This is a genomic window from Rhodopila sp. (assembly GCF_965276935.1).
Lineage (GTDB): Bacteria > Pseudomonadota > Alphaproteobacteria > Acetobacterales > Acetobacteraceae > Rhodopila.
Genome location: NZ_CBDIBS010000003.1, coordinates 320,828 through 551,513, shown reverse-complemented (window position 1 = coordinate 551,513; position 230,686 = coordinate 320,828). Strand labels below are relative to the sequence as shown.

The 230,686-nt window shown below is 64.5% G+C and carries 199 protein-coding genes and 1 other RNA gene; 105 read left to right on the top strand and 95 right to left on the bottom strand.

Annotated elements, in window-relative coordinates:
- Positions 1 to 36: 36 nt before the first annotated feature.
- The 3 genes from ACQY4S_RS10335 to ACQY4S_RS10325 form a co-directional block, all read right to left on the bottom strand.
- Entirely contained in the window at positions 37 to 1,170 is a 1,134-nt protein-coding gene (locus ACQY4S_RS10335) for an ISAs1 family transposase (protein WP_428483659.1), read from the bottom strand.
- Between the two features lie 210 nt (positions 1,171 to 1,380).
- Positions 1,381 to 2,415, bottom strand: coding sequence for an IS630 family transposase (locus tag ACQY4S_RS10330; protein ID WP_428485115.1), 1,035 nt, complete (start codon positions 2,413 to 2,415; stop codon positions 1,381 to 1,383).
- Positions 2,416 to 2,761: 346 nt separating this feature from the next.
- Positions 2,762 to 3,607, bottom strand: coding sequence for a phytanoyl-CoA dioxygenase family protein (locus ACQY4S_RS10325; RefSeq protein WP_428485114.1), 846 nt, complete (start codon positions 3,605 to 3,607; stop codon positions 2,762 to 2,764).
- Between the two features lie 423 nt (positions 3,608 to 4,030).
- On the opposite strand from ACQY4S_RS10325, the gene ACQY4S_RS10320 reads away from it, so the two are divergent.
- Positions 4,031 to 4,468 (top strand): CoA-binding protein, encoded by a 438-nt coding sequence (locus ACQY4S_RS10320; protein WP_428485113.1) that lies wholly within the window; start codon positions 4,031 to 4,033, stop codon positions 4,466 to 4,468.
- A gap of 114 nt (positions 4,469 to 4,582) precedes the next feature.
- Here ACQY4S_RS10320 and rfaE1 read toward each other — a convergent pair whose 3' ends face one another.
- On the bottom strand, positions 4,583 to 6,028 hold the full coding sequence (gene rfaE1 / locus ACQY4S_RS10315; RefSeq protein ID WP_428486255.1) for a D-glycero-beta-D-manno-heptose-7-phosphate kinase: 1,446 nt from the start codon (positions 6,026 to 6,028) through the stop codon (positions 4,583 to 4,585).
- 288 nt (positions 6,029 to 6,316) lie between these two features.
- Between rfaE1 and ACQY4S_RS10310 the strand changes: the two genes are divergently transcribed.
- Complete coding sequence (locus ACQY4S_RS10310) at positions 6,317 to 6,712, top strand: hypothetical protein (RefSeq protein WP_428485112.1); 396 nt, start codon at positions 6,317 to 6,319, stop codon at positions 6,710 to 6,712.
- Positions 6,713 to 6,983: 271 nt separating this feature from the next.
- Here ACQY4S_RS10310 and ACQY4S_RS10305 read toward each other — a convergent pair whose 3' ends face one another.
- Positions 6,984 to 8,174: a hypothetical protein gene (locus ACQY4S_RS10305; RefSeq protein WP_428485111.1), complete on the bottom strand. Its 1,191-nt coding sequence runs from the start codon at positions 8,172 to 8,174 to the stop codon at positions 6,984 to 6,986.
- A gap of 12 nt (positions 8,175 to 8,186) precedes the next feature.
- On the opposite strand from ACQY4S_RS10305, the gene ACQY4S_RS10300 reads away from it, so the two are divergent.
- Complete coding sequence (locus ACQY4S_RS10300) at positions 8,187 to 11,684, top strand: glycosyltransferase family 9 protein (RefSeq protein ID WP_428485110.1); 3,498 nt, start codon at positions 8,187 to 8,189, stop codon at positions 11,682 to 11,684.
- Positions 11,681 to 12,460 (top strand): 3'(2'),5'-bisphosphate nucleotidase CysQ, encoded by a 780-nt coding sequence (gene cysQ / locus ACQY4S_RS10295; RefSeq protein WP_428485109.1) that lies wholly within the window; start codon positions 11,681 to 11,683, stop codon positions 12,458 to 12,460. The genes ACQY4S_RS10300 and cysQ overlap by 4 nt, the downstream gene beginning before the upstream one ends.
- A 40-nt stretch (positions 12,461 to 12,500) precedes the next feature.
- Here the strand turns inward: cysQ and ACQY4S_RS10290 are convergent, their stop codons facing one another.
- The 3 genes from ACQY4S_RS10290 to ACQY4S_RS10280 all read right to left on the bottom strand — a co-directional run bounded on the left by ACQY4S_RS10290 (position 12,501) and on the right by ACQY4S_RS10280 (position 15,558).
- Positions 12,501 to 13,133, bottom strand: coding sequence for a hypothetical protein (locus ACQY4S_RS10290; RefSeq protein ID WP_428485108.1), 633 nt, complete (start codon positions 13,131 to 13,133; stop codon positions 12,501 to 12,503).
- Between the two features lie 11 nt (positions 13,134 to 13,144).
- Positions 13,145 to 14,512, bottom strand: coding sequence for an MFS transporter (locus tag ACQY4S_RS10285; RefSeq protein ID WP_428485107.1), 1,368 nt, complete (start codon positions 14,510 to 14,512; stop codon positions 13,145 to 13,147).
- Between the two features lie 65 nt (positions 14,513 to 14,577).
- A complete protein-coding gene (locus ACQY4S_RS10280; protein WP_428485106.1) occupies positions 14,578 to 15,558 on the bottom strand; it encodes an extracellular catalytic domain type 1 short-chain-length polyhydroxyalkanoate depolymerase in 981 nt (326 codons plus the stop codon).
- 150 nt (positions 15,559 to 15,708) lie between these two features.
- Here ACQY4S_RS10280 and ACQY4S_RS10275 point away from each other — a divergent pair, with 150 nt between their 5' ends.
- Genes ACQY4S_RS10275 through ACQY4S_RS10260 form a run of 4 tightly spaced genes read left to right on the top strand, consistent with a single transcriptional unit; the run spans position 15,709 to position 20,102 of the window.
- The gene (locus tag ACQY4S_RS10275; RefSeq protein ID WP_428485105.1) at positions 15,709 to 16,131 is read left to right on the top strand and encodes a DUF1489 family protein; all 423 of its coding nucleotides are present in this window, start codon (positions 15,709 to 15,711) and stop codon (positions 16,129 to 16,131) included.
- 59 nt (positions 16,132 to 16,190) lie between these two features.
- The gene (hpnE, locus tag ACQY4S_RS10270; RefSeq protein WP_428485104.1) at positions 16,191 to 17,456 is read left to right on the top strand and encodes a hydroxysqualene dehydroxylase HpnE; all 1,266 of its coding nucleotides are present in this window, start codon (positions 16,191 to 16,193) and stop codon (positions 17,454 to 17,456) included.
- 13 nt (positions 17,457 to 17,469) lie between these two features.
- Positions 17,470 to 19,398, top strand: coding sequence for a squalene--hopene cyclase (shc, locus tag ACQY4S_RS10265; RefSeq protein WP_428486254.1), 1,929 nt, complete (start codon positions 17,470 to 17,472; stop codon positions 19,396 to 19,398).
- On the top strand, positions 19,395 to 20,102 hold the full coding sequence (locus ACQY4S_RS10260) for a hypothetical protein (RefSeq protein ID WP_428486253.1): 708 nt from the start codon (positions 19,395 to 19,397) through the stop codon (positions 20,100 to 20,102). Before shc ends, ACQY4S_RS10260 begins: the two co-directional genes overlap by 4 nt.
- On the opposite strand, the gene ACQY4S_RS10255 is transcribed toward ACQY4S_RS10260, so the two are convergent.
- Genes ACQY4S_RS10255 through ACQY4S_RS10240 form a run of 4 tightly spaced genes read right to left on the bottom strand, consistent with a single transcriptional unit; the run spans position 20,017 to position 23,586 of the window.
- The gene (locus ACQY4S_RS10255; protein WP_428485103.1) at positions 20,017 to 20,682 is read right to left on the bottom strand and encodes a class I SAM-dependent methyltransferase; all 666 of its coding nucleotides are present in this window, start codon (positions 20,680 to 20,682) and stop codon (positions 20,017 to 20,019) included. The two genes, ACQY4S_RS10260 and ACQY4S_RS10255, sit on opposite strands and share 86 nt — an antisense overlap.
- Positions 20,679 to 21,416, bottom strand: coding sequence for a PIG-L deacetylase family protein (locus tag ACQY4S_RS10250; protein WP_428485102.1), 738 nt, complete (start codon positions 21,414 to 21,416; stop codon positions 20,679 to 20,681). Before ACQY4S_RS10250 ends, ACQY4S_RS10255 begins: the two co-directional genes overlap by 4 nt.
- Positions 21,413 to 22,495, bottom strand: a complete 1,083-nt coding sequence (locus tag ACQY4S_RS10245; protein WP_428485101.1) for an acyl-CoA dehydrogenase — start codon at positions 22,493 to 22,495, stop codon at positions 21,413 to 21,415. The genes ACQY4S_RS10250 and ACQY4S_RS10245 overlap by 4 nt, the downstream gene beginning before the upstream one ends.
- Positions 22,492 to 23,586 carry a glycosyltransferase gene (locus ACQY4S_RS10240; RefSeq protein WP_428485100.1) on the bottom strand — a complete coding sequence of 365 codons (1,095 nt, stop codon included), beginning with the start codon at positions 23,584 to 23,586 and terminating at the stop codon, positions 22,492 to 22,494. The genes ACQY4S_RS10245 and ACQY4S_RS10240 overlap by 4 nt, the downstream gene beginning before the upstream one ends.
- A 116-nt stretch (positions 23,587 to 23,702) precedes the next feature.
- On the opposite strand from ACQY4S_RS10240, the gene ACQY4S_RS10235 reads away from it, so the two are divergent.
- Positions 23,703 to 24,713 (top strand): NAD(P)/FAD-dependent oxidoreductase, encoded by a 1,011-nt coding sequence (locus tag ACQY4S_RS10235; RefSeq protein ID WP_428485099.1) that lies wholly within the window; start codon positions 23,703 to 23,705, stop codon positions 24,711 to 24,713.
- Positions 24,714 to 24,719: 6 nt separating this feature from the next.
- Here ACQY4S_RS10235 and ACQY4S_RS10230 read toward each other — a convergent pair whose 3' ends face one another.
- From ACQY4S_RS10230 to ACQY4S_RS10190, 9 genes are all read right to left on the bottom strand, one after another.
- Entirely contained in the window at positions 24,720 to 26,057 is a 1,338-nt protein-coding gene (locus tag ACQY4S_RS10230; RefSeq protein ID WP_428485098.1) for a glutamate--tRNA ligase, read from the bottom strand.
- Positions 26,054 to 26,437 carry a hypothetical protein gene (locus ACQY4S_RS10225; RefSeq protein WP_428485097.1) on the bottom strand — a complete coding sequence of 128 codons (384 nt, stop codon included), beginning with the start codon at positions 26,435 to 26,437 and terminating at the stop codon, positions 26,054 to 26,056. The genes ACQY4S_RS10230 and ACQY4S_RS10225 overlap by 4 nt, the downstream gene beginning before the upstream one ends.
- Before the next feature lie 75 nt (positions 26,438 to 26,512).
- Entirely contained in the window at positions 26,513 to 27,040 is a 528-nt protein-coding gene (locus ACQY4S_RS10220; RefSeq protein ID WP_428485096.1) for a 4-alpha-glucanotransferase, read from the bottom strand.
- Between the two features lie 33 nt (positions 27,041 to 27,073).
- The gene (locus tag ACQY4S_RS10215) at positions 27,074 to 28,693 is read right to left on the bottom strand and encodes a purine-cytosine permease family protein (RefSeq protein ID WP_428485095.1); all 1,620 of its coding nucleotides are present in this window, start codon (positions 28,691 to 28,693) and stop codon (positions 27,074 to 27,076) included.
- A gap of 562 nt (positions 28,694 to 29,255) precedes the next feature.
- The gene (gene glgX, locus ACQY4S_RS10210; protein WP_428485094.1) at positions 29,256 to 31,310 is read right to left on the bottom strand and encodes a glycogen debranching protein GlgX; all 2,055 of its coding nucleotides are present in this window, start codon (positions 31,308 to 31,310) and stop codon (positions 29,256 to 29,258) included.
- Positions 31,307 to 32,749: a glycogen synthase GlgA gene (gene glgA / locus ACQY4S_RS10205; protein ID WP_428485093.1), complete on the bottom strand. Its 1,443-nt coding sequence runs from the start codon at positions 32,747 to 32,749 to the stop codon at positions 31,307 to 31,309. Before glgA ends, glgX begins: the two co-directional genes overlap by 4 nt.
- The gene (glgC, locus tag ACQY4S_RS10200; protein ID WP_428485092.1) at positions 32,746 to 34,011 is read right to left on the bottom strand and encodes a glucose-1-phosphate adenylyltransferase; all 1,266 of its coding nucleotides are present in this window, start codon (positions 34,009 to 34,011) and stop codon (positions 32,746 to 32,748) included. Before glgC ends, glgA begins: the two co-directional genes overlap by 4 nt.
- A gap of 123 nt (positions 34,012 to 34,134) precedes the next feature.
- Positions 34,135 to 36,621 (bottom strand): glycogen/starch/alpha-glucan phosphorylase, encoded by a 2,487-nt coding sequence (locus ACQY4S_RS10195; RefSeq protein ID WP_428485091.1) that lies wholly within the window; start codon positions 36,619 to 36,621, stop codon positions 34,135 to 34,137.
- Positions 36,622 to 36,844: 223 nt separating this feature from the next.
- Positions 36,845 to 37,282, bottom strand: coding sequence for a zinc-ribbon domain-containing protein (locus ACQY4S_RS10190; protein WP_428485090.1), 438 nt, complete (start codon positions 37,280 to 37,282; stop codon positions 36,845 to 36,847).
- A 137-nt stretch (positions 37,283 to 37,419) separates the two neighbouring features.
- On the opposite strand from ACQY4S_RS10190, the gene ACQY4S_RS10185 reads away from it, so the two are divergent.
- The 6 genes from ACQY4S_RS10185 (at position 37,420) to ACQY4S_RS10160 (ending at position 42,243) form a co-directional block, all read left to right on the top strand.
- The gene (locus ACQY4S_RS10185; RefSeq protein WP_428485089.1) at positions 37,420 to 38,133 is read left to right on the top strand and encodes a cell division ATP-binding protein FtsE; all 714 of its coding nucleotides are present in this window, start codon (positions 37,420 to 37,422) and stop codon (positions 38,131 to 38,133) included.
- An 81-nt stretch (positions 38,134 to 38,214) separates the two neighbouring features.
- Entirely contained in the window at positions 38,215 to 39,147 is a 933-nt protein-coding gene (locus ACQY4S_RS10180; RefSeq protein ID WP_428485088.1) for a cell division protein FtsX, read from the top strand.
- Positions 39,148 to 39,172: 25 nt separating this feature from the next.
- Positions 39,173 to 39,838, top strand: coding sequence for a YdcF family protein (locus tag ACQY4S_RS10175; RefSeq protein WP_428485087.1), 666 nt, complete (start codon positions 39,173 to 39,175; stop codon positions 39,836 to 39,838).
- Positions 39,835 to 40,551, top strand: coding sequence for a lysophospholipid acyltransferase family protein (locus ACQY4S_RS10170; RefSeq protein WP_428485086.1), 717 nt, complete (start codon positions 39,835 to 39,837; stop codon positions 40,549 to 40,551). Before ACQY4S_RS10175 ends, ACQY4S_RS10170 begins: the two co-directional genes overlap by 4 nt.
- Before the next feature lie 283 nt (positions 40,552 to 40,834).
- On the top strand, positions 40,835 to 41,848 hold the full coding sequence (locus ACQY4S_RS10165) for a DUF2125 domain-containing protein (RefSeq protein WP_428485085.1): 1,014 nt from the start codon (positions 40,835 to 40,837) through the stop codon (positions 41,846 to 41,848).
- 113 nt (positions 41,849 to 41,961) lie between these two features.
- Positions 41,962 to 42,243: a hypothetical protein gene (locus ACQY4S_RS10160; protein ID WP_428485084.1), complete on the top strand. Its 282-nt coding sequence runs from the start codon at positions 41,962 to 41,964 to the stop codon at positions 42,241 to 42,243.
- Here ACQY4S_RS10160 and nth read toward each other — a convergent pair.
- From nth to ACQY4S_RS10145, 3 genes are all read right to left on the bottom strand, one after another.
- Positions 42,231 to 42,932: an endonuclease III gene (nth, locus tag ACQY4S_RS10155; RefSeq protein ID WP_428485083.1), complete on the bottom strand. Its 702-nt coding sequence runs from the start codon at positions 42,930 to 42,932 to the stop codon at positions 42,231 to 42,233. The two genes, ACQY4S_RS10160 and nth, sit on opposite strands and share 13 nt — an antisense overlap.
- A 140-nt stretch (positions 42,933 to 43,072) precedes the next feature.
- Positions 43,073 to 43,921 carry a TauD/TfdA dioxygenase family protein gene (locus ACQY4S_RS10150; RefSeq protein WP_428485082.1) on the bottom strand — a complete coding sequence of 283 codons (849 nt, stop codon included), beginning with the start codon at positions 43,919 to 43,921 and terminating at the stop codon, positions 43,073 to 43,075.
- Between the two features lie 9 nt (positions 43,922 to 43,930).
- Complete coding sequence (locus tag ACQY4S_RS10145; protein WP_428485081.1) at positions 43,931 to 44,683, bottom strand: N-formylglutamate amidohydrolase; 753 nt, start codon at positions 44,681 to 44,683, stop codon at positions 43,931 to 43,933.
- A gap of 45 nt (positions 44,684 to 44,728) precedes the next feature.
- Here ACQY4S_RS10145 and ACQY4S_RS10140 point away from each other — a divergent pair, with 45 nt between their 5' ends.
- The 9 genes from ACQY4S_RS10140 to aqpZ all read left to right on the top strand — a co-directional run bounded on the left by ACQY4S_RS10140 (position 44,729) and on the right by aqpZ (position 55,949).
- Entirely contained in the window at positions 44,729 to 45,037 is a 309-nt protein-coding gene (locus tag ACQY4S_RS10140; RefSeq protein WP_428485080.1) for a nitrile hydratase, read from the top strand.
- The gene (locus ACQY4S_RS10135) at positions 45,037 to 45,315 is read left to right on the top strand and encodes an SH3-like domain-containing protein (RefSeq protein WP_428485079.1); all 279 of its coding nucleotides are present in this window, start codon (positions 45,037 to 45,039) and stop codon (positions 45,313 to 45,315) included. Before ACQY4S_RS10140 ends, ACQY4S_RS10135 begins: the two co-directional genes overlap by 1 nt.
- Positions 45,312 to 45,893, top strand: a complete 582-nt coding sequence (locus ACQY4S_RS10130; RefSeq protein WP_428485078.1) for a nitrile hydratase subunit alpha — start codon at positions 45,312 to 45,314, stop codon at positions 45,891 to 45,893. The genes ACQY4S_RS10135 and ACQY4S_RS10130 overlap by 4 nt, the downstream gene beginning before the upstream one ends.
- Before the next feature lie 201 nt (positions 45,894 to 46,094).
- Positions 46,095 to 49,421 carry a DEAD/DEAH box helicase gene (locus ACQY4S_RS10125; protein ID WP_428485077.1) on the top strand — a complete coding sequence of 1,109 codons (3,327 nt, stop codon included), beginning with the start codon at positions 46,095 to 46,097 and terminating at the stop codon, positions 49,419 to 49,421.
- A 61-nt stretch (positions 49,422 to 49,482) separates the two neighbouring features.
- Positions 49,483 to 50,607: an acyl-CoA dehydrogenase family protein gene (locus ACQY4S_RS10120; protein ID WP_428485076.1), complete on the top strand. Its 1,125-nt coding sequence runs from the start codon at positions 49,483 to 49,485 to the stop codon at positions 50,605 to 50,607.
- Positions 50,608 to 50,706: 99 nt separating this feature from the next.
- Positions 50,707 to 51,942 (top strand): acyl-CoA dehydrogenase family protein, encoded by a 1,236-nt coding sequence (locus ACQY4S_RS10115; RefSeq protein WP_428485075.1) that lies wholly within the window; start codon positions 50,707 to 50,709, stop codon positions 51,940 to 51,942.
- Between the two features lie 2 nt (positions 51,943 to 51,944).
- Complete coding sequence (locus ACQY4S_RS10110) at positions 51,945 to 54,053, top strand: acetate--CoA ligase family protein (protein ID WP_428485074.1); 2,109 nt, start codon at positions 51,945 to 51,947, stop codon at positions 54,051 to 54,053.
- A gap of 3 nt (positions 54,054 to 54,056) precedes the next feature.
- Entirely contained in the window at positions 54,057 to 54,977 is a 921-nt protein-coding gene (locus ACQY4S_RS10105; RefSeq protein ID WP_428485073.1) for a TauD/TfdA dioxygenase family protein, read from the top strand.
- Positions 54,978 to 55,220: 243 nt separating this feature from the next.
- Positions 55,221 to 55,949, top strand: a complete 729-nt coding sequence (gene aqpZ / locus ACQY4S_RS10100) for an aquaporin Z (RefSeq protein WP_428485072.1) — start codon at positions 55,221 to 55,223, stop codon at positions 55,947 to 55,949.
- A 195-nt stretch (positions 55,950 to 56,144) separates the two neighbouring features.
- On the opposite strand, the gene ACQY4S_RS10095 is transcribed toward aqpZ, so the two are convergent.
- From ACQY4S_RS10095 to ACQY4S_RS10065, 7 genes are all read right to left on the bottom strand, one after another.
- On the bottom strand, positions 56,145 to 56,576 hold the full coding sequence (locus ACQY4S_RS10095) for an NUDIX hydrolase (protein WP_428485071.1): 432 nt from the start codon (positions 56,574 to 56,576) through the stop codon (positions 56,145 to 56,147).
- Positions 56,573 to 57,619 carry a DUF4340 domain-containing protein gene (locus ACQY4S_RS10090; RefSeq protein WP_428485070.1) on the bottom strand — a complete coding sequence of 349 codons (1,047 nt, stop codon included), beginning with the start codon at positions 57,617 to 57,619 and terminating at the stop codon, positions 56,573 to 56,575. Before ACQY4S_RS10090 ends, ACQY4S_RS10095 begins: the two co-directional genes overlap by 4 nt.
- Positions 57,620 to 57,899: 280 nt before the next feature.
- Positions 57,900 to 59,816, bottom strand: coding sequence for a GldG family protein (locus tag ACQY4S_RS10085; RefSeq protein ID WP_428485069.1), 1,917 nt, complete (start codon positions 59,814 to 59,816; stop codon positions 57,900 to 57,902).
- Positions 59,817 to 59,820: 4 nt separating this feature from the next.
- Positions 59,821 to 60,552, bottom strand: a complete 732-nt coding sequence (locus ACQY4S_RS10080) for an ABC transporter permease subunit (protein WP_428485068.1) — start codon at positions 60,550 to 60,552, stop codon at positions 59,821 to 59,823.
- Between the two features lie 85 nt (positions 60,553 to 60,637).
- Complete coding sequence (locus ACQY4S_RS10075) at positions 60,638 to 61,399, bottom strand: ABC transporter ATP-binding protein (RefSeq protein WP_428485067.1); 762 nt, start codon at positions 61,397 to 61,399, stop codon at positions 60,638 to 60,640.
- Positions 61,400 to 61,684: 285 nt separating this feature from the next.
- Entirely contained in the window at positions 61,685 to 62,314 is a 630-nt protein-coding gene (locus ACQY4S_RS10070) for a hypothetical protein (protein ID WP_428485066.1), read from the bottom strand.
- A gap of 430 nt (positions 62,315 to 62,744) precedes the next feature.
- The gene (locus tag ACQY4S_RS10065; RefSeq protein WP_428485065.1) at positions 62,745 to 63,314 is read right to left on the bottom strand and encodes a hypothetical protein; all 570 of its coding nucleotides are present in this window, start codon (positions 63,312 to 63,314) and stop codon (positions 62,745 to 62,747) included.
- A 402-nt stretch (positions 63,315 to 63,716) separates the two neighbouring features.
- Between ACQY4S_RS10065 and ACQY4S_RS10060 the strand changes: the two genes are divergently transcribed.
- Positions 63,717 to 64,334 carry a hypothetical protein gene (locus ACQY4S_RS10060; RefSeq protein ID WP_428485064.1) on the top strand — a complete coding sequence of 206 codons (618 nt, stop codon included), beginning with the start codon at positions 63,717 to 63,719 and terminating at the stop codon, positions 64,332 to 64,334.
- Between the two features lie 86 nt (positions 64,335 to 64,420).
- Here ACQY4S_RS10060 and ACQY4S_RS10055 read toward each other — a convergent pair whose 3' ends face one another.
- Positions 64,421 to 66,307: an AMP-binding protein gene (locus ACQY4S_RS10055; protein ID WP_428485063.1), complete on the bottom strand. Its 1,887-nt coding sequence runs from the start codon at positions 66,305 to 66,307 to the stop codon at positions 64,421 to 64,423.
- A gap of 117 nt (positions 66,308 to 66,424) precedes the next feature.
- Here ACQY4S_RS10055 and ACQY4S_RS10050 point away from each other — a divergent pair, with 117 nt between their 5' ends.
- The 3 genes from ACQY4S_RS10050 (at position 66,425) to ACQY4S_RS10040 (ending at position 69,685) form a co-directional block, all read left to right on the top strand.
- Complete coding sequence (locus tag ACQY4S_RS10050) at positions 66,425 to 67,186, top strand: SDR family NAD(P)-dependent oxidoreductase (RefSeq protein WP_428485062.1); 762 nt, start codon at positions 66,425 to 66,427, stop codon at positions 67,184 to 67,186.
- 76 nt (positions 67,187 to 67,262) lie between these two features.
- Positions 67,263 to 68,336, top strand: a complete 1,074-nt coding sequence (locus tag ACQY4S_RS10045) for an IS4 family transposase (RefSeq protein WP_428483734.1) — start codon at positions 67,263 to 67,265, stop codon at positions 68,334 to 68,336.
- A gap of 275 nt (positions 68,337 to 68,611) precedes the next feature.
- Positions 68,612 to 69,685, top strand: a complete 1,074-nt coding sequence (locus tag ACQY4S_RS10040) for an IS4 family transposase (RefSeq protein WP_428483734.1) — start codon at positions 68,612 to 68,614, stop codon at positions 69,683 to 69,685.
- A gap of 251 nt (positions 69,686 to 69,936) precedes the next feature.
- On the opposite strand, the gene ACQY4S_RS10035 is transcribed toward ACQY4S_RS10040, so the two are convergent.
- The 4 genes from ACQY4S_RS10035 to ACQY4S_RS10020 form a co-directional block, all read right to left on the bottom strand.
- Positions 69,937 to 71,175, bottom strand: coding sequence for an ABC transporter substrate-binding protein (locus tag ACQY4S_RS10035; RefSeq protein ID WP_428485061.1), 1,239 nt, complete (start codon positions 71,173 to 71,175; stop codon positions 69,937 to 69,939).
- Between the two features lie 185 nt (positions 71,176 to 71,360).
- A complete protein-coding gene (locus ACQY4S_RS10030; RefSeq protein WP_428485060.1) occupies positions 71,361 to 72,014 on the bottom strand; it encodes an HAD hydrolase-like protein in 654 nt (217 codons plus the stop codon).
- Positions 72,011 to 73,159, bottom strand: a complete 1,149-nt coding sequence (locus ACQY4S_RS10025; protein WP_428485059.1) for an acyl-CoA dehydrogenase family protein — start codon at positions 73,157 to 73,159, stop codon at positions 72,011 to 72,013. The genes ACQY4S_RS10030 and ACQY4S_RS10025 overlap by 4 nt, the downstream gene beginning before the upstream one ends.
- A gap of 161 nt (positions 73,160 to 73,320) precedes the next feature.
- Positions 73,321 to 74,517, bottom strand: a complete 1,197-nt coding sequence (locus ACQY4S_RS10020; RefSeq protein WP_428485058.1) for an acyl-CoA dehydrogenase family protein — start codon at positions 74,515 to 74,517, stop codon at positions 73,321 to 73,323.
- A gap of 420 nt (positions 74,518 to 74,937) precedes the next feature.
- On the opposite strand from ACQY4S_RS10020, the gene ACQY4S_RS10015 reads away from it, so the two are divergent.
- On the top strand, positions 74,938 to 75,198 hold the full coding sequence (locus ACQY4S_RS10015) for a hypothetical protein (protein WP_428485057.1): 261 nt from the start codon (positions 74,938 to 74,940) through the stop codon (positions 75,196 to 75,198).
- 158 nt (positions 75,199 to 75,356) lie between these two features.
- Here ACQY4S_RS10015 and msrA (ACQY4S_RS10010) read toward each other — a convergent pair whose 3' ends face one another.
- Positions 75,357 to 75,911, bottom strand: coding sequence for a peptide-methionine (S)-S-oxide reductase MsrA (msrA, locus tag ACQY4S_RS10010; RefSeq protein ID WP_428485056.1), 555 nt, complete (start codon positions 75,909 to 75,911; stop codon positions 75,357 to 75,359).
- A 189-nt stretch (positions 75,912 to 76,100) separates the two neighbouring features.
- Positions 76,101 to 76,475 (bottom strand): nuclear transport factor 2 family protein, encoded by a 375-nt coding sequence (locus ACQY4S_RS10005; RefSeq protein ID WP_428485055.1) that lies wholly within the window; start codon positions 76,473 to 76,475, stop codon positions 76,101 to 76,103.
- A 107-nt stretch (positions 76,476 to 76,582) separates the two neighbouring features.
- On the opposite strand from ACQY4S_RS10005, the gene ACQY4S_RS10000 reads away from it, so the two are divergent.
- Together ACQY4S_RS10000 and ACQY4S_RS09995 are read left to right on the top strand one after the other, a co-directional pair.
- Complete coding sequence (locus tag ACQY4S_RS10000) at positions 76,583 to 77,044, top strand: MarR family winged helix-turn-helix transcriptional regulator (RefSeq protein WP_428485054.1); 462 nt, start codon at positions 76,583 to 76,585, stop codon at positions 77,042 to 77,044.
- Between the two features lie 309 nt (positions 77,045 to 77,353).
- Positions 77,354 to 78,019 (top strand): hypothetical protein, encoded by a 666-nt coding sequence (locus ACQY4S_RS09995; protein ID WP_428485053.1) that lies wholly within the window; start codon positions 77,354 to 77,356, stop codon positions 78,017 to 78,019.
- A gap of 74 nt (positions 78,020 to 78,093) precedes the next feature.
- Here the strand turns inward: ACQY4S_RS09995 and ACQY4S_RS09990 are convergent, their stop codons facing one another.
- Positions 78,094 to 79,371 (bottom strand): MFS transporter, encoded by a 1,278-nt coding sequence (locus ACQY4S_RS09990; RefSeq protein ID WP_428485052.1) that lies wholly within the window; start codon positions 79,369 to 79,371, stop codon positions 78,094 to 78,096.
- Positions 79,372 to 79,450: 79 nt separating this feature from the next.
- Between ACQY4S_RS09990 and ACQY4S_RS09985 the strand changes: the two genes are divergently transcribed.
- Both ACQY4S_RS09985 and ACQY4S_RS09980 read left to right on the top strand, forming a co-directional pair.
- Positions 79,451 to 80,050 carry a TetR/AcrR family transcriptional regulator gene (locus ACQY4S_RS09985; RefSeq protein ID WP_428485051.1) on the top strand — a complete coding sequence of 200 codons (600 nt, stop codon included), beginning with the start codon at positions 79,451 to 79,453 and terminating at the stop codon, positions 80,048 to 80,050.
- A 20-nt stretch (positions 80,051 to 80,070) separates the two neighbouring features.
- Positions 80,071 to 80,649 carry a hypothetical protein gene (locus tag ACQY4S_RS09980; RefSeq protein WP_428485050.1) on the top strand — a complete coding sequence of 193 codons (579 nt, stop codon included), beginning with the start codon at positions 80,071 to 80,073 and terminating at the stop codon, positions 80,647 to 80,649.
- A gap of 249 nt (positions 80,650 to 80,898) precedes the next feature.
- Here the strand turns inward: ACQY4S_RS09980 and ACQY4S_RS09975 are convergent, their stop codons facing one another.
- The 5 genes from ACQY4S_RS09975 to ACQY4S_RS09955 form a co-directional block, all read right to left on the bottom strand.
- On the bottom strand, positions 80,899 to 82,878 hold the full coding sequence (locus ACQY4S_RS09975) for a PAS domain S-box protein (RefSeq protein ID WP_428485049.1): 1,980 nt from the start codon (positions 82,876 to 82,878) through the stop codon (positions 80,899 to 80,901).
- A 168-nt stretch (positions 82,879 to 83,046) separates the two neighbouring features.
- Positions 83,047 to 83,757 (bottom strand): glutaredoxin family protein, encoded by a 711-nt coding sequence (locus ACQY4S_RS09970; RefSeq protein WP_428486252.1) that lies wholly within the window; start codon positions 83,755 to 83,757, stop codon positions 83,047 to 83,049.
- Between the two features lie 78 nt (positions 83,758 to 83,835).
- Entirely contained in the window at positions 83,836 to 85,890 is a 2,055-nt protein-coding gene (locus ACQY4S_RS09965; RefSeq protein WP_428485048.1) for a hydantoinase/oxoprolinase family protein, read from the bottom strand.
- 254 nt (positions 85,891 to 86,144) lie between these two features.
- Complete coding sequence (locus ACQY4S_RS09960) at positions 86,145 to 86,588, bottom strand: GNAT family N-acetyltransferase (protein WP_428485047.1); 444 nt, start codon at positions 86,586 to 86,588, stop codon at positions 86,145 to 86,147.
- Positions 86,585 to 88,216, bottom strand: a complete 1,632-nt coding sequence (locus tag ACQY4S_RS09955; protein ID WP_428485046.1) for a hydantoinase B/oxoprolinase family protein — start codon at positions 88,214 to 88,216, stop codon at positions 86,585 to 86,587. The genes ACQY4S_RS09960 and ACQY4S_RS09955 overlap by 4 nt, the downstream gene beginning before the upstream one ends.
- 212 nt (positions 88,217 to 88,428) lie before the next feature.
- On the opposite strand from ACQY4S_RS09955, the gene ACQY4S_RS09950 reads away from it, so the two are divergent.
- Positions 88,429 to 89,286: a DUF2189 domain-containing protein gene (locus tag ACQY4S_RS09950; RefSeq protein ID WP_428485045.1), complete on the top strand. Its 858-nt coding sequence runs from the start codon at positions 88,429 to 88,431 to the stop codon at positions 89,284 to 89,286.
- Positions 89,287 to 89,396: 110 nt separating this feature from the next.
- Here the strand turns inward: ACQY4S_RS09950 and ACQY4S_RS09945 are convergent, their stop codons facing one another.
- Both ACQY4S_RS09945 and ACQY4S_RS09940 read right to left on the bottom strand, forming a co-directional pair.
- A complete protein-coding gene (locus tag ACQY4S_RS09945) occupies positions 89,397 to 89,735 on the bottom strand; it encodes a hypothetical protein (RefSeq protein WP_428485044.1) in 339 nt (112 codons plus the stop codon).
- Between the two features lie 525 nt (positions 89,736 to 90,260).
- Positions 90,261 to 90,986, bottom strand: coding sequence for a glutathione S-transferase N-terminal domain-containing protein (locus tag ACQY4S_RS09940; protein WP_428485043.1), 726 nt, complete (start codon positions 90,984 to 90,986; stop codon positions 90,261 to 90,263).
- A 130-nt stretch (positions 90,987 to 91,116) separates the two neighbouring features.
- Here ACQY4S_RS09940 and ACQY4S_RS09935 point away from each other — a divergent pair, with 130 nt between their 5' ends.
- On the top strand, positions 91,117 to 91,851 hold the full coding sequence (locus ACQY4S_RS09935; protein ID WP_428485042.1) for a metallophosphoesterase family protein: 735 nt from the start codon (positions 91,117 to 91,119) through the stop codon (positions 91,849 to 91,851).
- Between the two features lie 57 nt (positions 91,852 to 91,908).
- Here ACQY4S_RS09935 and ACQY4S_RS09930 read toward each other — a convergent pair whose 3' ends face one another.
- From ACQY4S_RS09930 to ACQY4S_RS09920, 3 genes are all read right to left on the bottom strand, one after another.
- Positions 91,909 to 92,727: a hypothetical protein gene (locus ACQY4S_RS09930; protein WP_428485041.1), complete on the bottom strand. Its 819-nt coding sequence runs from the start codon at positions 92,725 to 92,727 to the stop codon at positions 91,909 to 91,911.
- A gap of 329 nt (positions 92,728 to 93,056) precedes the next feature.
- Entirely contained in the window at positions 93,057 to 93,656 is a 600-nt protein-coding gene (locus tag ACQY4S_RS09925; RefSeq protein WP_428485040.1) for a chromate transporter, read from the bottom strand.
- A 477-nt stretch (positions 93,657 to 94,133) separates the two neighbouring features.
- Positions 94,134 to 95,150 carry an IS110 family transposase gene (locus ACQY4S_RS09920; RefSeq protein WP_428483443.1) on the bottom strand — a complete coding sequence of 339 codons (1,017 nt, stop codon included), beginning with the start codon at positions 95,148 to 95,150 and terminating at the stop codon, positions 94,134 to 94,136.
- A gap of 637 nt (positions 95,151 to 95,787) precedes the next feature.
- On the opposite strand from ACQY4S_RS09920, the gene ACQY4S_RS09915 reads away from it, so the two are divergent.
- Both ACQY4S_RS09915 and ACQY4S_RS09910 read left to right on the top strand, forming a co-directional pair.
- Complete coding sequence (locus ACQY4S_RS09915; protein WP_428485039.1) at positions 95,788 to 96,846, top strand: hypothetical protein; 1,059 nt, start codon at positions 95,788 to 95,790, stop codon at positions 96,844 to 96,846.
- Positions 96,847 to 96,859: 13 nt separating this feature from the next.
- A complete protein-coding gene (locus tag ACQY4S_RS09910; RefSeq protein ID WP_428485038.1) occupies positions 96,860 to 97,516 on the top strand; it encodes a hypothetical protein in 657 nt (218 codons plus the stop codon).
- 142 nt (positions 97,517 to 97,658) lie between these two features.
- Here ACQY4S_RS09910 and ACQY4S_RS09905 read toward each other — a convergent pair whose 3' ends face one another.
- Positions 97,659 to 98,204: a chromate transporter gene (locus ACQY4S_RS09905; RefSeq protein ID WP_428485037.1), complete on the bottom strand. Its 546-nt coding sequence runs from the start codon at positions 98,202 to 98,204 to the stop codon at positions 97,659 to 97,661.
- A 130-nt stretch (positions 98,205 to 98,334) separates the two neighbouring features.
- Here ACQY4S_RS09905 and ACQY4S_RS09900 point away from each other — a divergent pair, with 130 nt between their 5' ends.
- Positions 98,335 to 99,276 carry a retroviral-like aspartic protease family protein gene (locus ACQY4S_RS09900; protein ID WP_428485036.1) on the top strand — a complete coding sequence of 314 codons (942 nt, stop codon included), beginning with the start codon at positions 98,335 to 98,337 and terminating at the stop codon, positions 99,274 to 99,276.
- 98 nt (positions 99,277 to 99,374) lie between these two features.
- On the opposite strand, the gene ACQY4S_RS09895 is transcribed toward ACQY4S_RS09900, so the two are convergent.
- The 4 genes from ACQY4S_RS09895 to ACQY4S_RS09880 all read right to left on the bottom strand — a co-directional run bounded on the left by ACQY4S_RS09895 (position 99,375) and on the right by ACQY4S_RS09880 (position 104,063).
- Entirely contained in the window at positions 99,375 to 100,574 is a 1,200-nt protein-coding gene (locus tag ACQY4S_RS09895) for an iron-containing alcohol dehydrogenase (protein ID WP_428485035.1), read from the bottom strand.
- 268 nt (positions 100,575 to 100,842) lie between these two features.
- On the bottom strand, positions 100,843 to 102,144 hold the full coding sequence (locus ACQY4S_RS09890; protein WP_428485034.1) for a peptidoglycan -binding protein: 1,302 nt from the start codon (positions 102,142 to 102,144) through the stop codon (positions 100,843 to 100,845).
- Between the two features lie 6 nt (positions 102,145 to 102,150).
- Positions 102,151 to 103,290: a flagellar motor protein MotA gene (locus ACQY4S_RS09885; RefSeq protein ID WP_428485033.1), complete on the bottom strand. Its 1,140-nt coding sequence runs from the start codon at positions 103,288 to 103,290 to the stop codon at positions 102,151 to 102,153.
- Positions 103,287 to 104,063 carry an OmpA family protein gene (locus ACQY4S_RS09880; protein WP_428485032.1) on the bottom strand — a complete coding sequence of 259 codons (777 nt, stop codon included), beginning with the start codon at positions 104,061 to 104,063 and terminating at the stop codon, positions 103,287 to 103,289. The genes ACQY4S_RS09885 and ACQY4S_RS09880 overlap by 4 nt, the downstream gene beginning before the upstream one ends.
- 180 nt (positions 104,064 to 104,243) lie before the next feature.
- Between ACQY4S_RS09880 and ACQY4S_RS09875 the strand changes: the two genes are divergently transcribed.
- The 3 genes from ACQY4S_RS09875 (at position 104,244) to ACQY4S_RS09865 (ending at position 106,674) form a co-directional block, all read left to right on the top strand.
- The gene (locus ACQY4S_RS09875; protein WP_428485031.1) at positions 104,244 to 105,425 is read left to right on the top strand and encodes an acyl-CoA dehydrogenase family protein; all 1,182 of its coding nucleotides are present in this window, start codon (positions 104,244 to 104,246) and stop codon (positions 105,423 to 105,425) included.
- 25 nt (positions 105,426 to 105,450) lie between these two features.
- Complete coding sequence (locus ACQY4S_RS09870) at positions 105,451 to 105,882, top strand: GlcG/HbpS family heme-binding protein (RefSeq protein ID WP_428485030.1); 432 nt, start codon at positions 105,451 to 105,453, stop codon at positions 105,880 to 105,882.
- A gap of 150 nt (positions 105,883 to 106,032) precedes the next feature.
- On the top strand, positions 106,033 to 106,674 hold the full coding sequence (locus ACQY4S_RS09865; RefSeq protein WP_428485029.1) for a hypothetical protein: 642 nt from the start codon (positions 106,033 to 106,035) through the stop codon (positions 106,672 to 106,674).
- 202 nt (positions 106,675 to 106,876) lie between these two features.
- On the opposite strand, the gene ACQY4S_RS09860 is transcribed toward ACQY4S_RS09865, so the two are convergent.
- The 3 genes from ACQY4S_RS09860 to ACQY4S_RS09850 form a co-directional block, all read right to left on the bottom strand.
- Positions 106,877 to 107,509, bottom strand: coding sequence for a glutathione S-transferase family protein (locus ACQY4S_RS09860; protein WP_428485028.1), 633 nt, complete (start codon positions 107,507 to 107,509; stop codon positions 106,877 to 106,879).
- Between the two features lie 151 nt (positions 107,510 to 107,660).
- Entirely contained in the window at positions 107,661 to 108,755 is a 1,095-nt protein-coding gene (locus ACQY4S_RS09855) for a mandelate racemase/muconate lactonizing enzyme family protein (RefSeq protein WP_428485027.1), read from the bottom strand.
- A gap of 47 nt (positions 108,756 to 108,802) precedes the next feature.
- Positions 108,803 to 110,968, bottom strand: a complete 2,166-nt coding sequence (locus ACQY4S_RS09850; protein ID WP_428485026.1) for an amylo-alpha-1,6-glucosidase — start codon at positions 110,966 to 110,968, stop codon at positions 108,803 to 108,805.
- Between the two features lie 260 nt (positions 110,969 to 111,228).
- Between ACQY4S_RS09850 and ACQY4S_RS09845 the strand changes: the two genes are divergently transcribed.
- From ACQY4S_RS09845 to ACQY4S_RS09820, 6 genes are all read left to right on the top strand, one after another.
- Positions 111,229 to 112,152, top strand: a complete 924-nt coding sequence (locus ACQY4S_RS09845) for an ABC transporter permease (protein WP_428485025.1) — start codon at positions 111,229 to 111,231, stop codon at positions 112,150 to 112,152.
- Positions 112,149 to 112,949: an ABC transporter permease gene (locus ACQY4S_RS09840; RefSeq protein ID WP_428485024.1), complete on the top strand. Its 801-nt coding sequence runs from the start codon at positions 112,149 to 112,151 to the stop codon at positions 112,947 to 112,949. Before ACQY4S_RS09845 ends, ACQY4S_RS09840 begins: the two co-directional genes overlap by 4 nt.
- Positions 112,950 to 112,958: 9 nt before the next feature.
- Entirely contained in the window at positions 112,959 to 114,029 is a 1,071-nt protein-coding gene (locus ACQY4S_RS09835; protein ID WP_428485023.1) for an ABC transporter substrate-binding protein, read from the top strand.
- A 155-nt stretch (positions 114,030 to 114,184) separates the two neighbouring features.
- Positions 114,185 to 115,282: an ABC transporter ATP-binding protein gene (locus tag ACQY4S_RS09830; RefSeq protein ID WP_428485022.1), complete on the top strand. Its 1,098-nt coding sequence runs from the start codon at positions 114,185 to 114,187 to the stop codon at positions 115,280 to 115,282.
- Positions 115,283 to 115,734: 452 nt separating this feature from the next.
- Complete coding sequence (locus tag ACQY4S_RS09825; protein WP_428485021.1) at positions 115,735 to 117,513, top strand: SLC13 family permease; 1,779 nt, start codon at positions 115,735 to 115,737, stop codon at positions 117,511 to 117,513.
- Positions 117,514 to 117,639: 126 nt separating this feature from the next.
- Complete coding sequence (locus tag ACQY4S_RS09820) at positions 117,640 to 118,617, top strand: hydroxymethylglutaryl-CoA lyase (RefSeq protein WP_428485020.1); 978 nt, start codon at positions 117,640 to 117,642, stop codon at positions 118,615 to 118,617.
- A gap of 55 nt (positions 118,618 to 118,672) precedes the next feature.
- Here ACQY4S_RS09820 and aceA read toward each other — a convergent pair whose 3' ends face one another.
- Positions 118,673 to 120,058, bottom strand: coding sequence for an isocitrate lyase (gene aceA / locus ACQY4S_RS09815; RefSeq protein WP_428485019.1), 1,386 nt, complete (start codon positions 120,056 to 120,058; stop codon positions 118,673 to 118,675).
- Between the two features lie 143 nt (positions 120,059 to 120,201).
- Here aceA and ACQY4S_RS09810 point away from each other — a divergent pair, with 143 nt between their 5' ends.
- The 3 genes from ACQY4S_RS09810 (at position 120,202) to ACQY4S_RS09800 (ending at position 122,845) form a co-directional block, all read left to right on the top strand.
- Positions 120,202 to 121,602, top strand: coding sequence for a helix-turn-helix domain-containing protein (locus ACQY4S_RS09810; protein WP_428485018.1), 1,401 nt, complete (start codon positions 120,202 to 120,204; stop codon positions 121,600 to 121,602).
- A 249-nt stretch (positions 121,603 to 121,851) separates the two neighbouring features.
- Positions 121,852 to 122,052: a type II toxin-antitoxin system VapB family antitoxin gene (locus tag ACQY4S_RS09805; protein WP_428485017.1), complete on the top strand. Its 201-nt coding sequence runs from the start codon at positions 121,852 to 121,854 to the stop codon at positions 122,050 to 122,052.
- A 367-nt stretch (positions 122,053 to 122,419) separates the two neighbouring features.
- Positions 122,420 to 122,845, top strand: a complete 426-nt coding sequence (locus ACQY4S_RS09800; RefSeq protein ID WP_428485016.1) for a GFA family protein — start codon at positions 122,420 to 122,422, stop codon at positions 122,843 to 122,845.
- A gap of 96 nt (positions 122,846 to 122,941) precedes the next feature.
- Here the strand turns inward: ACQY4S_RS09800 and ACQY4S_RS09795 are convergent, their stop codons facing one another.
- Positions 122,942 to 126,001, bottom strand: coding sequence for an Rne/Rng family ribonuclease (locus ACQY4S_RS09795; RefSeq protein WP_428485015.1), 3,060 nt, complete (start codon positions 125,999 to 126,001; stop codon positions 122,942 to 122,944).
- Between the two features lie 595 nt (positions 126,002 to 126,596).
- Between ACQY4S_RS09795 and ACQY4S_RS09790 the strand changes: the two genes are divergently transcribed.
- The 6 genes from ACQY4S_RS09790 (at position 126,597) to ACQY4S_RS09765 (ending at position 135,942) form a co-directional block, all read left to right on the top strand.
- A complete protein-coding gene (locus ACQY4S_RS09790; RefSeq protein WP_428485014.1) occupies positions 126,597 to 127,541 on the top strand; it encodes an N-acetylmuramoyl-L-alanine amidase family protein in 945 nt (314 codons plus the stop codon).
- Between the two features lie 69 nt (positions 127,542 to 127,610).
- A complete protein-coding gene (locus tag ACQY4S_RS09785) occupies positions 127,611 to 130,241 on the top strand; it encodes a penicillin-binding protein 1A (protein WP_428485013.1) in 2,631 nt (876 codons plus the stop codon).
- Between the two features lie 28 nt (positions 130,242 to 130,269).
- A protein-coding gene (gene prfB, locus ACQY4S_RS09780) for a peptide chain release factor 2 (protein WP_428485012.1) occupies positions 130,270 to 131,401 on the top strand; the annotation gives its coding sequence in 2 pieces (ribosomal slippage) (positions 130,270 to 130,338 and positions 130,340 to 131,401; 1,131 coding nt in all).
- Positions 131,402 to 131,888: 487 nt separating this feature from the next.
- Positions 131,889 to 132,362, top strand: a complete 474-nt coding sequence (locus ACQY4S_RS09775) for a hypothetical protein (protein ID WP_428485011.1) — start codon at positions 131,889 to 131,891, stop codon at positions 132,360 to 132,362.
- 517 nt (positions 132,363 to 132,879) lie between these two features.
- A complete protein-coding gene (locus ACQY4S_RS09770) occupies positions 132,880 to 134,202 on the top strand; it encodes an aspartate aminotransferase family protein (RefSeq protein WP_428485010.1) in 1,323 nt (440 codons plus the stop codon).
- A gap of 354 nt (positions 134,203 to 134,556) precedes the next feature.
- Complete coding sequence (locus ACQY4S_RS09765) at positions 134,557 to 135,942, top strand: MFS transporter (protein WP_428485009.1); 1,386 nt, start codon at positions 134,557 to 134,559, stop codon at positions 135,940 to 135,942.
- A gap of 286 nt (positions 135,943 to 136,228) precedes the next feature.
- On the opposite strand, the gene ACQY4S_RS09760 is transcribed toward ACQY4S_RS09765, so the two are convergent.
- Entirely contained in the window at positions 136,229 to 136,837 is a 609-nt protein-coding gene (locus ACQY4S_RS09760; protein WP_428485008.1) for a hypothetical protein, read from the bottom strand.
- A gap of 295 nt (positions 136,838 to 137,132) precedes the next feature.
- On the opposite strand from ACQY4S_RS09760, the gene ACQY4S_RS09755 reads away from it, so the two are divergent.
- Positions 137,133 to 139,259, top strand: a complete 2,127-nt coding sequence (locus ACQY4S_RS09755; protein WP_428485007.1) for a winged helix-turn-helix domain-containing protein — start codon at positions 137,133 to 137,135, stop codon at positions 139,257 to 139,259.
- A gap of 62 nt (positions 139,260 to 139,321) precedes the next feature.
- Complete coding sequence (locus ACQY4S_RS09750) at positions 139,322 to 140,764, top strand: MFS transporter (protein WP_428485006.1); 1,443 nt, start codon at positions 139,322 to 139,324, stop codon at positions 140,762 to 140,764.
- Between the two features lie 118 nt (positions 140,765 to 140,882).
- Here the strand turns inward: ACQY4S_RS09750 and ACQY4S_RS09745 are convergent, their stop codons facing one another.
- On the bottom strand, positions 140,883 to 141,317 hold the full coding sequence (locus tag ACQY4S_RS09745) for a hypothetical protein (protein WP_428485005.1): 435 nt from the start codon (positions 141,315 to 141,317) through the stop codon (positions 140,883 to 140,885).
- Between the two features lie 70 nt (positions 141,318 to 141,387).
- Between ACQY4S_RS09745 and ACQY4S_RS09740 the strand changes: the two genes are divergently transcribed.
- The 7 genes from ACQY4S_RS09740 (at position 141,388) to ACQY4S_RS09710 (ending at position 150,967) form a co-directional block, all read left to right on the top strand.
- On the top strand, positions 141,388 to 142,500 hold the full coding sequence (locus tag ACQY4S_RS09740; RefSeq protein ID WP_428485004.1) for a 2-aminoethylphosphonate--pyruvate transaminase: 1,113 nt from the start codon (positions 141,388 to 141,390) through the stop codon (positions 142,498 to 142,500).
- Position 142,501: 1 nt separating this feature from the next.
- Entirely contained in the window at positions 142,502 to 144,172 is a 1,671-nt protein-coding gene (locus tag ACQY4S_RS09735; RefSeq protein WP_428485003.1) for a formate--tetrahydrofolate ligase, read from the top strand.
- 51 nt (positions 144,173 to 144,223) lie between these two features.
- Positions 144,224 to 144,841 carry a pyridoxamine 5'-phosphate oxidase family protein gene (locus ACQY4S_RS09730; protein ID WP_428485002.1) on the top strand — a complete coding sequence of 206 codons (618 nt, stop codon included), beginning with the start codon at positions 144,224 to 144,226 and terminating at the stop codon, positions 144,839 to 144,841.
- Positions 144,842 to 144,855: 14 nt separating this feature from the next.
- A complete protein-coding gene (gene plsY, locus ACQY4S_RS09725; RefSeq protein ID WP_428485001.1) occupies positions 144,856 to 145,467 on the top strand; it encodes a glycerol-3-phosphate 1-O-acyltransferase PlsY in 612 nt (203 codons plus the stop codon).
- Positions 145,468 to 145,514: 47 nt separating this feature from the next.
- Positions 145,515 to 146,678: a DNA-processing protein DprA gene (gene dprA, locus ACQY4S_RS09720; RefSeq protein ID WP_428485000.1), complete on the top strand. Its 1,164-nt coding sequence runs from the start codon at positions 145,515 to 145,517 to the stop codon at positions 146,676 to 146,678.
- A gap of 19 nt (positions 146,679 to 146,697) precedes the next feature.
- Complete coding sequence (gene topA / locus ACQY4S_RS09715) at positions 146,698 to 149,415, top strand: type I DNA topoisomerase (RefSeq protein WP_428484999.1); 2,718 nt, start codon at positions 146,698 to 146,700, stop codon at positions 149,413 to 149,415.
- Positions 149,416 to 149,656: 241 nt separating this feature from the next.
- Positions 149,657 to 150,967 carry an IS701 family transposase gene (locus ACQY4S_RS09710; RefSeq protein ID WP_428484998.1) on the top strand — a complete coding sequence of 437 codons (1,311 nt, stop codon included), beginning with the start codon at positions 149,657 to 149,659 and terminating at the stop codon, positions 150,965 to 150,967.
- Between the two features lie 263 nt (positions 150,968 to 151,230).
- On the opposite strand, the gene ACQY4S_RS09705 is transcribed toward ACQY4S_RS09710, so the two are convergent.
- A complete protein-coding gene (locus tag ACQY4S_RS09705) occupies positions 151,231 to 151,950 on the bottom strand; it encodes an SDR family NAD(P)-dependent oxidoreductase (protein WP_428484997.1) in 720 nt (239 codons plus the stop codon).
- 126 nt (positions 151,951 to 152,076) lie between these two features.
- Between ACQY4S_RS09705 and ACQY4S_RS09700 the strand changes: the two genes are divergently transcribed.
- Positions 152,077 to 152,448: a winged helix-turn-helix transcriptional regulator gene (locus tag ACQY4S_RS09700; RefSeq protein ID WP_428484996.1), complete on the top strand. Its 372-nt coding sequence runs from the start codon at positions 152,077 to 152,079 to the stop codon at positions 152,446 to 152,448.
- A 35-nt stretch (positions 152,449 to 152,483) separates the two neighbouring features.
- Here the strand turns inward: ACQY4S_RS09700 and msrA (ACQY4S_RS09695) are convergent, their stop codons facing one another.
- Entirely contained in the window at positions 152,484 to 153,209 is a 726-nt protein-coding gene (gene msrA / locus ACQY4S_RS09695) for a peptide-methionine (S)-S-oxide reductase MsrA (protein WP_428484995.1), read from the bottom strand.
- A 333-nt stretch (positions 153,210 to 153,542) separates the two neighbouring features.
- On the opposite strand from msrA (ACQY4S_RS09695), the gene modA reads away from it, so the two are divergent.
- From modA to ACQY4S_RS09680, 3 genes are all read left to right on the top strand, one after another.
- Entirely contained in the window at positions 153,543 to 154,307 is a 765-nt protein-coding gene (modA, locus tag ACQY4S_RS09690) for a molybdate ABC transporter substrate-binding protein (RefSeq protein WP_428484994.1), read from the top strand.
- 167 nt (positions 154,308 to 154,474) lie between these two features.
- The gene (locus ACQY4S_RS09685) at positions 154,475 to 154,828 is read left to right on the top strand and encodes a VOC family protein (RefSeq protein ID WP_428484993.1); all 354 of its coding nucleotides are present in this window, start codon (positions 154,475 to 154,477) and stop codon (positions 154,826 to 154,828) included.
- Between the two features lie 246 nt (positions 154,829 to 155,074).
- Positions 155,075 to 156,208 (top strand): ISAs1 family transposase, encoded by a 1,134-nt coding sequence (locus ACQY4S_RS09680; protein ID WP_428484992.1) that lies wholly within the window; start codon positions 155,075 to 155,077, stop codon positions 156,206 to 156,208.
- Here the strand turns inward: ACQY4S_RS09680 and ACQY4S_RS09675 are convergent.
- Positions 156,189 to 158,186, bottom strand: a complete 1,998-nt coding sequence (locus ACQY4S_RS09675; RefSeq protein WP_428484991.1) for a methyl-accepting chemotaxis protein — start codon at positions 158,184 to 158,186, stop codon at positions 156,189 to 156,191. The two genes, ACQY4S_RS09680 and ACQY4S_RS09675, sit on opposite strands and share 20 nt — an antisense overlap.
- 448 nt (positions 158,187 to 158,634) lie before the next feature.
- Positions 158,635 to 158,976: a hypothetical protein gene (locus tag ACQY4S_RS09670; RefSeq protein WP_428484990.1), complete on the bottom strand. Its 342-nt coding sequence runs from the start codon at positions 158,974 to 158,976 to the stop codon at positions 158,635 to 158,637.
- A 131-nt stretch (positions 158,977 to 159,107) separates the two neighbouring features.
- On the opposite strand from ACQY4S_RS09670, the gene ACQY4S_RS09665 reads away from it, so the two are divergent.
- The 5 genes from ACQY4S_RS09665 (at position 159,108) to ACQY4S_RS09645 (ending at position 162,854) form a co-directional block, all read left to right on the top strand.
- On the top strand, positions 159,108 to 159,818 hold the full coding sequence (locus tag ACQY4S_RS09665; protein WP_428484989.1) for a DUF969 domain-containing protein: 711 nt from the start codon (positions 159,108 to 159,110) through the stop codon (positions 159,816 to 159,818).
- Positions 159,815 to 160,768 (top strand): DUF979 domain-containing protein, encoded by a 954-nt coding sequence (locus ACQY4S_RS09660; RefSeq protein ID WP_428484988.1) that lies wholly within the window; start codon positions 159,815 to 159,817, stop codon positions 160,766 to 160,768. The genes ACQY4S_RS09665 and ACQY4S_RS09660 overlap by 4 nt, the downstream gene beginning before the upstream one ends.
- Positions 160,765 to 161,745 (top strand): DUF2891 domain-containing protein, encoded by a 981-nt coding sequence (locus ACQY4S_RS09655; RefSeq protein ID WP_428484987.1) that lies wholly within the window; start codon positions 160,765 to 160,767, stop codon positions 161,743 to 161,745. Before ACQY4S_RS09660 ends, ACQY4S_RS09655 begins: the two co-directional genes overlap by 4 nt.
- 224 nt (positions 161,746 to 161,969) lie before the next feature.
- Positions 161,970 to 162,311 (top strand): general stress protein, encoded by a 342-nt coding sequence (locus tag ACQY4S_RS09650; protein WP_428484986.1) that lies wholly within the window; start codon positions 161,970 to 161,972, stop codon positions 162,309 to 162,311.
- 27 nt (positions 162,312 to 162,338) lie between these two features.
- On the top strand, positions 162,339 to 162,854 hold the full coding sequence (locus ACQY4S_RS09645) for a hypothetical protein (protein WP_428484985.1): 516 nt from the start codon (positions 162,339 to 162,341) through the stop codon (positions 162,852 to 162,854).
- Between the two features lie 13 nt (positions 162,855 to 162,867).
- Here ACQY4S_RS09645 and ACQY4S_RS09640 read toward each other — a convergent pair whose 3' ends face one another.
- The 3 genes from ACQY4S_RS09640 to ACQY4S_RS09630 are packed head-to-tail and all read right to left on the bottom strand — an operon-like array spanning position 162,868 to position 167,048.
- Positions 162,868 to 164,469, bottom strand: coding sequence for a GMC family oxidoreductase (locus ACQY4S_RS09640; protein ID WP_428484984.1), 1,602 nt, complete (start codon positions 164,467 to 164,469; stop codon positions 162,868 to 162,870).
- A gap of 5 nt (positions 164,470 to 164,474) precedes the next feature.
- Positions 164,475 to 165,479 (bottom strand): phosphotriesterase family protein, encoded by a 1,005-nt coding sequence (locus ACQY4S_RS09635; RefSeq protein ID WP_428484983.1) that lies wholly within the window; start codon positions 165,477 to 165,479, stop codon positions 164,475 to 164,477.
- 18 nt (positions 165,480 to 165,497) lie between these two features.
- On the bottom strand, positions 165,498 to 167,048 hold the full coding sequence (locus ACQY4S_RS09630; protein ID WP_428484982.1) for a carboxylesterase/lipase family protein: 1,551 nt from the start codon (positions 167,046 to 167,048) through the stop codon (positions 165,498 to 165,500).
- A 229-nt stretch (positions 167,049 to 167,277) separates the two neighbouring features.
- On the opposite strand from ACQY4S_RS09630, the gene speB reads away from it, so the two are divergent.
- Positions 167,278 to 168,252, top strand: coding sequence for an agmatinase (gene speB, locus ACQY4S_RS09625; RefSeq protein ID WP_428484981.1), 975 nt, complete (start codon positions 167,278 to 167,280; stop codon positions 168,250 to 168,252).
- A gap of 124 nt (positions 168,253 to 168,376) precedes the next feature.
- Here the strand turns inward: speB and ACQY4S_RS09620 are convergent, their stop codons facing one another.
- A complete protein-coding gene (locus ACQY4S_RS09620; protein WP_428484980.1) occupies positions 168,377 to 170,962 on the bottom strand; it encodes an MMPL family transporter in 2,586 nt (861 codons plus the stop codon).
- Between the two features lie 185 nt (positions 170,963 to 171,147).
- On the opposite strand from ACQY4S_RS09620, the gene rpmE reads away from it, so the two are divergent.
- Together rpmE and ACQY4S_RS09610 are read left to right on the top strand one after the other, a co-directional pair.
- Positions 171,148 to 171,372, top strand: a complete 225-nt coding sequence (gene rpmE / locus ACQY4S_RS09615; protein WP_428484979.1) for a 50S ribosomal protein L31 — start codon at positions 171,148 to 171,150, stop codon at positions 171,370 to 171,372.
- A 160-nt stretch (positions 171,373 to 171,532) separates the two neighbouring features.
- Positions 171,533 to 172,033 carry an Hsp20 family protein gene (locus ACQY4S_RS09610; RefSeq protein WP_428486251.1) on the top strand — a complete coding sequence of 167 codons (501 nt, stop codon included), beginning with the start codon at positions 171,533 to 171,535 and terminating at the stop codon, positions 172,031 to 172,033.
- Between the two features lie 58 nt (positions 172,034 to 172,091).
- Here the strand turns inward: ACQY4S_RS09610 and ACQY4S_RS09605 are convergent, their stop codons facing one another.
- Positions 172,092 to 172,283 carry a DUF1192 domain-containing protein gene (locus ACQY4S_RS09605; RefSeq protein ID WP_428484978.1) on the bottom strand — a complete coding sequence of 64 codons (192 nt, stop codon included), beginning with the start codon at positions 172,281 to 172,283 and terminating at the stop codon, positions 172,092 to 172,094.
- A gap of 251 nt (positions 172,284 to 172,534) precedes the next feature.
- Here ACQY4S_RS09605 and ACQY4S_RS09600 point away from each other — a divergent pair, with 251 nt between their 5' ends.
- On the top strand, positions 172,535 to 173,113 hold the full coding sequence (locus tag ACQY4S_RS09600; protein WP_428484977.1) for a DUF1013 domain-containing protein: 579 nt from the start codon (positions 172,535 to 172,537) through the stop codon (positions 173,111 to 173,113).
- Between the two features lie 27 nt (positions 173,114 to 173,140).
- On the opposite strand, the gene ACQY4S_RS09595 is transcribed toward ACQY4S_RS09600, so the two are convergent.
- Entirely contained in the window at positions 173,141 to 173,314 is a 174-nt protein-coding gene (locus ACQY4S_RS09595) for a YdcH family protein (RefSeq protein WP_428484976.1), read from the bottom strand.
- A gap of 153 nt (positions 173,315 to 173,467) precedes the next feature.
- Between ACQY4S_RS09595 and ACQY4S_RS09590 the strand changes: the two genes are divergently transcribed.
- From ACQY4S_RS09590 to ACQY4S_RS09550, 9 genes are all read left to right on the top strand, one after another.
- Positions 173,468 to 173,671, top strand: a complete 204-nt coding sequence (locus tag ACQY4S_RS09590) for a YdcH family protein (protein ID WP_428484975.1) — start codon at positions 173,468 to 173,470, stop codon at positions 173,669 to 173,671.
- A 36-nt stretch (positions 173,672 to 173,707) separates the two neighbouring features.
- Positions 173,708 to 174,217: a 5-(carboxyamino)imidazole ribonucleotide mutase gene (gene purE / locus ACQY4S_RS09585; protein ID WP_428484974.1), complete on the top strand. Its 510-nt coding sequence runs from the start codon at positions 173,708 to 173,710 to the stop codon at positions 174,215 to 174,217.
- Positions 174,214 to 175,350, top strand: a complete 1,137-nt coding sequence (locus ACQY4S_RS09580; protein WP_428484973.1) for a 5-(carboxyamino)imidazole ribonucleotide synthase — start codon at positions 174,214 to 174,216, stop codon at positions 175,348 to 175,350. The genes purE and ACQY4S_RS09580 overlap by 4 nt, the downstream gene beginning before the upstream one ends.
- Before the next feature lie 280 nt (positions 175,351 to 175,630).
- On the top strand, positions 175,631 to 177,634 hold the full coding sequence (locus tag ACQY4S_RS09575; RefSeq protein ID WP_428484972.1) for a transketolase family protein: 2,004 nt from the start codon (positions 175,631 to 175,633) through the stop codon (positions 177,632 to 177,634).
- 194 nt (positions 177,635 to 177,828) lie between these two features.
- Positions 177,829 to 178,842 (top strand): type I glyceraldehyde-3-phosphate dehydrogenase, encoded by a 1,014-nt coding sequence (gene gap, locus ACQY4S_RS09570; RefSeq protein WP_428484971.1) that lies wholly within the window; start codon positions 177,829 to 177,831, stop codon positions 178,840 to 178,842.
- Positions 178,843 to 179,575: 733 nt separating this feature from the next.
- Positions 179,576 to 180,781 carry a phosphoglycerate kinase gene (locus ACQY4S_RS09565; protein ID WP_428484970.1) on the top strand — a complete coding sequence of 402 codons (1,206 nt, stop codon included), beginning with the start codon at positions 179,576 to 179,578 and terminating at the stop codon, positions 180,779 to 180,781.
- 269 nt (positions 180,782 to 181,050) lie between these two features.
- On the top strand, positions 181,051 to 181,809 hold the full coding sequence (locus ACQY4S_RS09560; RefSeq protein WP_428484969.1) for an ImuA family protein: 759 nt from the start codon (positions 181,051 to 181,053) through the stop codon (positions 181,807 to 181,809).
- A gap of 97 nt (positions 181,810 to 181,906) precedes the next feature.
- Complete coding sequence (locus ACQY4S_RS09555; RefSeq protein WP_428484968.1) at positions 181,907 to 183,376, top strand: Y-family DNA polymerase; 1,470 nt, start codon at positions 181,907 to 181,909, stop codon at positions 183,374 to 183,376.
- A gap of 11 nt (positions 183,377 to 183,387) precedes the next feature.
- On the top strand, positions 183,388 to 183,630 hold the full coding sequence (locus tag ACQY4S_RS09550; RefSeq protein ID WP_428484967.1) for a hypothetical protein: 243 nt from the start codon (positions 183,388 to 183,390) through the stop codon (positions 183,628 to 183,630).
- A gap of 84 nt (positions 183,631 to 183,714) precedes the next feature.
- Here ACQY4S_RS09550 and mbfA read toward each other — a convergent pair whose 3' ends face one another.
- From mbfA to ACQY4S_RS09535, 3 genes are all read right to left on the bottom strand, one after another.
- Entirely contained in the window at positions 183,715 to 184,671 is a 957-nt protein-coding gene (gene mbfA, locus ACQY4S_RS09545) for an iron exporter MbfA (protein ID WP_428486250.1), read from the bottom strand.
- Between the two features lie 63 nt (positions 184,672 to 184,734).
- Positions 184,735 to 186,063, bottom strand: coding sequence for an aspartate aminotransferase family protein (locus ACQY4S_RS09540; RefSeq protein ID WP_428484966.1), 1,329 nt, complete (start codon positions 186,061 to 186,063; stop codon positions 184,735 to 184,737).
- A gap of 254 nt (positions 186,064 to 186,317) precedes the next feature.
- Positions 186,318 to 187,403: an LLM class flavin-dependent oxidoreductase gene (locus ACQY4S_RS09535; RefSeq protein WP_428484965.1), complete on the bottom strand. Its 1,086-nt coding sequence runs from the start codon at positions 187,401 to 187,403 to the stop codon at positions 186,318 to 186,320.
- 237 nt (positions 187,404 to 187,640) lie between these two features.
- On the opposite strand from ACQY4S_RS09535, the gene ACQY4S_RS09530 reads away from it, so the two are divergent.
- From ACQY4S_RS09530 to ACQY4S_RS09470, 13 genes are all read left to right on the top strand, one after another.
- Positions 187,641 to 187,910, top strand: a complete 270-nt coding sequence (locus tag ACQY4S_RS09530; protein WP_428484964.1) for a hypothetical protein — start codon at positions 187,641 to 187,643, stop codon at positions 187,908 to 187,910.
- 31 nt (positions 187,911 to 187,941) lie between these two features.
- A complete protein-coding gene (gene treA, locus ACQY4S_RS09525) occupies positions 187,942 to 189,597 on the top strand; it encodes an alpha,alpha-trehalase TreA (RefSeq protein ID WP_428484963.1) in 1,656 nt (551 codons plus the stop codon).
- A gap of 275 nt (positions 189,598 to 189,872) precedes the next feature.
- Positions 189,873 to 191,084, top strand: a complete 1,212-nt coding sequence (locus ACQY4S_RS09520; protein ID WP_428484962.1) for an IS66 family transposase — start codon at positions 189,873 to 189,875, stop codon at positions 191,082 to 191,084.
- 28 nt (positions 191,085 to 191,112) lie between these two features.
- Positions 191,113 to 191,313, top strand: coding sequence for a hypothetical protein (locus ACQY4S_RS09515; protein ID WP_428484961.1), 201 nt, complete (start codon positions 191,113 to 191,115; stop codon positions 191,311 to 191,313).
- A gap of 650 nt (positions 191,314 to 191,963) precedes the next feature.
- Positions 191,964 to 192,230 carry a hypothetical protein gene (locus ACQY4S_RS09510; protein ID WP_428484960.1) on the top strand — a complete coding sequence of 89 codons (267 nt, stop codon included), beginning with the start codon at positions 191,964 to 191,966 and terminating at the stop codon, positions 192,228 to 192,230.
- The gene (locus ACQY4S_RS09505) at positions 192,227 to 192,505 is read left to right on the top strand and encodes a coiled-coil domain-containing protein (protein WP_428484959.1); all 279 of its coding nucleotides are present in this window, start codon (positions 192,227 to 192,229) and stop codon (positions 192,503 to 192,505) included. Before ACQY4S_RS09510 ends, ACQY4S_RS09505 begins: the two co-directional genes overlap by 4 nt.
- Before the next feature lie 264 nt (positions 192,506 to 192,769).
- Positions 192,770 to 194,488 carry an allophanate hydrolase gene (gene atzF, locus ACQY4S_RS09500; protein ID WP_428484958.1) on the top strand — a complete coding sequence of 573 codons (1,719 nt, stop codon included), beginning with the start codon at positions 192,770 to 192,772 and terminating at the stop codon, positions 194,486 to 194,488.
- Positions 194,481 to 194,663, top strand: a complete 183-nt coding sequence (locus ACQY4S_RS09495) for a DUF4089 domain-containing protein (protein WP_428484957.1) — start codon at positions 194,481 to 194,483, stop codon at positions 194,661 to 194,663. Before atzF ends, ACQY4S_RS09495 begins: the two co-directional genes overlap by 8 nt.
- Complete coding sequence (locus ACQY4S_RS09490; RefSeq protein WP_428484956.1) at positions 194,660 to 196,054, top strand: AtzE family amidohydrolase; 1,395 nt, start codon at positions 194,660 to 194,662, stop codon at positions 196,052 to 196,054. Before ACQY4S_RS09495 ends, ACQY4S_RS09490 begins: the two co-directional genes overlap by 4 nt.
- A gap of 2 nt (positions 196,055 to 196,056) precedes the next feature.
- Positions 196,057 to 196,440, top strand: a complete 384-nt coding sequence (hpxZ, locus tag ACQY4S_RS09485) for an oxalurate catabolism protein HpxZ (RefSeq protein ID WP_428484955.1) — start codon at positions 196,057 to 196,059, stop codon at positions 196,438 to 196,440.
- Positions 196,437 to 197,786, top strand: coding sequence for an 8-oxoguanine deaminase (locus tag ACQY4S_RS09480; RefSeq protein WP_428484954.1), 1,350 nt, complete (start codon positions 196,437 to 196,439; stop codon positions 197,784 to 197,786). The genes hpxZ and ACQY4S_RS09480 overlap by 4 nt, the downstream gene beginning before the upstream one ends.
- 12 nt (positions 197,787 to 197,798) lie before the next feature.
- Positions 197,799 to 199,247 carry a dihydropyrimidinase gene (gene hydA / locus ACQY4S_RS09475; protein ID WP_428484953.1) on the top strand — a complete coding sequence of 483 codons (1,449 nt, stop codon included), beginning with the start codon at positions 197,799 to 197,801 and terminating at the stop codon, positions 199,245 to 199,247.
- 13 nt (positions 199,248 to 199,260) lie between these two features.
- Positions 199,261 to 199,674, top strand: coding sequence for a DUF3830 family protein (locus ACQY4S_RS09470; RefSeq protein ID WP_428484952.1), 414 nt, complete (start codon positions 199,261 to 199,263; stop codon positions 199,672 to 199,674).
- Here the strand turns inward: ACQY4S_RS09470 and ACQY4S_RS09465 are convergent.
- Positions 199,661 to 200,923: an AAA family ATPase gene (locus ACQY4S_RS09465; RefSeq protein WP_428484951.1), complete on the bottom strand. Its 1,263-nt coding sequence runs from the start codon at positions 200,921 to 200,923 to the stop codon at positions 199,661 to 199,663. The two genes, ACQY4S_RS09470 and ACQY4S_RS09465, sit on opposite strands and share 14 nt — an antisense overlap.
- 618 nt (positions 200,924 to 201,541) lie before the next feature.
- Positions 201,542 to 202,798 (bottom strand): ATP-grasp domain-containing protein, encoded by a 1,257-nt coding sequence (locus ACQY4S_RS09460; protein ID WP_428484950.1) that lies wholly within the window; start codon positions 202,796 to 202,798, stop codon positions 201,542 to 201,544.
- A 273-nt stretch (positions 202,799 to 203,071) separates the two neighbouring features.
- Here ACQY4S_RS09460 and ACQY4S_RS09455 point away from each other — a divergent pair, with 273 nt between their 5' ends.
- Positions 203,072 to 204,295 (top strand): FAD-dependent oxidoreductase, encoded by a 1,224-nt coding sequence (locus ACQY4S_RS09455; protein ID WP_428484949.1) that lies wholly within the window; start codon positions 203,072 to 203,074, stop codon positions 204,293 to 204,295.
- A 29-nt stretch (positions 204,296 to 204,324) separates the two neighbouring features.
- Here the strand turns inward: ACQY4S_RS09455 and ACQY4S_RS09450 are convergent, their stop codons facing one another.
- The 15 genes from ACQY4S_RS09450 to ACQY4S_RS09380 all read right to left on the bottom strand — a co-directional run bounded on the left by ACQY4S_RS09450 (position 204,325) and on the right by ACQY4S_RS09380 (position 221,681).
- Positions 204,325 to 205,443 carry a GNAT family N-acetyltransferase gene (locus tag ACQY4S_RS09450; RefSeq protein WP_428484948.1) on the bottom strand — a complete coding sequence of 373 codons (1,119 nt, stop codon included), beginning with the start codon at positions 205,441 to 205,443 and terminating at the stop codon, positions 204,325 to 204,327.
- Positions 205,440 to 206,429 (bottom strand): sterol desaturase family protein, encoded by a 990-nt coding sequence (locus ACQY4S_RS09445; RefSeq protein WP_428484947.1) that lies wholly within the window; start codon positions 206,427 to 206,429, stop codon positions 205,440 to 205,442. Before ACQY4S_RS09445 ends, ACQY4S_RS09450 begins: the two co-directional genes overlap by 4 nt.
- A 4-nt stretch (positions 206,430 to 206,433) precedes the next feature.
- Positions 206,434 to 208,134 (bottom strand): FAD-dependent oxidoreductase, encoded by a 1,701-nt coding sequence (locus ACQY4S_RS09440; protein WP_428484946.1) that lies wholly within the window; start codon positions 208,132 to 208,134, stop codon positions 206,434 to 206,436.
- Between the two features lie 193 nt (positions 208,135 to 208,327).
- Positions 208,328 to 209,326 (bottom strand): NAD-dependent epimerase/dehydratase family protein, encoded by a 999-nt coding sequence (locus ACQY4S_RS09435; protein WP_428484945.1) that lies wholly within the window; start codon positions 209,324 to 209,326, stop codon positions 208,328 to 208,330.
- A gap of 46 nt (positions 209,327 to 209,372) precedes the next feature.
- A complete protein-coding gene (locus ACQY4S_RS09430) occupies positions 209,373 to 210,887 on the bottom strand; it encodes a hypothetical protein (protein WP_428484944.1) in 1,515 nt (504 codons plus the stop codon).
- Positions 210,884 to 211,162 (bottom strand): hypothetical protein, encoded by a 279-nt coding sequence (locus tag ACQY4S_RS09425; RefSeq protein WP_428484943.1) that lies wholly within the window; start codon positions 211,160 to 211,162, stop codon positions 210,884 to 210,886. The genes ACQY4S_RS09430 and ACQY4S_RS09425 overlap by 4 nt, the downstream gene beginning before the upstream one ends.
- Before the next feature lie 14 nt (positions 211,163 to 211,176).
- Positions 211,177 to 211,941 (bottom strand): WecB/TagA/CpsF family glycosyltransferase, encoded by a 765-nt coding sequence (locus ACQY4S_RS09420; RefSeq protein WP_428484942.1) that lies wholly within the window; start codon positions 211,939 to 211,941, stop codon positions 211,177 to 211,179.
- Positions 211,938 to 213,062 carry a glycosyltransferase gene (locus ACQY4S_RS09415; protein WP_428484941.1) on the bottom strand — a complete coding sequence of 375 codons (1,125 nt, stop codon included), beginning with the start codon at positions 213,060 to 213,062 and terminating at the stop codon, positions 211,938 to 211,940. Before ACQY4S_RS09415 ends, ACQY4S_RS09420 begins: the two co-directional genes overlap by 4 nt.
- An 89-nt stretch (positions 213,063 to 213,151) precedes the next feature.
- A complete protein-coding gene (locus ACQY4S_RS09410) occupies positions 213,152 to 214,555 on the bottom strand; it encodes a glucosamine inositolphosphorylceramide transferase family protein (RefSeq protein WP_428484940.1) in 1,404 nt (467 codons plus the stop codon).
- A gap of 1 nt (position 214,556) precedes the next feature.
- The gene (locus tag ACQY4S_RS09405; RefSeq protein ID WP_428484939.1) at positions 214,557 to 215,210 is read right to left on the bottom strand and encodes a hypothetical protein; all 654 of its coding nucleotides are present in this window, start codon (positions 215,208 to 215,210) and stop codon (positions 214,557 to 214,559) included.
- Between the two features lie 185 nt (positions 215,211 to 215,395).
- Positions 215,396 to 216,946 (bottom strand): exopolysaccharide biosynthesis polyprenyl glycosylphosphotransferase, encoded by a 1,551-nt coding sequence (locus ACQY4S_RS09400; protein ID WP_428484938.1) that lies wholly within the window; start codon positions 216,944 to 216,946, stop codon positions 215,396 to 215,398.
- A 582-nt stretch (positions 216,947 to 217,528) separates the two neighbouring features.
- Entirely contained in the window at positions 217,529 to 218,644 is a 1,116-nt protein-coding gene (locus ACQY4S_RS09395) for an alpha/beta fold hydrolase (protein ID WP_428484937.1), read from the bottom strand.
- On the bottom strand, positions 218,641 to 219,858 hold the full coding sequence (locus ACQY4S_RS09390) for a cytochrome P450 (RefSeq protein WP_428484936.1): 1,218 nt from the start codon (positions 219,856 to 219,858) through the stop codon (positions 218,641 to 218,643). The genes ACQY4S_RS09395 and ACQY4S_RS09390 overlap by 4 nt, the downstream gene beginning before the upstream one ends.
- Before the next feature lie 224 nt (positions 219,859 to 220,082).
- Entirely contained in the window at positions 220,083 to 220,409 is a 327-nt protein-coding gene (locus ACQY4S_RS09385; RefSeq protein ID WP_428484935.1) for a 2Fe-2S iron-sulfur cluster-binding protein, read from the bottom strand.
- Positions 220,410 to 220,433: 24 nt separating this feature from the next.
- A complete protein-coding gene (locus ACQY4S_RS09380; protein WP_428484934.1) occupies positions 220,434 to 221,681 on the bottom strand; it encodes an NAD(P)/FAD-dependent oxidoreductase in 1,248 nt (415 codons plus the stop codon).
- Positions 221,682 to 222,064: 383 nt separating this feature from the next.
- On the opposite strand from ACQY4S_RS09380, the gene ffs reads away from it, so the two are divergent.
- From ffs to recR, 4 genes are all read left to right on the top strand, one after another.
- An RNA gene (gene ffs, locus ACQY4S_RS09375) (signal recognition particle sRNA small type) lies at positions 222,065 to 222,161 on the top strand.
- A 55-nt stretch (positions 222,162 to 222,216) separates the two neighbouring features.
- The gene (locus tag ACQY4S_RS09370) at positions 222,217 to 224,082 is read left to right on the top strand and encodes a DNA polymerase III subunit gamma/tau (RefSeq protein ID WP_428484933.1); all 1,866 of its coding nucleotides are present in this window, start codon (positions 222,217 to 222,219) and stop codon (positions 224,080 to 224,082) included.
- On the top strand, positions 224,079 to 224,402 hold the full coding sequence (locus ACQY4S_RS09365) for a YbaB/EbfC family nucleoid-associated protein (protein WP_428484932.1): 324 nt from the start codon (positions 224,079 to 224,081) through the stop codon (positions 224,400 to 224,402). The genes ACQY4S_RS09370 and ACQY4S_RS09365 overlap by 4 nt, the downstream gene beginning before the upstream one ends.
- A gap of 103 nt (positions 224,403 to 224,505) precedes the next feature.
- Positions 224,506 to 225,099, top strand: coding sequence for a recombination mediator RecR (recR, locus tag ACQY4S_RS09360; RefSeq protein ID WP_428484931.1), 594 nt, complete (start codon positions 224,506 to 224,508; stop codon positions 225,097 to 225,099).
- On the opposite strand, the gene ACQY4S_RS09355 is transcribed toward recR, so the two are convergent.
- The 4 genes from ACQY4S_RS09355 to ACQY4S_RS09340 all read right to left on the bottom strand — a co-directional run bounded on the left by ACQY4S_RS09355 (position 225,091) and on the right by ACQY4S_RS09340 (position 230,571).
- Positions 225,091 to 225,786 (bottom strand): DJ-1/PfpI family protein, encoded by a 696-nt coding sequence (locus ACQY4S_RS09355; RefSeq protein WP_428484930.1) that lies wholly within the window; start codon positions 225,784 to 225,786, stop codon positions 225,091 to 225,093. The two genes, recR and ACQY4S_RS09355, sit on opposite strands and share 9 nt — an antisense overlap.
- Before the next feature lie 244 nt (positions 225,787 to 226,030).
- Complete coding sequence (locus tag ACQY4S_RS09350; protein WP_428484929.1) at positions 226,031 to 227,395, bottom strand: sulfatase family protein; 1,365 nt, start codon at positions 227,393 to 227,395, stop codon at positions 226,031 to 226,033.
- Positions 227,392 to 229,584, bottom strand: coding sequence for an excinuclease ABC subunit UvrB (gene uvrB, locus ACQY4S_RS09345; RefSeq protein ID WP_428484928.1), 2,193 nt, complete (start codon positions 229,582 to 229,584; stop codon positions 227,392 to 227,394). The genes ACQY4S_RS09350 and uvrB overlap by 4 nt, the downstream gene beginning before the upstream one ends.
- A 60-nt stretch (positions 229,585 to 229,644) precedes the next feature.
- Entirely contained in the window at positions 229,645 to 230,571 is a 927-nt protein-coding gene (locus ACQY4S_RS09340; protein WP_428486249.1) for a phytanoyl-CoA dioxygenase family protein, read from the bottom strand.
- Positions 230,572 to 230,686 lie beyond the last annotated feature (115 nt).

Sequence of the window (230,686 nt, the reverse complement as noted above, 5' to 3'; positions counted from 1 at the left end):
CCGATAGTCGCCGCGCAGGGGAATCGCTTGAGTGTCTCATGCGATGCGCCGGATGACGTTTTCCAGATAATCCTGATTCCAGCCGGCCTTTTTACGGCGGTTCTTAAAGCTGGTGACGGGTTTCGCCTGGTTCAGTAAATTCATGGCAGTATGTTTCACGACCGCCATGTTGGCAGGGCCATGAGCGGTGCGCAGGCGCGCCAAATCGTCGTGGAATACCACATCCAGCACCCAGTGCAGCCGGTTCTCAATGCCCCAGTGGCTCCGCACGACCCTGGCGAGGGTCTCGGCACTGAGTTTGGTTGAGCACAGGTAGTATCGGGTTTCTGTCTGGATAACGCCGCCCCGCTCGGTTTCGCTTTCGATCATGCCGATGGCGGTCAGGCCAGGGAATGCAAATTCGCCCGGATGACGCCGCTCGGCGAACAGCCAGTTGATGTCGTGGCAGATCGTATGGCGGCGGGTTTCGATCCGGCCATGGTCGCCATCGACGGTCTCGAAGCTTTGCAGCGTCAGCGTTGGTGGTGGATCGGCAAAGACGGTTTCCACTTCGGCGTAGGTCGCTGGCCAGTTCTCCTTCAAGGCCAGCACGTAATCGCCACCACCCTCGATGATCGTCTGGGCAATCTCCTTCTGCGTGCCCATGGCATCGATGGTCACCAACGCGCCGGCCAGTTCCAGACGACGCAGCAGCACAGGAATGGCGGTGATCTCATTGGATTTCGCCGACACCGCCTCTTGTCCAAGGACCAATCGCTGACGCGTCGCCCAGGCGGACACCGTATGCAGCGGCAGACGCCCTTTGCCGCGGGCATGGCTGCGACGCGAGGTCTTGCCATCGATCGCGATAATCTCGGGCGTGTCAGTCCGCAACCCGTCTACCCAGGTCAGGAAACATGTCTTGAACAGCTCAGGATCAATCGCCGCGATCACGTCGCACAATGTGTCGTGGCTCGGGATGCCGTGCTTGAACGGCAGAAAACGGCGGAGGAAGCCCTGGCGTTCGCTGCCCCACAGGCTGATTTCGACAAAGTCGTCCGCACCGGCGATGGTCCCGCAGAGCATCAGCAACAGGATTTCCGGTAGAGGATATAGCACCTTCGTCGCTTGGCGCGGGTCCCGGAGGGCCGCGAAGTGGGACAAGAAGCAGGGCTGGCTTGGCATGGACATAGAGACCTCCTGATGAGAGGCTTCCGATGAATCCGATTCTAGCCCGCACGGGAATCCCTCAACCACTCAAGCGATCGCCCTGAGTCGCCGCGCGCGTTAGCAATGATCGTGCTCCCGCCAGTTAGTGTCTGTTATGAACCGGCGTTGACTCACTGGCGGTGCTCCATGACATTCAAGCCAACCCAAGCTGCACACTGGCTTTTCTTTTACTCACCAGTCGGTAATATAGGCGACACTTGGTGCGTGGAAGAATGAGCGGATCAGTTTGGGTGAAGCCTTGATAGCGTCCAATTGTTCCTCGATCTTGTCGCGCAGCCGTTCGCCTTTGCGCAGTGGTGTTCGGGCCACCCCGGTGCGCTTCATATGGCTCCAGACCGCCTCGTCGGGATTCAGCTCCGGCGCATAGCCTGGCAAGACATGCAGTGTCAGCCGCTCTTGGGTTGACTGGACGTAGTCCTTCACCAGCTTCGTCTTGTGCGCCGGCAGCCCATCCACCACCAGATGCACCGGCTTTGCGCGATACCGCATCATCTTGCGCAGTAGACTGACAAACAACTCCGCCGTAAGCCCACCCTCGTACGTGCAATGCCAGAACCCGCCCTTGGCATTCACCGCCGAAGCCGCACTGACCGACTGCCGCTGACCGGGCCGCTGCACCACCGGTGTTTGGCCGCGGGCACCCCAGGTTCGTCCATGCACGGCGTCGGCACGGAACCCCGACTCGTCCCAGAAGAACACCTCCCCGCCGGCCGCCTTCGCCTGGCGTGCAATCGCCGGATAGGTCTCGCGCTGCCACCGCTCGATCGCCTCCGGATCACGTTGATAAGCGCGCTGCAGCGGCTTCTGCGGGGTCAAGCCGAGCTTGGCCAGTAATTCGCCCACTGCGCTTAGGCCAAGCTGGATGCCAAACTTCCGCCCGATCAGATCCGCCACCGTCGAGCGCGTCCATAGGCCAAAGTCTAGTCCATATTGCCGTGGATCCTTGCCGTTGACCCAGCGGAACACCTGCCGTTCCTGGCGCGGCGTCAGGCTGCGGGGACGTCCGGCGGCTCGTCGTGCACGCAGTGCGCGCAGGCCCCTGCCAGGTTTGGCCGCCGCTTTAAGCCATCTGTAAACGCTGGTGCGGTTGAACCCATAGGAAGCGATAACCGCCGACGGTGCTTCGCCATCTCGCACCCGTTCGACCGCCATCAACCGAATGGTCTCCAGCGTCCCGTGATCAAAGGTTCGTCCATCTCGCTTCATGCCACCTTGAACCGTGGCTCGGAGACCTTGTCAAGACTTGTCGCCTAAGTTATCGACTGGTGAGTAATAGCGCCCCACACGGTCTTGCCCAGTTTATGAAGCCTGTTTATCCAATACAGAATTGAAACATAAAATCTCTATAGTCTATCGGCATAAACGTGCAATCACGCGCATGTCGTGTTCTTTTTATATTCGTAACGACCGCCGTTTGCTCGACAACGATGCTGCCGAACCTTGACGGCCTGCCGGCTAGGCGGACAACGGATGGTCATGGCGGAAAAGCGAGTGAAGCTGGCCGCCCTTGATCAGGGCAGGTCGCGCCCCCGCTTGCGGGAGGGCCGCGGGTTCAGTGGGCTCTGGCCATCTCCGGGATCAATCGGCTCGCCTGCCAGAAGCGGGCGTTACTATCCTGGTGTACGGCGACGGCGGCGGCATCCAGGTCGGCCGCGGGACTAGGCTCCGGATCAAAGTGTCTATAGCCATCCCGCCCACGCACCAGTGTCGCCGACAGCCGCGTCGGTCCGACATGACGCACCCGCGTGGGAATGTAGCTGATGCCAATCCCGATGCGATCGTCATCACCCGTGTTCGGATCCGAGGCATGTACCGCCAGGGTGTGGTGCAGTGAGAATTCACCCGGACGCAGCACCACCGGCACGGCCCGCGCCGCATCAATTTCCGCCTGTACGGTCTGGCCGCGCGACAGCATGAGTGTTGAATCGCGATGGTCGCCATGTGCCATCTGTCCGGTGCGATGGGAGCGTGGCAGAATGCGGACACAGCCGGTGCGTGGGTTGCTGGTGCTCAGCGCCACCCATGCGGTGACATGCTCATGCGGCGCAAGGCCAAAATAGGTGCCGTCCTGATGCCACGGCACACGGTTGGGGGAGCCCTTCGTCTTCCACCACAGGGTGGTGTGGTAGACCAGGATGTCTGGCCCGATCAGGTCCTCCACGGCGTCCAGTATGGACGCGGTTCGCACCAGGCTGGCGGCCCACGGAAACAGCAGGTAAGGTTTCACACGATACGACGGCGTACCGGTTAAAGTGGCCGGTCGCGGTGCCGCGTCGGCGCAGGTTCGCTCGACAGCCGCGCGATAGGATGCCGCTGTTTCGGCCGAAAACGCCTGGAGCGGAAAAACGTAGCCCTCGTCGCGATAGCGGCCGGCCTCGCTCTCACTCAACATCTTCATGATAGCCTCCTGTTTCCCAGTGTTCGCGAACGACTGTCTCGACCTCGCCTTCCCGCGTACAGGCGGACGTCGGGACAGTCGGCCTTCCCGCGCGAGAACGACCGGTGTAGCCAGGATCAGACTGCCACCTCGCCAAGATCGGGGCAACGTTGAAACGCATCAGCGGATACCGACGGCCTCGCCGGACCACGCTTACGTCTTCCCTGTGCCAATCCAGTAGGGTCCAGCGGCCATACGGAGGATCGGCACGGACCCGGCATCGCCAGCGGCGAGGTGGCGCATCTAACATGTTGAACGATCGCACCGCCGACCGCCAGCAGCGTTCAGCCACATCCTTGTGTCACCGGATCGCCGCTCTCCGGCCAGTTGCCAACGCGCCGGCCGCGGCTATAGCTACACTGCGCATGCAGAGGGCTACAACCCATGACCGCTGTTGATCCACTCTCCTACTCCGACACCAAGCTGCGCGGGATCCTGTCTACCGTGCGCACCATTGCCATGGTCGGCGCCTCGACCAACGCGAGTCGGCCCAGCTACCACGTGATGGAGTACCTGCAGGGGAGGGGGTATCGGGTCATTCCGGTCAACCCAGGCACCGCCGGCAAGGTTCTGCTGGGGGAACTCGTTTATCCTAGTTTGCACGACATTCCGGACAAGATCGACATGGTCGATGTCTTCCGGGCCTCCGAAACTGTCGGACCAGTCGTCGATGACGCCATCGCCATCGGCGCCCGTGTGATCTGGATGCAGCTCGGCGTCCGCAACGACGAAGCGGCGGTAAAGGGTGAGGCCGCCGGTCTCGACGTGATCATGGACCGCTGCCCAAAGATCGAACTCGGCCGCCTGGGAAATGGGGCGTAAGGGCTCTGCTCGCCAACTCCCGCCAAGGGCTGACGCCCTTTGATCCCATTAATGGGATCAAAGGGGCATCCGCCCCTTTGCGGGTCCAGGGCGGAGCCCTGGCCTGTCTCTACCTTAAGCCGCCGGAGCCGTCATCCGGCGGATCGTGCCGGTGGTGCTGTAGCCCTCCCGCAGCGTGACCAGAACGACCTTGCCGCCCCAGCTTGCCACCAGATCGCCGCCGACCACCTGATCCACGGTATAATCCGACCCCTTTACCAGCACGTCCGGCCGCAGCATCCGGATTATCTCCAGCGGCGTATCCTCATCGAACAGCATCACCATATCGACCGGCGACATCGAGGCCATCACCGTGGCCCGCGCCATCTCGTTCTGCAGCGGCCGCGTCGGCCCCTTCAGGCGCTTTACCGAAGCATCAGTGTTCAATGCAACGATCAGGCGGTCGCAGGCGGATCGCGCCTCGCTCAGCAGTCGGACGTGGCCGGGATGGATCAGGTCGAAGCAGCCATTGGCGAACCCTACTTTCAGCCCGCGTCGATGCCACTCGGCGACCTGTTCCCGTGCTTCCTCCAGGCTGCAAACCTTGCGGTCCGTGGCGACCAGTTCGTCCAGATGCAGCACGTGCAGCAACTCCTGCCGTGTAACGGCGGCGGTTCCCTGCTTGCCGACCGAAATTCCGGCCGTGGCATTGGCGAGCATCGCGGCTTCCGGCAACGCCGCGCCTGTCCCCAGCGCCACCGACAGCGCGGCCACCAGGGTATCGCCGGCACCCGAAACATCGGCGACCTCTCGCGCGCGGGTCGGCAGATGCAGGGTCTCCGCATCCCGGCGCACCAGGGTCAGGCCCTTGGCGGAGCGGGTTACCAGCACCGCCTCGGCTCCGGTGGCGTCGAGTGCCACCCGTCCAGCGCGATCGGCCTCGGTGTCGTGGTCGGCTTCAATCCGCGTGGCGATGCGCACCTCGTGCTCGTTCGGCGTCAGGATGGTCGCGCCGCGATAGGCGCCAAAGTCCGCACGCTTCGGATCGGCGATCACCACCTTGCCGGCGCGGCCAAGCCGTGCAAGCGCGGCGTCCAGCACGTCATCGCATAAAACGCCCTTGGCGTAATCCGACAGCACGATGACATCCACTGCCGGCAGGCTCCGTTCGACAGCGTCCAGCACCGCCGCCATGCTGGCGGCGTCCAACGGCGCGGTGGTTTCCTCATCAAGCCGCAGAAGTTGATGAGAGCCGCTCATGAAGCGGGTCTTCGCCGTGGTCGGCCGGTTCGGTATCCGGATCAGCGCTGATGTGATGCCAGGGGTGGCGGCAAGCAGCCGCTCGACCTCGGCGGCCGCCTCATCAGTTCCGATCACGCCGATCAGGATCGCTTGCCCACCCAGACTGGCAATGTTGACCGCGACATTCGCGGCACCCCCCAAGGTGCGGCGGTCAGCCGCCGGCCGCAGCACCGGGATCGGCGCTTCCGGCGATAGCCGCTGCACGGACCCTGTAACATAGCGGTCCAGGATGATGTCGCCGATGACCAGAATACGCGCGCTGTGAAAATTCCGCACGATGGCCGCCAGTTCAATGTCGGTCGGCGCGCCTGCCTGGTCGGTTGGCGCGCCTGCCTGGCTGGCAGCGACTAGGGTCTGTGTCACGGGCACTCCCGGTTTGTCATGCTCGGCTTTCGCGGCCCGGTTCATCAGGTCAGACGGCGACGCCGATTTCATAGCAGGCCGGTTCCAATGCTGCACCTGCAAAAAAATGAATCGGTTGTTCCATTCGGCAGGCGAAATCGGTATCAAAGGGCGGGGCGCGATCGACTGCCGCCCCGTTTCACGCGTCTTAGTCCAGGAGCCACCGTGAAATATCTGCCGCCATTTGAAATGATCCGTCGCTCGATCGAAATTTCGACCGTCCGCGGAGAACTGCGGGTCAATCTTGCCTACGAGGATTTCGTCAAGATATTGCGGACGATGATCGGCGGCATCGAGATCAATGAAGCGTGGTATCTCAGGACCTATGAGGATATCGCCTCCGCCATTCGAAAGGGCGACGTGGGTTCAGCAAAGCAGCATTTTGTCGATGATGGTTACTTCGAAGGCCGTTTGCCATTCCCAATCATGGTGGACGAGCGCTGGTACCTGGCGCAGCATCCCGATGTTGCTGAAAGTATCCGCGAGGGCGCTGTCGACACGGCACAGGCCCATTTTGATCAGGATGGCTACCGTGAAGGGCGTCTTCCCTTCGGTATGTGACATTCGCATTGCTCCGCGTCGGCCCGCCTGACGGTCTGGTCGCGGCCGAACCAAACCCGGCGTGCCAGACGGGCCGCAGGCCATCGACAGGATATCGGTCCGCATGAAGCGCAAAAGCCCGCCATCGACAAAGACGACGGACCCGATCCTGCCGCCAAGATCCTCCCGAAAGGCCGGCGGTTCGGCTCCGGCCGGCGCTATCGACGCGCGGCTTGACCAATCTTCCGACGAGATGCGCCGGAGTGGTTTGTGCCAGGCTAACACTCAAGCCCTATCGGAAGGCGTGGCGCACCCGGTGGTCTCCCCGCATCCCGAAGTCAAGGCCGATGCTCAGGATCCGGTCGTCCTGATCGAGATCGACCCGGTCATGTCCGCCGGCTTCGCTCGCGACCGTGTCGATGTGACAGTGCGCGGCTGCGCTCTGTCCCCGGCCGCCATTCATGAAGTCAGGATGCAGGTCGGCGACCAGACGCGAAGCAAGGCTTCTTACGGCCAGCCGGAACGGGCCGCCGTCAATACGCTGCCGGACGGCACGCAGGCTCGGCAGCGGCCGTTCCAGTTCAACCTCCCGCGTCTGACCAATGAGCAACCCGAACAAGTTACGTTTCAAATCATCGCCCGCGCCGAAGGCGGTTTTGAATGCGCCGAGAGCTTTACCATTGATCTCGATCCAGCGGCTGAAACCTCGGTCTCGGTAATTTCTGGACCGACACGATCCGCCGCGGACCTCGGCGGCATCCGGCCATACGCAATGATGTATATCGAGCGCGCGAGCATTGACGCCGACGGCAATCTTGCCGTGGACGGATGGGCGGTCGCACGCGGGCCCATCCTGGCCTTGCAAATCTTTGCTGATGAGCAGCCCGTCGGCACGGCAAGCCTCGGCGGCGAACGTGATGATGTCGGCAGGGCGTACGCGTCTTATCCCAATGCTCGGCTGTCCGGCTTTGCACTGACCACTTACGTGCATGAGGCTGCCCTTCATGCCCGAACACTCCGCGCGCAGTTGCTTTGCGCAAACGGCTTCGCACTGGATGAAGCCATTCCGGTTGAGCATGTAAAACGGCAAGCCACACCAGCGCCGGCCACCGGCCGCCTTGTCGCGGAGCCGCTTCCGGGCGCCGCGCCACTGGACTTCTTGCTGGTGAACCAGACGCCAGCCTACCAGATCAAGGCTGACTTCCGGCTCGACGCGACCCCCTTGCTGGGCCTCGGCCTGATGGTGCCGTTGTCGGCGATGGCCGATCCGGTGCCGGCGCTGTCTGTCCCGCTTCGGCATGAGCCGTCGACTGAAATCAGGATGTTTTGCGACACCGCTCAGCTCAAGAGCGACGGCACGCTCTTTGTCGACGGCTGGGCGGTTTGCGCCGCCGGGATCGCTCAGGTGCGGGTTCTGCTGGATGAACGGGACGTTGGCCTCGCCGTCTTCGGGCATGAACGACCGGATGTCGGGTCTCTCCATGACAATATCCCGATGGCGGCCCTGTCAGGCTTCCGGTTCGAGAGCCGCCTTGATGAAAGATTTCATGGCGAACATATTGTCCGCGTGATCGTTCGCAACGCACGGCACGACGTCGCGGACGCAAACCTTGTGGTGATCGCGACACCAGTCAGCCAGGAACCGCTTTCCCCAACGACAGACCCGCGGCCGATCGCGGGCAGATCGGAACCGACGCCGGAGCAAGCCGCCGAATTCCGCTTCGAGCTCGATGCCCCCTGTATCGCCAGCGGCGCCGTGGTTGAGCCGATCACCGGTCGTCTGACGATCGATGGATGGCTACTGAGCCGTTCCGGCATTGCCAGCTTTGAGGTCTTCCTCGATGACCAGCGGCTGGGCGATGTACATTATGGGCTTGCACGTCAGGATGTCGGCGCGGCATTTCCGGATTGGCCAAACGCGCTGCGCAGCGGTTACGCGTTCCACTGCCCACCGCGCAGCCTGCGTGACGGCGAGCACACGGTCCGTCTGATCATCAGGTCGAACAGTGGTCAGGAGATGCGGCGCACGTTCCAGATCACGGTCAGGAAGTCCGATGACCAGCAGGACTTCGCGGGCATCCGCCGGCGTGTTCCGCGCGCGGAGGCGGACCTGATGTCGTCCCTGCTGACGGACCTGAACTACCACCCCGCCTATTGTTTCATCCTGCGGCAAGGCCCATCGATCGATATCGGCCCGCTCAATGCCACCCTGGATTCGCTGCGGTTGCAGGCCTTTCCGGATTGGTCGGTGCTGGTTCTGACGGAGCATGATGATACGGCGACCACGACGCGGATCGCCATCGATCACGCGATGCCGCATCTGGCGGATCGGTTCACCATCCTGACGCCGTCCGATACCGAACGCTGGAATGCGCCTCTGGCGGCCACACGGCTGGACGATGGCGGCGACAGCCGACTCTATGCACTGCTGCTGCCGGGTGACGAAATCGGCGCTGATGCACTGCTGGAATTCGCCGTTGCTGGTGGGATGAACCGCGATGCGGACATGTTGTACGCCGACGAAGTGCGGCCGAGTCCGGTGACGCATGAACGAGAGCCGTTCTTCAAGCCAGATTTTTCGCCTGATCTTCTGCTCTCGACGAATTATGTCGGCCGACCCTGGGTCGTCACGTTCTCCTTGCTGGCAAAGATCGGCGTGACGCCCGCCAGCCTGCTGGCCGAAGGCGAGTACGACCTTGTTCTGCGATGCGCGGGATTGGCCGCGCGGGTCCATCACATTCCAAAGCTGCTATGCCAGCGCACATCCATCGCGCTGGATGATCCGGACCAGGAACAGGCGGCGTTGCGACGCACGCTGAACGCCGCCAGGGTAACCGCGGACGTGCTGCCCTCGACGATCTCCGGCACATGGCGCGTCAAACGGGCGGTGCCGTTCAAGCGCAAGGTTTCCATCATCATCCCAACCTGCGCCGCGCACGGCTACATCGAAACCTGCATCAAGAGCCTGCGGGCCAGGACGGCTTATTCCGACTATGAAATCGTTGTCATCGACAATATTCCAGACAGCCTGCTCGCCTGGAAGGTCTGGGTGCAACAGAGCGCCGACAAGGTCGTCGACATCCCGGACGCGTTCAACTGGTCGATTTTCAACAATCGCGCCGCCGAGGTCGCGGATGGCGACTACCTCCTGTTCCTCAACGACGACATCGAGATCGTGCAGGACGACTGGCTCGATGCGATGATGGAGCATGCGCAGCGGCCGGAGGTAGGCATCACCGGCCCCAGGCTTCTCTATCCCGACGGCAAGGTCCAGCACGCCGGGATGTTTCTCGCCAACAATGGGATTGGCCGCCACGCGTTTCGTTTCTGCGCGGCCGACGATCCGGGTTATTTCGGCCTCGCCTTGACCCAGCGCAACGTCATCGCCGTGACGGGCGCCTGCCTGCTGGTGCGGCGGGAGACGTTCGAAAGCCTCGGCCGATTCGATGAGGCGCACGAGATCACCAACAATGATCTCGACTTTTGCCTGCGGGTGCATCGTGCCGGCCTGCTGACCGTGTTCACGCCTTACACCACCCTGATCCACCACGAGCTTGCCAGCCGGGCGCGGTTGAAGGATGTCTTCGACCTGCCGCACTTCGAGATGTCCTGGAAGACGCTGTTCGCCGCAGGCGATCCTTATTTCAATCCGCGCCTGTCACGTCATGCCGACGACTACCGGCCGGATGATGAGCCAGTGCAGTGGGTAACCCCTGGCGCACCCCTGTTCCGCGCGGACGAGATCAAGCGCATCCTGGTCGTCAAGCTCGATCATATCGGCGACTTCGTCACCGCGCTGCCGCCGATCCGGCGGCTGAGGCAGATCTTTCCGCAAGCCACCATCACCGTGCTCGCCGGACCCGCGTCCCGCGCTTTCGCGTCGATCGAGCCATGCATCGACACGTTCATCCCCTTCGCGTTCTTCCACGCCCGTTCTCAGCTCGGCGAACAGCGTTTGGAAAAGCAAGCTTTCACCGCACTCGGGGAACAACTTCGCCCTTGTCATTTCGACTTGGCTGTCGATCTGCGCAAGCACCCGTCGACGCGGGACGTGCTAAAGCACACAGGCGCGCGGTTCCTGGCCGGCTTCGACTATCTTGGACAATTCCCGTTCCTCGACATCGCGCTCGATTGGGATGGCGACCGCACCCTGCAGCGCAAGCGCAGCCACGTCATCGACGACCTGCTGGCGCTGGTGAACGCGATCGGCCATGCCGCGGAGGCGGATCGGCTGCTGATGCAGCCGACGCCGGCACCGATGCCGCTTTCGGATTTGCCGGAACCGGTCCAGGCGTTGTTCGGCAAACCCGTAGTCGCGATTCATCCGGGCGCCGGCAACATCACCAAGCAATGGCCGACGGAGCACTTCTCGGCGCTGATCGACCTGCTGATTGAACGCAACGATGTCAATGTCCTGCTGATCGGAGGTCCCGATGAGGTCGAAGTCGCCGACACGCTGTTGCAAACCGTGCTGCATCCCGCGTCCGTCGGATCGATGGCAGGCAAGACATCACTCAGCGACCTGCCGCGCCTGTTGCTGAACTGCGCCCTTTACATCGGCAACGACAGCGGCCCCAAGCATATCGCGGCGGCCGTCGGCATACCGACGATCGGGGTGCACTCCGGCGTTGTCGATCCGGTCGAATGGGGTCCATTGGGGCCGCGTGCCGTGGCGCTGCGGCGGAACATGACCTGCAGTCCGTGCTACCTGGCCAATGCCGAGGATTGCCCTCGATCGCTTGCCTGCCTGCGCCTTCTGGAGCCCAATCTGGTCCATGAGGCAGCCACCATGCTGTTGAAGCCGTCCCTACCTTTGATCAAGGCCACCGGCGCGCCGACCTCGTCCAAGGCGGAACCCGATGCCAACCTGATCAAGCCATTGGAGCAGGGCAGCTTGATGACCGGCGATCCGGTCTTGATCGCCGAACCGGCCGCCTCGCCGCGGCAGAAGGGCGAGTCAAGGCGTCCGCAACCCGCGCCGCTGCCGGCGTGAGCAGCGATATCACGCTGTTGTCCTTGGCCGTCGACCTGGCGGAGCGGGCAGGGGCCGAAATCCTGGCGATCCGCGCGCGTGGCTTTCAGGTTCAGCGCAAGGCGGACCATTCGCTGGTGACCGAGGCCGATCACGCGGCGGAGGCACTGATCCTCGCCGGCCTGCGGCAGGCACTGCCAGGCTGTGTCGTGATCGCCGAGGAGGCGGTCGCCGCCGGCGTCGTCACCCCTGCCACGGCGGAGTTCTGGCTCGTCGACCCGCTGGACGGAACGCGGGAATTCACCGGCGGCGGCACCGACTTCGCGGTCAACATCGGCCTGGTCCGCGGCGGCAAGCCTGTTCTGGGGGTTGTCGGCGCTCCCGCCTCGCATGAGGTGTTCAGCGGCATCGCCGGTGTCGGCGCCTGGCGCCAGAACGACGGACGGCGCACGCCCATCGCAGCTCGCCCGCCGCCGCCGGAGGGGTTGACGGTTGTCGCCAGCCGTCATCACGGGGATCAGCCGCGTCTCGACGCCTACCTCGCCGGCCGGACTGTCGCCGGCGTGGTCAATTTCGGCTCCAGCCTGAAGTTCTGCCGCGTGGCGGAGGGTCAGGCCGATCTGTATCCGCGGTTCGGCCGCACCATGGAATGGGACACCTGCGCACCCCAGGCGGTGCTGGAAGCCGCCGGCGGGTCGGTGGAAACACTGGACGGCGGCAGGCTGAGGTATGGCAAGGCTGGCTGGGACAATCCCCACTTCGTCTGCTGGGGCCGCCGGCCGGGCGGCCATAGCTGACGTGCAGCCGTTATTTGTCCACAAATCTCGGTAACATGTTTCACGCGCCTCGCTTGTAGCGACGCGTCAGGATCCGGAGATGGTCGCGGAAATGCGGCCGCAACCGTTCTGTCCATTGGGTCGAGGCCGCCTCCTTCCAGGCCTGGCCCATCGTCACCTCGGGCGATGTCAGGTGATACAACGCGAGATACCGGTGCGTTCCTTTCGTATCGATAAATCGCCGGGCGGACAGCACGCCCGGAACCGCGGCCAGCGCGGGAATATGCTCATGGTCGTACCACTCGTTGAACTCGGCGTCATGTTCGCGCGCCACGTTCATCGCGTTCACCAGCAGTCCACCCGCGCCGGACGGACTGTCCGCGTCGCCAGGCAGGGTCTGCTCGCCATCGAAGCGGATCAGCCGTGTGCACATCGCGGTAACCCGCTTCGACCAGACCGACAGGTTCTCGAACGCGATGGCGCGATAGGCTTGGCTGTCCAGCACTGCTGGGTTCTCCAGGTCATAGCTCGCGACCGCCTGTTGAGGATTGGCGACGCTGATCCAGCGCTCGCACAACCCGAAGCCTGGCACGCGCTGGCGTTCGGGGACATGTTCCAGGTCGTACCAATCATGAAACTCATCCGCATGCGCATTGGCGAAGTCAAAGCCGACCAGCAGAATTCCCTTTGCCATCTCTTTCTCCTTTAAAGCGCGATCTGATCCAGGTCCCGCCCGGCATGTTCCGGCGTGAACCACCAAACGCCCAGCGCCATGCATGCCATCGCCGCGGGGATCAGCAGGAACGCGGCGGCGAAGGACCCTGTCCGCTGCTGCAGTCCGACAGCCAAAAACGGCCAAAGCACGAAGCCGAACAGCCAGGCGATCGACCAGGAAAACCCGTTGCCGGCGCCGCGGATGCGCGTCGGATAGATCTCCGCCGTCAGGATCATGCTGGGTCCCCAGAAGCCCAGAAAGCCGATGCTCCACAACAGGCCAAAGATCCAAAGCTCCAGATTGGTTGTCGCGAACACCCACAGGGTGATGAACACCGCTCCTTCCGCCAGCATCACGAAGAATGCCGGGCGGCGGCCGAACCGATCGGAAATCCAGCCGGAGGCCAGCAGCCCGAGGAACCCGACAAGGCCCCACCAGATGTAGAACTGCCCATATGTGGACGTCGACCAGTGCCGCTCCTGCGCCAGGTACAGCGGCATCCAGCCGCCAACCGTGCCGTAGATGGTGGTGGAGCAGCAGGCGATGAATGTGGCCACCGCGGTGTTGCGGCGCATGTCGGGCAGGAACAACTGCCGCAGCGGGATGCGCTGGGCCTTTGCCACCCAGGCGCTGTCCTCGGCTGACAGGATTTGCCCACGTGACTGTCTTTGCGCGATACGGCGCTTGCGGTCCTGCAACCGCACCCAGTACGGCGACTCCGGACATTTTGCCCGCACATACACCGCGACAGCGGCCACCACCGCCGGCACCGCGAAGGCCAGGCGCCAGCCAAAGTCGGCAATGATCCAGGTGGCGATAACGCCCGCCAGGGCGGCGCCAAAGCACCAGGTCCCTCGGTTGATGCCGATCACCCGGCCACGCAGCCGCGCCGGCCAGGTTTCGGCGACCAGCATCGAGCCGAGCGACCATTCCCCGTTCAGGGAGAAGTTCACCACGCAGCGGATGGCGACGAACCAGGCCCAGGTCTGGCAGATCGCCAGCAGCGGCATCATCAGGGAAAACAGCGCGATGTTGATCGCCAGCAGGCCGCGCCGGCCGTAGCGATCGGCCAGCCAGGGCCAGGCGTACATCCCGGCAATCCCGACCAGCAGTGCGAGTTGCAGCCCGGACCGGTACTCCGGAACGCTCAGCCGAAACTCCTTGATGATCAGCGGCGAGGCCAACGCGAAAATGACCCCATCCATGCCATCGAAGCCCCAGCCCAACCCGTTCGCCACGGCGATATGCCAATGCGTGGGCGTCACCCGCGTCTGGTCCGACGCGGCGCGGAATGCGGCCGAGCGGCGATACTGTTCCTCAAGCGGGCCGATCTCGGCTTCTTCTAATGCGGCGCTCATGCTGGCGCTCCTTCCCCTGGAGCATCAGTAGGCACGCAGTCGGACGGTTCGTCCAGCCCGGCGCCTCAGTCGAGTTCGAAGAATCGCGCGATGGCCGCAGTGGCGTCCAGTGGCGCCTGCAGAACGAAACGCCCCGGCTGCACGATGCGGGTGCCAACGGGGTAGCCATGCGCCATCAGCGGCAGCCACCAGAGTTCCACCTGCTGCCCGGTCTGGTCGGACCAGGTCTGGTGCCTCACGCCATCGCGTACTTCATTCGTCATCATCGCCGCTGACACACCATGCAGGGCGCACCATTGCGTCGCCAGCAGGTTGGCATTGTCCGGTGCGACCGTATTGTCCGCCTGGCCCTGACAGATCGACAGCCGCGGCCAAGGTCCAGCGAAGCCGGCGGGCGCGGCTGAGCGGACCCGGGCCGCCCAGACATCCGCGCTCAGAGCCGGGCCGCCCGAGGCCATCCGCATGATCGCCTGCATGCCGGACTGTGCGGTCCCGACCGGCAGCCCGGCAACCGAGGCGCCAGCGGCAAACAAATCCGGATAGGCCGCCAGCAGCGCCACCGCCATCGCTCCGCCGGCTGACAGGCCGAGGATAAAGACGCGCCTCGGATTGCTGTCGAACAAGCTGATCGCCGCCTCTGTCATGCCGGCGATCGAGGCGGCCTCGCCCGCATCGCGTGCGGTATCGGACGCTTGGAACCACTGGAAGCAGCGCCCGGCGTTGTTCGCCTCCATCTGCTCCGGCAGGATCAACGGAAAGTGCAGCCGGTCGGCCAGCTCGATCCAGCCCGAATCCGCGGCGAAGCTGGCGGCATCCTGCCCACAGCCATGCAGCAGCACCACCAATGGCCGCCCGGCGACATCAGGCGGCAGATATGTCAGCATCTTCAGCCGGCCGGGGTTGTCGCCAAACCCGCTGTAGGTCACCATCCGGCCTGGCCCGGACGGCGGGCGCGGCTGCTCGGGTGGAGCGATCTGCGCCTTGGCAATCCGGCTGACCAGGCGAATGCCACGGCGCAAACCACGAAGATTGCGGGTCAATTTCATGCCGCCGCCGGCCTTTCAAATGTCTCCGCCAGAATATGCTGCGCTGCAACAATCAATCAACCTGCCAGGCGTTAGCAACCGGGTGATGCCGTTGCTGCTTTCTGCCTACACTGCCATGCCGAAATCACAGAAGGCCCGAGTCGCCGAACCATGCTGCATCTGACCAAGCTCGCCGTCGGCGTGCGCGACATCGACCATATCCGCGCCTTGCAGGCCGATCGCGCCCGGATCAACCCACCGTTGCGCCACCGTACCCGCGCCTTCCCCCGTCGCCGCGAAGACGTGCTGGACGGCGGCTCGATCTACTGGGTGATCGCGCGTAGCATGCTGGCTCGCCAGCGCATCCTCGACATTGTCGAGGACCAACGCGACGACCACACGCCGTGCGCGGCTCTGATCCTCGATCCGGATATCGTGCCGCTCGCTGGCCGCCCGACCCGGCCGTTTCAGGGATGGCGTTATCTTGATCCAGACGACGCGCCGCCGGATCTGCCGGATATCGGCGCGGCCATCGGTGCCGATGTCCTGCCTGCCGCCCTGCGCCGCGAACTTCAGGCGCTCTGTCTCATTTGACAGGCAGCTTTCCACGGTCTGTTGCGTATCGCTGACTGTAGGGGCACAACGCCGCGGTCATGAGCCAGACTCACGTCATAGGCGCCGGTATGGCGGGGCTTGCGGCCGCACTGTCCCTGACAACCGCGGGCCGAGCGGTGACGCTGCATGAGGCAGGCCCGGCCGCGGGTGGAAGGTGCCGGTCGTATTTCGACAAGGGACTCGATCTGCGGATCGACAACGGCAACCACCTGCTGCTGTCCGGTAATCGTTCGGCGCGTGCCTATATCGCTGAAATTGGCGCCACCGACCGCTTCCGCCACCCGGCCAGCGCGGTGTTTCCCTTCATTGATCTCAAAACCGGGCAGCGCTGGTGCGTGCGGCCAAATCGCGGACGCATTCCCTGGTGGATACTGGTCGAAAGCCGCCGGGTGCCGCAAACCCGCCTGGCCGATTATCTTGGCCTGGCACGGATCGCCGGTATCAGGGACGACACGGTGGTCGCCGATGCCATGCGGCCAGGATCGCTGTTCCGGCGTCTTGTGGAACCGCTCGCTATCGCGGCGCTCAACACCCGCTCACAGGCTGCTCTGGCGCGTCTGCTTGCCGAGGTGATGCGTGAGACGCTGATGCGCGGGGGCGACGCTTGCATTCCCTGGCTTCCGAAACAGGGGCTGTCGGACGCGCTGGTCGATCCCGCCATCACCACTCTGGCGGCACGCGGGGCCACGGTGCGCTTCAACAGCCGGATCGCGGCGATCACGATTGAAGGCGGTCGGATCACGGCGCTGCGAGGACCGGACGGCGTCATTGCACTCAAGCCATCCGATGCCGTCGTACTGGCGGTTCCGGCCTGGGTGGCCGCCGACCTGCTGCCCGGGCTGACCACACCAAACGCGTTCGAGGCTATCTTGAACATTCATTATCGCTTCGCCGCCGACCCGACGGAACCGCTGGTGTCGGCTGGTTTCATCGGTCTGACCTCCGGCATCGCCGAGTGGGTGTTCCCGAAGCATGACCACGTCTCGGTGACGATCAGCGCGGCGAACAGTATGGTCGATGATCCGGCCGGCGTGCTCGCCGCCCTGGTATGGCCGAATGTACGGGATGCCCTAGACCTGCCCGCCGACGGCAAGACCGAAATGCCGCCGTTTCGGGTGGTAAAGGAACGCCGCGCCACCTTCGCCGCCACCGCGGAGCAGGAGGCGCGGCGGCCGGCGGCACAGACCGCGCTGGCCGCCAACCTGGCTCTCGCGGGCGACTGGACCGATACCGGGTTGCCCGCCACGATCGAGGGCGCGATAAGGTCCGGTCGCAATGCTGCCAAGCTTCTCCTTTCATTCTGACGACAAGGACATGATGGCCCTCGACGCGATCTCCCTTGCGCCGGTCGTTGATGATGCCGCATTGCGGGACTCGGTCACCCGCGCGGCCGAGGCGCTGAAGCGGCACCAGAAGCCGGACGGTCACTTCGTCTTCGAGTTGGAGGCGGATGCCACCATTCCCGCCGAATATGTGCTGCTGGAACACTACCTCGACCGGATCGATCCGGTGCTGGAGCAACGCATCGGGGCCTATCTGCGCGCGATCCAGGGGGCGCATGGCGGCTGGCCGCTGTTCCACGATGGGGCGTTCAATATTTCTGCAAGCGTGAAGGCCTACTACGCCCTGAAGTCGATCGGCGACGACCCTGACGCGCCGCACATGCGACGCGCGCGGCAAGCGATCCTTGCGGCCGGCGGTGCGGAACGGACTAATGTGTTCACGCGCGCGCAGCTCGCGTTGTTCGGACAGGTGCCATGGCGGGCGGTGCCGGTGATGCCGATGGAGATCATGCATCTGCCGCTGTGGTTCCCGTTCCACCTGTCGAAAGTGTCCTACTGGTCGCGCACCGTCATCGTCCCGCTGCTGGTGCTGATGGCGCTGCGTCCCAAGGCGCGGAACCCGAAAGCAATCGAGATACCGGAGCTGTTCCACACACCGCCGCAACAGGTCCGAGACTATATCCGCGGGCCCTACCGTTCGGCCTGGGGACGCTTCTTCAAGGGCCTCGACAGCGTGCTGCGCCGCATCGAGCCGCTGTTTCCGAAGCGCCCACGGCAGCACGCCATCGACAAGGCTGTGGCCTTCGTCACCGAGCGCCTGAACGGGCAGGACGGACTGGGCGGGATTTATCCCGCCATCGCGAACAGCGTGATGATGTTTGATGCGCTGGGCTATGCGCCCGACCATCCCGATGCCGCCATCGCCTGGCAAGCGGTGCGCCGGCTGCTGGTGATCCAGCGGGATCAGGCCTACTGCCAGCCCTGCTTGTCTCCGGTCTGGGACACCAGCCTCGCCGGCCACGCCCTGGCCGAGGCTGATCTGCCGACCGATGATGCCTGCGATTGGCTAAGGCCCAGGCAGATCACCGATGTTGTCGGCGACTGGGCGGTGCGCCGGCCTAGACTGCGGCCCGGTGGCTGGGCGTTCCAATATGAAAATCCGCATTATCCGGACGTGGACGATACCGCCGTCGTCGGCATGCTGCTGCACCGGAACGGCGACCCCGCACATATCGACGCGATCGACCGCGCCCAGGAATGGGTGATCGGCATGCAGTCGTCTGACGGTGGCTGGGGCTCGTTCGAGCCGGAGAACACCCATCATTACCTGAATCATATTCCCTTCGCCGACCATGGTGCTCTGCTCGACCCTCCCACGGCGGATGTCAGTGGACGTTGCGTATCCTTCCTGGCACAGATCGGCATGCCGCCGGACGACCCGGTGATGGCCCGCGCATTGGCCTATCTGCGGCGGGAGCAGGAGGCCGACGGAAGCTGGTTCGGCCGCTGGGGCACGAACTACATTTACGGAACCTGGTCCGTCCTGTGCGCCTTGAACGCAGCCGAAATTCCACCTGACGATCCCGCGATACGGCGTGCGGTGGACTGGCTGGTGTCGGTCCAGCGTGACGATGGTGGCTGGGGTGAGGACGAGGAAAGCTACGCCGACGCGCCACATGGCCGTTACAAGGAAAGCACCCCGAGTCAGACTGCCTGGGCGGTGCTGGGCCTGATGGCGGCTGGTGCCGTGAATCATCCCGCGACAGCCCGTGGCATCTTCTGTCTGGCACGCACCCAGCACGCCGACGGCGAATGGACCGAGAAACCTTACACCGCCGTCGGTTTCCCGCGGGTGTTCTACCTGCGCTACCATGGCTACCGGCTGTATTTCCCGCTGTTGGCCCTGGCGCGCTACCGCAACCTGCTGCGCGGCAACACGCGCCGGGTCGAGGTCGGGTTCTGATCCTGGGCTTCGTCGTCGGCCTGGCAGCGGAGGCCCAGATCGCCAGGCGCTTCGGCTGTCCTGTCCTGGCCGGCGGCGGCACGCCCAACGGTGCGGCTGACGCGGCTCGACGGCTGATCGAGAATGGCGCGGATGCCCTGGTCAGCTTCGGCCTCGCGGGCGGGTTGGACCCCGCGCTGCGGCCGGGGACCATTATCGTTCCCGAAGCGGTTCTCTCCGACGACAGGATGTATAAGGCGGACCCTGATCTCGGCCGCCGGTTTGGTGGACTGACCAGGCATTGCCTTCTGGCCGGCACGTCAGTCGCCGCGGACGCAGCCGCCAAGCATCGGTTGCACATCTCGACGCGGGCGCAGGCGATCGATCTGGAAAGCGGCAGCGTTGCAAAGACGGCCGAGGCCCACGACCTGGCCTTCGTCGTGGTGCGTGCGATCTGCGACCCGGCGGGACGGAACTTGCCCCCAGCCGCCTTGATGGCTTTGGATCACCAGGGGGAAATTGGCCTGCCGCAGGTGCTGACGTCCCTGCTGCGACAGCCGCTCCAACTGCCCGCACTACTAAAACTTGCATCAGATGCCGCTCGCGCCCGTCGGGCTCTGGTCAGGTGCGCCGCCGGGTTCACGGCGCCGTCAGGAGATCGAGGCGGTAGCCAGGCTGGCGGTCTTGACGCCTCACGCTCAGGGTTCCCGCCGTCGCGGCGATAAAATGCTCCGCCGCCTGGTCACCGGAACAGGGATCGTCCGACTGGCCGAGCCAGTTGACCAGAAGCACCCTGGCACCGGGCAGCAGGCTGTGCTTGGCCCGGTCGGCACAGCGACGGATGTCATGCGGAGTCAGGAAGTAAAGCACCTCCGAAAACAGGATCAGATCGAAACGCTGATCGGGCCACTCATCTGGCATCCGCATGCGCTGGAACCTCACCCAAGGACGGTCGGCGCATCGCTTGACAGCGGCCTCCAACGCTTGGTCGACAATGTCGAGACCCAGCAGCGTGTCGCACAGTGGCGCCAACATGCGGGTCAGCACGCCGATCGAGCAACCAACTTCCAGGCCGGCGGTGAAACGGCGGCTCGACAGATCGGTCGTTTTCCCAGTGTCATGACCGGACAACCGGGCACGCGGGGCAGGATTGTCTGGGCCATCACGGGACAACAGGGCAGCCTCGAGCACTTCTATGGATCGCCGGTATTTGGCCTGCTCGTACGGGTCGGTCTGAAATCCCCAAGGGTCGGGATTGGATTCATAAAGCCGTGCGAAATGATCCGGTGTTCTGGAAGTGCTCATGACTGAAGGAACGTCTCGAATGAAGTTTCAAAGGCCGAAAGAAGCGCCGGCGGAAGCTGAAAGCCGGTCGGATCGTCGGTGATCAGTCCGCCATACTGCGAACGGTGCGCCTGAATGGCTTGCCGTTTCAACGGCAGGAACCTGGCGATGTCCAGTCGCCACCCGCTGCTTTCCGGCGCCGGAACGGCATGATCGTCGGGCAATGTCCAACCCCAGACCGGGAAGCCGACTGCACGGATTTCGCAGCGCTCGGCCACGGCCGCGGCGATCAGCGATGCGGCTTCGTGGTCGCAATGCGGATCATGCCGCCATGGCGCAAGGATGGCGCTGCAATGGTTCTCCCGCTTGACACAGGCGGACAGTGCGTTGACCGCCACGGTGAACGCCGGTCCCTGGTGCGGTGCTGCGGTATCTGGCTGGCCCAGGAACAGGATGCGATCGGGCGGCAGACCCAGATACGCGACCGCATCCCGAGCCTCCCTCTCACGCAGCGCGCGCAGCCGCGCGGGTGGAAAGGCATGGGACTGCGGATGCGACCCGGCGCCGTCGGTCAGGATTGCCACCAGGGGCGGGCGACCGGCCGCGCAGCAGGCGGCAATCAGGCCGCCGCAGCCAAGGCTTTCGTCGTCAGGATGCGGCGCCAGGATCAGGCATGTCCCGCCGCCGATGATGTCGCTCAATGGCGCAACCGGCAGCGCGCGCCAGGCCTGATGCAGGTCGCCGGCCGCAATCATGGCGTTGGGTTCTCGGTAAACCAGCGCGTGGCGTCAGTCAGCGTTTCATCCGGCGCCGGCTGACGCAAATAGGTCGAAAGGTCGCGGCAGAGAAGTTCGACCGGGTTGCCTTGCCGGAAGGCCGACAACCCCAGCGACCGCTGCACCAGCCGCATGGCATCCAGGCACGCGCTTTCCACCGCGATCCGCCCGAGCCCCACCGTGGCGACACGATGCCCGGCCGGTGCCGTCGGGTCCTCCGCGACGCGTCCGGCGTGCCGCACCCACATCCGGCTGGTTTCCCGCGCGATCATCGCCTGACCAAGACGCGCCTGGACATGCGGGCTGGTCAGCCGGCCGGACGCGCGAAGCTGCTCGGTCGCAAGATCCAGCAGCGCGATCAGCCCGCCCAGTGCCACAGCCGATCCGCGCCAGGCGCCGGCGGAGAAATCCGGCTCTCGCAGGTAATCGCCTGCCTGACCCAGGACGCTGTCCACCGCGGTCTCGCAACCGGAGAAATCCACCGCGCCGGTCACCGCTGCCCGCATGCCTTGCAGCGGCGATGGCAGGCCCGTCACCGTCTCGCCGCTGCCCAGCCGCAGGATCAGCATCCGCGTGCCTCCGTCCTCATCCTGGGCGGTCACCAGCGTACGGGTCGCATATCCGGCGGCGGAGCAGAATTGCTTCGCGCCTGTCAGCCGGATGGTGCCGCCGGAGCGCCGCATCCAAAGTCCCCCTGTCGGCGGATCAGTCACCCACAGCGCGAACAGATGCCCAGCCTGAACGTCGGTAGTTGCCGTCTGCCACTGCGCCGGCGTTCCATAGCGCCCGATCAGGTGCAGCGTGTTGAGATGTGCCTCCAGGACCCGGCCGACGGACAGGTTGCCGCGCCCGGTCAGTGTCAGCACCGCCGCCAACTGGTCGGCCAACATGTCATCGCGTGAGGACAACCGCACCGGCAGCGCCAGCGAAAGCGCGCCGGCCTGCCGCAGTTCGGCGATATCCTCCGCCGGAAACATCGCATCCCGGTCCAGCATCCCGGCTCGGCCCTGCATCCGGGGAACCAGGGCGCCGACCTGATCCGCCAGCGCTGGCATCATTCCGCCGCCATGGTCTCGGGCGCCTGCAGCCGGGACAGCAGGCTGTTCGCCGCCTCGATCTCGGCCGGCAGATCGGTGAACCGTACCCGGGTTCGCGCCAAGCGCGGGCTGCGGGATTCGATCTCCGCCCAGGCCGCGCCGAAAAATGGCCTGGATAATAGTTTGCCCAGCAGGGCCGGTTCAATCGCCAGATCCTCCGCCAGAAAACGGTCCGGCCGGCGACTTGCCCAGGCGGAGCGCGTCCGGCCGCGCAGGGCCACGCGGCGTATCACGCTTTCCGCCGGCTCGATCTGATCATCTGCCAGTTCATCCTGCCGCACCAGCCGCCGCTGGAGCGTCGCCGCCATGCCGCCCTCGGCGCGTCCCAGAACACGGCCGGAAACCACCACCTCGATCGCGGGATCATGCCGGATGCGGGCGTCGATGCGCCGGAGCGCGTCGACGAACGCCCGGTCTTCCCCGCAGGAAGTCGGCGGAATCCCGCCGACCTTGTCGAAGACGGCGACCCAAACCGCCAGACTGGCACCCGACGCCTCGGCGTGGCGCCGCGGCGGGTCGTATGGATCGGGATCAATCTGGCACGCCAGGTCGTCCAGCACCTGAATGAGGTGACGTTCCCTGTCGTGGTCCGCATTCAGCCGCGCCGGGATCAGCGCCGCTTCGACCGGATCGACCGCTGCCTTGCCGCAGACCAGATCGGCACCACGCAGCAGCCAATTCAGATTGCGGCCTATCCAGTCCGAAGGCACCACGGTGTCGGCATCGGTCGTGAGCAAGATCCCATCCCGTCCGGCCTCGCGGGCGGCGAGCGCCATGGCCATGCGCCGAGCCTGCCCAGCATTGGCCCGATCGGGTGGTAAGGTAATGGGGATGATATGCAAAGTATACCGGAGCTCTGGCGACAGCGCGCGAGCAACGAAGTCTGTTTCATCCGTACAGTTGTTCAGCAATAACACCACCGCATCCGGCGGGTATATCTGATGGTTCAGCGCCGTCAGGCATGGCCCGATCCGATCCGCCTCATTCTTGGCCGGCACCGCGACGACCGTCTTTGGATAAGGCCGCCTGAGCGCCGCGTCTAAGCTGTTCACGAATCAACCTGAAAGTTGCCAATCCGATAGGTGGGCAGCCGGTTATCGCTTACGACCCGATGTCACGCGGGTGTTAGGTCCTTGTCCTGACAAAAAAGCGACTTATACGCCATGCCATGACACGTCCTATCGAAACTGACGTCGCGATCATAGGTGCCGGCCCGGTGGGGTTGTTCGCCGTTTTCGAGCTGGGCATGCTGCGATTGTCCAGCGTGCTGATCGACGCACTGGCCGAAATCGGCGGCCAATGCACCGCGCTGTATCCGGAAAAGCCGATCTACGACATCCCCGCGCATCCGGCGATCGAGGCCGGCACCCTGATCACCCGCCTGGAACAGCAGATCGCCCCGTTCGCCATCCCCCGCCTGCTCGGCCGCCAGGTCAACGGCCTGAGCGGGCAGTCCGGCGCCTTCCTCCTGACCACCGACCAAGACGATGCGGTGCGCGCCAAGGCGGTGATCATCGCCGCCGGCGCCGGTGCGTTCGGTCCAAACCGCCCGCCGCTGCAGGGCTTGCCGGCGTTCGAGGCCAGCGGCGCAGTGCGATACTACGTCCGCCAGCGGGAAGACCTGCGCGGCAGGCGGGTGGTTATCGCTGGCGGCGGCGACTCGGCGGTGGACTGGGCGCTGGCGCTGAAGGACATCGCCCAGGTCGCCGTGGTGCATCGCCGCCCGAAATTCCGCGCCGCGCCGGAAACCGCCGCGCGACTCGACGAAGCCGCACAGCGTGGCGAGATCGAGCTGGTGATCCCTTACCAGCTTCATGCGCTGCATGGGACGGATGGCCTGCTGTCAGCGGTCGAGGTCGCTACGATGGAGGGTGCCACGCGGCAGCTTCCGGCCGACGTGCTGCTGCCGTTCTTTGGCCTGTCGATGGATCTGGGGCCGATCGCCGCCTGGGGGTTGGAACGGCACATGCACCACGTGACCGTCGATCCATCCACCGGCCAGACCAGCCTGCCGGGCGTCTTCGCGATCGGCGACGTGTCGACCTATCCCGGCAAGCTGAAATTGATTCTCCAGGGCTTCAGCGAGGCGGCGGTCGCGGCACATGCGATCTTCCCGATCGTGCATCCGGACCAGGCGCTGCACTTCGAGTACTCCACCAGCAAGGGCGTGCCGGGGTAGCGCGCTTCATGCCACGGCGATGTGCAACCGGCTCGCCGCCCGCGACCGCCCGATCAACGGCAGCAGGTCGGCCAGATCCGGCCCGGTGTCTTCTCCTGTCAAGGCCAGGCGCAGCGGCGGCAGCAGGTCCTCTCCGACGCGTCCGGTGGCCTGTTCCAGCGCCGCGATCCAGCGCGTCCAGACCGAGCCATCCCATGGTTCGGGCGGCAGCACCGCTTCGGCGGTGGCCAGAAGCCCATACTCGTTTTCCACCACCGGCGGAACAATGGTACCGCCGACGACATCCCACCAGCCGCGGACTTCCTTCAGCAGGTCCAGGCTGCCGCGCACCGCCAGCCAGAACGCTTCGGTGGCGCCGCCCGGCAAGCGGTCGGCGACGGCGGCGAAACCCATGCGTCGCAGCACGCCGCGGTTGATCGCGAGCAGCCGGGTCGGATCGAAACCGCATCCGGCGAATGCCTTAAGGTCGAAGCGCGCAGCCAGATCGTTCAGCGCCGGCGGCTCCGCCTGATCAGCCTCGCAATTCGCCAGGCACGCCGCGATAGCGATCGGCTCGACGCCGTCGTTTCGCAGTCCGCGCAACGACAGGCTGCCGATGCGCCGTCCCGCCACGCCGGCAGGCGCTGGTTCGGCCGCATCGGCCAGCGGCGGCAGATGCGCGAACCGGATCATGGCGGGGGCACCGGTCAAGGTCTCGAACAATTCGATCTGGATCGCCGTGTGGCCAGCATTGCCCTCGCCGCGGATGATGTGCGTCGTGCTGAATGCGATGTCGTCGACCACGCTGGCCAGGATCGGCATGGGCCTGCCATCGGCGCGCACCAGCACCGGATCGGAAACCGAGGTCAGCGCGGTCCGGCGGTCCCCCGCGATCATGTCACGCCATTCGATGACCCGACCGGACAGCCGCAGACGCCAGTGCGGGCGTTTGCCGCCGGCTTCCGCGGCGTCCCGCTGGCGCGCGGTCAGCGACAACATCTCTCGGTCGTAGACCGTGGACTGATTGCGCTTGCGGCGGAATTCCCGCTTCGCCCGAAGTTCCGCCTCGCTTTCGAAACAAGGATACATCAGGCCGCGCTGCTTCAGGCGGGATATTGCCTCCAAATACAGTTCCAGCCGTTCGGACTGTTGGGCGCAGTCGTCCCACTCGATGCCAAACCAGCGCAGGTCCTGCATCATCTGCATGACGTGGGCCGGGCTGGAGCGTTCCTGGTCCAGATCGTCAAGGCGCAGCAAAAGCCGGCCATCGCCGCGGCGAGCGAACAGGTGGTTCGCCAACGCGACCCTGGCGCCGCTGACGAACAACGGCCCGACCGGGCTGGCGGCGAAGCGGACGCGGATCACTCGTCGCCCTCCTCGGCGTCGAGACCGGTGTCCGGATCGTCACGACGCGGATCAAGAGAACGCCAGTCGCGCTCCTCCTGGCTCGCACGCCGATCCACGAAGTCACCGAGTTCCGTAGCGCTTTTCCAGCCGCCCTCGGCGGCGTCGAGCACGACCGCATCTTCGCCAAAGGCGAACCAAGCCTCCAGCACGTCCTTGGTGGACATGCCGGCGACGCGGCAATGCTCGATGGAATCGCGGACGTATCGCCGCGCGAATTCGTTGGCGTGCATCAGGGTGTCGAAACCGCCGATTTCCTCGGTGATATTGTCCTGCGCGCCGCCAGACAGGTCCATGATGCGAACCCGCCAGCCGCCATCCGGAGCGAACAGGTCGCTCATGTAAGACCCATACGGATTGGATCGTTGGAAATCATGGTGTTCATGCGCCAGAACTATGAACGCGTTCACGGCAAATCAACAGCGGCCGATCTCGCCGGAATCCAAGGCGGTGTTGCACGCGGCCGTCATATCCGTCGCCGGCGGTCGCAGCGCCGACAGAATGGCCTCGGCCAGCGGCGTCCGGCATAGCGCCGAGTCATCGGTGTCGATCCGCCGCCGCCAGTTCGGCCGTTCCCGGTCGGTGCCGGGAAGGTTGACCGCCACGGCCTCGCCCGCAGGTCGTCCGCCTGGACCAGAGCCAGCAGGGCAGGGGGTGGCACAAACGAAGCCATGCACCGCGACGGCGACCGACATCGGCATCGGGTGGGCGACGTCCACGTTCTTGGTCAGCAGCGCCGGCTCGCGCAGCAGGTCGACCAGCATGGTCTTCTCTCGCGTGCGGCCGCTGTCGGCGTGATCGGCCTGCCGGCCATCGATCAGGCCCAGGTCATGCTTTTCCCGGATGTCAGCGCCGTTCCACCAGCCTGCCAAGATCGGCAGGTCGTGCGTGGACACGTAGGCGGCGGCAAGATTGTCCTGTCCCTTCACATCAACCTTCCGCAACGCGCCCCTGTCTCCTGGGGTTACCCGTCCTGGTCACGCCTTACAGACGTCGTGGCAGGCCGACTCCACCGTGCAGCAAAGCGAGCAGATCGTGCCGCGATGGAACGGGCAGGACACCGTGTCGAACGGCTCGAATGCATCCTCGCACCGCACGCACACCTGTCGCGCCGAACCCGCCGTATTCCCCATCCGCTCGGCCTCCGGCATCCGCTTGATGTAGAACCGCCCGCGCGTGGCCACCGCCACGATCGGCACCAGCACCATCGCCAGCCCCGCTGCGACGAACGGCGAGTAGTTCGCCAGCACCGTCCCAAAGGCGCCGAAATACGCCGCCACGGCCACCACCGAAGCGACGATCATGCTGCCGAACCCGACCGGGTTGAAGTCATACAGATATCCCCGCCGGAATTCGATCCAATCCGGCCCGATCCGCAGCAGGCGGCGGTTGATGAACAGGTCCGCGAACACCGCCGAAATCCACGCCACCGCCACGTTGGAGTAAAACCCCAGGAGCGCGTCCATCTCCTTGAATATGTTGGCCTCCATCAGCCCCAGCCCAATCGCCACCTGCAGGATCAGCCAGGTGAAACGCCCATAGTGCCGGTGCAGCACGCGCGAGAAGAAGTTCGACCACGACAGCGATCCGGAATACGCGTTCGTCACGTTGATCTTCGCCTGCGCGCAGACCACCAGCAGGAACGCGCAGGACAGTCCCAGCCAGTGCGGCAGGAACTGGTCGTAAGCATAGAGAAACGACTGGAACGGCTCGTCCGACCGCACCCCGATCGCTGGCGCCGACCAGGACGCCAGGTACGCCCCCAGCGAAAACGTCACCACGAACAACACCGCCCAGCCAGGTCCGGACAGGAACGTCCAGAACACATACCAGGCTCGGTTCCCGTCGTCCTTGTCCGGCATGAACCGCACATAGTCAGCCTGCTCGCCGATCTGCGCCAGCCCGGAGGTCAGCGCCGCCGCGATCAATCCGATCGCCGCCGCATTCACCCCCGTCGCGCCGCCCCGCACATGCGTCGGACCGGTCGGCATGCCCTGATATGACAGCCACGCGCCGACCCCGTGATGTGCCCCGATCGCCACATAGGCCAGTGGCGCCGCCAGCAGCAGTAGCCATAGAGGCCATGTCCACGTCTGGAACTTCGCCAGGAACGACATCCCGAACGCCACCAGCGGTAGCACGCCCACCGAAACGATCACGTAGGACAGGCGGATCGGCACCCCGAATGTGCCGGTAATCCCCTGCGCCATGATCGCGCCCTCGAAGGCGAAGAAGATGAAGGTGAACGTCGCAAAGATCAGCGAGGTGATCGTCGACCCGAAATAACCGAACCCGGCACCCCGCGTCAGCAGATCCATATCCAGGTTATAGCGCGCGATCGCGTTGGCGATCGGAATTCCTGTCAGCACGCAAAACGCCGAGGCAATCAGGTTGCCGATCAGCGCGTCATGGCTGCCGTACTGATTGACCATCACCGCGCTGATCGCGAACGGGAACAGCGCCGCTGTTCCGCCCAGCCCGGCGGAGGCGACCATCCGCGGCGTCCACTTACGGAACGACGAAGGGGCATAACGAAGCGAATAGTCCTCGACATCTTCATGCCGCAGGAACTGCACATACAGTGAACGCAAACTCATCAGGTACTCCGGGCGCTTGAGTTCGATCCCGCCACCACGCCGCCGGAACCGCGCCGGCGTCGTTGCCCCAACCGGTGCAAGCGCGAGTCCAGGTTGCCAGACCACAACAAGCCAAGCCGTTCTCATGCCGGGGCTACGCCAAAGCAGAACAGCTTGCCACGAATACGCCCATGCGCAGCCGACTGTGAACGTGTCAAGGAAACGGCTCTGGTCAAAGTCTGGTCTGTAAATCGGCGAAATCTATGCAAATGCCTGTCACGAGGCCATACTACGCGAAACGGACGCGATTATTGCCTTTTATTAAGGCTTTATCTGCTGACGCACCCCAACGTCCGTAGTTACCGTCCCCTGGACAGCAGATCGCGTCCGGCACCGCATCTGATTGGTTCGACGCCCGAGCGACGAATGCAGCATGGAGGATGGCACGCCGGGCTGTCGCGACAATCGTCCAGCGTCGCGGCTGGCAGGCGTATCGCCGCCAGCAGCGCCTGCCTGGTGTCCGCGCCGACCGTGCGGAACCCGCCTTCGACGTCCCACCAGACCGGATCAATCCCCGCGAAGGTTACCGATCCAATGCTGCATCCGGCACGCCGGTCGCGTGGCGGACAACGTCCCCGGCTTGCTCCACGAAAACCGCGATCGAGCGGGCCGCAACCAAGCTATCCTGTTCCGGTTCGGCGGTGTCCAGCAGCCGGCGCCATGTCTGCGCCGGCCGCGGCGCGGGCAGCACGACGTCGGCTGGCGCCGTGCCGGCGTGGAACACCAGCACCGCCCTGACACCGCCGCCATACAGGCAAGCGATCACCGTCCGGTTGCCGTCGCGGTTCCAGTCGTCCGGGGACAGCGGCTGTCCATCCGCTCGGAGCCAGGCGACATCCGGCAGCGTCGCGTCCGGACCCGGTCCGCCTTGCAGCACGTTGCCGCCGAACAGCGGCAAAAGGCACCGGCGGACAGCAACCACACGCGCGGTAAATTCGATCAACGCCGGATCGGCATTACGCCAATCAAACCAGGACGTCGGGTTATCCTGCGCGTAGGCATTGTTGTTGCCGGCCTGCGTGCGGCCGGCCTCATCGCCCATCGACAGCATCGGCGTGCCACGCGACAGCAGCAGGGTCGCCAGCAGCGCCCGGACATCACGCCCCCGCTTGCCGCGGATCGCCGGATCGTCGCTCGGCCCTTCCATGCCGTTGTTCCAGGACAGGTTGTCGTCCGAGCCGTCGTGGTTCTGCTCGCCATTGGCGAGGTTATGCTTGGATTGATACGCAACCAGATCGGCCAGGGTGAAGCCATCATGCGCGGTGATGTAGTTGATGGCGCGTGAGATCGGGCGATGCCTAGGTGCGAAGATGTCGGCCGATCCGGCGAAGCGGGTGGCGAATTCGCCCGCCATGCCGCCGTCGCCACGCCAGAACCGCCGCATCGTGTCCCGGTAGCGGTCGTTCCACTCGCCCCAGCGGGCGGGGAAGGCGCCCAACTGGTAGCCATCCGGCCCGATGTCCCAGGGTTCGGCGATCATCACCCGGTTAAACAGCACCGGGTCCTGTTCGACAGCCAGCAGAAACGGCGCATCCGGGTCGAACCCGCTCTCGCGCCGGGCCAACGTCGCCGCCAGGTCGAGCCGAACCCCGTCCAGCCCGCCGAACCGTGCCCAGGCGCGCAGCGCGTCCAGGCCAAGCCGCAGCGCCGCCGGCCGGTCCATCGCCAGGATGTTGCCGCAGCCGGCGTCATTGACGTAACGCGCCGGATCGCCTGGTGCCAGCCGATAGTAGCCAGCGTTGTCCAGGCCGCGCAGCGACAATGTGGGTCCGTGCTCATCGCTTTCGCCGCTGTGGTTCAGCACCACGTCCAGGATGACGCTGATCCCGGCCGCATGCAGCGCATCGACCGCGGCGCGCACCTCGGCCCAGCCGCCGGGTGCCAGCCGGGGATCAGGCGCGAGGAACGCAACCGGATTATACCCCCAGTGATCCGTCAGGTTCAGCGGCGGCAGATGCCGTTCATCGACCCAGGCGGCGCAGGGCATCAGTTCGACCGTGGTGATGCCCAGGCGGGTCAGGTGGCGGATGCTGGCGGCATGGCCGAGACCAGCGAACGTACCGCGCAGCGCTGGCGGAATGTCTGGATGCGTCTTGGTAAAGCCGCGGACATGAAGTTCATAGATGACCTGGTGGTCCCAGTCGAACACCGGCCGACCGGTGACGGGCGCCGACGCCGGTGTGCCCACGATCCCTTTCGGCATCAGCGATGCAGTGTCGTCCGGCAACGGCGCATCACTGTCGAACAGCAAGGGATGCAACCGGAACGGCCGGTCGATCGCCGTGGCGAACGGGTCGACCAGCAGCTTGGCCGGGTTGAACCGGCGCCCGTTCGACGGCTGCCACGGGCCATAGGCGCGCAGGCCGTAGCGCGTGCCGGCGGGAACGTCGGCGACATGGCCATGGAACACCGGCCCGGTGCGCCCCGGCAGCCGCAGCCGGTCGGTTTCCTGGTCATGCTCGTCAAACAGGCAGATGGCGATCGCCTCGGCCGTCGCCGATCGCACGGCAACGTTGATGCCGCCGTCGAATACGGTCACCCCCAATGTTTCCGCAATTCCCGCGCCGATCTTTCTCAAGCCCGTTCCACCTCCAACGCCCGGTACAGTGCCGCATAACGCTCGGCCGAACCGCGCCAGGAGACGTCGGCGGCCATCGCGTTGCGCTGCATGCGTTGCCAGCCCACGCGATCCTCCCACAACCGGCCCGCGCGATCCAACGCCGCAGTCAACGCGTCCGCCGTCACCGGAGCGAACTGGATGCCGGTGGCGACGCCGCGGGCCAAGGCGGCCTCGTTGGCGTCGATCACCGTGTCCGCCAGTCCGCCGACGCGGGCGACGATCGGGATCGCGCCATAGCGCAGCGCGCACAACTGGGTCAGGCCGCACGGCTCGAACCGCGATGGCACCAGCAGCGCGTCGCTGCCGGCCTGTATCAGGTGCGCCAGGATTTCGTCATAGCCGATGACGCAGGCCACCAGATCGGGCCGAGCCGCCGCCGCCGCGGTAAAGGCCTGCTCCATCGCCGGATCGCCGGAACCGAGAACGGCAAGCTGGATGCCCTGTCCGGCCAGCCGGTCGAGCTGGCCAAGCAGCAGATCGAAGCCCTTTTGGTAGGTCAGGCGGCTGACCACCCCGACCAGCATCGCGTCGGGGCGCGCGGCCAGCCCCATTCGCCGTTGCAGCGCCGACTTGTTAACGGCGCGTCTGGCCAGCCATGGGGCGGTATAGCATGACGGGATCAGCGGGTCGGTCGCCGGGTTCCAGACCACGTCGTCAATCCCGTTCAGGATGCCGGACAGCACATCGGCGCGCTGGCGCAACACGCCGTCCAGCGCCGCGCCGTTCTCCGGCAGCAGGATCTCCCGCGCATAGCTCGGCGATACGGTGGTCAATCGGTCGGCATAGACCAGGCCGGCCTTCAGGAATCCGACAAGGTTATAGAATTCCAGCCCCGCCACGTTGAAGGCGGAGGCGGGCAGGCCCAGCCGGGGAAACACCGACGCCGGAAACATCCCCTGGAAGGCAAGATTATGAACGGTGAGCACCGTGCCAGGGCGGCGGCCAGGGTGGAAATGCAGATAGGCGGCCGTCAGCGCCGCCTGCCAGTCATGCGCGTGCACCACATCGAAACGTGGTTCCGCTCCGACCGCCAGCGCGGCCGCCGCGGCGCCAAGGCCGGCGAAGCGCAGGTCGTTGTCCGGCCAATCGTGCCCATCCGGACCGATATACGGATTGCCTGGCCGCGCGTAGAGATGCGGCGCGTCGATCGCCAGCAGGTCGAGGCCGGACGCCGACCCATGCAGGACATCCGCCGGACCGCCGAACAGGTCGGCGAACCGGTGCACGATCCGTGCATCGGCCAGTTCCGCCAATACGGACGGATAGCCGGGTACCACCGTGGTCGTCTCGATCCCGGTCGCCCGCAACGCCAGCGGCAATGCGCCGGTAACATCGGCTAGTCCGCCCGTCTTCACCAGCGGGAAAATTTCCGAGGCGACCGCGAGGACGCGCGTCAAGCGGTCAGGCGATCGATCATCGGTTGCGTCACCAGGCAGATGCCGCGGTCGGTGCGACGGAAGCGGCGGGCATCGTCGTTCGCGTCCTCCCCAACTACCAGGCCAGGCGGGATGCGCACGCCCTTCTCGACGATCACGTTGCGCAGCCTGGCGCCGCGGCCGATATCGGCATCCGGCAGGATGACCGCCTTCTCGACGCGAGAATACGAATGCGCGTGCACACCGGTGAACAGCAGCGACTGGCGAAGAAAGGAGCCGGACACGATGCACCCACCGGATACCAGGGAGGAGATCGCCTCGCCGCGCCGGCCGGCTTCCTCATGCACGAACTTGGCCGGCGGCGTGATCTCCGCATAGGTCCAGATCGGCCAGTCGCGGTCGTACAGATCGAGCGCGGGGATGATCTCGGTCAGGTCGATGTTGGCTTCCCAGTAGGCATCCAGCGTGCCGACATCGCGCCAGTACGCTTCCCGCTCCGCGCCCGAGGTGACGCAGGAGCGGGCAAAACGATGCGCCACCGCCTTGCCGTGCCGAACCAGGTAGGGGATGATGTCCTTGCCGAAATCGCGGCCCGATCCAGGGTCCGCCGCGTCCCGACGCAATTCCTCGATCAGGAAGCGGGTGCTGAAGACATAGATCCCCATGCTGGCCAGCGCCTGGTCGGGCCGGTCCGGCATACCCGGCGGATCGGCCGGCTTTTCCAGGAACGACAGGATGCGGTCCTTGTCATCGATGTGCATGACGCCGAAGGCGGTCGCCTGCTCGCGCGGTACCTCGATGCAGCCGACGGTGACGTCGGCGCCTTGGTCGACGTGCTGCATCAGCATCCGCGCGTAATCCATCTTGTAGACGTGATCACCCGCCAGAATGACGATGTATTGTGGGTTGTAGCCCTCGATGATGTCGATGTTCTGATACAGCGCGTCGGCCGTCCCGGCATACCAGTCGTTGCCCGAACGTTGCGAAGCCGGCAGGATATCAAAACCCTCATTGCGCTCCGGCCGGAAGAAGTTCCAGCCGCGCTGCAAATGCCGGATCAGGCTGTGCGCCTTGTACTGGGTTGCAACACCGATCCGCCGGATGCCCGAATTCAGCGCGTTGGACAGGGCGAAATCGATGATCCGGCTCTTGCCGCCAAAATAGACCGCCGGCTTGGCGCGGTTGTCGGTCAGCTCCAGCAGCCGTGACCCGCGGCCGCCGGCAAGCACATAGGCCATGGCCTCGCGGACGATCGGGGCATACAATCCGGATTGCTGGACCAACGACGCGTCTCCTGCCTGGTGTGTCTGTTATTGCCCACCGTTAACACACACAGCGGCGTACGCCAGGGAGGCAGGCCAAGGGAGGCAGGCCACGGACACAGAAGCCAGATCAGCGCGGCCGGATCACTGCGGCGTGTAGGTTGGAACGTTCCAGACCTCCTCCGCATATTCCCGGATCGACCGGTCGGAGGAAAACCAGCCGACGTTCGCGGTGTTCAGAATCGCCGCCTTCCACCAGTCGGTCGGCTGCCGCCACAGATCGGCGAGCCGCCGCTGCGTCGCGTAGTAGTCATCGAAATCAGCGCAGACCATGAAATAGTCGTTATGCCGCAGCGAGTTGACAAGGCCGTGGTAGCGGTCAGGCTGATCGGGGGAGAACACGCCGAATTCAACGCTCGCCAGCACCTCCGCCAGCACCGGAGACGCGGCGATAAGATCCTCGGAAGCGAGGCTCAGCTTGCGCCGAGCGGTAACTTGCTCCGCTGTCAGACCGAAGATGAAGATGTTGTCGTCGCCAACGTTTTCCTTGATCTCGACATTCGCGCCATCCAGCGTGCCAATGGTCAGCGCGCCGTTCAACGCGAACTTCATGTTGCCGGTGCCGGACGCCTCCATGCCGGCGGTGGAGATCTGCTCGGACAGGTCAGCCGCCGGAATGATGACCTCGGCCAGACTGACTGAATAGTTCGGCAGGAAGACGATCTTCAGCACGTCGCGCACCGTGGGGTCGCTGTTGATCACCTTCGCCACATCGTGGATCAGCTTGATGATCAGCTTGGCCTGCTGGTAGCTGGCCGCGGCCTTGCCGGCGAATATCTTGACCCGCGGCGTCCAGTCGTCCATCGGACGCGCGCGGATGGCATTGTACAGCGCGATCGCTTCCAGGATGTTCAGCAACTGCCGCTTGTACTCGTGGATTCGCTTGATGTGGACATCGAACAGCGCCGTTGGATCGACCCGGATCTCCAGCTCCCGCCGGATCAGCTCGGACAGCGCCAGCTTGTTGACGGTGCGGCTGGCGGCGAAACGCTTCTGGAAGCCGACATCGGTGGCCAGTGGCCGCAGCCGGGTCAGCGCGGCCTCGTTGTCCAGCACCTCCGGCCCCACGGTGTTGATCAGCAGGCGGGTCAGCCGCGGATTTGCCTCGTGCAGCCAGCGGCGGAAGGCGATGCCGTTGGTGACATTGACGATCCGCTCCGGGAACAGGCTGTGCAGGTCGTGGAACACCGTTTCCCGCATCAGGCCGGTGTGCAAGGCGGAGACGCCGTTGACCCGGTGGGACCCCAGGAACGCCAGATGGCTCATGCGCACGCGGCGGCCCTGTTGTTCGTCGATCATCGAGACGCTGGACAGCAGCCGGTCGTCGCCGGGGAACTCACGCCGGACCTGACCCAGGTGCAGCGCGTTGATCAGGTAGATGATCTGCATGTGACGCGGCAGCAGCCGTTCCATCAGCGGCACCGGCCAGACCTCCAGCGCCTCCGGCAGCAGGGTGTGGTTGGTGTAGCTGAACGTCGCGCGGGTCATCCGCCAGGCGTCTTCCCAGGAAATCTGGTGGATATCCAGCAGGATGCGCATCAGTTCGGCGACGGCGATCGCGGGATGCGTGTCGTTCAGTTGGATCGCGGTCTTGTCGGACAGGTTGCCGATATGGCCGAACGCCCGGATATGCCGGCGCACAAGGTCCTGCAGCGACGCAGAGACGAAGAAGTATTCCTGCCGCAGCCGCAGTTCCTGCCCCGCTGGCGTGGCATCGGACGGATACAGCACCTTCGAGATCGACTCGGCCCGGACCTGGTCGGCCAGCGCGCCGGCATGGTCACCATGGTTGAACGCATCCAGCCGCAGCGGATCAGCCGGATGTGCCGACCATAGCCGCAGCGTGTTAACCCGCCGGCCGCGCCAGCCGACCGCTGGCGTATCATAGGCCACCGCCTCGATGGTTTCGGCGGGATGCCAGACATGGCGATAAGCCGCCTCCGAAATCGGCACCGCCTCGATCGAGCCGCCAAAGCCGATGTCGTAGTTGACCTCCGGCCGATGGAATTCCCAGGGGTTGCCAAGCGACAGCCAGTCTTCCGGATATTCCTGCTGCCAGCCGTTCTTCATCACCTGGCGGAACAGGCCATGGGCGTAGCGGATGCCATAGCCGTAGGCCGGGACATCGAGCGTGGCCATGCTCTCCATGAAACACGCAGCCAGCCGCCCAAGGCCGCCGTTGCCCAGCGCGGCATCGGGTTCCAGCGCGCGCAGCTTGTCCAGATCGACATCCAGGCCCGCCAACGCGGCCCGCATCGTCTCCAGCTTGGCCATGTTGTTGAGGTTGTCGAACAGCAGCCGGCCAATCAGGAATTCCAGCGACAGGTAATAGACCCGTTTCGACCCCTTCTGATAGGTAACCTCGTTGCCGGCCAGCCAGCGGTCGATGATCTGGTCCCGCAGCGCAATGGCGGTGGCCATCAGCCAGTCACGCTCGGTCGCAATCGCACGCCGCTTGCCGACATGATAGGTCAACTTATCGAGAATGGCGGTTCGCAGGGCGACCACGGCCTCATCGTGACCAGCCTGATCACCGGCAAAAACGGCCTCATCGCCGACGATCGCCGACATGTCCATCTCCAAGGTCAAACCGTTCACCTTTTCGCGATTGGGTCGTTCCAACGAAAGCATGTTGAGCCGTGAGCTTCAACCATTTGTGCGTGACATCCGCGTATTGTATCGATGGATTGGCTCGTGAAGCACAATGAACGAATTATTTCACAAATCCGCGCATGTGACCTGTGTTCGATCGCACACGGTGACAGGCCCGCCGTAGCGCCGGTGTCATGGCTTCCTAAGGCTTGCCGCTGGCATACGGCGTGCGCCGACCGTCCGGTTGCTTGACGCTCTGCCCCGGATGACCAGCCCCCAGGATCCATGCGCTCGGTGGCCATGCCTGCACGACCTTGCCCCGCCATATGACTGTCGCGGCAGCCGACCCGATCAAGATCACCAATGTTGCCGCCCAGGCGGCACGCAGTGCCACGGAAGCCGGCGCCGGACGCGCCGCGGCAAGACGATCCATCGCCGTCATATTCACCGCGCCAGGCAGCCCGGGTATTGGCATCGCGGCAGGTCCCTCTGGATGAGGTTCCTCTGGTGCGGCAATTTGTGCCTCGCGTACCGGCGTCCATTGTCCGCCGCAACGGGTGCAGCGCACTTTGCGACGTGGCGGCAGGTTGGTGGACGCCACCTCGTACTCGGCGGCGCAACTCGGGCAGACGATTCGCATGATGACCTGTCGGGCGGCTGCACCTTCATAGACCAGGGCCAAGCCGGCTGTGCAGCACCGAAAGAATTTGTCGTATTGCCCAGATGGTGAGCCGGCTCGAATGACAAGCGCGGGCTTGCTCAGGTAAATACCCACGCATGCTGCGATTCGATATGGTCGGGTTGTGCTACGGCCGAACCGCTGGCTCCCGCCCGGGTTCCCCGGGGCGCGGTTCGACCACTGGGCCGGAGGTGCTGCACGACATAAACTTTCAGCTTCAGGCGGGCGCGTTCCGTTGGCTGCTGGGGCCGTCTGGCGCCGGCAAGACCAGCATGCTGCGGCTGCTCTATCTGGCCGAACGTCCGACCCGCGGACGCCTCAGCCTGCTGGGTACCGATGTGACCACCGCGCCGCGCAGGGCACTGCCCGCGCTGCGCCGGCGAATCGGCGTCGTCTTTCAGGATTTCCGGCTGCTGCCGCATCTCTCCACCTTCGACAATGTCGCCTTGCCGCTGCGCCTCGCCGGCCGTCCAGAGGGTCAGGTTCGCGCCGACGTGACCGAACTGTTGCGCTGGGTGGGCCTGTCGCGCTACCTCGACATCCCGCCCGCTGCCTTGTCAGGCGGGGAGCAGCAGCGGGTCGCCATCGCCCGCGCGGTGATCGCCCGGCCGGCGCTGCTGCTGGCGGACGAACCAACCGGCAACCTGGACGACGGCCAGGCGGAGCGGCTGATGCAGTTGTTCAAGGAAATGAACCGCATCGGCACGACGGTGATCGTTGCCACCCATAACGAGGCGCTGGTCGCTCGCCACCCCGCCCCGGCGTTGCGCATCGCGCATGGCCGGTTGCTCGGGACCGAGCCGGAGAACTGACATGGCCGTACGGCAAACGTTCGGACACTTTTGGCGTATCCGAAGTTCCGCGGATTTAGCCACGGCAATGGGCGAACGCTGGTGATCTCGCTGCGGCCGTCCAGGTTTGATGAGCTGGGTCTGCGCCGAGCGCTGGCCGACCGGATGCTGCCGCTGCTGGTCGCGGCAATGGCATTCCTGGCGGCGCTGGCCCTGGCCGGCTGGTTCGGCACCGCCGCGCTGTCGCGACATTGGCGTGAGGGCGCCGGCGCGGCACTGACCATTCAGGTACCACACGCCGAGGCATCGGCCGCCCGGGGCGACACCGACCGCCTGGCCGCGGTGCTGGCGGTGCTGCTGGGAACGCCTGGCATCGCCTCCGCCCATGCGCTGTCGGAGCAGCAGTTGACCGACCTGCTCAAGCCATGGCTCGGTGCCGATGGGATCGGCGGGACCGACCACCTGGCGATGCCGATCCCGGCGGTGATCGCGGTCCGGCTGACCGACGCGGCATTCGACCTCACGCCGCTGTCCCGCCGTCTGCAGGCGGCCGCACCGGGCACGCTGGTCGAGGACCATGGCCTCTGGATTGGCCGCCTGACGGTGCTGGCGCGCAGCCTGCAAGCCTGCGCCGCACTGGCGCTGCTGCTGGTCGCCGCGGTGGCGGCCGCCGTGATCGCGATTGCCACAAGGGCCGGCCTGTCGACCCGGCGGACAGCGATCGAGATCGTGCACGGCCTTGGTGCGGCCGATGGCTATATCGCCGGCCGCTTCGCCGCGCGCGCGACCTTGCTCGCCGCCGTCGGGGCGGCGGCCGGCGGCCTTGCCGCGTTGCCGATCCTGCTGGCCCTCGCCAGTCTGGCCGCGCCGTTCGGCGGCGGGCCGGTCGCGGATGGCAACCCGGTGCGTGACGCGCTTCAGACGCTGCCGGCGGCGCTGTGGCTGGCGCTGCCCTGTTTGCCCGGGGCGGCGGCGGCAATCGGATTTGTCACGGCGCAAGGCACCGTCAGGCGTTGGCTGCGGCGGCTGCCGTGACCAGCATCGCCTTGATCCGCGCGGCATGACGCTGTTTGCCGCACGCCCAGGACACCGGCCGCTGACGCTGCTGACTGCGGCCGCCGTCGTCGGCGCGCTGTGCTGGGGCGCCGGCTTCATCTGGTTCCTGCAGCTCACCGCACGGCCGGCCGCACCGCCGCCGCCGCATGTCGATGGTGTCGTAGCACTCACCGGCGGGGCCGGGCGGGTGGAGCTTGCGCTGCATCTTCTAGCGACTGGCCAGGCCGACAAGCTGCTGGTTTCCGGCATCGGCGGCAGCGCCGACCTGCCCACGCTTGCCAGGCTGGCCAGGATCGACGTCTCGGCGCTGGCGCCGTCGATCACCCTGGGCCGCTATGCCGCATCAACCCAGGGCAATGCGGTGGAAGCAGCGGCCTGGGCGGCGCAGAACCGCATCCGCACGATCATCGTGGTCACCGCCGCTTATCACATGCCGCGCGCCCTGGCCGAGTTGCGGCAGGCACTCCCCCTGGTTCGGCTCTACCCCTTGCCGGTCGAGCCCGCGCTGGCCTCGGGCGCCGATGACGCGCGGATCGATCGTGGGCCGACCCTGCGGCTGCAGGCCGAGGAGTACATCAAGTACCTGCTGGTGCTCGCCGGCGTATCACCCTGGTTCCCACATCGGGCCGCCATCTCGAACATGGTCGCGAAATTGAGTGCCAACGGATGATCACGTTGCGCTCCGCCCTGTTCAACCTGTGGTTTTTCACCGTGACGTTCTTCATTACGCTTCTCGCCGCGCTGACGCGAATGATCGCACCTCGGCACGTGCTGAGCGTTGCCATGGTGTGGGCGCGGATCATGGTCGTCGCCGTACGGATCATCTGCGGCATCCGGCTGGAGGTCTCCGGCTTGCAGCACATCCCGCCGGGTGCGGCCCTGATCGCATCCCGTCATCAGTCGGCGTTCGACACCTTGGTCTGGCTGACTCTGCTGCCGCGCTGCTGCTACGTCGTCAAGCGAGAGCTCCTGCGCATTCCACTGTTCGGCCCGCTGATGATCAGCGCGGGCATGATTGCCGTTGATCGCTCCGCCGGGGGTTCGGCCGTGCGCGCCCTGCTGCGGCAAGGCGAGAATGCGGTGCGGGAACAGCGCCAGATTGTGATCTTTCCGGAAGGCACGCGCGCAGCGCCGGGAAACATTGGGGAACTGCAGCCTGGCATCGCCGCGCTGGCGGCGCGCACGGGACTTCCGGTGATCCCGGTTGCCACCGACTCCGGTCGATGCTGGGGACGCCGCGCGTTCCGCAAGCGGCCCGGAGTGATCAGGATCATGGTTGGCCCACCGATTTCGGCCGCGAGCGGACGTGTGGAACTGATGCGGTCGCTGCGATCATCGATGGGGCGGCTGGATCATTCCACTAAACCAACCGATTCCGTTTGACGCCAGGAATATTGTGGATAAGTCTGTGTGCTCAACCCGCGCAGGGTTCAAATCGCACCTAAGGCAAACGCCTCAACGCATTGATGCAACTGATCAATATCAGACCTGTACGAGATGTCAAGAGGCTCGTCGCGCCTGGGGATGATATTGTCGAAATTCGCGCGTAAGTTGTATCGATCCGCAGATTCTCGCCTGACTCATCCGTCTGGCGGCCCAGGCCCGATGCCTGATACTAACCCGCTCCCTGAATCGAGGCATGATGCGGCGCAGATATTGGCTACTCATGGCTGTGATCGCGAGTCTGCTGCTCGGTGCCGACCTCGTCTACTGGCGGATCGCCTCGGTTCGGCTGCGGGATGAGCTGCGGACCTGGATCGCCGCCAGGCGCGCCGAAGGATGGGACGTGGAATCCGGCGCGGTCTCCACCGGCGGTTGGCCGCGGGCGGCAGCCGTGACCGTACCGGCCCTGACGCTGCGCCACGCCGGCCAGGACATGCCTGGCACGATAAGCTGGACCGCGGCCGAGGTCGGTCTGTCGCTGCCGCTGTATTATCCGTCAAAGCTGCGAATCGCGTTGACCGGCCCGCAGCACATTCGCATCGGCGATGCGCCGGATGTGATCGTCACCGGTGATACGATCGCGTTTTCGGTCGGGCTTTTATCGGAGCAGACGCTGCCGTTGACGCTGCATGCCCAGGGGCTTCGGGTGGAGCCGGCCGCGGGAGGCTGGCACCTGACGGTTGGGCTGCTCAATGCGGATGCCGAGGTTGCGCCGGCCGCCGGACGGTCGCAGCCACTGCTGGCATTTTCGGTCAGCACCGAGGCAGTCGCCTTGCCCGCCAACGTCAGGTGGCCGTTGGGTCCCAACATCTCGTCACTCTCGACCGAGGGCGCCTTGAACGGACCGCTACCCCAGGTTCATGACATGACCCGCTGGGCCGAGACGTGGCGGGACGGCGGCGGTTCGCTGGAAATTTCGCATCTCGCGCTTGGCTGGGGGCCGCTGGGCCTGACTGCCAAGGCGACCCTGGCGCTGGATGATCAGCTTCAGCCAACGGGCAGCGGCGGCGCCCACTTGGTCGGTTATGCGGAAGCCCTGGACAAGATGGCGAGCGCCGGCGTGATGAGCCGATCGGCGGCGACAGCGGCCAGGGCGGTGCTGTCGCTGATGGCCGGATCTGGCGCGGCGGACGAATCCCCGGCGGTTGATGTACCGCTCACGCTGCAATATCGCACATTATCGATGCGCCATGTGCCGCTGCTCCGCCTGCCGGCGCTCGACTGGCCGGCGCGGTAGTGCTATTAAGCTGTCATGTGCAACGTCCTCCAGTGCCTTCGAATTAGCCGCCCGGCTGCCTAGCAGCCGGGGCCCGTCCCGCTTTTTCGATGAACTGCCTGGAGTTTCGACCAATGCCCGACACCCTATCCGCGCCCGACGTCTTCGTCCGCTTCCTGCTGGATGCCGACAGCTCACCCGGCCTGTTGTCCCGCTTGCTGCAGCCTTACGCCAAGCGCGACCTGATCCCCGACCGGATGTGGTCGCACCGCTCCGGCGACACCGTCCATGTTGAAATTGCCATGGAGGCGATGCCGGCACAGGTGGTGCACCTGGTCGAAGGCAACCTGCGCCAGATCGTCGGCGTTCGCTCCGTCAGCCGCGTATCGCGATCCTGCCTGCGTCAGGTCGCCTGAAGCGATCTTTTCTGAAGTGGCGGGTCCTGAGCCGGCTCACCGTCAGCGTCTTGTCGGGCCAACGTCTTGTCGGGATAGCGGCACCAGGCCGCGGCGGCGCAGCGCCAGCACTCCGGTCGGCGCGCCTTGCAGATGTAGCGGCCGTGCAGGATCAGCCAGTGGTGCGCATGCCGCAGCAGGTCGGCGGGGATGCGCTTCAGCAAGCCGTCCTCCACCTCCCGCGGCGTCTTGCCGGGCGCAATGCCGGTGCGGTTGCCAAGCCGGAAGATGTGGGTGTCCACCGCCATCGTCGCCTCGCCGAAGGCGACGTTCAGCACCACGTTGGCGGTCTTGCGGCCGACGCCTGGCAGTGCTTCCAGCGCGGCTCGGTCGTGCGGCACCTGGCCGCCGTGCTTTTCCTCCAGATCCCGGCAAAGCTGGATGACGTTGCGCGCCTTGGTCTGCCATAGACCGATCATGCGAATGTAGGAGGCAACACCGTCAAGGCCGAGCTGGATCATCGCGGATGGGGTGGGCGCGACCTTGAACAGCGTTCCGGTGGCGCGGTTGACCGAGACATCCGTCGCCTGCGCGGACAGCACCACGGCGACCAGAAGCGTGAACGGGTCGATATAGGCCAGTTCGGTATCGGGCGTCGGATTCTGCGCGGCCAGGGCCTCAATAAAGCCGCGTACCTGGGCACGCGTCATCAGCGGCGTTTTCCGCGATTTGGCAGGCGGTGTGTTGGAAGGCTGGGGCACGGGTCTAATCCTTTGGCGTCACGGCCGGCGCAGGCCAACCATCCACGACCTGAACTGCCGATGCCAGCAACGCCGGCCTCCGCCAGCCATCACCGCACGGTCGGCGGACATTCCACCGTAGTGCGGACCATGTGGCGGCGTTCCGCGCCGCTGGCGAACGGCGTGGCGCGGTGCATGACGGCCCGGTTGTCCCACAGCACAAGGTCGCCAGCAGTCCAGTGGTGGCGATAAACAAAGTCGCCGCTGCCCGCGAAGTCGTTCAGCCCGTCGATCAGGACGCGGCCTTCGGCTTCGGGAATGCCGTCGATCGAGCGGGCGTGGGCGCCAAGGTATAGCGCGGGTCCATATGGATTTTCCGCCACGACGGTGGCTCGACGGACCGGCGGGTGGGCGTCGCGTTCGGCCGCCGTCATCAGGGCGGGATCGACGCGGGCACGTGACCAGCCGAAGTCGTGCACGGCCATGCGATCCTGCACGCGCTGGCGCCGGGCTGGGTCCATCGCTTGCCAGGCGGCGCGGGTGGAGGCGAATTCGGTATCGCCGCCGGCCTGGGGAATTTCGCGCGCGGACAGCAGCGACGCCCGCGCCGGTGTCGCCTTGAACGAGCTGTCATGGTGCCAGATCTGGTTGGCCTTGTTGTTCAGCACCTGCTTGTCGGTCGGCGGCGCGATCTGTCCATTCGAACCGATGTTGGTCAGCACGATCAGCTTGCCGCCGGCTCCGTTCGCGCCGGCGCGCGTGGTCTCCAGCGTGCCGAACGTCTCGCTGAACGCGACCTGGGAGTCGTCGGTGATGCTAGGTGCCGCGAACACCAGCACCGACCAGCGGTCCAGCGCATCGCGCAGCCACGCGGCGTCAGCGGCGGAGACCGGCTGGCCGATGTCAATCCCGGCGACACGGGCGGCGAATAGCGGATGCAGGGCGGTCGTCGTTGGCATGATGTCCTCTCAGGTCTTGAGGGCGGCGTCGGCCGTGGTCAGCAGGCGGGCAAACCTTCGGGCCCAGTCGTGCTGGCCCTCGGGCGAGATGATCAGATCCTGGCGGATTTCGATCTCCACATGCGGCAGGCCGCGGCGTTCGCCGTGAACCGGGATGCCGTAGTCGCTGTTGCCGGTGATCGCATAAGGCGCGTTGTCGCCGACTACAAGATCGCCTTCCCGCCGCAGCAGGTCCATCAGGATGCCAGCCAGCCTTGGCTCCTTGTTGTACAGCATCCCCACATGCATCGCTCGGCTTTCACCCTTGAAGCTCGGGGTGAAGCTGTGCATCGCGATCAGCACGGTGCGGCGGTTGGCGCGCGCGTCCAGCAACGCCGCGATGCGGTCATGGTAAGGCGTGAAGATGGCGGCGACGCGGGCGGCTTTGGCCGCTTCCGACAGGCCGACATTGGCCGGGATGGGCGTGTGCTCGCTGATTTCCGGCATGGCGCTGGGCCAGTCGGGATAGCGGTTGCAGTCGATCACCAGCCGGGAATAGGTCTGCAACACCGCCGTGGCGTCCAGCATGTCCGACAGGTGCTCGGTCACCGCCGCGATGCCGATGTCCCACGCGATGTGGCGCTGGCGTTCGGCCTCGGACACACCGAGGTCGCCGAGGCCGGCGGGGATGACGCGGCCGGCGTGGTCGGCGGTCAGGAACAGGTCGGACGTGCCGTGTTCGCGCAGCACCCGCACCGGGTCGGGGTCTTCGGGCGTCAGCATGCTGGCTCCTCTGGCATTCCTTGCAAGATGGGCTATCGTCCGCGCATGGACAAGGAAGCCAAGCGGGCCCACCACGACCTGGGCGGAGCCTCGAAATTCATGTGCGAGCCGGTGGACACCGAGCCGCACGGCCTGACCGACTTCGATCGGCAGGTGGACGCGCTGCGCCAGGTGCTGGCGGCGAAGAAGCTGATGACAGTGGATGAGCTGCGGCGCGGCATCGAGGCGATTCCGGAAGCCGACTACCACCGCCTCAGCTACTACCGGCGCTGGATCCGCTCGATCACCGATACGCTGCTGCGGCATGGCGTGATCAGCGAAGCCGAACTGCGCCTGATGCTGGAGGACGGCTGATGTTCGCGTCAGGCGATACGGTACGGGTGAAGGACGCGTGGCCGGAGGCACAGGGACCGGTGCACATCCGTACGCCGCACTACGTGCGCGGCGCGGTGGGCGAGGTGGTGCGTCACCTTGGCGACTTCCCCAATCCCGAGGATCTCGCCTTCGCCCGCCCCGCCGCCAGGCTGCCGCTGTATCACGTGCGATTTCGCAAGGGCGCGATCTGGAACGAACCGAAGGCGGACGACGAACTGCTGGTCGAGATCTTTGAACACTGGCTGGAGCGGCCATGAACATTCTGGAAGCGGATGGCGAGCGGTTGCTCGCTTCGGTGCGGGCCCTGCTGGAGCAGAAAGGGATCATTTCTTCCACCGAGGTGCGGGAGCGGCTGGAGGCCACGGACAACGCCAGTCCGGGGCAGGGGGCGCGGATGGTCGCGAGGGCGTGGGTTGATCCGGCGTACCGTGCGCTGATGCTGGCGGACGGAACGAAGGCGGCCGAGGCGCTTGGGATCCCAATGCGCGGAATCCCGCCGCTCGGCGTGCTGGAGAACACCGCGCAGGTGCATAACCTGGTGGTCTGCACGCTGTGCAGTTGCTACCCGCGCGCGGTACTGGGGTACCCGCCGTTCTGGTACAAGTCGGCTTCGTTCCGGGCGCGCGCGGTGCGCGATCCGCGGGGGCTGCTGGCGGCTGAATGGAAGACGGTGGTGCCGGAGGCAGTTCGGCTGGTGGTGGTGGATTCAACGGCGGATTATCGCTGGATGGTGCTGCCGGTGCGGCCTTCGGGCACCGATGGGTGGGATGAGGCAAGGCTGGCGGGCATCGTGCGCGAGGGTGACATGATCGGGGTGACGGTGCCGGTGGTTTAAAAGCATAATCATAGCCAGCTTCGTCGTTTCATCCAGGTGAGGATGACGATCAGCGCGGGCTCCTCGCCGCAGGCTATAGGTGTGCCGCTCACCTGGATTTGAGCGATCGGCATCCTGGCCAACTGGGTATGGCGCAGGGAACAGGATTGATTGAGCCGGTTCCTGGGTTGCTACTGCCTCGCGTCCACTAAAAGATGTCGTATGGCTGATACGTCCAAAATCCTTCGGCAGGTACTGTGTTCCTGGCTGGCGACCGAGGTGCTGACACCACAGACCGTCAAGGACGGATGGGGTGGTCTTGCCGTCGAAAAAAGTGGGCAACAGCGCAACAAGGCTAGTGCGACGCCGGACGGCTCCGCGCACTGGGAGATGCCGGGTGACGACGATGCGACACCGTGGCCGCTTCTGCCGGAACGTTTGAACAGCGACGCGCGCTTTCCTGATCCGGCGGAGAAACACGCAGCGGCGACACCGGATCAAGAACGCCGCTGGTACTATGTTGTTCTTGGCGCACTGCCTGCGCGCCTCGCGTTCAAGCGGCTTGATGCCGCTTTCTCGGACCATGCCGACGATGACGAGACGAACCGCCGCAGCCGGGGGAACATCATCGGTGCCACTGTGGTGCTGGACGAGTGGGGTGTTCTTGTCGCCGACACTTTGGCCATTGCCAGCTTTGCCTGGGGGCTTGGCCACATCCTCAGTGGCGGGTCGGTGACCGCGCTGGCCACCTGGGATGAGCAGGAGCAGGATCTCAGGGAGCGGTTCGGCGGTCTTTTGGCCCCGGCGGGGCCCGGTGGTCGCTTCCGGTCGCTCACCTGGCGGGACGTCCGCGGCGTGTCGTCAGCACTCGCAGTAGAATTCGGCTTGCCAACCGAGCTGTGGGCGGTCACGCCGTGTGCCATTGAGGTGGTGAGCAAGCATCCTCCCGCCGCCGATATTCTCTCCAGCTTCTATTTGCCGGACCTGAAGCATGTGCTGCGGGAGGCGGATCATCTGCCTGATGCGGCAGCGGCCTATCTAGGTCTGCGGCCACCGGAGCAGCCTTGGAACCCACTGAGCGACTGCCGGCGCCCACAGCTATCGTCGCTGTTGCAGCCGGCGTTGTTCCCGCTAGGACGTTGGCCAGGGCCTGGACTGCATCCCTTGACGCTGCTGCAGCAGGCGGCGGTCAACACCATCGTACGCGACCTTGACCAGGCCGGTCTTGCCGCGGTGAACGGGCCGCCCGGCACCGGCAAGACAACCCTGCTACGCGACCTTGTCGCCCATGTGCTGGTGTCCCGCGCCGAAGTGCTCGCGGGCCTCGACAAGCCTTGGGCCGACTTGTCGGGGCTCAACCTGATGGATTTTGCCGTCGTGGTGGCAAGCAGCAACAATGCGGCGGTGGAGAATGTCAGCCTTGAACTGCCGCTCCGCGCCAAGGCATTGGACAAATCGGTCTGGCATGAAAATGGCCTCGACTACTTCGGCCACACCGCCAGCGCCGTATCGGGCGTATTGGACAAGCCGGCGGACCAGCGTGCCTGGGGCCTGATGGCAGCGCGGCTGGGCAAGGCCGAAAATCGGCGCGACTTCTTTCAGCGGTTCTGGTGGAACCACGACTGGGGACTGAACGACTGGCTGGACCGTGTCGGCTGGCCAGACGTCAAGCGGCCGTGGCGGGAACCGCCCGGCAAGCTGGTTCAACTCGACCCACCGCCGCGGCGGCCGGAGGCAACCGCGAATTGGCGTACGGCGCGCGATGCCTTTCGACAGGCGCTGGATCATTGCCGTAAGTTGCGCGCGAAACTGGAAACGCTGAACATCGATGGGGCGCTCTTGCGGGAGACAGAGGCGCAATTGCCCGCCGCTGCAAGCCGGCTCCGCGTTGCCGTCCAGGACCTTGCCTCCGTCACCCGCGCCGTCGAAAAGGCACGACGTGATGTCGAGGACAACCGCGGCCGGGACGCAACCGAAGCCGCCAAGCTGGCGGCGTTGGCCTCCGTGGCACCGTCCCGGCTGATGAAGTTGTTCCGCACCCGCGCGTGGCAGGTCCACGAAGCCGAAATCCGCATGCAGCTGGCAAAACTGGACAAGGCTCAGGCGACAACACGAGCCGCGGAGCAACGATTGGCGGAAGCCGTGGCAGAGGCAGACCGATATGCCAGTGAATGCCAAACAGTGCGGGCGATGCATGACGATCTCTGTCAGCGGGCCGACAACCTTGCGCAATCACTGCGGCACGCGCAGTCGGAGATGGGAGTGGCAGCGCCGGGGCCAGGCTTTTGGAAACAACCCGACGATGACCTGCAACGTACAGGTCCATGGAACGAGGGGATGTTCCGCGCCGCCCGTGACGATTTATTCATCGCCGCGGTCCGGCTGCACAAGGCATTCATCGTGGCAGCGGCACGCAAGGTGAAGCCGGCGCTGAAAACCATTGCCGAGGCGGTTCAGGGTGGCCCCGGAGCACCTAGGCCAAGCGCCGCTGACTGGGGTATCTTCTTCTTGACGGTGCCGGTGGTCTCCACGACCTTTGCCTCAGTCGGCCGTATGTTCCAGGGGTTCGGCGCTGGCGAGATCGGCTGGATGATGATCGATGAAGCGGGCCAGGCGACCCCTCAGGCAGCGGTCGGCGCGATCTGGCGCGCCCGACGTGCCGTGGTGATCGGCGACCCGCTGCAGATCGAGCCAGTGGTTACCACGCCCCCGCACACGACCCGACTGGTCTTCGAAGGCAACGGTGCTGATCCCGCCAACTGGGCGGCGCCGGAGCAATCCGCCCAGACGCTGGCCGATCGGGCCAGCCGGATACAAGGTCGCTTCGGCGTGGAAAACGGCGAAGCCGGGCGGGAGGTGCGGATTACCGGCATACCGTTGCTGGTGCACCGGCGATGTGAGCGGCCAATGTTCGATATCGCCAACCGCATTGCTTACGACGGGCGCATGGTGTTCGCGGCCAAGGAAGCCGCCTCTCCCATCCGCGATCTCCTGGGTTGCTCCGCGTGGATCGACGTTGATGCGCCTTCCATGGACAAATGGGTGGAGGCCGAGGGAAAGCTGATCACCGCGGCGATCACCAGGCTCAGCGACGCGCTTCAGGCACCGCCCGATATCTACGTCATCTGTCCCTTCAAGATGCCAGCACAGCGGCTGCGCGCAATGCTCCGGAACACGCCTGGCGCATTGGCAGGATTGCCAACGTCGGAGCGGCGAACCTGGATCGACAAGCGCGTGGGGACCGTTCACACCTTCCAGGGCAAGGAGGCCGAGGCGGTCATCCTGATGCTCGGTGCGGGAAGCGGCGCAAAGACAGGATCGAGAGTTTGGGCGGGACGAACCCCCAACTTGCTCAATGTCGCCGCTACGCGGGCAAAATGCGTGCTCTACATCGTCGGCAATCGCACGGAATGGCAATCCGCGGGGGTTTTCGCCGACCCGGCGGCTCATTTGGCTGTTCGATCCGAGTGGGAATGGCTGTCCAACGAACCACCCGATGGCAGTTCCGCAAGACAGCGGACCTGCTTGCTTGGCGAGCAGACCGCATAGGCTTGCCCCCCCGCCATCCCGGGATAACAATCCCCCGCAGGGACGGAAAGGGCCAGGCCGCATGAACTTCGAATTTCCCGACGAACTGCTGCAGCTCCGCGACCAGGCGCGCCGCTTCCTGGCCGACCGCTGCCCGCCGGCGGTGCCGCGCCGCATCCTGGACACGCCCGAACCCTACGCCGCCGACCTGTGGCGGCAGATCAGCGAAATGGGCTGGACCGGCGCGGCGATCCCCGAGGAATACGGCGGCGTCGGCCTCGGCCGCCTGGCGGTCTGTGTGCTGGCGGAGGAACTCGGCCGAGCGGTGGCGCCAACGCCGTTCTCGTCGTCGGTGTACCTGGCGACGGAGGCGATCATGCTGTTCGGTTCGGAGCAGCAGAAACGAACCTGGCTGCCGAAACTGGCAACAGGTGAAACCATCGGCACCTTCGCGATGGCCGAACAGCCCGGCGCCTCGGACCCGGCGAAGCTGCAGGCCACGGCGTCGGGTGGACGTCTGAACGGAACCAAGCTCGCGGTGCCGGATGGCGACATCGCCGACATCGCGGTGGTCGCGACGCATGGCGGCGCTGGAGCCTGGCTGCACATCGTCGACCTGAAGGCCAATGGCGTCGCGCGCGAGTCCGTCGCCACCTTCGATCCCACCCGTTCGCACGCCCGCATCGAGTTCAAGAACGCCCCATCCGAACCGCTGCCCGGCAGCACCACGCCAGAAACGATCCGTACACTGCTCGACCACGCCGCCGTGCCGATGGCGTTCGAGCAGGTCGGCACCGCGCAGGCCGCATTGGACATGGCCAATGCCTACGCCAAGGAACGCTACGCCTTTGGCCGGCCAATCGGCTCGTTCCAGGGCATCAAGCACAAGCTCGCCGATATGTACATCCAGGTCGAGATGGCCCGATCAAACGCCTATTACGGCGCCTGGGCGGTACACACCAATGCCGCCGAACTGCCGATCGCCGCATCGGTCGCGCGCATCGCCGCGTGCGAGGCCGGCTGGTTCGTCACCAAGGAAAACATCCAGACGCACGGCGGCATGGGCTTCACCTGGCAGATGGACTGCCACCTGTATTACCGCCGCGCCAAGCTGCTCGGCCTTGCGTTGGGCGGCGCGCGTGAATGGAAACGGCGCCTGGTCAGCGAACTGCGCGCTCGCAACACCACTGACTTGGCCGCGGCGTAACGCTTTGTTTAATCGCATGATCCCGCGCATCGCGCGAACAGCGCGTCCTTTGGACGACGAACGTTCCGCCCAGCGCGATTATGTTCCAGGAGCACGAACATGGATTTCGAAGACACACAAGAAGAAGCCGCTTTCCGCGCCGAAGCCCGCGGCTTTCTTGATGCTAACGCCGAACGCCGCAAGCCCGGCGAAGTCGAAGGCTACCGGCGCGGCCAGGACGCTCCCGGCGCCATGCAGCGCGCCAAGGACTTCCAGCGCCGCAAGTGCGCCGCCGGCTTCGTCGGCATCCATTGGCCGGTTGAATGGGGCGGCCGTGGCGGCACGCCGATCCAGAACGTCATCTACAACCAGGAAGAAGCGAAATACGACGTCCTCAGCAGCATCTTCAGCATCGGCGTCAATCTGGCGCAGCCCACCATCTGCACCTGGGGAACGCCTGAACAGCGCGACCGCTTCGTCAAGCCCGCCATGCGCGCCGATGAGGTCTGGTGCCAGTTGTTCAGCGAACCCGGCGGCGGATCGGATCTGGCCGCGCTGCGCACCCGGGCGGAGAAACAGGGCGACGAATGGGTCGTCAACGGCCAGAAGATCTGGAACTCCGGCGCGCACTACAGCGACTTCGGCATCCTGGTGGCGCGCAGCAACCCCGACGTCGCCAAGCACGCCGGCCTGACCTTCTTCATCCTGGACATGAAGACCCCCGGCATCGAGATCCGCCCGATCCGCCAGGTCTCCGGCTCGTCGCATTTCAATGAAGTCTTCTTCACCAACGTCCGCATCCCCGACAGCCGCCGCGTGGGGCCGGAGGGTGCCGGCTGGAAAGTCGCCCTGACGACCCTGATGAACGAGCGCCACGGCATGCGCGACGCCCCCGGCCCGGACGTCGACGAACTGTTCCGCCTGGCCCAGTCGATCGAACTGGAGGACGGTCTGGCGATCGAGGATGCGGCGGTGCAGGAAAAACTGGCGGACTTCTACGTTCGCTCGCAGGGCCTGAAATTCACCAAGTTCCGCGGCATGACGGCGCTGTCGAAAGGCCAGACGCCGGGGCCGGAATCGTCAATCATCAAGGTCGTGGCGGCGAACAAGCTGCAGGATATCCTCTCCTACGGCCTCGACATGATCGGTATGGCCGGCCCCACCATGGGCACCTCCATGCCCGTCGCCGGCATCTTCGAGGAAGCGCTGCTCTACTCCCCGGCTTTGCGCCTGGCCGGCGGCACCGATGAGATCATGAAGAACATCATCGCCGAACGCGTCCTCGGCCTGCCGCAGGACCCGCGCGCGGACAAGGGCATGGCATTCCGCGACATCCCGACCGGGGCGCGAAAATGACGATGCATAAGCTGCATAGTTTTTTCTGGCCGGATTCGATCGCCGTCCTGGGTGCCTCCCCCGACCTGCACCGCATTCGCGGCCGCCTGCTGCACCAACTCCGAGAAAACGGCTTCCCGGGCCGTATTCTGCCGATCAATCCCAGCTACCAGGCGATCGACGGCCTGCCCTGCTATTCCTCGATCGGCGCGGCCGGCGGCGACATCGACCTGGCCCTGGTGGCGATCCCCGCCGCCGGTGTCGCCGCCGCGGTCGAGGAATGCGCCCGCGCCGGCGTGAAAAACACCCTGATCATCAGCAGCGGCTTTGCCGAGGAGGGCGGGGCGGCCGGCGACATGCAGGCCGAGCTGCTAGCGGTCACCCGTCGCACCGGCATCCGCGCCTGCGGCCCGAACTGCGAAGGCTACTACAACGCGCTCGGCCGCGTCGCCACCACCTTCAGCCCGACGGTGGAAACCAGGGAGGACGACAATCGCGCCCTGGTGTCGGACAAGCGCATCGGCGTCATCGCCCAGTCGGGCGGCATCGGCTTTGCCCTGTTCAACCGCGGCAAGGCAGCCGGCATCGGCTTCAGCTACGTCATCTCCACCGGCAACGAAGCCGACCTGACGATGGCCGACTTCCTCGACTACATGGTTGAGGATTCTCATACCCACGCGGTGATGCTGTTCTGCGAGGCCGTCCGCGATGGCCCCGGCTTCGTCGCCGCGCTGGAAAAAGCCCGCCATCTGGGAAAACCCATCATCGCCATCAAGGTCGGGCGATCAGATGCCGGCACCCGCGCCGCCGCCTCGCACACCGCCTCGCTGTCCGGCTCCGATGCCGCCTACCGTGCCGTGTTCGAGCGCTACGGCGTCATCGAGGCCGAGGACGCCGACGAGGCCGTCGCCGTCGCCGGCGTAATGCTGACCTGTCCGCGGCCGTTGGGGCGGCGCACCGGCATCATCACCGTCTCCGGCGGCGGTGGCGCCTGGATGGCGGATACGCTGTCCGCCCACGGACTGATCGTGCCAACCTTGTCCGCCGCCGCCCAGGCTGGGCTGCGGCCGCTGATGCCATCCTATGGCGCCGCCGCCAACCCGGTTGACGTCACCGCGCAAGGATCGAACACCGGCCCGGCGATGATGACGGTGATGGAGCATCTGGCGGAGTCGGACGAGATCGACATGCTGGTGCTGGTGACCTCCCTGGCCAGCGAGACGCGGGCATCGCTTGACGCGGCCAGGGTGCGCGCCGTGGCTGCGCGCTGCGGCAAGCCGATGACGGTCTGGTCCTATACGCTGCCGTCGGCTTTTGGCCTGCAAGCGGCTGCCGGCTGCGGGCTGTTCGTCAATACCAACCTGCGCAATGTCGGCGTGGCATTGGGCAAGCTTTCGACCTATGCGGAGTCGCTGTCCCGCAACCTGCCGGAACCGTTCTCGCCCGTCTCAGGGCGGCTTTATCCCGGCCTGCCGCCGGTCGTGCCGGAGTATCTGGCCAAGCAGACCCTGGCCGCCTGGCTGCCGGATACGCGGGAGACACTGGCCGCCTCGGCCGAGGCAGCCGCCGATGCCGCCGATCGCCTGGGCTATCCGGTCGTGCTGAAGGTCCAGTCGCCGGACCTGCCGCACAAGACCGAGGCCGGTGGCGTGCGCCTGCACCTGGCCGACCGCGACGCGGTGATCGCCGCCCATGCCGCCATGCTGGCCGACGTCGCGCGCTACAAGCCGAACGCGGCGGTCGACGGCGTGCTGGTCCAGCGCATGGCGCCGAAGGGGCATGAACTGGTCATCGGCATGGTCGACGACGCCACGTTCGGCCCGATCATGATGCTGGGCTTCGGCGGCACGACGGTCGGGCTGTTCGGCGATGTGGTGCACGCGCCCGCGCCGCTGGACGAAGCCGAGGCGACCCGCATGCTGCTGTCGCTGCGCGCCGCTCGCCTGCTGACCGGTTTCCGCGGCGCCCCGCCGATCGATTTGGCACCGGTCGCCGCGCTGATCGCCGCCCTGTCACGCGCCGCGCTGACCCTGCGCGACCAGGTGCGGGAGTTCGAGCTGAACCCGGTCATCCTGCACGCCGACGGCTCCGGCCTGACCGTGGCGGATGCACTGCTGCTGATGAAGGACTAGGTCATGCTGAACATCGAACCCACCGGCGCGATCCTCGGCGCCACCATCCGCGGCGTCGATTTGTCCCGGCCGCTGAGCGAAGCCGATTTCGGCCGCATCCTGCTGGCCCTCGGCCGCCACGGCGTGTTGCGCTTCCCGGACCAGACCCTGGACCTCGGCGATGTCAAACGCTTTTCCGAAATGTTCGGCGAGATCCAGGGCAACCCGATCCGCGCCGTCGATACGACGCAGCCGTACGCGGAGGTCGGCATTCTGTCGAACCTCAAGCAGGACGGCGCCTTCATCGGCAGTCCCGATGCCGGCCAGGACTGGCACACCGACATGTCCTACCGCGACGTGGTCGGCTTCGTGAACGTGCTGTACGGCATCCGCATTCCCCGCCGCGACGGCAAGCCGCTCGGCGGCACCGAGTTCGCCAACATGCACGCCGCCTACGACGCCCTGCCGGACGACATCAAGACCCGGCTCGACGGCATGACCGTCACGCACAGCTTCGAGAAATTCTGGGAGCATATGCGCCAGCACAAGGCCAGCAGCCGCCCGGCGATGACCGATGAGCAACGCAGGCGCCGCCCGCCCGTGGTGCATCCGATCTTCATGACCCATCCGATCACTGGCCGGAAGACGCTTTATTGCAACGAAGGCTACGCGGTCCGCATCAATGAGATGTCGCAGTCGGACAGCGACGCGATGCTGGACCTGCTGTTCCGCCATCAGTTGCAGCCACGCTTCCGCTACACCCATGATTGGACCGAAAACGACCTGCTGATCTGGGACCATCTGGGCACCATCCACCGCGCCATCGCCGATTACGCGCCGGACGAGATCCGCCTGATGCGCCGCTGCCAGGTCATGGCGACCAAGGTGTTCGACCCCGCCTTCCTGCGGCCGGCACGCCAGACGGGTGGCATGACTGTGTCATAGCGCCTGACATCAACATCCAACACTTGTGCAACCGGTGCCGCCGGTTTCACCGGTAAGCAGCACAACCGCGTGAACGCGAAAAAGGCGACGTTGCCCTCTACCGGATCACCCCCATTAACTAATCGTTAGCCGGCCCGATAGGGCGTGAACGTTGCGATAGCACGCGATTATTTGGTTGTTGATCAAAATGATCTGGCAACGCAAAGCGGACGTTCCGCGATTGGGGGATCCATGCAGACCGACATGTCAAGACGCGTCACCGCCGAATTCTTTGGAACTTTCTGGCTGACCTTCGGTGGCTGCGGAGCGGCCGTGCTGGCCGCCGCTTTTCCCGCCGTAGGGATCGGCTTGTTGGGTGTTTCGTTCGCTTTCGGACTGACCGTGCTGACCATGGCCTACGCCGTCGGGCATATCTCGGGCGGCCATTTCAATCCCGCCGTAACCTTGGGTCTGTGGTCGGCCGGCCGCTGCGCCAACAAGCACGTGTTACCCTACATCGTCTCGCAAGTGCTTGGCGCGGTCGCGGCGGCCGCGGTCTTGTGGCTGATCGCCTCTGGCAAGTCGGATTGGGTGCCGGCCGGCTTCGCGGCGAACGGCTATGGCGATCTCAGTCCCGGCAAGTATGGACTGGTGTCGTGTGTCGTAATCGAGGTCGTCATGACTTTCTTCTTTCTCTACATCATCATTGGCACGACCTCCAAGGGAGCGGCTTCCGGTTTCGCCGGCATCCCGATCGGCCTGGCGCTGACGCTGATCCACCTGGTTTCGATCCCGGTCACCAATACCTCCGTCAATCCGGCAAGCAGCACCGGTCCGGCGCTGTTCGCGGGCGGTGCCTACGTCGGTCAGCTATGGCTGTTCTGGTTGGCGCCGATCGCCGGCGCCATGCTCGCCGGAACGTTCTGCCGGTGGCTGTATGAACCAGACGTGCTGATCCAGACTGTCGTCGTCGAGGAGCGTGCTCCGGCCTGAAGCTCCGCCGCCGTCGGCCGTCCTTTCCACCGGAAGCGGCGGCTGCATGGCCGGCTGATCGGCTTGGCAATCGAGCAAGCGGCGCTGCGGTCTCCACCACTATGGCGACCGACGGACCGCCAGCCCCGCCCAGGCTCCGATTAGCATCCTTCCGCCACCCTCGTTCGCCGGATCAGTCAAGCAAACGCGCCGGGCTTATTCCACCAGGCGGCGGGCGATCCCGATGATCCGGTGCGCCTCCGACCACAGCGCGAATGGCTCCAGCGCACCCATCGGCGCCCACACGGCGGCGGTCACGTCGGAGCCGGCGAACGGCTCCCCGGCCTCCCACCGCGCGGCGAAATCCAGGATCGTGTAGTGGTATTGTACCCGCCCATCCGGGTCGCGCCGGATCGTGTCGACATGCGCGCAGAAATGCAGCGGACCCACCACCAGGCCGCATTCCTCATGCAGCTCCCGCCGCGCGGCTTCCTCGCAAGTCTCGCCGATTTCCTGCGCGCCGCCGGGCAGCGTCCAGGTGCCGACACCGGGCGGTTTGCCGCGCTGGCACAGCAACACCTGATCATTCTTGATGACCACGATGCCGATCCCGATGATCGGCCGAGCGGGATATTCCCGGTCGGTCACTTGGTGTCGGCGGCGGGTGCAGGGGTCGCGGGCTTAACCGGTTCCGCCGCCTTCAGGTCGCCCAACGTGGGCACCAGCGATTGCTCCTTCCAGGCGCCGATCTGGTAGGTCCAGCCGGCCAGCCGTCCCGTCAGCTTCTCGGCTTCCGCCCTGTCGCCGCCGGTGACGGCGAAACGCGCCCAAAGATCCTTGTCAGCGTGGCGCAGCGTGACGGTGACCGCAAGCCCGTCGCTGGTGGTGAACACCGCGTGGCCCGCGTCGACGCCCGGCGCATCGAAGTCGGGCGCATCGGCGTCCGCCTTCACCGCCTGGAAGGTCAGCGTCTCCAGCGCGCGCGCGACATCGTCCAACTTGTAATCTTCCAGTTTCGGATGCTCCGCCGGCTGGGTCAGCGCGAACTTGCCGTCCACCCGTCCGAACACCAGCGCCTTGTCGCCAACCACCACCGAAGCGATCCTGTCATGCGGGATGTTCAGCACATCGCGGTCCAGCCACAGCGAGGCATCCGCATCCACCTGCAGGCTGCCCTGAGCCAGCCAGGACTGGCTTTCGTCCGGTCGCCGGACATAGACCTCCTCCGGCACATTCGCCTGGCTGCGCACCCGGCGATGCCCGACGATCACCGCCAGGATTGGCTTTCCAGCGGCATCCACCACCCGCAGCAGATCGGCGGTGGAGGCGGCGGTGTTCGGATCATCCACCCCCAGCCGGCTGTACTCCGCCCGGTCGCTGGTGCGGGGTTCGGCCAGCCGCAACTCCGTCAGCGCGGTCAGCATGCCGCGCAGCTTCGTCTGCTGCACCGGGTAGTCGTGCATGGCGGCAATGCCCCAGTCGCCGTCCGGCCGCTTCTCGATGACGAGTTGTTTGCCTTGATGCGTGATCTCGACCTTCGCCGCTTTCTGCAACCGGGGCGCCAGGCCGGGAAACATCAACTTGCCCGCCGCGACCGTGGTCTGTTCGGACGGGGTGGTGGCGGTGCCGAAATACCAGCCGTGCCGATGCGCCGGCCAGCGCGACGACGCCAAGTGCCACCAGTATGGCAACCACGGCCGGCCTCATCGGCGCGGCTCCGCCAGGAACATCGTCAGACAAACCGAGTTGGTCGCGGCGACGCCGCGGCCTCGCCTCGTCATGGCGGTCGAAAGGTTGTTATTGATGGAATCATCCGCATTAACGCTGCGTCCCCTCCACGTCATGGCGGGCCTCCACCCGCCATGACGCGACTACGCAACCAGCCGGTATTCGAGGCAAACGTTTCCCACCAGATCCTGCGCACCGCCGGCGCGCCCTGGCGCTCTATCACCGGCACGCCCTGGCGCTCCATCACCGGCGCGCCCTGGCGCGACGCCGGCGCTGCACCAGCCCCATCCCGATCGCCAGCACGGTCAGCACCGCCGGAACCAGCACGATGGTGAACACGCGCATCTCGGTCTCCAGGCGCGAGATGTCGCGGTTCAGCTCCAGTTGCACCGCCCGCAGCTTGCCCCGGGTCTGAAGCACATCCTGACGCGCCGCATCGATCGCCGCGCGCTGCTCGGGCGTGATCACCGCATCCGACCGCGCCGCCTCACCACCGCCTGAACGTAATACCCGAAGCTGCTTCTCCACATCGTCCAGGTGCTGCTGCAACGTCTGCTGGGTCTGGCGGAACCGCGCCTCGGCGTCGCTCTGCATCGCAGTCACCAAGGTGAACGGCCGGTTGGTGTCGCCGCGCGACCGCAACCCGATCAGCGCGTCGCTGCCGGCCAGCGTGCCGACCAGGTTGGCGACGAAAGGGCCGTTATCGGCGAACGGGGTCGCGGTCTGCTGGCCGAAGAAGTCCGAGACTCGCACCCAGAAGCGGTCGGCCAGGATGTCGGAATCGGCCACCACCACCAGGTTCGCCGGCCCGTCCGTCTGCGCCTTGTAGGCCGGGACATTGTCCGGACGCTTCTGGGGCGCCCCATTCTTGTCCGCGGCCAGCGGCGGCGGGCCGGAGAACGCGGATTTCAGCACCCCGTGCACTCGCGCCGCGATCACCCGCGGCCCGCCCGCCACCTTGAATCCTGCCAGCACCTTTGCCGGATCGGGCGTCTTGACCTCGTCCACCGGAATCAGCCCGCTGCGATCGCTGCTGGTCAGCAGCGGGGTGAAATCGATCGACGCCCCCGGTGCCTTCGCCAGGAAACCGGAGGACGCCACCGTGACCTGCTGCAGGTCGGCGGTCGCCGGATCGTTGTGGTTCACGCCGTCGCGAATGTTGAACCAGGCGACGTAGTTCACCGCCTGCACGGCATCATTGCCGCCGGCCCGCACCCGCCAGGCACCCGTCAGATCGCCCACGACCTTGGTCGGATCGAACTGGATGCCCCAGGCGTCGAACAGCCGCTTCAGGTCAGAATGCGCATCCTGCGTCGGCATGCCGGTGGCGGAGGGGGCCGAGGCCATCGTCTCGCTCCAGGGATCAACCATCGCCATCAGCTTGCCGCCGCGCATGACGAACTGGTCGATCGCATACAGCGTCGCCGGCGACAGGTTCTGCGCCTCCGCCACCAGCAGCACCTGGATATCCGGATCGATCACCTGCGCGTCCGTCGCCACCGTCTTCACCGTATTGGTCTGCCGCAGCAGCTCAGCCGACGCGTAAGGTTGGCCGCCGGGACCGCGGCCTTGCGTCATCATCATGCTGCGCGGATCGCCATCCAGCGGCAGCGAGGACATCACGCCCACCACCGGCCGCTTCGGGTTGGACAGCTCATACACCAGCTTGGTCAGGTCGTACTCCAGGAAGCGCTCCCGGTCGGCCTGGAAGAACGGAATGGTGCGCTCGTCGTCCTCCAGATTGGTGCCGGCCAGGCCAAAGTAGATCTGCGAGCCGCCCTGATCCAGCGGCACGCCTTGCAGGCCATAGGCCATGGCGCGGTCCTCGGTATCGCTGAACGGCTCCGGGTCGTAGAAATCCAGCTTCACCTTGCCATGCGAATCCGCCGCGTAGTCGCGCAGCATCTCCCGCACATGATCAGCGTAGCTGCCATAGGCCGGCACGGTGCTGCCCAACTGCCGCGAGTAGAACAGCCGCAGCGTCACCGGCTCCTTCAAGCCGGCCAGGATCTGTCGTGTGCCGGCCGACAGGGTGTAGATCCGGCCCTGCGTCAGGTCGAGCTGGACGTTCGCCAGCCTGGCGTCGGCGAACAGGTTGATGCCGATGGCGATCGCCGCGACGGCGATGACACCGACGATGGAGTAGGTCACCCGGCGCATCGGCTCAGTCCGCCTTCCGTTGGTCGACCAGCACGGTGTTCAGGAACAGCCAGAAGCCGATGAACGTGACGAAATAGATCAGGTCGCGCAGCGAGATGATGCCGCGGGTGAAGTCGGTGAAGCGGTCGATCACCGCGAGCCTGCGGGTGAAGGCGCCCAGCGCCGGGATGGCGTGCGACAGGAAATCGTTGACGATCGGATTGGAGGCGACGGCGAAGACGAAGCAGACCGCCACCGCCAGCACGAAGGCGATGACCTGGTTCCGCGTCGCCGCCGACATGGCCGCACCGACCGACAGGAACGCGCCGGCGATCAACAGGCAGCCGACATAGCCGGAGGCGATCACCCCGTTGTCCGGGCTTCCCAGGATGTTCACCGCGATGACGAACGGGAACGTCAGAATCAGCGCGATCGCGCAGAACGCCCAGGCGGCAATGAATTTCCCCAGCACCGCCTGACCCTGCGTCACCGGCAGTGTCAGCAGCAGCTCGATGGTGCCGAGGCGGCGTTCCTCCGCCCAGAGCCGCATGGTGATGGCGGGGATCAGCAGCAGGAAGACCCAGGGAATGAAGGTGAAGAACGCATTCAGGTCGGCTTGTCCGCGGTCGAAGAACTGGCCCAGGTTGAAGGTCAGCGTACCTTGCAGGACCAGAAAGATGACGATGAACACGGTCGCGACGGGCGTGGCGAAATAGGCCCGCAGCTCACGCCCGGCAATCACCAAGGTGGTTCTCATGCGCCGCGTGCTCCACCGCCGGAGCCGTGACTCGAGCACGGCGAAACACCAGCCGCCTGCGGCCGATCCCGGTTGTTGCCGGCCATCAAGCCGCCTCCGGCATAGTCAGTTGGCGAAACACTGCCTCCAGCCGCCCCGACGGGTGCCGTTCACCCAGCGCCCGCGGCGTTTCATCGGCAACGATGCGGCCGCCGGCGATGACAATTGCGCGGGAGCAGACCGCGTCCACTTCCTCCAGGATATGGGTCGAGATCACGATCGCCTTGTTCGGCGCCATTCGCTCGATCAACAGACGCGCCTCGTGCTTTTGGTTCGGGTCCAGCCCGTCGGTGGGTTCGTCCAGCACCAGCACCGGCGGGTCGTGCAGCAGCGCCTGCGCCAGTCCAACGCGGCGCTTGAAGCCTTTCGACAGCGTCTCCACCGGCTGCAGCCGCACGCCTTGCAGTGTCGTCAGCGTCAGTGCGTGGTCCACCCGGTCCGTCAGTTCCCTGCCGGAATAGCCGCGAACCTGCGCGCAGAAGCGCAGGAAACCGGCGACCGACATCTCCGGATAAGTGGGCGCGCCTTCCGGCAGGAACCCGAGCAGGCGTCTGGCGGCAACGCTGTCGGTCTGCACGTCGTGGCCCTGGATGCGCGCGGTCCCGGCGGTCGGGATCATGAACCCGGCCAGCATGCGCATGGTGGTCGATTTGCCGGCGCCGTTGGGACCGAGGAAGCCCAGAACCTCACCCCGCCGAACCTGGAACGAAAGATCATCCACCGCGGTGAAGCCGCCGAAGCGCTTGGTCAGATGGTCAATCTCGATCAGCGCCGGCTGATCCGGTGCGTCCTGGACGCGCTCTGTCACGCTGCGTTCCCCATTGTCCCCATGGGATACCATTCCGCGTTTGTCCCCGTGGGACACCATTCCGCATTTGTCCCCATGGGACACCATTCCCCGTTGCGTCCCATGGGACACTCTTGAAGAGCATCCCAACCGGGGCGGGGACATACCGGAACCTTGCGTCCATGCAAACCGCTGTAGCGCTTTGTGACGACAGATTAATACCGGCGTCCGAAGGGACCGCCTGATACGGTTGCGCGCACCGGGAGCGCGTGCTTACGTCGAAACGTGCCGACGCGATTGCCGCCGTCAGGCGGCCGCACGTCGCATCCCCCAGCCACGATGCAGCGTCGCTGCGAGACTAAGACAAGGCGCGGCGACACATAAGCCGGCGAACGGCACGTAGCCCAGCAGATACCAGGCTGCGTGATGCGCAACGTTTGTGTGAAGCACCGAAAGCACGAAGTCGCGCGCGAACGCGATCAGGATGTAGTTCATCCCTACGATTCGCAGCAGGCGCCAAAGCCTCGGGCCGAGCGCCGCCGACAGCCGTCCGAAGGACAAGGCCATCAGCAGATAGGTCCAGAAGAGTCCGATCGCGAAGAAAACGAACAGCGTTCCGCCGAGGGGCAGGCGCTGTGTCACCCAGTAAAGCCAGACAAGCAGGCCGACATGAACCAGAAGTGCAGACGCGAAGGCCAGGCCAAGCTCCCGGCCGCGCCGCGCCAGCAGCGCGAACGCTGGCCCGAACAGCTTGGCCATCGCCCTTCCTGCATAGGCCAACCAGAACGGCAGAAACGACCAGCGCGCTGTCAGCCGCAGTGCCATCCGGGTGCTCTCCGCATCCGTTCCGCGAACGCCGAGAACCGCCGCGGCCACGGCGAACCCCACCGCGAAAGCCATGCCCATGTACAGCCCTGCAACAGGTTTGCGCTGCATCCTCTGCCCCATCAACGTCCCGCTCATTCTAGAAGCATGAATCGACGCTCAACAAGTCTCCTGCCGTGGCGGATCGGCTGACCCGCCACGGCTGGCGTTGCGCCAGGATGCCCCAGTCGCGGCACGTGTTCAGTCGCGGCACGTGTTCAGTCGCGGCACGTGTTCAGTCGCGGCACGTGTTCAGTCGCGGCACGTGTTCAGTCGCGGCACGTGTTCAGTCGCGGCACGTGTTCAGTCGCGGCACGTGTTCAGTCGCGGCACGTGTTCAGTCGCGGCACGTGTTCAGTCGCGGCACGTGTTCAGTCGCGGCACGTGTTCAGTCGCGGCACGTGTTCAGTCGCGGCACGTGTTCAGTCGCGGCACGTGTTCAGTCGCGGCGCGTGTTCAGTCGCGGCACGTGTTTGCCAATGATCGCTCAGCCAATGATCGCTCAATTGAACATCGCGTCCACCGCATCCTGCATCAGGTCGGGGTCGTCCGCCTCGACCGGGTCCGTCCCAGCAGGCGGATTGCCGTCCTCGGCCGGCGCCATCTCGGTCAGTATGGTTTCAACCTGCTGGAGATGCTGGATCGCCCTGCGGATGCGCTGACCGGTGACATCCTGAAACGTGCAGGCCTCGAAGATCGCGTTCACCCTCTCCGCTGCCGCCTCGATCGATGCCGGGTCGCGCCGGCCTTCCCGCAACCAGTCGCCGATCGCCTCGGCGGCTTCCATGATACGGTTGGCGGCGGTCTCGGTCGCCTGCACCACGGCTTCCAGTTCCAGCCCGCTGTTGCGGGTCGCCGCCGTCGGCATCGCCAGAACGCCGACGATCTGTTCGCGGATCCCCTTGATCTGAGCCGACAGGTTGTTTTCCGAAAAATCCATCAACTGGGTGGTGGCGTGGACCTCGGCACTGAGTTCGGCAATGCGCCGGTCAACGAATACGCGCAGCGAGTCGACTTCAGTGCGGATGGTCGCGCATACGGCCTGCTGGATCTGGTCTGCCTGGTTCGCCACGTGCCGTCCCTTGTCGAAAGCCCTATCAGACCGGTCCGCGGTTAAAATTTGATGAATCGCCATGGCAATTCAGCGCGGGGAATTCAGCGCCGCGTCGGGTCACGACCCGCTGTGTCATGCTTTGTGGAGTCACGCTTTACCGGGTCATGCCCTGCCACGGGTTGGCTCGCGCGGTGGCGCGGCTGAAAGACTCGCAGCCGATGTGCCGCCCTTGGGCGGGAAACACCCGAACCGGATCGCGCCGCGGTCGGTCTCGGCATGATCGCGTTCGCGGTACGGGACGGCCCCAACATCATCATGACCGGCGCATTTAACAGGTTGCCGCATCCCATCACACTCGCTATCGACCCCTACCGGAGGCTGGCCAAACCGGTCCCGCCATTTCATAGGAAGGAAAACGCAATGCGTGCTCGCAGTCTGACGTCCCTGCTGGCGGTCTGCCTGCTTACCGCGGCGGCCACCCTGCCAGCCGCGGCGCAAACCGCGCCGCCCACCCGAATTCGCGGCACCATTGAGTCCGACACCGCCAACAAGCTGACGGTCAAGGCTCGCGACGGCCAGACGGTCGACATCGCGCTGACCCAGCCGCTGATGGTTCTGACGGTCAAGAAGCTGGACCTCGCCGCGATCAAGCCGAACTCGTACGTTGGCATCGCCACCCGAACCGGCGCCGGCGGCGTCATGCAGGCCATCGAGGTCCTGGTGTTCCCCGAGGCCGGCCGCGGCTCCGGCGAAGGCAGCTATCCCTGGGATCTGGAACCCGGCAGCACGATGACGAACGGCACGGTCGAGGGCGCGGTCAAGGCGAGCACCGCGCTGCAGCTTACGGTCGACTACAAGGGCGGCACCAAGACGATCCAGGTCGCGCCAGGCGCACCGGTGGTGACCATTGCGCCGGCACAACGGTCTGATCTGAAGCCAGGTGCGCCGGTGTTCATAGGTGCCACGAAAAGCGCCGACGGCGCGCTCAGCGCCGGGCGGGTCATCGTTGGCACCAACGGTGTCGCACCACCGATGTGATCGCTGCTCGGCCTTCAATTGCCAGACTAGAAGCGCGCTCTCATCCACCGTGTGATGGCCTGGCTTGCCCTCGCTCGTGATAAACCCTACCGCGCCAACACCACCCGCAACGCCTCCAACGCGCCCGGATCCTCGATCGTCGGCGGCACCGGCGCGACCTCGCCGTCGGCGATCTTGCGAATGCTCGCGCGCAGGATTTTGCCCGACCGGGTCTTCGGCAAGCGTGCCACAACGCGTGCGTCCTTGAACGCCGCGACCGGTCCGATGCGTTCGCGCACCAGTGCCACCAGTTCGGCGGCAACCTCGGCTTCCGGCCGGTCGACGCCAGATTTCAGCACCACCAGACCAATTGGAGTCTGGCCCTTCAACGCGTCCTTCGCGCCAATCACGGCACATTCCGCCACGTCCTTGTGCGACGCCAGCACCTCCTCCATCGATCCGGTCGACAGACGATGGCCGGCGACATTGATGATGTCGTCGGTGCGGCCCATGACCCAGACGTCGCCGTCCGCGTCCACCATGCCAGCGTCGCCGGTGCGGTACCAGCCGGGGAAGTCGGACAGGTAGGCGGCGCGATATCCCTCATCATTCTGCCACAACGTGGGACCGCAGCCGGGTGGCAGCGGCAACCGGAGCGACAGGTTGCCGGTTTCGCCCGACGGCAGCACGCGGCCCTCGTCGTCCAGCGCGTGCAGGTCATAGCCGGGGCAGGGGCGCCCGCCGGAGCCTGGCTTGAACGGGAACAGCCCGAACTGGCGAAAGCCGGCGGTGATCGGCCAGCCGGTCTCGGTCTGCCACCAGTGGTCCACCACCGGCTTGCCAAGCAGTTCGTGCGCCCACATCGCGGTCGGCGGGTCGCAACGCTCCCCGGCCAAATACAACGCTTCCAGGCAGGACAGGTCGTGGCCGCGCAGGAGCGCACCATCGGGGTCCTGCTGCTTGATGGCGCGCATCGCGGTCGGCGCGGTGAACAGCACCTTCACCCGGTGCTGCGCGACCACCCGCCAGAACGCGCCGGCATCCGGCGTGCCGACCGGCTTGCCCTCGTACATCATTGACGTGCAGCAACGCAGCAGCGGCGCATAGACGATGTAGCTGTGCCCGACCACCCACCCGACATCCGATGCGGTCCAGAACACATCCCCCGCCTCCAGACCATAGATCATCCGCATGGAGTTCCACAGCACCACCGCGTGCCCGCCATTGTCCCGCACGACGCCCTTGGGCCGGCCGGTGGTGCCGGAGGTATACAGGACATACAGCGGATCGGTCGCCAGCACCGGCACGCAAGGATGCGGTTCGGCCGCCTCGACCGCCGCGTGGAAATCATGGTCGCGACCGGCGGCCAGTGTGGCCTGGTCCTGCGGCCGTTGCAGGATCAGGCAGGCGTCCGGCTTGTGCGGCGACATCGCGATCGCCGCATCCAGCAGCGGCTTGTATTTGACCACCCGGCCAGGCTCCAGCCCGCAGGAGGCTGAGATGATGACCTTCGGCTTGGCGTCGTCGATCCGCGTCGCCAGCTCCGCCGCCGCGAAGCCGCCGAACACCACCGAGTGCACGGCGCCAAGGCGAGCAGTCGCAAGCATGGCAATGGCGGCCTCGGGAACCATCGGCATGTAGATGACCACTCGGTCGCCTCGCCGCACACCCAGGGCGGCCAACGCGCCGGCCAGCTTTTCGGTGCGGGCCAGCAGATCGCCGTAGGTGAAGGTCTCCACCCGTCCGGCCATCGGGCTGTCCCAGATCAGGGCCGCCTGTTCCCCATGGCCGGCGATCACGTGCCGATCGAGGCAGTTAAAGCAGGTGTTCAGCATGGCCCCCGAAAACCACTGGCCGAAGGCGCCGAGCGACGGGTCGAACACCTGGTCCCAGCAGCGATCCCAGTCGATGCCCTGTGCCTCTTGTGCCCACCAGGCCGCCGGCTCATGCATCCAGGCGCCATACGCGTCCGCATAGGATGTCGCTTTGGTCATGCTGCGTTGCTCCCGTTGTCATCGGGTTTTCCAGCCGGACTGCCTCACCGGTCAAGACAGGCTTGCGTCCCGCCCGCGCTGATGGTTTCTGCGGCGACGGGATGCAAGGGGGTGCGGATGCGGATCAACGGACTGGCGGCGGTGGTGACGGGCGGCGGTTCCGGCCTGGGTGCGGCGACGGTGGCGCACCTGGCGGAACTGGGCGCCAAGGTCGCCGTGGTGGACATCAACCAGGCGGCGGCGGAGGCTCAGGCGGCGCGGATCGGCGGCATCGGCATCGCCTGCGACGTGGCCGACGCGGCCTCCGGTGAAGCCGCCTTCGCCGCCGCCCGCGCTGCCCATGGGCCCGCGCGCATCCTGGTGAACTGCGCCGGGATCGGCACCGCCGGCCGCATCGTCGGCCGCGACGGGCCGCTGAAGCTGGAGGCGTTCGAGCGGGTCATCCGCGTCAACCTGATCGGCAGCTTCAACATGCTCCGTCTGGCCGCCGCCGAAATGAGCCAGGCCGACCCGTTGGAGGAGAACGAGCGGGGCGTGATCATCAACACCGCCTCGATCGCCGCGTATGAGGGCCAGGTCGGCCAACCCGCCTACGCCGCGTCGAAGGGCGGCGTGATCGGCATGACGTTGCCGGCGGCGCGCGAGTTGGCGCGTGCCGGCGTGCGGGTGGTCACGATCGCCCCCGGCCTGTTCCAGACGCCGATGGTGGACGGCCTGCCGCCGGACGTGCAGGCCAGCCTCGGCGCCGGTGTCCCGTTCCCGCCCCGTCTTGGGCGGCCCAGCGAATACGCCGACCTGGTGGCGCATATCGTCGGCAACCGGTTCCTGAACGGAGAGGTGATCCGGCTGGACGGCGCGCTGCGGATGCCGCCGCGGTAGGCGAAGGCGAGGGGCGGAGCCCCATAAGCGCTAGGATAGGATTGACACGGCACGTTTTGGCGTGATTCCGGGGCAGATGCAAACCGCATTGTTTCATCTGGATCATTGGCCAAGCGTCGTCGGCCACGTCTCTTCGCTGATTGATCTGGAGGTCAGCGCCCGGACGCACAAAGCCCTGGTGCGCAAACGTGGCGTGCGCAGCGCGGCCGACCTGCTGCATCTGGCTCTCCTCTACGGCCCCGGCAGGCTATCGCTGCGTGCGGTCGCCAGCCATGCCACCGAAGCCGGGATTGCCGATCTCTGTGACGTCTCGCTGCTGGATCGATTGCGCAATTCGGGTGATTTCCTGGCTGATGTGCTGGACCGGCTGCTGGCGGATCGTCGCGGCGACACGCCAATGGAGGGGCGCCTGCAACTCAACCTGGTGGATGGCTCCACGGTCTCGATCCCGGGCAGTAAAGGCAGTGACTGGCGGCTTCACGCGCGCTATGAACCGGCGCGCGGCTGTTTTACCGATCTTGCGATGACCAAGGCCGCCACGGCCGAAGCGCTCAGTTGCGTGGCGGTGCGGCCCGGTGATGTTCTGGTGCAGGATCGTGGCTATGCGCGGGTGCGCAACTTTGCCCATGCCCACGCCAACCAGGCGGACTTCATCACCCGGATCGGCTGGCGCTCGGTGAACGTGTTCGATGCGTCGCGGCAGGCCTTTGATCTGGTCGCGGCGCTGTCCGACAACGGCCCGTCGGTGGTGGAACACGCCGTGTCAATCGGCGCCGGCCGCGCCCCGGTGCGCGCGCGCCTGATCATCGCGCGCAAGCCGCCCGAGGCGACCGAGCGCCAGCACAAGAGGCTGCACCGCAAGGCCAGTCGCAAGGGCCACAAGACCGATCCGCGCACCCTGAGGGCGGCTGGATACATGATGCTGCTGACCTCGCTGTCGCCAGAACAGGCGACAGCGGCGGAGGTCGTGCGGCTCTACCGCATGCGCTGGCAGGTGGAACTCGCGTTCAAACGACTGAAAAGCCTGGGCGGCTTTGCGGCGTTGCAAGCAAGCGATCCCAAGCTCGCGCGCAGTTGGCTGCTCGCTCATCTCATCGCCGCCGTGCTGATCGAGACTTCGCTGGGCGAGGATCTCGGCTTTCCCCCCTGAGCCAACATCTGGCCGTGCAACCCGTCACGCCAGCCTTTGGCGGGTTTGGCAATCCAACCACCGCCGTCTGCAAGTGGCTCTGTTCGCACAACCCCGAAGACGCCGCAGCCTGGCGACCCGCAGAACGGCACGCAGGCGGCTGGCCGAGCCGCCCAGAAAGCGCCGCTGCCAAGACAAAGACGCTAAAAATGCCTTATCCTAGCGCTTATGGGGCGGAGCCCCATAAGCGCTAGGATAGGATTGACACGGCACGTTTTGGCGTGATTCCGGGGCAGATGCAAACCGCATTGTTTCATCTGGATCATTGGCCAAGCGTCGTCGGCCACGTCTCTTCGCTGATTGATCTGGAGGTCAGCGCCCGGACGCACAAAGCCCTGGTGCGCAAACGTGGCGTGCGCAGCGCGGCCGACCTGCTGCATCTGGCTCTCCTCTACGGCCCCGGCAGGCTATCGCTGCGTGCGGTCGCCAGCCATGCCACCGAAGCCGGGATTGCCGATCTCTGTGACGTCTCGCTGCTGGATCGATTGCGCAATTCGGGTGATTTCCTGGCTGATGTGCTGGACCGGCTGCTGGCGGATCGTCGCGGCGACACGCCAATGGAGGGGCGCCTGCAACTCAACCTGGTGGATGGCTCCACGGTCTCGATCCCGGGCAGTAAAGGCAGTGACTGGCGGCTTCACGCGCGCTATGAACCGGCGCGCGGCTGTTTTACCGATCTTGCGATGACCAAGGCCGCCACGGCCGAAGCGCTCAGTTGCGTGGCGGTGCGGCCCGGTGATGTTCTGGTGCAGGATCGTGGCTATGCGCGGGTGCGCAACTTTGCCCATGCCCACGCCAACCAGGCGGACTTCATCACCCGGATCGGCTGGCGCTCGGTGAACGTGTTCGATGCGTCGCGGCAGGCCTTTGATCTGGTCGCGGCGCTGTCCGACAACGGCCCGTCGGTGGTGGAACACGCCGTGTCAATCGGCGCCGGCCGCGCCCCGGTGCGCGCGCGCCTGATCATCGCGCGCAAGCCGCCCGAGGCGACCGAGCGCCAGCACAAGAGGCTGCACCGCAAGGCCAGTCGCAAGGGCCACAAGACCGATCCGCGCACCCTGAGGGCGGCTGGATACATGATGCTGCTGACCTCGCTGTCGCCAGAACAGGCGACAGCGGCGGAGGTCGTGCGGCTCTACCGCATGCGCTGGCAGGTGGAACTCGCGTTCAAACGACTGAAAAGCCTGGGCGGCTTTGCGGCGTTGCAAGCAAGCGATCCCAAGCTCGCGCGCAGTTGGCTGCTCGCTCATCTCATCGCCGCCGTGCTGATCGAGACTTCGCTGGGCGAGGATCTCGGCTTTCCCCCCTGAGCCAACATCTGGCCGTGCAACCCGTCACGCCAGCCTTTGGCGGGTTTGGCAATCCAACCACCGCCGTCTGCAAGTGGCTCTGTTCGCACAACCCCGAAGACGCCGCAGCCTGGCGACCCGCAGAACGGCACGCAGGCGGCTGGCCGAGCCGCCCAGAAAGCGCCGCTGCCAAGACAAAGACGCTAAAAATGCCTTATCCTAGCGCTTATGGGGCTCCGCCCCTTAGCGGGTCCAGGGCAGAGCCCTGGCCTTCAGCTATGCACCATCGGGCAGCCGCCCGCGGTCAGCGGCCTGAACCCTTGATCGGCCGGCGTGGTAGCCAGCAGCTTGTAATAGTCCCAGGGATACTTGCTCTCCGCCGCCGTCTTGACCTCGTACAAATACACCGGATGCAAAGCGCGGCCGTCGGCGCGAATGCTGCCCGGACCGAAGCAATCGTCATCGGTCGGCATCGCCTTCATGCGGCCGACCGTCGCCGCGCCGCTCTTCTTCGCCTCGGCGACGCCCATCGCCGCGACAGCCTTCAGGTAGTGGAACGTCCCGGCATAGCATCCGGCCTGTCCCATCCCGGCCCGCGCGTTACCGATCTGCGGCTGCAGCCGCTTGCTGAACGCGCGCGTGCGGTCGTCGCGGTCCCAGTAGAACGTGTTGGAAACCACGATCCCGTGCGCCGTCTGCAATCCCAGCGCATGAATATCGCTGATGAACACCAGCAGGCCGGCGAGTTTCACGCCCTTTCCGGTAATGCCGAACTCGCCCGCCTGCTTGATCGAGTTGACGGTGTCGCTGCCGGCGTTGCACAGGCCGATCACCTTGGCGCCGCTGGACTGCGCCTGGATCAGGAACGACGAGAAATCGCTGGTGCCGAGCGGCGCCAGCACGTTGCCGAGCACCTTGCCGCCGGCCTGTGTGACGAAGTTGCTGGTGTCGCGCTCCAGCGCATGACCGAACGCGTAGTCGGCGGTGATGAAGAACCAGCTATCGCCGCCCGCCTTCACCATGGCCCCGCCGGTGGAATGCGCCAGCATCCAGGTGTCCATCGTCCAGTGCACCGTGGTCGGGGCGCATTGCGGTCCGGTCAGATCGGCGGTGGCGGCCGGTGAGTTGATGAACGCCTTGTCCAGGTTCTTGCAGACCCCTGCGACGGCCAACGCAACCGCGCTGTTCGGCGTGTCGGTGATCATGTCGACGCCGTCCCGTTCGATCCATTGCCGTGCGAGGCTGGCGCCGACATCAGGCTTGTTCTGGTGGTCGCCGGTAATGATTTCCACCGGAATGTTTCGTCCGGCCGCCTTGCTGTCGGCGACCGCCAGCTTCACCGCCGCGATAGCGATGGGACCACTGAGATCGCGGTAGACCCCCGACTCGTCGCCCAGCACGCCGATCTTGATCGTCGGCGACTGCGCGCGGGCGGGCAGGCCAGTTGTGGCGGCGATGGCCGCGCCTCCCAGAAGGCTGTTTCCCAGCAGGCCGCGTCGGGTCAACACCATGATTTGCTCCCTTTCCACGGGCCGTTCAGAACAGGCGACCCACCTGGTCCCGTCCTAAGCGAGACCGCCGATCGATTACACCGTGGAACGTGACCGAGACAAGAGCTTCGGCAGCGTTGCCCTCGAATGGCTTTCCTGCTTCCCAACCGGCCTGGTCCATGAGGCGAAACCTTGCCGCTCGAGGTCTAAAGCAGCCTCACCACGTCCGTCGGCGTCGCCGCCAGCGCATCCGCGCCCGCTTCCACCAGTTCCGCCTGTCCGCCATACCCCCACAGCACACCGATCGACCGCAGCCCATTGGCCTTCGCGGCGTGAATGTCGTGCATCCGGTCGCCGACCATGACCGTGGCGGCGGCGTCATATTCCTCGACCCGCAGCAGTTCGGCCAGCATGTCCTTCTTGTCGTCCAGGCCACCACCCGGCAGCGCGCCATAGACCGTCGGCAGCCAGCGGCGGAAGCCAAGGAAATCGACCACGCGTTCGGCGAAATCACGGCGTTTCGATGTCGCGACACACAGCCTGCGGCCGGCGTTGTGCAGGATCGCGAGCATCTCCGGAACGCCGGGAAACACCGTGCAGTCGTACAAGCCGACAGCGGAGTAACGGGCACGATACGTGCTGACACCCAGGTCCACCCGGTCGTCGCCGTATCTCTCCAGCAGCGTGCCGATCGACACGGCGATCGGCGGACCCACGGCCCACGTCAGATCGCCCGCCGCCGCCGGATCGTGACCAAGTTCGCCCACCATGAAGCGAAGACCTGCCTCGATGCCCGGCCGGGAATCCGCCAGGGTGCCGTCCAGGTCGAGCAGGACAGCCCCCGCCCGCGATGAACTCAAGCCGCCCTGCCGAACAGGCCGCCGTGGCGGGCCAGATAGGCCAGATGAGTATCGGCATCACCGAACAACTGCTCGATCATGGTGGTTCGCTTGAAGTAATGGCCGACGGCATATTCAGTGGTCACGCCGATGCCGCCATGAAGCTGGATCGCCTCCTGCCCGATGTGGTGCGCCGACCGGCCGATCTGCACCTTGGCGGCGGCGATGGCACGGCGCCGCTCGATCGGGTTCTCCTCTTCCGCCATCACGGCGGCGAACATCGCCATGCTGCGCGCCTGTTCCAAAGCCACGAGCATGTCCACTGAGCGGTGCTGCAGCGCCTGGAAAGACCCGATCGGGCGGCCGAACTGCTTTCGGGTCTTCAGGTATTCCAGGGTCAGTTCGTGCATCGCCTGCATTGCGCCCACCGCCTCGGCACAAAGCGCGGCGATCGCCTCGTCAACCACGTGCTCGATCAGCGGCAGGGCATTATCATGCAGCACGTCGTCGGCGGTGACACGCACGCCGGTCAGCGTCAACTCGGCGGCGCGCTGCCCGTCCTGCGTCGGGTAGCCGCGGCGGCTGACGCCCGGCGTCGCGGGATCGAGCAGGAACAGGCCGATGCCGTCGCGCGCCCGCCGTTCACCGCCGATCCGGGCGGTGACGAAGATGCGGTCGGCGGCATCGCCATGGATCACCACGCTCTTGGCGCCGTCGAGGACGTAGCCGCTGCCGTCCCTGCGCGCGGTGGTGCTGACATCGCTCAGGTCGTAGCGGGAATGCCGCTCGACATGCCCGAAGGCCAGCTTCAGCTTGCCAGCGGCGACACGCGGCGCCAATGCGCCCAGCACGGAGGCCGGGGCGGCCCGGCGCAACAGACCACCACCCAGAATGACGGTGGCAAAGAACGGCTCCAGCACCAGGCCGCGGCCAAACGCTTCCATGACAATCGCGGTTTCCATGGCACCGCCGCCAAAGCCGCCCAATGTCTCCTCGAACGGCAGCCCCAGCAGCCCCAGTTCGGCGATCTGGTCCCACATGGCAACGCTGTAGCCGGCCGGCTCGCGGATGTATTTCTTGCGCTGCTCGAAGCCATACTGCTGCGCGATCAAGCGATCGACGCTGTCCTTCAGCAGGCGCTGGTCCTCGGTCAGATCAAAATCCATGGCGAAGTCCCTTCAGCTAAAGCGTGATCGCCTGAGGCTGACCAGTCAGAAGGCGTGAATCACGCGATCAAACAAGGCGTTAGACCATGATCGGACACCGACGATGAGGCAACCTCAAACGATCATGGTCTAACGTGCAGTCGCCACACCAACCCCGCGCGCTATAACCCCAGGATCGCCTTGGCGATGATGTTGCGCTGGATCTCGTTCGATCCGCCGTAGATCGAGACCTTGCGATAGTTGAAATACATCGGCGCCGCCTCGGTGGCATAATCCGGGCCGATCACCGGTTCATTGTTGCCGTCGAAGTCCCGCTGATACGGCATGACATACGGACCGACGACCTCCATCACCAGTTCGGTCAGTTGCTGCTGGATCACCGTGCCCTTCAGCTTCAGGATCGACGATGCCGGGTTCTGCCGCCCCTTCGCCAGCTTGCGCTCATCCGACACCACCCGAAGCTGGGTCATCTCCAGCGCCTTCAGCTCGACCTCGACCCCGGCTAGCTTTTCCTGGAAGCGCGGGGTTTCGATCAACGGACGTTCGCCGGCGAATTCCAGCGCCGCGAGTTCCTTGATCCTGGCGATCTTCGCCTTCGAGGCACCGACGCGGGCGATGCCGGTGCGTTCGTTGCCAAGCAGGAACTTGGCGTAGTCCCAGCCCTTGTTCTCCTGACCGACAAGGTTCTCGACCGGAACTTCCACATTGTCGAAGAACACCTCGTTGACCTCGCGGCCGCCGTCGATGGTGACGATCGGGCGAACCGTGATGCCCGGCGTCTTCATGTCGATCAGAATGAACGAAATGCCTTCCTGCGCCTTGGCGCTGGGATCAGTACGGACCAGACAAAAGATCCAGTCGGCGTGCTGCGCCAGGGTGGTCCACATCTTCTGGCCGTTGACGATGTATTTGTCGCCCTTGCGCTCGGCCTTGGTGCGCAGCGACGCCAGGTCGGAACCCGAACCAGGCTCGGAAAATCCCTGGCACCAGAAGATGTCGGCGTTGGCGGTGGCGGGCAGGAAGCGTTGCTTGGTCTCCTGGCTGCCGAACTGCGCGATCACCGGGCCGACCATGCTGACGTTGAAGGGGATCGGCGCCGGACAGTCGGCCTGCTGCATCTCGTCCTGATACAGGTAGACCTGAATCGGCGACCAGTCCTGGCCACCCCATTCCACCGGCCAATTCACCGTGGCCCAGCCACGCGCGTTCAGGATGCGCTGCGAGGTGATCATGTCATCGCGCGTCAGACCCTCGCCCTCCGCGACCTTGGCGCGAATGGTCTCGGGGATGGCGGTGCGGAAGAACTGGCGCGCGTCGGCGCGAAAGGCGCGTTCTTCAGCGGTAAAGTTCAGGTCCATTGGCGTCTCCTTATCCCGCTGTCCGGTTATAGGGTCGGCTGCTTGGCGTCAAATGGCGGTGCGGCGGCGGCGCTAGTTCAGAAGTCATGGTCTGGCCTGGGCCGAATTCCTTGCGACACAAGGTGACCACAACCAGGGCGTGTTATTTTTAGGTGGAAACAATCACGGACTTTGACCTAATGTCCTGAGCGTTGTGGAGGCGATCCGGCCGTGGCTTGCATCATATCCGAGACTCTTGAAGTGATCGAGGACAGCCGTCGGATCAGGGCGCGGACAAAAGATTTGATACATGCCAGCCGCGCGGCTCGGCTGGGACTTGCAGCCAACCGAACGGTTCTTCAGAACGACAGGGCATGGCGGCAGATAAATCGCGCGACGAGCCAACCAGTTCCGATCATCTGGCCATCCCCGGATCTGGACGTGGCGGCAGTCCTGCCACCAGCCGTCCAACCCGAGATCATCGCCAGTTCCAAGCCCTTGATCTGGCCGGCCCTGGATCTGGACGTGGCGGCAGCCCTGCCACCGGCCGTTCAACCCGAGATCATCGCCATTTCCACACCCTTGATCTGGCCGGCTCCGGATCTGGACGTGGCGGCAGCCCTGCCATCGGCCGTCCAACCCGAGATCATCGCCACTTCCACGTCCGTCGAGAGCGCCGCCGGAGGGATGATCGAAGTGTGATCGCCTGAGGCTGGTCAGGCAGATGGCCTGAATGGCGCGGTCAGACAAAAGAATCGCACCACGATCATACACTGACCAGGAACCAACCTCCAGGGATCATGGTCTTGGCACCCAATGCCGCGGATTGACTTGGCACCTCGCCGGATGCCGGACCGTGTCTACTCCGCCGCTTCCCGCTTCAGCCGGTCGGCGAACTGCTTGCGGAATTTCACCACTTTCGGCGCCACGATGGCCTGGCAGTAACCGGTGTATGGGTTGCGGGCGAAGTAGTCATGGTGTTCCGGCTCCGCTTCATAGAACGCCGTCAGCGGCTCGATCTGCGTCACCAGCCTGCCTCGCCAGATCTTGGCCTCGCTGATCTCCCGCATCACTGCTTCCGCCGTTTCACGCTGCGCGTCCGAGTGGGTCAGGATGATCGAGCGGTATTGCGAGCCGACGTCGTTGCCCTGGCGGTCGACCGTCGTCGGGTCGTGGATCGAGAAGAACACCCGCAGCAGGTCGGCATAGGCAAGCTGGCTGGGATCGAACTTGACCTGCACGACCTCGGCATGGCCGGTGCGTCCCGAGCAGACGGCGTGGTAGCTGGGGTTGGCAACCTGCCCGCCAGCATAGCCCGACATCACCCAGGTGACGCCTTTCAGGTCCTTGAATACCGCCTCCAGGCACCAGAAGCATCCGCCGCCCAAAGTGGCCGTTTCCGTTGTCGCGCTCATGTTGCGTGGCTCCCTATCCAATGACATCAATTCATATGGGGCTTTGCCACCAATTCTTGAGGCCGCCGGACGCTAATATCGCCCAATCCCGCCATCAACCCAGCCAGGGGGTCCGATAGCAGGGGAACCAGAAGTTCGATTGGTCATGGCCACATAAGCTCGGCACACATCTTCCGATCGCCGGCCTGCTCAGTGATCTTCTCGGATGTCAAAGCGGGTGACCTTGCTATTCCGCAGATGGAAGACGTGACCGACCGTTTTGTCCCGGAGCCCGTGCGTTTGATCTTGCAGGGGCCTACCTTGTAGATCCCTCACGGACTGACGCACCTCGACAACGATTGAACCATTCGGAGCCCTGTCAAAGCTTACGGGCTCGACGTGCGGGCTGACGATGGCCCACTGGCGCGTCCAGTATTCGCGGACACTTTCGCGGCCGTGGACGTGGCCGGCATCCATGCCGTTGGCCCAGGCGACGTCATCGGTGAGTGCGCCGAGGACGCCATCGATGTCCCGTGCGTTGAAACGGTCATACATCACCCTGAGAACCTCGATGTCGTCAGCCATAGGCTTGCTCCTCATGACAAAGTGCCGGGGCGCGACGGAACGGGATCGCAGCGCCTTGATGCGAAACAGATCGGCATTTACATATGGGCATATATAAATTGAGGCGCATGATGCAAGAGAGCGATACGGGCACGGACGTGCTCTCGACGCCGGGACACCTGATCAGCCTTGCAGCGCGGGGCTTCGCGCGCTTGAGCGAGGCTCGCCTCAAGCCGCTGGGTTTCGGGGTCGGCCATGTGCCGGTTCTAGTCGCCCTCCAAACCGGTCGGGCCGACACGCAACGTGATCTGGCGCGCTTCGCGCAGATTCAGCAGCCGCCCATGGCGCAGATGCTCACGCGCATGGCGCGGGCCGGGCTTATCTGGCGCACGCCTGATCCCGACGATGGACGCAGCAGTCGCATCGCCTTGACGGAGCTCGCGTTAGCAAGGCTGCCGGAGGCCATCGCGACCTTGTTCCGAGGCAATCGCGACGCGGTGGCTGGGTTTACCGACCAGGAGACCGCGCAACTTGCCGTTCTGCTCGACCGACTAATCGCGAACCTCGATCGGCTCACCGATACGCCCTAAGCCGCAACGCCGTGTTCATGCCGGCTTGTGATACTCCGGTCCCAAAGCGTCATGGTGTCCGACACATCCGCTTTTCGGGAACGACAACGGCTCCGGCCAATGTCCATTATGGGTCGTAATCGGCGGTAGCCATCAACCGGACAGCCTTAATCGAACTGTTGGTCCCGTTGCTACCGAACCCCCGGCCACCACGGGCAAACCTCGCCTAGCAGCCCGTAGAGAAATTATTCTTGCATTTCAGGCAATGTTCCCTTAACGTTCAGCATAATCAGGACGATATCCCGTATCCCAACTCGCGAGCACATCCCGATGTCTTTCTCCACAGGGTCCTTCTCCACAGCCATTACACCCGCCATCCTGGACACGGTTCTTGCCTTGCTCGCGCCCTTCTTTCTCATCGGCGCCGATGGCGACCTGATCGCCGCGCGCCATGCCGCCAATCACATGCTGGCCGACTATCAGGCCGAAACTCAGGAAGAACTCCGCCTCGCCGCCGAGATCATCAGCTTCGGCTTCCAGGCGCTCCAGGCGCTCAGTGAGGCCGCGGCGGCCGATCTGCCGCCCAACAAGATCCTCCGTCTCCGCGGCAACGCCGTCAGCCTCAACCGTTCGGCGCAGCAGAACCAGCGCACACTGGACCGGTTGCGGCGGGAACGTTGCAAGGCGGCGCCCACCGCCAAGGAAGCCGCGATCCCACCGGCACAGCCCCAGCCCGCCGCCACACCCGATCAATCCGCTGCCGGCCAAGCGCCCGCCACAATGGACTTCGCCGGCCATGCGCCGGATGTCAGCAGCAACAAGACCGTCAGGGTCTGGAGCCGAGCCGCCGAACAGCAACGAATGGCGCGGCGCATGGCGGAGAACCACAAGCGGAAGCAGGCGGAGCAGAAGGCCCAGGAAAACCTGATGGCGATGCCCGTGAGGATGCCCGTGGGGATGTCCGCACCAGGCGCAGCTCAGGCCGCAGCGGTGTGATACCAACCCGTGAACGGAATTGGCGCGTTTATCCGATGTGAAGGCATGCACAGGCGCTGCCTTTACGCGCGATCCTAAGCCGCTGCCGCCAGCACTGGCTTTGCCCGTGCGATTCGCAGCACCAGCAGCGCCGCCATCAGGCAGGCGATGCCGCTCGCCAGGAAGGCAGGAACATAGCTGCCGGTCAGATAGCGCGTTTCCCCGGCACCCAGCGCCGCCAAGGCACCGCCCAACTGATGCCCGGCGACAATCCACGATATCATCACCGGAGCGTCCTTCTTGCCGAACACGTCGTTCGTCAGCGTCACCGTCGGCGGCACCGTCGCCACCCAGTCCAGTCCGTAGAACACCGCGAAGATACCCAGGCTGACCACATCGAACTGGGTGAACGGCAGCACCGCGAGCGACAGACCGCGCAGCCCGTAATACCAGAACAGCAGGATCCGCGGGTTGTACCGGTCGGTCAGCCAGCCGGACAACGTCGTGCCGATCAGGTCGAACACCCCCATCGCCGCCAGCAGCCCGGCGGCACTGATCTCCGGAATGCCATGGTCGATGCAGAACGGGATCAGGTGCGTTCCGACCAGCCCATTGGTGGAAAAACCGCAGACCCCAAAGGTGATGAAGAGCAGCCAGAAATCGATCGAGCGCGCACCGCGCGCCAAGCCGCCAATGGCGATCATGAACGGGTTGCCCGCTTGCGGCGGCAGCACCACGATGTCCTGCGACCCGAACGGTCCGATCCCGATTGAAGCCGGGCTTTCCGGCAGCATCAGCATCACCACCGGCATCAGCAGCAGGATGATCAGCGCCACCGCCCAGGGCACGGTGTGCCAGCCGTGATTCGTCGCCAGCGAAGCCAGCAGCGGCAGAAAGATCAACTGGCCGCTGGCGTTGCTCGCCGTCAGTAGCCCCACCACAAGGCCGCGGCGCGCCACGAACCAGCGGTTCGCCAGCGCCGTCGCCAGCCCGACCATGCCGGCCCCCGAGCCAAGCCCGACCAGCACCCCCCATGTCAGGTAAAGCTGCCAGAGCTGCGTGACGAAACTGCTCAGCCCGGCGCCAGCGACCAGCAGCGCCATCGAGATCAGCACTGTCCGCTTTAGCCCGATTGTCTGGATCAGCCCGGCGGCGAACGGTCCCACCAGTCCGAACAGCAGGATGTTCAGCGACACCGCGCCGGAAATGGCGGCGTTGCTCCAGCCGAACGCATCCTCAAGCGGCACGATCAGCACCCCCGGCGTGGCCCGCACCCCGACACTGGCCAGGATCACGACGAACATGACCGCCACGACGATCCAGGCGTAGTGGATGCGGCCGGCGGCCAGGCGGGCAATCGTCTTCGGTCCCATGCAGCGGCACTCCGGGAAGGGTTGCAGGCAACATGACGATCGTCATATGGAAGTCAAGCGCCAAGACCGGAGGCCCGAGATGCGTACCACCACCCAGCGCAAGACCGCGACCCGACAGCGGATCATTGACGCCGCCGGCTTGCTGTTCCGGGAACATGGCGTCGACGGCACCGGCGTCGACGCCGTGATGCGTCTGGCCGGCCTGACGCATGGCGGCTTCTACCTGCATTTTGCCTCGAAGGAGGCGCTGGCGGCGGAGGTCGCGCGATCCCTGCTGGAACAGGCGGCAACGCGCTGGGACGGACTGAGCCGCCTGCCGGATCACCAAGCCGCCCTGAAGCGGATCGTCGAAACCTACCTGAACCCCGCCCATGCCATGTCCGACGCCGCCTGTCCGCTCACGACGCTTGGCCCTGATGTGGCCCGCCGTGCCGAGTCCCGCGACGCCATGTCCGGTGCGCTGCGTGGTATGCTCGATGCGCTTGCCCGTCTGGTCGGCCGCGACCAGGCCGCCGCCTCGCTCGCCACCATGGTCGGCGCGGTCGTGCTGGCCCGTCTCGCCGACGATCCGACGCTGGCGGAGGCGTTTCTCGCCGCCGCCGCCGCAAGTGTCCTGGCAACGGATGTCAATCAAACGGGAACGGCATGCCGGCCGGCTGATGACGTCCTATCTGAATGACAATGCTTTAGGGAAACCCCATGCGCTTATTTTCAGCTTCGCCGCTGGCCCTGGCCGGCGCCCTGTCCCTCGCTCTGTCCCTCGGGGCCTGCGCGACCTTGCCGGCGACGCGGAACACGCCATTCCTGCCGGCCGGCGTGTTTGGCACCTATCAGGACAACGACATCGGCGCCATCAACCAGTCGGCCTGGGCCTTCGCCTCCCCCGCCAACACCCGCGGCAACCCGATCGAGGCCGCCCGCGCCATCATCGCGCTGGAGTACCTGTCCGGTGAACTGCCGGAGAATCCGCGCTGGGTTGGCATGGGTAGCACGATCAAGTTTCGCATCAACGAGGCGCGTGGCGACCTGCGCCATATCGTTGGCATTCGTCCGGATGCGCCGCCGCAACTGGTGGTGAACGCGCTGCTCGCGCTTGCCTGGGATCTGCAATTCGGCAACCAGACCGCCGCCTTGCAGGCTCTGGCCTCGCCGGTCTTCACGCAGCCTCCGCGGGTGACCCTGCAGGCGCTGTCCAACCTGCCTTATGTGCAGACCGCGAACCTGGCGACCGTGCGCGCCGCGGAGGTGGAGTTTCCAGGCGGCGGGGTACGAGGTTGACGCAGCCGCCATCACGGTCGTCGAATCGCGTCATGGCAGCCGGCCGGGCACGCAAGGAAGATGGCTTGCACGCCCCACGGCATTCACACCCCACGGCTTTCACACCCCACGGCTTTCACACCCACAACATGACCGGCGGCGGTCAGCGATGCACGCCTTCGCCGCCTCCTGCTCCGCAAGTGGTGGATAGGCCGAGTACCCTGGTATGACGATCGCGGCGGCGCCCGACAATCGTTTCACCAGTTGATGTCAGACCTCATCCATCACCGATCGCAGCATTCTGGCCAGGCTCTCGATCTTGTACGGCTTTGGCAACAGGTGGACCCCGCGTTCCAACATGCCCTGACGGGTGATCGCCGTTCTCGCGTAACCCGTCGTGTAGACAACCTTCAGGCCGGGCCGGCTGCCGATCGCCTGGTCCGCGAGCTCTCGTCCATTCATGCCGGGCAGGCCTACATCCGTGAACAACAGGCTGATGTCCGGACGGGTCCGGATGATGTCCAGCGCGGCTGCCGGGCTGCTCGCCTCCAGCGTGTTGTAGCCAAGATAGCGCACCGCGCTGACGCTGTAGCCTCGCACCCGGTCATCATCCTCGACCACCAGCACGGTTTCGCTTCCGACCGGCAGCGGCAACACCGGTTCGGCGGCCAGCGCCGCCGCCTCGACCGCGGCGTGGTGACGCGGCACGTACAACTTCACCGTCGTGCCATGTCCCACCTCGCTGTAAAGCTCGAGATGTCCGCCGGACTGCTTGACGAAGCCGAACACCTGGCTCAGTCCCAGACCGGTGCCCTGGCCGATCTCCTTGGTCGTGTAGAACGGCTCGAACGCGCGGGCCAGCACGTCGGCGGCCATGCCCGTGCCGCTGTCGCTGATCGCGATCGCGACGTACTCACCGGCCACGACCTCGTCGCGCCGCTGCACATAGTCCTGATCGAGGAAGGCGTTCAGCGTCTCGATCGTCAGGCTGCCACCCTGTGGCATCGCGTCGCGTGCATTGACCGCCAGGTTCAGCAACGCGCTCTCCAACTGGTTGCGGTCGATGAACACCGGCCAAAGCCCGCCCGCCAGTTGCGTTTCGATCGCGACCGATTCACCAAGCGTGCGTCCCAGCATGTCGGACAGCCCCGACACCAGCCGGTTCACGTCGGTGACCGCCGGTGTCAGCATCTGTTTGCGGGAGAACGCCAGCAGCCGGCGCGTCAGCTCGGTGCCGTGATCGGCGGCCTTGCGGATCACGCAGAGCATCCGATACGTCGCCTGGCTGAATTTCTCCTGATGCTTGTCGAGCAGTTCAAGGCTGCCCAGGATCGCCGTCAGCATGTTGTTGAAGTCATGCGCGATGCCCCCCGTCAGTTGTCCGACGGCTTGCATCTTCTGCGATTGCGCCAGCGCCAGCCGCGCTTGCCCCAGCGCTTCCCGCGCGTGGTGCTCCTCCGTGATGTCGCGCGTCACCTGGGCGAAGCCGATGTGCACGCCGGCCCGGTCGAACACCGGATTGATGATCACATTGGCCAGGAAGCGCGAGCCGTCGGCGCGCAGGCGCCAGGCATCCTCCTGGTGCTGGCCCTCCGCCATCGCCACCGCCAGCCCCTGCGCTGGTGCATCGTTGGCCTGGTCTTCCGGCACGTAGAAGCACCCGAAGTGGCGGCCAACGATGTCCTCGGCCGCGTAACGCTTGATGCGTTCGGCGCCGCCATTCCAGGATGTAACAAAGCCATTCTTGTCCAGCATGAACATGGCGCAGTCGCGTACGCTTTCGACAATCAGCCGGAAGCTCTCCTCACTCTGGTAAAGCTGCTCCACCGTCTGTTCATGCCGAACCGTCTCGTCGGCAAGCTGATCGGCGATCCGGCGCAACTGACCGGGCGTCGGAATGGCCTGCAGCCGGGGCATATGGAGCCACAGCAGGCAGGCGGTGGAAATCGAGGCCAATGCGGTGAACGCCTTCAGCAGGCCTTGCACAGCGTAATCCGGATGCCACAGCACCCAGATTTCCATGAAGTGCGTCGTGCCGCACGCCAGGATGAACAACGCGAACAGCCAGAACATCCAGCCAAAAGCAAGGTCCCGGTGGCGGATAACGAGAAATGCCAGGGCGAGCGGTATCGCGTAGTAGGCGACGCCAATCATTGCGTCGGAAAACGCATGCAGCCAGACCAGCTCTGGCTGCCATAGAAGGCAGAACCCGTGCGGTGACAAGCCTTGTTGGGAAAACAGCCGGATCATGCATGCACTCGCGAAAGTCGCGATTTGTTGAAGCACGTTTCCGAGAGCACTGTCATCAAAATTACCGAGATATAATCTCGGGACCGCACGAAGCGCCGGTGTGGGCAGCGGGGTTGTCACGTCGCAAGGCATGGGTCTGGACTGCGGGACGGCCGGATACCCGCCGGATCAGCCGTCCCACACGCTGCTGGGCATGGGCAGCCCGGCGAAGTCTGGCTCATGCAGTGTCGTCGCCGGCGTGATCCCGGCCATCCGCAGCAGCATGTCCCACTGACGGACATGCTGTCCGCAATGCCACGTCGTTCGTTCCAGGTATTCCTGCAACAACTGCCGCCCGTAGTAGGTTTCCACGGCTTCCCGTCCCGCCTTGTCCGGCTTGGCATCCCACCAGGCCCGAACCTGGCCCAGCACGCGCTGTCCATAGGCCGCGATATCGGCGCTGGTTTCCATCCCGGCCGGCGGCGCGGCGGTCAGCATCTCATAGCTCAAGGTTGCGCCGGCAACGACCTCCAGCAGCGCCTCCGGAATGCGGAAGATGTGGTGCCCCAGGACGCGATAGCTGCGCGGACGGTTCGGCACATGCAGTTCAAGCCGGTCATCCGGCATAAGCGGGATGATTTGCACCGCCGTCGACATGAAAAGCTCGAGGCGCCGCATGAGTTCGACAGCCGACAGGACCGGACCGGTTGCCTCGTTCAAGCCAAGGAATTTGACAACGTGCCCGATATTCTGGGCGAACACCCAGTCATCACCGCGCGACAGCACCGGCACCGAGCGTGCGCCAAGCCGGCGCAGCTCCGCCAGTCCCACGGGGTCTTCCAGCACATTGATCGATTGGAACTCGATCGCACGGACCGAGAGAAACTCCTTGAGCTTCAGGCAGCTTGTTCAGCCAGGCTGCCAGAAGACCTTCAGCGGTGGATCATCCTGCATGATCTGTCCTCCAAGCGATCAACGCTATGCCGGCGACCGATGTGGGTCAATCACGCTGATATCCAGCCAGCCTCTTGCGTCGAAGCGGGCGGTGTCGTCCGCCCGCAGCAGGACGGTCGTGGTGTCCGACTCGATCACCGCCGGGCCGGTGATGGCCTGATCCACACCCAGCGTCAGGAGGTCGAACACCGGCACCTCCGTCCATCGGCCGAGATAAACCCGCCGCTGTCCCTTCGGCATCGCCGCGCAGCGTGGTTCGAGGCCGGCCGGTTCTATCTGCGGCAGTTGGCCGATCGCCGACAGATGTGCGTTCACCAGAACCACCTCCTGGTCGCGCAAGGCATAGGTATACAGCGCCTCATGCGTCGCGTGGAACCGCTCCGCCAGCGTTTCATCCAGGTCCACCGCATTCCAGTCCAGATCATCCAGCGGCACCGCGATCTCGAACACCTGTTCGCCGTAGCGCATGTCGGCGGACCGGCGGAGCGTTACCTCACCGTTGAACCAGGCCAACCGAGCACGGCCTTCCTGCTCCATCGTGACAAAGGCGGCTTTCAGGTCATCCACGTCGATCGCGCCGGCCTGTCCCTGGCTGCGACTGAGTTCCACCCGAAGATCGGTGTTCAGCATGCCCCAGGCGGACAGCACCGAGGCGGCCAGCGGAATCGCCACCCGCGTCATGCCCAGTTCCGCCGCCACGGCGGTGACATGCAATCCGGCGGCGCCGCCGAACGCCAGCAGCGTGAAGCGCCGCGGATCGACGCCGCGGCGGACGGTGGCGACGCGAACGGCATCGGCCATGCGGCCATTGACCACCCGGTGGATACCGCCGGCGGCATCGGCGACATCCAGACCCAGCGCGGCCGCCAGTTTTCCTACCGCCACCGTCGCCGCGCCCAGATCCAGCATGCGGCGGCCGCCGAGGAAATTTGCCGGATCAAGGTAACCCAGCACCAGATTGGCGTCCGTCACGCTGGCCGCGGTGCCGCCCTGGCCGTAGCAGGCCGGTCCCGGATCGGCGCCGGCGCTTTCCGGACCTACCGCCAGCAGGCCGGCCGGGTCCAGCTTGCCGATCGATCCGCCGCCCGCGCCCAACGTTACAATATCCAGGCTCGGCAGCGCGATCCGCGCATTGCCCACCACCTTGTCGCCCGACAGCGTCGGCTGGCCATCGCGCACCACGGCGATGTCCGTCGAGGTGCCGCCCATGTCGAAGCCGATCACGTCCCGCGCCAGCCCAGCGCGGCTCAGCGCCACCGCCGCCGCTACGCCACCAGCGGGTCCGGACAAGGCGGTGCCGGCGGCCAGCCGTGTCGCCTCCGCGACCGACGCGACGCCGCCATGCGACAGGATGACCAGCAGCTCGCCATGATACCCCGCATCCACCAGCCGGGATTGCAGCCGGTCGAGATAATGCTGGATCACCGGTCCGACGGCCGCGTTGGCGACCGTGGTGGAGAACCGCTCGAACTCCTTGATCTGCGGCAGCACGTCGGACGACGTTGTGACATAGACGCCGGGAAGGCGGCCGCGGACCGCGGCGGCGGCATGGCGTTCGTGGCCAGGATTGCGCCAGGCGTGCAGGAAGCAGATCGCGACCGACTGCACGCCCGCCTCGGCCAGCGCGGCGATGGCGCGATCCAGCGATCCGGCGTCCAATGGAACCTCCACCGTTCCATCGGCCCGCAGGCGTTCCCGCACCGCCAGCCGCAGGCGGCGCGGGACCAAGGGGGCAGGCGGGGTCATGCGCAGGTTGTAGCGGTCCGGTTTCAGGCCTTCCCGCATCTCCATGACATCGCGGTGTCCCTCGGTCGTCAGCATGCCGACCTGTGCCGCCTTGCCTTCCAGCAGGGCATTGGTGGCGACCGTGGTGCCATGGAGAATCCGGGAGGTCGCATGCAGCAGGTCGCCGGCGGTCAATCCAAGCCGCTGCGCGGCCAGGGCGATCCCATCCAGCACGCCGTCCGACTGATCCGCGGGCGTGGTCGTGGCCTTGGCGATGATCGTCTGGCCAGCCGGCGCGGCGACGACAACGTCGGTAAAGGTGCCGCCGACATCGATGCCGATGATGTAGGTCATGCGCTGACGGCCAGCCGGTTGCCGGCGATCCCCGGGATCAGGCGGCGCCAAAGCTCGTCATGATGGTTGTAGGGTCGCCATCCCTGTCCTTGTTCCGGTCCGCGCCGCAAGGCGTGGATGGCGGGCAACCGAGCACGCGAGGAAGGGTTGCGCGCGCCATGACGTTGACAGGGCGGCGCGCCGCGGCAAGCGGTGCCGTGGTCGAATTCATTCATCAACAACCCTTTGATGGATGGTCGCATCTCGACTTGCTTTCAGATTTCGCTTGTCGAAGGAAGCGGCTTGGTCATGAAGACGCGTGCCGTCCCCGGCGGATCGCAGGCGACGCGGCCGAATTCGGTCCAGCCGTGCCGTTCATAGAAGCCGGGCGCCTGAAAGGTGATTGTGTACAGGACGGCGGACTTGCAGCCGCGGCGCCCGCCTTCATCCTCCATCATTCGCAGCAGCCGGCTGCCAATGTCCTGGCCCCGCAGCGTTCCGGGCAGGAACACCTGTTCGATGAACAGCAGGCCGTAGGACGTGCGTCCGATCATCCCGCCAAGCGGCTCGTTGGTCTGCGGATCGCGTGCGAGCGCCGCCACCGCACGCCAGTCGCGATAGCCGGCTTTCAGCAGGTTGAAGTCGTCCAGGCCGCTTCCAATGACCTGCTCTTCCGTACTGGACGGCTGATCGGTCAGGATCAGAACCGGATCGCTCACGCCAGCCCCTCTACCGCGTCCGCCTCGCGCGCGGCCGGGTCTCGCGCGCCTGGGTCGCCCCAGCCGCCGCCGCCGCCGGACAGCACGTGGATCACGCTGCCCGATGGAACCGGCACGTTGATCTCCTTGCTTCTCAGCTTTCGGGCCGGCGTGCCAGGAGGCAGCAGCGTGTAGTCGTGCGGCGCGCCGTCCTGGCCGCCGCCGATGCCGCGGGCGCCATGCACCACGCCTTCGCCGGCGGTGTTCGCGTTGGTGATTCCCTCGGCTTCGACACGCAGGCGCATGTCGCCCCCATAGCCGCCGCGGAATCGTCCGTCGCCGGCCGATCCGGGGCGATATTCGTGCGTCTCGAACAGCAGCGGGAAGCGTGTCTCCGCCACCTCGATGCTGCCGAACTTGATGCCGCCGGCGGAGTGCCATTCGCCAATGGTGGAATAACCGTCGCCGGCGGCCGATCCGCCGCCGCCCGGGCGCGCCTGGAACATGTGCCAGATGAAACGCCGGCCGGTGCGCGGGTCGGTGCCGTTCAGCGCGATCCGCAGCCGCCGCCCCCAGCCGCCCATGGCGCGGTCCGGACACGCCCGCGCCAGCGCGACGATGATCGCCTCGATGATCTCGTTGCAGCAATGGCTGGTGCACATCGTCACCGGCGCGCCCTCCCGCGCCCAGACGATGGTGCCTTCCTTCAGCTTCACCGTCAGCGGCCGAAACGCGCCTTCGTTCTTGGTGATGCCAGGATCAAGCAGGAAGGCGAAGGCAATCGCCACGGCCGATTGCGTATTGGCGTGGGAGGAGTTGATGAACCCGGTCACCTGCGGGTCAGACTCCGTCAGGTCGACGGTCAGGTCGCTGCCCTGCTTGGTGACGCGGGCGCGGATGACGATGTCGCGTCGGTCGAACCCGTCATCGTCCAGCACGGCCTGCCCCTGGTAGACGCCGTCGGCCCAGCCCGAGACGATGGTCCGGGCGTAGCGTTCGGCGGCATCCAGCATCGCCTCCACCGAGGCCGCCAAGATCTCGGCGCCGAACTCGTTGATCACCGCCGCCAGGCGCTGCTCGCCCAGCCGCGCGGCGCCGATCTGCGCGGCGAGGTCGCCGCGGAAGTCGCGCGGGTGGCGGACGTTCAGCGCCAGCATCTCCAGCAGGTCCTCGCGCAGCACGCCGTTCTCGGTCAGCCGCATCGGCGGCAGGCGCAGGCCCTCGTGCCAGATTTCCGTGGCGGCGGGGTTGTAGGCGCCATGGGTGGCGCCGCCGATGTCGGAGTGGTGGGCGCGGTTGACCGACCAGAACATCAGGGTTTCGCCAGCAAAGACCGGAACGAAAATCGTCAGGTCCGGCAGGTGCGAGCCGCCGCGGTACGGATCGTTCAGCAGGTAGACATCGCCCGGTGCCGGAAGCGGGAACCGCGCCGCCACCGCCTTGGCTGCCCACGACATCGCGCCGACATGCACCGGGATATGATCCGCCTGCGCCACCAGGCGGCATTGCGCGTCGATCAGCGCGATCGAGAAGTCGCGCGAGGAGTTCAGGATCTGCGAGTAGGCGGTGCGCAGCATCGCCTCGCCCATTTCCTCGGCAATGGCGTTCAGCCGGTTCTGCAGCAGGGCAATGGTAATCGGATCGGTCATGCCTGGAAGGTGGCCCATCCCGGCGTGCCGGGGAAGCCGGATTCGCGAAATTGGTAGTTTCCTGATCGGCAAAAGTTGATCGCACACGCGGGTCAAACGAGACCATGTTCACCGATACGCGATGGCCGTGACTTGTTCGTCAGGCGATCAGAGACAAAAGGCGCGTGACGGGCCGGCGGCTCCGCGAATGATACATTCGGGAGGAGGCTAGCATGATCAAGACACCGCCTGGCTGGGGGGCCGACATGGTCACTCGTGCCTATAATTCGTTTGCCTCGACCAGCCGCCAAGACGCCGAGCTACAGGTGGGGACACGCGCATCGCTTGCTGTCTGCCGGATCAGCGGAGCGGATCTGGGATGGGCGCTCCGGCGCGGATTTGAGGACTTCGGTGCGGCTCGCACCGACGTCATCTTCCTGTGCGTGCTGTATCCCCTTATCGGCCTGCTGCTGGCTCGCCTGGCGTTCGGCTACGAGTTTCTGCCGCTGGTGTTTCCGCTGGCGGCGGGCTTCGCCCTGGTGGGGCCGGTTGCCGGCGTGGGCCTGAACGAGATCAGCCGGCGGCGGGAGCTTGGCGAGCAAGTCGGCTGGTTCGACGCGTTCAACGTCTTCCGGTCCCCGTCGATCGTCGGCATCATGCTGCTTGGCTTTGTCCTGCTCGGCATGCTGCTGGCTTGGCTGGTGGTGTCGCAATTGCTCTACGTTCTGACGATGGGGCCGCAGGCGCCCGCGTCGCTGGGTGATTTCGTCTATCAGATGCTGCATACGAGTGCTGGCTGGACGATGATGATCGTTGGCATCGGCATCGGCTTCGTGTTCGCGGCCATCGCGCTGACGATTGGCGCGGTTTCATTCCCGCTTCTGCTGGACCGGGCGGTGTCACTGGAAACGGCGGTGCGAACCTCGGCCGAAGTGGTCCGCCGCAATCCGCTGACAATGGCGGCCTGGGGGTTGATCATCGCCGTCAGCCTGGTGCTCGGCTCCATCCCGCTGCTGCTCGGTCTGGTCTTCGTCATGCCGGTCTTGGGTCACGCCACGTGGCATCTGTATCGTCGCGCGGTGCCGCGTTAGGGTCATATCGATTAATCAAACAAATACTTGCTCCCGAAGTTCGTCGCATGTGGCGGCGGACTTCGGACCCAAGGCTAACTTGGAACCAGCTTAATGCAAGCGCCTAATACTTAGCGACCATGCCTGTCGCTGTAGTATTTCTGGAAAAAGACTCGTCCTTTCTCAGTAAGATGATAAGGCTCATCCCGTCTTTTTATCGAGCGGGCATGATATCCTTTCTGCGTCGTGATTTTCAGAATGTGCGCCAAGTGGTTGACGAATATCGGGCATCCATTGGCGCCCTTTCTTGCCAGGTCTTCCGGCGTTAGGTTCAGGACTGCAATAATCGCCTGCTCCACTTCTGGAGCAGAGTAGCTGGTTCGCGCGCGCTCGACCAGATTGACCGCGATCCACGAGTGGGCTGAATTCCACATTAGTGGAGAGACAGTCTGCTTACCAAGAGCCGACATCAAATATTTGCTTTGTCTGTCGCGCCGCCAGAGCATCTCTGGCGAATAGAACTATCCTCATTGTAGCCAAGATAGTTGGCCGCGCAGCAGCCTACCACTATTCCAACGGCGCCGCCGGCGGCCCCAAGCGGCCCTGCGACAGCACCCGCAGCGGCCCCCGATGCGACCGCCCCCCACTGCTTCTGAGTCAATCGGATGCTTTCCCTCACGTCCTTGCTCATGTTCATCCTCCATCTGCCACGCCATCCTGAGGATGATCTTATCGTACGCGACATGACATAGTGGTTGCACATTTCGTTGAAAGAGCAAGGGAAGCAGATTGTTTAAGCGATCGAAACTTCGTGCTAAGATTAGGCGGTATCCACGCCTTTAGGTGGAGACGCAATGGCGTGGATGATCGGCAGGCGCCCGCATGACGTAGATGCTGCCGGGGGACAACATCTAAACTCCCGCCAGTGGGAAACCGACGGGATGTATCCGGTTTCGTGCCGCACAGCCGACTTTGGCTGCCGTGCGATGACCCGATCAGGCTACCGGCACGGGGCGGGCGCGCTGGTTGTACATAATCTTGTTGCGACGTTCCTGTTCCTCGGGCGGGAGTTTCGATGCGTCTTCGGACAGGTCGGCGCCGACCGCCATGCCGCGTTGCACCGCCGGGCGGGCGGCGAGTTCGTCAGCCCATCGCTTGAAGTAGGTGAATTCCTCGATGTCCTGGCCCTGGGCTTTCCAGTTCACCGTCCATGGATAGGCGATCATGTCGGCGATGGTATATTCCTCGCCGGCCAGATAGCGGCTTTGATACAGGCGGTTGTTCAGCACGCCGTATAGCCGGTTGGCTTCATCGGTGAAGCGGCGGACGGCATAGGACTGGTCGCCTTGCTTGTCGCCCAGGCGGCGGAAGTGGCCGCACTCGCCGAGCTTGGGACCCTGGTTGGCCATCTGCCAGATCAGCCACTCGGTGACGGCGTATTTGCCGCGCAGGTCCTGCGGATAGAAGCGGCCGACCCTCTCCGCCAGGTAGAGCATGATCGCGCCGGACTCGAAGATGGTGATCGGCTCGCCGCCGTCGGCAGGCGTGCGGTCGACCATCACCGGCATGCGGTGGTTCGGGTTCATCTTCAGGAATTCAGGGGAAAACTGATCGCCCCGGCCGATGTGGCAGGGAACGATGGTGTACGGGATCGCCGCCTCTTCCAGCAGGATAGTGACCTTCTTGCCGTTCGGCGTAGGCCAGTAATGCAGGTCGATCATGACGTATGTCTCCACGCGGTGATTGTTGTTCGCGATGCTAGCGCGGAGCCGAGCGTTTGGCGAATGACGGTTGACGGACAGGCTGCCGACGGGTCTGATGACGCCCGTTCCCTGGCTGGAAGCTGCAATTTTGACGTCCGACATCGTGCTGGTGCATAGCTCCGACCTTCATGTCGATGACGATCCGCACCAGGGTCCTCATGGCGAGGATGGCGCCACTGGGCTGCGGGTGGTGCTGGCCACGGCGAAGACGCTTCGGGCGGATTACGTGCTGCTGGTGGGGGATGTTTTCGACAGCAACCGCCAGTCGCCGGCGATCATCGAGCAGTGCGTGGCGCTGCTGAACGAGGTCGGGCGGCCGGTGATCGTCCTGCCGGGAAACCATGATCCCGTGACGACGGATTCGGTCTGGCTGCGTGGCGGATTGAACCACCTGCCGCATGTCCATATCATTGGCGTGACGCATGGGCTGACGGTGCATTTTCCAAGCCATGACCTGCAGATCTGGGGGCACGCGCATGTCGACTACGGCAACATGGTGCCGCTGCGGGACCCGCCGGCGCGGACCGCCCGATGGCACGTGACGCTGGCGCATGGGCATTACGAGGATGATGGTGTCCCGCCATTGCGGCCGTCCTGGCTGATCAGCAACGCCGAGATCGAGGCGACCCGCGCGGACTACCTAGCGCTGGGGCACTGGAACCGGGCGGCACAAGTCGGAACGGGCACAACCGTTCCGGCCTACTATTCCGGGTCACCGGATCTGGCGAAAACGGTCAATGTCGTACGGTTGCGGGGCCATGGGACGGTGGTGGTGACTCGCGAAGGCATAGATTGGGGCCCAGCCGAAACGTTTCCGAACTGAAACAGCGCTTCGTCAGGCCCGTGCTCTCGGATCGTCCTGAGCTTCGATCCTTCGCGATCAGTGTGTCATGGTGACGTGCAGCGCGCCGGTGGATGGGTGCGAGGTAATCGCCATATAGTTGGTGGCAAGACCGGTGGTTGGCGCCGCGTACAATGCGCCGGTGCCGGCGAACTTCAGGTTTGCCACTTCGGTGCCTTGCGCGGTGAACAGGCTTAACATGCCCGTCGTCTGATCGAAGGTTTCCTGCACGGCGTTGAGCGCATTATAGACGGCAACCGACGCGGTTGATCCGATACGCGACGTGGCCGGCGCGGAGTCGGTGATGGTGCCGAGGAAGCTCATTCCGTTGGTCAGGCTGAGCATGCCGCCGTCCAGCTTCACCGTCTCGCCGGCGCCGACGGTGCCGACGCGCAGCAAGGCACCTGGCGCGGTCAGATGAAATGTTCCGGTGCCGGCGATCGAGACATAGTCCAGGTTCGCCGTCGAGGTTCCGTCAATCGACATCGTGCCGTTCACGGTTTCGGCGCCGGCTCCCGCATAACCGGTCGCGGTCAGCGTGCTGCCGTTGCTGATCTGGCTGATGCCGTCGAACGTGACGCTGGTGCCGGGTCGTTGGCTGATCGACAGCATGGCGTCATTGACGGTCAGGCCATTGGTGACGAGAGCCGCGCCTGGCGAGAGGCTGATGGTGGCGGCGCCGGTCGTGCTGGCGGTACCGGTGTCGGTCACGCCGCTGAGCGTATCCGGGCCGGTGAACGTCACGGCCGGCGGCGGCGTTGCGGCGCCGCTGGTGCCGGCGAACGCCAGGGTGTCGCCATCCCATTGATGAGCCGCGACGGTGGCTGACTGACCATTGCGCAAGGTGTGTTGGGCCACGGTAATTCCCTTCTGAATAAAGGCGACAATGCTGGGATAGCGTAACGACGAGAAAAACAGTCCTCACGAACTCGAGTGCTGACAATTCGGTGCGGAAACGCACCGTCTGGAAATATGCCGTCTTATTTGACAGGAGCAGGTGATAATAGGTTTAGAGCCTGAAGGTCGTCATTTCAACAAAAATAATGCAGAAAAGAAACGGAGCATCCATGGTGCGCCGGAATTAACCCAAAATGGACGACACGTTATCGTGACATATTGCAGTTCGTAATGTTGTTGACTTGCCTAGGTCATGCGGTGGCGGCAGCGATCTGGGATGCCTGGCGAGCTCAGCCAACCAGCCCGATCGCACCGGCGACAGCGGCGCCGCCCAGGATCAGCATTGGATGCAACTTGGTGAAGATGAACAGCGCCGCCGTCACCACCGTCACCGCCGCTGTGGTCCAGTCGAGGGTCGTGCTTTCGATCAGCAGCGCCGCGCTGGCCATGATCAGGCCTGCCGTCACCGGTTGCAGCCCGGCCTGAAGCGCCTTTCGCCAGTTGGCGTCCTTGAACCGATACCACGCCCCGCTGACCAGCCACGTCAGCACCGAGGACGGCGCCGCGACCGCCGCCGTGGTGACAAGCGCACCCCAAAATCCGGCGACCCGCCATCCGATCAGGCTGACCACCATCATGTTCGGCCCTGGCGCCGCCTGCGCCAACGCGTACAGCGCCGCGAACTCGCGCATGCTCATCCAGTGATGCACGTCGACCACCTGGCGCTGCATCTCTGGAATCACCGCGTTGGCGCCGCCGAACGCCAGCAGCGAAAGCTGGCCATAGACGATCGCAAGCTGGATCAGGGTCTGCCCGATTGTCACCACCATCTTGAAGATATCGTCGGGGTCGAGGAACGGTATGCCAGCATTTTTGGGGTAACCGAGCAACCGACCCAAGCCATTCGGCCGAAAGCCGGGAGTGCTGCCGCTGACGTGCAGTCCGTGGACCGCGCTGTTGCCAAACCGTTGGCATGTGACGGACACCGTGCCCAAGCCGCGTTCCTGGCCGTCTTGCTTAGGCTGATAAGACGGTCATGGCTGGTTGAAGTCAGCCACGAAAAAATAGGCTAGAGGAAAGATGCATCTGCCCGGACGGCCCGTTCAACCTGCGAGGCATGTTATACCATGTGTGGACGGCCCCTTGGGTTCAAGACGGCTATGCACAGGATGAGCTGAGGGTCGCATGCGGTCATGTGTCCGGCCTGTTGGCGCGGTCGCATGACCGCTGGCCCAGATGGGATCCGCAAGCGAGTGCCAAACAACCGCGCGGCCTGGTTCGGCCACAGGTATAAACGGCATTTCTCGCTTGTCGGTGCGACCGTTGGTCATCTTGCTGTTGGCCTTGAACCCCGGCAGCCGCTGCGGCTAGGCGGTAGCCGGCTGATGCCGGTAGGCCTCGCCGCGCGACATCATCGCCCACACGATGCGGGCTGTCTTGTTGGCCAGCGCCACCGCAGCCAGCTTCTTTGGCTTGCGCGCGAGCAACGCCAGCAGCCAGGTGGAGGTGTTTGGCCTGCCTGGCCTGACATGCTGGATCACCGCGGTGGCGCCCACCACGAACAAGCTGCGCAACCGTTCATTGCCGGCTTTGCTGATGCGGCCCATGCGCTGCTTGCCGCCCGTCGAGTGCTCCTTCGGCGTGAGGCCAAGCCAGGCCGCGAAGTGGCGCGCGGAGGCGAAGTCCTGGCTATCAATGGCGAGTGCCAGGGTGATGGCGGTGACCGGGCCAATGCCGGGCACCTCAGCCAGCATGCGGCTGACCGGGTTGGCCTTGTGCTGGGCGAGCAACTCGGCATCGAGTTCGCCAATCTGGCGGTCAAGCTCTGCGATCTGCTCGCCGATGCGCACAAACATCGTCCGTGCCGCCGCTGGGATCGCCGTCTCGGCACCCAGCCTGTCCAGCAACGGTTGGACATGCGCCGTGCCTTTGCCGGCAATGACGCCGAACTCGGTGGCATGCCCGCGCAGGGCGTTTATTAATTGAGTGCGTTGGCCGACCAGCATCTCACGGTGGCGCAGAATGACCAGCGCGGCTTGCCGCTCGGCGCTCTTGACCGGCACCGAGGCCATGCCAGGGCGCGACGCCGCGTCATTGATCGCTTCGGCATCGGCGCGATCGTTTTTGGCGCGCTTGACGAACGGCTTGACGTACTGAGCCGGTATCAGGCGCACCGTATGGCCCAGCCGGGCCAGCAAGCGCCCCCAATGATGCGCGCCGCCGCACGCCTCCATGATCACCTCGGTGCTGGGAAGCTTGCCAAAGAAGGTTTCCATTTCTGCGCGCCTGAGATTCCTGCGCACAACAGGATGTTCCTGCTCATCGACGCCGTGCAGCGTGAAAACATGCTTGGAGGTATCAATGGCAATGCGCTTAAGCTTCATCTGGACGGTCCTCTTGTTGGAGCTATGACAACCCAACTTTGGCACGCGATGCCGTGGGGCCGTCCACCCCAACAACCGCCCTTGATGTTGACCGATAGCCGGTCGACGGCCGTCGGTACCTTATTAATTTCGCGCGCGGCCCGCTCCCTCGCGTGCTCGGTCGCCCCACCAACCCCGCGCGCATACCAGTCCGCGCTTCGGGCCGCTGGTATTACAGTATCTCAGGCATTGCATGACGTGCGGCTTGGGACTGTAAAATTCCTCGACAGGCTGAAATCTGGTGCCGATTACAGGCGTCTGATCAAAGCGCCATATTTTCTCACGATAGCACCATGGTTTACCGGTTTGTAGACACCCTGCATACGTCGATATTTCATAATAATGGCATAATAAATGCATTTCTTGTCGTATTCATCTTGTTCAGGACATGGAAGATGCGCCGAAACCAAGTGTGGCTGCTCATCCGGTTGCCACGGCGGCAGTGCCTCATGGCGGTAGCGGCTTCAGTCGCATGTCCGCCCAGGGATCATGTCCGACAGTCAGTGATCCGACATCCACGTAATCAAGGCGTTCCGTGATCGAACAGTCGATGGACCGGTTGCCGCGATGTCATTCGGCTTGCAAAGGATGAAGCACCATGTCGACCCGTCGTGATCTCGAGCGCGGCTACGCCGTCGACCTCAAGCGGGTGGTCCTGGCATACGTCGCCGAAACCGTGATCGTCATCGCCTCGCTGATCGGCGCCTACCTGTTCGCCGAACAATATGGCCATCATGACCCGGCGACCATGCTAATGATGATGCTGGCGCCGGCGGCCTATGCCGTCGTGGAGTTCTGCCGTGTGCCGTTGGCGATCTCGATCCGCACGCAGACCTCATTGCTGCTGCGGCTGTTCGCCGTGCTGGGCGTGCTTGGGGCTGGTTGCGTCACCATCAAGTCGATGTCTCAGCTTGGCGAGATCATGTTTCGGCCCAGGCTGTACGATGTCGTGCATGCGCGTGAGCGGCTGGACGACGCCCGCGCCGCCGCTGCCAGCATGCAACAGACGATCAGCGAGGCGGATGATGTGGTTGCGCAGCGCCGCGCGGAGCTTCGCAACGCCGAACAGCAACTTGGCGTCAGCACCGAGAAGCTGGGCAACCTGCCGGAACAAAAGTGCCTGCCGATCTCCGGCATCAGCAAGGACGGCCGAGCGTGGCGGAGCATGAAGTGCAGTGCCGATCAGCGCATCGCGCCGCTGGTGCGAAGCGTCGCCAATGCCACCACTGATCGCGTCGCCGCGTCCGATCGATTGGACCGCGCAGGCAGCGAGCGGGACACGCTTAGTCGCGCGTCAACCGACATGGCGCTGCGCACGGAACAGCTTGCCTATCGCGAGGCGGTTATGAACTCGCAACTGCATTCGTTTGCCGCGATGGTGTTTGGCAAACAACCGACCGAGGTGACAGACGGCGAAATCCATCAGTTTCTGCGGTTCTTTATCTTCATTCCGGCAATCGGATCGGCGTTCGCCGCCACATTGATCGCCCTGATGGCGGTGCAGCGGCTTCCTGTCGTGCCGCCGGTCGATCTGGTTGACGATGCTGGGGCGTATATCCTTGAACCGTTTGCCGGCGCGGTGGTCCGGCAGGCTGTCGAAGCCGCGACCAAAGCCGCACGCGAAAGTGTTGAGCGTCCTATTTTCACTCATGCCTGATCAGGTGGCAAGCATGTTTATCACGCCGTCCCGCAACAACGCCGCGCTTGCTGCCGCTGTCAACAACCGGATCAGGGCCGATGGGTCGATGATCGCGGCCAAAGCCGTGTTGTGGCGGCTGACCGGTGTCGGCGTGCTCTGCTTGATGGCGGGCTGTGGCCTGGGCGCCGTGCTGTTCGGCTATGCCCAGGTGACCGACGGCCGGACCTCGGCTGACAAGATGGCCGCCGCCTTCGCCGTGGCGCTGGAGCATGCCAATCTCGGCAGCGTCCGGTTGAACCCGGACTCCACCGTCAAACTGGACCCGACAGCGACGGTCAGGCTCGATCCCGCGGCGACAGTGCGAGTGGATGCTGGGGCGACGGTGCCGATGCGGCCGTCGGAGCGGCAACTGAGAGGTGGATCGGAAGCAAGGACCGTTACCAACTATACCATCTTCAAGCAGGTGCCGTTTGGCAAGGGCGCCGTCTACACCGGCTGGGACTTCAACTCCAGCAGTCAGGACAGGCCGGATGCGCAGTTTTGTTACTACGCGGAACAGGCATCGAAAGGCGGGGAGTATAACGATGTCGTGCTGGGGCGGAACGGGCAGCCGCAGCAGTACCAGCCTACCAACGCCTATAACATCGATGCGCCGGCAGCCTACCAGCAGTGCGTCTGGTTCCGCTAACAGCGTTGCTCCATCGCCGCCTGATCAATTGTGGACGCGGCTTGATCACTCGTTCTGGTGCGCTTCAGGGCGCGTGGGGCCGTGGCCAGCAGCAAGAGCCGGCGATGCAGGTCCGCCAGATCGGGCAGCACCGGGCCGGTCGTCAGTGCCGGAACCGCCACAGCAGGACGGTCGAGGCCAGCACCAGCACCGGCAGCGCCGCCGCCAGAGGCAGGCGTAGCAGGGCAATGACAATAAAGGTGCAGGCGGCGACCGCGATCGCCAGGGGGCGACCCTTCAGCGGGGTGGCGATCTTCAGCGCGTTTGCGAACAGATAAGCTGCCGCCGCGGCGGCCAACGCAACGAAGGCCGGCCGCACCGGAGGTAGATCGAAATACCGGTCGTAGATCAATCCAAGGGTGATGACGATCGCAACCGGTGCCGTCATCAATCCGAGGAAGGCGGCGAGGGCACCTGGAATGCCCCTGAACCGCGCGCCCAGCGCGATCGTCAGGTTCATGATGTTGCCGCCCGGCAGGAACTGGCAAAGGCCGAGCATGTCGGTGAACTCGGTGGGCGAGAGCCACTGACGCTGATCCACGATCAGACGCCTTGCCCAGGGCAGCACGCCGCCGAAGCCGCAGATGCCGACGACGAAGAAACCGGCGAACAGGTCGAAAACATCAGGGTCGGGGCGCGATTGAGACATTTGATCGTGAATATGGGGCGATCGTGACTATCGGGTTGATCCCGGTTGGACAAACTGAGGTGTTGCCGGAACAGGGCCAGCCATCGCATATCCGCGCCACCGCGTCGTCCACCGAGGGAGAGCAGATCGCGTGCGCAAAACTGGCGGCGGCTTCAGGTCTATCCGGCTGCTGTGCCTGTTGTTCGGCTTCCTGACGGCGTCCGGCAGCGCCAGTGCGGACTGTCAGGTGCGGAAAGCGAGCAGCGTCGCACTCATCGTAAAGGACGGCTCGATCATGGTGCCGGTGGAGGTCAACGGGGCAACTGCCGTGTTCATCCTGGATACCGGCGCGCAACGCTCGTTGGTGACCGAGGCGGCGGTTGCCCGCTTGGGGCTGGCGCGTGACCCGTGGGTCGGCACGACTATGAGCGGCATTGGCGGGCTGAACAGCCGCGCCAACGCCGACACACGAAGCCTGAGTCTGGGCGGCGTGCCGCTGGTGCGCCACACGTTGAACCACGACACCAGCCTGACGGTCGGCGTCCTGCCCCGCGCTGCCGTCGCCGGCCTGGTGATCGACGGACTGCTTGGCCGCGATTACCTGTCGATGTTTGATCTGGACCTGGATATGCTGGCGCATCGGCTGACGTTGTACCGGCCGATCGGCTGCGCGGGCCGGTTTCTGCCATGGGGTGGCGGCTATGCCGCGATCCCGGTCAGCATTCCGACCGAACATGCGCTGGTGCTTCCGGTGGTGCTGGACGGCGTGGCTTTGCGGGCCTTGCTGGATACCGGTGCCAGCAGCAGCTTGCTGGGCGCGCCAGGGATGTTCCGCCTGGGTCTTGAGCCGGCCCGTCTCGGCGCCGATCAGGCGGATCAGGTCAGCGGTCTGGGACCGCGCATCGTGACGATGCGTCGGCATCGGTTCGATACGCTTCGTGTCGGCAGCCAGACGATCGACCGGCCGCTGATCTGGGTGGGGCCGATCCGGTTGACGCCGATCGTGGACATGCTGCTTGGGGCGGATTGGCTGGCGGGGCGGCGGGTGTGGATTTCCTATGCGACACGGCAGCTTTTCATGGCGGTTCCCTAACCAGCCGGATTGCGAGGACCAACGGCGCCCATGCAGGTATCTCTGAAGGCTTTGACCGGAGGTGCGGCAAATCTCATCCGCCGGCGAACTCGTTCTGACTACCAGGCGACTTCCAGCAGCGCCCGCACGGCTGGTGGGCCATCGATCTTGCGCGGGTTGGTGTGAACCCATCGGTCATGCATCGAACCGGTCGCTATCGCGTCGAGTTGCTCAAGCTTGACACCGACATCCCGCAGGGTTGCTGGAAGGTTCAGGCTGGCGATCAGCGCGGCCACCGCGTCGCCCGCGGATTCGTTCGCGTGTCCAAGCGCCTCGCTGACCCAGGCCTGACGGGTGGCGTTGACGGATTCGTTGAACCGCAGGACATGCGGCAGCATGATGCACGAGGTGTAGCCGTGCGGCACGCCTGCGGTGCCGCCAAGGACGTGCCCGATGCCGTGGCTGGCGCCTTTGGCAACGCCGTTCTGCGATCCCATGATCGACATCCAGGCGCCAAGCTGGCAGTTCAGGCGCGCTTCCAGGTCAGCCGGGTCCGCCTTGACCGCCGGCAGGCCGGCGGCGAGCAGCCGCAACGCCTGCAGCGACATGCCGTCGGAGAACGGTGTCGGGTTGACCGAGCAGATATCCTCCACGGCGTGATCGACGGCGCGGATGCCGGTGGACAGGAACAGCCACTCCGGCGTGTGGACCGTCACCGCCGGGTCCAGGATGACGGCTTGCGGCATCATCAGCGGATGGGCGAAGCTCTCCTTCACATGCCGCGTCGTGTCGGTGCAGCCAGCCATCGCGGTAAATTCACCGGCTGACAGCGTGGTTGGCACATCGACCGAGCGCACCGCCGGCGGCTTCACCGGCGGGCGTTCCGTCTTGCCGTCCGGGGTGATGACGGCGCGGAAGGCGTCAAGCTGCGCCGCTTGGGTGACGTCGTTCCCCAGGCACAGTCCGACCATCTTGGCCGCGTCGGTGACCGATCCGCCACCGACGGTCAGCAGCAGATCGGCCTTCGCCGCACGTGCCTCGTTCGCCGCGGCCACCACGTCGGTGCGCGGCGTGTGCGAGCCGATCCTGGCGCAGACGCCGGCCAGCCGGTTGCCCAGCACGCGGCGGACGCTCTCCACCACATCGGTCTCCCGGTCGAGGGTGCCGCTCGCCATCACATAGACGGCACGGGCGTCTAGGCGATTGACTTCGTCGGCCAACGCCTCGGCCAACGGGATGCCGTAGATCACCCGCTCCATGGGCGGGTAGCGGTGGATGCCGTGGATCATGGCGTTCTCCTGCTTGTCCTGCGCGAGCATGGCCGAAGCTTGCTGTCGCGAGAAGGGGTGACGGATTGGCTTGCCAGATCAGGCGAATCGGGGGCACACTGCTTGCGTCAACAACCGAAAGGAGGTGATCCAGTGTCTCATTGTTCCGTGGTGTCCCTAAGCCTGACCTGGATCGCTGGCGCTCCGGCGGCGGCGTAAGACTTCTCCAGTCCGGCGACGGACGCTTACAAACAATGTGAAGGCCTCGGGCATCCGTCCGGGGCCTTCAGCATTTTTCGCTCCATACTATCGATCCGCATTATCGATCCGTCAGGCGCAGTTCGATCCGCCGGTCCTTGGCGTAGGCGTCCGGCGTATCGCCGGTGCCCAACGGCTGGTACTCGCCGAAGGCGGTCGCGGCGAGATGGTCCGGCGGCACGCCGTCGGCGATCAGCAGCTTGACCACGGTGATGGCGCGCGCCGCCGACAATTCCCAGTTCGAGGCGAAGGCACCGCCCTTCACCGGCTGCGGATCGGTATGCCCGTCGACCCGCAGGATCCAGTGGAGGTCCGGCGGGATCTCCGCGGCGACATCCTTGATGGTGATGGCCAACGCCGTCATTTCGGCGGCTCCGGCCGGAGTCATGTCGGCACTGCCGACCGGGAACAGCACCTCGCTCTGGAACACGAAGCGGTCGCCGACGACCTGGATGCCCGGCCGGTTGGCCAGCACGCCGCGCAGCTTGCCGAAGAATTCGCTGCGATATTGCTGCAATTCCTTCACCTTCGCCGCCAAGGCCAGGTTCAGCTTCTGGCCGAGGTTGGTGATCTGCACATCCTTTTCGTGGCCCTGCTGCTGCGCCAGATCCAGGCTGCTTGCGACCGCGGAAAGCTGGTTCTTCAACTGATCGATCTGCTGGTTCAGCAAGGCAATCTGCGCCCGCGCGCTGTCGCCCAGCTTGCGCTCGTCGCCAAGCTGGACCTCGACGGCCTGCCGCCGCTGCTGTTCCGTCATCGCCCGCGCCGCGGCGTCCTGCGCCTGCTTCTCCAGGTCATCGCGCAGCGCGGCGAGGGCGCGGGACTGTTCCGCCAACGTCGCCAAGTCGGACAGCTTGGCCTGCAGCGTGTCCTTGTCGGTCGCCACGGTGCGGTCCAGCGCGGCGATCTGCGCCCGCATTTCGGCCAGATGCGCCTTCGCCGCCTCGGCATCGCGCGTGGCGGCATCCGCTGTCCGGGTTGTGTCGGTCAGTTGTGCCTGTAAGCGGCTGCTGGCGGCGGCGGCGGTCTGGATCGCGGCATTCGCGTCGTTCAGTTGCCGCGTGACCCGGTCGCGTTCGGCCGTGGTGCCCGCGAGGTCGGCGCCAAGCTGGGAGACCGAAAGTTGCAGGCTGGCCGTCCTGCCGCGCTCCAGCGACAGCGCGTCGGACAGTTCCGCAAGCTGCTTGGTCGCCTTGTCGAGCGCCTGACTGCGGCCCGACAGCGTAACCGACAGGAACGCCTGGGCCAGGACGAACACCAGCAGCACGAAGATGATGACCATGAGCAGCGTGGACAGCGCGTCCACGTAGCCGGGCCAGGCGTCCAGACCATTGCCGCCATGGCGGCGGATGCGCGATGCCATGGGCGTCTACCGTGGCGGTTCGGCGCGTGCGGCGACGGTGCGCGTCAGCAGCCGCAGGTCGTTGCGCAGTTCCGCGGTGGATCGCGCGCGTCCCTGTTCGGTTTCGCTCAGCAGGCGCTGGACGAAGGTCTCGATGTTGCGCAGGTGGCCGCGGGCGACATCGTCGCCGTGCATGTCGCCAAGGCGTTGCAGCGCTGGACCAAGCGCGGTCTGCATCTCGGCGATGCGCAGCATCAGTTGCTGGTTTGCCCGCATTGTTTCGACCAGCATGCCGAGGCGGTCATTGAGGCCGAGCACCGCGAGGTTCATCTGGTTGCGGGTTTCCTCGTCGCGGGTGAGAACGTTCTGCAGGCCTTCCATGTTTTCCGCGGTCTGCTCCAGCAGTGCCTGGACATAGACCGGTACTGACCCTTCGCCTTCCGCCAGCACGCCAGACGACAGCCGGGTGAGGCCGGCCAGCCATTCCTCCAGTTCGTTGAAGAAACGGTTTTGCGCCTGGCCCGCCGTCAGGTCCAGGAAGCCCAGCACCAGCGCGCCGGCGAGGCCGTACATGCTGGCGGAGAAGGCGGTGCCCATGCCGGCCAGCGGCTTGGTCAGGCCGGACTTCAACTGCTCGAACATCAGGTTCATGTCGCCGTTGCCCAATGTCATGCCGCCGATCACGTCGGACACCGAGCTGACCGTCTTCAGCAGGCCCCAGAAGGTGCCCAGCAGGCCCAGGAAGATCAGCAGCCCGGTCATGTAGCGCGACAGTTCGCGGCTTTCGTCGAGCCTTGAGGCGATGCCGTCCAGCAGGCTGCGCATCGCCGTCGTGGACAAGGTGAAGTGGCCGGTGTTGCCGTGACCATGGCTTTCACGCATGCCGAGCATGCTGGCCATCGGCGCCAGCAGCTTGGGGGAGGGCAGGGCGGCCAGGCGGGTGCGCGCGGTCTGGTAGGTCTCCAGCCAGGTGACCTCCGGCGACAGCCGCAGCACCTGGCGCAGGTTCCAGCCGATGCCCAGCAGCAGGATCAGCAGGATCAGGCTGTTCAGCAGGGGATTGTTGTCGAACGCCGTGATCAGCACCGGCGACAGCAGACCCGCGACGACGGCGACCGCCACCAGGAAGACCAGCATGCGTATGACGTAGGCGGACGGGCGGGTCATCGCGATGCCCCCTGGGAGGGCGTTTGGGACGCCCCTTGGGACGCGGCGTCGGCGCCCAGCACGTTCACGTCGACGCGGTCGGGTGGGCCGTTGCCGTACTGTGCGCCCAGCGCGCGGACATAGATCCGAGCGGATGGAACGCCATCGGCGATCAAGCCGCTGCGCACCGCCATGGCCCGGGACAGGGAGATCCGGCGCGCGGCGGAGGGATCGTCCGCGGGACCGGGCGCATACGCCATGACGTTGAAGCTGGTGGTCTCATTCGCCGGTGCCGCCGTGGTCAGGTGCTTGAGCGACGCGACACTTTCGGGGCTGAGATCGGATTGCCCGGAAGCGAAGGTCAAGCGCAGGCCCATTGGGGTGGGTTCAGCCTCGGTCGCGGCCTTGTCCGATACCGGCGGGGGCGGCGGCGCTGATCCAGCGGGCGGCGGGGCAGGGGCGATCGGCGTGATCGTGGCGATCCGCGGCTCGGTCAGCGGCATCGCCGGCGGCGTCGGACTGGCCGGCGCGGCGGGTGCCGCGGACGCGGCCGATGTGGACGCGGTTTGCGCTGGCGGCGAACTTGATGGCGGCGAACCCGATGGCGGCGAACCCGATGGCGGCGAACCTGGCGACCGGTCGGCAAGCGGCGTCCGCCCGGCCGTTTTCTTGGCGGTCAGGTGCTCGGCGGCCGGCGCCGTTGGCCTGGACGGAGCGGGGCTGGCGCCTCGCTCGGGCAGCGCCTGCAGCGCATGCAGGTCAAGCGTCACCTGCGCGAATGCGTGCGTCGTCACAGACAAAAGAACCGCAGTCAGGAACGGCAAGGGGCGCATACATAAAGTCGTAGCGGAACAAGCGGTTCGTATCAATGAACCTTGCGTGTGCGATGCAACCGCCGCTTGGAGGTGAGGCTGGATTGACAAGCTGTGCCGGACGCGCCGGTAATCGGTCTTCAACGCGCCAGGGAGCGTGACATGAACCATGTCGGCCTGGGGTCCATCGCGGTCGATCCGATCGCCCAGGCCCACGACCTCGGACCCTCGATCGTCGCCGCGGCGGACGAGATCGAGCGCAGCCAGACGATTCCCGAACCGCTGCTTTCGCAAATCCACGATGCTCGCCTGGCTCGCATGCTGCTGCCACGATCCGCCGGCGGTGATCAGGTGGAGCCTTGGATCTACCTGCACGCGATCGAAGCGGTCAGTCGCCACGATGCCTCGGTCGGCTGGAACCTGTTCGTCGCCAACAGTTCCGCCCTGATCGCGCCGTTCATTCCGTTGCGGACGGCGCAGACGATCTACGCCGACCCGCGCACGATCATTTCCTGGGGACCGCCGAATGAGTGCAAGGCCCGCGCGGTGCCTGATGGTTATCGGGTCAGCGGTGCGTGGCACTTCGCCAGCGGCAGCCGTCAGGCGAACTGGATGGGTGCGCATTGCCAGGTGGTTGAGCCGGATGGCTCACTTCGGCTGAACCGCTTCGGCCGCCCGACCGTCCGCACGCTGCTGTTCCGCAAGGAGCATACCCAGCCGATCCGTGACTGGAACACGATCGGCATGCGCGGCACGGCGTCCGAAGGCTACCGCGTCAATGACCTGTTCGTGCCGGAAGCCTACAGCGGCACGCGGGAGGACCCGGCGCTGCGGCGGGACACCGGGCCGCTGTACGCCTTTACCATGCAGGGGCTTTACGCTGTCGGGGTTGCCGGTGTCGCGTTCGGCGTTGCCCGGGGCATGCTCGATGCGTTCATCCGCCTTGCCACCGAGAAGACCCCGCGCGGCTTGCAGCGTCTGGCCGACAGTCCGGTTGTACAGGCCGACGTCGCGCGCCGGGAAGCCAATCTGGGATCGGCGCGTGCCTGGCTGGAGGCGATCCTGAAGGATGTGTGGGCGAGTGCCGGCGATCACGCGTCCATCGATCTGGATGCACGGATGCGCGTGCGGCTTGGCTGCGCCCATGCGATCCACACCGCTGTCGAGATCGCCGATCATGTTTTTAAGGCGGCCGGCACCTCGGCGATCTTCCTGGGCACCCCGTTCGAGCGGCGCTTCCGCGACATCCATACCCTGTCGCAGCAGATCCAATCCCGCGAGTCGCATTTCGAGGCGGTTGGCCGGGTGATGTTCAACGGCGATCCCGATGGGGTATTTCTGTAGGCTGTTTTGAACATAGGAAACACGGATGACACAACTGACCCTGGGCAAGGCGCAGACGATCATCACCGCCGCTTTGGCATTTTCGCGGCAGAAGTCGTTCAAGCCGATGGCGGTGGCGGTGCTGGACGCGCGTGGCGTGCTGAAGGCGTTCAGTGCGGAGGACGGCACCTCGCTGCGGCGGGCTGAGATCGCGATCGGCAAGGCGCACGGCGCGCTGTCGATGGGCGTGGGTTCGCGTGCCCTGGCCAAGCAGGCGCAGGAGCGGCCGCAGTTCATCGCCGCGGTCACCCATGCGGTCGGCGGATCGCTGATCCCGGTTCCGGGCGGCGTGCTGATCCGTGGCGATGACAACAGCATCATTGGAGCTGTCGGTGCCAGCGGCGACGTATCCGACAATGACGAGGCGGCGGTGCTGGCCGGCTTGGCGGAGGCGGGGCTGACTGCTGATCCGGGCTGACGAAGTGCTGGCGAGGACGCGCGTGGCTGATGTGATGAACTCGTGGCGAGACGCAGGTTCGTCATGTCGTCGCACGATGCGCCCTCCGCTAGAGGTCCGCCAGCGCAATCATGCTCTGGAGCGGTTCGCGTGCCGCCAAGGCCGACACGGATGACCCGGACTGAAATCCTGACCCGCTACCGTCGCCTGCGTCAGATCAGCAAGGAACACCACGCGGCTGTCGTGGACATCATCGCCCCGGACGTCATGCTTGACTGGGCCAAGCGGCTCGGGCTGACGCAGGGCAAGACCCTGGTCCTCGAGAACGAGAATGAAATGACGCTGGCGGAGGATCTTGCCATCTACCTGCCCAGGCTGGGCCGCTCACATCCGCTCGACCGCTACGCGCGGGCGAGACAGTTCGCGCCGGACGAGGCGATCGTGCTCGCAGCGATGCGCGATGCCCGTTTCTCCCTCTGGCATATCGAGCGGCGGCACGAAACCGCGGGCCTGATCCTGCGGGACCTGCTGCGCGGCGGGGAAATTCGGCTGATCGACGAGGCCATGGAACAGAACGCGCCACCGGGGATGGAGATGGCCGCGCGTCTCCTGAGGCTTGGAGGTTTCGCAATGACCGCCCGCATCATCGTGCCGGTCACCCCGGATCTGATGGAACAGGTTTTCGACAGGGCTCCCGCCTTGAGGCGTGGCGAGGGGGACGTCCTTGCGCAGGACCCGCGCTTCGCCATCGGCGTCTACCGAGCCGCCGTGGCCGCGGGAACGATGAACTCGGTCCGCTTGCAGCGCACATAGAGCGTGTCTACGCTGACTGGAACCGCCCGATCTACATCCGCGGTCATGACGACAGGGAAAAGGCCTGTGCCCGTTTCCAGTCACCGTGAAAGCGCTCTAGCGGCCAGCTTCATGCGTGCGGATGCATCTCTGTTGCCCATCCAAATGCGCCGAACGGCAGACCGGCACCAGCCTGACAGTGTCGCCGCTCCGACTGCTCGGCTCAGCCGAGCTGCGGCGTGGTCTGCTGGTAGCTGGGCATGGCCTGCATTCGCTCCCACCAGGCGGTAAATCCGTCTACCGTAAAGACCTCGTTGGCGTCCGGCGTCAGTGAAACATAGAAGCAGATCGGCGCGAGATAGAGATCACCAAGCGAAGGGCGTTCCCCGGCAATGAACAGATCGTTGCCGCGTAGTTTCATCAATTCCTGTAGCACACGTCGGCCGGTCGCGATGCCTTGCCGCCTTGCGTCCTCGTCCGGTCCGCCGATGAAGTCAGGGAACAGATGATAGCCGGCGACGCCGATCAGCGCGCCATACCCGTAGGAGTCGATGATGCCCATCGCCATGCGCATGCGCGCGCGATCCTTTGGGTTGTCCGGCGTGAACGACGGGCCGGTTAGCACCTCATCCAGATAAGGCGCGATCGCACTCGTTTCGAGAACGCGGAATTCATCATAGTCGAGCACTGGCACCTTGCCGAACGGATGACGAGCGAGATGCTCGGGCTGGCGCGGCTCACCTTTCAACACGTGCACCGGCACCTGCTCGTACTGCACGCCCTTCTCGGCCAGCAGCATTCGCACAGTGCGAACATAGGTGCTGCCGTCGAAGCCGTAGAGGATGATCTTGGCCATCTTGTTCCTTTTGCTTGCTGCGGGCCGAGGCTGGCAGGGTTGCGATCTTGGGGCAAACGTCGTTTGGATGACGATTGCCGCGTTGCAGGTTGAACAGTCGGCTTGCCCTGCCGCGGACGGGCGCGGCTGCTCCCGCCGCAGCACCGTCTGATCAGGCCTTGAACGCCGCCACCGCCTTTTCATCGAACGTCAGCCCAAGTCCAGGCTTGTTTGGCAGCACGAGCTGACCGTGCTCGAGCGCCGGTGTTTCCTGGTACAGGCAGAGCATCCAGGGCATGTATTCGACCGTCAGCCCGTTCGGGCAGGCGGCGACCAGATGCACCAGCATCTCCGGCATCACGTGGCTGACCACCGGCAGGTTGAACGCCTCGGCCATGCCGGCGACCTTCATCCATTGGGTCACGCCGCCGACGCGGCAGATGTCGATCATGACGATGTCGACCGAGCGGGCCTCGATCATGTGGCGGAATGGCACGATGCCCCAGACATACTCGCCACCGGCGACTGGGGTTTTCAGCGCCGCCGTCACCCGCGCCAGCCCGGCGTAGTCGTCCGCCGTGGTGACATCCTCCAGCCAGAACAGGCCGACGTCCTCCACCCGGCTGCCGATATCGATCGCCTGTTCCGGCCGCCAGCGCTGATTGATGTCGCACATCAGCTTGATGTCCGGCCCGATCGCCTCCCGCACCACGCGCACGCGCCGCACTTCCTCGGCCGGTGTCGGGTTGCCGGGCAGCGCCATCTGGGTTTTCATCTCGTTGAAACCCTTCTGCACCAGGATATGCGCCGCGCGCTGCGCCTGATCATCCGACAGACCACGCCGCAGCGAACCGGAGGCGTAGGTCGCCACGCGGTCCCGATGGCCGCCCAGCAGTTTCCACAGCGGCTGGTCCAGCGCCTTGCCCTTGATGTCCCACAGCGCGATGTCGATCGCCGACAGCGCCAGCATGAAGATGCCGCCCGGGCCGCAGGAGTCGCCGGTGCCGGCGTGCAGCCTGGCGACGATCTTCTCGATCCGCAGGGGATCCTCGCCCACCGTCAGGCCGGCGAGTTCCTCGACCGCCACCCGCAGGCTGCCGGTCATCCTGCCGCCGTAGAAGGTCAGGCCGATACCCTCGATCCCGCTGTCGGTGCGCAGGCGCAGGATGACGACAGGACGGGTGCGGCCGGCTTCTTCCGGCATGTTCGCCAGCGGATCATCTTCCGGAATAAGCAGGGTGGTGGCTTCATAGCTGGTAATCTTCATGACGTTGCCTCCGATCACCCTGATCCTATGCCGGATAGGCGGCGGCGTCAGCCTCCTCGCAAGGCTTCGGCCGCCGCGACGCTGCTGCGGTACTGGACGACCTTCGCGTCGCCGCGCAGCACATCCCACACGGTCTTCTTGCCGTCACGCCGGAAGCGGATGTCGAGGTGCCGATGGCCCAGCCGCAGATCGATCAAGGTGATGTCCGGCAACCAGGTTGGCAGGGCGGGATCGACATACAGACGGTCATTGGGTGCATCCGGCTGGATGCCGAGCATGGCCTGAAGCAGGGCGAAACAGGAACCGGCGGCCCAGGCCTGCGGCACGTTGGCGCCGAGGTACTGCACCGGGAAACTGCCGCTGGTGCGTTCCACGCCGGCGTAAAGCTCGGGCAACTGGTTCATCAGGAAGTGACTGGCTGCCTCGCTGATGTCGCGCGCGATGCGGCCAACCTCCTCGGCGTAGCCATAGCGCTTGAAGCCCAGCGCGATCAGGCTGTTGTCGTGCGGCCAGACGGAACCGTTCTGGTAGGAGTAGGGATTGAAGGCGGGATGATCGCTGGACAGGGTGCGGATGCCCCAGCCGGAATTCATGTCCGGCGCCATCAGGCGGGCGACGACGCGGGCGGCGCGATCGGGCGGCACGATGCCGGACCACAGAAGGTGTCCCGGATCGGAGGCGATCGTCACGACCTGCCGCTTGTGGCCATCCAGCATGTATGCGTAGAAGCCGGTCTCCTCGTCCCAGAAGGCTTCGTTGAACTGGTCGAACAATACCGCGGCCTTGCGGCGAAGCTGCGCGGCACGGTCCGGCTTGCCCAAAGCGTCGAAGATTTCCGCGCTGCGCAACCAGGCGTCGTAGACATAGCCTTGCAGTTCGCAGAGCGCCTTGGGCCCGTGCACCGGCGAGCCATCTGAATAGACCATCGAGTCGCCGGCGTCTTTCCAGGACATGTTCTCGTAGCCGACCGGCGAGCGGGTCTGGTATTCCTGGAATCCATCACCGTCGCGGTCGCCGTCGTTATCGATCCAGTCGAGCGCCGCCTCGGCATTCGGCAGGTACTTCTCCAGCAGCGCATGATCGCCGGTGGCGCGCCACGCGGCGTGCAGCGTGATCAGGTAAAGCGGCGTGGCGTCGGCGGTGCCATAGTACGGCGTGTGCGGAATAAGCTTGAAATGCGCGAGTTCGCCATAACGCAGCTCATGCATGATCTTGCCGGGTTCGGCGTCGCGATAGTCGTCACGCTCCGTGGCCTGCCAGCGGCCCAGCACATCCAGCGATCCGCGGGCGAACTCCGGATAGACCAGGATGTTCTGCAACGAAACGATCAGGCTGTCGCGGCCGAATGGCGCCATGAACCACGGCAGTCCGGCGGCGGGAACGAACACCATGTGGTCGGTGCCCTCGATCGGCAGCCGCAATGCCGCCATGTCGTCAACCGCCTGATGGAAGAACCGGTAGAATTCCTCGTTGCTTGTCCGCAGTTTTAACACCGTCTGACGCCAGTCGCGGTGGGCTTTCGCCTGTGAGGACTGTTCCGCCTGGGCAGCGCAGCCGTGCGGCGCGTGGTAGCGTTTCTTGCCGGTGGCAAACTCATACAACAGGCAGCAGTGCCACTGGCCGCCGGGCGGCAGTTTCACCTCGAAGCTGAGCCGGCCATTGGCGAACACGGCCCGTGAATCGCCGTGCCCGACGGATATGGCGACAGACCGGCCAAAATCGGCGTTGTCGTAGTTCGTGCGCAGGGTCTGACGCGCCTCCGACCAGTCGGAGGTTATGTGGCCGCGGCGGATCGAGCGTTTGGCCTTGACGTCGAAGACATCGGCGAAGTCGGACCGCAGGGCGATTTCCAGGTTGAAACGGACCGGCTTCTGGCCGTGATTGCTGATGTCCAGGTCTTCGTGCATCCCCTGATCGATGACGCGGGACAGTTCGAAAGCCAGCGTGTGGGGCAGGATCGGACCATCCTCGGTCAGGAAGGCCTGGTTGGTCAGAAAGATACGGGCGGCATCGAAGTTGGTCGCGCCGCCGCTCAGCAGTTCCCATTCCGTGCCGTTGGCATAGACCGACCAGGCGCTGATCAGCCGCGTATCAAAGAAATACAGCCCCTTGTCGCCTGGCCAGTCGATACGGCCGTCGGTCTCCGACACCATGACCGTCATCGCCTGATGGATGGCGATCTGCGGCGGGCCGACCTGGACCTTGAATGTCATGGGCAAAGTCTCCGCGTTGGTGGAACGCACCAGTTCCATATAGCGTACAAATGCGCGCTGGATCACATGACAGGATGGTGGTGTTAGACAAGCAGGATGCAACATGGACGCTGGACCACATCCGGGCACATATCGAGCAGGGCCTGCCATAGCGCGATCGGGCGGGCGTCGGGAAAACGCTGCATGGTGATTGGCTGGCACAGGGATTGCTAAGCCTTGACCGCGTCCCGTCCAGCATGTCCGGAGCATCACTCGCAGCGATGACGGCCACCGCGACCATCCTGCCATCAGCCGCCCGCGCCGAGCGCACCAGGCCGCGTCTGGCCGTGATGTCGCGTCAGCAGATCATGGGTCTGCTGCTGCTGCTGCCCGCCGCGGCCTTTCTGCTGGCGTTCTTCGTGCTGCCGGCCTGCACCCTGTTCACCTACAGCGTGCTGACCCAGCGCGCCGATGGTGTCGTCACCGTGCCGTTCACCCTGTCGCATCTCGGGCACTTCTTCAGCACCGGTCTTTACACCCATGTGCTGATCTCAACCCTGCGCATGGCCGCCGTCACCGCCGCGATGGCTGCCTTGCTGGGCTATCCGGTGGCCCTGGTGATGATCCGCAGCCGCCCGATGATGATGCGTGTCATGACAATCGTGGTGATCGCGCCGTTGATCGTCAGCGTCGTGGTGCGGACCTATGGCTGGCAGTTGATCCTGGCGAATAACCGCAGCGGCGTCTTGAACTGGCTGCTGATGTCGCTCGGCCTGATCGACCATCCGATCCAGGTCCTGTACTCCGAGACGGCGGTTGTCGTCGGCTCCCTGCATGTATTCTTCCCATTCATGGTGCTGCCGCTGGCCTCGGCGCTGGCGAAGGTCAACCCGGAGGTGCTGGATGCCGCGCGCACGCTGGGGGCGCCGGCCTGGCGGGTCTTCTGGCGCATCAGCCTGCCGCTGAGCCTGCCGGGCCTCGCGGTGGGCTTCACCCTGGTGTTCTCGCTGACGGCGAGCTCCTACGTCACGCCTGCCATCCTCGGCGGCACGGCTGCCCAAATGCTGGGCAATCTTATCGAGCAGCAGATCACCGCGGTCTACGACTGGCCGTTCGGCGCGGCGGTGGCGCTGGTGCTGGTGGGAACGGTGCTGGCCATCAACCTGGCCTCCACATGGTTCTTCGAGCGGCGCACCCGCGCATGAAGGGGCGGCCGTCGTTCGCGACCGCGCTGATGTACACGGTGGCGATCGGCATGCTGGTGTTCATCGCCGCACCGCTGGTCGTCACGATGTCGCTTTCGGTGTCCGACACGATGTTCGTGGCGTTTCCGCCGAGGGGCTTCACGCTGAGCTGGTTTCGCAAGGTTATCGAGGATCCGGACTTCCAGTCGGCGCTGTCGTTCAGCATCTGGCTGGCTGCCTCCGCCACCGCGGGGGCGCTTTTCCTTGGCGTGCCGGCGGCCTTTGCCCTGGTGCGGTTCCCGCTGCCGGGGCGAGCGATGCTGCGGTCGGCGCTGCTGTCTCCGCTAATCTTTCCGGTGCTCATCACCGGCCTGGCGTTGCTGCAGCTTTTCTCCATCCTCGGCTGGCGCACGGTCTGGCTGAACCTGCTGCTGGCGCATATCCTGGTGACATCGCCTTACGTCGTACGCACCGTCTCGGCCAGCCTAATGCTGGCCGATGTCACGCTGGAGGAAGCCGCGCGCACCCTCGGCGCCAGCCAGTGGCGCACGTTCGTTCGCATCACGCTGCCGCAGATCGCACCCGGCGTGGCGGCCGGCTCCTTGTTCGCCTTCATGGTGTCGTTCGACAACTATCCGGTTTCGATGTGGCTCGCCGATGCGGCGAACGATCCGATGCCGATGCTGATCTATCGCAAGGCGACCGGTGTGTTCGATCCGTCCGTGGCGGCGATGTCCACCCTGATGATCGGGCTGGCCATCGGTGTCGTGCTGATACTGGAACGGCTGGTCGGCCTGCGGCGTGCGATGGGAATGTAGGAGAATGTCATGAAGATCAGCATGGGCCGCCGTGGCTTCACCAAGGCCGCTGTTACCGCGCTGGCTGCGCCGATGATCCTGACGCCACGCGCCTGGGCTGACGGCAAATCGATCCAGGTGGGGATCTATACCGCGCAGCAGGGCGAATATGTCCGCAAGAAGATCATTCCGAAATTCGAAGCGGACTACAAGTGTCGCGTCTTCACCACCGAGGGCGTTACCTTGTCGCAGATCGCGGCGCTGCGGGCGACACGAACGAACCCGAAATACAGCGTGATGTTCATGGACGACATCGGCATCGACCTGGCGAAGTTGGAAGGGCTGATCGATCCGCTGCCGGTCGAAAAACTGCCTAATCTGCAACGTGTCTACAAGCGCTTCCTGTTCAGCGGAGGCTACGGTGCGGCCTTCGCGATCTCCACCGGCGGGCTCTACTTCAATCCACAGAACGATCCGAAGATCACCAGCTACGGTGATCTGTGGCAGGAGCGCTTCCGCAAGCAGGTCCTGATGGTCACGCCGAAGTTCACCCAAAGCATCTACTTCCTGACGGCGACGGCAAGCATCGTCACCGGCAAGCCGCTGCATGAGGCGCAGTATGCGCTCGACACGGCGTGGCCGAAGATGGCGGCGTTGAAGCCAAACATCCTGACGATCTACGAGGCCCCGACAACGGTGATGATGGTGGCGCAAGGCCAGGCCCTGGTCGGCGGCATCGAATACTCCAAGAACATTTACCCATACACGGTCGCCGGCGCGCCGATCGACATGGTGTTCCCGAAGGAAGGCACATTCGCCGGCATCAACTGCCTGAGCTTCGTGAAGGGCGCCCCGGAACCCGAACTCGGCGCCGCCTTCATCAACCGCATGCTGGAACCGTCGGTGCAGCAGGGGCTGGCCGAAGCGACTTTCACGGCACCTTCCATCAGCGGCCTGAACTTCAAGCCGGAGATCGCGAAATACATCGCCTATCCCGAAAGCAGGATGGACGAGATGAAGCTGTTCGCCTGCGACTGGGCCTATATCAATCCGCGGCGGCCGGCCTTGCTGGAAAAGTACAATGAAATCTATGGAAGCTGAGCGTTTGTTGACAAACAACGGCTGCGCGTCAGGCAGGCCGCCCAATCCCGTCCATGTGGACGGCCGAGCCCATGAGGGACAAGTCCGCCATCGCGTCGAGAGCATGCCGCGCTGCTGCGATGATGGGTTCATCGGTCCGGAGGCTGTGACGGGCGTTGCACACTGAACCCGCCTCGGTGCGGCTCTTCGACCTGACCAAGCAGTACGGTCAGGTGGCGGCGGTTGACCACCTGTCGTTGAATATCGAGCCTGGGGAGCTGGTGGCATTTCTGGGTCCCAGCGGCTGCGGCAAGACCACAAGCCTGCGCATGATCGCCGGCCTGGTGCAGCCGAGCGGGGGGGAGATTTTCGTTGATGGGCGTTCGATCACGCGGATACCCGTGCATAAGCGCAACATCGGCATGTTGTTTCAAAGTTACGCTTTATTCCCGCACCTGACGGTGGCGGAGAACGTCGTCTTCGGGCTGGAGATGCGTGGCATCAAGCGTCGCGCCGCGACGCAGCGGGTCAACGAGGCGCTGGACCTGGTGCAGCTTCGCGGTCACCAGGACAAGGTGCCATCGCAGCTTTCTGGTGGCCAGCAGCAGCGGGTCGCGCTGGCCCGCGCATTGGTGATCGAGCCGGCGATGCTGCTGCTGGATGAGCCACTCGGCGCGTTGGACAAGAGCCTGCGTGAGAGCATGCAGGTTGAACTGCGCCTGTTGCAGCGGCGGTTGGGCATCACCACGGTGATGGTGACGCACGACCAGGATGAGGCATTGACCCTGTCGGACCGCATTGTGGTGATGCGGGATGGAAGGCTGGAACAGGTCGGCTCGCCGGCGGAGGTGTATCAGCAGCCGACATCGCGTTTCGTGGCGGGATTTCTGGGGCTGTCCAACTTCTTCCAGGGCACCGTAGCGGAACGGGCCGGTGGCTCGATCCAGGTGCGGTGCCGGGATGGCGCGGCGTTGACGCTGGACGGCGATGCCCCGGTCGGTGGCAAGGTCACCGTCGCGCTGCGGCCGGAAGCGGTGCATGTCACGCCAGCCAACGGAACGACCGACAAGCCGAACCAGGTCATCGCGACGCTGGAGCAGGCGGTCTATCGTGGCTTCATGGTGCATTACTATATGCGCCAGCAGAGTGGAGAACCGTTGGTCGCGTTTCAGCAGAACACCGGCAACGGGATTGGTGCGTCATTCTCGGCTGGGCAGGCGGTATTGGCGGCGTGGGATGAAGGCAGCAACCGGTTAGTACGGGATGACGGCTGATTCCGGATCATTCACGCTCCCCAGGCTACCGCGCCAGGCCAGGATCGTCATGTCAGAACGGTCCAGCCGCGAGGCAGCGCTTGACATGGATCGGAAAATCCACAAGTTGCGGCATCTGATCGAGAATTTCTTCTGCGGGCTTAAGGAGTTCTGGCGCCTGGTCATGCGCGGCGGCTAAATGGGTACAGGCGTCACAGCCATGGTCGATCCGGGTTCGGCCAACATCACCTCATGATGACATTCAGCGGGCTCCAGCAAAAGCAACCGCTTTAGCCGTTGGTCAGGTGTTCGGGAAGATCACCTGAGCATCCTGGGCGCTCCAGCCATGCCAAAATCATACCAAACCGGTCAAGGACGCCTCGGTGTTCGCTGATGCCGCGCTACATGGGTGAAATCCGGCCGTTCCTGCTCCGGTTGTCAGTCATTCCGGTTACTCTTGAGGAGCATGCTGGTTGACCCTGCATCAAATTGAATCGTTCGCGATCGTCGCCGGCATGTTGGGTCTCTTCATGTCCGATCGCCTGCGTTATGACATGGTTGCGGCTCTGGCGCTGTCATGCGCCGCCTTCGCCGGCATTGTGCCGCGGGCGAAGGTTTTCGAGGGATTCTCCAATCCCGTCGTGATCATCATCGCCTCCGTCCTGGTGCTCGGCCGAGCTGTTTCGGCCTCTGGTGTTGTCGAGGCCTCCATGCGCCGGCTGCTGACGCGCCTGCGGACGACATCGCTCCAGATCGGTGTGCTCACGGCCTGTGTCACCTTCCTGTCGGCCTTCATAAAGAACGTCGGAACGCTTGGCATCTTCATGCCGATCGCCATCCAGACGGCGGAACGCGGCAAGCGGCCGGCTTCCCTCTACCTTATGCCGCTGGCGTTTGGGTCGCTCGTCGGCGGCACCATTACCCAGATCGGAACGTCGCCCAACCTGCTGATCTCCGCCGTGCGCCAGGAGACACAGGGTCGCCCGTTCACGCTGTTCGATTTCACCCCGGTCGGGCTGCCACTCTCAATCATGGCGGTCGGTTTCCTCGCGGTTGGCTGGAGGCTGATTCCCAGAGGCCGTACAGGTCGGGCGTCGGCCGAGCGGCGGTTGGAGATCGAGAAGTATACGAGCGAAGCGCGATTGCCAGCCGGCTCGCCGCTGGTCGACAAGACCGTCGGCGAGCTGGAAGCGCTGAGCGACGGCGACGTGGTGGTGTCGGCGATCATTCGGGAGGGCCATCGCCGCTACATTCCAGCACGGCACTGGACGCTTTACGCCGGCGACCTGCTGATCCTGCAGGGTGATCCCGTCACGCTCAAGCCGGTGATCGACCAGGGCGGCCTCGAATTGCTTGGAGCGGTGGCGCTACCGAAGACGGGCAGCAAGGATGACCAGCTAGAGGCGGCGGAAGCGGTCATCATCGAAGGCTCCCTGTTGATCGGCCAGACCCTGGAGAAGCTCTCCTTGCGTCAGCGGTTCGAGGTGAACGTGCTGGCGCTGGGCCGTAGCGGGCAGCGGATCAGCAACCGGTTGCGCGAGACACGCTTCCAGGTCGGTGACACCATCGTGGTTCAGGGCCGGCAGGCAACGCTGGCCGAGGTGCTCTCCCAACTCGGGTGCTTGCCGTTGGCCGAACGCCACCTGGTGCTGGGGCAGAAACGGCCCCGGTTGCTCCCGATTGGCATTGTCGCAGCCACTATGGGGTTGATCGCCACACATCTGGTTGCAACGGAAACTGCTTTCTTTGTCGCCGCCGTGCTCGTCGTGCTGTTCGGCGCGCTCAGCCCGAAGCAGGCCTACGACGCGGTCGACTGGCCCATTGTTGTCATGCTGGGCTGCCTGATCCCGGTTGGCGAGGCGCTCAAGGAGACTGGCGCGGCGGGGCCGATGGCGGATGCGCTGACGGTGGTCGCGGCGCATCTGCCAGGTGCTCTGGCCGTTGGTCTTATCCTGCTTGTTTCCATGCTGGTGACGCCGTTCCTGCACCATGCCGCGGCGGTGCTGGTCATGGGACCGGTGGCCGCTTCAGTCGCGGGTAACCTCGGCTATCGGCCGGATGCCTTCCTGATGGCGGTGGCGCTGGGTGCGTCCTGCGATTTCCTGACGCCGGTGGGCCACCAGAACAATCTCCTGGTGATGGCGCCCGGCGGTTACCGGTTCAGCGACTACTGGCGTATGGGGCTGCCGCTGTCCTGTCTCGTTGCCGGACTTGGCACCTGGCTGATCGTGCACGCATGGCCGCTTCATTGATCGAGGGATTTGGGCAACCACAACCGGACGCGGTTGGCCAGCCATGCCGCCGGCGTCTTGCTTGGATCGCTTGCCAGCCTTTTGTGCCGCACGCAAGATGAGGCTCGATGCAGGAGGAACCACCGCATGACCGACCTACCCACTGATGTCGAAATCCATGAGGAAGGCCCGCGCGAGGGCTTTCAGATCGAACCTGGCCCGATCGCGACCGCCGACAAGATCCGGCTGATCGAGACGCTAGCGCAGACTGGGCTGCGCCACATCCAGGTCTGCTCCTTCGTCAACACCCGCCTGGTGCCCGGCTGGGCCGACGCCGAGGCGGTGGTGGACGGCTTCAGCGCCAAGCCGGGTGTGGAGTACACAGGGTTATTCTTTAACGGCAACGGCCTGGATCGGGCGCTGGCGTTCAAGCACAAGCTGACCATCAACGGCAGCATCTCGCTGACCGCATCGGAGGGGTTCACGCGCAAGAACCTGAACCGCAGCCATGCCGAGAATGTCGAGGCAATGAAGAAGCACAGCGCGCTGCAACAGGCGAAGGGCGTTGCCGTCACCCGGATCGGCGTGATGGCGGCGTTCGGCTGCAACTATCAGGGTGACATCTCACCGGCCGAGGTGATCAGCACGCTGCGGGACGGTCTGGCGATCGCCGCGGAAACCGGTGCCGAGATCACGCTGTTCTCCTTGGCCGATACCATGGGCTGGGCCACGCCGGCGCGGATCGAGCGGGTCATCAACGAGGTGCGCAGCCGCTGGCCGGACATGTTGTTGTCGCTTCACCTGCACGACACCCGTGGCCTGGCGGTCGCGAATGCCCATGCCGGCCTGAAACTGGGCGTCACCCGCTATGACTCGACCGTGGGCGGCCTGGGCGGCTGCCCATTCGCCGGCCAGCCGAAGGCCGCGGGCAATATCTGCACCGAGGAACTGGTGATGTTGTGCGAGGAGATGGGGATCGAAACCGGTGTCGATCTGGATGCGCTGATCGAGGCCGGGCGCCTGGCGGAGGCAATTGTCGGGCATCAGTTGCCAAGCGAGTTGATCCACGCGGGTAGTTTTGGATGCGTTCCGGCGCAAGGCGGCGTGACGAGATCGAGCGACTGACGAAAAGTGGCGGAGCAGACGCCCCGCCACCTGCCTCCCGTTGATTTTTCGTTGCTTACTTCGCGGTGACGGCCCAGTCGTGGTTGTGCACCAGGCCGTCATCGTGACGCTCATGCGCCTGCTCGCCATGCGCATGCTCGTGGAACTGGGCTGCCTCGGTCGATCCGGATAGCGCGGTCGTTGAAGACCGCCCGCCGGAGATCGCCATGGCAACCGCATCAAAATAGCCGACGCCAACCTCCCGCTGATGGCGGGTCGCGGTGTAGCCTTCCGGTTCGGCGGCGAATTCGGCCTGCTGCAACTCGCTGTAGGCCGCCATGCCGCGTTCCTTGTAGCCGCGCGCCAGGTTGAACATCGACAGGTTCAGGCTGTGGAACCCGGCCAGCGTGACGAACTGGAAGCGGTAGCCCATCTTGCCGATCTCCCGCTGGAACGACGCGATCTTGTCGGCCGGCAGCTTCTTCTTCCAGTTGAAGCTGGGGGAGCAGTTGTAGGCCAGCATCTTGCCGGGAAATTCGCGATGGATGGCGTCGGCGAAGCGCTCCGCCTCGCGCAGGTCGGGCTCGCTGGTTTCCCACCACAGCAGGTCCGAGTAGGGCGCATAGGCCAGGCCACGGGCGATTGCGTAGTCGTTGCCGCAGCCGGGCTTGATGCGGAAGAAGCCTTCCGCGGTGCGCTCGCCGGCGATGAACGGCCGGTCGCGCTCGTCCACGTCGCTGGTCAGCAACTGCGCTGACTGCGCATCGGTGCGGCACAGCAGGACGGTGTTGACGCCCTCCACATCCGCGGCCAGACGGGCGGCGTTCAAGGTGCGGATGTGCTGGCTGATCGGCACCAGGACCTTGCCGCCCAGATGGCCGCATTTCTTCTCAGAGGCAAGCTGATCCTCGAAATGGACACCGGCGGCGCCGGCCTCGATCATCGCCTTCATCAGTTCGTAGGCGTTCAGCGCGCCGCCGAAGCCGGCTTCGGCGTCAGCGATGACGGGCGCCATCCAGTAGGTGCCGTCTTTTTGTCCCCCTGGGCCGCCTTCGGACCTGGCGATTTGGTCGCAGCGGCGCAGCGCGTTGTTGATCCGGCGCACCACGTTTGGCACCGCATCGACCGGATAAAGCGACTGGTCGGGGTACATCTGGCCGGCGGTGTTGGCGTCGCCGGCTACCTGCCAGCCGGACAGGTAGATCGCCTTCAGGCCGGCCTTGACCTGCTGCACCGCCTGGTTGCCGGTCAACGCGCCCAAGGTCGGCACGAACGGCTCGGTGTTCAGCAGGTGCCACAGGCGGGCGGCACCCATTTCCGCCAGGGTGTGACGGATGCGGAATGAGCCGGCCAGCCGATCGACGTCGGCCGGCGTATAGTCGCGGCGGACGCCGGCGAACCGCTCCGGATCACCGCCGGCGCTGGTCATGCCATCGGATGAATAGAGGGGGGTTGAACGCATCGGCTTGCTCCTTGGGTCTCAGTGGTCGACGAGTGAATAATTGACACTGTTGGCGCAAAAACAAAGCGCATTCTCATAATCTGCTTTGCAATTAGGTCGTTATCTTGACGACAAAGGTCGCAATCTTGTAAAGAATGTAAAGCATGAGTCGAACCCTGATCGGCCGCACGGTGCGGCGGCTGCGCATCGAGCGGGCGTTGTCGCAGCAGGCTTTGGCGACCAGCCTCGGCATATCGGCCAGCTACCTCAACCTGATCGAGCACGACCAGCGTGCCGTGACCGCGTCGTTGCTGATCAAGCTGGCCGAAACGTTGCGCGTCGATCTGCGGGAATTGTCAGGCGCACAGGAACGCCAGCTCGAGGTCGGGCTGCGCGAGGCGTTCGGCGATCTCCTGCTGGGTGCCGAGGAGGTGCCGGAGCAGGAAGTGGAAGCGCTGGCCGCCGGCAGTCCGCATGCCGCGCGCGCCGTGCTGGCGCTGTATCGGGCGTGGCGGGTGGCGCGGGAGGATGCCAACGGCATCGCGTTGCCATCAGGCCGTCGGATCGTGCTGCCCAATGAGGAAGCTCGCGACTTCTTCGACGACCGTTGCAATCATTTCCCGACGCTTGAGGCGGCGGCGGAGGCTTTGGCCACCGACCTTGCCCCCGGTGTGCCGGCTGAAATGAACCACGCGATCGCCGAACGACTGCGCCGGGTGCATGGCGTCAGCGTGACGGTGCAACCGCTGGAGGCGGCGTTGCGGCGCTACGACCCGGCAACACGCGGGCTGGCGCTGTCGGAAGCGCTGCCGCGTGAGAGCCGCGGCTTCCAGATGGCCTTCCAGCTCGCGCTGCTGGAAGCGCGGGAGGCGGTCGAGGCGGCGGTGACGGAGGCGGCGCCCTCGACGTCGGAAGCCTTGATGCTGATCCGCATCGGGCTGCTGAACTATGTCGCGGGCGGGTTGCTGATGCCCTACGCCGCCTTCCTGGCGGCCGCCTCCACGTTGCGGCACGACATGGAAGCGGTCGCCGCCCGGTTCGGCGTCTCCTACGAGCAGGCCTGTCACCGACTGTCGACGCTGCAGCGTGTCGGCGCACGGGGTGTCCCCTTCTTCTTTCTGCGGGTCGATCCGGCGGGCAATGTATCGAAACGCTTCTCGGCGGCCGGCTTTCCGTTCGCCCGCTATGGCGGTTCCTGCCCGCGATGGGTGGTGCATACGGCGTTTGCCCAGCCGAACGCGGTGCAGGTGCAGATCGCGGAATTGCCGGATGGCGCCACGTTCCTGTGTTTCGCGCGGACCATCGCGCGCCCCTCGCTGCACTGGGGCGAGCCACGGCCGGTGCATGTGGTGGCGATGGGCTGCGCCCTGGCGAATGCGGCGGAGGTTGCCTATGCCGATGGCCTTGATCTGGACCGCGCACGGGTTGGCATCGGATTGTCCTGCCGGCTGTGCGACCGTCCCGACTGCCGCAGCCGAGCGTTTCCGCCGCTGGAGCATCGGCTGTCGCTGGATCCGATGACGACAGGGGCAACGCCGTTCCGGTTCGAGCCGAAGCGGCGGTAGGGCGTGCGTCGTCGATCAGCCGATGTTCTGTCGAGGCTTCGGCTGGGCCATTATTTCAGGCGCGTGCCGGCTTGAAGAGGGAGAGTCGGCCTGTCAGAATCGGCGTAGACGTCGATTCGATCGGATACTTCGGCATTGTATCCAATCTCTCCGGCAAGGCGGCGCCGCGTCTCAGGTGCGCTATCGCGCCATTATCCGAATAGCAACGATGTGTATATTCTTCTAGCGGATTACACATTGGTGATAATCATGCGAACGAACATCGAGATCGACGACGCCTTGATCGCGGAAGCCATGCGGGCGACCGGCCAGACGACCAAGCGCGGCACCGCCGAGGAAGCCTTGCGTCGTGGGGTGGTCAGTCAGCGTCGCCAGCAGGCTATCGCGGACATGGCCGGATCAGGCTGGGATGGCGATCTCGATGCCATGCGCGCCGGTCAGCCGGGTTGATCGTTGTGGATACGTCGGTATGTGTAGCGGCGCGCAATAATGAACGGCTCGCCGCCCAATAGATGGTCTTTCTCGAGGCACATTGCGTGAGACGGAAGCAGGCCTGCGGCGCACATTAGAGCATGATCGCGCTGAGCGGAACGTTCAAAGCGCGTGAATCATGCGATCAAACAAAGAGCTAGACCACTTTCACGCTGTACATTCAGCCTGAAAGTGGTCTAGCTGAGACACAACGCACAATCGGTGAGACGGACGCGCAATAGGCGGTTGGCAGCGCACGGCCATTGTGCCTGACTCTTCTCGGGTATTCGACGCGCGTGACAGGTTCGGCTCAATGGGCGGCAACAGGGCAACAGGAGCGGGTGAGATGGATCTCGAGGGCGGATGCCAGTGTGGCCGCGTCCGATATCGCGCTGAGGGGCCGAGTGATCTCTCAAGCATTTGCTACTGCCGCATGTGCCAGAAAGCATCGGGCGGCCCGTTCATGGTCTTTGTTCGGTTCCTGGCCCACAAGATTAGTTGGTCGGTTCAGCCGGAGATCTTCGCCAGTTCGAATTTCGTTGAGCGGGGTTTTTGCAAGGCGTGTGGCACACCACTAACTTACCGATTGATCGACAGCCCGAACGTCAGTGTCACGCTGCACAGTCTAGATGATCCCACCGCTGTACCAGCGCCCAACGTAAGCGGTCTGACGGAACAGAAGGCGTCTTGGCTGCCAGATTTCGCCGGCATGCAGCACGACGAGTGGGACCTAACCACCAATCCTAATTTCACCAGCAATCAGAGTTCCTGACAGCGCCTGCTGTCGCCAACGGCCTTCATAGGGCAAAGGTACTCTCTCCACCAATTTGGCGGTAAGCCGACCATGGCGACGCGCCGTGAACCCAGCTTACCGCCGCCACCAGCCGCGCTTCTTCTCGACGGGTGCCTCGTTGTCCGCACCAACCAGAATTGGCTTGACCGCCGGTTCCGCGGGTGGCGGTTCCGGCATTGCGATCTCCGCCAGCACGTCATTGGCAGGTGTCGGCGCGGCCGGTTCCTCCGCCTGCGGCTCGGGTTCCATCATCAGCGGTTCGGCCGACGGCTCCGGGGCGGTCGCGTTGAGGATCTCCGCCGATGAGTCAGCCGTGATATCCCGCGAGACAGGACCCGCAGCGGGTTCCGCCGCGTCCGGCTCCGCCTCCGGCGCGGCCGTTTCCGGCTGAGGTCCGCTGATGGAAATGATCTCCACGGCGGAAGCCGCGCGCATCGGCGGCGCGGCCTCGGCTTGCCGCTCCGCCTGATCCATCACGTCGAAAATATCGAAGGCCTGGCCGCCGAACGGATCGGCCGGCGTGGGGCCCGCATAGACCGGCAGCAGATCGGGTTGCTCTGCCCCAGGGATCGCGAAGGGCGAAGTATCGGCATCGCCGTCCCGCCGCCGCCGTCGTCCGCCGCGTCGTCCGCGCCGGCGGTTGCGGTCATCATCAGTCTGCGGCGCCGTGTCGGTCTGTGGCGCGACATCTGCCTGCGGTGGCGTCGCCTCTGCCGCGGCAGGCGCGCTATCGGCGGCTACCTCGGCCGGTGCCGCGGCGGCCATGGCAGGGGTTTCCTCGACAGCTTCATCCGGGCCGGCCAGAGCAGCGGGTGGCAGAGCAGCGGGTGGCAGGGCAGCGGGTGGCAGGGCAGCGGGTGGCGGAGCGGCGGGCGCTTCGTCGCGTGCCTCGATCGCGGTGCCGGCCTCGTCCCGCCTGCCGCCGCGCCGGCGGCGCCGCCGTTTGCGCCGCCGCTTCTCGGCTTCCTCGGAGGTCTCGCCGGCAACCGCCCCCGCATCGTCGGCGCGCGCATCGTCGGCACGCTGTGCCTGATGGTCTTCGTCGGTCTCGTCGTCCTCGTCCTCGGACACGACGACATCGTCCTCCTCCTCCGGGTCGGCTTCCGCTTCGGGCACGGACGGCGCCATGACCATGTGATCCGGCGCCACCACGACCGGGAGTTCATCGGGCGAGCGGACGCGCAGGCGATCAATGCGGAACTGCGGCGCGATCTGCGCGTCGTCCGCGGCGATGATGACTTTCATCACATAGCGCAGCTCGATCTCCCGCAGCCGCTCGCGCTTGTGGTTGAGCAGGTACAACGCCACGGGCGTGGACACATGCACCGCGATCTCCGCCGCGCGGCGCTTGCTGCCCTCGTCCTCGATGCCGCGCAGCACGTGGATCGCGGCGTTTTCCGTGCTGCGCACATGGCCGGTGCCGCCGCAATGCGGGCAGGGGATGAAGCTGGTCTCCGCCAGTGATGGCCGCAGCCGCTGGCGGCTCATTTCCAGCAGGCCGAAATGGCTGATATGGCCGACCTGGATGCGGGCACGGTCGTTCTTCAGCGCCTCCTTCATGCGGCGCTCGACCATCGCGTTGTGGCGCTTCGACTCCATGTCGATGAAGTCGATGACAATCAGGCCCGCCAGATCGCGCAGCCGCAACTGGCGGGCGGCCTCGTCCGCCGCTTCCAGGTTGGTGCGAACCGCGGTTTCCTCGACATTGCGTTCCCGCGTCGAACGGCCGGAGTTGACGTCGATGGCGACCAGCGCCTCGGCCTGGTTGATCACCAGGTAGCCGCCGGAGCGCAACTGCACCGTCGGCATCAGCATGCCGTCGAGCTGGGCTTCGACCTGATTACGGGCGAACAGCGGCTGTCCGCCATCGCGCCACATCTGCACCTTCTTGGCGTGCGATGGCATCAGCATGCGCATGAAGTCGTGCGCGGCGCGCCAGCCGTCCTCACCGTCGACCAGGATTTCGTCGATGTCGCGGGAATAGACGTCGCGGATCGCCCGCTTGATCAGGCTGGCTTCCTCGTAGATCAGCGCCGGCGCCACCGACTTCATGGTGTGGTCGCGGATGTCGTCCCACAGCCGCAGCAGGTATTCGCAGTCGCGCTTGATCTCCGGCTTCGGGCGGTTGGCGCCGGCGGTGCGCACGATCATGCCCATGCCGCGCGGGATATCGAGTTCCGCCATCACCTCCTTCAGCCGGCGGCGATCAGCGGCCGAGGTGATCTTGCGGGAGATGCCGCCGCCGCGTGGCGAATTGGGCATCAGCACGCCGAAGCGGCCGGCAAGCGAAAGGTAGGTGGTCAGCGCGGCGCCCTTGGTGCCTCGCTCCTCCTTGACCACCTGCACCAGCAGGATCTGCCGGCGGCGGATGACCTCCTGGATCTTGTAGCTGCGCATGAAGCGAGAGGCCAGGCGACGTTCCCGCTGATCGTCGCCGCTGTCGTGGTCGCCGCCCATGACTTCCGGCGGCGGCAGGTCACCGGCGGCGTCCTCGGTCGACCCGAATGGCGTGTCGTCGTCTTCCGGCGAGTGTTCAAACGACTGGTCTTCAGATGCGGTTCCGGTTTCGGTCTCCACCGGTTCATTATTCTGCTCCGCCAGCGGCACAGGCAGCTCGGGCGTGGCCCAGACGTCCGGAGCCAGTGCCGCATCCTCCAGCGCCACGACCGGCTCCGGCGCCATCAGCAGCGGCAGGGACGGCAGCGCCCAGGCTTCAACCTTGGGTTCGCCGCCCGGTTCGCCCATGCGGTCCTGGACAACGGGCGCCGCCGGTTCGGCCGCGTCGTGGTGATCCGGACTCTGCATCAGCGCCAGTTCGAGGTCGGCTTCTTCTTCCTCACGCCGAGCTTCCTCGGCCTGCATCTCGATCAGGCGCTGCCGGTCGGCGACCGGGATCTGGTAGTAATCCGGGTGGATTTCGCTGAAGGCGAGAAAGCCGTGCCGGTTGCCGCCATACTCGACGAAGGCGGCCTGCAGGCTTGGTTCGACCCGAACGACCTTGGCAAGATAGATGTTGCCCTTGAGCTGCCGCTTCGTCGAGGTCTCGACATCGAAATCTTCTAGGCGGTTACCGTCCAGCACCACCACGCGGGTTTCTTCCGCGTGCGTGGCGTCGATCAGCATACGTTTCGTCATCTAGTCCTGAACTCCGATACGCCGCGCTGACGCACGATTCGGATCCGAGCGGGACCACGACCGGCAGGCGGCTTGCAAGGCTTGCGGAAAGAGGCCCATCCGAGGGGTCAGGAAAACGATGCGGATTGGCGCGCGCGACTGTCATGCCGCCCTGCGAAGCGGGCGAAAGGCCAATTTCGGACAGGCATGGCGCGACGTGCTTCATCAGTTCCTGGCGTTCGGAAGGCACGTCCCAGGCTGGAACGCTGCCCCGTGTGAAAAGGCGGCGCTAGCGCTGTCCACGAGGGACAGGCTCCGGCGCGCCACAAATCCATAACGGCGGGCGCGACGCGAACAATGAGGCGGCCATCGCCTCGGCTGACGCTGTCCCGGATTGGCTCGCCTATCTCCGACCAGGCGAACGCACGGGATAACGCGCCACCGGAGCAGGCCAGGGAACCGCGCGTAAACCGCTAGTCCCGGTTGCATCACCGTAGCGACCATCAGGATGAAGCAAACCAGCCCTCACCGCAAGCGACTCGTATGAGGCTGCCTTAAACTCGCCGTTATCAACAAGAAAGCTGCGTAAGCTTATCCAATATGTTAAGAAGCCGCCATGGACCCCCGCCCGCCGATCACGCGTCGCCTGCTGCTGCGCCGTTTCAGCCAGGGCACATCCGTCTTTGGCACGTTTCTGTTGCCGCCCGCGCTGCACGCCGCGATGGCGGCGGCTCCGCATCCCGAGCATGCGCCGGGCGGCTGGGTGGGCGCGAAGCCTCATGACGCGAAGGCCGCGAAGTCTCACAGGATCGGCGCGAAACCTCCTGCGCCGCTGGTGATGCTGGACCCAGGTCATGGCGGCAAGGATCCTGGCGCGATCGGCGTGTCCGGCACCTTCGAGAAGCATGTCGCCCTCGCCACCGCCCTGGATCTGAAGCGGCAGCTTGAAGCCGGCGGCCGCTATAGGGTGGTCCTGACCCGCTCCCGCGACATCTTCATTCCGCTGGACGACCGCGTCGATCGCGCCCAGCGCCAAGGCGCGGCGTTGTTCGTGTCCATGCACGCGGACGCGCTGTCGGACCATTCGGTGCGGGGCGCCTCGGTCTACACTCTGGCGCAGACCGCTTCGGATGCGCAGACCGCCGCGCTGGCGCGGACGGAGAACAGCGCCGACCGCTTTCTCGGGCGTCAGTGGCAGGCTGCCACGCCCGCGGTCGCGCAGATCCTTGCCAGCCTGGTGCGACGGGAAACCCAGGCGGGGTCCGTCCGCATCGCCCGGAGCCTGGTCGGCAGCCTGGACCAGGACCTGCCGATGCTGCAGAACCCGGACCGTCATGCCGGGTTCGTGGTGCTGAAGGCGGCGGATATCCCAAGCGTGCTGGTCGAGATGGGTTTCATGTCGAACCTGCGGGATGAGGCGGCGTTACGCCAGGCAAATCATCGAAAGATGGTGGCGCAGGCCATGCGCCGCGCGGTCGACGCCTATTTCGCCGGCCTGATGCATATGGCGGACGCTTCGCCGACGGAGCTGCCGCCGCTGGGTTGGCCGCCGCTGGGTTGAAGGATTGCGGCCTGTGATGCTAGCGATCTCGTTGCTGGCGGTTTTACGGAAAGCACGCATACTCCCCCCATGACTGAACCGTTCACGGCTGGCGAGAGGCTGGCTCCCACCAAACCCCCTTCGCGCGGCGCGCCACAGGCGCCGGGGCCAAACAAACCACCCAAGGCGAACCGTGGCCTGAGGCTGCTGTCGCGCGCGGTGCACGGCCTGTTCGGCGCCTTTCTGGCCCTGCTGGTGCTGGTGGGCGTCGCTGGCGGGATCGGCGCGTGGGTCGTCTATCACCATTTCAGCGCCGACCTGCCGGATGTCGACGGGCTGCGCAATTACCAGCCTCCGGTCATGAGCCGCGTCTATGCCGGCGATTCGCGCCTGCTGGCCGAACTGGCGAGCGAGCGTCGCATCTTTGTGCCCGTCGCCGCCATACCGCAGATTGTCCGCCAGGCTTTCATCTCGGCCGAGGATCAGAATTTCTATACTCACCGCGGCATTGATGTGATGGCGATCGCCCGGGCCGGGGTGTTCGACCTGGCGCATTTCGGCCAGGGACGGCGTCCGATCGGGGCGTCCACCATCACCCAGCAGGTCGCCAAGAACATGCTGCTGGACAGCGAGGTGTCGCTTGGCCGCAAGATCCGTGAAGCGATCCTGGCGATGCGAATCGAGGAGAACCTCAGCAAGGATCGCATCCTGGAGCTGTATCTGAACGAGATCTATCTGGGTCTTGGCTCCTATGGCGTTGCCGCCGCCGCGCAGAGCTACTTCAACAAGCCGCTGGACAAGCTGACGATCGCCGAGGCGGCTTTCCTGGCGGCTCTACCGAAGGCGCCGAACAATCTCAATCCGTTCAAATATCCGGAAGCCGCGCGGGCGCGGCGCGACTATGTCCTGGACCGCCTGGCCGAGGACCATGCGATCACCGCCGCCCAGGTCGCGACGGCGAAGGCGGAGCCAATCGTGCCGTCGGAATTCCGTCGTCCGCCGCCGATTCCGGGGGCTGACTGGTTTACCGAGGAAGTCAGGCGGCAACTGGTCGCCCAGTTCGGTCAGGATACCACGACGCAGGGCGGCCTGATGGTGCGCACCAGCCTTGATCCGGCGTTGCAGGTGGTGGCGGAACGATCCGTTCGCGACGGATTGATGGCGTACGACCGCAAGATGGGCGGCTGGCGCGGCCCGGTCACGCATCTGAACCTGCCGCCGGCGGATTTCCAGACAAGCTGGCCGGCGGCGCTAAATGACGTGCCGCGGCCGGGCGGGATGCTGCCTGCGTGGAAACTCGCGGTGGTCGCCGCCACCAGCGAAAACGAGGCGAAGGTCGAGTGGCTGACCCCGGCTGGCGAGCGCCGCGTCGCGGTCCTGGCGTTGCAGGATCTTTCCTGGGCCCGGCCGGTCCACGACAACAAGCCCGGCGCCGCGCCCAGGCGAATGACCGAGATCGTGCGGACCGGCGACGTGGTGATGATCGAGCCACCCGCTTCGGGGTCGGCGGTTCCAGCTTCGGCGCGGCTGGCGGTCAACGTGGCGCCGGTGAAGGGCAGGGCGCCGCCGGTCCCGGCGGCGACGATCAACCGGGCGATCCTGCGCCAGATACCACTGGTGCAAGGTGCGCTGGTTTCGCTCGATCCGCGGACCGGCCGGGTGCTGGCGATGGTCGGCGGCTGGAGCTACGAGCAGAGCCAGTTCAACCGCGCGATCCAGGCGCAGCGCCAGCCCGGCTCAAGCTTCAAGCCGATCGTCTACCTGACGGCGCTGGAAAAGGGCGTTTCGCCGAGCCAGCGGTTCCTGGACGCGCCGATTGTCATCGACACGCCGGAGGGTCGCTGGCGGCCCGGCAACTATGAAAACACCTTCAATGGTCCGACCCCGCTGCGGGTGGCGCTGGAGGAGTCGCTCAATCTGGTGACCCTGCGGGTCGCTCAGCACGTCGGGATGCGGGCGATCGCCGACAATGCCATCGCGTTCCACATGGTGGACAAGATGCCGCGGGTGTTGCCCGCCGCCCTCGGCGCGGTTGATACGACGGTGCTGCGGGAGGCTGGTGCCTATGCGTCCCTGGCGACCGGCGGGCGGGAGGTTGTTCCCAGCTTCATCGACAGTGTTCAGGACAGGGACGGCCATGTCGTGATGCGCACGCCGGGGCTCGACTGTCAGGACTGCGGCGATGCCGCCAAGCCGCCGGATCTGAGCGATTCGCGGCCCCAGATCGCCGATCCGGACAGCGTCTTCCAGCTTGTCACCATGATGCAGGGGGTGGTGCAAAGGGGAACCGGCGTGCCGGCCGGGAAGGGGCTCAATCGGCCGATCGCGGGCAAGACCGGGACCACGCAAGATTTCGCCGATGCCTGGTTCACCGGCTTCACGCCCGATCTGGTGACCGCCGTCTGGGTCGGCTACGACACCCCGGCCTCGCTGGGTGACAACGAGAACGGCGCCGCGGTGGCGGCGCCGATCTGGCATGATTACATGGCGGCCGCGCTGGCCGGCCGCCCGGTGCTGTCCTTCCCGCAGCCGCCTGGCGTGACCATGGCACCCTGGAACACCGCGACCGGGACGGTGATCGATGCCTTCAAGCCGGACCAGGTTCCGGGTGCGTCCGGGCCTGTCGGCGGCGGCCTGGCGAGCGGGACCGTTGGAGACCCCCAGGTTACGCCGGCGGGCGTGCATGGCGGGATTGATAACAGTCTGGGCGGTCTATATTGAGCCGATCCCTTGCGAGAGCATCCTGTCCATGTCCGCTGAATCCGACGCGTTGAACGAACAGATCAAGCAGTCCGTGGCGCTGCTGAGGAGGCATCTTTGACTGGGATGTCGCCGAAGACCGCCTTGCCGACCTGAACAACCGCGCCGAGGACCCGGCGCTGTGGAACGACGCCGCCGCCGCGCAGAAACTGATGCGGGAGCGCAATCAGATCGCCTCGGCCATGGAGGGCGTCCGCAAGCTGGAAGGCGACGTGTCGGATACGCTGGAACTGATCGGACTGGCGGAAGCGGACGGCGATGCGGCCATGGTGTCGGATGCCATGGCATCGTTGCGCGACCTGGCGGAGGAAGCGAAGCGGCGAGAGATCGAAAGCCTGCTGTCCGGCGAGGCCGATGGCAATGACTGCTACATCGAGCTGAATTCAGGCGCCGGCGGCACCGAGGCGCAGGACTGGGCCGAGATGCTGATGCGCATGTACATGCGCTGGGCCGAACAGCATGACTACAAGGTGCAGTTGCTGGAGGAAAGCGAGGGCGAGCAGGCCGGCATCAAGTCGGCGACCTTGCAGGTCAGCGGTCCCAACGCCTATGGCTGGCTGAAGACCGAGGCCGGGGTGCATCGCCTGGTGCGCATCAGTCCGTTCGATTCGAATGCTCGCCGGCAGACCAGCTTTGCCTCGGTTTGGGTGTATCCCGTGGTGGATGATTCGATCGAGATCGAGATCAATGAAAGCGATCTGAAGGTGGACACCTACCGCGCGTCGGGGGCGGGTGGTCAGCACGTGAACAAGACGGAAAGCGCCATCCGGATCACACATGTGCCGAGCGGGATTATCGTGGCCTGCCAGACCGACCGCAGCCAGCACCGCAACCGCGCGATGGCGATGGCGATGCTGAAGGCGCGCATGTACGAGGCCGAACTGCAGCGGCGGGAGGCGGTGACGGCGGCGCAGGAGAATGCGAAGACCGATATTGGCTGGGGACACCAGATCCGCAATTATGTGCTGGCGCCGTATCAGTTGGTGAAGGATCTGCGGACGGGGCTTGAGAAGGGCAATCCGGACGCGGTGCTGGATGGCGACCTGGACGCGTTCATGGCGGCGGCGCTGGCGGCACGGTCGGGGGCTACGCGGTCGGAGGCGAGTGCGCAGGCGCGGTAGGGCAGCGCTGCGGGTCTCGCTGTTAAATCCATACCATGGATGATTAGACGTCGCATAAGATAAGGACAGACAATAGAAAAGATCGGCACTGTTACTGAACGCCATTGCAAAACAAATGCGATTCGCAGCCGAGGCGAAAGCACTTGCTTACGACTCTGAGCGATTGCTACTCTCAGAAAGTTGAAAGATTGTCCGGAGCTTCCATGGATCGATGTCTGCAAAGCCAAATGCCTTGCGCCGTATGCGCAAATGCAAATGCTATATGGATGCCGCCTGGTGGAGACTTCGACGATATCGACTGTCCCTCGTGCGGTGACATCCGTCTTGCTGGTACAGCACGAGTAATAATTGCGCATAAAATGGCTTATGGACAAATTGATGTTGTGATGCTAAGCCAGAAGTTGGTAGAGTGTCAAAGATCGGTCGGTGAGCGGCTGATCGTCAATACCTACTTGATAGATGCACTTTCCGGGCTGACCAGCGTTTGATGCGAACCCTCTCATTAATCGCGGTATGGGCCAGCGTCAGTACAGTCGCCCCGGCCCATGCTGAATTTCTATGGGCGGGGCACCAATATACCTGTCAAGACACAGCCGCCGCCGGCCTGACCTTTAACAAAATGGCCGGAGTATGGCAGCCGCAGGCATTTAAACCAGAGCAGTATACGCTCAGAGAAACGACTTCAGAAGAACGAGCAAAGCCATATAGCCAAGCGCGGGGCGATTGGGGTCTGTACGATCTGTCCGATCCTACTTTTGATTACGTGCTCGGCAGTTGCTCAATCATTAAACTCCATGCCTATGAAAAAGAGGACCATATCAGCTGCCAGTCTAGCGCTCCAACACTAGACGTTACGTTATCTACTGATGGCCGCTTTGCGCTGATCCGTCCTGGCGCTCTACCCAACGCCACAGGCGGAGATGACGCTATCATCGAGACCGGGTATTGCCAGCTAAAATAATTAGACGGTTATAGAGATGGTTCCGTTCATGTCGCGCCAAACGTAAAAGCGGTCCTTGACGGCAGCGAATAACGAGACATCATTGGGCAGCGAACGCAACCATATAAAAAAGGCGTTCAATTGGCGCGACTTGCTGGCTGGTAGCAGCAGCTGCACCCACGTAAATGCCGCCTTCGACACATCGCTTACGGAGTGCCCAAAGACCAGAACATACTTTTCCTAATCGGTCTGGTTCCAAGGCGTCGCGAAGCACTCGATTTTGTTGCGGAGCCACCGAATCACAGCCTACGAGAACGACTACCCTTCCAGATTGACTGAGTCTTGAGTAACAGATGATTCCGGATAGATTTCCGATCAGACTTCAAATGCCACCATCAACGGCCCAAAGAATTGATCCTCTGGCAGTGGAAAGGCCAAACTTTTGCTCGGTCCCAGGCCGACCCACAAGGGTCATTCTTTGGTGCCGTTGATATACTATGAAAATCCGTTTCTTCATAGCTATAAAAGGAACATTTGCATGAACACCGCTCTGCGCAACGCCGCCAAGACGTACCTCACTCGCTATGGCGGCGACGCTTTCCCGAACCTTTTCGTCGCTGCAAAGGGCACGGTCGTCAGTGATGACACCGGACGAGACATCCTCGACTTCACCTCCGGCCAGATGTGCGCGACGATCGGACATAATCATCCCGCCATTGTCGAAGCCGTGCACAGGGCGGGTGAGAAGGCGTTTCACCTGTTCAGCGGCATGATTCCGGAAGTGGTGGCCGAGCTCGGCCAGACGCTGGCACTGGATTGGATGCCGAGCGGCCTGTCCAAGTCGCTGTTCGTCAGTACTGGGGCGGAGAGCAACGAAGCAGCCCTGCGCATGGCAAAGCTGCATACCGGAGGCTATGAGGTCCTGGCAGTGGGCGGTTCTTGGCACGGCGTGACCGGCGGCACCAGTGCCGTCTCGTTCGCCAGTGACCGCAAGGGCTACGGCGTACCGGTACCCGGCGTGTTCGTGATGCCGGAGCCGAATGCTTATCGGCCCTATATCCAGGCCGCGACCGAGGAAGCCTCGGCGCTCGCCTGCCTGGAGCTTGGTCTCAAGATGTTCGACATGCAGTCGTCTGGCCGTGCGGCCGCGATCATCATCGAGCCGATCATCAGTGCCGGCGGCGTTCTGGTTCCGCCAAGGACTTATATGCAGGCGCTGCGGAAGGCCGCCGACGAGCGGGGCATGCTGCTGATTTTCGACGAGGCGCAGACCGCCTTCGGCCGCATCGGGCACAAGACCGGCGCGGCGCTGTTCGACGTGACGCCGGACATCATGACCGTGTCGAAGACCCTGGGTGGCGGCTTGCCGCTGGCGGGCACGATCACGACGCCGGAGATCGAGGACAGCGTCCATCGCAAGGGCTTCAATTTCTACACCAGCCACGTCTCCGATCCGCTGGGCGCCGAGGTCGGGCTGGCCGTGCTGCGGGTGATTGCCGAGGAACATCTGGTCGAACGGGCGCGCACCGTCGGCGGTTACCTTCGCGCGCGGCTGGAGGAACTGCAGCAGCGCCACGAGACGATCGGCGATGTCCGCGGGCAGGGCCTGCTGCTGGGGGTCGAGCTGGTACGGGATCGGGAGCAGCGCTTGCCGCACCACGAGCTGGGCGGCCGTACGACCAGGAAATGCTTCGAGATGGGCTTGAGCATGAACATCCGGCGGCGGCCGGAGCGGGGCTCCGTCTGGCGGATTGCCCCGCCGCTGACCGTGTCGACGGACGAAATCGATCGCGCGGTCGCGATTCTCGATCAGGCGCTGCGGGAAAGCCTTGACGAATTGGCGGCGAGCCGGGTGTTCTAGCGGTTGCCGATGACCGCATACCGACGGGCGGAGATGTGACAAATCAGCGGCATCACCCCGTCAGGCCGACGCACGTCGGCAGCCGCACCTTCGTTGTGCACATCGTAGAGCGTAGATAGCGTTCGCCGGCCATGATGGTTGAGGCAGTCGCGCCAACCGGCCACCATATAGGCCTGTTTGGTACTATATGTGATTAGGCACGGCTCGAGTGGGGATTTCAGCCTGCCTTGAAACCTGCCGCGGAGGGGTCGCATCCAGGCGCCGGCAGCGATGGCGTGGCATCTCGACGAAGTGTTGCCGGAGTCAGGGCATTCTCGTTGCATCCTTAATCAAAAGTGGTTTGGGGGGTTCGACATGCAAAGCGATCAATCAACGGGTTCAATCGTTGCGCGGCTCGATCGGCTGCCCCCGTCGCGGTACTTCGTGCAACTCGTCGCGCTGATCGCCATCGGCGGCTGGTTCGAGTTCTACGAGTTCGCCATGCCAGGCGGCATATCGCTCGGCTTGACGAAAAGCATCTTTACGACCAACGCCGCCGGCCTGCTGGCCTGGAACAGTTTTGCCAGTTTTCTTGGCTCATTTTTTCTGGGGATGTTCGTCGGCGCGTTCCTGTTCACCTGGGTCTCCGACCGCTTTGGCCGGCGCTCGACCTTCACCTGGTCGATGCTGGCGTATTCGATCGCCATTTTCCTGACCGCGTTGCAAGGCTCCGCCGTTGTCATCGACGTGCTGCGATTCATCGCCGGGTTTGGCATCAGCGTGCAGCTCATCAACAACGACTCGTTCATCGCCGAGATCACGCCGCGGCGTTGGCGTGGCCGCTACATGGCGTTCAGCATCCTGGTCGTGCTGACATCGGGACCGGTGGCGCTGTTGCTGTCATGGTTGCTGGTGCCTTACCGGATCCTGGGTCTTGATGGCTGGCGCTGGGTCGTCATCGTTGGTGCGCTGGGCGGCGTGGTCGTGCTGTTCATTCGCCGCAACCTGCCGGAATCGCCCCGCTGGCTGCAGAGCCATGGCCGCCACGCCGAGGCGGAAGCGGCGATGCAGCGCATGGAGGCACGTGTGCGAGACGAACTGGGGCACGATCTGCCGCCGCCTGATCCGCACCATGCCGAACCTGTCGTGGCGCGCGGCGCCTGGATCGAGATGTTTAGCCCGGTCTACCGGCGCCGCACGATCATGTTGTCATTGTTCCAGTTCTGCCAGACGATCGCGGCGTTCGGCTTCATCACCTGGGTGCCGATCATGCTGGTGCGGCAAGGGTTCGCCATTGCCCACTCATTGGCTTTCACCGCGACGATCACCCTTCTGGCGCCCGTGGGTGCGGCACTAGGCCTGTTCTTCGCCGAACGGTTCGAGCGCAAGTGGCAGTTGGTTGGAACGGCGATCGGCATCGGCGTGTTCGGCTTGCTGTTTTCGCAGGCCCGAACGAACGGGTCGATCCTGCTTTGCGGCGGACTGGTGTCACTGTGCACGAACTGGCTGGTCGCCATTTTTCACCCATATGCGGCTGAACTTTTTCCCACGCGCATGCGTGCCCAGGCGGTGGGTTTCACCTTCAGTTGGAGCCGGATCAGCTCGATCCTGGTGGGATATGCGGTCACCTTCCTGCTGGCGGCATACGGCACCGTCGGCGTGTTCACGATGATCGCCGTCGCCATGCTGGTGATCGTGCTGGCGGTCGGGATCATGGGGCCGACCAGCAATCGCCAAAGCCTGGAAGTCCTGTCACGATAATGGTTTCTGCTCGGGGTGTTTTGCAGCCTGATCGCGAGGCTCTCTAACCACACCACCCGCTTGACAAGCGCGCGGCGCTATCCATCCGCTTGCCGGCCAGATCGTTTGGCGGCCATTTTGCGTAATGGACATGACTCGGCTACGATGTCGGGATAGCGCAGGGCGCACGCAGATGCGCCTACGGAAGGAACACGATCGATGCAACCCTGATAGCGTGGACCGTCTTCACCTATTCCCTGGTAGGGTCGTCGTTATCTCCATTAAAACGTAACTCTGCACCGTGACATCAACGGCGGCGGGTAGAGTTGAATTGCGCCTCAAACGACAAATTCACCGCCACGTCACATCCTCCGGTGCAAGCGAGATCGCTAGTGTTATTTGCCGACGAAAACGCTGATGCATGCTCTGTCTTGATCACCCCGAACACGGCTTGTCCGTAATCAACGACCGAGACCGCCAAAACGATCTGCGTGCCGGTGGTGAGTAATCCGACGACAATCGTTCCAGTGCAATCCTGGCTGACCGAATAGGTTCCGGTCACGCCTGTACGGAAACCTTGATCGTTGACTGGGGATGGCGGGAAAGCTGGGGTGCCTAGACCAACGTTGTAGTCGGTTCGTGTAAAACTACCTTCCCCATCGAACATATATTGGCCGATACCCGCAAAAGGCTCAGGGCTTGTAAACGGATGAAACACGTTAGCCGAGTCGAGTAATCCAAGATTAGCGCCTTGGACTCTGAACGAATAGGACCCCTTAAGGGAATTATTGTCACAAGTCCCGGCAGCAAATGAATGACCCGCAGCGAATAACAAACTCAGTGCCGCAAAACCTGCTCGCGTTTTCATCTTTTTTATCTCCTTGGCATAGTCTCTTATTGTCAAAGCATTCACCATTAAGTTCTCCTGCTAGTAGCAGTAGCCAACGCAAACTTTCCGCAGTTCCGTTCCCTCGATGGTGATGTTAAACTCGAATCGTCGGCTGACCATGTCCATACCCCCTAATCGTGGTCTCGAAATCGCTTGATAGCGAGCGGTGAATTGGCTAAATATTGCTAAGACTTGCTAATCGGCCCACTGTATAGTATGTTGGCCATTATCTCGGCTGGCGCCAATCAACCGGGGTTGGCTAAGCCGCTTTTACTGGCGAGAATGTTCCAGCTCTAGCACGGCAATGCTACGAGGTGCGACGATGGACCTGGCTGCCACGAACGATGTTCTGGTATTTAACGGCTGGCGCTTCGACCGCAGGGTTAGGCAGCTATTCCACCATGACGACGGCGGGGCCTGGTTGCCAGTCTCAGTCGGGTCGCGGGCGTTAGCGGTCCTCAACGTTCTCGTCGATCGGCCCGGCGCCTTGGTGTCCAAAGATGCGATCATGGGCGCAGTTTGGCCGCGCTACGTGGAACCGAACAATCTGACCGTACAGATCACCATATTACGCCGTGTTCTCGATCAAGGTTGCACAAAAAGCAGCTGCATTCAAACGGTGCCCAGACAGGGCTATCGTTTCGTCGTCATGACCACAAAGGGCGAACAAGACGAAGATGTCAATATTTCCTTCATCCGTTCAACCGATGAAGATCAGGCATCCGGCGGGGTGATTTCAGGTCTTCCGATCGGCACCAAGGCGCCGCGACTTTCTTTGGTCGTGTTGCCATTCCAGAATCTTAGTGGGGATTCCGACGATGACCGCTTGGCGGCAGTCGTCACCGAGGATTTAAAAACAGACCTTTGTTACCTGGATGGTGCGTTAGTCATCGCCTATAACGCCGCGGCGTTTCGCGCCAAACCAGTTGACATCAGGCTAATCGGCAAGCAATTGGGCGTGCGCTACATCATTGAAGCCAGCATATGCAGATCAGGCGAGATGTGGCGGGTCAATGTCCGACTGATTGCCACCGAGACAAACACCTACGTTTGGGCAAGCCGTTTCGATCAAGATCTAAGTGACTTTCGCCTTGGAGCGGAAGAGACCGTCAGCCGCGTGAGAGCCGAGCTGGTCGTAAAGATGCTTGCTGTCGAAAACACGCGCAGCCTACAGGAACGGCCAAACAACCCCGACGAGATTGATCTCGTGCTTCGCGCCCGGTCTATGTTGCGCAAGCACGATCAAACTGAGTCGCTGCGAAACGCGACTCTACTGCTTGAGGAAGCGTTGCGCCTAGACCCCGCTTCCGTCCCCATCATGTGCGATCTAGCTGGCCAATTGATCAACCGCTTCATGAATACAGGAGATGATCAAGACGACGAGAATATCCTTCAGCAAGCGATAGATCTGGTTACCGCCGCCGCCGCAATTGAACTCAACTACCACGGTGTTATCTACCGCCGGGGATACCTGTTGCGGGCGCTCGGACGTTGGTCCGAGGCGATCGCATTTCTGCAGCGCGTCGTCGAGCTTTTGCCACGCTTCAATCACGGGTTCCGGCAGCTCGGATTCTGCAAACTCGCGGTTTGTCAAACGGAGGAGGCGATCTCGTTGCTGCGACGGTCAATCTATCTTGACCCGCTTGCACCTGAGAACCGTTGGGCCTACTGGCGCATGGGCCAGGCGCATCTGTTTCTCGGGTGCGACGCTGCCGCGATCGATTGCGCGCAACGCGCACTGGCACAAGGGTCCATGGGTCGTTCGCGCGATAGCGCAGCATGTTACTTGCTCATGGCCAGTGCCCATGCGCTGGCCGGCCAGTTAGAAGATGCGCGCCATGCCCTGGCGGAGGCTAATCGCCTCAATCCATTCGAAACCGTGCACTCCTTTCTTTCGATTCTCAGTCACCGTGGGCTACCTGGTCCGGCCTACATGGCTCAAGTGTGCCGGATGAAACAAGGATTGCGTCTTGCCGGATTGCGCGAACATGCGGAGGAAGGCGCCGATTTCGGCGCGATGTCAGATGGTATGTTGCGTCGCGAACAGATCGGCTTAACGCCGTCTAGCGCTTGTGGCGCGACCACGATTTCCACAAGCGAACTGGTCGATTTTATATCCAAGCGAAATCCAATATTGCTCGATGTTGGCTTTTTAAGCCACGGCCAATCGCTGCCGAGGGCAATCGGGCTTCAAGGATTGGGGCATGGAGCGACCTTTTCCGACACGATCCAGACCCGCTTTCGTCGCAAGATCCACGATCTGACAGAAGGCGATCTGTTAGCGCCGATTGTTGCCTACTGTGCAAACGCGGAGCGCTTTACTGGCTACAATCTGGTGCTGCGACTGGTAGCACTCGGTTACAGGCAGGTTTATTGGTATCGCGGCGGGTGGGAAGCATGGCAGGTAGCCGGCCGCTTGATGACCACGCTTGACTTGCAGAATTGGTGAAAGGTATGGCGCGGACGTCCTAGCAACACGGCGTGCACAAATGCGCCTACGGGAGGAACATAATGGATGCGACACTGATCGCGACACCCGCGGCGGAAATCACGGCACGGCTCGATCGCTTGCCGATGACGCGACACATGTGGATGCTGGTACTGCTGATATCGCTGGGCGGCTGGTTCGACACCTATGCCATCTTCCTGACCGGCTCGATTGCCCCTGGCATGTTCGCCGACAAGATCTTCACGCCCACCACCGTCTCCTTGTTCGGCTTCACGGGTCTGGCGTCGTTCATCGCCGCGCTGTTCACCGGCTTGTTCATCGGCACGATGTTCTTCACTCAGGCGGCCGATCGCTTCGGGCGGCGGACCGTCTTCACCTATTCCCTGGTCTGGTACTGCGTCGCCACCTTGGTCATGGCATTCCAGTACACCCCAGGTGGCGTGAACCTGTGGCGCCTGATCGCCGGGATCGGCATCGGCGTGGAGCTTGTCACCGTCGACACCTTCCTTTCCGAACTGGTGCCGAAACGCGCCCGTGGCCGGGTCTTCGCAATCCAGCAGTCAATCGGGTTCATTCCGGTCCCGCTGGTCGCGCTGCTCGCCTGGCTGCTCAATCCCACTGCCCCGTTCGGCTTGTCCGGCTGGCGCTGGGTGGTGATCATCGGCTCGGTGGGCGCCATCATCGTCTGGCTGGCGCGGCTGAAGCTGCCGGAGTCGCCGCGCTGGCTGGCGCAGCAGGGCCGTGTCGAGGAAGCCGATCGCGTCATGAGCGCCATCGAGGCCAAGGTCGCCGCCGAGTCCGGCCGGCCGCTGCCGTCACCGGAACCGCCTGTCGCGGAAGATCCGCGCAAGGGGCGGCTGGCGGAGATCTTCAACCCGACCTACCGCAGCCGCACCATCATGCTGTCGGTCGCCAACTTCTTCCAGACGATCGGCTTTTACGGGTTCGCCAACTGGGTGCCGACCTTGCTGATCGCCAAAGGCATCCACGTCTCGCAGACGCTGGAGTACTCCTTCATCATCGCCTTCGCCTATCCGCTGTTCCCGCTGCTGAGCACGCTGTTCGCCGACCGCATCGAGCGCAAATGGCAGGTCTGCCTGTCGTGCATCGGCATCGCCATCTTCGGCATTGCGTTCTCGTTGCAGACGGCGGCCGGTCCGCTGATCATCATCGGCACATTGCAGACGATGATGAACGCGTGGCTGTCGTTCTCGGCGCACAATTACCAGGCGGAGCTGTTCCCCACCCGCGTGCGTGCCCGCGCCGTCGGGTTCGTTTATTCCTGGAGCCGCTTCAGCACCATCTTCACCGGCTTTTTTATTGCCGCGATCCTGCAGCGGTTCGGCGTCCCGGGCGTGTTCATGTTCGTTGCCAGCGCCATGGCCGTCGTCGTGATCTCGATCGCCCTGTTCGGCCCGCGCACCAACCACCGTTCGCTGGAGGAGATTTCGCGCCCTGTGACTCAAGCTGGGGCGCCTCAAGATCGGGCGCCTCAGGCTGGCTAGAGCGGTTCGACCAGGCATGGAACCGCTCTAGCTGTATTTCACGAGCAATTTCATCAGCCTGAGATCGCTTCGCTATTCCAGTCAGGCTGATATTGCTCTAGATCAGCGTGCGCGATCCTTATCGCGGCCAGTCGAGACGCGGCTCGGACCGCTGCGCCCGCTCCACCGCCGGATCGTGCCGCCGAACCGGGCGCATATGCGGCGAGGGTGGCGCCCGCTCGTCTTCTCCGTCATCCGCGTGCAGATCGTGTGCCGCGGGCGGGATCGGCGGGCGTTCCCTGATCGTGTCGACCCGGCGCTGCGACTGTGGCAGCGGCGCGTAGACCTCCTCGAAATCGACTTCCCGCGGGCCAGCAGGCAGGCGGAGTGCCAGATGCCGGATTTCGTTCTGGATCTCGTCGAGGCGCGCCTCCATCACCTCCAGCCGGGTCTTCACTCCCAGCACGCTGAACGGCATGAACAGGAAGGCCAGCGCATACAGCAGCGCCGGGACGAGCAGCGCCAGCGGCACCCACCAAGGCACCCAGTCCGGCAGGACAAACGGCATGTTCATGGGTGAATCCTAACACCGAACCAAGATGGCGTGGATGGATTTATCAGGCCCGTCATGCGAGTTTAAGATTATGTTGCTGCTCATCCCTGGTCCGGTGACCACCCGCCCCGACGTGCGCCAGGCGCTTTGTCGGGACTTTGCCCCGTGGGACAACGACTTCCGCCACTTCTTTGTTCGGCTGCGCAGCCGCATTCTGCGCCTCGCCGGCGGCGCCGAGGCCGATCATGCCTGCCTGCCGCTGCAAGGCTGCGGCCATTTCATTACCGAAGCGGCGATCCGCACCTTCCTGCCGTCCGGCGGCCGCATCCTGATCCCCGCCACCGGCTCCTACGCTGACCGGATGATCCGCCTGGCTGCCGAAGCTGGCCGCGTGCCGGTGCCGCTGGCGATGGGGCCGGCCGATCCGACGGACCCGCAGGCCGTCGCGCGGGCCTTGCAGGCCGATCCGTCAATCACCCATGTCGGCATGGTCCACTCGGAAACCGGCAGCGGCGTGATCCACGATGTTCAGGCCGTCGGCGCCGTTGTCCGCAACGCCGGCCGGCGCATGATCATTGATGCCGTCTCGGCGTTCGGCGCCCTGCCGCTCGATCTGTCCATCCAGCCGGAGGTCGATGCGGCGGTGTTCACGACGAACAAGTGCCTGGAGGCACTGCCCGGCGTCGCCTTCGCGGTGGCACGAGTTGACCGCCTGCTGGCCTGCGCCGGCAATGCCGGAAGCTGGTCGTTCGACCTGTCCAACGTCTACACCCACGCGCTGCGCGCCGGCTGGGGCAGCTTCCGCTTCACGCCGCCCGCGCAGCTTCTGGCGGCGCTGGATGTCGCGCTGGACCACCATGACAGAGAGGGACAACCAGCCAGGCTGGCGCGCTACACCGCCAACATGCACACCTTATATAAGGGCGTCAGCGATCTCGGCCTGTCGCCGTATCTGCCGCTGGCGCGACAGGGCCCCGTCATCGTCAATGTGCATGCCCCGGCCGATCCGGCCTGGGATCTGCAGGCCTTCGTGGACGCGCTGAAAGCACGAGACGTCTTAATCAGCAATTTCGACAGCACGCCGGTTCCCACCTTTCGCGTCGGCTGCATCGGTGCGATCACGCCGGACGACATGGCGGGCGCTGTCCGGGCGATGCACGCCGCGTTGCTGGACATCGGCGTCACCCGGCGAGAGGCCGCCTGAGATGAACCCCGATCTCGCCATTGCCCGTGCCGCCACGCTCCGTCCCATCCAGGACATCGCCGACAGGCTTGGCATTCCGGCCGATGCGGTGGAGCCGTATGGCCGCCACAAGGCGAAGATCGGGCTGAATTTCATCGACAGCCTGGAAGACCGTCCCGACGGTGCGCTGGTCCTGGTCACCGGCATCAATCCGACGCCGGCCGGCGAGGGCAAGACCACCACCACCGTCGGTCTGGGTGACGCGCTGAACCGCATCGGCCGTCGCGCGGCGATCTGTCTGCGCGAACCCAGCCTGGGGCCGAGCTTCGGGATGAAAGGTGGGGCGGCCGGCGGCGGGCAGGCGCAGGTCGTGCCGATGGAGCAGATCAACCTGCACTTCACCGGCGACTTCCACGCCATCACCTCGGCCAACAACCTGCTGGCCGCCATGATCGACAACTCCATCTACTGGGGCAACCCGCTTGGCATCGACGCCCGCCGAATTTCCTGGCGCCGCTGCCTGGACATGAACGACCGTGCCCTGCGCGGCATCGTCGGCAGCCTGGGCGGTGTCGCCAACGGCTTTCCGCGGGAGGACGGCTTCGACATCACCGTCGCGTCCGAGGTCATGGCGGTGTTCTGCCTGTCACGCGACCTGTCCGACCTGCAGGCCCGTCTCGGCCGGATGATCGTGGCGCAGTCCCGCGACGGCACCAACATCACCGCCGCCGACCTGAAGGCCGACGGCGCCATGGCGGTGCTGTTGAAGGATGCCATCGCGCCCAACCTGGTGCAGACGCTGGAAGGCTCCCCCGCCCTGGTGCATGGCGGACCCTTCGCCAACATCGCGCATGGCTGCAACTCGGTCATGGCCACCCGCCTCGGCTTGAAGCTGGCCGACGTTGTGGTGACCGAGGCCGGCTTCGGTGCCGATCTGGGCGGCGAGAAATTCCTCGACATCAAATGCCGCTCCGCCGGCCTGAGACCATCCTGCGCCGTGGTGGTGGCGACGGTGCGGGCGCTGAAGATGCACGGCGGCGTCGCCCGCAACGCGCTGGGGCCGGAGAATGTCGCGGCGGTGCGGCGCGGCGTCGCCAACCTGCAACGCCATGTCGAGAACATGCGCAAGTTCGGCCTGCCCGTGGTGGTCGCGGTCAACCACTTCACCGCCGACACCGAAGCCGAGTTCGCCGCGATCCGCGACGCCATGGCGGCGATCGCCACCGAGGCGATTTCCTGCACCCACTGGGCGGACGGCGGCGCCGGCGCCGAGACGCTGGCCCGCGCCGTGGTCAGCCGGATCGCGGCCGAGACGGCGGACTACCGGCCACTGTATCCGCTGGAGCTGAAACTGGCCGACAAGATCCGCACCATCGCGCGGAACATCTATCGTGCCGATGATATCGCGGTGCCGGATGCGGTGGCGCGCAAGCTGGCGGCGTTCGAGGCCGCCGGCTTTGGCGATGTGCCGGTCTGCATCGCCAAGACGCAGTACAGCTTCACCGCCGATCCCACCGTGATGGGCGCGCCGTCGGGTCACACCCTGCCGGTGCGCGAGGTGCGCCTGTCCGCCGGCGCCGGCTTCGTCGTGGCGATCTGCGGCGACATCATGACCATGCCCGGACTGCCGCGCGTCCCGGCCGCGGAGTTCATCCATCTGCGCGCGGATGGCCAGATCGAGGGCTTGTTCTGACCCGAGTGATCATCCTGGCCGATGCCGCCGCGAACGCGCTGAAAGGAACCAATGGCCAAGCAGTTTGAGCAGATCGAGCCGGCGCATGCCGCCTTTATCGAACGCCAGCACATCTTCTTCACCGCGTCCGCCGCCGCCACCGGCCGGGTGAACGTCTCGCCGCGCGGCGCCGACGCCTTCCGGGTGCTCGACCCAAACATGGTCGCCTATCTGGATCAGACCGGCAGCGGCAACGAGACCGCCGCGCATCTGCGCGCGACCGGCCGGTTGACGATCATGTTCTGCGCCGTTGAGGGGCCGCCCTTGATCCTGCGGCTGTATGGCCAGGGCACGATCCTGCCGGCCGGCAGCCCGGATTACCAAACCCTGCTGCGAACCAACTTCGACAACCAGGAGCCGCCCGGTGCTCGGCAGATCGTCCGGCTGGCGGTCGACCTGGTGCAGACAAGCTGCGGTTACGGCGTGCCGCTGTTCGACTATCGCGAGGAACGGCCCACCCTGCGCCGCTGGGCCGAGGCGAAGGGAGCGGATGGCATTGCCGCCTACCGCCAGGAGAAGAACGTGCGCAGCATCGACGGCTTCCCGACTGGCTTCGCCCGCATTGACGCACCCTGCGCGGACCCGCTGCCGGAAGGCGTGCCGGTGGCCGAGGATACGCTGGCCGACTGACAGCGAAGGCATCCATGAGTATCGACGACCTGCTGCCGTTTGGCCTTTGCCTGCTTGGCTACCTGCTGGGATCCATCCCGTTCGGCCTGATGCTGACGCGGGCGGCCGGGCTTGGGGACATCCGTGGCATTGGATCAGGCAGTATCGGCGCGACCAACGTCTTGCGCACCGGCCGCAGGGGCCTGGCCGCCGCCACCCTGCTGCTTGACGGACTGAAAGGCGCGGCCGCAGTGCTGATCGCGCGCTTCTATGGTCATTTGGATATTGCTCTGCTGGCTGGCCTCGCGGCGGTCCTGGGGCACCTGTTCCCGATCTGGCTGCGGTTCAACGGCGGCAAGGGCGTCGCCACCGGCCTCGGCGTGCTGATCGCGGGGTCCTGGCCGATCGGGCTGGCGGCCTGCGCGGTGTGGCTGGTTGTTGCTGGCGTCTCCCGAATTTCATCGCTGGCGTCGCTCGCGGCCTTTGCCGCCGCGCCTGTCGTGGCATTGATCCTGGAAAACTTCAGCTTCGTTAAACTTGCCTTTACCATTGCCGTGCTGGTCTTCGTCCGCCACCAGGCCAATATCCGTCGCCTGTTCGCCGGGACCGAGCCGCGGATCGGACAGGTGAAGACCGGAACCGCCTGATCTGGCCCGCCGGCATCCCGCCCGCGGCACGGAAAGACGGTGCCGGCATGGCTGCCAAACGCGATCACGGCCAACAGGACCAAGGCCTTGCGGATCAGATCAATCATTTGCGCCTGGTCCGCACCGAGGGCGTAGGTCCGATCACGTATAGGCGATTGATCGAACGCTATCGCACCCCGGCGGCCGCGCTGGCCGCTTTGCCTAGGCTCGCCCGCGCCGGCGGCCGGACCAGCGCGCTGAGCAGTCCCCCTGCCACGGACGTGGCGCGCGAGATCGAGCAAACCATGGCGCTGGGTGGCCGCCTGGTGTTCCTGGGAGATGACGACTATCCGCCCTTGCTCGCGCTGATGGATGATGCGCCGCCTTGTCTGATCATGCTGGGCGATGCCGCGTTGGCGCGATCCCCCTGTGTCGCGGCAGTGGGCGGGCGTAACGCGTCGGCCAATGGCCAGCGGATCGCGGAAACGCTGGCGGCGGAACTGGCGCAGAGCGTGGTGGTGGTTTCCGGTCTGGCCAGGGGCATTGATACCGCCGCGCATCGGGGCGCGATGCAGACCGGCCGCACCATCGCAGTGGTCGCCGGCGGGATTGATCAACCCTATCCGCCGGAAAATGCCGCCTTGCATCGGCGGATCGCCGACACCAATCTGATCGTCACCGAGACCCCGATCGGCACTGTTCCACAGGCCAGGCACTTTCCGCGCCGCAATCGGATCATCGCGGGGTTGTCGCTGGGCGTCGTGGTCATCGAGGCGGCGCTTCGGTCCGGCAGCCTGATTACCGCGCGCCTGGCGCAAGAGGCCGGGCGGGAAGTCTTCGCGGTGCCGGGATCGCCGCTCGATCCGCGTGCCCGGGGTGGTAACGACCTGATCCGCCAGGGTGCGATGCTGGTGGAGACCGCGGCCGATGTGCTCACCAACCTGCCGCCGGCACCGTCGGCATCCGCTGCCAGTTCACCAAGGCGGTTCACGGGCCTGAACGAGCCTGTTCAGCCGTTGAATAATGCTTCTGTACCGGCGGAAGGTTCCGCCGATGCCCGGCTGGAGGTGCTGTCACGATTGTCGGCGGACAGCACGACCGTTGACGATTTGCTGCGGCGTTGCCAACTGGCGTCATCCGTGACCATGGCGGTTCTTCTGGAATTGGAACTCGCAGGGCGTGTAGAGACGTTGCCAGGCAACCGCGTCGCTCTCTTGCCCGACGCTGTTTAGTAGGATACCGCACGCCCCAATGTCAGACGTTGTCGTCGTCGAATCGCCTGCCAAGGCCAAGACCATCAACCGTTATCTGGGTGGCGGCTACACCGTCCTGGCCAGCTTCGGGCATGTCCGGGACCTGCCGCCGAAGGATGGCAGCGTGCGGCCGGACCAGGATTTCGCGATGGACTGGGAGTCCGACGTGCGCGGCGACCGGCAGGTCAGTGCCATCGCCAAGGCGCTGAAGGGCGCCAAGACGCTGTATCTCGCCACCGACCCGGACCGGGAGGGCGAGGCGATCTCCTGGCATGTCCGCGCGATGCTGGCGGAAAAGAACGCGCTGAAAGGCGTCGACGTCCGGCGGATCACCTTCAACGAGATCACCCGCAATGCGGTCCGCTACGCGATCGCGCATCCGCGCGAACTCGACCAGCCGCTGATCGAGGCCTATCTGGCCAGGCGAGCGCTGGATTACCTTGTCGGCTTCACGTTGTCCCCGGTGCTCTGGCGCAAACTGCCCGGCAGCCGCAGTGCCGGCCGTGTCCAATCGGTGGCACTTCGGCTGGTCTGCGAGCGCGAAGCCGAGATCGAGATCTTTCGCGCCCGCGAATACTGGACGATCGAGGCCGAGTTCATCACCCCCGGCGGCGCGCCCTTCACCGCTCGCCTGACGCATCTGAACGGCAAGCGCCTGGACCAGTTCGACCTGAACAACCAGGCGCTGGCACTACAGGCCAGGCAGGCGGTCGAGGCCGGGACCTTCTCGGTCGGTTCGGTCGAGCGCAAGCGGGTCAAGCGCAACCCGCCGCCGCCGTTCACCACCTCGACCCTGCAGCAGGAAGCTTCCCGCAAGCTGGGGTTTGGCGCGCAGCAGACGATGCGGCTGGCGCAGGGCCTGTATGAGGGCGTGGAGATCGACGGCGAGACGACGGGCCTGATCACCTACATGCGGACCGATGGCGTGCAGATGGCGCAGGAGGCGATCACCGGCATCCGGGAGCATGTCAACGACAGCTTTGGCGCGCGGTACCTGCCCGCCGCGCCGCGTGAATACACCAGCAAGGTGAAGAACGCGCAGGAGGCACATGAGGCGATCCGTCCGACCGACGTCGCCCGCACGCCGGATCAGGTTGGCCGCGGCCTGAGCACCGAACAGCGCCGGCTGTACGAGCTGATCTGGAAACGGGCGGTCGCATCCCAGATGCAGTCGGCCGAACTGGACCAGGTCAGCGTCGATGTGACCGACAACAAGGGTCTCAAGCTGCGCGCCACCGGCTCGATTGTTGCCTTTGATGGGTTCCTGAAGCTGTATCGGGAAGATACCGACGACAAGGCCGAGGGCGCCGCCGAGGAAGACGACAACCGCATGCTGCCGCCGATGGCGGAGCGCGACCCACTGAAGCGCAACAAGGTGGACGCCAGCCAGCACTTCACCCAGCCGCCGCCGCGCTACTCGGAAGCCAGTCTGGTGAAGAAGCTGGAGGAACTGGGGATCGGCCGCCCGTCCACCTATGCCTCGATCCTGTCGGTGCTGCAGGACCGCAACTATGTGCGGCTGGACAAGCGCCGCTTCATCCCGGAAGACCGCGGCCGCCTGGTCACTGCCTTCCTGGTCAGCTTTTTCGAGCACTACGTGGATACCGGCTTCACCGCGGCGCTGGAAGAGAAGCTGGACGATATCTCCGCCGGTGAGCTCGACTGGCGCAAGGTGATGCACGCCTTCTGGGACGAGTTTTCCCGGGCTGTCGAGCAGACCCGCGACCTGAAGATCAGCGATGTCATCGCCGCGCTGGACCACGACCTGGGGCCACACTTCTTCCCGGCGCGGGAGGATGGCTCCGATCCGCGGGTCTGCGCCGCCTGCGGCAACGGCCGGCTGGGGCTGAAACTCGGCCGCTACGGCAGCTTCATTGGCTGCTCCAACTATCCCGCCTGCCAGTACACCAGGCGGCTAGCGATCAATGTCGGGGACGACCAGGGCGAGACCCTGAAGGAAGGCATGCGCACCCTGGGGCACAACCCGGAAACCGGAGAGGAGATCACGGTCCGCCGCGGCCCCTACGGCCTCTATGTCCAGCAAGGCGAAACTTCCGAGGACAAGAAAGCTCGGCCGAAGCGCACCTCGCTGGCGCGTGGCATGGATGGCGAGCAACTGACGCTGGAGCAGGCGATGGGCCTGTTGTCCCTGCCGCGGGAGATCGGGCTGCATCCGGAAACGCGGGACAAGATCGAGGTCGGCATCGGCCGGTTTGGCCCCTATGTGCGGATGGGCGTGGTGTTCGGCTCGCTCGACAAGGACGACGATGTGCTGGCGATCGGCATCAATCGCGCTGTCGACCTGCTGGCCAAGAAGCTGGCGAGCGTCCGGACCATTGGGCCACATCCGACGGACAAGGAACTGGTGACAGTGCGCAAGGGTCGCTTCGGACCCTACATCCAGCACGCCAAGACGGTGGCCAACCTGCCGCGCGGGGTGGCGATGGAAGATGTGACCCTGGACGAGGCGATCGCGTTGCTGGCCGAGAAGGGCAAGACGCTGAAGCCGCGGGGAGCGGCCGGCAAAAAGGGACGGGCAGGCGTGAAAGCGGCTCCGACCGCCGCGGCGCCAGGCAAGGCAGCCGGTAAGAAGGCCGTGGCAGCCGCTGTCAAGCCGAAGACCGCAGCGACCAAGAAGGCGTCCAAGCCAGGGCGGAAAGCTGCCGCGAAATCGCGCAAGGCACGGCCGAAGGTGACGCAGAGGGCTGCGGAGTAGAGACGACTGGGCCAAAATGGCTGTCGCTGGCAGCTTGACGAAGGTCCGCGGTTACGCCCACGCGTAGAAGGTCGAGGCTAGTGTCCTTGTCAGAAGTTCGCCATAGTGGGCGAACCCTGACCCCGGCCACTCACTGTTTGTTTTCAGTGGTCTGACTGCCCCTCCGTCCGTCACAGGATATGACGAACTTCGGGGGCAGGACACTAGTTCTACTGTGTCAATTCTTCCCTATATGTGAGGTATGACAGGATCGACCGCAAGACAAACCCCGCCGAGTGAGGATCGGTTTGCCTCTTATCTGGGTGGGATCACCAAGGTGTTGAGCCATGCCAGCCGGGTATCTGCGGCACGGGCGTATTGCACGGGGCTGCTGCTGCCGGGTGAGCGCAAGAGCATCGAGCCGATGGCGGCCAGGATGGAACCGGCTCAGGTCCAGGCCGCACATCAGTCGCTGCATCACGTGGTGGCCAAGGCTGAGTGGGATGACGCGGCAATGCTGCATGCGGTGCGCCAGCAGGTGGTGCCGGCGATCGAGCAGCACGGGCCGATTGCTTATTGGATCGTCGATGGCACGTCGTTTCCGAAGAAAGGTCAGCATTCGGTTGGCGTGGCGCGGCAATACTGCGGCCAGCTTGGCAAGCAGGACAATTGCCAGGTCGCGGTCAGCCTCTCGATGGCCAATGATCAGGCCAGCCTGCCGATTGCCTACCAGCTTTATCTGCCCCAGGCCTGGGCTGAGGATCCGATCCGGCGGGCCAAAGCCGGTGTGCCAGAGGCGATCACGTTCCAGACCAAGATGGCGATCGCGCTGGGGCAGATCCGCCAAGCCCGGGCCGATGGCGTGCCGGCCGGTGTGGTGCTGGCCGATGCCGAATACGGTGATGACACCGATTTGCGGGTCGGTGTGGCCGCGCTTGATCTGTCCTACGTTCTGGCCGTGCGCGCGGGCACCAGTGTCTGGCCGCCAGGCTTGGCACCCTTGTCGCCCACTTGGTCCGGCCAGGGACGGCCGCCGCAACGGCTGCGCCGCAGCCCTGAACACCAGCCGGTGTCGGTCAAGGCGCTGGCCGCGGCGCAACCGCTGCGCACCTGGCGGACGGTGACATGGCGTGAAGGCAGCCAGGCCGCGCTGTCCTCGCGCTTCCTCGCCCTGCGCGTCCGCCCGGCCCATCGCGACGAACAGCGCGGTGAACCCTGGCCGGAGGAATGGCTGCTGATCGAATGGCCGCGCGGTGAGGCGGAACCGACCAAATACTGGTTCTCCAACCTGCCCGCGCACACCTCGCTCAAGCACCTGGTGCACACCGCCAAGGCGCGCTGGCGGATCGAGCGTGATTATCAGGAGCTCAAGCAAGAGATCGGGCTCGGCCACTTTGAGGGCCGCGGCTGGCGCGGCTTTCACCACCATGCCAGCCTGTGCATCGCAGCGTATGGCTTTTTGGCAGCCGAGCGCTGTCTTTTCCCCCCTCAGCAGCGATTTGCCCGCGAGCGGATCGCGGCACCTGCGCTACCCCAAGGCTACCAGCCAAGAGGGGCCGCCCATCCGGCCTGAGCGCCATGTGGCGCACTCGATTACCTCGGTTCGCCGCCGGCTCACCGTTGGCCTCATCCAACACCTGCCACGATGCCCATGTTGCTTGCAGGCCAAACCCCACAGCCGAAATCAGAAAATGACACAGTAGAACTAGTACCTCTCTGCACAGAGGTTTTGACGGATTAAATGACGGGCTGTTTGCATGACCGCCATCGGTAAGCGGGAGGCGCTGCGGAAGAGCCAGGTCCGCCAACCGCGGCGCGAGATGACTGCTCGCCGCCTCAGATCTGGGCCGAGCCGCCATCCACGAACAGCTCGCTGCCGTTCACAAAGCTGCTCTCGTCAGAGGCGAGAAACAGTGCAGCACTAGCAGTCTCGTCTGGCGTGCCGAGACGGCCGAGCGGTGTTGCGGCCTTGGTCATCGCCACCATCTGCTGGCTCTGTCCTTGCGACGACGCCAGATCGTGCCAGCCGGGCGTCGACGTGGCGCCGGGCACCAGCACATTGACCCGGATGCGTCGAGGCGCCAGGTCGACGATCCAGCCACGCGCGAAACTGCGGATCGCTCCCTTCGTCGCACTATAGACGCTGAAGGCCGGCAAGCCGGTGGTGGCAGCGGTGGAGCCCGTCAAAATAATCGAGCTTCCGTCACTCAGCAGCGGGAGTGCCTTCTGGACCGTGAACAGTGTGCCTTTTACATTGGTGGCGAAAGTACGGTCGTAATGATCTTCCGTAATCTCGCCTAGCGGCATGAATGTTCCGCCCCCCGCATTGGCGAATAGCACGTCGATAACGCCCGCTTCTTCACGGGCGATCTCATAGAGCCGGTCGAGGTCGGCCAGGTTCGACACGTCGCCTTGCACGCCACGGACATCACCGCCCACCTCGCGAACGGCACTGTCGAGTTCCGCTTGGCGGCGGCCAGTGATGAAGAGGCGCGCGCCCTCGCGGGCGAAGCGTCTCGCCGTCGCGAGACCGATTCCGCTGTTCGCGCCGGTCACGACGGCGACCTTGCCTTCAAGTCTTCCCATGAGAGTATCCTTCCGGAGAGCCCCACCGGGGCCGATACCAGAGACGTAGGCAGGCGCTTTCTTCGCGTCTAGAACCTACCTGAAGGTAAGTATGGGATGATGGCAGTGGCGGAGCATGATGTCATGTGCGGCCTGGACGTGGCGCTGGCTGTGATCGGAGGCAAATGGAAGCCGCTGATCCTGTTCCATCTCGGCAGCGGTCCTCGGCGCTTCGGTGAGCTGCGCCGGCTCGTGCACGGCATCAGTGAAAAGGTCCTGATCCAGCACCTCCGGGAGTTAGGGAGCGACGGCATCCTGAGCCGCACAGACCACCGGGAGATCCCGCCGCGTGTGGATTACGCGATGACCGAGTTCGGGCGCACGCTGGCGATCGCGCTTATGCCGCTCTGTGCCTGGGGCGACGCGAACCGGGAAAGCGTTGATGCAATCCAAAGACTGCAACGGGCGCAAGAGGAGCAGCCAGCATAGCTGCTCATGCGCGTCAAAACCTTTGTGCAGAGGTACTAGTTCTCCAACGCCAGCCTGCCGACCGTCACCGGCTTGGCCTGCCAGTTACCGGGAAACAACGCCTGCAAGTTGCGGACCTTCGGCATGTCGTTGAAGGCGATGTAAGGCATGTCGGGGTGCCGATCCAGGTAGTCCTGATGATAGGCCTCCGCCGGATAGAACCGTGCGGCTGGATCAATTCGCGTCGCGATGGGCCGCTTGAATGGATGCGCCGCGTCAAGCTGCGCGATATAGGCCCGTGCGATCCGCTCCTGCTCCGGCCCGCTCACGAACAGCTCCGAGCGATACTGCGAGCCCCAGTCTGGTCCCTGCCGGTTGACCTCGGTCGGATCGAGCGCCACCGAGAAGAAAATCCGCAGCAGCGTTCCGTAGCTGACCCGCGTGGGGTCGAAAGTGACGCTGACGGATTCGGCGTGCCCGGTATCGCCGGAACTGACCTGCTCGTAGGATGGGTTGACGACGGAGCCGCCGGCATAGCCGGAAACCGCCTGCGTCACGCCCTTGATGTGCTGGAACACGCCCTGCACGCCCCAGAAGCAGCCGCCAGCAAAAATCGCCGTCTGCGGGGCAGGATCGTTCGAGGCCATGTCAATGGCGGGTGGAGGCAGCGGACGTGCCACGTCGTCGGCACGGACCGGGGCAAGCCACCAGTTCAGTGTCACTACGCCCAGAACGGCGGCCGCGGCGACGGCACCTGCCTTGGTCATCGCGCGTCGGATCATCGTGGATCTCCTGTCGACAATATTTCTTCTATCATGGTTGGCCGCCTCTGTCGTGCATCGTTCCCATATCCAGGTGTTGAGGGGGAACAAGGCGGGGGCGCCACCCCTTGACCCCGTCAAGGGCTGACGCCCTTGAAACCCGTCAAGGGGTCTGGAAAGGGTCTGGTCATCCCCTGCGTCCGGCGGACAATATCGGCGAACTTCGGCAGCACATGCGCCTTTGGCATATGAAGACAACACGAGCAGGCGCCGGGTGACACGCGTTAAGAGCGCCATCGATGTGCACAAGATCGTTCGTGCCGCCGTTAGTCCCGGTTGATGAAGTTTATAAGAATGCTGTTGCCACGACGGGTTCTGATCGCCGGCTTGCCCCTGATCGCTGCGGGAGCATCCCGCGCCGAAGTGCCACCGGTGCAAGTGTACGCCGCCACGACACTTCGCTCGGCGCTCGATCCCGTGCTGGCAGCTTGCCGCGACACCGGCGCGGCCGCGGTCGGGATCTATGCACCGACCCCGGTGCTGGTTCGCCAGTTGGCCGCCGGCGCCATCGCGGACATTCTGTTGACGGCCGATCCGGACTGGATGGATGAAGCCGACCGGCAGGCACTTATCCAGCCGGCAACCCGGTCGAATCTGCTGTCAAACGATCTCGTGCTCGCTGGCCCGGTTGGCATCCCTGTCGCGGGAACCATCACCGAGTCCTTCCCGCTAGAGGCGCTGCTCGATGGCGAACGGCTTGCCATGTGCGACCCGGATCATGACCCCGCCGGCCGCTATGCCAAGCAGAGCCTTCAGGCGCTGGGCTTCTGGCGGATGGTCGCACCGCGTATTGCTGTCGCGGAAAGCTCCCTGGCGGCGGTTACGCTCGTTGATCTGGGGGAAGCGCGTGCGGCGATCTGCTTCAAGACCGATATGCATGGCGCCGATCATGCGGCCATCGTGGGAATTTTTTCATCGCGAACCCACGCGCCCATCGTCTATCCCGTGGCATTGACGCACAACACGCGCGCGCCCAGCGCGGCCGATGTGCTCAGGTTCCTGCGGACGTCTGACGCGCTGACGATCTTCACCCGCTTCGGCTATCAGCCGACGACCTGAAGCCGGGGGGTTGATATGTCAAACCAGCCGCGAGCGGCCTTCGATCAAGCCAGCAGGCGACGCGGTGCGGCACCGGGTTGGTGCATGAACCGACGCATGTCCCGCCGGTGTGGAATAGCGGCTACTGTCACCTTCGACATCCCTCACAACCTGAATGTAGGTCCTCGATGATCGAGAGCATCAGCGCCGTTAGCCTCGCGACGCATGACATGGCTCGCGCTGTCCGCTTCTACACCATGCTGGGCTTCGGCCTGATCCGTGGCGGCGAGGGCGAAGCGTTCAGCAGTTTCCGGGCCGGAGCGAGCTACCTGAACCTGACGCGGCAACCCAAGGGCCGCCACTGGGTCTGGTGGGGTCGCGTCATCTTTTACGTGTCGGACGTTGATGCACTGCATGCCATGGTCATTGCAAACGGCTATCAACCGGATACGGCGCCGCGTGATGCTGCCTGGGGCGAGCGCTACTTTCGCCTGACTGATCCGGACGGGCACGAGCTCAGCTTCGCCCGGCCGCTGGATTAGAATCCGTCTTATCAAATGAACCGGCTATACAACCAATCAGGCCAGTTGGCTGCACTTTGATACGCCGGGCCTCACGCTGCGGCGGCATGCCGATCATCCGCGAGATGAAGCCCAATCCAATCCATGGCCTGCTTGACATGGTCAAGCGTGACCGGGTCCTGCCGCAGGGCGATCGCTTGAGTGGTTGAGGGATTCCCGTGCGGGCTAGAATCGGATTCATAGGAAGCCTCTCATCAGGAGGTCTCTATGTCCATGCCAAGCCAGCCCTGCTTCTTGTCCCACTTCGCGGCCCTCCGGGACCCGCGCCAAGCGACGAAGGTGCTATATCCTCTACCGGAAATCCTGTTGCTGATGCTCTGCGGGACCATCGCCGGTGCGGACGACTTTGTCGAAATCAGCCTGTGGGGCAGCGAACGCCAGGGCTTCCTCCGCCGTTTTCTGCCGTTCAAGCACGGCATCCCGAGCCACGACACATTGTGCGACGTGATCGCGGCGATTGATCCTGAGCTGTTCAAGACATGTTTCCTGACCTGGGTAGACGGGTTGCGGACTGACACGCCCGAGATTATCGCGATCGATGGCAAGACCTCGCGTCGCAGCCATGCCCGCGGCAAAGGGCGTCTGCCGCTGCATACGGTGTCCGCCTGGGCGACGCGTCAGCGATTGGTCCTTGGACAAGAGGCGGTGTCGGCGAAATCCAATGAGATCACCGCCATTCCTGTGCTGCTGCGTCGTCTGGAACTGGCCGGCGCGTTGGTGACCATCGATGCCATGGGCACGCAGAAGGAGATTGCCCAGACGATCATCGAGGGTGGTGGCGATTACGTGCTGGCCTTGAAGGAGAACTGGCCAGCGACCTATGCCGAAGTGGAAACCGTCTTTGCCGATCCACCACCAACGCTGACGCTGCAAAGCTTCGAGACCGTCGATGGCGACCATGGCCGGATCGAAACCCGCCGCCATACGATCTGCCACGACATCGACTGGCTGTTCGCCGAGCGGCGTCATCCGGGCGAATTTGCATTCCCTGGCCTGACCGCCATCGGCATGATCGAAAGCGAAACCGAGCGGGGCGGCGTTATCCAGACAGAAACCCGATACTACCTGTGCTCAACCAAACTCAGTGCCGAGACCCTCGCCAGGGTCGTGCGGAGCCACTGGGGCATTGAGAACCGGCTGCACTGGGTGCTGGATGTGGTATTCCACGACGATTTGGCGCGCCTGCGCACCGCTCATGGCCCTGCCAACATGGCGGTCGTGAAACATACTGCCATGAATTTACTGAACCAGGCGAAACCCGTCACCAGCTTTAAGAACCGCCGTAAAAAGGCCGGCTGGAATCAGGATTATCTGGAAAACGTCATCCGGCGCATCGCATGAGACACTCAAGCGATTCCCCTGGGTCCTGCCGGAACGCCAACGCCATCACGTGATCCCTGACACCCACCACGCGTGAGGACACCTCGGCGCCACCGCCTGGAAGCCGCAGCAGGATTTCCGTGCCGTCGTCGCATAGCCAGTCACAACCGACCGCGATGCCGCCTAGCGAGATGTTGATGACTGTCGCCGCAGCCGGGTCATTTGTCGCGGTGCGAAGATGCGCCTTGGCGCCGCGGCCGGAAATTCGCTCGTAATTGCGGCGCTCGCCGGACTGCTGGCTGGCGTTCATGGCGGTCGAGAAATGGTCGACCTCCTCGCGCAAGGTGCCGGACATCCGCATGACCTGATCGGCGACCGCGAGGACAGCCTGGCTCGACTGACCTGATCGTTCGGCCGTGCTTGAGGCGTCGAGCATGGCGCGGGTCGCCTTGTTGGTGGCCTGGGCGACTTCATTCACCTGTGTCGCGATCTCCCGCGTGGCGGAGCCTTGCTCCTCGACCGCGGTGGCAATCGCGGTCGCGACATCGCTGACGCGGCCGATGGCCTCGGTGACCTTGTGCACCGCGCCGGCCACTTCACCCGTGGCGGTCTGTATGGCGGCGACCTGAACGCCGATCTGTTGCGTCGCCTGAGCCGTCTGCGTCGCAAGCTGCTTCACCTCGCTCGCCACCACCGCGAAACCCTTGCCGGCCTCTCCGGCGCGTGCCGCTTCGATCGTCGCGTTCAGCGCCAGCAGGTTGGTTTGTCCGGCAATGCTGTTGATCAGGGCGACCACCGCGCCGATCTGTCCGGCGGCCTCGCTCAGGCTGTGCATGGTCGTATCCGTGGCCCGCGCCTGATGAACAGCGTCTTCCGCCGCCTGAGAGGCTTGATTGACCTGACGGAAGATCTCGCTCACGCTTGCTGTCAACTGTTCAGTGGCGGCGGCGACACGTGACAGGTTGTGCGAGGATTGTTCCGCATCAGACACGGTCGCCGCCATGTCCTTATGCGTGGCCTCGGCTGCTTCGACGGTCTCGCCCGCCGCCTTGCGCATGTTCTCGGCGGAGCCGACCAGCCCCGTCAGTACGCCGGAAACGGACTTGCTGAAGTCTCGCGTGACCTGGTCCTGGGCGATCTGTCTGCGCACACCGGCTTCATGGTCCGCCGCCGCCTGCGTCTCCAGGATCTGCGCCCGCTGCGCCTTCAGCCGCAGCATCTCAACCGCTCGGCCGATCTCTCCAAGCTGGTCCGTGCGATCGGCACAGGGCACGGGAAGGTCAAGATGGCCATCGCTGATCATGCCGACAGAACCGGCGAGCTGCCGCAACGGCCGCATGGTCGCGCGCAGGATAGACCAGCCAACCGCGCCAACCACCAGGATCACGACCAGGGCGGCAACCGAGCCATGCCAGATGATCTTGTCCACCACGTCCTGAACGGTTGCGCTCGCCACGCCGACAAACAGGATCCCGACCTGCTTGCCGGCCATATCGCGCAACGGTTCGTAGACGGTAAAGTAGGAAACGCCAAGGATATTGGCCGTGCCGCGATAGGACTTGCCATGGCTGATCACTGCATCATACGCAGGCCCGGCGGCAAGCTTCGTGCCGGTCGCGCGCCCACCGCCAGGTCGTGGCACCGTCGTCGCGATGCGCGTATCGCCGGCGAATACGGTGACCACCCCGTGGGTGATGTTGCCGACATCCTCGACCAGCCTGTCGAGCCCACTGACGACCTGACTGCCCTGCATCAGCTTGCCATCATCGCTCAAATGCCAATCGGAGCCATACGGGAGCAGGGCTTCCTTGAGGACCGCGAGATTGAGGGCGAGCCGTACCTGCGCGGAATCCCGTTCGGATTGTCCAATGACATGCAGCGTCCATGTCTGCACCACGGCGACCGCGACCACAACTGCCAGAATCGACGCCATCAACAAGCGCGGGACGATGCCGACCCGATTGGCACGGTGCCTTAAAATGCCGGAGAATTCAAACACTGTGGGAATCCTAATTGCGTCGGGAACCGATAATACGTCGATGTTTCATTATCCCTCAGCATCAACTTGTTGGTCAACTTTTTTGCGAACGGCTCGCTAAAAAAAATCCATTGATCACGATTCGGTCGTGTGCAGCGGCACGCCGTGTTTCCGCCGCCCCGGTGGGCCCGCGCGCGATGTGTAGCATTCACTTGTCGGTAAACCTGCAACTCGGCTGAAAACGCCGTGAGACAGATGGAAGTCGTTCAGTATTGAACCCTCAGCCGCGATGGCGGACATTCCAGAACAGCGGCATTACGGTCGGCACGCCTTCCAGCGCATTGCCGTGTTTCGTCAGCTAGAAAGAACTCGCCGAGCGGGACACATGGAACATCAATGAAGGCCGGTGCCTGGATTGCCGCGGCGAGGTGTTTCCGTGCCGCCAGGTCGGGAACGCGTCGCGCTTCGCTTAGCGACGGATGCTGGCGACGCAGTCCCGGACGAGCACCGGCGTGTTATTGTGGAACAGCAGCCCATCTCGCAGGCGCAGCCGCCAGATGTGGCCGGCCTGCTCGGTGACCGCACCCTTGATCATTCGCGGCTGGACACGAAACGAACTGCCCTGGCCGTAGAGCGTATCGAACACCGGGTGGCCGTGGTTGCGGGTAACATAGACGGATGTCCATACAGGATCGAGCGCGGTCAGGTCCGATGGAGGAATAAACCGCGGAACTTGCTCGTTCTCGGCACGAACCAGCCTGCGCGCGGCCAGGGCGCCCGCCGCCGCCGTCAGACGTTTCGGCCGCTTCATCAAGGTCCAATGAACAGATCGTTCCAGCAATTGCCACGTGAGGCGGATGTGCGCCAAGCATTAAAACAACGTGGCCTGCCTTGTCGGCGCTGTGGATGCCTGTTGAAGTGAGGCGCCCCTAAGGAGTCGCCATGCTCACCCTCTGCGGTATTGTCATTGTCGTTGTTGGCTTCGTCGCCGGCATCAATCCGCTGCTGGTCGTCACGGTCGCCGCGCTGGCAACCGGGCTGGCGGCCGGGCTGAACATCGTGGCCGTGATCTCCGCCCTCGGGCACGCCTTCACCACGAACCGCTACGTTGGCATCGTCTGGCTGGTGCTGCCGGTCATCGGTCTGCTGGAACGCGCCGGATTGCGCGAACGCGCGCAGGTGCTGATCGCGCGGTCCCGGCAGGCGACCACCGGACGCGTGCTGATGCTGTACTTCGTGGTGCGGCAACTGTCCGCCGCGCTGGGCCTGACCGCGCTGGGCGGCCAGGCGCAGATGGTGCGGCCGCTGATCGCGCCGATGGCGGAGGCCGCGGCCGAACGCCGCTTCGGCCCGCAGACGACGGAAACCAACTACCTGATCCGCGCCCACGCTGCGGCGGTGGACAACATCGCCGTGTTCTTCGGCGAGGACATCTTCATCGCCATAGCGTCCATCCTGCTGATCAAGGGCTTCCTGCAGACCAACGGCATCAATGTGCAACCGCTGCACCTCAGCGTCTGGGCGATGCCGACCGCCGCGCTGGCGCTGGTTGTTCACGTCTGCCGACTTTTTCTGCTGGATCGGCGCCTGCGACGCCAGGCGGAGACGGCGGAGCCGGCGTTAGTAACGCCGCCGGCGGAGCGCGCGCCATGATCACGCTGCCGATGATCTACGATCTGGCGGGGCTGATGTTCGCCGCCGTCGCGATCGAGGCGGCGCTCGACCGGGCAAACCCGCGGCGCTTCCTCAGCGCCGGTTTCTGGGGGCTGTATGCCGTCAGCTTCGGCGCTGGCTCCTATCTGCCGGACCTGGCGAATGGCGTGCTGGTGCTGGTCATGGTGGCGCTGGCGGCGCTTGGCCTCGGCCGCGGCGCACCACCCACCACGACGCCGGCGCAACGCGTCGCCGGTGCCGAACGTTACGGCAATGCGCTGTTCGTGCCGGCGCTGCTGATCCCCGGCGTCACGCTGATCGGTTCGCTGTTGCTGAAATCGGTGGTGATCGGCGGCCGCCCGCTGATCGACCCCACGCAGGCGACGCTGATCTCCCTCGGCTTGGGCGTGGTCGTCGGGCTTGCGGCGGCCCTGCTCCTGCTGCGTCCCCCCGTACTGGCCCCGGTGCGGGAGGCTCGGCGGCTGGTCGAGACGATCGGCTGGGCAGCGGTCCTGCCGCAGATGCTGGCGGCACTTGGGGCGGTGTTCGCGCTGGCAGGTGTCGGCACCGTCATCGCCGGACTGCTGAACGACTACGTGCCGCTGGACACGCGACTGCTGGTCGTGGCCGCCTACGCGATCGGCATGGCGCTGTTCACCGCCATCATGGGCAACGCCTTCGCCGCGTTCCCGGTGATGACGGCGGCGATTGGACTGCCCCTGGTGGTGCATAAATTCGGCGGCGATCCCGCGGTGGTTTGCGCGATCGGCATGCTGAGCGGATTTTGCGGCACCCTGGTCACGCCGATGGCCGCCAACTTCAACATCGTGCCTGCGGCGCTGCTGGAGCTGCCGGATCGGAATGGCGTGATCCGGGTGCAGGTGCCAACCGCGTTGATCCTTTTGTTGGGAAACATCATCCTCATGTATCTCCTGGCCTTCCCGCGATGACGCAGCTTACGCCCGATCTGGCGGATCGGTTCGCCGGCCTGGCTCTGGGTCATGTCACGCGCGAATATCCGAACAAGCTGGACCATGTGCTGTCCGGGCCGCAGGACGCACGCGGCCCGCGTGACCTGCATCCGGTGTTCTACGGCAGTTTCGATTGGCATTCCTGTGTGCATGGCTACTGGATGCTGGCGCATCTGTACCGGCAATTTCCCGCCATCCCCGTGGCTTCGGCGATTCGTGCCTTGTTCGACGAACATCTGGTGCCTGAACGCGTCGCCGGGGAGTGTGCCTATCTGGGCCGCCCCGGCGCGCTGGGGTTCGAGCGTCCCTATGGCTGGGCCTGGCTGCTGAAGCTCGCGGCCGAACTGGCGCTGCATGACACGCCAGAGGGGCGGGCATGGTCCGCCGCCTTGCAGCCTCTGGCGGCTCTGTTCGCCGAGAAGTTCAGGACGTTCCTGCCGCTGGCGACCTACCCAATCCGCGCTGGTGTCCACTCCAGCACCGCGTTCGCGGTCCGTCTGGCGCTGGACTATCCCGACCCCGCGCTGCGAGCCCTGTTGATCGAGACCGCTCGGCGCTGGTATCTGGCGGACGCCGACTGCCAGGCCTGGGAGCCCGGTGGCGACGAGTTCCTGTCGCCCGCGCTGATCGAGGCCGAGTGCATGCGCGCCGCTCTGCCGGCGGCGGAATTCCGGCCGTGGTTCGCGCGCTTCCTGCCGCGGCTTGACCGGCGGGAGCCGGCGACGCTGTTCACGCCGGCAACGGTCAGCAATCGGGCGGATGGCAAGATCGCACACCTCGACGGGCTGAACCTGAGCCGAGCGTGGTGCTGGCGGGCGTTGGCGGGGTTGACGGCGGACCCGGCGGCGGTGCGGCAGACGGCCCAGGCGCATATCGATGCGAGTCTGCCGCATCTTGGGGATGATTACATGGGCGAACACTGGCTGGCGAGCTTCGCCGTGCTGGCGCTGGAATAGAGAGTTGTCGTACCCCATGCGGCGCTGCCAAGGTTTTCGAACGGTAGCGGCGGTGTGCCAGGCACAGTCGCTTGATTCCCACATGACAGTTAACAATCCCGTGGCGCCATGCACTGGCTTTACTAAATAGACGAAAGCGGCGAAATGCGTCGCGGCTCCTCACGGGATTTGTGAAGACAACCCGCTTTCCGTCGATCCGTTGATTCCATATCGGATCGCACAACGTGCGGTTCGTTTCTTACAACCACAAAAGAGGGACTCCAGTGGCCGAACAGCAACATAAAGGCCATCCGGGCAATTTCGCCGAAGATCGTGAGAAGGCGTCCCGGGCCGGTCATACCGGCGGCCAGCACAGTTCGGGCAACTTTGCCAATGATCGTGAGCGGGCGGCGGAGGCTGGCCGCAAGGGCGGCCTATCGGGCCGCGCCGTCACCGGCGGCAGACATGAGCAGCAGGTTGCCAACGAGCAGCACGGGTCGGAGCACAATCCTGGTGTTTTTGCCGAAGACCATGAGAAGGCCGCCGCGGCCGGCAGGAAAACTGGACGTGCGTCGGATCGATTATAGACTGCATTCTGGCAGAAGGGGTCTTACATGAGTGACAATCCGAGTGGTGTCAGCAATCTGCGCGAGGTCCGCGCGACATTCAGCGATCCACAACACATGCAGGACGCGGTCAGCAAATTGTCGCTGTCGGGTTTCGACCGCGCTGACCTGACTCTGCCCACCCAGGGTCATTCACTGGACGAGGCAGCTTCGGAAAGCGCGACCAAGCCCGCTTCCACGGGGGTGGACGCGCAACAGGCAAGGGCCCTCGGCGGCGGTACGGTCGGCGCCGCCGTGGCGTTGGCGGCCGCTGGTATTACAATCGCGACAGGCGGTGCCGCGGCGCCCGCTATAGCGGCCGCTGTCGTGGCGGGTGGCGCCGCGGGCGGTGCGACGACGGCTGTCATTGGCGCCGGGTCAGGTGCGGAGCAACAGGCTCGGGAAGCACAAGCCGCCGAGGGCGGGCTGATGCTGTCTGTTCGAACGCGTACGGCAGCCAATGTGGCGGAAGCTACGAACATCCTGCGCGCGGCGGGCGCGACGAATATCGAGACGATTGAATAGGACACCGAGCCATTCAGGTCGGCGTCGCGTGATCTTCCCGGATCATCGCGGCGCCTTTCTCCGCGATCATGATGGTGGGCGCATTCGTGTTGCCGGTCGTCAGCGTCGGCATCACCGAGGCATCGATTACTCGTAATCCCGCCACTTCATTTACCCGGAGCCGCTGATCCACGACCGACGAGGGTCCTTCGCCCATTCGGCAGGTGCCGACCGGATGATAGATCGTGGTGCCGAAACGGCGGGCGTAGTCCAGCATGGCATCGTCCGTCGTGACTTCCGGGCCGGGCAATGTCTCCACGACACTGTGCCGGGCGATCGAGGGGGATGAGAATATGTCGCGGGTGAAGCGCATGCCGGCGATCAGTACCCGCGCGTCGTTTGGATCAGATAAATAGTTTGGCGTAATGACAGGCGCCGACGTCGGATCCGGACCGCGCGCCATGACTGTTCCCCGGCTGTCGGGGCGCACCGGACAGACCGCGACTGTCATGCCATCTTCCTGCTCCAGCGCACCAAACCTTGCCGCGTCGTAGCTCGCAGGCGTGAACAGAAGCTGCAGGTCGGGGCTGGCTTTTTCCGATGAGGATCGACAAAATACCTGGACTGTCGTGACACCGAAGGTCAGTGCGCCACGGCCTTCAATCGCGAAGCGCAAAGCCTCCCGCGCCAGGCGGGTGCCGCGCGACAGCTTGTTGATCGAGATGGAATTTCGCACCCGATGGGAAATCCTGGCGATGTAATGATCCTGCAGGTTGGCGCCGACGCCGGGCAGGTGATGGACGACCGGGACCCCGATTGATTGCAGATGCTCCGCCGGTCCGACGCCTGAAATCTGCAGCAGGTGCGGCGAATTGACTGTCCCGCCGCACAAGATCGTTTCTTTCGCGGCGCGCACCTCGTTATCCTTGCCGTGCTGCCGGAAAGCGACGCCGACGCAGCGCTTCCCCTCGAACAGCAGCCTGGTTGCGAGTGCCTCGGTTTCCACTTGCAGGTTTGGGCGGCCCCGCGCTTGCTTCAGGAAGGTCTGCGCGGTCGAGCCGCGCCAGCGCCCCTTGCGCGTCATCTGCGAATAGCCGACGCCTTCCGGCTGCCGTCCGTTCAGGTCCTTGCTGAACGGATGACCGGCCTGCTGCGCTGCCTCGATAAAGCGGTGCGTCAGCGGCAGGATCGTGCGGTAGTCCTCGACCTTCAGCGGGCCAGCCTTGCCGCGATAGTCAGGATCGGAACCCTGCTTGTAGTCTTCTGACTGGCGGAAGTACGGCAGGACATCGTCGAAGCTCCAGCCACGGCAGCCCATCTGTGCCCAGCCGTCGAAGTCGGCGGGATTGCCGCGCACATACAGCATCCCGTTGATTGAGCTCGACCCGCCCAGGGTCTTACCACGCGGCCAGTGGATGCGCCGTCCGGCGCTGCCCGCCGTTGCCTCGGCGCTGTAGTTCCAGTTGACAACAGGATGGTGCAACAGCTTCAGGACGCCGGCCGGGATGTGGATCCACGGCAGCGAGTCCCTTGGGCCGGCTTCCAGCAGGATCACCCTGGCACCGGTTTCGCTCAATCGAGCGGCGACGACGCAACCGGCCGATCCGGCGCCGACGACGATGTAATCCGCCTGCATCGGCCTCAGACCTGGTTTGGGCGCGGCAGGGCCTCGCCGGCGAAGAAGCGGCGGGGGTTGTCGAGCAGGATCTGGTCGATCTCGTGTCCCGACAGGCCACGTTCCTTCAGCATCGGCACAAAATTGGTGAACAGATAGGTGTAGGGCGGCGGCCATTCGCCATCCGCCCGCAGCGCCTCGATGCGCGCCTGCTCCTGGTCCGAGATCTGGCGGGGGAACTTGCCCAACCAGCCGCAATAACGATCCTGGCTCATCATGATCTGCGCGTGATGCCCGCTTCTGACCAGGCGGACCAGGTTGTCGGCACGCACTTCGTCCGGCTGGAACCGCAGCAATCCAATGCGGTCGAAGCCGATGTAGGACCCGCCATCGACGATGCGGCGGTGATAGGCCGGATCGGCATTGCCGCAGCAATGCCCGATCAGGCAGCGGTGCGCCGGCACGCCGCCCGCCGCGAAGGCCGTCTGCTGGTCCGGGCCGGCACAGCCGTCCTGGGTATGGGTGATGATCGGCACGCCGGTGGCCTGCTGCGCGATGCAGGCGGCTTCCAGGAATTTGTGCTCCAGCGGCGTGATGGCGGGCGCCCCGGTGGCGACCTTGATGGCGCCGGCCTTGATGCCGGTCGTGGCGATGCCGTGCGTGATCTCGCTTATATACAATTCCGCGATCTCCTGCACCGTGCGGGCGCGCCAATAGACCGGCAGGCCCAAGTCCTCGAAATAAAAGCCAGTGGTGCACACCACGTTGAGCTCCGACTTCTCGGCGATTTCGCGCATCAGACCAGCGTCGCGGCCGAGTTCGATCGGACAGGGATCGACGAAGCTTTGCACCCCATGCTCGATACGAAGCTGCCGCAGGCGCCGCACCGCCTCGACAACAAAGCCGGCGCGGTCGAAGCGCGCGGTGGGGTCGAATTCCGCGCCTGGAAAGGCAATGAACAGATGCTCATGCATCAAGGTGCGGCCGAGTTGATCCAGGCCGATCGGGCCGGTGACCGTTTGAACCCGCATGTGTCGTTTCCCCCGGTTCTACAGCGTGCCGGTGATGTCCTGCCAGAGCCGCCGGCCTTCGCCCCTGGGATCGTTCTCGATTCGGCAGACCTTGTCCAGGATCAGTGTTGCCCTGGTGCGTGCGTCATAGGCCGGCCAGTCCGGGATCGAGGCGTGCCGCGGCGTGCCGTTGCGCGCGAACGTCGCCCACACCGACGACATGGTATCCGACAGCGCCTGTGCTTCCCTGCTGCCGCCGGTGGCGTTGGTCAGGTCCAGGGTGTTGAAGGTGAACGGCACGTCCATCGCATGTGGCGCTTTCAGACGACCGCCGAGCACCGGGGTTTCCCAGTCGAAGGAGTACATCCAGACTGGGGCTCGGTTTTTTGCCGCACGTCGTTGCGCGAGCACCAGCGATCGAATGCGAAAATTGCTGTCAGTGGTGATCGCGATCAGCCGCTCCGCCGGGTTTAAATGACCATACAAACGACTATACAGATCGAGCACACGATCGGTTTGCGTGCCGGCAATGCTGGCCACCTTCTCGCGCATCTGCTGTTCCGTCAGCGTGCGGTGCCAGACGCGCTCATCGACTGCCAGGAAGTTGGCGGTCTCGTCCTTCATGTCGCCGATGATCAGCGGGATGTCGGCGGAGACATCCGGCGCCGTTGGGTCGAACGGGTGCGCCGGCAGCAGGTCCCCATCCACCACCGGCCCAAACGGATATCGGTCGAACAGCAGGGTGGGCGAGGGGCCAAGCGCCTGTTGCGCCGGTCCGATGGCGGCGAGAAGCTGCTCGACCGAAACGGTCTGCAGCGCATCGATCGTCGCGGCTGACGATCCCAGGTGCTGGCGCACGCATTCGGTCAGCGCCAGTGCGCGTTCCCGGGTCCGCAGCCGCACCGCCGCGCCGCTCTGGATGATCGCACGATGGAACAACCCCGCCGCCCGCGGCATTGCCAGCAGCGTGCTGACCTTTCCGCCGCCGCCGGATTCGCCGAATATCGTGACGTTGCCGGGATCGCCGCCAAACGCGACGATGTTGTCCCGCACCCATTCCAGCGCGGCGATCATGTCCAACGTCCCGGCATTGCCAGAGTGCCGGAAGGCTTCGCCGCCGAACGCCGACAGATCCAGATGGCCGAAGATGTTCAGCCGCTGGTTAACCGACACCACCACGACATCGTTGCGCCGTGCCAGCCGTGTGCCCCGCAGGCGGGGCGCATTCGCATTGCCGTAGGCGAAGGCACCGCCGTGGAACCACACCATGACCGGCCGCCTCGCCGCCGGATCTGCTGCTGGCGTCCAGATATTGACCGTCAGGCAGTCTTCCGTTTCGGGCGAGGCATCCGGCGCGCCGGAGAAGTCCGCCAGATCGGGGATCGGCACCGGTGCCAGACCGGCTTGTGGCGAGTGTCCGGTGAAGCTGGTGCAGTCGCGCAGGCCGGACCAGGCGGCCGGCGGACAGGGCGGCAGGAAGCGATTCATCCCCGAAGTGGCGGCCGCATAGGGAATGGTTCTGAACGAAACAATCTGTTCATCGACAACGCCAAGCACCTTGCCGGCCGTCGTCTCAACGATCTGGTCCATTTCCGTCCTCCCCCGCGTGACGGAGCACAGCATGCCGGACGAGACGGCGGGTAGGGAAGGGCGGACGGGCCAATTGAGACGCGGTCGGCATTCAAGGGCGAGGCACTTGTCGTCATCAGGCGATCCGTCGCCGGTGCGACCACACCCAGGCCATCGTCGATGGCAATCCGCTTGCGCCAGAATCGGTCAGCCTGTGGAATACTCGCGTACCGCAGCGAAAGGGTGATGCATGATCAAGCAGCCGGTGAAATACCAGGATTTCCAGGACCCCCAGGCGCATCCGCGCTATACCGGCATCGCGACCTTCTTCCGCACGCCGCCATCACAACAGGCTGATCAGGTGGATATCGGCATCATCGGCGTTCCGTTCGATGGCGGCGTTACCAACCGTTCGGGCACCCGCCACGGTCCCCGCGCGGTGCGCGAGCAGTCGACATTGCTGCGGCGGATCAACGGCGCGACCCGCATCGCCCCGTTTGCCACGGCGCGCGTCCGTGACCTGGGCGACTGCTGGATCGAGCAGCCATACGAGTTGCAGACGGCGTTGCGGGAAATCGAGACATTCTTCCGGAGCCTGACCGGCGCGGGGATTGTGCCATTGTCGGTCGGCGGCGACCACGCGATCAGCCTGCCGATCCTGCGCGCGGTGGCGGCCAACGGCCCCATTGGCATGATCCACATCGATGCCCATTGCGATACCGGCGACGACTACATGGGCTCGCGCTTTCATCACGGCGCCCCGTTCCGGCGCGCGGTGGAAGAAAACCTGCTCGATCCGCGACGGGTGATCCAGATCGGCATTCGCGGCACGACAAATGATCCCGACCTGTGGGGCTTTAGCCAGCGCAGCGGCATGCGTGTGCTGCCGATGGAGGAGTTCGCCGACCGCGGCTGGCTTGCCGCGGCCGAGGAAGCCCGTCGCATCGTCGGCGGCGGTCCGGTCTACCTCAGCTACGACATCGACAGCCTTGATCCCAGCCAGGCACCTGGCACCGGCACACCCGAAGCCGGCGGCATCACCGTGCTGGAGGCGCTGCGTCTGCTGCGCGCATTGCGCGGCATCGACTTCGTGGGCGGCGACCTGGTGGAGGTCTCGCCCCCCTTCGATGTCGGCACGTTGACGGCGTTCAACGGTGCGTCGATCCTGTTCGAGATTCTTTGTCTTCTCGCGGAAGCAAGGGAGATGCGTCAGGCAACGCACTGAACATGTCCAGCGTGTTGCCTGGACCATGATCGTTCGAGACTGCATTTCCCACCGGTGCCCGATCATGGCGCACCGCTTTGCCTTGCAGATCCGGTGCCGGCACGGTCCAGCGCGACTGCATGCTTCAAGACCCTTTGCGAGACAGGTTCGCCAGCAACGCCGGGATGAACACCAGAGTGGCCACCAATGTGCACGCCAGGCTGATCAGCAGGAGCTTTCCCATGCTCGCTGTCCCTGGGTGCGCCGACATCGTCAGCGACCCGAATGCCGTGCCCGTCGTCAAGGCCGAGAACAGAATGGCTCTGGCTGTGGCACTTCCCAATGGATTGCGTAGACCGGCCCGCCAGTTCATCACGAAATAGATATTGAATGAGACGCCTACGCCCAGCAACAGCGGCAAGGCGATGATGTTGGCGAAATTCAACGGCAAGGGCAGTGTCACGGCAACCAGCAGGGTCAGCAGCGCCGACAGCAGCAGCGGTGCCATGACCAGCACGACATCAAGCAACCGGCGCAGCAGCACGAACAGGATAATGGCGATTGCTATCAGCGCGTAGATCGCGGCGGAGCGAAACGCCCCGGTGATCGTGTTGCTGGTTGCCTCGATTGTCACCGCGGAGCCGCCGGCATTCGGCGCGATCGCGCTGACAGCCGCAACGAATCGCCGCAGGCCGCTCGGCGTATGAAACTCGGGCTTCGGATTAACCTGGATCCGCGCGCGCCCGTCAGGCAGCAGCCAGTCGCGCGCGAAATCAGCCGGGATCGAGGCCAGGGTGATCGGCTGCGCGCTCAAAGCCAGCCGCAGATGATCAAGCTGTTCAGGTAAAAACCGCGTCAGTTCTTTATTGGTGATATTCAAAACCGCATCCGAGGCGGTTTCCATTTGCCGCAGGTCATTGGCGAGCAACGCGAGGGCGTGGTCGGGCGGCAGCTTCTTCAGTGCCGGATCGATCTGGGCCAGTGCGGCTTTTGCCGCCATCCTCATTTCATTCGGCGTGGCCGGCGCGGGCGTCCCACGTGGCGCCAGCGTCGGCGCCAGAATACTGTTGGCGTCCGCGATCACCGCCAGCTTCTTCGCCTGATCATCCGGAACGAAACTGTTGATGCTGATCACCTGCGACACCTCCGGCAAGACCTTCAAACGGTCCGTCAGTGCCGCCGCCGCTTTCGCATTCGGCGCGAGGATGTCGATCGTGTACGGGTTGGTCACCGGATTGTTGATCAGGTCATGCAGCGTGCGTACCGCCTCGGTATTCGGGTTCTTTGTCGCCAAGGGATCGGAGTTGAACACCAAGAACGGCGAGGATGCGACCGCGGCGACCGCCAGCAGCGCGGAGACCAGCAGGATTGGCCGACGCCAGCGGACGACAACTGGGTCCATCCGCGCCGCCCAGGCAAAGCCGACCTCGGCCTGTTCGCCAGGTGGCCGGAACAGCGTGATCGCCGCCGGCAGCAACCCCAGCGTGCAGATAAATGCGATGATCATGCCGCCACCGGCGATCAGCCCAAGCTCCGCCACGCCGGAGAAATCGGTCGGCACGAAGGCCAGGAACCCTGCCGCCGTGGCCAGCGCGGCGATCAATATCTGCACCCCGACGCGGCGCGCCGTCTCGGTCATCGCCGCAGCCGCATCGCCGGTTTCAAATCGATACTCGCGGAAGCGGACCGAGAACTGGATCGAGAAATCAACCGCGATGCCGACAAACAGCACGCCGAAGCCAACCGACACCAGATTGAGCGTGCCCACCGCGACGGCGGCGAACAGCACCGTCAGCATGAGGCCGAGCGTGAGGGTCATGAGGATTGGAAGGATGAGACGCCAGGTGTGAACGGCGAGGAACAGCCACAGGGTGATCAGCATGACGCTGCCGATCAGCTCCTGCACCGCGCCTTGCGCGACCGAGGCGAATTCCTCGTCGGCCAGGGCCACCTGCCCGGTAATCCGAACCTGCGCGTCGCCGGCTTTGACGTAGGGAAGATCGGCAATGATGGCGCGCATCGCCTGGGTCGCCGCGCCGCCCGGTTCCAGCGCGCCGTAATTCTGCTTCGGCTGCGCCAGGACGAACCGGTAGGGACCAGCCAGGTCAGACAGGCTGCCGCCGAGTAGCGCCTGCCACGACAGCGGTGTCGGGTGCCCGGACAGCGCGTCCGCCATCGCCTGGTGGAAGCCGAGGATTGGCTTCACATACGCCGTCAGGTCGGCGCCGACCTCGGTGACGCCCATGCCCAGCAAGGACAGGGCGGCGAACAGACCACGCGCGGACGGATCAGCGACAAGCTGGCCCAGAAAAGGCTGCGCGTCGATCGTCTGATCCATCAGGGCGGAAAGCTGCTTCAGCGACAGAAACAGCAGACCTTCCTTTTGCAGGAACGGTGAGGCGTCCGGCCGACGGACAGTCTCGAAACGCGCGGTATCCGCGCTCATTCGGTGTGCCAGCTCCGCCGCGGTCGCTTCGGCTTCTTCCGGGATGCGCGCATCGACCACGGCGACCAGCAGGTTGCGGAACTGCGGGAAGTCCTTGTTCATCTCGGCGGCGTGCTGCCGCCAGGGCAGGCGGTCCGAGAACAACAGGTCGGTGTCGGTGGTGACGCCGAGGTGATTGGAGGCAAACCAGGCGGAAAACGCCACAAGGACAACGCCTGCCAGCACGAACGACACGGCGTTGCGGCGGCTAAGATCGACCAGGCTTACGAGAAGTCGGATCAGCATCGACAGGGCGTGTCTCTAAAGTGGTCGGCCCTGATAGTCGCTCCGCCGAGCCGGGTCTATCGGTTTTGCCGTCGTGGTGGAACGCTGTGTCAGGATGCGCTTGAGTGGAACACGACAGCCGGCTATAGCCGCCGGCTTGCGCGGCCGGTCGGGATCGGCGGCGCCAGAACGAAGGACACCTGATCATGAAGACCGGCATTCATCCTGAATATCATGAGATCAAAATCGTGATGACCGATGGCAGCGAATTCACCACTCGGTCCTGCATGGGCAAGCCAGGCGACACGCTGCGTCTGGACATCGATCCGAAGTCTCACCCGGCCTGGACCGGCGTGCAGCGGATCATGGACAGCGGCGGACAGGTCGCGAAGTTCAACAAGAAGTTTGCCGGGCTTGGCATAAAGAAATAGCGTCAACTGGGGTGCCGTTTTTTGCACGCAGCGCCTTGAATACGCGACTTTACCAGCTTAAATCCTGCGTTGTCGGATACGCCCTCTGGGGTTTCCGAGCTTTTGACGGGTTGGCCCACCGGGCAACCTAACAGCAGACCTTGCTTTGCAGGAGGTTTTCATGACTCGCGTTGACTTTGCACCCCTATTTCGCACCGCCATCGGCTTCGACCGCCTTGCTCGGCTTGTTGATACAGCAGCTTCAATGCCTGAAGCGCAGTCCTACCCCCCCTACAATATCGAGAAGACCGGAGACGAAACCTATCGGTTGACGATGGCTGTCGCCGGTTTCCGTCCCGAGGAAATCGATCTGACGGTCAAGGATAACACGCTGTTCATTTCAGGACGCGTGTCAGACGAAGGCCAGCGGGCGGAGATTCTCTATCGCGGTATCGCCGGACGGGCGTTCGAGCGGCGCTTTGTGCTTGCGGACCATCTGGTCGTGGAAGGCGCGGACTTGCAGCACGGCTTGCTGCATGTTGGTCTGAAGCGTGTCGTGCCCGAGGCGTTGAAGCCCCGTAAGATCACAATCGGCAGTTTGCCTGCCGCCGAGGCACTTCCAGGTGCGTCGACTCCGGCCGAGATCGCCAATGACCCGCAGGCGCCAGTAAAGGCAGCCTGATCAGCGGCAGCCGTTTCGAGTTTCAGGAAAGGGGGTCGGTTATCCGGCCCCCTTTTACTCATCTCGGCTTGAAAAAAGCGTCGGCGGCGCTTCGGTGGCCCTGCTTACGGCCAATATCCGCTTCCACGCGGGCAATTTCCTCCGTTAATTCACCGATGTAGGCGCGGAGTTCATCGACCCCGAGACTATCGAGAACAAGTGCCTCCAGCCGACGCCGCTTGCGCACCGGCAGGTCATCGTCGTGTGCCATATGTCATACCTCCCGATTCAAGATGGCCGATTCAAGATGGTTCCCTGGGTGCCCACCCTTTAACGTGCCAGCCATGCGTGCTGGGCGACACATTAGCGTCAGGATCGGCTTGACCCACCTCTTTCACCTTGTCATATGGCTTACTTGGTCGCGTTCACGACTTGTCACCCGCGCCGATCGCCGCATGGGACCTACTTGGGACAGTGTCAGCATGAAGAGCGTCGGCCGGCGATCCTGAGAGTATCAAAGCAATGACCCTTCCGTTGATGCCCAAAGCCACCGCCGTATGGCTGATTGACAAGACTGCCCTCACATTCACGCAAATCGCCGAATTCTGTGGCATGCATCCGCTGGAAGTCCAGGCGATTGCCGATGGGGAGGTCGCGCAGGGGATCAACGGCTACGATCCCGTCGCCAATGGTCAGACAACGCAGGAGAGCATCCGTCGCTGCGAGGCCGACCCGAACGCTCGGCTGACGCTGGCTGCGACCACGTTGCCCATGCCGAAGCGGCTGCGCGGTTCCCGCTATACGCCGGTTGCCAAGCGGAATGACCGGCCGGATGCGATTGCCTTCCTGCTCCGCAACTTCCCGCAACTTTCGGAAGCCCAGGTCGGCAAGCTGCTCGGCACCACCAAGGAGACCATTCAGAAGGTGCGGGAACGTACGCACTGGAACAGCCCCAACATCAAGCCGCGCGACCCGGTCATTCTGGGCCTGTGCAGCCAGACCGACCTGAATGCTTCGGTGTCGCAGGCCAATGAGCGGCTGGAGCGGGAAGGGCGTGCGGTTCCCGTGCCGCCGCCGCCGGAGGCGGATGAGGCCGCCTGACGGCGGGGCGGGGTTTTTCGTGTCGGTTCAGTCCGGCCTCGCCTTTAGCCGCTCCATCTCTTCCTTGATGTGCAGTTTCTCGATCTTGAGCCGCGTGAGCGCTTCGGAGTCGGGCCGCGGCCGATGGTCCTCGTCAGTGATCCGGTCTTCCAGGGACTCGTGGCGGCCCTTGAGGGCCTCGAGGCGTGGATTAGACGTCATAGGCTTGCTACCTCCGTTCAAAACCGGTTGGTTGCCAGCGACCGCCGCGGCGGACACGGCAGGAGATCGTAACGCCAGTGGCGCAAAGGGCGCCAGTCAAAATTCAACCGCTCAAATGAGATATCTGTTATTTTTCAACCTTAGGTTGCGTTGGTGTTGAGCGATCGAGACTCGCTGCTGCGGAAGTTGCACGGATTGCGCAGTGAGCATCGCGACCTTGATACCGTTATCGCCCGTCTGGCGGATCAGGGTGCCGCCGATCAACTTCATTTGCAGCGGCTGAAGAAGCGCAAGCTGATGCTGCGCGACGAGATCGCCTGGTTGGAAAGCCGGCTGATCCCGGACAGCATCGCCTGAGATGACGGATTGCCTGAGATGAAGGGGTCGGAACAGATGTCCGGTCATCCTGTGCCGCGGGTCGGGATCATCATGGGCAGCCAATCGGATTGGCCGACCCTGGCGCAGGTGGCCGAGACGCTGAGCCGCCTGCGGGTGCCGCACGAGGTCAGGATCATCTCCGCCCATCGTACGCCGGATCGGCTGCGGGAGTTTGCCGGCAGTGCCCGCGAGCGCGGCTTGAAGGTCATCATCGCCGGTGCCGGCGGAGCGGCCCATCTGCCGGGCATGTGCGCGGCATGGACGGCGTTGCCGGTGCTTGGCGTGCCGATCGAGTCACAGGCGCTGCGGGGAATGGACAGCCTTCTGTCGATTGTGCAGATGCCGGCCGGTGTTCCCGTCGGGACCCTGGCGATCGGCCGCGCCGGCGCGGTAAACGCCGCGTTGCTCGCCGCGGCGATTCTCGCGCTGAGCGATCCCGCCCTGGCGGAGCGTCTGGATGCGTATCGGGCCACGCAGTCCGCGGCCGTGGCGGAGGCACCGGACACGACCGCGGCAGCGTCATGACACCGTTCCCACTTCCGCCCAATGCAACCATCGGCCTGGTCGGCGGCGGCCAGCTTGGCCGCATGTCGGCGCTCGCCGCCGCGCGTCTCGGCTACCGCTGCCATATCCTGACGCGTGAGGTGGACAGCCCCGCCGCCCAGGTCTCGCATCGTGTCACGATCAGCGACTACAGCGATTCTGCCTCATTGCGGGCGTTCGCCGACGCGGTGGACGTCATCAGCTTCGAGTTCGAGAATGTCAGTGCCGAGGGCCTGGATCTTCTCGCCTCGATCCGCCCGGTTCGCCCTGCCCCGTCGGTGCTGCGCATCAGCCAGGATCGCATCGCGGAGAAAGCCTTTCTGAATGGCGCCGGCGTTGCCACCGCCCCGTGGGTCCTGGTCGATTCTCCGGCAGAGCTTGCCGCGGCGGTGGAACGCCTGGGGCTGCCCGCGGTCTTGAAAACCACGCGCCTGGGCTATGACGGCAAGGGCCAGGCGACGCTGCGCGCGCCGAGCGACTTGGCTTCGGCCTTCGAGCGGCTGACCCCCAAGCCGCTGGTGCTGGAAGGCTATGTCGACTTTGCCCAGGAGATCAGCGTGGTGGTGGCGCGCGGCGCGGACGGCGCGCTAGCGGCCTTCGACACCGTGGAGAACCGCCACCGCGATCACATCCTGGATGTCACGCTGGCCCCCGCACGGATCCTGCCCGACACGGACCGGGCGGCGCAGGCGATTGCCCGCTGTATCGCCGAGGCGCTCGATTTGGTCGGTCTGTTGGCGGTCGAGATGTTCGTTGATGCGACAGGCCAGGTCCTGGTCAACGAAATCGCGCCGCGCCCGCACAACTCCGGCCATTGGACACTGGATGCCTGTCCGGCCAGCCAGTTCGAACTGCATATTAGGGCGATCGCCGGCCTTCCGCTGCCGCCGGCAACGCGTCATTCGGACGCGGTGATGAAGAACCTGATCGGGCCGGCGGTTCTGGCGCTCTGGCCGGTGGCGACCGCTGAACCCGGGCTGATCCCACATCTGTATGGCAAGGCCGCAGCGTTGCCGGGCCGAAAGATGGGACACGTGACGAGGCTGTTCCCGCGCGGCGGCCTGCCGGGTGAATTTGGCATCGCAGCCGCATTGGGGCCACTCGGAACCAGTTGATCGCGGGGCAGGGGTTGCCGCCAATCCCTGCCAGCTTCTATTAAGGCGCAATTGGTTTAGGTTGACCCACGGATCGTGCTTTAACTTATTGTTTGATCGCGTGATTCACGCCTTCTGACTGGGTTAGCCTCAAACGATCACGCTTTAGACCATGATCGTTTGAGGTTGCACCTTCGCCGGTGTCCGATCATGGTCTAACACGTTGTTTGATCGCGTGATTCATGCCTTCTGACGGGTCAGCCTCAGGCGATCACGCTTTAGCGCCGCCTGAGGAGAGTCAATGGCTGCGACAGCCGAATTATTATCCGCGCATGCCGCGCTGGTGCATCAGGCGGGGCTTCCCGCCGATCGCACGCCAGCCCGTCGCATGGCCAACGCGATCCGCGCATTGGCAATCGATGCCATAGACCAGGCGCGGTCCGGCCATCTTGGCCTGCCAATCGGGATGGCCGATGTCGCCACCGCGCTATGGACCCGCTTCCACAAATTCGATGCAGCCGATCCGCGTTGGCCGGACCGCGACCGCTTCGTCCTGTCCGCCGGCGACGGTTCCATGCTGCTGTACGCGCTGATCCATCTGACCGGCCATGACGGCATGACCATTGAAGATCTTCGCAGCTTCCGTCAGCTTCACTCGCCGGCTGCCGGCAACCCCGAGCACGGCGAGCATCCGGCGATCGAGACGACCACCGGCCCGCTTGGCCAGGGCCTGGCCGCGGCGGTGGGGATGGCGATCGCTGAGCGCAACATGGCCGCCCGCTTCGGCAAGTCACTAGTTGATCACCGCACCTGGGTCATCGCGTCCGATGGCGACATGATGGAGGGGATCAGCCATGAAGCCGCCTCGTTTGCCGGTCATCTGGGACTGTCGAGACTGACTGTCCTGTGTGACGACAGCCTTGCCCCGGTTGACGGCGCCATGACGCTGTCGAATTCCGAGGATGTCATGAAGCGTTTCGCTGCCTATGGCTGGGCCACCAAGCGGGTGGACGCGCACGACCAGGTTCAGGTGAATGCGGCCTTGTCCTTCGCCGTGCGCTCGAAGAAGCCGACCCTGATCACCTGCCGCACCATTACAGGCAGCGGTGATCAAAACGAGGCTGTCGTGGCTGATGCCGACGGCGCGAAGGCGCTTCTCGATTGGCACGAACCGCCCTTCGCCGTTCCCGACGACCTGCGGCATCGCTGGCATGCTGTCGGCAGCCGCGGCGCCTCCGCCCGTCGCTCCTGGCTCAAGCGTCTGGCGCGGCACAACCAGCGCGGCGAGTTCGAACGCGTCATGGCCGGCCGCCTGCCGGACACTTGGCATGAGGCCGTGGTCGCCCTGAAACAGGAGATCGCGGAAACGCGTCCCAAACTGTCAAGCCGGGCATCAAGCCGGAAATGCATGGAGGTGCTGGTGTCGGCGACACCGGAGCTGCTGGGTGGATCCGCCGACCTGCCCGGCTCGAATCGGGCACCGGTCAAAGGGCTGGCGTCGGTCTCGACCGGCAACTATGGCGGCCGATATCTGCCGTTTGGGATCCGTGAACATGGCATGGCCGCGGCGGCAACCGGGATGGCGTTGCATGGCGGCATTATCCCCTATGTCGGGACACGCTTCGTCTTCAGCGACTACCTGCGGCCGGCGCTGCGGATGAGCGCCATCATGCGTCAGCGGGTCATCTATGTGCTGACGCATGACTCGATTGGTCTGGGGGAAGACGGCCCGGCGCATCAGCCGATCGAGCATCTGGCAAGCCTGCGGGCGATGCCGGATGTCCTGATCTTCCGCCCATCCGACGCGATGGAGACGGCGGAATGCTGGGAACTGGCGATCCGCCGTTCCGAGGGGCCCAGTGTTCTTGTTCTGTCGCATCAGGTGCTGCCGGCGTGGCGGGCCGATTCGGGGGAAAATCGCTGCGCCCGCGGCGGCTACGTGTTGGCGGAAGCCGAGGGGCCTCGGCAGGCGACCGTCATCGCGACCGGTTCGGAGGTGCCAATCGCCATGGCGGCGCGGGAGAGGCTGGCGGTCGATGGAATAGCCATCGCGGTGGTGTCCTTGCCATGCTGGGAACTGTTTGCGCGCCAGGGTGAGGCCTATCGTGCTCAGGTCCTGGGCGGTGCGCCCCGGATCGGCATCGAGGCGGCCAGCGGTTTCGGCTGGGAGCGATGGCTGGGGTCCGATGGCACATTCATTGGCATGTCAGGCTTTGGAGCCTCGGCGCGGTACGAGGATCTATACAAGCATTTCGGCATCACGCCGGAGGCGGTGGTCGCGGCGGTCGCGCGTCATGTTGGGTGACGCGCGCATCGATCGTCGTGTTGGGTGACACGCGCATCGATCATCGTGTTGGCTGACACGTGCATTGATCGTCGTGTTGGGTAAAACGCACGTCAAACGTCAACCTTGGCGAAGCGCGACCGTTGATTTACCTCAACGACCAAGGTGATAAGCTATGGGTTGTCACACTGATTGAGAGCGGAAGGAAGCGAGCCATGGCCGTAAAGGTCGCCATTAACGGGTTTGGGCGGATCGGGCGCCTCGTGTTGCGGGCCATCGTCGAAAGCGGGCGGGACGATGTGGTCCCGGTCGCGATCAACGACCTGGGCAGCGTGGAGGCCAACGCGCACCTGTTTGCCTATGACAGCGTGCATGGCCGCTTTCCCGGCCAGATCGAGGTCTCCGGCGACACCATCACCATCCGGCACAACGGCCGCGTCTACGGCCCGTTGAAGGTGTCCGCCGAACGCGACCCGACGAAGGTGCCCTATCAGGGCGTAGACGTGGCACTGGAATGCACCGGCATCTTCGCCAGCAAGACCAAGGCTTCGGCGCTGTTGAGCGCGGGGGCGCGGAAGGTGCTGATTTCCGCTCCGGCCGATAAGGTGGACGCGACGATCGTGTATGGCGTCAATCATCAGGTGTTGACCAGGGACATGACGGTGGTCTCCAACGCGTCATGCACCACGAACTGCCTGGCGCCGATGGCCAAGGTGCTGCATGAACGGTTCGGCATCCTGCGCGGCTACATGGTGACCATTCATGCCTACACCGGTGACCAGAACACGGTTGATACGTTGCACAAGGATCTGCATCGCGCCCGCGCCGCCGCGATGTCCGCTATCCCGACCTCGACCGGCGCGGCCCGTGCCATCGGTCTGGTGCTGCCGGAGCTGAAGGGCAAGCTGGACGGCACCTCGATCCGTATCCCGACGCCGAACGTGTCGCTGGTCTCGCTGGACGTGAACCTGTCCAGGACAGCCACGAAGGACGAGATCAACGCGGCGATGCAGGATGCGTCGAAGGGCGAGCTGGCCGGCATCCTGGACTACAACATAGCGCCGCTGGTCAGCATCGACTTCAACCATAATCCGGCGTCTTGCACCTTCGACTCAACCCAGACCGCGGTGGTGGACGGCGCGCTGGCGCGGGTGATGGGCTGGTACGACAACGAATGGGGGTTCTCCAACCGGATGTCGGACACCGCCGCGTTGTTTGGAAGCCTGTAGCGCGTTTGCAAGATGGTCTCGCGGTGGCGTCTGGAGGTGGCGATGCATGCCGGCTCCGGCCGCTGCTTCAGACCTCAGCTAATGTCCGGTGTCAGGAGTTCGCCATAGCGGGCGAACTCCTGACATCGGACATTCGTTCTTTTTTCAGTGGCCTGCTTATCTCCTCCGTCGGTCATAAGATATGACGAACTTTGGGGGCGGCACACTAAGGGAACGCGCCTGCCGAAGCTGCCCTGAATGATGTCCATTGGCTGGTGGCAGGGCCATGCCAGCGGTCGTGGGCTTGATTTCCCCGTCATTGACTTGCCAGCGGCCGGCGATCGTGTGCGCCTCGACGCCGCCGGCTGTGATGCTGTCGGCCGCACGACCCGCACGGCGACATGACGTCTTGTCGATCAGCTCGCCCCGACATGTCAGGATGAGAGCGGACTACATGTCAAGGCGCTAACGATGTCACAATAAGACTATCCAGTGGTCTTTGTGGCCAGTGAAATCAAATAGTTGCACAGCTTTGTTAACAGTACTTCTGATCAAGTCATCCTCCGCCTACTGGACTCGATACCCTTGTCATCCGATCGCGCTGTTCAGGCGTTGGCAAATCGTTCTATTATTATGATCAATATCCAGCCACTGTTCCGACGCCTCACGGCTTGATCGCTGCCTGCCTCGGCTCCGGTGCTGGAACCGGCCCTGGTCAAACCAGCGATGACGACAGACCCCGCGGGAAACCATCATGCCTGTCCAAACTCTCGATACCGTCAATGTTGCCGGCCTGCGCGTCCTGCTGCGTGCCGACCTCAACGTCCCCGTGCGGGACGGCAAGATCACCGACCTGACCCGCATCGAGCGGCTGTCTCCGACGATCAGGGAGCTTGCCGGCAAGGGGGCGAAGGTCATTGTCTGCAGCCACTTCGACCGCCCCAAAGGCAAGCGCGTCCTCTCCATGTCGCTCGCCCCGATGGCGGCGGCACTGGAAGAAGTGCTTGGTCAGCATGTCCGCTTCGTCGAGGATTGCACCGGCATCGCCGCCGAACAGGCGGTGGAGCTGTTGGTTCCCGGCGGGGTGCTGGTGCTGGAAAACACCCGTTTCCATGCTGGCGAGGAAAGCAACGACCCGGCCTTTGCCGCCGGTCTGGCGAAGCTGGCGAACATCTTTGTCAATGATGCCTTCTCCGCCGCCCATCGAGCCCATGCCAGCACCGAGGGCGTGGCGCACCTGCTGCCGGCCTATGCCGGCCGCCTGATGCAGGCTGAACTTGAGGCGCTCAATGCCGCTCTTGGTTCGCCGGTTCGTCCGGTGGCCGCCATTGTCGGCGGTGCCAAGGTGTCCACCAAGCTGGAATTGCTGGGTAATCTGGTGGGCAAGGTTGATGTCCTGGTGATCGGCGGCGCGATGGCCAACACCTTCCTGGCGGCGCAGGGCAAGGCCGTCGGCCGGTCATTGCAGGAAGCCGAGATGCACGACACCGCACGGGGCATCCTGGCGCGAGCTGCCAGCGCCGGCTGCCGCGTTGTCCTGCCCACCGACGTGGTGGTTGCACGCGCGTTCAAGCCAAACCCGCCGACCCAGACCGTGCCGGTGGATGCCGTGCCGGCGGACACGATGATCCTGGATATCGGTGCCGCCTCGGTGGCGACCCTGATCCAGTGGCTGCCGTCGCTGAAAACCCTAGTCTGGAACGGGCCGCTGGGCGCGTTCGAGACGCCGCCGTTCGACGCGGCAACGGTTACCCTGGCGCAGGCTGTCGCGGCGGCGACGCGAAAGCATGGGTTGCGCAGCGTCGGCGGCGGCGGCGACACGGTTTCCGCCCTGCGCCATGCTGGGGTGATCGAGCAGTTCAGCTATGTCTCCTCCGCCGGCGGCGCCTTTCTGGAATGGCTTGAAGGCAAGAGCCTGCCCGGGGTCGCGGCACTGGAGGGGACGCCATCGTTGGGGTAACGGAGTTGTTTACCGCAAGTCCTGTCGCTTGCTCGGCAACTTTGGCCTTATCCGGGCCTCTGTTCAAGCATTTCGCCATAAACAAGCTGGCCTGAGGCGGGAATGCGATTCTCGACTCGACTCCGGGACATCAAGGGCCTTATGTTCATGTTATGTTCCATCCTGTTCCTTTGGTTTCCAATCCTTCACGACCCGCTTCCGTTCAACCTGCTCCCGTCCAACGCGCTTCCGCCCACCCTGATACGACAGGCGCCAAACCCGCGGCCGCCATGCTGCGTGATCTGCGAGAGCGCATTGGCCGCCTTGAACATGCCCATGCCAGAGGCGCCGTTGCCAGAGGCGCCATTGCGAAATTCATACCGCTTGGGATAGCCATTATCGACCAGGTGCTGCCCGGCAGCGGCCTGAGCCTGAATGCGCTGCACGAAGCCGCCTCCGCTGGACCGGATACCGAACATGCCGCCGCCGCGACCTTGTTCATCGCCGGCATCCTGGCGCGTCTGGACGGACCGGTGCTGTGGGTCTTGCAGCAAGCGGATCTGTTCGCGCCAGGCCTTGCCGCCGCCGGGCTGGAAGCTGATCGGATCGTGTTTGCCGAAGCCGGCAAAGCCGTGCTGCCCGTCATGGAGGAAGGGCTGCGCCATCCAGGCCTCGTCGCGGTGGTGGCGGAATTGACCGGGCGGCTCAGTCTGGTCGCCTCCCGCCGGCTGCAACTCGCGGCGGAGCAGACCGGCGTCATGGCTATCCTGGTCCGTCGCAGCCGCGGCTTCGACGATCCCGTGCTGAAGGCGTCATCCGCCGCGGCCACACGATGGCGCGTCGCCGCCTTGCCGTCGCCGCCCGCCTTGCCGCATGCGCCGGACACGCCGGGGCTGGGACCAGCGCGCTGGCGCTTGGACCTGACGCGATGCCGTGGTGGAGAGCCTGGTTCATGGGTCGTGGAGGCTTGCGATGCGACGGGTCGTCTCGGTTTGGTTTCCAGCGTTGGCGACGGATCGGATCAGGAAGCAGAACGAAGGTCTGCCTGAAGGAGGTATGTCCAAGACGGGGCTGCCTGGGGAGGAACCGCCTGGGGGAGAAATGCCCAGGGGAGGAATGCCCAGGGGAGGAATGCCCAGGGGAGGAATGCCTGAGGAGACGCCGCTGGTTACCGTGGCGCGGGATGGCAACAGCCGCGTGTTGGCCGCGGCGAATGCAGTGGCCCAAAACCTCGGCCTGCGTCCCGGCATGAAGCTGGCGCAGGGTCAGGCGCTGGTGCCGGGGCTGGCGATCCATGACGCCGATCCCCAGGGCGATGCGGCGGCACTGGTTCGGCTGGCCGGCTGGTGCCTGCGCTACGCGCCATTGGCCGCGGCCGACCCACCCGATGGGCTTTGGATCGACGTAACCGGCAGCACGCATCTACAGGGTGGTGAGGCCGCAATGCTGCATGACCTGGTGCGGCGTCTCACGCGCCAGGGTCTGGCAGCCCGCGCCGCCGTCGCGGATACCCCGGCGGTCGCGCATGCGCTGGCCCGGTTTGGAGCCGATCCCGTCACCGTGGTGCCGCCGGATGCCGCTGTCCCGCCCAACCTGCCGATCCAGGCGCTGCGTCTGCCGCCCACGATCGTCGCCAGCCTGCGCCTGATGGGGTTCGACCAGATTGGTGCTCTGGCCAACGCTGCCCGGGCGCCCCTGGTCCGCCGCTTTGGTGCCCTGCTGGCCACAAGACTGGATCAGGCATCGGGAAAGACGTTCGAGTCGATCATGCCGGTGGTGCCGGCCGAACGGATCCAGGCCAGGCTGAGCTTCGTCGAGCCGCTGCTGACGCCGGAGGCTTTCTCCGCCGTGATCGCGCGCCTGACCGTGCTGGTCTGTGCCGATCTGGAGCGCGCCGGCCGCGGCGCCCGGTGTCTGGATCTGTTGTTCGAGCGGGTGGATGGCAGCCTGCAGGTGATCCGCATCGGTTCCGCGCGTGCCGCTCGCGATGTGCGCCATCTGGCCCGCATGCTGGATGAGCGGCTGGAACAGGTCGATCCCGGCCTGGGGGTCGAGGCGATGCGGCTGGTGGTCTCCGCCGACGACAGGGTGGGTTTCATCCAGACTTTTGTTTCGCTGGCCGATACCGGAGCGAACTCACCGGATATCGCCCCAATGGATATTGCCCCATTGGTGGATCGGCTGGTGAACCGGCTGGGGGAGACGCGGGTCTATCGCCTGGCACCGGTGGAAAGTCATGTGCCCGAACGGTCGGTGCGCAAGATGCCGCCCTTGGAAGCGTTGCTGGGTTCGCGGCGGGGGCAAGGCTGGCCGGCCGATCTGCCGCGGCCGGTGCGGCTGCTGGACCCGCCGCAGCCAGTGGATGCGATGGCCTTGCTGCCGGATCACCCGCCGATCGCCTTCACCTGGCGCCGGATGCGGCATCGCGTGCGCCGGGCGGACGGGCCCGAACGGATCGCCGGCGAATGGTGGAAACGGGACGGGGAGATGCGCTCGGTGCGCGACTATTTCCGCGTCGAGGACGAGGATGGGCGCCGCTTCTGGCTGTTTCGCCGCGGCGATGGCAGCAATGCGGACACTGGCGACATGCGCTGGTTCCTGCACGGATTTTTCTGATCGAGGTCAATATGGACGACGAGAAACATCTGCGGCCGGCGACAACCGAGGAGATCGCTGACAGCATCGCCTTCGCCTTGCGCTACGAGGGACGCAAGCGGGTCAACCATGCTGATGAGATGATGGCGCGGATCACCGCCGATCGGCTGGTGCGGCATCTGCGCGGCTCAGGCTTCGTGGTGATGCGCCAGCCGGAGGCGCCGGCGCCGACGGACAAGCCCACCCCTGGTCCCTCTCGATCCAAAGGAACATAACTCACGGCAGACACAGCACCGCCTCGATAGCAGTCGGCAAATCCGTTCTTCGCAATAACGTGATTTCACCTGTCCATAACCGGGTCAACTGCTGCCGATCAGGATTCCCACCGCGAAGACCAGCGCCCCGCCGAAGGCAACCTGAAGCGTTGCCGACACCGGCGGAGTGTCCATGTACTTCCAGCGAACCCAGGAAATCACCCCTAATTCCACGATGACGACGCCGATCGCCACGACCATGGCGGTCCAGAAGTACGGGATCAGGAACGGCAGGGTGTGACCAATGCCGCCCGCCGTCGTCATCAGCCCGCAGATGCCGCCGCGGATCAGCGGCGCGCCGCGGCCGGTCAGGCTGCCATTGTCCGACAATGCCTCGGCGAAGCCCATCGAGATGCCGGCGCCGACGGATGCCGCCAAGCCAACCAGGAAAGTCTCCCAGGTCTTGCCGGAGGCAAAGGCCGCGGCGAAGACCGGCGCCAACGTGGACACCGAGCCGTCCATCAGACCAGCCAGGCCCGGCTGGATGATGCGCAGGACGAAGGACTGGCGAGCATGCAGGTCCTCATCGCGTCGCACGTTCTCCGGTAGGTTCTCTTCGCGCAGTTCATCGGCGCGGTGTTCGTGTTCGGCCTCGGCATCCGCCAGATCGCCCAGCAGCTTGCGGATGGTAACGTCCTCGCTGCGTGCGGCGGCGCGGCGGTAGAAGCCCTGGGTCTCGGTCTCCATGTTCTCGGCCAGGGACCGGACGGCATTCAGGTTCAGCGGCGCCATCTGCCAGACTGGCTTGTGCTGGACAAAGCCTCGCACGTCCTGGCGGCGAATTAGCGGAATGTGCTCGCCGAACTTGCCCCGGTAGACGTCCAGCAGACGGTGGCGGTGTTCGCCTTCCTCAGTCGCCATCTTGAAGAAGACATTCGCGCTGCCTGGGAAATCCGGCCGCAGTCCTTCGGCGATGTCCAGGTAGATACGTCCATCCTCCTCCTCATTGGCGATCGCCAGAGCGAGGATTTCCCGTTCAGTCAACTCGGAGAAATTGCGCATGGCCGGGAATGTGGCTGCCAAGGCCGCCACGTCAAGTGGCGAGCGTAATGATGAGAATGCCTCTCAGACGCCCTTCAGCGCGGCCTCCACCGCGTCGCCCAGCCGTTCAACGATTGTGTCGATATCGGCGGCCGTGGCGATGTAGGGCGGTGCCACGATGACATGGTCGCCCCGTTTGCCGTCGATTGTGCCGCCCATCGGATAGGTGGCAAGGCCACGGGTCAGGCCTGCCGCCTTGATGCGCTCGTTCAGCTTCAACGTAGGATCGAAGACCTGCTTGCTGCCACGGTCGGTAACGAACTCCAGCGCCCAGAACAGGCCGCGGCCGCGGATGTCGCCGATGTGGCGATGGTTGCCGAACCGCTCCTGCAATCCGCTTTCCAAGCGACGCCCCATGGCTTGGACGTTCTCGACAAGGTGGTCCTCGCGGATGATGCGCTGCACCTCCAACGCCGCGGCGCAGGCAACCGGATGCGCCTGATAGGTCTGCCCGTGCAGGAAGCCACCCGAGCCGTCGGCCAAAGCGTGCACGATGCGGCCGGCAATCAGGATGCCGCCGATCGGCTGGTAGCCGCCGCCGAGGCCCTTGGCGATCACCTGGATGTCAGGGAAGACTGCTTCCTGTTCCCAGGCATGCATCGTGCCGGTGCGGCCCATGCCGCACATCACCTCATCCAGGATCAGCAGCGCGCCATAGCGGTCGCAGATGGCGCGAACGCGTTGAAAATAGCCGGGCAAGGCGGTCACGCAACCGGTGGTGGCGCCGACCACCGGTTCGGCCAGGAACGCCATGACCGTGTCGGGGCCGAGTCGTTGGAATTCGACATCGAGTTCCTCGATCAGCCGGTCGAGGTATTGCGCGTCGGTTTCATCCTCCTGCTTGAAGCGATAGGCGAAGCAGGGGGACACCAGACTGTGCGCCTGGCTGAGGATCGGCTCGTAATTCGCCCGCCGCATCATGTTGCCGCCGGCCGCCAGCGCACCCAACGTGGTACCGTGGTAGGACTGGCGGCGAGCGATGGTGCGGGTGCGCTGGGGCTGGCCGATTTCCAGGAAGTACTGGCGCGCGAGCTTGATCGCGGCCTCGTTGCCCTCGGAGCCGGAGGAGCAGAACCAGGCGCGCGTCAGGCCGCCGGGTTCGTCATGCAGAAGTATCTCGGCGAGGTCTTCGGCAGGCTGATTGGAAAACGTGCCGGTGTGGGCATAGGCCATCGCGGCGGCCTGTTGCCCGACGGCATCGGCGACACGTCGGTTGCCGTGCCCGAGGCAGGCGACGGCCGCGCCGCCGGACGCGTCGATGATGGACCGGCCATCGTCGGTGTGCAGATAGATGCCCTCGCCACGAACGGCGACGGGCGGAATGGCGCCGGAGCGATGGAGAACGCGCGTCATGGGAAAACTCCGGAACGATTTGGCCTGGGCGTACTCTCGCACGATTTCTTCGCCCTGGTCACCCATCGCGGGCCGCCATCTCCTTCTCCACCGGTATATCGAACGGCAGCCCCGCACTGACCATGCCGAAGACGCGCAGCCGCGCGGCGATTTAATCCAGTTCGCCCAATTCATGTCTCAAGGGCGGCGGCAGTACAAGACCCAGAGACGCCAGCCGCTGCTCGACTATCCCCACCGGCATCCCAACGTATCTGTTACGCTGGCGTCAGGTGGCCGATCCGCGGCAGCACTTCCTGCGCCAGCAGCCGCAGCGAATTGTGCCAGGCCTCCGGCTGGTCGACATAGTCGAAGCCAAACACCAGCAGGCTGCCGAAGCCGCCGACGTCGCGATAGACGCGATCCAGCTTGTCCGCCACCGTGGCCGGCGAGCCGATCAGCCAGTTATGGTGGGCGCAGTAGTCGGGCGTGACGTCGGCGTCGGGCACCGACGGATCGTGCTTCAGGTATTCCAGAAAGCCAAAATTCGCCAGCAGGGGCAGGAAATACTCGCCCATCATCCGCCCCATCATGCCGCCGACGGACAACCGATAGGCTTCCTCATCGGTCTCCGCCACGAACACCTCCCGCACCATGCGCCAGTCGCGACGATGCGGCGTACGGCCAGTGCGTTTGGCACCTTCCTCCACCGCGTCCCAGTGCGTCGCCACATAGGCCGGGTTGAGGTTCAGGCTCAGCGGCAGAAACCCATGCTCGCCCGCCATCTTCAGCGTGTCGGAGTTCTTCGACAGACCGGCCACGCCAATCGGCGGATGCGGCCGTTGCAACGGCTTCAGGTGCGGCTTGAGGAAGCCGAACATCTCTTCCGGCTTCGTTACATTCCAGAACTTGCCGTGATGCTCGAACGTCGGCTCGTCGCCCCACAGGCGCAGGATGATATCCAATGCCTCCCGCGTCATCTCGCGGTTGGTCCCCGACATGCCATCCACGTTGAACATCGCCCAGTCGCTCGGCAGGCCGGAGGCGGCGACACCGAACATCAGCCGCCCTTCGGACAGATGATCCAGCATCGCCACGCGGTTCGCCAATTCCGCCGGATGGTGATAGGGCAGCAGGAAGCCGCCTGGGCCGATACGCAGCCGCTTGGTCTGCAACAGCGCCTGGGCGACCAGCAGGTCGGGCGACGGATTTGGCTCCCACGGCGCGGTGTGGTGCTCGCCGATCCAGGCTTCCGCGAAGCCCAATTCGTCCAGCCAGCGCAGCGTCTGCAAATCCCAGTCGACGCCAGCCTTCAGGCCGCGCTCCGGCGGGTGCGACGGCATCGAGAAATATCCGAGTTCCATGGCGGTTCTCCTGGCGTGGGGCACTCTGCGGCGCTTGCTGGTAACAGGAGATCACAATGGCGGTTCAGGTCAAGTGAGTGCTGGTCAGCATGTGGCGGCCGATCTGTTGCGGGTCGGCGCTGGCCGCTGGCATCTCGTGCACCACCTGCCTTCATGCCCGGAATAAACCGCCGAGCTTTGTGTTGGTGAGAATCATGCGTTGGTCTAGAGTTTTGCGAACCGACACAAGGAGATCCTATGCCGAGCAGGCGAGCGCTACTGGGCATCGTCCTCGCTGGCGCGCTGGCGCCGTTCTGTCGGGGTAACGCACAACCTCCGCCTCCACCGCCTGGGCCAGGCGGACCTCCTGGCCGGCCCCCGCCGCCGCCACGACCTCGCATGCCGCCGCCCCGGCGTGACTATCGCCCGCCCCCACCACCTGGGCGGCGAGCCTGGCGGTGGCGTCCGGGACACTGGATTTGGAACGGTCGCCGGTGGGTATGGATACAAGGGCGATGGTATCTATAACGAGAGGCGTGGAACCAGGATCGGATGACGGATGCGTGGGCATGTTCGGCTGATCGGGGCATTCACAGGGTTCGGTGTCTGGGCCATGCTCGCAACGGGCATCCGCGCGCAGACCGTTGGGCCGGACTATCCGGTGCCGCCATCCATCGAATATGGCGATCTCTATCGCGATGTGGAGCTCGCCGCGATCTTCGCCGACAGCAAGACTTTTCCTGACCTGATACCCGCCGCCTCGCCGGCGGCCATCCTGCTTGACTACGATGCAGCCAAGGGGACGCCGGGCTTTGATTTGGCGAGCTTCGTCAACCAGCATTTTTCCGGCCCCACGCCGCCAGGGCCGGCCGTCGATCCGGCTGCCAGTGGTCAGCGCTTGTTCGACTATGTCGAGAGTCTGTGGCCGGTGCTGCGGCAGTCGGCAATGTCGGTGCCGCCCTACTCGACCTTGCTCCCGCTGCCTTACCCGTACGTCGTTCCCGGCGGCCGGTTTCGCGAGGTCTACTACTGGGATTCCTACTTTACCATGCTTGGTCTGGAGGAGGACGGCCAGCACGCGCTGGCGGCCGACATGCTGAAGGATTTCGCCTACGAAATAGACCGGTATGACCATGTTCCAAACGGCAATCGCAGCTATTACCTGAGTCGTTCGCAGCCGCCGTTTTTCGCGCTGATGGTCGAGCTGATCGCGCGGCGTGACGGCGACGTGACCTATGTCACCTACCTGCCGGAATTGCAGGCGGAATACGACTATTGGATGCGGGGCGAGAACGAAGTGCGGCGCGGCGGCGCGGTGCGCCATGTGGTGCGGCTGCTCGATGGAACCGTGCTGAACCGCTACTGGGACGAGCGCCGCGCGCCGCGTGATGAATCCTATAGGGAGGACGTTCAGACCGCGTCGCAGTCGTCTCGCCCCGCCTCCGAGGTCTGGCGAAACCTGCGCGCGGCGGCCGAATCAGGCTGGGACTTCAGTTCGCGCTGGCTGGCCGACGGCAAGAGCCTGAGCACGGTCCAGACACTCGCCCTGCTGCCGCCCGATCTCAACAGCTTGCTCGTGCATCTGGAGGAGACGCTCTCGCAGGCGTACCGGCTGAAGGGTGATGCGGGGCTTGCAGCGGCTTACGCGCAGCGGGCGAAGCGCCGGGTTGATGCGATCCAGCGCGTGATGTGGGATGCGGAGGACGGGGTGTTTACCGACTACCTCTGGCGCGAAGGCAAGACCACGCGAACCGTCACCGCGGCAACAGTGGTTCCGCTGTTCCTGATGGTATCACCGGCTGAACAGGCACAGCGGGTCGCCAGCACGATCCGCACCAGGCTGTTGGACGCCGGCGGTCTGGCGACGACCTTGATAGACAGCGGGCAGCAGTGGGACGCCCCGAACGGCTGGGCGCCACTGCAATGGCTCGCGGTGATCGGCTTGCGCAACTATGGCTTTACCAAGCTCGCCAAGGAGATCGCGACGCGCTGGGTGACAGAGAACATTGCCGGATACCAAAGGGAGGCCAAGCTCGTCGAGAAATACAATGTTGTGACAACCGGCGGTGAGGAGGGTGGCGGGGGTGAATACGCAACCCAAATCGGCTTTGGCTGGACCAATGGCGTTCTGCTGGCGCTGGGGTCACTCTATCCTGATCTGAAGGCGGCTGCAGAAGCTGCGACGCCGAACCAGCCGGTGACATCGGTGCGATAGAGCAATATCAGCCTGACTGGAATAGCGAAGCGGTAAGAGGGGCAAAACTGTGGGCACCGTCGCATTTTCTCTTGCTCTGGCTCGACTTGGTCGGGTTCTTTACAGGTGTGCCGGCGCCACCGTCCCTTTCCGGGCTGAGTCGTGCAGAGCTTGAGGCTCTGCTGGTTGAGCTGTTTGGTAAAGTCGCCGCTCTGGAAAAGGTCATTGGTGAGCAACGCGAAGAGATCGCCCGTCTGAAAGGTTTGACGGGCCGTCCGACGATCAAACCGAGCGGCATGGACAAGGGGACAGAGCCGCCCAGGCCCGCCAAGAACGAGAAGCGGCGGTTCCGGGGCAAGGTGGCGCCCCGGGTCAGCATCGAAGACCAAGTGGTGAAGGTCGCCGTCCCGGAAGGCTCGTGCTTCCGGGGTCATGAGCCATTTCTGGTGCAGGATCTGGTGATTTCGGTATGTGCAACCCGGTACCAGCGCGAGCGCTGGGTCACGCCGGATGGACGCACGCTGCTGGCGCCGTTGCCGGCGGGGATCGATGGCCATTTTGGTCCCGAACTTCGCCGCTTCGTGCTGATGCACTACCATCAGGGGCAGTCCACGCTAGCCCGGCTGACGACACTCTTGCGCTCGGTCGGCGTGTCGATCTCGAAGCGCCAGCTACAACGCCTGTTGACTGACAAGCAGGCGGATTTCGTCGCCGAAGCCCAGGACGTTCTGCGCGCCGGGCTGGCGACGGCGCCCTACGTCTCGGTGGACGATACCGGGGCACGGCATAAGGCCAAGAACGGCTTTTGCACGCAGATCGGCAATGACTGGTTCACCTGGTTCGCCACCCGCACATCGAAAACCCGGCTGAACTTCCTTGACCTGCTGCGTGCCGGTCATAGCGACTATGTGCTCAACGACGCAGCCTATGGCTACATGCGAAAGCATTCTTTGGCCACGCCATTGATCGCCCGCCTTGCGGGTCAGCCGGAGACGCGCTTTGCCAATCACAAAGCATGGCTGGCGCATCTCGACCGCCTAGGCTTCACCGCACTGGAGGTGACGCCCGATCCGGTGCGGGTTGCCACAGAGGCCGCCGTGTGGGGCAGCGTTCAGGCGCACAAATTCCTCTGCGATGCCGTCGTGCTGAGCGATGACGCCGGCCAGTTCAACGTCGGACATCACGCGCTGTGCTGGGTCCATGCGGAACGGTTGGTGCATAAGCTGGACGCCTTCACCGACATGCATCGCGCGGCGCAGACCCGGGTGCGCAGCCTGATCTGGGACTTCTACACCAGTCTTAAGGCTTACCGGCTCAAGCCAAGCCCGCGCCGGGCTGTCGGATTGCGCGCGCGGTTCGACCGCATCTTCCTGCGCCGTACCGGCTTCGTCACGCTGGACCGCTTGCTCAAGCGGCTGCATGCCAACAAGGCCGAGTTGCTGATGGTGCTGCAGCGGCCAGAAATCCCGCTCCACACCAACGGGTCAGAGAACGACATCCGGTGCTAACGGGTCAGAGAACGACATCCGGTGCTACGTGACCCGGCGAAACGTCAGCGCCGGAACACGCAGCGACGGCGGCCGCGACTGCCGTGATGCGTTTCTGGGTCTCGCCAAGACCTGCGACAAACTTGGCATCGCGCTCTGGGACTATCTGGGCAGCAGACTCACGACGCCAGGGCACATCGTCGTTCAGCCGCTCGATCGGTATGTCAGAGGCCAGTTCCGCCCCGCCTGAACAGGCGCTGCCCACAGTTTTGCCCCTGTTACGCGAAGCGATCTCAGGCTGATGAAATTGCTCGTGAAATACAGCTAGAGCGGTTCCACGCTTGGTGGAACCGCTCTAGGCTGCGCCAGATGCGGCCAAATCGGCAACGCACCGGCATACGATGGCGGAGGCCAGGGGAATGGCCGTCAACTGGCCTAAGGCATCGGCTCAGCCTTCTTGCACGTTTGGTCACGACAGGTAAAAACAACTGGCTCTTGCTCATTCGGTTGCCGAGGGCAGCCGCACCAGGTCTCGAAAGATGTATCGCAGGCGGATGAAACAGTTTGACCCGGTCTCTCGCCGTCGTATCGGGACAGGCCGGTGCGCCGGTCACCAGGCCGGGAATGGCAAGGGTGCGAACACGATGCATCAGGCTGAACCTGGGTCGGAGGTCTCGCCGGTTTCGGCGAAGTGAGCGATCTGTGCGGCCTGGCGGAGCAGCACGCCGATCGGCGCGTTGACGCGGACCGACATCTTGTGGACACGCTCCAGCGCCCAGCGCCCAGCGCCCAGCGCCCAGCGCCCAGCGCCCAGCGCCCAGCGCCCAGCGCCCAGCGGCGCAGGGCGGTGCCGGCCGTGTCGGTTGCGCCGGGATCGATTGGGGTGGCAGGATCGTCCGGATGTTCGCCAGTTTGCAGGAAGCGAGTGACGACGGCTGCCTGCTCGATCAGGGTGGCGATCGTGGGATCGCCCCGGAGTACCTCGCGCGTCCAGGCGAAGGCGAACTGGCGGGTGTTCTTTTGGTAGAACACGGCGCTCGCAGGTTCGAGGTTGTGGCGGAGCGGCATCAGGCGGCGGTCGATATGGCGGCTGTGCAATGGGCGGCACGAGCGGCGCCGACAGGTGCGTTGCTCTGCCGTCTCGTTAGGGCGATATTCGACCGATGAGCGCCGCCCCGTTTGATACCCATGAGGTCGTGAAAGAGCTGAAGGCATCCGGCTTCACCGACGCGCAGGCGGAGGCGCTGACGCGTGTTGTGCGCGACGTGCACAACACGGGGATGGCGAATTTGGCCACGAAAACGGATCTGGCGGTCTTCGCCACCAGGAGCGATCTGGCAGAGACCAAGGCCGATATCCTGAAATGGATGGTCAGCACGATCGGCATTCAGACCGTCGTCATCATCGGTGCCGTCGTGGCGCTGGTTCGCATGGGGCATTGAGCGCCGATGAGCCTTGTCGTCCGGTCTCGCTTGGCATTTGTCGAGCCGGCCCGGTCTCGGCGAAATTGATTAATCCATGACCACCGTCCGGAAACAGACCCGCACTGAAGCTGACGGCTGCACCGTGGTTTCACCTACCTTGAGTTGCGGCGAAGGTGAAACGTATACTCCAGGTCGACTGCGCACTATTTCATTTTGGTGCGCAATTGAAAACTGGCTCTATCGGCCATCCTTGCTGGACGCTGGCCATGCGCGGCAGCCGGCATGAGCCTAGAACAGATGGCGAGCATGGCCTTGGCCGCCGACCACGCACACGCCGACCCGGCGATCTGGATCACCCGCCTGCCTGACGAAACGGTCCTGGCGCGGGCCAGCGTGCTTGAACGGGAAGGTCCACGCGGCCGGCCACTCTGGGGCGTTCCATTCGCGGTAAAGGATAATATCGACGTCGCGGGTTTGCCGACCACGGCCGCCTGTCCCGGCTTCGCCTATGTGCCCGACACCGACGCACCGGCGGTGCGACACCTGCTGGAAGCCGGCGCCTTGCTGCTGGGCAAGACCAACCTGGATCAGTTCGCCACCGGGCTGGTCGGCACACGCAGCCCGTACGGTGTTCCGCGCAATGTCTTCGACCCGCGGCGCGTACCCGGCGGGTCGTCCTCCGGATCCGCCTGCGCCGTGGCGGCCGGCATCGTATCCTTCGCGCTGGGCACTGACACCGCTGGCTCCGGCCGTGTGCCGGCGGCGTTTGGCAACATCGTCGGGCTGAAGCCGACCATCGGCAGCGTCTCCGCCCGCGGCACGGTGCCAGCCTGCCGCTCGCTCGACACGATCTCCGTCTTCGACCGCTCGGTGGACGAGGCGCTCTCGGTACAGCGCGTCATCGCCGGGTTCGACAACCGGGACCCGTACGCGCGGCAGGCGCCGTTCGAGCACCTGCGCCGCGGTGCGTCGTTGCCGGTGGCGCGCATTGCGATGGGGGATGTCGCTGACCAGTGCGAGCCGGCGGTGGCGGCGGCTTTCCAGCAGGCCGGCGTGTTCCTGAACGCCGAACCGATTAATCTGGCCATCTTTCTGGAGGTTGCCCGCCTGCTCTACGAGGGTCCTTGGTTGGCGGAACGCAGCGCGGCGCTGCGTTCGCTCCTGACCGACCGTCCCGACATCCTGTACCCGGCCACGCGCGACATCCTGAAACTTGGCTTGCACCGTCTGACGGTGGACGCCTTCGATGCCTTCCACCTGCTCCGGCAGGCACGCCGGCAGGCTGATCTGCTGTTCAGGCAATACGATGCGCTGCTGCTGCCCACCACGCCCTGCTGCCCCAGCCTGACCGACATCGAGGCCGATCCGCTCGGCCCCAACCGCCGCCTCGGCGCCTTCACCAATTTCGCCAATCTCTGTGACATGGCCGGGTTTGCCGTGCCGATCGGCTTTGCGCCGGACGGGCTGCCGGTGGGCGGCGTGCTGCTTGGTCCGGCCTGGTCCGAGGGCCGTCTGGCGCCGCTCGCCGACGCGCTGCACCGCCGCTTCGCCGCGACCGTGGGCGCCACCGGCCAGGCCCTGCCATCGCCGGCCGAACCGGATGCCTTGACGGCCGGGGAAACCGCGCTGTTCTGCGTCGGCGGGCACATGTCCGGCCTGCCGTTAAACCATCAGATTATCACGCTGGGCGGACGCCTTCTGTGCGAAGCCGCTACCCAGGCGGAATACCGGTTATACGCCTTGGGCGACCGGCCTGGACTGCTGCGTGCTTCGCCTGGGGCGGCGATCGGCGGCGAGGTCTGGGCATTGCCGACCGCCGCGATCGGCATCCTTCTGCGCCAGGTGCCGCCGCCGCTGTGCTTCGGCACCGTGGCACTGGACACCGGCCCCTGTCTGGGCTTCCTGGCGGAACCCGCTGGCCTTGCCGACGCTCCCGATATCACGCGCTTTGGCGGCTGGCGCGGCTGGCTGACTTCAGCTTCGAGGACGAAGAATGGATGACGCTGCCCTGGATGCATGGATCAACGCCGGAACGGCGGCGCTTGACATCGAGGTGAAGCCGGACTGGCGATCCGCTGTCCGGATGCATCTGCGGATTTCGCTGGATCACGCGAAGACCGTGCTGGCTGCCGACCTGGACGATCATCTCGATCCCGCCCCGGTGTTCCGCGCATGACGGCGTGGCTTCCGGCGACGGCGATCGCCCATGGCGTCGCCAGCGGAACGCTGTCGGCTTCCAACGTCATCGCCGGGGCACTGGCGCGGATCGAGCGGCTGAACCCCGTGCTCAACGCTTTTACCGCCGTGCTGGCGGATCGCGCGCAAGCACGGGCGGCGGCGATCGACGCCGCGATCGCGTCGGGAACGGCGCCGGGTCCGCTCGCCGGCGTGCCATTCGCGGTGAAGAACCTGATTGATGTCGCCGGCCTGACCACCTTGGCGGGCTCGAGGATTAATCGCGATCATCCGCCCGCCGGAGCCGATGCGCCGTTGATCAGCCGGTTGGAAGCAGAAGGCGCGATCCTGGTCGGCGCATTGAACATGGGCGAATACGCCTATGACTTTACCGGCGAGAACGCCCACGACGGGCCGTCCCGCAATCCGCATGACACGACGCGGATGGCCGGCGGCTCCTCCGGCGGGTCGGGCAGCGCGGTCGGCGGCGGACTGGTGCCGCTGGCACTAGGGTCGGATACCAACGGGTCGATCCGCGTGCCCGCATCGTTCTGCGGGTTGTTCGGACTGAAGCCGACCTACGGCAGGTTGACCCGCGCGGGCAGTTTTCCCTTTGTCTCCAGCCTGGACCATCTGGGGCCGCTGGCTCGTTCAGCCGCCGACCTGGCGGTGGCGTATGACGCGATGCAGGGCTACGATCCGGCCGATCCGGCCTGTGTCGATCGTCCGGCGGAACCAGTCACCGGGCTGCTGAACACCGGAGTGAATGGCCTGCGCATCGCTTCGGCCGGCGGCTATTTCCGTGCCGGCGCTTCGGTGGAGGCGCTGACTGCTCTCGATACCGCCGCGACCGCCCTGGGTGTTTCTGAAACCATCACGCTACCGGACGTTCATCTTGCCCGAAGCGCGGCCTACATCATCACCACGGCCGAAGGCGCCGCCTTGCATCTTGATCGGCTGCGGACGCGACCGGATGATTTCGATGCCGACGTGCGCGACAGGTTGATCGCCGGTGCGCTGGTGCCGGCCACCGCCGTCGTGCAGGCGCAGAAGATCCGCCGCCGATATCGCCAGCAGATGCTGCGGCTGTTCGAGCATGTCGATGCGATCCTGGCGCCGGCGACGCCTTGCGTGGCGCCGCTGATCGGCCAGAAAAGCTTTGTGCTGGATGGACAGCAGGTGCCGTTGCGACCGAATATCGGCGTCTACACGCAACCGATCTCCTTCATCGGCCTGCCGGTGGTCGCGGTTCCGCTGCCGACGGCGTCCGGCCTGCCAATCGGCGTGCAGGTCATCGCCGCGCCCTGGCGCGAGGACGTGGCACTGAGGATCGCCCGGGCCATGGAAGCCGCCGGTGTTGCCCGTTCACTGACGCCGAACCTGGAAGCCTGACCATGGACATCAACCTGCCCGACGTGAAAGCGGATGTAGAGGCGGCCTTCGCCCGCTACGAGGCAGCGCTGATGAGCAACGATGTCGAAGCGCTGCAGGCGTTGTTCTGGAACAGTGACCTGACCATCCGCTACGGCGTCGGAGAGAACCTGTATAGCTACCGGGAAATCGGTGCTTTCCGTGCCGCCCGCTCCGCCGTCGGCCTGGCGCGCACCACGTCGCGCACCGTGATCACGACCTTCGGCCACGACTACGCCACGGCGTCCACGCTGTTCCATCGCGCCACGATCCCTGGCAAGGTGGGTCGACAGATGCAGACCTGGGTTCGCATGCCGGATGGCTGGCGGGTGGTCGCGGCGCATGTCAGCATGATCGAGGACCCATGACGGACTCCGCCCCTGTCTGGATCAAGGACCCGCTGGGGATCCTGGCCGAGGGAGCCGAACGCGGGATCGTCATTCGTGAGGGACGCGTCGCCGAAGTCGTGCCGAGCGGTGCCGAACCGGTCACGCCGGGCGTTTCGGTGTTTGATGCTGGTCGCCATGTCGTGCTGCCGGGGCTGATCAACACGCATCATCATTTCTTCCAGACGTTGACCCGCGCCAGCCCGGCGGCGCTCGATCGCACCTTGTTTCCCTGGCTGCAGGCGCTGTATCCGATCTGGGCGCGCCTGACGCCGGAAGCGCTGGATGCCGCGGCCACCGTCGCCATGGCGGAATTGCTGCTGTCCGGCTGCACCACCACCTCCGACCACCATTACCTGTTCCCCGCTGGCCTGGAGTTCGCCATCGATACGGCGATCGCCGCCGCCCAGCGCCTGGGCATCCGCGTCGTGCTGACGCGCGGCTCGATGAACCTGTCACAGCGCGACGGCGGCCTGCCGCCGGACCGCGTGGTGCAGGATGAGGACGCCATCCTGGCCGACAGCGAACGCCTGATCGCGCGTTATCACGACGCGGCGGACGGTGCGATGGTCCAGGTCGCGCTCGCACCCTGTTCCCCCTTCAGCGTGACCACGTCATTGATGCAGGCCACCGCCGCGCTGGCCAAACGGACCGGCGTGCGGCTGCATACGCACTTGGCGGAAACCACCGATGAGGAGGCCTTCTGCCTTGCGACCTTCGGCTGCCGGCCGCTGGATTATCTGGAACGCTGCGGCTGGCTAAGCGACCGCACCTGGCTGGCGCATGGCGTTCACCTCGACGCCCGCGAGATCACCCGCCTGGCCAGCACCGGCACCTGCGTCACGCATTGCCCGTGCAGCAACCAGATCCTTGCCTCCGGCACCTGCCGGGTCTGCGACATGGAGCAGGCGGGCCTGCAGGTTGGCTTGGGCGTTGACGGATCGGCCTCCAACAACGCCTCCAACCTGATGCAGGAGGTGCGCTCGGCCTTTCTGCTGCAACGCAGCCGCTACGGCGTGGAAAAGGTCAGCCACACGGACGCGCTGCGTTGGGCTACCCAGGGATCGGCGGCCTGTCTTGGACGCCCGGAACTGGGCCACATCGCCGTCGGCATGCAGGCGGACCTGGCGCTGTTCGCAATCGACGAATTACGCTTCTCCGGTGCGCTGGACCCGCTGGCGGCTGTCGTGCTCTGCGGTGCGCACCACGCCGACAGGGTCATGGTGGCCGGTCGTTGGGTGGTGGAGGACGGAGCGATACCAGGGCTGGACATGGCGGCCCTGGTTCGGCGACACACGGCGGCAGCGAGAACGTTGCACGCGGGATGAGGAGCGCTGGAAATGGCCGACTATGACCTCGTGATTGGCGGCGGCACGGTGGTCACGCCGTCGGACATGTTCCGGGCCGATGTCGGCGTGCGTGATGGTCGTATCGCCGCGGTCGGCATCGGCCTGCGCGGGGAGCGGACGATCGATGCGGATGGCCTGCTGGTGATGCCCGGCGGCGTCGACTCGCACTGCCACATCGAGCAGTTGCAACCGGCCGGGGGCGCCGACGAGGAGACCTTCGTCACTGGCAGCACCTCGGCTCTGGCGGGCGGGACGACCAGCGTCATCACCTTCTCCACCCAGTTCAAGGGCCATGGCATCCTGGCGCCGCTGGCGGAATACCGCCGGCGCGCGGCCCAGGCGATGGTGGACTACAGCTTCCACCAGATCATTACCGACGCCTCCGATGAGGTGATCTTCAACGAGCTGCCGCAGGTCGTCGCGTCGGGCGTGCGCAGCCTGAAGGTCTTCCTGACCTATGATCCGCTGCACCTGGACGACCGGCAGTTCCTGCGCGTGCTAGCCGCCGCGCGCCGCACCGGCGCCCTGGTAACGGTGCATTGCGAGAACTACGAGGCGATCCGCTGGCGCACCGCGGCGCTGCTGGCCGACGGCAAGACAGCGCCGAAATACCATGCCTGGTCGCGCCCGGCCGTGATCGAGCGGGAAGCCACACACCGGGCGATCGCGCTGGCCGAGATGGTTGATCAGCCGATCCAGATCTTCCACGTATCCTGCCCCGAGGTGGCGGAGGAAATCTCCCGGGCCCGGGCGCGTGGGGTGAAGGTCTGGGGCGAGACCTGTCCGCAATATCTGGTTCTGTCCGCGGCCGATATGGACCGGCCGGGATTTGAAGGTGCCAAGTTCATGTGCAGCCCGGCGCCGCGCGATGCGGCGGCGAGCGAGGGACTGTGGAAGACGCTGCACGACGGCGTGCTGGATGTGGTCTCATCCGATCATAGCGGCTGGAGCTACGGGACGCCTGCGGGAAAGCGGGTGAACGGCGTCGACGCGCCGTTTCGGGATATCCCGAACGGTGTGCCCGGCTTAGGCGCGCGCCTGCCGATCATGTTCAGCGAAGGGGTCTCGAAAGGCCGCATGGATGCCTGCGCCTTTGTCCGCCTGATCGCCACCAATCCGGCCCGCCTGTTCGGCTTGTACCCGCGCAAGGGCACCATCGCGCCAGGCGCGGATGCCGACCTCGTGCTGTGGGATCCCAAGCGTGTTGTCAAAGTTACAAACCAGCTCATGCAACATGTCATCGATTACACTCCCTATGACGGGATGGAGGTGACGGGCTGGCCGGTCACGACCATTCGCCGCGGTGAGGTGGTGATGCGGGACGGTATCGTGCAGGCGGAACCAGGCAGCGGCCAGTTTCTGGCACGCGAACCGTACGATCTGATCAAGCCGACCGGACGCTTGCCGTTCGGCTTCGATGCCAGCGCGTTTCCGGTATGAGCCACAGAACAGCATGAGCCTGATCGACGTCATTGCCGGACCATACGCGTTCAAGGCGCGGTTCGAGGACGACAACGCCCCCGCGACCTGTGCGAAATTCCGCACCTTGTTGCCGTACCACGAACGCATCATCCATGTCCGCTGGAGCGGGGAAGGCTGCTGGATACCGCTTGGGGATCTGGATCTGGAATTGCCGTTCGAGAACCACACCAGCTATCCCGCACCCGGCCAGTTCCTGCTGTATCCGGGCGGCATCAGCGAAACCGAGATCCTGCTGGCCTATGGCGGCGTGCGATTTGCCAGCAAGATGGGTCAGTTGGCGGGCAACCATTTTCTGACCGTGGTGGAGGGCGCTGAAAACCTTCTGGCGCTGGGGAAGCTGGTGCTGTGGTCTGGTGCACAGGACATTGTATTCAAGGTGCCCTAGACCTGGTTATCCTTGATCCGAGCTGCTTCAATAGATCACGCGCCTGCGGATCGCCTAGTTCGATTGCCTTGCGATACCAGTCAGCCGCTTGAACAGGGTCGGTCCCAGCCGCCTGAAACGCCGGGTCATAGGTCTTGGCCACTGCGGTAGCAGCCCGCGCATCGCCCGCTTCCGCCGCGTGCTGGAAGAACAGACGGGCGCCCGCGACATCGCCCAGGTCGAGTGATCGTGCACCGCCCTTCATCAGGGCACGTGTCGTGCCATCCGCCGGTATGGGCGGATCGGTCGGAACGCTGCCGGACAAGCCTCGATACAGAAAGGCCGCCATCCCGATCAGCAGGATGGCGACGGCAATCGCCTGTATCACGACCCCCGTTCGCCGCGGCCGGTGTTTTCGACCATGATCCGTAGAGGGAGCGACAACGGAGGCCACCGTTCGAGCGGTGATCAAGGCGTCACCGCGAGCGAAGCCGGCGGTAAACACGGCTTCCATAAGCCGGTTGATCGAACCGGGAACTCCATTCGACGCCGGGATGATCAGCCGCAGTGCATCGGGCGCGATCAGCCGTCGCGTTGTACCGCCGGCGATCCATAATCCATGTTCGATATACTGGCGAACCTCCGCCGCGCCCAATCGGGGAATTTGAAGCTGCGTCCGAGCAAGCCGCACGACGTGAGGTTGTGAGGCGATAGGGTGAAGCCCCGGGTTGAGCGTCAGCACGATGGCGATACCTGTGGCGCCTTGTTCAAGTATAGCCATGAGTATGGCCTGGCACTCGGCCGTCAGCAGTTCGCCATCATCAAGAACCAGAACGGATCGCGGCGGACCAAGCAAGGCGCGTATTGCCGCCTGGCGATCGGTTTCACCGGCTGAAACGTTTTCCGCGCGACCAAGTATTGCTGCCAACAGGTGCGCCCTGTCGAGCCTGCGGTTCGACGGCCGGTCCGGCTTGATGACACGCAGGCCGGACTCGACGGCGGCACGCGCCGCCGCCGCCAGCATTTCCGATTTGCCAGAGCCTTCGTCGCCGCTAAGCACGGCCATGCCCGAGCCATTGATCATGTGATCCAGCAGCCGCTCGAACACCGGGCGGTGGCTGTGAAACAAAATGTAGCCGCTGCTGTCGCTCGGCCTTTCAAACGGCGGCTTCGACAGGCCATACAGGTCCAGGTAGCTCTCCGCCCTTCGCACCTGATTTGGAATCAAGGGCGTGTCCGGAGAATCCTTCAGTAGGTTTGATACTCGCATATCGCGGTCCGCGAGGGGGTTAGCGGGTTGCAGCACGATCTGACGCGGGAGGTAGAGGTTTAGTCGCGGTATCACCTTGAGTTGATGGTTCCATTTGCACAGTATGCTCAGTCAACAGAACCGAGCCGTAAAGGCAATGCCAGGACCTTCACGAACAAGGTATGTCTAAAAGTGTTTAACATGAAAATCCGGATGAACCAAATGCAATGACCAGAGAAAACTATTTTTCAGTATTATCGAACATAAGCTCGTCAATGAATGAATAAACAACTCCGCTCATATGACGTGTGCGAATACAGTCGAATGGCGGCGGACAGGAATATCACGAATTTGTGTCAGTCATTGTCTGGTTGACGATGACGCCGAAAGCAGCCCGGGCTTTGTCAGCGACGAATGGCCGGTTAATGGAGCGAAAGCTGGTAACCAGCGCGCGACGACGGTGGACAACATACCTGAGGGTGTCCAAGGTTCATTAGCAGACTGCGTTCAGCAGCGATCCTTTGGTGCGGATTGTATCGACGACTTGCACAACGGGCCGGTGTCAGAGTCCTCACCTTTAAGCGGACAGTGTCTATCGGCCGTCGGCTGCCGCCGCACTCGTGGCATGATGGCGGGTTATCAGCTCAGCAAGCGCTTTTTGTTCCGAAACGAACGCCAGCGCCGGCTCAACGCGCGCAATATCCAGTAGCGATCCCGCAGTTCCGGCTTTATCAGCCGACGCACCAGTTCGGGCTGTTCCCAGGGAACATCATGGTAGCCGCTCTGCAGAAATTTGTTGGACGGATCCAGATGCCAGGAATCAGGAAAGAAGACAATGATATCCCGATCCGTTCGAGCCTGTCGCTGGTGCATCGGCCGCTTCGCCAGCCGAGCCACCAGCGCTTCCGTCAGGTCGCGTCCTGGCCCCAGGCGCAACGCGCAGATCGGCGTGTTGCGCGGGTTCATCTCGATCAGATAGGCGGCGCCGGTCGCGGCTTCTATCATGAAGTCGAAGCCGATGAGACCGGAAAGCCCAAGCGCATGCACAAGGCGCCGCGCCGTGTCGACCATTTCGGGATTGTGAATGATGCGCGCGACGGTGGATGGGCCGGTCGCCGAATGGGTGGCGACAGACTCGACGCAGGTCGCGGCCAACAGTTCACCGCCCCAGCAGGCAACGCCGACGTTCGCCGGCCATCCATCGATGTAGCCTTGCACCGACATGGCTGGCCGTTCACGCCGCAGCCATGGCCGCAGGCCAAAGCATTTACCCTCCAACAACATCTCCCGCAACGCCAGGTATCCGCTTGCGGGACGCGTCATCTGGTGGAACACCGCCTTTGCCGAGCGACTGTCGGAGATGATCCGCACGCCAAATCCGGCCCAGCTTCCATCCGCCTTTAAAACAAATGGCACGTCGCCCCGGCTGATCCATTCCTCCAGCGCAGCGACATCAGGCAGCGGCATCGAGGCCGGCACACGCACCCCAAGGCGCGCCGCGAGCGTCAGCAATCTGGGACGCGATACGATGGTAGGATAGCTTGATGGTGGTCCGGCTGAACGTTCGATCAACGTCCTGATATGGTCATGCCGCGTGTGCCGATACACCGCGTGCACATCACGAACGGTGTGTTCATCACAGGCGATCACAGCATCCGGCGTCAGCCGCAGCAGGGTCGCTTCCAGGGTTGCACGTGGTGAAAGTGCACTATGGTTTGTTGTATGGTGAAGAAAATCCAACGCCGTCGCGGCGTGGTTGTTGGGCGCGATCAGGCTGACGGTGGCGCCGGCATCATGCAGTTCCATGGCGACACGCGCGGTTGACGCAAGTCGGCTGGTGGTGGCCAGCAGGATATGCGGCGCACCGCCACGAATGCTGCTTTGTGCAATCGTCATCGACATATCATGAGACGGGCGAACAGCGCCATCCATAGCCAAGGCCGGTTTGAAGCCGGGGCTAAGCCGAAGACGCGCTGTATGCATGTCCTTGCCATCATTTACGAGTGTGTTACTGGACAACAGGCGGTTTGTTCTGCGATCAGGTATGACGTTGCCCATGCGTCAGTAGACCATTGTCGCAACGGCAAGAAAAGCGTTTTACCCTAACGATGAGGTGCTTGTGATGACTCGGTTTAGGTCAGCGATTACAGCAGGGCACCTGGGGGCACGATGATCGACATCGCCATTATTGGGGCGGGACCCTATGGGCTCTCGCTCGCCGCTCATCTCGTTGCCGATGGACTGAACGTGCGGGTCTTCGGTCAGCCAATGCACACGTGGCGCACCGGAATGCCACAAGGCATGGTCCTGAAATCGGAGGGTTTTGCTTCGAATCTTTGGGACCCGACCGGGGCCTTCACCCTGAAGCACTATTGCGAGGATCTGGGTCTTCCATACAAGGATTCCGGCCTGCCGGTTCCGCTGCGGACGTTTTCAGACTATGGTGTCGCATTCCAGAATCGCTTCGTCCCGATGTTGGATCAGCGGTGGGTTACCAAGCTTGAGCGGAACAATAACGGGTTCTCACTTCATCTTGACGAAAACGAAATAGTATCGGCGCAGCGTGTCGTGATCGCGGCCGGCATCAGGCAGTTTTATGATGTACCCGCCGAACTTGACGCGATATCCGGACCGCTGGTCTCGCACAGCGCAAATCATCATCGGCTTTGCCAGTTCTCAGGCAAGCAGGTGCTGGTCATCGGCGGCGGCGCCTCGGGTGTCGGTCTGGCTGCTCTCATGAGCCAGAAAGGCGCGCAGGTCACCGTCGCGGCCCGCAGGCCCCGCATCGCCTATTGCGGACCGCCGACACAACGAACCCTGCTGGAAAAGATCCAGGAGCCTGAAACCGGCCTTGGCACGGGATGGCGATCACTCGCCTGTGTCGTGGCACCCATGGTCTTTCACCACATGCCGCAAGACTTCCGGCATCTCGTGGTTCGCAAGCACCTCGGTCCGTCTCCTGGCTGGACATCGCGGGACGAGGTCGAGCAAAACGTGCGAGTTTTACTCGGTGCCAAGATTGCCCGGTCCGAGCAGCACGATGGCTTGGCATCGGTGACGTTCCGGACTGACGATGGTAATGAAACTGTCGTGCAGGCGGACCATGTCATCGCGGCAACCGGCTACAAGGTGAACATGCGACGGCTCCAGTTCCTCAGTCCAGCGATCTTGCAGAACATGCAGCTGGCGGACCAATCTCCGGTGCTGTCGCGGAATTTTGAAACCTCTGTTCCTGGATTATTTGTCGTCGGGACAGCGGCTGCCAACAGTTTCGGACCGTTGCTGCGGTTCGCCTATGGGGCCGGTTTCACGTCCCGTCGTCTGTCTCGCTTCCTCTGCCGGACGGCGATCCGACGGTCGGTCACGGTGAACTCGGAACTCGTGGCCGCTTAACAGTGACTGAGCGCGACCCGTCGTCGCGCTCAGTCAACCGCTTCAAGCACCTGTGGAATTGCCGGTACCCGCTGCTGACGTCGGCGAGCCAGCCAGCGGTGACCGGAAATGGCGACACGACCAATCAAGGTGCGTGCGCCACTGAAGCTGCCAATCAGCGTTTCGGCATTCGCCAGTCGGAACTTGAAGGCCTCTTCGCCCCGCAGGAAGTCAACATGCCGCAGGCCGCGGTCGAAGGACCACTGCGCATATTCGACAATCAGGATGGTCCCCGGCGACGCGCGCTCATAGGCAGCATCATAGGATGTCAGATAAGCCTCCATCCGATCCGCGTAGACAAAGTTGACCGATGCCGCCGCAATCTTGCCGCCGCAGGTCAACAAAAAGATTTTCGTAAGGCCCGACGCCCAGGCGTTGTCCAGGATGGCACGTTGAACAACGCTATCGGCTCCAAGCAGCGGAGAATTCGGGTCGGCCGTCCGCAGCCACGCTTGTTTCAGTCGCGTGATGGCATCAATTGTCGGTCCGATCGGTTGGCCGGGTTCGATCACCTCGAATGCGACGTCGCCTCCCAGCTCCGTCAGGATTCGCTTGCCGCGCATGTGGTTGTTGCGGCCCTTCTTGTTCAGCGACCGAAAAAACGCGGCGCCGTCCGCCCAGTGGTTTTCAATCCGCATGCAGCGGTCCTGCCGACTGGCGTATTGCAAGGGCTCGCCGTCCCCGGTCATCAAATCCAGCAGCGGGCGGCATTGCGCGTCCGGCCGTACCTGCTGCAAGCTGATCAGGTCAAATCCACCAGCGTGCCATAAGGCATCCCACAGTCTTTTAAGAACAACCGACCGCGGATACGCGGGATCAACCAGGCAGTCGCAGTAGTCGCTGAAAAGTTGCCCGGCCCAATGCAGCATCCGCAGACCCGACCGGCGATGGATGGCACAGGGCATGATCCCGATAAGCGTATCGTCATCCCAGGCCAAGCCAATCAGAAGCCTCATTTCCTTGCGGCCATGCATCCCGGCGATCCAGCCTGACAGCCAGTCGTGCGTCTGAAAGACGTAGGATTGCGCTTGATTCCACAGTCGCTGCCAAGCGTCCCGTACGGCGGCCAAACGCGCCGAGTCCGTCACGATCTCGATTCGAATGGTCACACCACTTCCCCGGCATGGTGAACCCGGCGACGTCTGCCCAGACGGACTGCGATCTTCTTAAGCGGCACCACGTGCAGCTTATAAAGGGACTGATACTCCTCTGCCTCGTTCCCGGTCAGACCGAACACGAAGTCCTCATCCTTTTCGGGGATAACCAAGGTGCCGAACAGGCGGTCCCAGATGCTCAAGGTCAAGCCGAAATTCTTGTCCCAATGGCGCTCCGCGACACTGTGGTGAAGCTGATGGTAGTGCGGTGACAGCAGGACGGCGTTCAAATGCCGACCATAGGACAGCTTCAGATGCGTATGGCGAACAAAATCCATCATCAGAATGATGTTCCGCAACAGATAGACATTCAATCCAAAAACCGTGACTTCCACTGGGTCCAGCGCGAAGAACAGCCAGACGCCGTAGCAGAGGCCTGGCAGCAAGCCATCCCACCAGGTGTTCATAATGTCGTCGATCGGGTGGACCCGGTCCTTGGTCACGCCGACCATGATCTGCGCCGAGTGATGCACCTTGTGCAATTCCCACAGAATGGGGACAGCATGCTGCATCCGGTGATAGAGGTAGTAGGAAAGGTCATAGGCAATCAGCATCGTGACGGTGAACGCGACCAGCATGATCGGGCCGGCCGGCGCCACCGGATGTGCGGGCGCACCCAGCACCGCACGCAGCGCGGCATAGGCAACATGCCCAGCCGCCACGGTCGAGATCGCCAACGGCACCACCAGCAGCGGGACAAAGATGCGGCGTGACAGCCAGAACAGGAAATCCGCCCGCGCCGACGGGTGATGAAAGACTTCACGGGGCAGCATATGCCCGATGAAGTCACGCACCGACCAGTCGCCAGGATTGGCCCGAACATAGGTGACCACCCCAGCCAGTAGAACCGTCGCCCACAGCAACAGAATGGCGATGCCGTTCGCACCGGCGACGTGCTGCCAGCCCAGGACGGCAAAGCGATGGAACTGTGACGCGAGCATTATGTCATTCCACCATCGCTGGCTGCGCCACAGTGCCGCTCACGTGCTGCCCGTCGCGTCGCAGGTGGTCGGCCAAGCGCAGCGCCATCGCAACAATTGTCAAGGTAGGATTGGCCTGGCTTGAGGTTGCAAAGACGGCGCTACCCGCTACGTACAGATTGTTAACACCAAAAACCTTGCAATTCGAATCAACAACCCCTGAAGCCATGCTGCTGCCCATGCGGGTCGTGCCGATGTGATGGCCACCATAGGCGCCGTCCCGCCGCACCACAGTCGCTATATCGGGTTCGCCGGCCGCCAGTTCCAGTGTGCCGATGCCCTGTTCGGCCACGTCATCACGCAGCAGATTGAACGCCTGCGACACGGTCGCGACATCCTGGCCGCTATAGCGCCAGTCGATGCGCACCTGCCGGTTGCCGAACCGATCCGTCGCCGTCGCAAGATCCACCCGACTGTTTGCGTTGGGCACCTGTTCTGCATTGAAGTCGAGACTGAACAAGTTCGTCCTGGGACGGATGATAACGGATGGAAACTTTCGCTCCGCCAGTGTCCGGTAGCGCAGCCAGTGGGCCAGGAACCCAGCGGTGGAGAACGGATCAGTCGCCGCGTTCAGCAGGTGCCGCATCCAGGGCAGGCGTGCCGATGGCGTGCCGCTTACCAGGCGCTTGGCGTATTCGTAGCTGATGAACTTCTGCGCGAGATAGATCGACGACAGTGGCCCGGTTCGGTGCGATGGGTCGGTGATCCGCGGATGGTGCAGCCGGAACACAATGTTGCCCAGGCCACGGCGAGCCTGGATGTCAGGCAGCAGAGCGATCCGCCGCCGGCAATAGGTGCCGTCGTCGGCGACATCGTAGCCATGCCAGACCGAGTCGCGTGGACCGTTGACCCGCAGGCTGCCGACCGTGCCGGCGATGTGGCACATGTAGTACCGACCAACCAAGTCGTTCACATTGCCGATTCCCGCGGCATGGACGTCATTGGATGTCAGCAGCAATCGCGGGATCTCGATGCCGCCCATCGCCAGAACGAACCTGTCGGCCGATACACTAAAGCCGATGTCGTGGCTGTTGCGGACGCTCAGCCCCTCGATGCGGGCACCATCACGGGAGCAATCTAGCCGAGTGACGGTCGCGTTCAGCAACACCCGGATGTTGGATGCCGTCCGCAGCGCAGGGCCGTAGCGAAGACCGAAGTTGGTCGGGCAACTGAACCGCTCAATGCCGTTCATATCGAAATGTTCGGCCGTAAAGCCCCGCAGCAGCGGACGCATGCCGCCATTCGTGGCCAGACGGGCATCGTACTCGTAGGCTCCGGCTTCGCAGACAGCGTTGGCAACCGGATAGTACTGTTCGACGTCTGCATGGGAAAGCGGCCAGGAGGCGCCGTCGATCCAGGATCGTGTCTCGAAGTCAATTGGATCGAACGGCACACAACGGCCGCCCCAGATTGCGGTCGAACCGCCCAGGCACCGCTGGCGGTACTTGTCAGGCGGACTGTGCAACGCCTCGTCCACCACCTCGCCGGCATTGAGAGCTTGCGCCGTCTCGTCGGGCGCAACGCCACCGGATTCAATCAGCAATATGCTTTGTCCGCTCCGGGCAAGTTCGCGGGCCAGCGTAATGCCGGCCGGACCGGCGCCAACGATGCAGATATGCGCGCGAAGAACGGCGTCTCGAACGATATCGTTAGCGTCCTCGATCATTGACCGCCTCCTGGGCAGAGGGCCATAGCGAACGGCCAAAAAAAGCATTCCGTGGCGTCAGCGTCGCACGCCGTGCACCGATCGACCGCATCCATCAGTCGGAGCGCCTTCCATTGCGGCGGGGCAGGCCATGATGCGGTCCATCCCGCCGCCGGCCTGCCCATAAGAACAAGTAACGCATATTGCCGGACGCTCATGGTCTTGCGGGTTCCATGCGGGCAACGGGGCGCCCTGTTGCCCGCTCGTTCATCCACCGGTTGACCGCCACGGCGATCATCCGTTCGGCCGAGGTCCGCGGCAACGAAAGCATTGACGCCGCGGCAGAGCAGTCGATGTGGATGTCCTGTCCCATCAGCGCCAGGAGCGACGGGGTAATCGCTTCGCCGACGCCCATGCCAGGAAAACCCCGTTTTGCGATCCGTCTGGCCGGGGCCAGCAGCTTCGTTTCAAGCTTCAGCCTCCGTTGCGAAATTCGCCTGACCGGCGTTGCGCCCAGTGCCTTGCCGAAGCGCAGCAGGAACTCGTTCCAGGTCAGTGCCGACGAACTGGAGATGTTGAACGCCCGGCCGGACACGCCGCGCGCGCTCAACGCGCAGATGATCCCGGCCACCAAGTCGTCGATGAAGGCCAGGTTGCAGCACCCGTCGCCGGCTGTTCCGAGATCGCCCAGACGACGGGCCAGGAGCAGATGAGCCACTCGAGTTGTCCACTGTGGACTTCCAGGACCGAACACGCAGGTTGGCCGCAGGATCACGGCATCACCACCATCATGAACGTACTTGCGCACGATCTGCTCGCACGTCATCTTCGCCACACCATAGTCGCTGACCGGCGAGACCGGCGCCCGATCTTCAGCCACTGTTCCAGTCGCAGCGCCGTAAATCGCCATGCTGCTGAGGTGGACGATGCGGACCGGCGGATTGGCCCGCGCCGCATCGCAAAGGACCTGCGTCGACGTGGTCATCGTTCGGCCGTTGCCGGCAATGCAGTTGACCACGTAATCCACATCCCGCAGCGCCGCCCGAACCGCCGCGGCGTTCGTCGCATCCACGGACAAACCAGCCCGTCGTGAGGCGGCGATCGGGCGATAGGCCAGGCTTTCGGATAACGCCGCCACCAGCCGCGAACCGACGAAGCCGGAGGCCCCCAGGACAAGCACGGACTTTCGTTGCCGTTCAAACGAATCAGGCATCTATCATTCCGCTGCTTCTGGGGGGTGAACCGCGCGAGGTTGGTCTTTAGGCCGGTATGATCAAGACCGACCCGCCGCCGCGCAACGCGCCCATCTCCGGCACGGACGCGAGCACCGTCAGTCCCGTATCCACTTCCAAGGCTTCCGGCCGCAGATAGCTCGAGCGGAAGAAGTGCGACATCAGGACCGAGCCGATTGAAAGCAGCATGCTGAACACGATACCGGCCAGCAGGATGAGCCGGCGCGTGCTCAGCGGCAATGCGGGAATCCGTGGCGGCTGAATGATCCGCACCGAGGATTGGCGATTGGCATCCACAGTCTCCACCACCTGCCGTTCGTCCAGGATCTTCGAGATTGCCTTATAGTTGTCTTCCAGGATCGCACGGTTCAATTCCAGCCGGTGCAGCTCCATCTCCTCGCCATCCACCGAGTCAATCTGCGTCTTTAACGTCGTGAGTTGCGCCGAGATCGCTTCGTGCCCGGCGAGGCTGGAACGCAGGTCGGCTTCGGTTTTGTTGCGGTCGGCCTGCACGCCATAGGCCTGGGTTGACTGCATCCGCGCGATATCCGTCTCTCGCTCCAGTGCCTGCCGGCGCGCGTCATCGACCGCGGGTGAGCCGCGATACGTGGTCTGCGCCTCCTGCTGCCGCTGCCGGTAGGCCTCCACCATGCCTTGCAACGCGGACGCGGCATTCCGTTTGGCTCCAGCGACAGTGCCAAGCTGCTGGTTGAGTTGCGCCAGGCGAGCCTGCTGTTCGGCAATGGTGCTCTCCGCCCTGGCACGTGCCGTCTCCAAATCACCCTGCTGCCGGAGCAGGATCGCACGCCGGTCGGCGAAATTGCTGATGTCGTGCTGATGCTTGAAGGCTTCCAGCGTCGTGTTCGCCGCGGCAAGCTGCGCGCCGGCGGCGTTCTGCTGCATTTGCACGATTGGTGCCTGCACATCCCCGTACAACTTAGCCCGCAAGTCGAAATACCGGGATTCCAGCACCCGCAGCGCGTCAGCCGCCATGACCTTGTCGGGATTGGTATAATCCAGTCCGATGACGCTGGACTTTTTGTCCACGGTGATTGACAGGTTGTGCGAGAACGCATCCACCGCCCGTACCATCGGATCGGCAGAGCCGCGATCGGTCGTAGGCGAGGTCATGCCCAATCCATCCGTGATGAAGGTCTTGACATCGGCCGTCCACTTCTCGAACGGCGAAGGTTGTTCAAGCAGCTTTGGAAACAGCTTTTCAATCCCGATTTCCCGGATCACGCTACGGTGCAGGTCGTCGCTGCCCAGTATGCTGGCCTCGGTGCGCAACACCTGTTCAGCGTCCACCGCACCAGTGTTCATGAACTGCTCCCCGGCGGCGGGACGGAACGCGTGCTCGGTACCCATCAGCACCAGCAGGCTGGACTTCGCCTTGTAGTCGGGCTGGATATGCACCGCGAGGGCGACGCTGGCAGCCATGACACAGAAGAAGATCAGGATGATCCTGGCCTTCAGGCTGACAGCAGTCAGCATAAGGTCGCGCATGACCAGCCGCGGCGGCAGCATAAGTGTTTCGCTCATGGCTTGGTTCCTGCCAGGTTGATGTGACCCGGCTGCGTCCCTCGCAGTCGGGAAGAAGTAGAAGCGCGCGACGAAACCGGCGCGGTCGTCGGCAATTCGCCGTATTTAGTCATGGCCAGCAGGCAGGCTGCCATCATGAACAAGTCAATGCTCACCGCCATGGATGAAAAGGCGCACGGCACGAGCACAGCGGACAGCGCTACCATGATCGCCATCCACATCCACCGGTTGTTACCGGCTGTCTGCTGGCGATCCGTCAGCCGAACCGGGGCCATGGTTGGAACTCGTTTCATCCGCAAAACTCGCTTTGGATGTTTGTTATGCCAAAGCCGATCGATGTCGTCCCATACCGGCCGCTCCGGCAGGCTGGCTCATGCATGACCCGCCAAAGCCGCTTGATACGCGTGGATCGCCAGCGCGACGGTGCAGGCTGAACCAGACCAAGTTCGAGCTTCACCGCTTGCCCGACGCAGAACGCCCAGCACGGCGGCAGCAGCGCCCGATGGGTGTCGACGAAGATCTCGCTCCACGGCGTGCACACGGCCAAGATCAGAACGGAGGTACTGTACGCCGCAATCATGCACGCCAACCGTTCAGAATACGCCGCATCCTTTTCAAACCCAAAGGGCGCTACCGTGATGGCACACCTGTCGGCAACACCATGCCGATCGGCCCAGGCGCGCAAGGCACGCTCGGTTACCGCGCCGTCCACCACGAAGAACAGCCGCTGCCATGCCGGGTCGGGCGCAATGCGCATCAGTTCGGAGGCAATCTCGGCGCCCGTCGCACGGCCCAGCCGAAGCCCACAGAACCGCGCGTACAAGTGCACCGGCCAGCCGCCACAAACGATGCGTTCGGCATTTGAATAAGCGCATGCCAAGGCTGAAGAGCGTTGGCTCATCGCAATGTGATTCAGGCTCGGCGTGACCACCAGACCGACCCCGTCAGCGGCCGAGCGCGGGGCGCGAACCGCGGCGGCGACAATGTCCGCCGCGAAGCCGCCGCTAAGGCGCGGTTGAGAAGACCGCTTCTTGACTGCGGTATCCACGGTCATGCTGTCCACGCCCGATGCGGCGCCAGAACTTTGAAGAGGCCGATGTAGCGCGAAGCACAGGCGGCATAGCTGAAGTCTGCGGCGCGTTCCCGCAAAGTGGCAGCGGGAAACCGTTCCCGCAGCGTGGCCACCTGATCCATGCCGTCTGCCAACGCCGTCGCGCTGTTTGGCGCCACCAGGACACCGTAGCGGCCTTTCTCCAGGATTTCAGCCGGCCCGTGCACGCAGCGCGCCGAAATCACCGGCGTTCCACAGCCCATCGCTTCCACCAGCACATTGCCAAAGCCTTCGCAGCGAGAACTGAGCACGAAGGCGTCGGCCTGCCGTAAGTATGGCAAGGCGTTCGGTTGAAAGCCCAGGAAGTCCACGGCGTCCGTCAGTCCAAGTTCCCGCACCAATGCATCCAGCGCCCCGCGCAGCGGACCAGTGCCGAGAATGATCAGGCGGCTGTTGGCGCGCCGGCGATGGATCGCCAAGGCACGCAGCAGGGTTTCGTGATCCTTCTGCACCACCAGCCTGCCGGCTGTGACAAATACCGGCTGACCGGCTTGGCCAAACCAAGGGTGCGCCGCATCGTCCTGGCAGCGCGTCTCGAAGTCCGGGCCGACCACGGGATTGTTGATCGTCAAGATGCGCGAGGCAGGCAACCCAGCGATTTCGCTCAGCTCTTCCGCCACGCCGCTCGACACCGCCACCGCTCGGCTCACGAGAGGTGACAGCAGCCGGTACGACGTGCCGACATAACGATACAGCCAGTTCTCGCATGCCGCGAAGCTGGAAGAGATCGGGTTATGCTGGCAGATGATCACCTTGGTCGAGCTGAACGCCATGGCCTTTGCCAGCAGCGCCGCAATGTTGTTCAGGTCGAGATTCGCGAGCAGGAAATCCGGCTTTTCCGTCCGCAGGAACCGCACCAGGCGAGGTATGTCCCATAACGTGCGTGTACTCTTCAAGTCGACAACGGGCAGGCCAGCCGGCACCTGGCTCAGCAGTTGACCCCGCAGGCGATGCAGCACCAGGGTAACATTGACACCTCGGCGGCGGAGTTCATCGGCGATGATCAGATTTTGCCGCTCAACCCCACCACCGGACAGGTCGTGCATATAGATGGCAATCGACATCGGGCGTGGCACCCCGGCGGCAAAGCGCGGCGGCGACCTGAACGAAAGAACGCGCTTAGTGTCGGATACGGCAACTGATCCAGACATCTTCAGACCACCCCGGCTCTGGAGAAAGTACGCGAGGCCTTGCCAAGCAATTTTAGTCCGATTGCCTGAACGTCGAGAACAAAGCGCTTGCCATCCACCCAGAAGCGCTCACCGTCGTGAACCAAGGTGTGCAGGCCGTGCGGAAACGGCCCTGTTCGGTCCGGCCGCAGCACGGTCACCACCGTCTCGCTGAATTCGGCTTCAGTGAGAACCTTGACCTCGTGGATCGCGACGGCGGCGCCGTACGTGGCGGCGCAGTCCTGCCCGGGACGGAACAGTCTGCCGCCGAGGCTGAAGAACGAGCCGGCGCAGCGGGCACCGCGCACGTCGATCCGGACCGGCCATCGGGCGTGCGGTATCCACGGACCGGTTATCCGCGCAGCATGCAGCAGGCACAGATTGTCGTGCTCGCCCAGGTCAAGGTCGGTGCAGGCGATCCAGTATAGATCGTTCCATCGGAACAATGTGGGATCCGCCAGCCGGCTGTGCGGGGCAATGTCGCAGACCGGAACCAGGACACCATTCTGGTCAAGTTGATGAATTCGGGTGGCGCCACGCTCCGTCGCCTCCGGCAGGAAGTAGACGCTGTTATCCGCGCTGAAGGTGCAGGGATAGGAATGATGAAAGCCATCCTCGAAGATGGCGGCGGGAGCACCCAACCGACCCGCTTTATCGGCCACCGCGACAATGCGGCCGACGCCGTTGCCAAGCGGCATTTCCTCGCACAAGATCCGACCGGTGCCGAACCAGGGAAACGGGTCAGCCAAATAACGCCGGCCAGCCTCAGGGTTGTACCAATGGATCGCGTTTAGCCCGTCACCGGCCAGAATGGCATTCAACGAAGTCGACGTCGTGCCCAGGCTCCACCACTCGCACATCAGGCGGTCGCGCCAACGGACGCCGAAGCGATCCATCCAGCCCGGCAGGCCGTGCACCCGGCCGGCGGGTGGCGAAGCGGCCGGACCCCGACCGCCCCCAAGGATGGCGTCGCGGACAAAGCGCATGGCCAGGCGTTCCAGCGCGGTGGTGAACGCGTCACGCGGCACGCGGGTGCCGATCGTGCCTTCATCCAGTATGTCCGGCACCATCGAGCCGGGCGCATATCGCACCAGACGCAGCGTGAACGCATAGGGTGATCGATGCCAGTGGCGGGCCACGACCCCCACGCTGTTCACGGCTTCGCCCGACGCGGTCTCCAGACGCCAAAGCGTAGCGTCACAGGGTGGTGCACAGGCCGGCTCGAACCGCACTGTGGCCGCATCGGCCAGGGTGGTATCGTTCAGGGCGGCGCTGACGATCTTTGAGCGGTCGATGCCGCCCAGGATCACCACCATTGGAGACCTGCGCGGCAGCGGCCACAGGTTTGCCTCTGCCCATAAAGCCGGCGTGCGGGAGACGAAGTCCATTTTAGCGCCGGCCCAGCCAGCGGGGCAGCAGGCTCCGCTCCCGGTTCAAGACGACACCGACCGTCTGGCCACCCAGGCGCTCCAGCAAGGTCTTGGCCGTCTCGATCTCCGACTGGCGGGTGCGGCCAGCCGCAACCACCAGAACCGACCCGTCGCAATAGCGGGAAGCGGCGGCGGATTCCGGTGCGTCGGTGGGCGGTGTATCCAGCACGATCACCGGATGGGTGGCGCGCAGCATGTCCAGCATGGACCGAAGCCGGTCGCCGCCCAGCGCCAGCAGCGGCCGTTCACCGGGACCAAGACGCGTGCAGACCAGGTTCCTGGCGTCCCGGACGGGCACGATCGCGTCGGACAGCGGCAGGCCGCGGCGCAGGGCGTCGAACAGCGTCGGTGTCTGCGGCTGCTTGTCGCGGCCGCGCGATTTCACCGCTGATCCGTTACAATCGACGAACAAAACCGATTGGGCGCAGTCGTCAGCGGCAACGCGGGCATAGCCCGAGGCGACCGTCGTTGAGCCTGTTCCCGGTGTCGGCGAGACAAACTGCACGACCAATGGCATCGCACTAGTACGCCGTGCCTCGATCGCATAGTAGAGTTGCACGAAGGAGGGATGATGGCGAGCAATGGCACCGATGCCGATCCGGATCGGCGCCACGGCGTTCTCCTCCGGTAAGCCGCCGGCGCTTAAATTCGCGTTGGTCGGTGGCTGGCGAAGGATAGTCAGCTCGGGTGTCGATAGCCTGTTCACGTGGGGGCTCTCCAATCCTGGTCCGGGCCTGGTCGAAACAGCCGGTCGGCCGTCACACCGAGACGATATGCATGATCGCAATCAACACGAAATCAAAACGCATTGTCATCGGCAAAAATCAGCTTAATTGTCAGCCACAATATCTTGAGGTCAAGGGCGAGCGACCAGTTTTCGATATAATACAGGTCATGGTTCACGCGGTGTACGATCTTTTCCACGCTGTCCAGCGCGCCGCGATACCCGTTCACTTGCGCCCAGCCGGTTATTCCGGGCTTGACGCGGTGTCGTGAAGGATAAATCGGCACCGCGTCCTGAAGCGCAAGGCCGCCCGCCGTCGTGGCAAGGGCATGAGGACGTGGGCCAACCAGGGACATGTCCCCCTTCAGAACGTTCAACAACTGTGGAAGCTCATCCAGGCTGGCCTTGCGCAGCCACGCACCAACCCGCGTCACCCGCTTATCGCCACGCGATGCCTGCTGGTGGGCGTCCGCATCGGCCAGGTGCGCGAACATCGAACGAAATTTCAACACTTCGATGACACGGTTGTTGTAACCCAGTCGGCGCTGCCGAAAGAAGATCGGCCCCTTTGACGTAAGCTTGATCAGCGCGGCAATGGCCAACATCACAGGCGCGATGAATACCAGCAGCCCGATGGCCAAAACGATATCCTCGGCGCGCTTGATGACGGCGCCCCAGCCGTCGATCGGCCGAGCGCAGGCCATCAGCAAGGGAAGTTCGAAAACGGAGGCCGCGCGTCGCGGCGGAATGTCGAAGGCGTTCATGCCAGGGTAGACGTAGACATTGACCGGCGCCATGGAGACGCGCTGGACGATGGCTCGGGCTTGCTCACCGGCTGACCACGGAAGTGCGACCAGCACGGTATCAACCGCGTCCTTGCGGATCATCCGCTCCAGCGCATCAAGGCCGCTGAACAGCGGAAGTCCAAGAAAGCTGCGGCGCGCCGACAATGGCGCAACGGTCGCGACCGCGGTATCCTGCGGTTCTTTCTCATGCTCAAAGATGCCAACAACGTCAAAGCCCCGACGTCTGCCGCTGCGGATCCGCAGCAGCAGGTCGTGCATCGAGCCAGGCTCGCCGATAATCACCGTCCGATTGAGCGATGCGGGTCCGCCGTCGACGCGGAGGCACGCCAGACGCGCCAACGAGATCGCGACAAAACCGGCCAGCAGCAATGTCGGCAGCCAAGGGCCGGGCAGCGTCCTGGCCATGCCATGCGGCGCAGCGGTCACGCCGTCGGCAACCGCCGCGAAACAGAAGGTGAGCAGTGCCCCCACCGCGACCGCTTGCAACCACGAAAGCGCCATCTTTCGCCAGTTCAGCCGAGGGCTCATGATTTCGGGAGCGGCATACAAGCCGCGCTCGAAGAAGCTGAAGCTCATGCAGAGCGTGAGCCACGCGATCGTGACAATGACCGACGACGACGCTGCCTCGGCGACAGGATGAAACAGGCAGAAAGTCCCCAGCGCGGCGCCGGCGGCAACCGTTACATCCAACGCAATGATGCCGAGCGTACGGAGTGCCAGGCGCGGCCGTGGCTTGAAATCACTCTTGTCAAACTCGAGGAACTCCGACAGCGTGGAGGCTGGTGAGATGATGTCGATGGCTATATCTGTTTCAGCCATGCCTGGCATCGATCTATTCCTGTGCTGTTGGAAGGCGGCAAATATTACCTGAGCGCTACGGAAGGTCCGGCCGCTCACGCCATGGGTTGTCCGCTGCGTTGTGCAATATAGCCGCCTAAGCTTTAGCGGAATGGCTTCCGCTGGGTGCGGAGACAAAGCCCGTCCGACACACTGAATCTAGCCCGCGCCAAAGAGCGTACGAAACCAAAATCTCCGTGTACGGCCGATAGTTGAAACGTTGCGAAACGCAATGCAACCATTGCCTCACGCCTGATGGCGGTTCTTCACAATATGGCATGTTGATGAAGAAAACCTCATTTGATGCCTGACACGTTCTCGAAGCGAATGTTAATCATCGTCCATATCAACCATTTTCGCCTTATACCAGATATCGTGCTGACACTAGAATGATCGGTCGGATGTAAAACAATATTGTAAAACTTGCAATTAGTCCGTGATCCGTTCACCAGCGCAGGCTCATCACGGAGTTTTTTGTGCGTTGCACCATATGGGTCGCAATTCGCCGTGGCGGATGAAGGACAGGTCATATTCGCGGGCATCCAAACCAAGCAGCCCGCAGCGTCAGCTATCCAGAAACCCGCGCAACAAAGATGTGACCGCTTCCGGCTTTTCTTGCTGTACCCAGTGACCGGCGTCCGGGACCAGATGGCAGCCAGTCATGGCGGTGCAGGCCTGATCCTGCATGCGCTGAATCGCGCCAGGGGTCTGATGAATGCCCCAGTCGCGGGCACCAGCCACGAACATCGACCTGACATCGATCGTGCGGCCGGCGAAGACCTGGAGTTGCGCCATGCCAATGCCCTGGGTGCGGCAGCGATACCACTGTAGGCCGCCTTGGAACCCGGTTCGTGCATACTCCGCGCTGAACACGCGAAGCTCGGTGTCCGGCAGCCAGAGGCATCGGACGACCGCCGCAGCGGACGGCATCGCGGCTGCCACCGTGCTGCCCATCTCGCGATCCTGGTCCATGATGTAGTAGGTCGGCATGCGGGCAAGTTCCGCCGCAGTCCAGCCGGCCAGCCGCACCGGATTGTTGTCCGGCCAGTCGGCGCTTTTGAAGTGATAGTAAGCGCGCAAGAAGTCGTGAACGCCCTGCCGGCAGTATCGCATGTCGGCATTGGCCTGGCGGGTGGCGTAGTACCATTGATAATGCTTGCGCGGCCGATCCAGCGCCGCCAGAGCCAGATGGATGTCCTCGCCGGCGGCAGGCGTCAGGCTGGGCGGCCCGACGAATGGTGCGCTCATCAACGTCACGGCGCGGAAGATGTCCGGCCGCAGCAGCGCGCACCAGGCAGCCACGGACGCACCGAAATCATGTCCGACAACCGCGCGGACGGATTGCAGGCCCAGCGCCGCGAGCAACCCAATCATGTCGCGCACCAGATTGAGCATATGAAACGACGCCAGATCACCATCGTAGTCAGAGTCCCAGCCGGTGGTCCGGCCATAGCCACGCTGATCCGGCGCAATCACATGATAGCCTGCCTCGGCCAAAGCGGGCATGATCTTCCGCCAGGAATACGCAAGCTCCGGGAAGCCATGCAGCAGCAGCACGCTCGGTTGGCCGGGCCGCTCGAACCCGGCCTCCAGCAGATGGACGCACAGTCCGTTTACGTCAGGCACGAAGCGGGCACGTACACCCGCCGGCAGGACATCGGCGCCGAAGGGCTCGATCACGCCGGAATGCGCACCTGCATTTCCGAAATGCCGTGAATGAAGTTGGAGTAGATACGTTTTGGCTCCTCGACCAGCTCGATCCGGGGAAACCGCTTCATGATCTCCTCCCACAGGATGATAAGCTGCATCTCCGCCAGCCGGTTGCCGACGCAGCGATGCACGCCGAAGCCAAACGACAGATGATGCCGCGGACGGGCGCGGTCGATGATAAAATCGTTTGGCCGATCGATCGACTCTTCATCACGGTTGCCTGAGATGTACCACATCACCACCTTGTCGCCCTTGCGGATCTGCTTGCCTCCAAGCTCCGCGTCCGCCAGCGCAGTGCGTCGCATATGCACGATCGGTGACTGCCAGCGGATGATCTCCGGCACCAGACTTGGGATCAGCGCGGGATTGTCCTGCAACTTCTGGTATTCCGCCGGATGCTTGCACAGCGCCCACAGGCCGCCGCTCATGGAATTGCGTGTCGTGTCGTTGCCGCCGACGATCAGCAAGGTCAGGTTGCCGAGGAATTCCGCCGGATCGTTGACCAGATCCTTCGTCGCTTCGCCATGCGCCAGCATGGAGATCAGGTCGTAGCCAAACGGACGCGCCGCACGCTCGTGCCACATCCCGGTGAAGGTCCGCAGCGCTTCACCCAGGATCTCCAGCCGCTTTGCCTCGGAATCGACGATGCCGCCGGCATTTACGTCGGCGGTGGCGCAGTCAGACCAGAACGTCAGCTTGGACCGCTCCTCGATCGGGAAGTCGAACAGGGTGCTGAGCATCAGCGTGGTCAGCTCGATCGACACGCGCTGCACCCAGTCGAAGGTTTCGCCGCGCGGCAGTTCGTCCAGCACCTTGCAGACACGTTCGCGAATAATGCCGGACATGTTGTTGAGGTTCGCCGGCGCCACGATTGGGCTGACCACCTTGCGCTGCTCATCGTGCCGTGGCGGGTCCATCGAGATGAAGCTGGACCGGCGGAATTCCATCGGCCGGTCGGTGATGCTGATGCCGCCGAGCCTGGCTTCGGAGGAATAGATCTGCGGGTGGGTCTCCACCTGCATGATGTCCTTGAACTTGGTGACCGACCAGAAGGAGCCATACATGCCGTTCTTGCGGTAATGAACCGGATCCTCGCTGCGCAGTCGTTCGAAGTATGGGTAGTAAGTGTCGTCTTGATACAACTTAGGATTGCTGACGTCGATCTGGTCAAGCGGAACGGTCATAACATCCGCAGTCAAGTCGATGGAAACTGGCGCATTCACTGGTTGAGTCTCCCGGTAGTATTGCCACGTACAGTGGTTAATCTGCTAGAATTTACGTAATGTTGAGACGGGAAAGCCCGACACGTTCAACGAGCGGTTCCAGGAACAGGACACGCTCAGTCTTTTCCTGTCCCGCGTCACCCGGCTTGACGTCGTGCATGACATGGGGCTGACGCATTGATTTTTCAGTGCTGCCCCTCTGGCATCCGCACTACGAGGCCATCCAGCGCCGAGGTCACCTGGAGCTGGCATGACAGGCGCGAGTCCGGCTGGGTGACGGCAGCGAAGCTCAGCATGCTGGCTTCCTGCGAACCCGGAACCGGCCGGCCGATCATGTCCAGCCAGGCTGCATCTATATAGACATGGCACGTGGCGCAGGCGCACTCTCCGCCGCAATCGGCATCGATGCCGGGAACATTGTTGTCCACCGCGCCCTGCATCACCGATCGGCCGACCGGCACATCGATCGGATGTTCCGTCCCATTGTGTTCGATATAAGTAATCTTCGGCATGAGGTCCTCTTTTCCCGCCGCCCTTTATGCCGCGAGTTCCTGCATCGACACTGACATATCTTCGATAACAGCGCGAGTAAGGCGTTTGCGCCGAGCAATGATGCGCCGTCCGCCCATGAATTCGGTCGGAGCGTTGACCGCTTCCACCGCCTGAACGTTACCATCCGCGGTCAGATGGAACAATGCGAACTTTGCCGCATCCAGATTGCCGCGCACGGCGATATCCACCGCATCGAACGGCAATCCTGCGATCTGTAGTCGCAGGTCGTATTGGTCGGACCAAAACCATGGCACTTCGGGCAGCGGCGATGACTTGCCGCAGATCAGACTGGCCGCTTGCTTGGCCTGCTCCAACGCGTTGGGTACACTTTCCAGCCGGCCCATGCGTGCATAGAGCGGCAGTGGCCGGCGCGTGCAGTCGCCGATGGCGAAAATCGCCATATCGTCGGTCCTTGACGCCAGGTCCACGACGATGCCACCGCCTTGATCCGTGGTTTCACAGGACAGGCCGGCTTCGCGCGCAATCTCGTCATTCGCCACCGCACCGACACCCACCAGCGCGGTCTCGCACGGGATCAGCCTGCCGTCGACCAGACGGACGCCGACGATGCGGCCGCCGGTGCCTTCCAGGCCCGCCACCTGGGCATCGACCTCGATCGCGACACCCCGGGCGTGGTGGAACGACTGGAAGAAATTCGACAGGATCGGGCCGGCGACGCGGGCGAGCACCCGGCTTTCCCGCTCGATGATGGTTGCCGCCGCCCCCAGCGCACGGGCCGATGCCGCGGCTTCCAGGCCGATATAGCCGCCGCCGATCACCGCCAACCGGGACCCCGGGTTCAGCGCCGCCTTCAGCCGGTCGGCATCGGCGGCGGAGCGCAGTTCCAGGACGCCGGCGAGATCAGTGCCCGGCAGCGGCAGCCGGCGCGCCCGCGCGCCCATCGCCAGGATAAGATAATCGTATGCCAGCGTCTCGTTATCCGATAACGCCACCGTCTTTTCCGCCCGATTGATGCTGACAACGCGACAACTCATGCGCAGGTCGATCGCGGCGCCGGAATAGAATTGCACCGGCTTCAGCGCCAGGCTTTCGGCTGTCGCCTGTCCCGTCAACCAGGCTTTCGACAGAGGTGGCCGCTGGTAGGGCGGAATGGGCTCCTCGCCGATCAGGGTGATCGCCTCGCGCCAGCCAAGCTGGCGCAGCATGGCCGCCACCGATCCGCCGGCGTGGCCGGCGCCGGCGATCACGATGTGCCTGCTCTGGTTATCCACCGCATCCGCTCCCTGATCCTGTCATGCGAATAGGAGCAGCGCCCGGTCCAGTCGGCAAGTCGGTTCGGCGCTCTGGTTGTCATTGCATGGTCGCCGGCTCCAGCATTTTCCGGCAGAACGGTGCAATGACCACAAAATCCCGATCGAGGCAAAAGCTTGCGTTGTCGCATGACAGCCGCATGCTGCCAGATGGTCGATCTCGACGCGGCGATCGCAACCGGGTCATGGATAGTTCACCAGGGTTATCTGGTTTTATCGCAGGGCTTGCGTGGCCGCCGGCGTCTCGCTTGCACCGACCATGACCGGCCGATCGGCATCATAAAGAAGCCCATCTTCGACCTGCTCTTGCCCCCAACCCCCCGATCCGTGGTAGACACAGTCTGGGAGGTCGGCGGTGGACGGGCGCCTCGCCAACCCGGTCAGGTCCGGAAGGAAGCAGCCGCAACGGGTCACCGCTCGGGTCGTTTGTCGATCTCCCACTTTTTTCCGTTAACCCGGCGAACGGCTCCGGCGGCCGCCTAGGTAAGCATTGCGCATGTCTGGCCTGTTCCAGGACGATCCCGCCGAACAAGACGACATCCCACCCCCGCCCGATGGCCCCGGCCTGTTTGGCGATGTCCTGCCGGTCGCCCTGCCGGAGCCGGTGCACGCCGGCCCATACCGCGTGCTGGCGCGGAAGTACCGCCCGACGACGTTCGATGACCTGATCGGGCAGGAGGCGATGGTGCGCATCCTGCGCAACGCCTTCGCCATCGGCCGCGTGGCGCATGCCTTCATGCTCACTGGCGTACGCGGCGTTGGCAAGACCACCACCGCCCGCATCATCGCCCGCGCGCTGAACTGCATCGGCCCCGACGGCACCGGCGGTCCAACGGCCGATCCCTGCGGCATCTGCGCTAACTGTATCGGCATCCTCGCCGACCGTCACCCCGACGTCATCGAGATGGACGCCGCCAGCCGCAACGGCATCGGCGACATACGCGAACTGATTGAAGCGGTGCGCTTCCGTCCCATGCAGGCCCGCAACAAGGTCTTCATCCTGGACGAGGTCCACATGCTGACGACCCAGGCGTTCAACGCGCTGCTGAAGACGCTGGAGGAACCGCCGCCGCATGTGAAGTTCATCTTCGCCACCACGGAGTTGCGGAAAGTCCCGATCACCGTGCTGTCGCGCTGCCAGCGCTTCGACCTGCGTCGCGTGCGGATCGCCGAACTGTCCCAGCACTATGCCCGCATTGCGCGGAACGAGGCCGTCGCCGTCGAACCCGGCGCGTTGGAGCAGATCGCCCGTGCCGCCGATGGCTCGGTCCGCGACGGCCTGTCCATCCTGGATCAGGCCATCGCGCAAACGGATGCCGGGCCGGACGCCGTCATCACCGCCACCCAGGTTGCCGACATGCTGGGCCTGGCGGACAGAGAAGCCGTCTTTGACCTGATGGAAGCGGTCATGGGCGGCAAGCCCGCCGCCGCGCTGGCGATCACCGACGGCGCCTTCGAACGTGGCGCCGACCTCGGCACCCTGCTGCAGGACCTGCTGGACCTGCTGCATACGATCACTCGGCTGAAGTCCATTCCCGGCCTGCGCGACAGCCACGACCTGCCAGAGGCCGAACGCACCCGCGGGGCGCAGATCGCCGATCGGCTGGCCGTGCCGGTGCTGGCGCGCGCTTGGCAGATGCTGCTGAAGGGCGTGGGTGAGGTGGAAACCGCCCCGGACCGCAGAGCGGCGGCCGAGATGGTGCTGATCCGCCTCTGCCACGTCGCCGATATACCCACGCCGGGTGACTTGGTGCGGCGGCTCAATGCCAGCGGTTCGGCGGCTGGTCCCGACCTGTCCGCTGCGGCCGGCGGGGGTAGTGGCGTGCGGGCGGTTGCCAATGGCATGCCGTTGATCAGCGCTGAAGCCGCTCCGGCCCCGGCCCCGGCAGCGCCGCGGCTGAACAATTTTCGCGACATCGTGGCGCTGGTCGGGGCACAGAAAGAAGCGATGCTGCACGCGCATCTGCTGCATTCGGTGCATCTGGTCCGTTTCGCCCCGCCGGTGATCGAACTGCGTCCGCAGCCCGAGGCGCCGCGCGACCTCGCCCCGCGGCTTGCCGCACTGCTGTCTGAAGTGACCGCCACCCGCTGGACGATCGCCATGTCCACCGCCGCCGGCGAGGCGACGCTGGCGGAGCAGGGCAACGCGGCCGACAGTGCCCGCCGCACCGCGGCGGCCGACCACCCGTTGGTGCGGGCAATCCTGGACACATTCCCGGGGGCGCGTATCGACACAGTGCATGATAGAACCACAGATGCCTACGGTTTGCCGGCGCCGCTGACGGAACAACCCGACATGCCCGGGTTCGCGCCGCCCGAGGCGGACTATTTCGACGAAGACCCGATGGAGATCGACCCATGAAGAACCTCGCCGGCCTGATGAAGCAGGCGCAGCAGATGCAGTCCAAGATGCAGGAGATGCAGTCGACGCTCGAGGCCATGGAGATGACGGGCGAATCCGGCGCCGGGCTGGTCAAGGTGACCTTGAACGGCAAGAACGATCTGCGTCGGATCAAGATCGACCCGAAGGTGATTGATCCCGCCGAGGCGGAGATGTTGGAAGACCTGATCCTGGCCGCGCATCGCGACGCCAAGGGCAAGATCGAGGCGGCGGCGGCGGAGGAGATGCAGAAAGCCACTGGCGGCCTGGAACTTCCGCCCGGGATGAAGCTGCCTTTCTAGGTGTCAATCGGTCAGGTGTCAGAGGAAAGCGGTATCAGGTTGGTGTCTCGCCGCCACGCCGTCGCGCTTCCGAGAACCGACGACTGACGGCCGAAAACGGATCATGGGCGGCCCTGAAATCGATCGTCTGATTGGCCTGCTGGCCAAGCTGCCCGGCCTGGGACCACGCAGCGCCAGGCGTGCTGCGCTGAAGATGCTGCAGCAGCCGGAGATGCGCATGCTGCCGCTTGCCACGGCATTGGCCGAAGCCGCGCGCGCCGTTCGCCCTTGCGCCGAGTGCGGCAACCTGGACAGCCAGGATCCTTGCACCATCTGTGCCGATCCGCATCGCGACCGTTCGGTCATCTGCGTCGTCGAAGGGGTTGGCGACCTGTGGGCGCTGGAGCGGGCGCTGGTCCATCGCGGCATTTATCATGTCCTGGGCGGCACATTGTCCGCCCTGTCCGGGCTCGGGCCGGAGGATCTGAACCTGTCCGGACTGATCAGCCGCGTCGTCACGGGCAACGTGACGGAAGTCATCCTGGCCCTCGGCGCCACGGTGGACGGCGCTACCACGGCGCACTTCCTGACCGATCAGCTTCGCCCGACCGGTGTCGCGGTCACCCGGGTGGGCCAGGGCGTTCCAATCGGCGGTGCGCTGGACGTGCTGGACGATGGCACCCTGGCCGCCGCGTTGCGTGGTCGTCGGTCAGCCTGACGCCCAGCCTTGCGCTGCCGCCACTCGCTCGACAGCCGCGTGACGCTCGCCTCGAACCGCCGCGAACTGAGCCTGGACCGCGGCCAGAACGTCGGGCGGGGCGGTGTCGGGGCTGCCGGCGTTGAACGGCGGCGCCGGAGCGTATTCAATGGACAGTTGAATCGCCTCGGCGACCGCTTGGCCGGCCAATTCAGCGACCATTGTCAGTGCGAAGTCGATCCCAGCCGTGACGCCGCCGCCGCTGATGAACTTGCCGTCGCGCACCACCCGGGCCTTTGTCGGGATCGCACCCAGCGGCGCCAGCAAGTCCATTGATGCCCAATGGGTCGTCGCCTGCTTGCCGCGCAACAGGCCGGCGGCGGCCAGCACCAGCGCACCGGTGCAAATCGAGCCGACGAAGCGCGCCGTCGCCGCCTGGCCACGCAGGAAGGACAAAACCTCCGCGTCCTCCATCAGCGCCTGCACGCCGGGTCCACCTGGCACGCAGATCACGTCCAGCGTCGGGCAATCGGCCAGCGTTGTCGTGGGCAGCAGGTGGAAGCCGCCCTGCACCTGGACCGGATCGAGCGTCTTCCACAGCAGCCGGACATCGGCCCCGGGTATGCTGGCGAACACCTGCAATGGTCCGGTCAGGTCAAGCTGCGTCATCCGCGGGAATGCCAGCAGGCCGATGCATAACGATGCCATGGCAAGTCTCCTTGGTCGGACAGTGGGTCAGCGCGGCAATGCCATGCCGGTCGGAATGTCATGCCGATCGGAATGTCATGCCAGTCGGGGCGATGCTTGATGATGTCGCACCTGTTCGTCGTTGCACGGTTCATCCAGTCCATTGCCGTCAGCATTCCGCGGCGACCGGTCGCCGCGACAAGCCCTGCAACATGCACAAATAGTACGGAATCGGGCCGAACGCCAAGCTGATCCAAGGGCCGACCTAACGCAAGCCGATATGATCGGCCAGTTGCGCGGCCGTATAGGTTTCGGCAAAACTGTCAGCAATCTCCGGCAGCATCGTGGCGTTCCATGCGTGCCAGTCCGACACCATGCGATCGAACAGATCCTTGCGTCGCTCCCGCAGATTGGCGCGTTCCCTTGGATCATCGACAACGTTGAACAGGAAGGTGTTGTCCTGGATCTTGAGATACTTGAAGTCACCATCGCGAACAGCACGCTGAGCATTCGACTTGTAGCGCCAGAACAATGTGCGGCGAACCGGTTCGTGCTGCTTCGTCAGGATCGGCAACAGATCCAGTCCATCGGCGGGGTAATCCGCATGCGGAACAATGCCTGCCGCCGCCAGCAGCGTCTGGAACCAGTCCATCGTGATCGTCACCTGATCGCTGACCTGGCCGGCGGGGATCCGGGTGGGCCAGCATATCACCACTGGGATGCGAAGGCCGCCTTCCAGCAGTTCCGTCTTGACGCCGGTGAACGGCCAGGTATCGGAGAAACGCTCGCCGCCGTTGTCGCTGGTGAAAATGACGATGGTGTCGTCGGATAACCCGTTGGCATCCAACGCCTGCAGTACGCGACCAATCTGCAGATCCATAGCCTGGATCATGCGGATATAGGTGCGCTGCGTGCCGCCGTCGAAGTGGCGTAGGTCGGTTCCGCGCAGCCGCTCGGACTCCGCCGCGTCTCCAGGTGCTTCCCACGGCCAGTGCGGTGCGGTGAAATGCAGGCTGAGCAGGAATGGCCTGCCGCTGGCCGCATGGACATTGACCGCATCGACAGCCTGGTCACCGAGGATGTCCGTCAGATAGCCACGCCGCCGGACCGGGACGTCGCCATCCCAAAGGTCATGCTGCCGGCGCGGGTTCTCGTGCGAATAATAGTCAACGGCGCCGCTGCGGATACCGAAGAACCGGTCGTACCCGCTGCGCGACGGACCGAAGTCCGGCGGCATCCCCAGGTGCCATTTGCCCACCAGGCTGGTTTGGTAGCCGACCTGCCGGAGCAGCGATGGCAGCGTCGGGTGTTCCGGCGGCAGTCCGACATCAGGTTTGCCCGCGAGAGGTTCTTCCAGTCCGAGCGGCAGGCGATATTGGTAACGACCGGTGATCAGCGCGAGGCGGGTGGCGGAGCAGACCGCCGAATTGGCGTAGGCCTGGAGCAGTCGTATGCCTTTTTTGGCAATCTGGTCGATGTTCGGGGTGGACAGGTCGCGGCGGCCGTAGCAACCAAGATCGGCGTATCCGAGGTCATCAGCCATAATGAACACAATGTTGGGCGGACGCGACGGACCGGCCGGCACCGGCTTGGCAGCCGACGGCGAAGCCGCACCATCGACTGCGATCATGGCCCCTTCCGCCGCATCCCGCCACGCCCGCGCCGCTTCGAGGGATCGTAACCACCGCCGCCCGGCCCTAGTGGTTCGGGCGTGCGATCCCGTTTTGGCCGCGACAGGGCGGTTGCCATGGGTGGCTCCGGCAGACCGAGTTCCAGCGCCTCCAGCCGCTTGATCTCGTCGCGCAGCCTGGCCGCCTGCTCAAATTCCAGATCGGCCGCGGCGGCGCGCATCCGTTTCTCCAGGTCGGTGATCGACGCTTTCAGGTCCTTGCCGACGAATTCGGTCGTGTCGGCATCCTTGATTGGGGCGACCGTCACGTAGTCCTGCTCGAACACGCTCTCCAGCACCTTGCCGATCTGCTTGCGGATCGACAGCGGCGTGATGCCGTGCGCCTCGTTCCAGCTTCGCTGCTTGTTGCGCCGCCGGTCGGTCTCCTCGATCGCCGCGCGCAGCGATCGGGTCAGCGTATCGGCGTAAAGCACGACCTTGCCGTCGATGTTGCGCGCCGCCCGCCCGATCGTCTGGATCAACGACGTTTGCGAGCGCAGGAAGCCTTCCTTGTCCGCATCCAGAATCGCCACCAGCGCGCACTCCGGGATGTCGAGGCCCTCGCGCAACAGATTGATCCCCACCAGCACGTCGAACACGCCTAGGCGAAGGTCACGGATGATCTCGATCCGCTCCAGCGTGTCGATGTCGGAGTGCAGGTAGCGAACCTTGATACCGTGTTCGGTGAGGTAGTCGGTCAGGTCCTCCGCCATGCGTTTGGTCAACGTGGTAACCAGCACGCGTCCGCCGCGCGAAGCGACCACCTTGCACTCGCCCAGCAGGTCGTCGACCTGATGCTCCACAGGGCGAACTTCCGTGACCGGGTCTATCAGGCCGGTCGGGCGGATCACCTGTTCGGCGAAGACGCCGGCGGTGCGTTCCATCTCCCACGGACCGGGTGTGGCGGATACGAATACCGTCATTGGGCGGAACCGCTCCCACTCCTCGAACTTCAGCGGGCGGTTGTCGATGCAGGATGGCAGGCGAAAGCCGAACTCCGACAGGACGGTCTTGCGGGCATAGTCGCCTTTGAACATGCCGCCGATCTGCGGCACGGTGACGTGGCTCTCATCAACGATCAGCAGGGAATTTTCCGGCAGGTATTCAAACAGCGTCGGCGGCGGGTCACCGGGCTCCCGCCCGGTCAGGTAACGGGAATAATTCTCGATCCCCTTGCATGATCCGGTCGTCTCCATCATTTCGATATCAAAGATTGTGCGCTGTTCCAGCCGCTGCGCCTCCAGCAGCTTGCCCTCGGCATTCAACTCGGCCATGCGCTCCTTCAGTTCGACCTTGATGTCGCGGATCGCCTGGGTCAGCGTCGGCCGCGGCGTCACGTAGTGGCTGTTGGCGTAGACCGTGATCTCCTTCAGGTCGGCGGTCTTCTCGCCGGTCAGCGGGTCGAATTCGTGCACCGATTCGATCTCGTCGCCGAACAGGCTCACCCGCCAGGCACGGTCCTCGTAATGGCTGGGGAAGATGTCGACGATCTCGCCGCGCAGCCGGAATGAGCCACGCTGGAAGGCGGTGTCGTTGCGCCGGTACTGCAGATCGACCAGTGCCTTGGCCAGGGCGTCGCGATCGATCCGGCCGCCGACCTCCAGCTTCGCCACCATTTTCGCATAGGTCTCGACCGAGCCGATACCATAGATGCAGGACACCGAGGCAACCACCACCACATCATTGCGTTCAAGCAGCGATTGCGTGGCGGCGTGACGCATTCGGTCGATCTGCTCGTTGATCTGCGCGTCTTTTTCGATGTACGTGTCGGTGCGGGGGACATAGGCCTCCGGCTGATAGTAGTCATAGTAGCTGACGAAGTACTCCACCGCGTTATCGGGGAAGAAGCTCTTCATCTCGCCGTACAACTGGGCCGCCAGGGTCTTGTTCGGCGCCAGGATCAGAGTCGGCTTCTGCACCGTCTCGATCACCTTTGCCATGGTAAAGGTCTTGCCCGAGCCGGTGACGCCAAGCAGCACCTGGTCGCGGTCATCGGCGCCGACGCCGCGCACCAGTTCCTTGATCGCGGCTGGCTGATCGCCGGCGGGCTCGTATTCGGACACCACGCGCAGGCGGCGTGTCATTGGCCGCGCCGCCTGCTTCTGCGGCATGAACAGCACGGGCGGCGCGCGCATCAGGGTTTGGGACATACAGCAACTCCTTGGTCCCAAAGATGGATCGCCGAACCCCTGGCGTCGAGGGGTTTCCGATCAGGGCGACCTGAACCGGCCGCGCGCGTGCCGACCGGCCAGGCAGATCCGCAGCGTGGCCTTGAGCGCACGCCGCGCGTCAAACAGCAGGGCGCGCATGTTCGTCAGGCGCAGCTGCGTGCGCTGCCGCCACAGGTGGATGACAAGCCCGCCGCGGCGCCGCCACCTCAGTTCGCGCTGCGCCCGCGCGGTCTGTTGTTGCGCTCGCCAGGGAAAGTTGCGCGCCACCCGCGCCGGCGTCGGTACGAGGTCGAAGATCAGCACATACGCCAGGCGGTCCCGGTCCGACACGTTGGGGCCCGCGCCATGCACCGTACGCTGGGAATGGATCACGCAGCCGCCGGGCGACAGAGGGCAGCCAACCGCGTCCCGCACATCGAGGCTGCTGGCGCAATCAAGGGCATGGATCCGGTTGTCGCCGCCGGGGAAACCGTGCGGCAGGACCGGGCCCTTCTGAGAACCGGGGATATAGGCCATGCAGCTATTGGTCGTATCGGTCGGCTGCAGAGCCAGCCAGAAGCTCACCTCCCTGTAGTCGAAGTTCGGATCGTGGAACGCCTCGTCCTGATGCCAGGGAGTCGCTTCGCCGATGTGCGCCGGCTTCATCAGGGAAATGTCGGCCTTGAAGCGTACCTGATCGCCCAGAAGCTGTTCGGCGATCCCTCGGGCGAGGTGAAAGAAGTCACTCTCCAGCAGTTCCGGCGCGAAGGAGCGCGGGTGCAGGATCTGCGGAAAGCGCTTTGGTTCCGCGCCGTCGTCCACGCCCATGGCGTCGAACAGCGCACCCTCGTTGAAGCCAATGTTCTCGTTATGCAGACGGGTCAGAATGCCACGCATCTCGTCCACCTGCCGTGGCGACAGGCCGGTTTCGAACGACAGAAACCCCTCATTTTCAAATCGTCTTATCTTCTCCGCATCGAGACGCATAAGCATAGTGCTTCGCCTTTATATGACGATCACACAAAATAATAGTTTTCATGATCGCACAGTCAAAACGAGGGTATCTTGAAACACAAGCTATAGTCCAATCACGACTTCGATC

Bases quoted from the DNA above. Each gene is read 5' to 3' on its own strand.
- ACQY4S_RS09555 (WP_428484968.1), top strand. From the start codon at position 181,907: ATGCCTGAGGAGACGCCGCTGGTTACCGTGGCGCGGGATGGCAACAGC.
- ACQY4S_RS10225 (WP_428485097.1), bottom strand. From the start codon at position 26,437: ATGAGCGACCTGTTCGCTCCGGATGGCGGCTGGCGGGTTCGCATCATG.
- ACQY4S_RS09470 (WP_428484952.1), top strand. From the start codon at position 199,261: ATGAGCCTGATCGACGTCATTGCCGGACCATACGCGTTCAAGGCGCGG.
- ACQY4S_RS09495 (WP_428484957.1), top strand. From the start codon at position 194,481: ATGGATGACGCTGCCCTGGATGCATGGATCAACGCCGGAACGGCGGCG.
- ACQY4S_RS09365 (WP_428484932.1), top strand. From the start codon at position 224,079: ATGAAGAACCTCGCCGGCCTGATGAAGCAGGCGCAGCAGATGCAGTCC.
- ACQY4S_RS09820 (WP_428485020.1), top strand. From the start codon at position 117,640: ATGACCGACCTACCCACTGATGTCGAAATCCATGAGGAAGGCCCGCGC.
- ACQY4S_RS10165 (WP_428485085.1), top strand. From the start codon at position 40,835: ATGGCTGTGATCGCGAGTCTGCTGCTCGGTGCCGACCTCGTCTACTGG.
- ACQY4S_RS09505 (WP_428484959.1), top strand. From the start codon at position 192,227: ATGAGCGCCGCCCCGTTTGATACCCATGAGGTCGTGAAAGAGCTGAAG.
- ACQY4S_RS09795 (WP_428485015.1), bottom strand. From the start codon at position 126,001: ATGACGAAACGTATGCTGATCGACGCCACGCACGCGGAAGAAACCCGC.
- ACQY4S_RS10125 (WP_428485077.1), top strand. From the start codon at position 46,095: ATGGCTGATACGTCCAAAATCCTTCGGCAGGTACTGTGTTCCTGGCTG.
- ACQY4S_RS09765 (WP_428485009.1), top strand. From the start codon at position 134,557: ATGCAAAGCGATCAATCAACGGGTTCAATCGTTGCGCGGCTCGATCGG.
- ACQY4S_RS09955 (WP_428485046.1), bottom strand. From the start codon at position 88,216: ATGACCGATCCGATTACCATTGCCCTGCTGCAGAACCGGCTGAACGCC.
- ACQY4S_RS09580 (WP_428484973.1), top strand. From the start codon at position 174,214: ATGACACCGTTCCCACTTCCGCCCAATGCAACCATCGGCCTGGTCGGC.
- ACQY4S_RS09480 (WP_428484954.1), top strand. From the start codon at position 196,437: ATGACGGACTCCGCCCCTGTCTGGATCAAGGACCCGCTGGGGATCCTG.
- ACQY4S_RS09455 (WP_428484949.1), top strand. From the start codon at position 203,072: ATGATCGACATCGCCATTATTGGGGCGGGACCCTATGGGCTCTCGCTC.
- aceA (WP_428485019.1), bottom strand. From the start codon at position 120,058: ATGCGTTCAACCCCCCTCTATTCATCCGATGGCATGACCAGCGCCGGC.
- ACQY4S_RS10110 (WP_428485074.1), top strand. From the start codon at position 51,945: ATGCATAAGCTGCATAGTTTTTTCTGGCCGGATTCGATCGCCGTCCTG.
- ACQY4S_RS10305 (WP_428485111.1), bottom strand. From the start codon at position 8,174: ATGGAGAGACCCGACATCCGGTCGTTCATGCCCGAAGACGGCGAGGCC.
- ACQY4S_RS09770 (WP_428485010.1), top strand. From the start codon at position 132,880: ATGAACACCGCTCTGCGCAACGCCGCCAAGACGTACCTCACTCGCTAT.
- ACQY4S_RS09755 (WP_428485007.1), top strand. From the start codon at position 137,133: ATGGACCTGGCTGCCACGAACGATGTTCTGGTATTTAACGGCTGGCGC.
- ACQY4S_RS10085 (WP_428485069.1), bottom strand. From the start codon at position 59,816: ATGCGCCGGGTGACCTACTCCATCGTCGGTGTCATCGCCGTCGCGGCG.
- ACQY4S_RS09840 (WP_428485024.1), top strand. From the start codon at position 112,149: ATGAAGGGGCGGCCGTCGTTCGCGACCGCGCTGATGTACACGGTGGCG.
- uvrB (WP_428484928.1), bottom strand. From the start codon at position 229,584: ATGTCCCAAACCCTGATGCGCGCGCCGCCCGTGCTGTTCATGCCGCAG.
- ACQY4S_RS09760 (WP_428485008.1), bottom strand. From the start codon at position 136,837: ATGGTGAATGCTTTGACAATAAGAGACTATGCCAAGGAGATAAAAAAG.
- ACQY4S_RS10035 (WP_428485061.1), bottom strand. From the start codon at position 71,175: ATGGTGTTGACCCGACGCGGCCTGCTGGGAAACAGCCTTCTGGGAGGC.
- ACQY4S_RS09350 (WP_428484929.1), bottom strand. From the start codon at position 227,395: ATGATCGCAGTCGATGGTGCGGCTTCGCCGTCGGCTGCCAAGCCGGTG.
- ACQY4S_RS10245 (WP_428485101.1), bottom strand. From the start codon at position 22,495: ATGATGCCAGCGCTGGCGGATCAGGTCGGCGCCCTGGTTCCCCGGATG.
- ACQY4S_RS09990 (WP_428485052.1), bottom strand. From the start codon at position 79,371: ATGGGACCGAAGACGATTGCCCGCCTGGCCGCCGGCCGCATCCACTAC.
- ACQY4S_RS09420 (WP_428484942.1), bottom strand. From the start codon at position 211,941: ATGACCGTGGATACCGCAGTCAAGAAGCGGTCTTCTCAACCGCGCCTT.
- ACQY4S_RS09940 (WP_428485043.1), bottom strand. From the start codon at position 90,986: ATGATCGACCTGCATTACTGGCCTACGCCGAACGGCAAGAAGGTCACT.
- ACQY4S_RS09950 (WP_428485045.1), top strand. From the start codon at position 88,429: ATGATCAAGACACCGCCTGGCTGGGGGGCCGACATGGTCACTCGTGCC.
- ACQY4S_RS09890 (WP_428485034.1), bottom strand. From the start codon at position 102,144: ATGGCATCGCGCATCCGCCGCCATGGCGGCAATGGTCTGGACGCCTGG.
- ACQY4S_RS10045 (WP_428483734.1), top strand. From the start codon at position 67,263: ATGCAAACCGCATTGTTTCATCTGGATCATTGGCCAAGCGTCGTCGGC.
- ACQY4S_RS10300 (WP_428485110.1), top strand. From the start codon at position 8,187: ATGGCGGCCCTGTCAGGCTTCCGGTTCGAGAGCCGCCTTGATGAAAGA.
- ACQY4S_RS09550 (WP_428484967.1), top strand. From the start codon at position 183,388: ATGGACGACGAGAAACATCTGCGGCCGGCGACAACCGAGGAGATCGCT.
- ACQY4S_RS09745 (WP_428485005.1), bottom strand. From the start codon at position 141,317: ATGAACATGCCGTTTGTCCTGCCGGACTGGGTGCCTTGGTGGGTGCCG.
- ACQY4S_RS09600 (WP_428484977.1), top strand. From the start codon at position 172,535: ATGACCCTTCCGTTGATGCCCAAAGCCACCGCCGTATGGCTGATTGAC.
- ACQY4S_RS09730 (WP_428485002.1), top strand. From the start codon at position 144,224: ATGGCCAAGCAGTTTGAGCAGATCGAGCCGGCGCATGCCGCCTTTATC.
- ACQY4S_RS10185 (WP_428485089.1), top strand. From the start codon at position 37,420: ATGCTGCGATTCGATATGGTCGGGTTGTGCTACGGCCGAACCGCTGGC.
- ACQY4S_RS09520 (WP_428484962.1), top strand. From the start codon at position 189,873: ATGGACAAGGGGACAGAGCCGCCCAGGCCCGCCAAGAACGAGAAGCGG.
- ACQY4S_RS09685 (WP_428484993.1), top strand. From the start codon at position 154,475: ATGATCGAGAGCATCAGCGCCGTTAGCCTCGCGACGCATGACATGGCT.
- ACQY4S_RS09975 (WP_428485049.1), bottom strand. From the start codon at position 82,878: ATGATCCGGCTGTTTTCCCAACAAGGCTTGTCACCGCACGGGTTCTGC.
- ACQY4S_RS09655 (WP_428484987.1), top strand. From the start codon at position 160,765: ATGACGCAGCTTACGCCCGATCTGGCGGATCGGTTCGCCGGCCTGGCT.
- hydA (WP_428484953.1), top strand. From the start codon at position 197,799: ATGGCCGACTATGACCTCGTGATTGGCGGCGGCACGGTGGTCACGCCG.
- gap (WP_428484971.1), top strand. From the start codon at position 177,829: ATGGCCGTAAAGGTCGCCATTAACGGGTTTGGGCGGATCGGGCGCCTC.
- ACQY4S_RS10025 (WP_428485059.1), bottom strand. From the start codon at position 73,159: ATGGATTTTGATCTGACCGAGGACCAGCGCCTGCTGAAGGACAGCGTC.
- mbfA (WP_428486250.1), bottom strand. From the start codon at position 184,671: ATGCGCAATTTCTCCGAGTTGACTGAACGGGAAATCCTCGCTCTGGCG.
- msrA (WP_428484995.1), bottom strand. From the start codon at position 153,209: ATGATCCGACGCGCGATGACCAAGGCAGGTGCCGTCGCCGCGGCCGCC.
- ACQY4S_RS10320 (WP_428485113.1), top strand. From the start codon at position 4,031: ATGACCGCTGTTGATCCACTCTCCTACTCCGACACCAAGCTGCGCGGG.
- ACQY4S_RS09800 (WP_428485016.1), top strand. From the start codon at position 122,420: ATGGATCTCGAGGGCGGATGCCAGTGTGGCCGCGTCCGATATCGCGCT.
- ACQY4S_RS09740 (WP_428485004.1), top strand. From the start codon at position 141,388: ATGTTGCTGCTCATCCCTGGTCCGGTGACCACCCGCCCCGACGTGCGC.
- ACQY4S_RS10050 (WP_428485062.1), top strand. From the start codon at position 66,425: ATGCGGATCAACGGACTGGCGGCGGTGGTGACGGGCGGCGGTTCCGGC.
- nth (WP_428485083.1), bottom strand. From the start codon at position 42,932: ATGACGCGTGCCCAGGTACGCGGCTTTATTGAGGCCCTGGCCGCGCAG.
- ACQY4S_RS10275 (WP_428485105.1), top strand. From the start codon at position 15,709: ATGCTGCATCTGACCAAGCTCGCCGTCGGCGTGCGCGACATCGACCAT.
- ACQY4S_RS09995 (WP_428485053.1), top strand. From the start codon at position 77,354: ATGTCTTTCTCCACAGGGTCCTTCTCCACAGCCATTACACCCGCCATC.
- msrA (WP_428485056.1), bottom strand. From the start codon at position 75,911: ATGAGCGCGACAACGGAAACGGCCACTTTGGGCGGCGGATGCTTCTGG.
- ACQY4S_RS10250 (WP_428485102.1), bottom strand. From the start codon at position 21,416: ATGATTGCGGCCGGCGACCTGCATCAGGCCTGGCGCGCGCTGCCGGTT.
- ACQY4S_RS10280 (WP_428485106.1), bottom strand. From the start codon at position 15,558: ATGAAATTGACCCGCAATCTTCGTGGTTTGCGCCGTGGCATTCGCCTG.
- ACQY4S_RS10175 (WP_428485087.1), top strand. From the start codon at position 39,173: ATGACGCTGTTTGCCGCACGCCCAGGACACCGGCCGCTGACGCTGCTG.
- ACQY4S_RS10285 (WP_428485107.1), bottom strand. From the start codon at position 14,512: ATGAGCGCCGCATTAGAAGAAGCCGAGATCGGCCCGCTTGAGGAACAG.
- ACQY4S_RS09845 (WP_428485025.1), top strand. From the start codon at position 111,229: ATGACGGCCACCGCGACCATCCTGCCATCAGCCGCCCGCGCCGAGCGC.
- ACQY4S_RS10195 (WP_428485091.1), bottom strand. From the start codon at position 36,621: ATGTCGGCGATCGTCGGCGATGAGGCCGTTTTTGCCGGTGATCAGGCT.
- ACQY4S_RS09400 (WP_428484938.1), bottom strand. From the start codon at position 216,946: ATGGCTGAAACAGATATAGCCATCGACATCATCTCACCAGCCTCCACG.
- ACQY4S_RS09665 (WP_428484989.1), top strand. From the start codon at position 159,108: ATGCTCACCCTCTGCGGTATTGTCATTGTCGTTGTTGGCTTCGTCGCC.
- ACQY4S_RS09575 (WP_428484972.1), top strand. From the start codon at position 175,631: ATGGCTGCGACAGCCGAATTATTATCCGCGCATGCCGCGCTGGTGCAT.
- ACQY4S_RS10140 (WP_428485080.1), top strand. From the start codon at position 44,729: ATGGACAAGGAAGCCAAGCGGGCCCACCACGACCTGGGCGGAGCCTCG.
- ACQY4S_RS09630 (WP_428484982.1), bottom strand. From the start codon at position 167,048: ATGGACCAGATCGTTGAGACGACGGCCGGCAAGGTGCTTGGCGTTGTC.
- ACQY4S_RS09735 (WP_428485003.1), top strand. From the start codon at position 142,502: ATGAACCCCGATCTCGCCATTGCCCGTGCCGCCACGCTCCGTCCCATC.
- ACQY4S_RS09460 (WP_428484950.1), bottom strand. From the start codon at position 202,798: ATGACGATTGCACAAAGCAGCATTCGTGGCGGTGCGCCGCATATCCTG.
- ACQY4S_RS09865 (WP_428485029.1), top strand. From the start codon at position 106,033: ATGACCCGGACTGAAATCCTGACCCGCTACCGTCGCCTGCGTCAGATC.
- ACQY4S_RS10135 (WP_428485079.1), top strand. From the start codon at position 45,037: ATGTTCGCGTCAGGCGATACGGTACGGGTGAAGGACGCGTGGCCGGAG.
- ACQY4S_RS10130 (WP_428485078.1), top strand. From the start codon at position 45,312: ATGAACATTCTGGAAGCGGATGGCGAGCGGTTGCTCGCTTCGGTGCGG.
- ACQY4S_RS09490 (WP_428484956.1), top strand. From the start codon at position 194,660: ATGACGGCGTGGCTTCCGGCGACGGCGATCGCCCATGGCGTCGCCAGC.
- treA (WP_428484963.1), top strand. From the start codon at position 187,942: ATGCGTGGGCATGTTCGGCTGATCGGGGCATTCACAGGGTTCGGTGTC.
- ACQY4S_RS09790 (WP_428485014.1), top strand. From the start codon at position 126,597: ATGGACCCCCGCCCGCCGATCACGCGTCGCCTGCTGCTGCGCCGTTTC.
- ACQY4S_RS09445 (WP_428484947.1), bottom strand. From the start codon at position 206,429: ATGCTCGCGTCACAGTTCCATCGCTTTGCCGTCCTGGGCTGGCAGCAC.
- ACQY4S_RS09640 (WP_428484984.1), bottom strand. From the start codon at position 164,469: ATGCAGGCGGATTACATCGTCGTCGGCGCCGGATCGGCCGGTTGCGTC.
- ACQY4S_RS09425 (WP_428484943.1), bottom strand. From the start codon at position 211,162: ATGGCCCCGGTTCGGCTGACGGATCGCCAGCAGACAGCCGGTAACAAC.
- ACQY4S_RS09430 (WP_428484944.1), bottom strand. From the start codon at position 210,887: ATGAGCGAAACACTTATGCTGCCGCCGCGGCTGGTCATGCGCGACCTT.
- atzF (WP_428484958.1), top strand. From the start codon at position 192,770: ATGAGCCTAGAACAGATGGCGAGCATGGCCTTGGCCGCCGACCACGCA.
- ACQY4S_RS10060 (WP_428485064.1), top strand. From the start codon at position 63,717: ATGCGTGCTCGCAGTCTGACGTCCCTGCTGGCGGTCTGCCTGCTTACC.
- ACQY4S_RS09465 (WP_428484951.1), bottom strand. From the start codon at position 200,923: ATGCGAGTATCAAACCTACTGAAGGATTCTCCGGACACGCCCTTGATT.
- ACQY4S_RS09415 (WP_428484941.1), bottom strand. From the start codon at position 213,062: ATGTCGATTGCCATCTATATGCACGACCTGTCCGGTGGTGGGGTTGAG.
- ACQY4S_RS09785 (WP_428485013.1), top strand. From the start codon at position 127,611: ATGACTGAACCGTTCACGGCTGGCGAGAGGCTGGCTCCCACCAAACCC.
- hpnE (WP_428485104.1), top strand. From the start codon at position 16,191: ATGAGCCAGACTCACGTCATAGGCGCCGGTATGGCGGGGCTTGCGGCC.
- ACQY4S_RS10160 (WP_428485084.1), top strand. From the start codon at position 41,962: ATGCCCGACACCCTATCCGCGCCCGACGTCTTCGTCCGCTTCCTGCTG.
- ACQY4S_RS09435 (WP_428484945.1), bottom strand. From the start codon at position 209,326: ATGCCTGATTCGTTTGAACGGCAACGAAAGTCCGTGCTTGTCCTGGGG.
- purE (WP_428484974.1), top strand. From the start codon at position 173,708: ATGTCCGGTCATCCTGTGCCGCGGGTCGGGATCATCATGGGCAGCCAA.
- ACQY4S_RS10290 (WP_428485108.1), bottom strand. From the start codon at position 13,133: ATGGCAAAGGGAATTCTGCTGGTCGGCTTTGACTTCGCCAATGCGCAT.
- ACQY4S_RS09660 (WP_428484988.1), top strand. From the start codon at position 159,815: ATGATCACGCTGCCGATGATCTACGATCTGGCGGGGCTGATGTTCGCC.
- topA (WP_428484999.1), top strand. From the start codon at position 146,698: ATGTCAGACGTTGTCGTCGTCGAATCGCCTGCCAAGGCCAAGACCATC.
- speB (WP_428484981.1), top strand. From the start codon at position 167,278: ATGATCAAGCAGCCGGTGAAATACCAGGATTTCCAGGACCCCCAGGCG.
- ACQY4S_RS09980 (WP_428485050.1), top strand. From the start codon at position 80,071: ATGCGCTTATTTTCAGCTTCGCCGCTGGCCCTGGCCGGCGCCCTGTCC.
- ACQY4S_RS10000 (WP_428485054.1), top strand. From the start codon at position 76,583: ATGATGCAAGAGAGCGATACGGGCACGGACGTGCTCTCGACGCCGGGA.
- rpmE (WP_428484979.1), top strand. From the start codon at position 171,148: ATGAAGACCGGCATTCATCCTGAATATCATGAGATCAAAATCGTGATG.
- ACQY4S_RS10150 (WP_428485082.1), bottom strand. From the start codon at position 43,921: ATGCCAACGACGACCGCCCTGCATCCGCTATTCGCCGCCCGTGTCGCC.
- ACQY4S_RS10040 (WP_428483734.1), top strand. From the start codon at position 68,612: ATGCAAACCGCATTGTTTCATCTGGATCATTGGCCAAGCGTCGTCGGC.
- ACQY4S_RS09385 (WP_428484935.1), bottom strand. From the start codon at position 220,409: ATGCCGAAGATTACTTATATCGAACACAATGGGACGGAACATCCGATC.
- ACQY4S_RS09875 (WP_428485031.1), top strand. From the start codon at position 104,244: ATGAACCATGTCGGCCTGGGGTCCATCGCGGTCGATCCGATCGCCCAG.
- ACQY4S_RS09915 (WP_428485039.1), top strand. From the start codon at position 95,788: ATGTCGACCCGTCGTGATCTCGAGCGCGGCTACGCCGTCGACCTCAAG.
- ACQY4S_RS09860 (WP_428485028.1), bottom strand. From the start codon at position 107,509: ATGGCCAAGATCATCCTCTACGGCTTCGACGGCAGCACCTATGTTCGC.
- ACQY4S_RS10190 (WP_428485090.1), bottom strand. From the start codon at position 37,282: ATGCGAATCGTCTGCCCGAGTTGCGCCGCCGAGTACGAGGTGGCGTCC.
- ACQY4S_RS09535 (WP_428484965.1), bottom strand. From the start codon at position 187,403: ATGGAACTCGGATATTTCTCGATGCCGTCGCACCCGCCGGAGCGCGGC.
- ACQY4S_RS09670 (WP_428484990.1), bottom strand. From the start codon at position 158,976: ATGAAGCGGCCGAAACGTCTGACGGCGGCGGCGGGCGCCCTGGCCGCG.
- ACQY4S_RS09410 (WP_428484940.1), bottom strand. From the start codon at position 214,555: ATGGACTTCGTCTCCCGCACGCCGGCTTTATGGGCAGAGGCAAACCTG.
- ACQY4S_RS09805 (WP_428485017.1), top strand. From the start codon at position 121,852: ATGCGAACGAACATCGAGATCGACGACGCCTTGATCGCGGAAGCCATG.
- ACQY4S_RS09710 (WP_428484998.1), top strand. From the start codon at position 149,657: ATGACAGGATCGACCGCAAGACAAACCCCGCCGAGTGAGGATCGGTTT.
- dprA (WP_428485000.1), top strand. From the start codon at position 145,515: ATGGCTGCCAAACGCGATCACGGCCAACAGGACCAAGGCCTTGCGGAT.
- ACQY4S_RS09510 (WP_428484960.1), top strand. From the start codon at position 191,964: ATGTTCGCCAGTTTGCAGGAAGCGAGTGACGACGGCTGCCTGCTCGAT.
- ACQY4S_RS09370 (WP_428484933.1), top strand. From the start codon at position 222,217: ATGTCTGGCCTGTTCCAGGACGATCCCGCCGAACAAGACGACATCCCA.
- modA (WP_428484994.1), top strand. From the start codon at position 153,543: ATGCTGTTGCCACGACGGGTTCTGATCGCCGGCTTGCCCCTGATCGCT.
- hpxZ (WP_428484955.1), top strand. From the start codon at position 196,057: ATGGACATCAACCTGCCCGACGTGAAAGCGGATGTAGAGGCGGCCTTC.
- recR (WP_428484931.1), top strand. From the start codon at position 224,506: ATGGGCGGCCCTGAAATCGATCGTCTGATTGGCCTGCTGGCCAAGCTG.
- ACQY4S_RS09440 (WP_428484946.1), bottom strand. From the start codon at position 208,134: ATGATCGAGGACGCTAACGATATCGTTCGAGACGCCGTTCTTCGCGCG.
- ACQY4S_RS09905 (WP_428485037.1), bottom strand. From the start codon at position 98,204: ATGTCTCAATCGCGCCCCGACCCTGATGTTTTCGACCTGTTCGCCGGT.
- shc (WP_428486254.1), top strand. From the start codon at position 17,470: ATGGCCCTCGACGCGATCTCCCTTGCGCCGGTCGTTGATGATGCCGCA.
- ACQY4S_RS09855 (WP_428485027.1), bottom strand. From the start codon at position 108,755: ATGAAGATTACCAGCTATGAAGCCACCACCCTGCTTATTCCGGAAGAT.
- ACQY4S_RS09595 (WP_428484976.1), bottom strand. From the start codon at position 173,314: ATGACGTCTAATCCACGCCTCGAGGCCCTCAAGGGCCGCCACGAGTCC.
- ACQY4S_RS10170 (WP_428485086.1), top strand. From the start codon at position 39,835: ATGATCACGTTGCGCTCCGCCCTGTTCAACCTGTGGTTTTTCACCGTG.
- ACQY4S_RS09620 (WP_428484980.1), bottom strand. From the start codon at position 170,962: ATGCTGATCCGACTTCTCGTAAGCCTGGTCGATCTTAGCCGCCGCAAC.
- ACQY4S_RS09540 (WP_428484966.1), bottom strand. From the start codon at position 186,063: ATGACGCGCGTTCTCCATCGCTCCGGCGCCATTCCGCCCGTCGCCGTT.
- ACQY4S_RS10080 (WP_428485068.1), bottom strand. From the start codon at position 60,552: ATGAGAACCACCTTGGTGATTGCCGGGCGTGAGCTGCGGGCCTATTTC.
- ACQY4S_RS10070 (WP_428485066.1), bottom strand. From the start codon at position 62,314: ATGCAGCGCAAACCTGTTGCAGGGCTGTACATGGGCATGGCTTTCGCG.
- ACQY4S_RS10215 (WP_428485095.1), bottom strand. From the start codon at position 28,693: ATGAGTTTGCGTTCACTGTATGTGCAGTTCCTGCGGCATGAAGATGTC.
- ACQY4S_RS09775 (WP_428485011.1), top strand. From the start codon at position 131,889: ATGCGAACCCTCTCATTAATCGCGGTATGGGCCAGCGTCAGTACAGTC.
- aqpZ (WP_428485072.1), top strand. From the start codon at position 55,221: ATGTCAAGACGCGTCACCGCCGAATTCTTTGGAACTTTCTGGCTGACC.
- ACQY4S_RS09605 (WP_428484978.1), bottom strand. From the start codon at position 172,283: ATGGCACACGACGATGACCTGCCGGTGCGCAAGCGGCGTCGGCTGGAG.
- ACQY4S_RS09340 (WP_428486249.1), bottom strand. From the start codon at position 230,571: ATGCGTCTCGATGCGGAGAAGATAAGACGATTTGAAAATGAGGGGTTT.
- ACQY4S_RS10115 (WP_428485075.1), top strand. From the start codon at position 50,707: ATGGATTTCGAAGACACACAAGAAGAAGCCGCTTTCCGCGCCGAAGCC.
- ACQY4S_RS09870 (WP_428485030.1), top strand. From the start codon at position 105,451: ATGACACAACTGACCCTGGGCAAGGCGCAGACGATCATCACCGCCGCT.
- ACQY4S_RS09895 (WP_428485035.1), bottom strand. From the start codon at position 100,574: ATGCTCGCGCAGGACAAGCAGGAGAACGCCATGATCCACGGCATCCAC.
- ACQY4S_RS10020 (WP_428485058.1), bottom strand. From the start codon at position 74,517: ATGGACCTGAACTTTACCGCTGAAGAACGCGCCTTTCGCGCCGACGCG.
- ACQY4S_RS10335 (WP_428483659.1), bottom strand. From the start codon at position 1,170: ATGTCCATGCCAAGCCAGCCCTGCTTCTTGTCCCACTTCGCGGCCCTC.
- ACQY4S_RS10105 (WP_428485073.1), top strand. From the start codon at position 54,057: ATGCTGAACATCGAACCCACCGGCGCGATCCTCGGCGCCACCATCCGC.
- ACQY4S_RS09700 (WP_428484996.1), top strand. From the start codon at position 152,077: ATGATGGCAGTGGCGGAGCATGATGTCATGTGCGGCCTGGACGTGGCG.
- ACQY4S_RS09885 (WP_428485033.1), bottom strand. From the start codon at position 103,290: ATGACCCGCCCGTCCGCCTACGTCATACGCATGCTGGTCTTCCTGGTG.
- ACQY4S_RS09635 (WP_428484983.1), bottom strand. From the start codon at position 165,479: ATGCGGGTTCAAACGGTCACCGGCCCGATCGGCCTGGATCAACTCGGC.
- ACQY4S_RS09750 (WP_428485006.1), top strand. From the start codon at position 139,322: ATGGATGCGACACTGATCGCGACACCCGCGGCGGAAATCACGGCACGG.
- ACQY4S_RS09645 (WP_428484985.1), top strand. From the start codon at position 162,339: ATGAGTGACAATCCGAGTGGTGTCAGCAATCTGCGCGAGGTCCGCGCG.
- ACQY4S_RS09920 (WP_428483443.1), bottom strand. From the start codon at position 95,150: ATGAAGCTTAAGCGCATTGCCATTGATACCTCCAAGCATGTTTTCACG.
- ACQY4S_RS09850 (WP_428485026.1), bottom strand. From the start codon at position 110,968: ATGACATTCAAGGTCCAGGTCGGCCCGCCGCAGATCGCCATCCATCAG.
- ACQY4S_RS10145 (WP_428485081.1), bottom strand. From the start codon at position 44,683: ATGCTGACGCCCGAAGACCCCGACCCGGTGCGGGTGCTGCGCGAACAC.
- ACQY4S_RS10235 (WP_428485099.1), top strand. From the start codon at position 23,703: ATGACACGTCCTATCGAAACTGACGTCGCGATCATAGGTGCCGGCCCG.
- ACQY4S_RS09910 (WP_428485038.1), top strand. From the start codon at position 96,860: ATGTTTATCACGCCGTCCCGCAACAACGCCGCGCTTGCTGCCGCTGTC.
- ACQY4S_RS09835 (WP_428485023.1), top strand. From the start codon at position 112,959: ATGAAGATCAGCATGGGCCGCCGTGGCTTCACCAAGGCCGCTGTTACC.
- ACQY4S_RS09390 (WP_428484936.1), bottom strand. From the start codon at position 219,858: ATGACCGTTCCGCTTGACCAGATCGACGTCAGCAATCCTAAGTTGTAT.
- ACQY4S_RS09945 (WP_428485044.1), bottom strand. From the start codon at position 89,735: ATGTCGGCTCTTGGTAAGCAGACTGTCTCTCCACTAATGTGGAATTCA.
- ACQY4S_RS09810 (WP_428485018.1), top strand. From the start codon at position 120,202: ATGAGTCGAACCCTGATCGGCCGCACGGTGCGGCGGCTGCGCATCGAG.
- ACQY4S_RS09560 (WP_428484969.1), top strand. From the start codon at position 181,051: ATGCTGCGTGATCTGCGAGAGCGCATTGGCCGCCTTGAACATGCCCAT.
- ACQY4S_RS10120 (WP_428485076.1), top strand. From the start codon at position 49,483: ATGAACTTCGAATTTCCCGACGAACTGCTGCAGCTCCGCGACCAGGCG.
- ACQY4S_RS09355 (WP_428484930.1), bottom strand. From the start codon at position 225,786: ATGGCATCGTTATGCATCGGCCTGCTGGCATTCCCGCGGATGACGCAG.
- ACQY4S_RS09965 (WP_428485048.1), bottom strand. From the start codon at position 85,890: ATGACCTACATCATCGGCATCGATGTCGGCGGCACCTTTACCGACGTT.
- ACQY4S_RS09610 (WP_428486251.1), top strand. From the start codon at position 171,533: ATGACTCGCGTTGACTTTGCACCCCTATTTCGCACCGCCATCGGCTTC.
- ACQY4S_RS10005 (WP_428485055.1), bottom strand. From the start codon at position 76,475: ATGGCTGACGACATCGAGGTTCTCAGGGTGATGTATGACCGTTTCAAC.
- ACQY4S_RS09985 (WP_428485051.1), top strand. From the start codon at position 79,451: ATGCGTACCACCACCCAGCGCAAGACCGCGACCCGACAGCGGATCATT.
- ACQY4S_RS09530 (WP_428484964.1), top strand. From the start codon at position 187,641: ATGCCGAGCAGGCGAGCGCTACTGGGCATCGTCCTCGCTGGCGCGCTG.
- ACQY4S_RS10255 (WP_428485103.1), bottom strand. From the start codon at position 20,682: ATGAGCACTTCCAGAACACCGGATCATTTCGCACGGCTTTATGAATCC.
- ACQY4S_RS10325 (WP_428485114.1), bottom strand. From the start codon at position 3,607: ATGAAGATGTTGAGTGAGAGCGAGGCCGGCCGCTATCGCGACGAGGGC.
- ACQY4S_RS10330 (WP_428485115.1), bottom strand. From the start codon at position 2,415: ATGAAGCGAGATGGACGAACCTTTGATCACGGGACGCTGGAGACCATT.
- ACQY4S_RS10055 (WP_428485063.1), bottom strand. From the start codon at position 66,307: ATGACCAAAGCGACATCCTATGCGGACGCGTATGGCGCCTGGATGCAT.
- ACQY4S_RS09680 (WP_428484992.1), top strand. From the start codon at position 155,075: ATGTCCATGCCAAGCCAGCCCTGCTTCTTGTCCCACTTCGCGGCCCTC.
- plsY (WP_428485001.1), top strand. From the start codon at position 144,856: ATGAGTATCGACGACCTGCTGCCGTTTGGCCTTTGCCTGCTTGGCTAC.
- ACQY4S_RS09565 (WP_428484970.1), top strand. From the start codon at position 179,576: ATGCCTGTCCAAACTCTCGATACCGTCAATGTTGCCGGCCTGCGCGTC.